The 222,158-nt window shown below is 71.4% G+C and carries 222 protein-coding genes and 4 pseudogenes (1 of these 226 running past the window's edge); 106 read left to right on the top strand and 120 right to left on the bottom strand.

Features of this window, described 5'->3' with window-relative positions:
* From AC07DF_RS17815 to AC07DF_RS17790, 6 genes are all read left to right on the top strand, one after another.
* Positions 1–260 carry the final stretch of an MFS transporter gene (locus AC07DF_RS17815; protein WP_478971677.1) on the top strand. 1,090 nt of this gene lie to the left of the window's left edge, so the window shows 260 of its 1,350 coding nt (coding positions 1,091–1,350); its start codon lies off the left edge, out of view; the stop codon is at positions 258–260.
* A gap of 22 nt (positions 261–282) precedes the next feature.
* Entirely contained in the window at positions 283–942 is a 660-nt protein-coding gene (locus AC07DF_RS17810; protein ID WP_478971675.1) for a response regulator transcription factor, read from the top strand.
* Positions 943–968: 26 nt separating this feature from the next.
* Positions 969–2,360: a sensor histidine kinase gene (locus tag AC07DF_RS17805; RefSeq protein ID WP_478971674.1), complete on the top strand. Its 1,392-nt coding sequence runs from the start codon at positions 969–971 to the stop codon at positions 2,358–2,360.
* Complete coding sequence (locus AC07DF_RS17800; RefSeq protein ID WP_478971673.1) at positions 2,357–3,361, top strand: TAXI family TRAP transporter solute-binding subunit; 1,005 nt, start codon at positions 2,357–2,359, stop codon at positions 3,359–3,361. The genes AC07DF_RS17805 and AC07DF_RS17800 overlap by 4 nt, the downstream gene beginning before the upstream one ends.
* 55 nt (positions 3,362–3,416) lie before the next feature.
* Positions 3,417–4,361, top strand: a complete 945-nt coding sequence (locus AC07DF_RS17795) for an RNA polymerase sigma-70 factor (protein WP_478971671.1) — start codon at positions 3,417–3,419, stop codon at positions 4,359–4,361.
* 102 nt (positions 4,362–4,463) lie between these two features.
* Positions 4,464–5,675 (top strand): NAD(P)/FAD-dependent oxidoreductase, encoded by a 1,212-nt coding sequence (locus AC07DF_RS17790; protein WP_478971669.1) that lies wholly within the window; start codon positions 4,464–4,466, stop codon positions 5,673–5,675.
* 22 nt (positions 5,676–5,697) lie between these two features.
* On the opposite strand, the gene AC07DF_RS17785 is transcribed toward AC07DF_RS17790, so the two are convergent.
* A complete protein-coding gene (locus AC07DF_RS17785; protein ID WP_478971667.1) occupies positions 5,698–6,312 on the bottom strand; it encodes a TetR/AcrR family transcriptional regulator in 615 nt (204 codons plus the stop codon).
* 70 nt (positions 6,313–6,382) lie between these two features.
* Between AC07DF_RS17785 and AC07DF_RS17780 the strand changes: the two genes are divergently transcribed.
* On the top strand, positions 6,383–6,985 hold the full coding sequence (locus tag AC07DF_RS17780) for a peroxiredoxin-like family protein (protein ID WP_478971665.1): 603 nt from the start codon (positions 6,383–6,385) through the stop codon (positions 6,983–6,985).
* A gap of 33 nt (positions 6,986–7,018) precedes the next feature.
* On the opposite strand, the gene AC07DF_RS17775 is transcribed toward AC07DF_RS17780, so the two are convergent.
* Positions 7,019–7,645, bottom strand: coding sequence for a glyoxalase (locus AC07DF_RS17775; protein ID WP_478971663.1), 627 nt, complete (start codon positions 7,643–7,645; stop codon positions 7,019–7,021).
* 142 nt (positions 7,646–7,787) lie between these two features.
* On the opposite strand from AC07DF_RS17775, the gene AC07DF_RS17770 reads away from it, so the two are divergent.
* The 3 genes from AC07DF_RS17770 (at position 7,788) to AC07DF_RS17760 (ending at position 11,844) form a co-directional block, all read left to right on the top strand.
* Complete coding sequence (locus AC07DF_RS17770; protein ID WP_478971661.1) at positions 7,788–8,684, top strand: SDR family oxidoreductase; 897 nt, start codon at positions 7,788–7,790, stop codon at positions 8,682–8,684.
* Positions 8,685–8,825: 141 nt separating this feature from the next.
* Entirely contained in the window at positions 8,826–10,439 is a 1,614-nt protein-coding gene (locus tag AC07DF_RS17765; protein ID WP_478971659.1) for an SDR family oxidoreductase, read from the top strand.
* A 31-nt stretch (positions 10,440–10,470) separates the two neighbouring features.
* Positions 10,471–11,844, top strand: coding sequence for a cryptochrome/photolyase family protein (locus AC07DF_RS17760; protein ID WP_478971657.1), 1,374 nt, complete (start codon positions 10,471–10,473; stop codon positions 11,842–11,844).
* A gap of 152 nt (positions 11,845–11,996) precedes the next feature.
* On the opposite strand, the gene AC07DF_RS17755 is transcribed toward AC07DF_RS17760, so the two are convergent.
* Positions 11,997–12,998 (bottom strand): MerR family transcriptional regulator, encoded by a 1,002-nt coding sequence (locus tag AC07DF_RS17755; protein WP_478971655.1) that lies wholly within the window; start codon positions 12,996–12,998, stop codon positions 11,997–11,999.
* A 112-nt stretch (positions 12,999–13,110) separates the two neighbouring features.
* Here AC07DF_RS17755 and AC07DF_RS17750 point away from each other — a divergent pair, with 112 nt between their 5' ends.
* Both AC07DF_RS17750 and AC07DF_RS17745 read left to right on the top strand, forming a co-directional pair.
* Positions 13,111–13,692, top strand: coding sequence for an RNA polymerase sigma factor (locus AC07DF_RS17750; RefSeq protein ID WP_478971653.1), 582 nt, complete (start codon positions 13,111–13,113; stop codon positions 13,690–13,692).
* Between the two features lie 138 nt (positions 13,693–13,830).
* Positions 13,831–14,517: a DUF4397 domain-containing protein gene (locus AC07DF_RS17745; RefSeq protein WP_478971651.1), complete on the top strand. Its 687-nt coding sequence runs from the start codon at positions 13,831–13,833 to the stop codon at positions 14,515–14,517.
* Here AC07DF_RS17745 and AC07DF_RS17740 read toward each other — a convergent pair.
* The 3 genes from AC07DF_RS17740 to AC07DF_RS17730 are packed head-to-tail and all read right to left on the bottom strand — an operon-like array spanning position 14,501 to position 16,594.
* Positions 14,501–15,490, bottom strand: coding sequence for a DUF6207 family protein (locus tag AC07DF_RS17740; protein WP_478971649.1), 990 nt, complete (start codon positions 15,488–15,490; stop codon positions 14,501–14,503). The two genes, AC07DF_RS17745 and AC07DF_RS17740, sit on opposite strands and share 17 nt — an antisense overlap.
* Complete coding sequence (locus AC07DF_RS17735) at positions 15,474–16,367, bottom strand: XRE family transcriptional regulator (protein WP_478971647.1); 894 nt, start codon at positions 16,365–16,367, stop codon at positions 15,474–15,476. The genes AC07DF_RS17740 and AC07DF_RS17735 overlap by 17 nt, the downstream gene beginning before the upstream one ends.
* Entirely contained in the window at positions 16,364–16,594 is a 231-nt protein-coding gene (locus tag AC07DF_RS17730; RefSeq protein WP_382487613.1) for a hypothetical protein, read from the bottom strand. Before AC07DF_RS17730 ends, AC07DF_RS17735 begins: the two co-directional genes overlap by 4 nt.
* A gap of 503 nt (positions 16,595–17,097) precedes the next feature.
* On the opposite strand from AC07DF_RS17730, the gene AC07DF_RS17725 reads away from it, so the two are divergent.
* Complete coding sequence (locus AC07DF_RS17725; RefSeq protein ID WP_478971644.1) at positions 17,098–17,382, top strand: hypothetical protein; 285 nt, start codon at positions 17,098–17,100, stop codon at positions 17,380–17,382.
* Positions 17,383–17,410: 28 nt separating this feature from the next.
* Here the strand turns inward: AC07DF_RS17725 and AC07DF_RS17720 are convergent, their stop codons facing one another.
* Entirely contained in the window at positions 17,411–18,052 is a 642-nt protein-coding gene (locus AC07DF_RS17720; RefSeq protein ID WP_478972717.1) for a DNA alkylation repair protein, read from the bottom strand.
* Positions 18,053–18,162: 110 nt separating this feature from the next.
* On the bottom strand, positions 18,163–18,954 hold the full coding sequence (locus AC07DF_RS17715) for an MBL fold metallo-hydrolase (RefSeq protein WP_478971642.1): 792 nt from the start codon (positions 18,952–18,954) through the stop codon (positions 18,163–18,165).
* Positions 18,955–19,044: 90 nt separating this feature from the next.
* Between AC07DF_RS17715 and AC07DF_RS17710 the strand changes: the two genes are divergently transcribed.
* A complete protein-coding gene (locus AC07DF_RS17710) occupies positions 19,045–19,695 on the top strand; it encodes an ABATE domain-containing protein (RefSeq protein WP_478971640.1) in 651 nt (216 codons plus the stop codon).
* Between the two features lie 12 nt (positions 19,696–19,707).
* Here AC07DF_RS17710 and AC07DF_RS17705 read toward each other — a convergent pair whose 3' ends face one another.
* Positions 19,708–20,391, bottom strand: a complete 684-nt coding sequence (locus AC07DF_RS17705; protein WP_478971638.1) for an SDR family NAD(P)-dependent oxidoreductase — start codon at positions 20,389–20,391, stop codon at positions 19,708–19,710.
* A gap of 158 nt (positions 20,392–20,549) precedes the next feature.
* Between AC07DF_RS17705 and AC07DF_RS17700 the strand changes: the two genes are divergently transcribed.
* The 7 genes from AC07DF_RS17700 to AC07DF_RS17670 all read left to right on the top strand — a co-directional run bounded on the left by AC07DF_RS17700 (position 20,550) and on the right by AC07DF_RS17670 (position 27,143).
* Positions 20,550–21,461, top strand: coding sequence for a LysR family transcriptional regulator (locus AC07DF_RS17700; protein WP_478971635.1), 912 nt, complete (start codon positions 20,550–20,552; stop codon positions 21,459–21,461).
* A 141-nt stretch (positions 21,462–21,602) separates the two neighbouring features.
* Complete coding sequence (locus AC07DF_RS17695) at positions 21,603–22,769, top strand: CaiB/BaiF CoA transferase family protein (protein WP_478971633.1); 1,167 nt, start codon at positions 21,603–21,605, stop codon at positions 22,767–22,769.
* Positions 22,770–22,853: 84 nt separating this feature from the next.
* Complete coding sequence (locus AC07DF_RS17690) at positions 22,854–23,630, top strand: crotonase/enoyl-CoA hydratase family protein (protein WP_478971631.1); 777 nt, start codon at positions 22,854–22,856, stop codon at positions 23,628–23,630.
* Positions 23,631–23,636: 6 nt separating this feature from the next.
* Positions 23,637–24,383, top strand: a complete 747-nt coding sequence (locus AC07DF_RS17685) for an acetoacetate decarboxylase (RefSeq protein WP_478971629.1) — start codon at positions 23,637–23,639, stop codon at positions 24,381–24,383.
* On the top strand, positions 24,380–25,330 hold the full coding sequence (locus AC07DF_RS17680) for a 3-hydroxyacyl-CoA dehydrogenase NAD-binding domain-containing protein (RefSeq protein ID WP_478971627.1): 951 nt from the start codon (positions 24,380–24,382) through the stop codon (positions 25,328–25,330). The genes AC07DF_RS17685 and AC07DF_RS17680 overlap by 4 nt, the downstream gene beginning before the upstream one ends.
* A 1-nt stretch (position 25,331) precedes the next feature.
* Positions 25,332–26,534 carry an acyl-CoA dehydrogenase family protein gene (locus AC07DF_RS17675; RefSeq protein ID WP_478971625.1) on the top strand — a complete coding sequence of 401 codons (1,203 nt, stop codon included), beginning with the start codon at positions 25,332–25,334 and terminating at the stop codon, positions 26,532–26,534.
* A gap of 78 nt (positions 26,535–26,612) precedes the next feature.
* Complete coding sequence (locus AC07DF_RS17670) at positions 26,613–27,143, top strand: toxin-antitoxin system HicB family antitoxin (RefSeq protein ID WP_478971623.1); 531 nt, start codon at positions 26,613–26,615, stop codon at positions 27,141–27,143.
* A gap of 43 nt (positions 27,144–27,186) precedes the next feature.
* Here the strand turns inward: AC07DF_RS17670 and AC07DF_RS17665 are convergent, their stop codons facing one another.
* Both AC07DF_RS17665 and AC07DF_RS17660 read right to left on the bottom strand, forming a co-directional pair.
* Positions 27,187–27,855 (bottom strand): DUF5701 family protein, encoded by a 669-nt coding sequence (locus AC07DF_RS17665; RefSeq protein ID WP_478971621.1) that lies wholly within the window; start codon positions 27,853–27,855, stop codon positions 27,187–27,189.
* 417 nt (positions 27,856–28,272) lie between these two features.
* Positions 28,273–29,109: an alpha/beta fold hydrolase gene (locus tag AC07DF_RS17660; RefSeq protein WP_478971619.1), complete on the bottom strand. Its 837-nt coding sequence runs from the start codon at positions 29,107–29,109 to the stop codon at positions 28,273–28,275.
* Between the two features lie 164 nt (positions 29,110–29,273).
* On the opposite strand from AC07DF_RS17660, the gene AC07DF_RS17655 reads away from it, so the two are divergent.
* Entirely contained in the window at positions 29,274–29,537 is a 264-nt protein-coding gene (locus AC07DF_RS17655) for a hypothetical protein (RefSeq protein WP_478971617.1), read from the top strand.
* Between the two features lie 48 nt (positions 29,538–29,585).
* Complete coding sequence (locus tag AC07DF_RS17650) at positions 29,586–30,539, top strand: phosphotransferase (RefSeq protein WP_478971615.1); 954 nt, start codon at positions 29,586–29,588, stop codon at positions 30,537–30,539.
* A 12-nt stretch (positions 30,540–30,551) separates the two neighbouring features.
* Here AC07DF_RS17650 and AC07DF_RS17645 read toward each other — a convergent pair whose 3' ends face one another.
* Complete coding sequence (locus AC07DF_RS17645; RefSeq protein ID WP_478971613.1) at positions 30,552–31,004, bottom strand: Lrp/AsnC family transcriptional regulator; 453 nt, start codon at positions 31,002–31,004, stop codon at positions 30,552–30,554.
* A 111-nt stretch (positions 31,005–31,115) separates the two neighbouring features.
* On the opposite strand from AC07DF_RS17645, the gene AC07DF_RS17640 reads away from it, so the two are divergent.
* Entirely contained in the window at positions 31,116–31,742 is a 627-nt protein-coding gene (locus AC07DF_RS17640) for a LysE family translocator (protein WP_478971611.1), read from the top strand.
* A 135-nt stretch (positions 31,743–31,877) separates the two neighbouring features.
* Here the strand turns inward: AC07DF_RS17640 and AC07DF_RS17635 are convergent, their stop codons facing one another.
* Genes AC07DF_RS17635 through glyA form a run of 5 tightly spaced genes read right to left on the bottom strand, consistent with a single transcriptional unit; the run spans position 31,878 to position 38,132 of the window.
* Positions 31,878–32,501, bottom strand: coding sequence for a sarcosine oxidase subunit gamma (locus AC07DF_RS17635; RefSeq protein WP_478971609.1), 624 nt, complete (start codon positions 32,499–32,501; stop codon positions 31,878–31,880).
* A complete protein-coding gene (locus AC07DF_RS17630) occupies positions 32,494–35,310 on the bottom strand; it encodes a sarcosine oxidase subunit alpha family protein (RefSeq protein WP_478971607.1) in 2,817 nt (938 codons plus the stop codon). The genes AC07DF_RS17635 and AC07DF_RS17630 overlap by 8 nt, the downstream gene beginning before the upstream one ends.
* On the bottom strand, positions 35,307–35,588 hold the full coding sequence (locus AC07DF_RS17625; RefSeq protein WP_454358756.1) for a sarcosine oxidase subunit delta: 282 nt from the start codon (positions 35,586–35,588) through the stop codon (positions 35,307–35,309). Before AC07DF_RS17625 ends, AC07DF_RS17630 begins: the two co-directional genes overlap by 4 nt.
* 13 nt (positions 35,589–35,601) lie before the next feature.
* Entirely contained in the window at positions 35,602–36,822 is a 1,221-nt protein-coding gene (locus AC07DF_RS17620) for a sarcosine oxidase subunit beta family protein (protein ID WP_478971605.1), read from the bottom strand.
* Entirely contained in the window at positions 36,819–38,132 is a 1,314-nt protein-coding gene (glyA, locus tag AC07DF_RS17615) for a serine hydroxymethyltransferase (protein ID WP_478971603.1), read from the bottom strand. Before glyA ends, AC07DF_RS17620 begins: the two co-directional genes overlap by 4 nt.
* Before the next feature lie 95 nt (positions 38,133–38,227).
* On the opposite strand from glyA, the gene AC07DF_RS17610 reads away from it, so the two are divergent.
* The gene (locus AC07DF_RS17610; protein ID WP_478971601.1) at positions 38,228–38,920 is read left to right on the top strand and encodes a GntR family transcriptional regulator; all 693 of its coding nucleotides are present in this window, start codon (positions 38,228–38,230) and stop codon (positions 38,918–38,920) included.
* A gap of 34 nt (positions 38,921–38,954) precedes the next feature.
* On the opposite strand, the gene AC07DF_RS17605 is transcribed toward AC07DF_RS17610, so the two are convergent.
* Positions 38,955–40,736: a helix-turn-helix domain-containing protein gene (locus AC07DF_RS17605; RefSeq protein WP_478971599.1), complete on the bottom strand. Its 1,782-nt coding sequence runs from the start codon at positions 40,734–40,736 to the stop codon at positions 38,955–38,957.
* 274 nt (positions 40,737–41,010) lie between these two features.
* Between AC07DF_RS17605 and AC07DF_RS17600 the strand changes: the two genes are divergently transcribed.
* The 7 genes from AC07DF_RS17600 to AC07DF_RS17570 all read left to right on the top strand — a co-directional run bounded on the left by AC07DF_RS17600 (position 41,011) and on the right by AC07DF_RS17570 (position 52,295).
* Positions 41,011–42,381, top strand: a complete 1,371-nt coding sequence (locus AC07DF_RS17600; protein ID WP_478971597.1) for an MFS transporter — start codon at positions 41,011–41,013, stop codon at positions 42,379–42,381.
* 81 nt (positions 42,382–42,462) lie between these two features.
* A complete protein-coding gene (locus AC07DF_RS17595; protein ID WP_478971595.1) occupies positions 42,463–43,842 on the top strand; it encodes a flavin monoamine oxidase family protein in 1,380 nt (459 codons plus the stop codon).
* A 13-nt stretch (positions 43,843–43,855) separates the two neighbouring features.
* Entirely contained in the window at positions 43,856–44,758 is a 903-nt protein-coding gene (gene dapA, locus AC07DF_RS17590) for a 4-hydroxy-tetrahydrodipicolinate synthase (RefSeq protein WP_478971593.1), read from the top strand.
* A gap of 2 nt (positions 44,759–44,760) precedes the next feature.
* Positions 44,761–46,272: an aminobutyraldehyde dehydrogenase gene (locus AC07DF_RS17585; protein ID WP_478971591.1), complete on the top strand. Its 1,512-nt coding sequence runs from the start codon at positions 44,761–44,763 to the stop codon at positions 46,270–46,272.
* A 115-nt stretch (positions 46,273–46,387) separates the two neighbouring features.
* Positions 46,388–48,796 carry a SpoIIE family protein phosphatase gene (locus tag AC07DF_RS17580; RefSeq protein WP_478971589.1) on the top strand — a complete coding sequence of 803 codons (2,409 nt, stop codon included), beginning with the start codon at positions 46,388–46,390 and terminating at the stop codon, positions 48,794–48,796.
* Positions 48,797–48,920: 124 nt separating this feature from the next.
* Positions 48,921–50,216 carry an ATP-grasp domain-containing protein gene (locus AC07DF_RS17575; protein WP_478971587.1) on the top strand — a complete coding sequence of 432 codons (1,296 nt, stop codon included), beginning with the start codon at positions 48,921–48,923 and terminating at the stop codon, positions 50,214–50,216.
* A 45-nt stretch (positions 50,217–50,261) separates the two neighbouring features.
* On the top strand, positions 50,262–52,295 hold the full coding sequence (locus AC07DF_RS17570) for a CocE/NonD family hydrolase (RefSeq protein WP_478971585.1): 2,034 nt from the start codon (positions 50,262–50,264) through the stop codon (positions 52,293–52,295).
* 10 nt (positions 52,296–52,305) lie between these two features.
* Here the strand turns inward: AC07DF_RS17570 and AC07DF_RS17565 are convergent, their stop codons facing one another.
* Entirely contained in the window at positions 52,306–52,806 is a 501-nt protein-coding gene (locus AC07DF_RS17565) for a MarR family winged helix-turn-helix transcriptional regulator (protein WP_478971583.1), read from the bottom strand.
* Between the two features lie 94 nt (positions 52,807–52,900).
* Here AC07DF_RS17565 and AC07DF_RS17560 point away from each other — a divergent pair, with 94 nt between their 5' ends.
* The 8 genes from AC07DF_RS17560 to AC07DF_RS17525 all read left to right on the top strand — a co-directional run bounded on the left by AC07DF_RS17560 (position 52,901) and on the right by AC07DF_RS17525 (position 60,640).
* Entirely contained in the window at positions 52,901–54,385 is a 1,485-nt protein-coding gene (locus tag AC07DF_RS17560; protein ID WP_478971581.1) for an MFS transporter, read from the top strand.
* A 349-nt stretch (positions 54,386–54,734) separates the two neighbouring features.
* A complete protein-coding gene (locus AC07DF_RS17555) occupies positions 54,735–55,112 on the top strand; it encodes a hypothetical protein (RefSeq protein ID WP_478971579.1) in 378 nt (125 codons plus the stop codon).
* 141 nt (positions 55,113–55,253) lie between these two features.
* The gene (locus AC07DF_RS17550) at positions 55,254–56,495 is read left to right on the top strand and encodes a cytochrome P450 (RefSeq protein ID WP_478971577.1); all 1,242 of its coding nucleotides are present in this window, start codon (positions 55,254–55,256) and stop codon (positions 56,493–56,495) included.
* Positions 56,496–56,536: 41 nt separating this feature from the next.
* The gene (locus AC07DF_RS17545; RefSeq protein ID WP_184599145.1) at positions 56,537–56,734 is read left to right on the top strand and encodes a ferredoxin; all 198 of its coding nucleotides are present in this window, start codon (positions 56,537–56,539) and stop codon (positions 56,732–56,734) included.
* A complete protein-coding gene (locus AC07DF_RS17540) occupies positions 56,731–57,918 on the top strand; it encodes an NAD(P)/FAD-dependent oxidoreductase (protein WP_478971575.1) in 1,188 nt (395 codons plus the stop codon). The genes AC07DF_RS17545 and AC07DF_RS17540 overlap by 4 nt, the downstream gene beginning before the upstream one ends.
* A 57-nt stretch (positions 57,919–57,975) precedes the next feature.
* Complete coding sequence (locus AC07DF_RS17535; RefSeq protein WP_478971573.1) at positions 57,976–58,818, top strand: SDR family oxidoreductase; 843 nt, start codon at positions 57,976–57,978, stop codon at positions 58,816–58,818.
* Positions 58,815–60,008 carry a sensor histidine kinase gene (locus tag AC07DF_RS17530; RefSeq protein WP_478971571.1) on the top strand — a complete coding sequence of 398 codons (1,194 nt, stop codon included), beginning with the start codon at positions 58,815–58,817 and terminating at the stop codon, positions 60,006–60,008. Before AC07DF_RS17535 ends, AC07DF_RS17530 begins: the two co-directional genes overlap by 4 nt.
* Complete coding sequence (locus tag AC07DF_RS17525) at positions 59,996–60,640, top strand: LuxR C-terminal-related transcriptional regulator (RefSeq protein ID WP_478971569.1); 645 nt, start codon at positions 59,996–59,998, stop codon at positions 60,638–60,640. Before AC07DF_RS17530 ends, AC07DF_RS17525 begins: the two co-directional genes overlap by 13 nt.
* 1 nt (position 60,641) lies before the next feature.
* Here AC07DF_RS17525 and AC07DF_RS17520 read toward each other — a convergent pair whose 3' ends face one another.
* Positions 60,642–61,397: a thioesterase II family protein gene (locus AC07DF_RS17520; RefSeq protein ID WP_478971567.1), complete on the bottom strand. Its 756-nt coding sequence runs from the start codon at positions 61,395–61,397 to the stop codon at positions 60,642–60,644.
* A gap of 83 nt (positions 61,398–61,480) precedes the next feature.
* Here AC07DF_RS17520 and AC07DF_RS17515 point away from each other — a divergent pair, with 83 nt between their 5' ends.
* The 5 genes from AC07DF_RS17515 (at position 61,481) to AC07DF_RS17495 (ending at position 68,334) form a co-directional block, all read left to right on the top strand.
* Positions 61,481–61,900, top strand: coding sequence for a DUF779 domain-containing protein (locus AC07DF_RS17515; RefSeq protein WP_478971565.1), 420 nt, complete (start codon positions 61,481–61,483; stop codon positions 61,898–61,900).
* Between the two features lie 36 nt (positions 61,901–61,936).
* On the top strand, positions 61,937–62,407 hold the full coding sequence (locus tag AC07DF_RS17510; protein ID WP_478971563.1) for an SRPBCC domain-containing protein: 471 nt from the start codon (positions 61,937–61,939) through the stop codon (positions 62,405–62,407).
* A gap of 336 nt (positions 62,408–62,743) precedes the next feature.
* Positions 62,744–64,228 (top strand): cytochrome P450, encoded by a 1,485-nt coding sequence (locus tag AC07DF_RS17505; RefSeq protein WP_478971561.1) that lies wholly within the window; start codon positions 62,744–62,746, stop codon positions 64,226–64,228.
* Positions 64,212–65,219 carry a (-)-alpha-amorphene synthase gene (locus AC07DF_RS17500; protein ID WP_478971559.1) on the top strand — a complete coding sequence of 336 codons (1,008 nt, stop codon included), beginning with the start codon at positions 64,212–64,214 and terminating at the stop codon, positions 65,217–65,219. Before AC07DF_RS17505 ends, AC07DF_RS17500 begins: the two co-directional genes overlap by 17 nt.
* Before the next feature lie 205 nt (positions 65,220–65,424).
* Entirely contained in the window at positions 65,425–68,334 is a 2,910-nt protein-coding gene (locus AC07DF_RS17495; RefSeq protein WP_478971557.1) for an ATP-binding protein, read from the top strand.
* An 18-nt stretch (positions 68,335–68,352) separates the two neighbouring features.
* Here the strand turns inward: AC07DF_RS17495 and AC07DF_RS17490 are convergent, their stop codons facing one another.
* Positions 68,353–69,834, bottom strand: a complete 1,482-nt coding sequence (locus tag AC07DF_RS17490) for an MFS transporter (RefSeq protein ID WP_478972712.1) — start codon at positions 69,832–69,834, stop codon at positions 68,353–68,355.
* A 127-nt stretch (positions 69,835–69,961) separates the two neighbouring features.
* Positions 69,962–70,876, bottom strand: coding sequence for a MurR/RpiR family transcriptional regulator (locus tag AC07DF_RS17485; protein WP_478971555.1), 915 nt, complete (start codon positions 70,874–70,876; stop codon positions 69,962–69,964).
* A gap of 117 nt (positions 70,877–70,993) precedes the next feature.
* Between AC07DF_RS17485 and AC07DF_RS17480 the strand changes: the two genes are divergently transcribed.
* Genes AC07DF_RS17480 through AC07DF_RS17455 form a run of 6 tightly spaced genes read left to right on the top strand, consistent with a single transcriptional unit; the run spans position 70,994 to position 77,426 of the window.
* A complete protein-coding gene (locus AC07DF_RS17480) occupies positions 70,994–72,187 on the top strand; it encodes a C45 family autoproteolytic acyltransferase/hydolase (protein WP_478971553.1) in 1,194 nt (397 codons plus the stop codon).
* 13 nt (positions 72,188–72,200) lie between these two features.
* The gene (locus AC07DF_RS17475; RefSeq protein ID WP_478971551.1) at positions 72,201–73,847 is read left to right on the top strand and encodes an ABC transporter substrate-binding protein; all 1,647 of its coding nucleotides are present in this window, start codon (positions 72,201–72,203) and stop codon (positions 73,845–73,847) included.
* Positions 73,848–73,853: 6 nt separating this feature from the next.
* Positions 73,854–74,807, top strand: a complete 954-nt coding sequence (locus tag AC07DF_RS17470) for an ABC transporter permease (RefSeq protein WP_478971549.1) — start codon at positions 73,854–73,856, stop codon at positions 74,805–74,807.
* Positions 74,804–75,646 (top strand): ABC transporter permease, encoded by an 843-nt coding sequence (locus AC07DF_RS17465; protein WP_478971547.1) that lies wholly within the window; start codon positions 74,804–74,806, stop codon positions 75,644–75,646. Before AC07DF_RS17470 ends, AC07DF_RS17465 begins: the two co-directional genes overlap by 4 nt.
* Positions 75,646–76,611, top strand: coding sequence for an ABC transporter ATP-binding protein (locus tag AC07DF_RS17460; protein ID WP_478971545.1), 966 nt, complete (start codon positions 75,646–75,648; stop codon positions 76,609–76,611). The genes AC07DF_RS17465 and AC07DF_RS17460 overlap by 1 nt, the downstream gene beginning before the upstream one ends.
* Positions 76,608–77,426 carry an ABC transporter ATP-binding protein gene (locus AC07DF_RS17455; RefSeq protein ID WP_478971543.1) on the top strand — a complete coding sequence of 273 codons (819 nt, stop codon included), beginning with the start codon at positions 76,608–76,610 and terminating at the stop codon, positions 77,424–77,426. Before AC07DF_RS17460 ends, AC07DF_RS17455 begins: the two co-directional genes overlap by 4 nt.
* A gap of 50 nt (positions 77,427–77,476) precedes the next feature.
* On the opposite strand, the gene AC07DF_RS17450 is transcribed toward AC07DF_RS17455, so the two are convergent.
* From AC07DF_RS17450 to AC07DF_RS17420, 7 genes and pseudogenes are all read right to left on the bottom strand, one after another.
* Positions 77,477–78,877: a cytochrome P450 gene (locus tag AC07DF_RS17450; protein WP_478971541.1), complete on the bottom strand. Its 1,401-nt coding sequence runs from the start codon at positions 78,875–78,877 to the stop codon at positions 77,477–77,479.
* Positions 78,878–79,011: 134 nt separating this feature from the next.
* Positions 79,012–80,118 carry an NAD(P)/FAD-dependent oxidoreductase gene (locus tag AC07DF_RS17445; protein ID WP_478971539.1) on the bottom strand — a complete coding sequence of 369 codons (1,107 nt, stop codon included), beginning with the start codon at positions 80,116–80,118 and terminating at the stop codon, positions 79,012–79,014.
* A gap of 170 nt (positions 80,119–80,288) precedes the next feature.
* The gene (locus AC07DF_RS17440) at positions 80,289–81,452 is read right to left on the bottom strand and encodes a substrate-binding domain-containing protein (RefSeq protein ID WP_478971537.1); all 1,164 of its coding nucleotides are present in this window, start codon (positions 81,450–81,452) and stop codon (positions 80,289–80,291) included.
* A 44-nt stretch (positions 81,453–81,496) separates the two neighbouring features.
* Positions 81,497–82,570, bottom strand: coding sequence for an ABC transporter permease (locus tag AC07DF_RS17435; protein ID WP_478971535.1), 1,074 nt, complete (start codon positions 82,568–82,570; stop codon positions 81,497–81,499).
* Positions 82,567–84,153 carry a sugar ABC transporter ATP-binding protein gene (locus AC07DF_RS17430; protein WP_478971533.1) on the bottom strand — a complete coding sequence of 529 codons (1,587 nt, stop codon included), beginning with the start codon at positions 84,151–84,153 and terminating at the stop codon, positions 82,567–82,569. Before AC07DF_RS17430 ends, AC07DF_RS17435 begins: the two co-directional genes overlap by 4 nt.
* Positions 84,154–84,219: 66 nt before the next feature.
* Complete coding sequence (locus AC07DF_RS17425) at positions 84,220–87,198, bottom strand: SpoIIE family protein phosphatase (RefSeq protein WP_478971531.1); 2,979 nt, start codon at positions 87,196–87,198, stop codon at positions 84,220–84,222.
* A 147-nt stretch (positions 87,199–87,345) separates the two neighbouring features.
* Positions 87,346–87,627 (bottom strand): annotated as a pseudogene (locus AC07DF_RS17420) (YjbQ family protein); the annotation flags it as partial.
* A 134-nt stretch (positions 87,628–87,761) separates the two neighbouring features.
* Here AC07DF_RS17420 and AC07DF_RS17415 point away from each other — a divergent pair.
* Genes AC07DF_RS17415 through AC07DF_RS17400 form a run of 4 tightly spaced genes read left to right on the top strand, consistent with a single transcriptional unit; the run spans position 87,762 to position 90,059 of the window.
* Positions 87,762–88,691 (top strand): hypothetical protein, encoded by a 930-nt coding sequence (locus AC07DF_RS17415; RefSeq protein ID WP_478971529.1) that lies wholly within the window; start codon positions 87,762–87,764, stop codon positions 88,689–88,691.
* Entirely contained in the window at positions 88,688–88,840 is a 153-nt protein-coding gene (locus AC07DF_RS17410) for a hypothetical protein (RefSeq protein WP_478971527.1), read from the top strand. Before AC07DF_RS17415 ends, AC07DF_RS17410 begins: the two co-directional genes overlap by 4 nt.
* Positions 88,837–89,577 carry a hypothetical protein gene (locus AC07DF_RS17405; protein WP_478971525.1) on the top strand — a complete coding sequence of 247 codons (741 nt, stop codon included), beginning with the start codon at positions 88,837–88,839 and terminating at the stop codon, positions 89,575–89,577. Before AC07DF_RS17410 ends, AC07DF_RS17405 begins: the two co-directional genes overlap by 4 nt.
* 59 nt (positions 89,578–89,636) lie before the next feature.
* Entirely contained in the window at positions 89,637–90,059 is a 423-nt protein-coding gene (locus tag AC07DF_RS17400; RefSeq protein ID WP_478971523.1) for a secondary thiamine-phosphate synthase enzyme YjbQ, read from the top strand.
* 64 nt (positions 90,060–90,123) lie between these two features.
* Here the strand turns inward: AC07DF_RS17400 and AC07DF_RS17395 are convergent, their stop codons facing one another.
* The 50 genes and pseudogenes from AC07DF_RS17395 to AC07DF_RS17150 form a co-directional block, all read right to left on the bottom strand.
* Positions 90,124–90,957, bottom strand: coding sequence for a hypothetical protein (locus AC07DF_RS17395; RefSeq protein WP_478971521.1), 834 nt, complete (start codon positions 90,955–90,957; stop codon positions 90,124–90,126).
* Positions 90,958–91,136: 179 nt separating this feature from the next.
* Complete coding sequence (locus AC07DF_RS17390) at positions 91,137–92,303, bottom strand: protein-L-isoaspartate O-methyltransferase family protein (protein WP_478971519.1); 1,167 nt, start codon at positions 92,301–92,303, stop codon at positions 91,137–91,139.
* 11 nt (positions 92,304–92,314) lie between these two features.
* Positions 92,315–92,458 (bottom strand): hypothetical protein, encoded by a 144-nt coding sequence (locus AC07DF_RS17385; RefSeq protein ID WP_478971517.1) that lies wholly within the window; start codon positions 92,456–92,458, stop codon positions 92,315–92,317.
* A 174-nt stretch (positions 92,459–92,632) separates the two neighbouring features.
* Positions 92,633–92,881 (bottom strand): hypothetical protein, encoded by a 249-nt coding sequence (locus tag AC07DF_RS17380; protein ID WP_478971515.1) that lies wholly within the window; start codon positions 92,879–92,881, stop codon positions 92,633–92,635.
* Between the two features lie 77 nt (positions 92,882–92,958).
* Positions 92,959–94,137: a helix-turn-helix domain-containing protein gene (locus tag AC07DF_RS17375; RefSeq protein WP_478971513.1), complete on the bottom strand. Its 1,179-nt coding sequence runs from the start codon at positions 94,135–94,137 to the stop codon at positions 92,959–92,961.
* A gap of 161 nt (positions 94,138–94,298) precedes the next feature.
* Positions 94,299–94,466 (bottom strand): hypothetical protein, encoded by a 168-nt coding sequence (locus AC07DF_RS17370; RefSeq protein ID WP_478971511.1) that lies wholly within the window; start codon positions 94,464–94,466, stop codon positions 94,299–94,301.
* A gap of 146 nt (positions 94,467–94,612) precedes the next feature.
* Positions 94,613–94,822 (bottom strand): hypothetical protein, encoded by a 210-nt coding sequence (locus AC07DF_RS17365; RefSeq protein WP_478971509.1) that lies wholly within the window; start codon positions 94,820–94,822, stop codon positions 94,613–94,615.
* 2 nt (positions 94,823–94,824) lie between these two features.
* Positions 94,825–95,346, bottom strand: a complete 522-nt coding sequence (locus AC07DF_RS17360) for a hypothetical protein (protein WP_478971507.1) — start codon at positions 95,344–95,346, stop codon at positions 94,825–94,827.
* Entirely contained in the window at positions 95,346–95,588 is a 243-nt protein-coding gene (locus AC07DF_RS17355; protein ID WP_478971505.1) for a hypothetical protein, read from the bottom strand. The genes AC07DF_RS17360 and AC07DF_RS17355 overlap by 1 nt, the downstream gene beginning before the upstream one ends.
* 55 nt (positions 95,589–95,643) lie before the next feature.
* Positions 95,644–95,778 carry a hypothetical protein gene (locus AC07DF_RS17350; protein WP_478971503.1) on the bottom strand — a complete coding sequence of 45 codons (135 nt, stop codon included), beginning with the start codon at positions 95,776–95,778 and terminating at the stop codon, positions 95,644–95,646.
* The gene (locus tag AC07DF_RS17345) at positions 95,760–96,008 is read right to left on the bottom strand and encodes an HNH endonuclease (RefSeq protein WP_478972709.1); all 249 of its coding nucleotides are present in this window, start codon (positions 96,006–96,008) and stop codon (positions 95,760–95,762) included. The genes AC07DF_RS17350 and AC07DF_RS17345 overlap by 19 nt, the downstream gene beginning before the upstream one ends.
* 71 nt (positions 96,009–96,079) lie before the next feature.
* Positions 96,080–96,235 carry a hypothetical protein gene (locus AC07DF_RS17340; RefSeq protein WP_478971501.1) on the bottom strand — a complete coding sequence of 52 codons (156 nt, stop codon included), beginning with the start codon at positions 96,233–96,235 and terminating at the stop codon, positions 96,080–96,082.
* On the bottom strand, positions 96,235–97,077 hold the full coding sequence (locus AC07DF_RS17335; RefSeq protein ID WP_466270986.1) for a sigma-70 family RNA polymerase sigma factor: 843 nt from the start codon (positions 97,075–97,077) through the stop codon (positions 96,235–96,237). Before AC07DF_RS17335 ends, AC07DF_RS17340 begins: the two co-directional genes overlap by 1 nt.
* 857 nt (positions 97,078–97,934) lie before the next feature.
* Positions 97,935–99,794 (bottom strand): DNA polymerase, encoded by a 1,860-nt coding sequence (locus AC07DF_RS17330; protein ID WP_478971499.1) that lies wholly within the window; start codon positions 99,792–99,794, stop codon positions 97,935–97,937.
* Positions 99,795–99,890: 96 nt separating this feature from the next.
* Positions 99,891–102,326: a phage/plasmid primase, P4 family gene (locus AC07DF_RS17325; protein WP_478971497.1), complete on the bottom strand. Its 2,436-nt coding sequence runs from the start codon at positions 102,324–102,326 to the stop codon at positions 99,891–99,893.
* 83 nt (positions 102,327–102,409) lie between these two features.
* On the bottom strand, positions 102,410–102,817 hold the full coding sequence (locus AC07DF_RS17320; protein WP_478971495.1) for a hypothetical protein: 408 nt from the start codon (positions 102,815–102,817) through the stop codon (positions 102,410–102,412).
* On the bottom strand, positions 102,814–103,083 hold the full coding sequence (locus tag AC07DF_RS17315; protein ID WP_478971493.1) for a hypothetical protein: 270 nt from the start codon (positions 103,081–103,083) through the stop codon (positions 102,814–102,816). The genes AC07DF_RS17320 and AC07DF_RS17315 overlap by 4 nt, the downstream gene beginning before the upstream one ends.
* The gene (locus AC07DF_RS17310) at positions 103,073–103,240 is read right to left on the bottom strand and encodes a hypothetical protein (protein WP_478971491.1); all 168 of its coding nucleotides are present in this window, start codon (positions 103,238–103,240) and stop codon (positions 103,073–103,075) included. Before AC07DF_RS17310 ends, AC07DF_RS17315 begins: the two co-directional genes overlap by 11 nt.
* A complete protein-coding gene (locus AC07DF_RS17305) occupies positions 103,237–103,392 on the bottom strand; it encodes a hypothetical protein (protein ID WP_478971489.1) in 156 nt (51 codons plus the stop codon). The genes AC07DF_RS17310 and AC07DF_RS17305 overlap by 4 nt, the downstream gene beginning before the upstream one ends.
* Positions 103,389–103,583 carry a hypothetical protein gene (locus AC07DF_RS17300; protein WP_466270979.1) on the bottom strand — a complete coding sequence of 65 codons (195 nt, stop codon included), beginning with the start codon at positions 103,581–103,583 and terminating at the stop codon, positions 103,389–103,391. Before AC07DF_RS17300 ends, AC07DF_RS17305 begins: the two co-directional genes overlap by 4 nt.
* On the bottom strand, positions 103,576–103,857 hold the full coding sequence (locus AC07DF_RS17295) for a hypothetical protein (RefSeq protein WP_466270978.1): 282 nt from the start codon (positions 103,855–103,857) through the stop codon (positions 103,576–103,578). Before AC07DF_RS17295 ends, AC07DF_RS17300 begins: the two co-directional genes overlap by 8 nt.
* 112 nt (positions 103,858–103,969) lie before the next feature.
* Positions 103,970–104,707, bottom strand: coding sequence for a recombination directionality factor (locus AC07DF_RS17290; protein ID WP_466270977.1), 738 nt, complete (start codon positions 104,705–104,707; stop codon positions 103,970–103,972).
* A 151-nt stretch (positions 104,708–104,858) separates the two neighbouring features.
* Entirely contained in the window at positions 104,859–105,659 is an 801-nt protein-coding gene (locus tag AC07DF_RS17285; RefSeq protein WP_478971486.1) for a hypothetical protein, read from the bottom strand.
* Between the two features lie 235 nt (positions 105,660–105,894).
* Entirely contained in the window at positions 105,895–106,938 is a 1,044-nt protein-coding gene (locus tag AC07DF_RS17280; protein ID WP_478971484.1) for a GntR family transcriptional regulator, read from the bottom strand.
* Between the two features lie 63 nt (positions 106,939–107,001).
* Complete coding sequence (locus tag AC07DF_RS17275; RefSeq protein WP_478971482.1) at positions 107,002–107,631, bottom strand: hypothetical protein; 630 nt, start codon at positions 107,629–107,631, stop codon at positions 107,002–107,004.
* Positions 107,632–107,807: 176 nt separating this feature from the next.
* Positions 107,808–108,023: a hypothetical protein gene (locus AC07DF_RS17270; protein ID WP_466270973.1), complete on the bottom strand. Its 216-nt coding sequence runs from the start codon at positions 108,021–108,023 to the stop codon at positions 107,808–107,810.
* Positions 108,024–108,599 carry a deoxynucleotide monophosphate kinase family protein gene (locus AC07DF_RS17265; protein ID WP_478971480.1) on the bottom strand — a complete coding sequence of 192 codons (576 nt, stop codon included), beginning with the start codon at positions 108,597–108,599 and terminating at the stop codon, positions 108,024–108,026.
* 99 nt (positions 108,600–108,698) lie between these two features.
* On the bottom strand, positions 108,699–108,941 hold the full coding sequence (locus AC07DF_RS17260; protein WP_466270971.1) for a hypothetical protein: 243 nt from the start codon (positions 108,939–108,941) through the stop codon (positions 108,699–108,701).
* Positions 108,938–109,951: a peptidoglycan-binding protein gene (locus AC07DF_RS17255; RefSeq protein WP_478971478.1), complete on the bottom strand. Its 1,014-nt coding sequence runs from the start codon at positions 109,949–109,951 to the stop codon at positions 108,938–108,940. The genes AC07DF_RS17260 and AC07DF_RS17255 overlap by 4 nt, the downstream gene beginning before the upstream one ends.
* A gap of 172 nt (positions 109,952–110,123) precedes the next feature.
* Positions 110,124–110,375 (bottom strand): hypothetical protein, encoded by a 252-nt coding sequence (locus tag AC07DF_RS17250; protein ID WP_478971476.1) that lies wholly within the window; start codon positions 110,373–110,375, stop codon positions 110,124–110,126.
* Positions 110,375–111,472, bottom strand: a complete 1,098-nt coding sequence (locus AC07DF_RS17245; RefSeq protein ID WP_478971474.1) for a hypothetical protein — start codon at positions 111,470–111,472, stop codon at positions 110,375–110,377. Before AC07DF_RS17245 ends, AC07DF_RS17250 begins: the two co-directional genes overlap by 1 nt.
* Before the next feature lie 12 nt (positions 111,473–111,484).
* Positions 111,485–112,753, bottom strand: coding sequence for a hypothetical protein (locus tag AC07DF_RS17240; RefSeq protein ID WP_478971472.1), 1,269 nt, complete (start codon positions 112,751–112,753; stop codon positions 111,485–111,487).
* Between the two features lie 18 nt (positions 112,754–112,771).
* A complete protein-coding gene (locus tag AC07DF_RS17235) occupies positions 112,772–114,085 on the bottom strand; it encodes a phage distal tail protein (protein ID WP_478971470.1) in 1,314 nt (437 codons plus the stop codon).
* A 1-nt stretch (position 114,086) separates the two neighbouring features.
* Positions 114,087–117,512: a phage tail protein gene (locus AC07DF_RS17230; protein WP_478971468.1), complete on the bottom strand. Its 3,426-nt coding sequence runs from the start codon at positions 117,510–117,512 to the stop codon at positions 114,087–114,089.
* Between the two features lie 389 nt (positions 117,513–117,901).
* Positions 117,902–118,249 (bottom strand): phage tail assembly protein, encoded by a 348-nt coding sequence (locus AC07DF_RS17225; RefSeq protein WP_466270964.1) that lies wholly within the window; start codon positions 118,247–118,249, stop codon positions 117,902–117,904.
* Positions 118,250–118,384: 135 nt separating this feature from the next.
* A complete protein-coding gene (locus AC07DF_RS17220; protein WP_478971466.1) occupies positions 118,385–118,951 on the bottom strand; it encodes a phage tail tube protein in 567 nt (188 codons plus the stop codon).
* A gap of 15 nt (positions 118,952–118,966) precedes the next feature.
* A complete protein-coding gene (locus AC07DF_RS17215) occupies positions 118,967–119,377 on the bottom strand; it encodes a phage tail termination protein (RefSeq protein ID WP_478971464.1) in 411 nt (136 codons plus the stop codon).
* Complete coding sequence (locus AC07DF_RS17210; RefSeq protein ID WP_478971462.1) at positions 119,374–119,658, bottom strand: DUF5403 family protein; 285 nt, start codon at positions 119,656–119,658, stop codon at positions 119,374–119,376. Before AC07DF_RS17210 ends, AC07DF_RS17215 begins: the two co-directional genes overlap by 4 nt.
* Position 119,659: 1 nt before the next feature.
* Positions 119,660–119,980 carry a head-tail adaptor protein gene (locus tag AC07DF_RS17205; protein WP_478971460.1) on the bottom strand — a complete coding sequence of 107 codons (321 nt, stop codon included), beginning with the start codon at positions 119,978–119,980 and terminating at the stop codon, positions 119,660–119,662.
* Positions 119,977–120,348, bottom strand: coding sequence for a hypothetical protein (locus AC07DF_RS17200; protein WP_478971458.1), 372 nt, complete (start codon positions 120,346–120,348; stop codon positions 119,977–119,979). Before AC07DF_RS17200 ends, AC07DF_RS17205 begins: the two co-directional genes overlap by 4 nt.
* A gap of 13 nt (positions 120,349–120,361) precedes the next feature.
* Complete coding sequence (locus AC07DF_RS17195) at positions 120,362–121,270, bottom strand: major capsid protein (RefSeq protein ID WP_478971456.1); 909 nt, start codon at positions 121,268–121,270, stop codon at positions 120,362–120,364.
* A 101-nt stretch (positions 121,271–121,371) separates the two neighbouring features.
* Complete coding sequence (locus tag AC07DF_RS17190; RefSeq protein ID WP_478971454.1) at positions 121,372–121,932, bottom strand: hypothetical protein; 561 nt, start codon at positions 121,930–121,932, stop codon at positions 121,372–121,374.
* A gap of 45 nt (positions 121,933–121,977) precedes the next feature.
* The gene (locus AC07DF_RS17185; RefSeq protein WP_478971453.1) at positions 121,978–122,907 is read right to left on the bottom strand and encodes a VG15 protein; all 930 of its coding nucleotides are present in this window, start codon (positions 122,905–122,907) and stop codon (positions 121,978–121,980) included.
* 58 nt (positions 122,908–122,965) lie between these two features.
* Positions 122,966–124,414, bottom strand: a complete 1,449-nt coding sequence (locus AC07DF_RS17180) for a phage portal protein (RefSeq protein ID WP_478971451.1) — start codon at positions 124,412–124,414, stop codon at positions 122,966–122,968.
* An 18-nt stretch (positions 124,415–124,432) separates the two neighbouring features.
* The gene (locus tag AC07DF_RS17175) at positions 124,433–126,055 is read right to left on the bottom strand and encodes a terminase (RefSeq protein WP_478971449.1); all 1,623 of its coding nucleotides are present in this window, start codon (positions 126,053–126,055) and stop codon (positions 124,433–124,435) included.
* Positions 126,048–126,476, bottom strand: coding sequence for a phage terminase small subunit (locus AC07DF_RS17170; RefSeq protein ID WP_478971447.1), 429 nt, complete (start codon positions 126,474–126,476; stop codon positions 126,048–126,050). Before AC07DF_RS17170 ends, AC07DF_RS17175 begins: the two co-directional genes overlap by 8 nt.
* A gap of 37 nt (positions 126,477–126,513) precedes the next feature.
* Positions 126,514–126,780: a hypothetical protein gene (locus AC07DF_RS17165; protein WP_478971445.1), complete on the bottom strand. Its 267-nt coding sequence runs from the start codon at positions 126,778–126,780 to the stop codon at positions 126,514–126,516.
* A gap of 593 nt (positions 126,781–127,373) precedes the next feature.
* The gene (locus AC07DF_RS17160; protein WP_478971443.1) at positions 127,374–127,628 is read right to left on the bottom strand and encodes a hypothetical protein; all 255 of its coding nucleotides are present in this window, start codon (positions 127,626–127,628) and stop codon (positions 127,374–127,376) included.
* A 750-nt stretch (positions 127,629–128,378) separates the two neighbouring features.
* Positions 128,379–130,088, bottom strand: coding sequence for a recombinase family protein (locus tag AC07DF_RS17155; protein WP_478971441.1), 1,710 nt, complete (start codon positions 130,086–130,088; stop codon positions 128,379–128,381).
* Positions 130,089–130,172: 84 nt separating this feature from the next.
* A pseudogene (locus tag AC07DF_RS17150) lies at positions 130,173–130,325 on the bottom strand (YjbQ family protein); the annotation flags it as partial.
* Between the two features lie 122 nt (positions 130,326–130,447).
* Between AC07DF_RS17150 and AC07DF_RS17145 the strand changes: the two are divergent.
* From AC07DF_RS17145 to AC07DF_RS17125, 5 genes are all read left to right on the top strand, one after another.
* Positions 130,448–130,531, top strand: coding sequence for a putative leader peptide (locus tag AC07DF_RS17145; RefSeq protein ID WP_349817350.1), 84 nt, complete (start codon positions 130,448–130,450; stop codon positions 130,529–130,531).
* Between the two features lie 133 nt (positions 130,532–130,664).
* On the top strand, positions 130,665–131,534 hold the full coding sequence (locus AC07DF_RS17140) for an ABC transporter permease (protein ID WP_478971439.1): 870 nt from the start codon (positions 130,665–130,667) through the stop codon (positions 131,532–131,534).
* Positions 131,507–132,247 carry an ABC transporter ATP-binding protein gene (locus AC07DF_RS17135; protein WP_454358789.1) on the top strand — a complete coding sequence of 247 codons (741 nt, stop codon included), beginning with the start codon at positions 131,507–131,509 and terminating at the stop codon, positions 132,245–132,247. Before AC07DF_RS17140 ends, AC07DF_RS17135 begins: the two co-directional genes overlap by 28 nt.
* Positions 132,248–132,301: 54 nt before the next feature.
* Complete coding sequence (locus AC07DF_RS17130; RefSeq protein ID WP_478971437.1) at positions 132,302–133,330, top strand: ABC transporter substrate-binding protein; 1,029 nt, start codon at positions 132,302–132,304, stop codon at positions 133,328–133,330.
* 65 nt (positions 133,331–133,395) lie between these two features.
* Positions 133,396–134,472 (top strand): NAD(P)-binding domain-containing protein, encoded by a 1,077-nt coding sequence (locus AC07DF_RS17125; protein WP_478971435.1) that lies wholly within the window; start codon positions 133,396–133,398, stop codon positions 134,470–134,472.
* A 33-nt stretch (positions 134,473–134,505) separates the two neighbouring features.
* Here AC07DF_RS17125 and mltG read toward each other — a convergent pair whose 3' ends face one another.
* Both mltG and AC07DF_RS17115 read right to left on the bottom strand, forming a co-directional pair.
* Positions 134,506–135,384, bottom strand: a complete 879-nt coding sequence (gene mltG, locus AC07DF_RS17120; protein WP_478971433.1) for an endolytic transglycosylase MltG — start codon at positions 135,382–135,384, stop codon at positions 134,506–134,508.
* A gap of 43 nt (positions 135,385–135,427) precedes the next feature.
* Positions 135,428–137,230, bottom strand: a complete 1,803-nt coding sequence (locus AC07DF_RS17115) for an ABC transporter ATP-binding protein (protein WP_478972706.1) — start codon at positions 137,228–137,230, stop codon at positions 135,428–135,430.
* A 105-nt stretch (positions 137,231–137,335) separates the two neighbouring features.
* On the opposite strand from AC07DF_RS17115, the gene AC07DF_RS17110 reads away from it, so the two are divergent.
* Entirely contained in the window at positions 137,336–137,785 is a 450-nt protein-coding gene (locus AC07DF_RS17110; RefSeq protein WP_399016003.1) for a MarR family winged helix-turn-helix transcriptional regulator, read from the top strand.
* Positions 137,786–138,173: 388 nt separating this feature from the next.
* Here the strand turns inward: AC07DF_RS17110 and AC07DF_RS17105 are convergent, their stop codons facing one another.
* Both AC07DF_RS17105 and AC07DF_RS17100 read right to left on the bottom strand, forming a co-directional pair.
* On the bottom strand, positions 138,174–139,610 hold the full coding sequence (locus tag AC07DF_RS17105; protein WP_478971431.1) for a cation:dicarboxylate symporter family transporter: 1,437 nt from the start codon (positions 139,608–139,610) through the stop codon (positions 138,174–138,176).
* A 175-nt stretch (positions 139,611–139,785) separates the two neighbouring features.
* Entirely contained in the window at positions 139,786–141,381 is a 1,596-nt protein-coding gene (locus tag AC07DF_RS17100; RefSeq protein ID WP_478971429.1) for a peptide-N4-asparagine amidase, read from the bottom strand.
* Between the two features lie 210 nt (positions 141,382–141,591).
* Between AC07DF_RS17100 and AC07DF_RS17095 the strand changes: the two genes are divergently transcribed.
* From AC07DF_RS17095 to AC07DF_RS17080, 4 genes are all read left to right on the top strand, one after another.
* The gene (locus AC07DF_RS17095; RefSeq protein ID WP_478971427.1) at positions 141,592–143,397 is read left to right on the top strand and encodes an ABC transporter ATP-binding protein; all 1,806 of its coding nucleotides are present in this window, start codon (positions 141,592–141,594) and stop codon (positions 143,395–143,397) included.
* Positions 143,394–145,175 carry an ABC transporter ATP-binding protein gene (locus tag AC07DF_RS17090; protein ID WP_478971425.1) on the top strand — a complete coding sequence of 594 codons (1,782 nt, stop codon included), beginning with the start codon at positions 143,394–143,396 and terminating at the stop codon, positions 145,173–145,175. Before AC07DF_RS17095 ends, AC07DF_RS17090 begins: the two co-directional genes overlap by 4 nt.
* Positions 145,176–145,703: 528 nt before the next feature.
* On the top strand, positions 145,704–146,174 hold the full coding sequence (locus AC07DF_RS17085) for a DUF5709 domain-containing protein (protein ID WP_478971423.1): 471 nt from the start codon (positions 145,704–145,706) through the stop codon (positions 146,172–146,174).
* Between the two features lie 34 nt (positions 146,175–146,208).
* Positions 146,209–146,454, top strand: coding sequence for a type B 50S ribosomal protein L31 (locus AC07DF_RS17080; RefSeq protein WP_189724340.1), 246 nt, complete (start codon positions 146,209–146,211; stop codon positions 146,452–146,454).
* A 25-nt stretch (positions 146,455–146,479) separates the two neighbouring features.
* On the opposite strand, the gene AC07DF_RS17075 is transcribed toward AC07DF_RS17080, so the two are convergent.
* Positions 146,480–147,274, bottom strand: coding sequence for a metal-dependent hydrolase (locus tag AC07DF_RS17075; RefSeq protein ID WP_478971420.1), 795 nt, complete (start codon positions 147,272–147,274; stop codon positions 146,480–146,482).
* A gap of 145 nt (positions 147,275–147,419) precedes the next feature.
* Here AC07DF_RS17075 and AC07DF_RS17070 point away from each other — a divergent pair, with 145 nt between their 5' ends.
* The 4 genes from AC07DF_RS17070 to AC07DF_RS17055 all read left to right on the top strand — a co-directional run bounded on the left by AC07DF_RS17070 (position 147,420) and on the right by AC07DF_RS17055 (position 152,651).
* Positions 147,420–149,933, top strand: coding sequence for a DEAD/DEAH box helicase (locus AC07DF_RS17070; RefSeq protein WP_478971418.1), 2,514 nt, complete (start codon positions 147,420–147,422; stop codon positions 149,931–149,933).
* Between the two features lie 37 nt (positions 149,934–149,970).
* Positions 149,971–150,843 (top strand): acyl-CoA thioesterase, encoded by an 873-nt coding sequence (locus tag AC07DF_RS17065; RefSeq protein ID WP_478971416.1) that lies wholly within the window; start codon positions 149,971–149,973, stop codon positions 150,841–150,843.
* A 146-nt stretch (positions 150,844–150,989) separates the two neighbouring features.
* Complete coding sequence (locus tag AC07DF_RS17060) at positions 150,990–151,886, top strand: DMT family transporter (protein ID WP_478972703.1); 897 nt, start codon at positions 150,990–150,992, stop codon at positions 151,884–151,886.
* A 15-nt stretch (positions 151,887–151,901) separates the two neighbouring features.
* Positions 151,902–152,651: an SDR family oxidoreductase gene (locus AC07DF_RS17055; protein WP_478971414.1), complete on the top strand. Its 750-nt coding sequence runs from the start codon at positions 151,902–151,904 to the stop codon at positions 152,649–152,651.
* Positions 152,652–152,740: 89 nt separating this feature from the next.
* Here the strand turns inward: AC07DF_RS17055 and AC07DF_RS17050 are convergent, their stop codons facing one another.
* The 4 genes from AC07DF_RS17050 to AC07DF_RS17035 all read right to left on the bottom strand — a co-directional run bounded on the left by AC07DF_RS17050 (position 152,741) and on the right by AC07DF_RS17035 (position 155,427).
* A complete protein-coding gene (locus tag AC07DF_RS17050) occupies positions 152,741–153,520 on the bottom strand; it encodes an Fpg/Nei family DNA glycosylase (RefSeq protein WP_478971412.1) in 780 nt (259 codons plus the stop codon).
* A gap of 10 nt (positions 153,521–153,530) precedes the next feature.
* On the bottom strand, positions 153,531–153,902 hold the full coding sequence (locus AC07DF_RS17045) for a VOC family protein (RefSeq protein ID WP_478971410.1): 372 nt from the start codon (positions 153,900–153,902) through the stop codon (positions 153,531–153,533).
* Positions 153,903–153,966: 64 nt separating this feature from the next.
* Entirely contained in the window at positions 153,967–154,887 is a 921-nt protein-coding gene (locus tag AC07DF_RS17040) for a DUF6397 family protein (RefSeq protein WP_478971408.1), read from the bottom strand.
* 126 nt (positions 154,888–155,013) lie between these two features.
* A complete protein-coding gene (locus tag AC07DF_RS17035) occupies positions 155,014–155,427 on the bottom strand; it encodes a roadblock/LC7 domain-containing protein (RefSeq protein ID WP_189724347.1) in 414 nt (137 codons plus the stop codon).
* A gap of 103 nt (positions 155,428–155,530) precedes the next feature.
* Here AC07DF_RS17035 and AC07DF_RS17030 point away from each other — a divergent pair, with 103 nt between their 5' ends.
* Complete coding sequence (locus AC07DF_RS17030) at positions 155,531–155,959, top strand: PPOX class F420-dependent oxidoreductase (RefSeq protein WP_478971406.1); 429 nt, start codon at positions 155,531–155,533, stop codon at positions 155,957–155,959.
* A 25-nt stretch (positions 155,960–155,984) separates the two neighbouring features.
* Here the strand turns inward: AC07DF_RS17030 and AC07DF_RS17025 are convergent, their stop codons facing one another.
* From AC07DF_RS17025 to AC07DF_RS17005, 5 genes are all read right to left on the bottom strand, one after another.
* Positions 155,985–156,590 carry a GTP-binding protein gene (locus AC07DF_RS17025; protein ID WP_478971404.1) on the bottom strand — a complete coding sequence of 202 codons (606 nt, stop codon included), beginning with the start codon at positions 156,588–156,590 and terminating at the stop codon, positions 155,985–155,987.
* 49 nt (positions 156,591–156,639) lie between these two features.
* Positions 156,640–157,050: a DUF742 domain-containing protein gene (locus AC07DF_RS17020; protein ID WP_478971402.1), complete on the bottom strand. Its 411-nt coding sequence runs from the start codon at positions 157,048–157,050 to the stop codon at positions 156,640–156,642.
* 22 nt (positions 157,051–157,072) lie between these two features.
* Positions 157,073–157,510: a roadblock/LC7 domain-containing protein gene (locus AC07DF_RS17015; protein ID WP_478971400.1), complete on the bottom strand. Its 438-nt coding sequence runs from the start codon at positions 157,508–157,510 to the stop codon at positions 157,073–157,075.
* On the bottom strand, positions 157,507–160,017 hold the full coding sequence (locus tag AC07DF_RS17010) for a sensor histidine kinase (RefSeq protein WP_478971398.1): 2,511 nt from the start codon (positions 160,015–160,017) through the stop codon (positions 157,507–157,509). Before AC07DF_RS17010 ends, AC07DF_RS17015 begins: the two co-directional genes overlap by 4 nt.
* 70 nt (positions 160,018–160,087) lie before the next feature.
* On the bottom strand, positions 160,088–160,861 hold the full coding sequence (locus tag AC07DF_RS17005; protein WP_478971396.1) for an MHYT domain-containing protein: 774 nt from the start codon (positions 160,859–160,861) through the stop codon (positions 160,088–160,090).
* A 153-nt stretch (positions 160,862–161,014) separates the two neighbouring features.
* Here AC07DF_RS17005 and AC07DF_RS17000 point away from each other — a divergent pair, with 153 nt between their 5' ends.
* On the top strand, positions 161,015–161,614 hold the full coding sequence (locus AC07DF_RS17000; RefSeq protein WP_478971394.1) for a class I SAM-dependent methyltransferase: 600 nt from the start codon (positions 161,015–161,017) through the stop codon (positions 161,612–161,614).
* Between the two features lie 9 nt (positions 161,615–161,623).
* Here the strand turns inward: AC07DF_RS17000 and AC07DF_RS16995 are convergent, their stop codons facing one another.
* On the bottom strand, positions 161,624–162,526 hold the full coding sequence (locus tag AC07DF_RS16995; RefSeq protein WP_478971392.1) for an oxygenase MpaB family protein: 903 nt from the start codon (positions 162,524–162,526) through the stop codon (positions 161,624–161,626).
* 99 nt (positions 162,527–162,625) lie between these two features.
* On the opposite strand from AC07DF_RS16995, the gene AC07DF_RS16990 reads away from it, so the two are divergent.
* Entirely contained in the window at positions 162,626–162,922 is a 297-nt protein-coding gene (locus tag AC07DF_RS16990) for a hypothetical protein (RefSeq protein WP_478971390.1), read from the top strand.
* A gap of 133 nt (positions 162,923–163,055) precedes the next feature.
* Positions 163,056–163,967 (top strand): hypothetical protein, encoded by a 912-nt coding sequence (locus tag AC07DF_RS16985; RefSeq protein ID WP_478971388.1) that lies wholly within the window; start codon positions 163,056–163,058, stop codon positions 163,965–163,967.
* 36 nt (positions 163,968–164,003) lie between these two features.
* On the opposite strand, the gene AC07DF_RS16980 is transcribed toward AC07DF_RS16985, so the two are convergent.
* Positions 164,004–164,186, bottom strand: coding sequence for a hypothetical protein (locus tag AC07DF_RS16980; protein ID WP_010040978.1), 183 nt, complete (start codon positions 164,184–164,186; stop codon positions 164,004–164,006).
* Between the two features lie 331 nt (positions 164,187–164,517).
* Here AC07DF_RS16980 and AC07DF_RS16975 point away from each other — a divergent pair, with 331 nt between their 5' ends.
* Positions 164,518–167,361 carry a DEAD/DEAH box helicase gene (locus tag AC07DF_RS16975; protein WP_478971386.1) on the top strand — a complete coding sequence of 948 codons (2,844 nt, stop codon included), beginning with the start codon at positions 164,518–164,520 and terminating at the stop codon, positions 167,359–167,361.
* Positions 167,358–168,635: an SWIM zinc finger family protein gene (locus AC07DF_RS16970; RefSeq protein ID WP_478971384.1), complete on the top strand. Its 1,278-nt coding sequence runs from the start codon at positions 167,358–167,360 to the stop codon at positions 168,633–168,635. Before AC07DF_RS16975 ends, AC07DF_RS16970 begins: the two co-directional genes overlap by 4 nt.
* On the opposite strand, the gene AC07DF_RS16965 is transcribed toward AC07DF_RS16970, so the two are convergent.
* Together AC07DF_RS16965 and xylA are read right to left on the bottom strand one after the other, a co-directional pair.
* Entirely contained in the window at positions 168,624–168,944 is a 321-nt protein-coding gene (locus tag AC07DF_RS16965) for a hypothetical protein (protein WP_478971382.1), read from the bottom strand. The genes AC07DF_RS16970 and AC07DF_RS16965 overlap by 12 nt on opposite strands.
* A 126-nt stretch (positions 168,945–169,070) precedes the next feature.
* Entirely contained in the window at positions 169,071–170,237 is a 1,167-nt protein-coding gene (gene xylA / locus AC07DF_RS16960) for a xylose isomerase (protein WP_478971380.1), read from the bottom strand.
* A gap of 141 nt (positions 170,238–170,378) precedes the next feature.
* Between xylA and xylB the strand changes: the two genes are divergently transcribed.
* From xylB to AC07DF_RS16930, 6 genes and pseudogenes are all read left to right on the top strand, one after another.
* Positions 170,379–171,821, top strand: a complete 1,443-nt coding sequence (xylB, locus tag AC07DF_RS16955) for a xylulokinase (protein WP_478971378.1) — start codon at positions 170,379–170,381, stop codon at positions 171,819–171,821.
* A 15-nt stretch (positions 171,822–171,836) separates the two neighbouring features.
* On the top strand, positions 171,837–173,045 hold the full coding sequence (locus AC07DF_RS16950; RefSeq protein ID WP_478971376.1) for an ROK family protein: 1,209 nt from the start codon (positions 171,837–171,839) through the stop codon (positions 173,043–173,045).
* Between the two features lie 218 nt (positions 173,046–173,263).
* Positions 173,264–173,386: pseudogene (locus AC07DF_RS16945) on the top strand (N-acetylmuramoyl-L-alanine amidase); the annotation flags it as partial.
* A 105-nt stretch (positions 173,387–173,491) separates the two neighbouring features.
* A complete protein-coding gene (locus AC07DF_RS16940) occupies positions 173,492–173,887 on the top strand; it encodes a luciferase domain-containing protein (protein ID WP_478971374.1) in 396 nt (131 codons plus the stop codon).
* Positions 173,888–173,890: 3 nt separating this feature from the next.
* Positions 173,891–175,063, top strand: a complete 1,173-nt coding sequence (locus AC07DF_RS16935) for a bifunctional class I SAM-dependent methyltransferase/NUDIX hydrolase (protein ID WP_478971372.1) — start codon at positions 173,891–173,893, stop codon at positions 175,061–175,063.
* Positions 175,064–175,183: 120 nt separating this feature from the next.
* A complete protein-coding gene (locus tag AC07DF_RS16930) occupies positions 175,184–176,419 on the top strand; it encodes a phosphodiester glycosidase family protein (RefSeq protein WP_478971370.1) in 1,236 nt (411 codons plus the stop codon).
* A gap of 29 nt (positions 176,420–176,448) precedes the next feature.
* On the opposite strand, the gene AC07DF_RS16925 is transcribed toward AC07DF_RS16930, so the two are convergent.
* The 6 genes from AC07DF_RS16925 to AC07DF_RS16900 form a co-directional block, all read right to left on the bottom strand.
* Complete coding sequence (locus AC07DF_RS16925; RefSeq protein ID WP_478971368.1) at positions 176,449–176,643, bottom strand: hypothetical protein; 195 nt, start codon at positions 176,641–176,643, stop codon at positions 176,449–176,451.
* A gap of 111 nt (positions 176,644–176,754) precedes the next feature.
* Positions 176,755–177,618 carry a phosphatidylinositol-specific phospholipase C/glycerophosphodiester phosphodiesterase family protein gene (locus AC07DF_RS16920; protein WP_478971366.1) on the bottom strand — a complete coding sequence of 288 codons (864 nt, stop codon included), beginning with the start codon at positions 177,616–177,618 and terminating at the stop codon, positions 176,755–176,757.
* A 215-nt stretch (positions 177,619–177,833) separates the two neighbouring features.
* On the bottom strand, positions 177,834–178,907 hold the full coding sequence (locus tag AC07DF_RS16915; protein ID WP_478971364.1) for an acyl-CoA dehydrogenase family protein: 1,074 nt from the start codon (positions 178,905–178,907) through the stop codon (positions 177,834–177,836).
* Positions 178,904–180,085 (bottom strand): acyl-CoA dehydrogenase family protein, encoded by a 1,182-nt coding sequence (locus AC07DF_RS16910; RefSeq protein ID WP_478972700.1) that lies wholly within the window; start codon positions 180,083–180,085, stop codon positions 178,904–178,906. Before AC07DF_RS16910 ends, AC07DF_RS16915 begins: the two co-directional genes overlap by 4 nt.
* Before the next feature lie 20 nt (positions 180,086–180,105).
* Positions 180,106–181,074, bottom strand: a complete 969-nt coding sequence (locus tag AC07DF_RS16905; protein ID WP_478971362.1) for an NADPH:quinone oxidoreductase family protein — start codon at positions 181,072–181,074, stop codon at positions 180,106–180,108.
* Between the two features lie 87 nt (positions 181,075–181,161).
* Positions 181,162–181,734 carry a helix-turn-helix domain-containing protein gene (locus AC07DF_RS16900; protein WP_478971360.1) on the bottom strand — a complete coding sequence of 191 codons (573 nt, stop codon included), beginning with the start codon at positions 181,732–181,734 and terminating at the stop codon, positions 181,162–181,164.
* A 77-nt stretch (positions 181,735–181,811) separates the two neighbouring features.
* On the opposite strand from AC07DF_RS16900, the gene AC07DF_RS16895 reads away from it, so the two are divergent.
* From AC07DF_RS16895 to AC07DF_RS16875, 5 genes are all read left to right on the top strand, one after another.
* Positions 181,812–182,765: an NAD(P)/FAD-dependent oxidoreductase gene (locus AC07DF_RS16895; RefSeq protein ID WP_478971358.1), complete on the top strand. Its 954-nt coding sequence runs from the start codon at positions 181,812–181,814 to the stop codon at positions 182,763–182,765.
* A gap of 356 nt (positions 182,766–183,121) precedes the next feature.
* The gene (locus AC07DF_RS16890) at positions 183,122–184,660 is read left to right on the top strand and encodes an ATP-dependent DNA ligase (RefSeq protein ID WP_478971356.1); all 1,539 of its coding nucleotides are present in this window, start codon (positions 183,122–183,124) and stop codon (positions 184,658–184,660) included.
* Positions 184,657–185,124: an NUDIX hydrolase gene (locus AC07DF_RS16885; protein ID WP_478971354.1), complete on the top strand. Its 468-nt coding sequence runs from the start codon at positions 184,657–184,659 to the stop codon at positions 185,122–185,124. The genes AC07DF_RS16890 and AC07DF_RS16885 overlap by 4 nt, the downstream gene beginning before the upstream one ends.
* Before the next feature lie 76 nt (positions 185,125–185,200).
* The gene (locus tag AC07DF_RS16880) at positions 185,201–186,586 is read left to right on the top strand and encodes an NADP-dependent succinic semialdehyde dehydrogenase (protein ID WP_478971352.1); all 1,386 of its coding nucleotides are present in this window, start codon (positions 185,201–185,203) and stop codon (positions 186,584–186,586) included.
* 25 nt (positions 186,587–186,611) lie between these two features.
* On the top strand, positions 186,612–186,848 hold the full coding sequence (locus tag AC07DF_RS16875; protein ID WP_478971350.1) for a DUF6213 family protein: 237 nt from the start codon (positions 186,612–186,614) through the stop codon (positions 186,846–186,848).
* Between the two features lie 56 nt (positions 186,849–186,904).
* On the opposite strand, the gene AC07DF_RS16870 is transcribed toward AC07DF_RS16875, so the two are convergent.
* Positions 186,905–187,570, bottom strand: coding sequence for a transcriptional regulator (locus AC07DF_RS16870; protein ID WP_478971348.1), 666 nt, complete (start codon positions 187,568–187,570; stop codon positions 186,905–186,907).
* Positions 187,571–187,749: 179 nt separating this feature from the next.
* Here AC07DF_RS16870 and AC07DF_RS16865 point away from each other — a divergent pair.
* From AC07DF_RS16865 to AC07DF_RS16855, 3 genes and pseudogenes are all read left to right on the top strand, one after another.
* A pseudogene (locus AC07DF_RS16865) lies at positions 187,750–188,820 on the top strand (type III polyketide synthase); the annotation flags it as partial.
* 1 nt (position 188,821) lies between these two features.
* On the top strand, positions 188,822–190,036 hold the full coding sequence (locus AC07DF_RS16860) for a cytochrome P450 (RefSeq protein ID WP_478971346.1): 1,215 nt from the start codon (positions 188,822–188,824) through the stop codon (positions 190,034–190,036).
* Between the two features lie 7 nt (positions 190,037–190,043).
* Entirely contained in the window at positions 190,044–190,559 is a 516-nt protein-coding gene (locus AC07DF_RS16855; protein WP_478971344.1) for a cupin domain-containing protein, read from the top strand.
* On the opposite strand, the gene AC07DF_RS16850 is transcribed toward AC07DF_RS16855, so the two are convergent.
* On the bottom strand, positions 190,556–191,782 hold the full coding sequence (locus tag AC07DF_RS16850; RefSeq protein WP_478971342.1) for an acyl-CoA dehydrogenase family protein: 1,227 nt from the start codon (positions 191,780–191,782) through the stop codon (positions 190,556–190,558). The genes AC07DF_RS16855 and AC07DF_RS16850 overlap by 4 nt on opposite strands.
* Before the next feature lie 175 nt (positions 191,783–191,957).
* Between AC07DF_RS16850 and AC07DF_RS16845 the strand changes: the two genes are divergently transcribed.
* Positions 191,958–192,602 carry a TetR/AcrR family transcriptional regulator gene (locus AC07DF_RS16845; RefSeq protein WP_478971340.1) on the top strand — a complete coding sequence of 215 codons (645 nt, stop codon included), beginning with the start codon at positions 191,958–191,960 and terminating at the stop codon, positions 192,600–192,602.
* 60 nt (positions 192,603–192,662) lie between these two features.
* Here the strand turns inward: AC07DF_RS16845 and def are convergent, their stop codons facing one another.
* Positions 192,663–193,208, bottom strand: a complete 546-nt coding sequence (gene def, locus AC07DF_RS16840) for a peptide deformylase (RefSeq protein ID WP_478971338.1) — start codon at positions 193,206–193,208, stop codon at positions 192,663–192,665.
* A gap of 159 nt (positions 193,209–193,367) precedes the next feature.
* On the opposite strand from def, the gene AC07DF_RS16835 reads away from it, so the two are divergent.
* The 5 genes from AC07DF_RS16835 (at position 193,368) to AC07DF_RS16815 (ending at position 197,961) form a co-directional block, all read left to right on the top strand.
* Positions 193,368–194,606 (top strand): MurT ligase domain-containing protein, encoded by a 1,239-nt coding sequence (locus AC07DF_RS16835; RefSeq protein WP_097215311.1) that lies wholly within the window; start codon positions 193,368–193,370, stop codon positions 194,604–194,606.
* 23 nt (positions 194,607–194,629) lie between these two features.
* Positions 194,630–195,358 (top strand): type 1 glutamine amidotransferase, encoded by a 729-nt coding sequence (locus AC07DF_RS16830; protein WP_193482222.1) that lies wholly within the window; start codon positions 194,630–194,632, stop codon positions 195,356–195,358.
* A 203-nt stretch (positions 195,359–195,561) separates the two neighbouring features.
* On the top strand, positions 195,562–196,587 hold the full coding sequence (locus AC07DF_RS16825; protein WP_478971335.1) for a 6-phosphofructokinase: 1,026 nt from the start codon (positions 195,562–195,564) through the stop codon (positions 196,585–196,587).
* A gap of 163 nt (positions 196,588–196,750) precedes the next feature.
* Entirely contained in the window at positions 196,751–197,701 is a 951-nt protein-coding gene (locus AC07DF_RS16820; RefSeq protein ID WP_478971333.1) for a cytochrome c oxidase assembly protein, read from the top strand.
* 80 nt (positions 197,702–197,781) lie between these two features.
* On the top strand, positions 197,782–197,961 hold the full coding sequence (locus AC07DF_RS16815) for a hypothetical protein (RefSeq protein WP_478971331.1): 180 nt from the start codon (positions 197,782–197,784) through the stop codon (positions 197,959–197,961).
* Positions 197,962–197,965: 4 nt separating this feature from the next.
* On the opposite strand, the gene AC07DF_RS16810 is transcribed toward AC07DF_RS16815, so the two are convergent.
* Genes AC07DF_RS16810 through AC07DF_RS16795 form a run of 4 tightly spaced genes read right to left on the bottom strand, consistent with a single transcriptional unit; the run spans position 197,966 to position 202,011 of the window.
* Entirely contained in the window at positions 197,966–199,174 is a 1,209-nt protein-coding gene (locus AC07DF_RS16810) for a sensor histidine kinase (RefSeq protein ID WP_478971329.1), read from the bottom strand.
* Positions 199,171–200,886, bottom strand: coding sequence for a sodium/solute symporter (locus tag AC07DF_RS16805; protein WP_478971327.1), 1,716 nt, complete (start codon positions 200,884–200,886; stop codon positions 199,171–199,173). Before AC07DF_RS16805 ends, AC07DF_RS16810 begins: the two co-directional genes overlap by 4 nt.
* Before the next feature lie 13 nt (positions 200,887–200,899).
* Positions 200,900–201,259, bottom strand: a complete 360-nt coding sequence (locus tag AC07DF_RS16800) for a hypothetical protein (RefSeq protein WP_193482339.1) — start codon at positions 201,257–201,259, stop codon at positions 200,900–200,902.
* Between the two features lie 2 nt (positions 201,260–201,261).
* Entirely contained in the window at positions 201,262–202,011 is a 750-nt protein-coding gene (locus AC07DF_RS16795; protein WP_382487331.1) for a LytR/AlgR family response regulator transcription factor, read from the bottom strand.
* A gap of 77 nt (positions 202,012–202,088) precedes the next feature.
* Between AC07DF_RS16795 and AC07DF_RS16790 the strand changes: the two genes are divergently transcribed.
* The 5 genes from AC07DF_RS16790 (at position 202,089) to AC07DF_RS16770 (ending at position 208,688) form a co-directional block, all read left to right on the top strand.
* Positions 202,089–202,574: an Lrp/AsnC family transcriptional regulator gene (locus tag AC07DF_RS16790; RefSeq protein WP_184599229.1), complete on the top strand. Its 486-nt coding sequence runs from the start codon at positions 202,089–202,091 to the stop codon at positions 202,572–202,574.
* Positions 202,575–202,731: 157 nt separating this feature from the next.
* Positions 202,732–203,562, top strand: coding sequence for a dimethylargininase (ddaH, locus tag AC07DF_RS16785; RefSeq protein WP_478971324.1), 831 nt, complete (start codon positions 202,732–202,734; stop codon positions 203,560–203,562).
* Positions 203,559–204,794, top strand: coding sequence for an ornithine--oxo-acid transaminase (gene rocD, locus AC07DF_RS16780; RefSeq protein ID WP_478971322.1), 1,236 nt, complete (start codon positions 203,559–203,561; stop codon positions 204,792–204,794). The genes ddaH and rocD overlap by 4 nt, the downstream gene beginning before the upstream one ends.
* A gap of 113 nt (positions 204,795–204,907) precedes the next feature.
* The gene (locus tag AC07DF_RS16775) at positions 204,908–207,373 is read left to right on the top strand and encodes a SpoIIE family protein phosphatase (protein WP_478971320.1); all 2,466 of its coding nucleotides are present in this window, start codon (positions 204,908–204,910) and stop codon (positions 207,371–207,373) included.
* Between the two features lie 73 nt (positions 207,374–207,446).
* Complete coding sequence (locus tag AC07DF_RS16770) at positions 207,447–208,688, top strand: PP2C family protein-serine/threonine phosphatase (RefSeq protein ID WP_478971318.1); 1,242 nt, start codon at positions 207,447–207,449, stop codon at positions 208,686–208,688.
* 11 nt (positions 208,689–208,699) lie between these two features.
* On the opposite strand, the gene AC07DF_RS16765 is transcribed toward AC07DF_RS16770, so the two are convergent.
* On the bottom strand, positions 208,700–209,155 hold the full coding sequence (locus AC07DF_RS16765) for an RpiB/LacA/LacB family sugar-phosphate isomerase (RefSeq protein ID WP_478971316.1): 456 nt from the start codon (positions 209,153–209,155) through the stop codon (positions 208,700–208,702).
* A 323-nt stretch (positions 209,156–209,478) separates the two neighbouring features.
* On the opposite strand from AC07DF_RS16765, the gene AC07DF_RS16760 reads away from it, so the two are divergent.
* Entirely contained in the window at positions 209,479–210,198 is a 720-nt protein-coding gene (locus AC07DF_RS16760; RefSeq protein WP_478971314.1) for a lysophospholipid acyltransferase family protein, read from the top strand.
* Positions 210,199–210,258: 60 nt separating this feature from the next.
* Positions 210,259–211,293, top strand: coding sequence for an NAD-dependent epimerase/dehydratase family protein (locus tag AC07DF_RS16755; protein WP_478971312.1), 1,035 nt, complete (start codon positions 210,259–210,261; stop codon positions 211,291–211,293).
* A gap of 37 nt (positions 211,294–211,330) precedes the next feature.
* On the opposite strand, the gene AC07DF_RS16750 is transcribed toward AC07DF_RS16755, so the two are convergent.
* The 8 genes from AC07DF_RS16750 to AC07DF_RS16715 all read right to left on the bottom strand — a co-directional run bounded on the left by AC07DF_RS16750 (position 211,331) and on the right by AC07DF_RS16715 (position 218,445).
* Positions 211,331–212,932: an alpha/beta hydrolase gene (locus AC07DF_RS16750; RefSeq protein WP_478971310.1), complete on the bottom strand. Its 1,602-nt coding sequence runs from the start codon at positions 212,930–212,932 to the stop codon at positions 211,331–211,333.
* Between the two features lie 141 nt (positions 212,933–213,073).
* The gene (locus AC07DF_RS16745) at positions 213,074–213,847 is read right to left on the bottom strand and encodes an urease accessory protein UreD (RefSeq protein ID WP_478971308.1); all 774 of its coding nucleotides are present in this window, start codon (positions 213,845–213,847) and stop codon (positions 213,074–213,076) included.
* The gene (ureG, locus tag AC07DF_RS16740) at positions 213,835–214,515 is read right to left on the bottom strand and encodes an urease accessory protein UreG (RefSeq protein WP_478971306.1); all 681 of its coding nucleotides are present in this window, start codon (positions 214,513–214,515) and stop codon (positions 213,835–213,837) included. The genes AC07DF_RS16745 and ureG overlap by 13 nt, the downstream gene beginning before the upstream one ends.
* A gap of 147 nt (positions 214,516–214,662) precedes the next feature.
* The gene (locus AC07DF_RS16735; RefSeq protein ID WP_478971305.1) at positions 214,663–215,337 is read right to left on the bottom strand and encodes an urease accessory protein UreF; all 675 of its coding nucleotides are present in this window, start codon (positions 215,335–215,337) and stop codon (positions 214,663–214,665) included.
* A 10-nt stretch (positions 215,338–215,347) separates the two neighbouring features.
* Positions 215,348–217,069, bottom strand: a complete 1,722-nt coding sequence (locus tag AC07DF_RS16730; RefSeq protein ID WP_478971304.1) for an urease subunit alpha — start codon at positions 217,067–217,069, stop codon at positions 215,348–215,350.
* Complete coding sequence (locus AC07DF_RS16725; RefSeq protein ID WP_478971303.1) at positions 217,062–217,373, bottom strand: urease subunit beta; 312 nt, start codon at positions 217,371–217,373, stop codon at positions 217,062–217,064. The genes AC07DF_RS16730 and AC07DF_RS16725 overlap by 8 nt, the downstream gene beginning before the upstream one ends.
* A gap of 11 nt (positions 217,374–217,384) precedes the next feature.
* Positions 217,385–217,687 (bottom strand): urease subunit gamma, encoded by a 303-nt coding sequence (locus AC07DF_RS16720; protein ID WP_162468422.1) that lies wholly within the window; start codon positions 217,685–217,687, stop codon positions 217,385–217,387.
* 110 nt (positions 217,688–217,797) lie between these two features.
* Entirely contained in the window at positions 217,798–218,445 is a 648-nt protein-coding gene (locus tag AC07DF_RS16715) for a TetR/AcrR family transcriptional regulator (protein WP_478971300.1), read from the bottom strand.
* Positions 218,446–218,576: 131 nt separating this feature from the next.
* Here AC07DF_RS16715 and AC07DF_RS16710 point away from each other — a divergent pair, with 131 nt between their 5' ends.
* The gene (locus AC07DF_RS16710; protein ID WP_478971298.1) at positions 218,577–219,572 is read left to right on the top strand and encodes an ABC transporter permease; all 996 of its coding nucleotides are present in this window, start codon (positions 218,577–218,579) and stop codon (positions 219,570–219,572) included.
* Positions 219,573–219,689: 117 nt separating this feature from the next.
* On the opposite strand, the gene AC07DF_RS16705 is transcribed toward AC07DF_RS16710, so the two are convergent.
* Complete coding sequence (locus AC07DF_RS16705) at positions 219,690–219,977, bottom strand: type II toxin-antitoxin system Phd/YefM family antitoxin (RefSeq protein WP_399016148.1); 288 nt, start codon at positions 219,975–219,977, stop codon at positions 219,690–219,692.
* Between the two features lie 90 nt (positions 219,978–220,067).
* Between AC07DF_RS16705 and AC07DF_RS16700 the strand changes: the two genes are divergently transcribed.
* From AC07DF_RS16700 to AC07DF_RS16690, 3 genes are all read left to right on the top strand, one after another.
* On the top strand, positions 220,068–220,703 hold the full coding sequence (locus tag AC07DF_RS16700; protein WP_478971296.1) for an ATP-dependent Clp protease proteolytic subunit: 636 nt from the start codon (positions 220,068–220,070) through the stop codon (positions 220,701–220,703).
* A 7-nt stretch (positions 220,704–220,710) separates the two neighbouring features.
* A complete protein-coding gene (locus AC07DF_RS16695) occupies positions 220,711–221,019 on the top strand; it encodes a hypothetical protein (protein WP_478971294.1) in 309 nt (102 codons plus the stop codon).
* 562 nt (positions 221,020–221,581) lie between these two features.
* Positions 221,582–222,055 (top strand): C40 family peptidase, encoded by a 474-nt coding sequence (locus AC07DF_RS16690; protein ID WP_478971292.1) that lies wholly within the window; start codon positions 221,582–221,584, stop codon positions 222,053–222,055.
* Positions 222,056–222,158 lie beyond the last annotated feature (103 nt).

Raw genomic sequence — 222,158 nt, 5'->3', positions numbered from 1 at the left:
TCAGCGCGGTGGTGAAGGCGGAGCTGTTCCCGACCTCGATCCGGGCGCTCGGCGTCGGTCTGCCGTACGCGCTGACGGTGGCCGTGTTCGGCGGTACCGCCGAGTACATCGCCCTCTGGTTCAAGAAGGCCGGACACGAGAACTGGTACTTCTACTACGTGACCGCCTGTGTCCTGATCTCGCTGCTCGTCTACATTCGGATGCGCGAGACCTCCGAAGCGTCGCCGCTGGACGAGGACGTTTCCCGGTCTCGCGACTGACGAGGCGGGAGAGGAGGCGACCGTGCGGGTGCTGCTGGCCGAGGACGACGACGGTGTGGCGGGCGCGCTGACCGAGGCCCTGTACGACAACGGCCACGCGCCGGCCAGGGTCAAGCGCGGCGAGGACGTCCTCGCCCGCCACCGGCAGGCGGACCTGCTGCTGCTCGACCTCGGTCTGCCCGACCTGGACGGTCTGGAAGTGCTGCGCAAGCTGCGCTCGGTCAGCCCCCTGCCGGTGGTGGTGCTCACCGCGCGGGGGGACGAACGCTCGGTGGTGCGCGGCCTGCGGCTGGGCGCCGACGACTACCTGGTCAAGCCGGTCCGGCTGGCCGAGCTGCTGGCCCGTATCGAGGCGGTCGCCCGGCGGGTGGGGGCGTCCTCGGCTCCGGCCACGCGCATGGTGCGGGCCGGGGACGTCGAGGTCGATCTGGACGCCCGCCGGGTGCTGGTCGGTGGCGCGGAGGTGCGGCTGACCACCAAGGAGTTCGAGGTCCTCGCCGCGCTGGCGGCCCGGGCCGGCACGGCGGTCAGCCGCCAGCAGCTGATGGACGAGGTGTGGGGCGACGCCTTCCTCGCCGTGTCCCGCTCGCTCGACGTGCACCTCACCCAGGTGCGGGCCAAGCTCGGCCGCCCCGAGGTGCTGACCACCATCCGCGGCTTCGGCTACCGCTTCGGCGACTGAGCCGGTTCTCACGGCAGGCCCTGTTCATGCGCACCCGCGTCCTCACCGTGGTCCTGGCCTTCGTGGTGCTCGCCGTGGCCGGCTTCGCCGTCCCGCTGCTGGCCGTCACCTCGGCGCAGCGCACCCAGCAGCTCGTCGCGGCGCGCACCGCCGACCTCGACCGTTTCGCCGGGCTGGCCGAGCAGGCCGCCGAGAGCGACGACACCGGGGCGCTCACCGCCGACGTGCGCCGCTACACCGAGCTGTACGGCGAGGCCGTCGTGGTCGTCGACGCCCGTCGCGCCCCGGTGGTGCAGACGGGCGGCCTGCGCGCGGCCGACCCGGCCGTCGCCCGGCTCGTGGACGCGGCGCTGCGCAACCAGCCCGTCTCCCCCGGTGGGACGCTGCGTCCCTGGTCGCGGGCCGACCGGCTGCTCGCCCGTCCGGTGGGCACCGGCACCAGGGTGTCCGGTGCCGTGGTGCTGCGGGCCTCGGTGCGGGTGGCGGCGGACGACATCGCCCTGCGCTGGACGCTGGTCCTGGCCGGCGCCGGGTTGCTGGCCGTGGCCTGTGTGCTGCTCGCCCGCCGGGCCACCCAGTGGGTGGTACGGCCGCTGCACCGCCTCGACCGCGCGGTCGGCACCCTGGCCGCCGGGCTGCCGCCCGAGCACGCCCGGGCCGGCGGCCCGCCGGAGCTGCGCCAGCTGGCCACCGGCTTCAACCGCATGGCCGACGGGGTCACCACCGCGCTGGAACAGCAGCGCCGGCTCGTCGCCGACACCTCGCACCAGCTGCGCAACCCCCTGGCCGCCCTGCGGCTGCGCATCGACTCGCTCCAGCCCCATCTGCGCACCTCCGCGACCCGCACCTACACCGGGGTGACGGCCGAACTCGAACGCATGGAGCACCTCCTCGACGACCTGCTCACGCTGGCGAACGCCGAGCACCGCGCGGGCGAACTGGCCGTCTCGGACGCGAGGGGGTCGTGCTGCGACGCGACGGCGGTCGCGGCGGCCCAGGCCCGGCTGTGGCGGCCGGTGGCCGAACAGGCCGGAGTCCGTCTGGAGTTCGTCCCCGGCCCCGCCGTGCTCATGGCCTGCCCCGAGGGAGAGCTGGCCCAGGTGGCCGACATCCTCTTCGACAACGCGATCAAGTACGCGGGGAGCGGCGCCCGTGTGGAGACACGCTGCACCGGCAAGGGCCCGGACGCGGTGCTCGAGGTGCGGGACGACGGGCCGGGCCTCGCGACCGGCGAACTCTCCCGGGCGGGCACCCGCTTCTGGCGCTCGGAACGCCACCTCGGGGTGCGCGGCAGCGGACTCGGTCTGGCGATCGCGGAGCGGCTGGTGGCCGCTCACGCCGGACACGTCGAGTTCACGGCGGCCGAACCGCACGGCCTGCGCGTCCGGGTCGTCCTCCCGAAGGGGCACCCGGTATGACCGGCTCAGCGCATTCCATGAGCCGCCGCACCGCCCTGCGCGCCGCGCTCGGCGTGGCGGGCACCGGCCTGCTCGCGGGCTCCGCGGCGGCCGACGCACGGCACGCGGACCGCGGACCGGAGGGAGAGCTGCGGATCGCGACCGGCGAGACCGACGGCTTCTACACGGCCTTCGGCCGACTGCTCTGCGCCCAGGTCACGGCCGTCTACCCGCGGCTTTCCTGCGAGGTGGTCACCAGCGAGGGCAGCGTGGACAACGTACGGCTGCTCCGGGCCCGCCGGGCCGACGTGGCGCCGGCGCTGTCGGACATCGCGTGGGCGGCGTACGGGGGCACCGCACCGTTCGTCCGTCGCGTCCCGCTGCGCGCGATCGGCCGGGTCTACGAGAACTACGTGCAGCTGGCCGTGCGCTCCGACGCCCCCATCCACAGGGTGAGCGACCTGGCGGGCCGCACCGTATCCCTGGGCGCGGCCGCGTCCGGCGGTGCGGTGCTCGGCGACCGGCTGCTGCGCGTCGCGGGTCTGACCCCGGGCACCGACGTTCAGGTCCGGCATCTGCTGATGCCGGAGGCGGCCCGTGCGATGCGGGCCGGAACGATCGACGCCCTGCTGGTCGCCGGGGGCGTGCCGCTCCCCGTGCTCTCCTGGCTCGACACGCACCCCGGTGTCCGCCTGCTGCCCCTGTCCGGCCTGCTGCCCCGGCTGCGGGAGGGCCTCGGTTCGGCAGGGTCGGGTCTGGAGGCGGTGTCGGTGCCGGCCGGGGCGTACCGGAAGTCCCCCGAGGTCCTCACCATCGGCGTCGCCAACCTGCTCCTGTGCCGCCCCGGCCTGCCCTCCCCGATCGCCGCCGCCCTCACCCACGTCCTGGTCCGCCGCGCCGCCCACCTGGTCCCCACCTCGGCCCTCGGCACCCAGTTCCTCGACGCCCGCAGCCTGATCTCCACGGGCGCCGTCCCGCTGCATCCCGGGGCGGTCGCCGCCTATCGCGAACTGCACGGCTAGCGGCGGGTGCTCCGCCCCGCCCCTCAGCAGCCACGCCCGGGTTAAGATCCCGGCCATGGCCCTGACCATGAGCGACGTGGACCGGTTCGAAGCTGCCAGGCCCCGCCTGGAGGCCATCGCCTACCGTCTCCTGGGTTCCGCGAGCGAGGCCGAGGACGCCGTGCAGGAGACCTTCCTGCGCTGGCAGGCCGCCGACATCGACCGCGTCGAGGTCCCCGAGGCCTGGCTGACGAAGGTGCTCACCAACCTGTGCCTCAACCAGCTCACCTCGGCCCGCGCGCGGCGCGAGACCTACGTGGGCCAGTGGCTCCCCGAGCCGGTGCTCGCCGGGGACCCCATGCTCGGCCCGGCCGACACAGCCGAACAGCGCGAATCGGTCTCGTACGCGGTGCTCGCCCTGCTGGAGCGCCTCTCCCCCAGCGAGCGGGCGGTGTACGTCCTGCGGGAGGCGTTCGCCTACCCGCACCGGGAGATCGCCGAGATCCTCGACATCACCGAGGCCGCCGCCCAGCAGATCTTCCACCGCGCCAAGAAGCACGTCGCCGACGGCAGGGCCCGCACCGAGGTCGACGAGGCCGCCGCCCGGCGGATCGTCGACGAGTTCCTCGCGGCCGCCACCAGCGGCCGGACCGAGCCGCTCGTGCGGCTGCTCACCCAGGACGCGATCGCGGTCGGCGACGGCGGTGGGAAGGTCCCGGCCCGTGCCAAGGCGTTCGAGGGTGCCCTCGCGGTCGCGAAGTTCATGCGGGGCCTGTTCAAACCCGGCAAGGCCAAGCGCGACCTGGTCGGCGGATCGCCCGACGTCTTCGCCGCGACCGCCAACGGCGGCCCCGCCCTCGTGGTGGTCCTCGACGGCCGGGTCATCGGCGTGATGTGCCTGGAGATCACCGCCGGGGGCATCGCCGCGTTCCGCAACCAGGTCAACCCCGACAAGCTCGAACGCGCGACCAGGCAGTGGGCGGCCACCGACCACGGCGATCCCCTGCTCACGGTCTTCTGACACCGCCGACGACGATGTGATGTGCTTCACAACACGTTCCTGTCAGGAAACGGCGGGCCGCCCGGTTCAAGGGGCGAGTCCCGCTCGAGACAGGAGCCCGAAATGCAGCACCGCATCGTCGTCCTCGGAGCCGGCTACACCGGAGCCATCGCCGCCGGCCGCCTCGCCAGGCGACTGCACCGTGAAGACGTCGCCATCACCCTCGTCAACGCCGAGCCCGATTTCGTCGAGCGGGTCCGGATGCACCAGCTCGCGGCCGGCCAGGATCTCCGGCCCCGGCCCTTCAGCGAGATGTTCGCGGGCACCGGCGTCGAACTGAAGCTCGCGAAGGTCACCGGCGTCGACGTCGACCGCAGGACCGTCGCCGTCGTCGACGCGAAGGGCCCCGGCGGGCCGGAGACCGAGGAGCTGGAGTACGACACCCTCGTGTACGCCCTCGGCAGCGGCTGGAACGACCAGGGCGTCCCCGGTGTCGCCGAGCACGCCCACCAGATCGCGGGCCGTCCCGGGGCACTGCGGTTGCGCGAGCGCCTGGCCCGCCTGGATGCCGGAGAGTCCGTGGTCGTGGTCGGCGGCGGGCTCACCGGCCTGGAGGCCGCGACCGAGATCGCCGAGGCCCGCCCGGACCTGGACGTCGCCCTCGCCGCCCGCGGCGAACTCGGCGACTGGCTCTCCCCCAAGGGCCGCCGGCACCTGCGGAAGGTCTTCGGCAAGCTCGGCATCACCGTCCACGAGAACTCCTCCGTCACCGGCGTCGAGGCCGACCGCGTCACCACCGCCGACGGCGCGACGATCACCGCCGCCGCCACTGTGTGGACGACCGGCTTCGCCGTTCACCCGCTGGCGCAGGCCACCACCCTGGACGTCGACGACACCGGGCAGATCCTGGTCGACGGCACCATGCGCTCGGTCTCGCACCCGGACGTGTACGCCGTCGGCGACGCGGCCCTGGCCATGGGCCCCGGCGACAAGCCGCTGCGGATGTCGTGCGCCTCCGGCACCCCCATGGCGTGGCAGGCCGCCGACGCCATCGCGGCCCGCCTGACCGGCGGGAAGCTCCCGAACGTGCCGCTGCGCTACTTCAACCAGTGCATCTCGCTGGGCCGCAAGGAAGGCCTGATCCAGTACGTCACCGCCGACGACCGCGCCGTCCGGGCGGCCCTGACGGGCCGGTTCGCCGCCGTCTACAAGGAACTGATCTGCAAGGGCGCGGCCTGGGGCGTCGCCAACCCGATGTTCGGCCTGCCGAGCCGTCGCCGCCGCGTCGTACGGCAGCCGGCCCTGGCGGATTCGCCGGCCGGGGCAGCGGCCTGACGCGCACGGCAGCCCGACGGCCTCATGCCCCGAGGCCGTCGAGCAGCATGGCGAGCCCTCCCAGGAACTCCTGGTCCGCGCTGATGTTCCGGGCGTCCCGCGCGGTCTTGGTCATGTAGGGGAACTCGGCGGGCGGCAGCTCGGTGATGGCTGTCGTCCCCGGCCCGGACAGGGGACCGAGATGCTCCAGCTGGATCGCTCCGATGATGTAGCCGAGCAGGCCGCGCAGGGCGACGACCCGACGGTCGCCCTCGATCCCCGCCTCGGTGAGGACGGCGGTCACGGTCTCCGACCAGCGCAGCACTCCGAGGGAGTGGTGCCGGTGGGTGATGGTCAAGGGGACGACCGCCGGATGAGCGCCCACGGTGTCGCGCAGACGCCGCGCCATGACCTCGATCCGCTCGCGCCATGACGCGTCGGGATCAGGGGCCTCGGCGTTCACGGTGTCCAGTACGAGCTCGACGACGAGCCGTTCGAGCTCCTCGCGGTCCTGCACATACCGGTAGAGCCCCATGGTGCTCATGCCGAGCTCCTGGGCGACGGCGCGCATCGACAGCCCGGCGAGCCCCTCGCGGTCGATGACGGCGAGGGCGGCCGAGGCGAGCTGATCGGGGGTGAGGGAACGGGGACGTGGCATGACGGTTGACAGCGTACGGCATACGCCTACGCTGGTAGGCGTATGTCGTACGCCAACGGAGGGAACGTCCATGCGCCTGTCCCGTAGTCCGGTGGAGCCCGGGTCCACCGTGAAGGAACGCACTCTCACCGCTGTCTCCGGCGACGAGGTCGCCGTTCCCGACCCCGACCGGCTGGTCCACCTTCAGTTCCGGCGGTTCGCGGGGTGCCCGGTCTGCAACCTGCATCTGCGGTCGGTGATACGGCGGCACGGGGAGATCGAGGCCGCCGGTGTGCGCGAGGTCGTGGTCTTCCACTCGCCCACCGAGGAACTGTCGCCCCACACGACCGATCTCCCGTTCGCCGTGATCGCCGACCCCACCAGGAGGCTGTACACGGAGTTCGGTGTGGAACGGTCGCCCCGCGCCCTGCTCAGCCCGCGAGCCTGGGGACCGATCGTCCGGGCGGTCCTCAGCGGCATAGGGGAGGTTGCCCGCGGGCGGGAGCACCTGCCCTCGACCAGCCCGCACGGCGGTCGGCTCGGCCTGCCCGCCGACTTCCTCATCGCACCCGGCGGCCGCGTCCTCGCCGCAAAGTACGGCGAGCACGTCTACGACCAGTGGTCGGTCGACGAACTGCTGGAACTGACGGCCCGCACCCCGCGCACGCCCCGCACGGATCCCGCGGCCCGATGACCGAGGGCCGCGGGTTCCCGGACAACGCCGGGTTCACAGCGACGCGTTCTCCGGCGCCGTCGCCCAGGCGAATCCGTCCGGGTCGGTGAAGGTGCCTGCGTCGCTGTCGATCGTGAGCCGGTGCGATCCGGTGCCGTCGGGTGAGACGCCGACGAGCTTGGCCAGGCCCCGGCGCTTGTAGAGCGCCAGCTTGACCGGGCCCGACCCGGTGACGAACTCGACGTACTTGCTGCCGAAGCTCTTCGCCACGGCGAGGCCGTGATCGACGTAGAACTGCTTGCTGGCCTTCACGTCCTCGACGCCGAGCAGGAGCACGATCTCGTCGATCTGCCGGGTGGCCGGGCCGGTGTTCTTCTTCGACGACGAGGCCACCTGCCAGATCGTCCCGTCCGGGGCCTGTACGACGCCCCCGTAACCCCAGAGGGACTTGGCGGCGGGCTTCAGGGTCTCGGCACCGGCGTTCACGGCGGCGTCGACGAGGGCGTCGACGTCGGCCGGCTGGGACACCACGAGCGACAGCGTGAAGCCGCGGAAGCCGGTGGTCGGTGCCTCCGAGGCCCGCAGACGTACCTGTCCGCCCAGGCCGAAGGCGGTGGTGAGGAAGCGTTCGGTGGCCGTGGGGTCGGCCGCCTCGAGGGTGACGGATGCGATGGAAGTCATGACCTCGACGCTAGGTCGGCTCGGCAGACCACGCTTCTCGAATCCTGACCGGATCGGCGCGAGGCCGGATGCCCGGCGTGCCGAAGGCCCGGTCCGCGCCTAACGTGGGCCGGGCCAGCGCCGTCGCGGAGAGGAGCGTCCCTTGCCGGTCGCCCGGAGCCCCCTGCACGGCCGGACCGCCGTGGTGACCGGTGCGGCGCGCGGCCTCGGGGAGGCGATGTCCCGGGAGCTGTGCCACCGGGGCGCGAGGGTGGCGCTGCTCGGCCGTGAGGAGCGGACGCTGGCCCGGGTGAGGGACAGCCTTCAGGGCATGTCCGAGTGCTGGGAGGTCGATGTCACGGACGAGCGCGGGATGGCGCGCGCCGCCGACGGGATCCGTGCGCGGTTCGGGCCGCCCTCGGTGGTGATCGCCAACGCCGGAGTCGCCGAGGGCGGACCGTTCGCCGAGGCCGATCTCGCGATCTGGCGCCGGGTCGTCGAGGTGAACCTCGTCGGCAGTGCCGTCACCGCGCGGACGTTCCTGGCGGACCTCCTGGAGACGCGGGGCTACCTCCTCCAGGTGGCGTCGCTCGCGTCCATCGGGGCGGCGCCGATGATGAGCGCCTACTGCGCGTCGAAGGCGGGGGTCGAGTCGTTCGCCCACGCGCTGCAGGCGGAGGTCGCCCATCAGCGGGTGGGCGTGGGCATCGCGTACATCAACTGGACGGACACGGACATGGTCCGCGACGCCGACGCGCACGCGGTGCTGCGGGAGTTGCGCGGCCACATGCCGCGGCCGGCGCGCAAGGTGTATCCCGTCCCGTACGTCGCCGGCCGGCTGGTCACGGCGGTCGAACGGCGCCGGCCTTCGGTCTACATGCCCCGTTGGCTGCGGTACACCCAGCTGGTGCGGGCGGCGATGCCGCCCGTCGTCACACGGCTGTCGCGACGTGAACTGCCGCGTCTCGCCGCCGACGAGCCGTTCACGGCCACGGGGCTGCTCGGCGCCGGAGGCCGCGCCGACCAGGAGGCGGCCGGCGTCGACACGCCGCCCGGTTGAACGCCCGCCCGGCTGAGCACCCGCTCGGCGCAGCCATGCATCCGCCGGCTCCGATGCGTCCGAAGTACTCGTGTGAGAGCGAATGCGGCCGGTCGCCGCCGCGACAGGCGCGGTCCAGCCGCAGCTCCCATGATCGAGGGAATGAGGCGGCAACGCCGGAGCGCACGCGTGGAGGAGCCGATCGTGGAGACAGGCGGACAACGGGACGCACAGCCGCTGCACTGTCTGGTGACCGGGGCGTCCGGGTACATCGGCGGGCGTCTGGTGCCGGAACTGCTCCAGGCCGGTCACCGGGTCCGGTGCCTGGCCCGCTCCCCCGGCAAGCTTCGCGATCACCCCTGGGCGGGGCACGCCGAGACGGTCCGAGGGGATGTCACGGACGCCGATTCGGTCGCCGCCGCGATGCGCGGTGTCGACGTCGCGTACTACCTGGTGCACGCCCTGGGGACCGGTCCGGGCTTCGAGGAGACCGACCGCAGGGCGGCCCGGGTCTTCGCCGAGCAGGCGCGCGCCGCCGGTGTGCGGCGGATCGTCTACCTCGGCGGGCTCACGCCGCAGGGCGTTCCCGAGGAGTCCCTCTCCCCGCATCTGCGGTCCAGGGCCGAGGTGGGACGTGTCTTCCTCGAGGCGCCGGTGCCGGCCACGGTGTTGCGGGCGGCGGTCGTCATCGGTTCGGGGTCGGCGTCCTTCGAGATGCTGCGCTATCTGACCGAGCGGCTGCCGGTCATGGTCACGCCCAGTTGGGTGCACACCCGGACCCAGCCGATCGGTGTGCGGGACGTGCTGCGGTACCTGGTCGGTTCGGCCTCGATGCCGGGTGACGTCGACCGTGCGTTCGATATCGGCGGGCCGGACGTCCTCACCTACCGGGACATGATGGACCGGTACGCCGAGGTGGCCGGGCTGCGGCGCAGGCTCATCGCGCCGGTGCCGGTGCTCACCCCGAGGCTGTCCAGCCACTGGGTCGGCCTGGTCACCCCGGTGCCCGCCGCCCTCGCCCGGCCGCTGACCGAGTCGCTACGCCACGAGGTCGTGTGCCGCGAGCATGACATCGCCCGGTACGTGCCCGACCTTCCGGGCCGGCCGCTGCCCTTCGACGCGGCGCTGGCACTGGCGTTGCGCAAGGTGCGGGAGGCACAGGTCGTCACCCGCTGGTCCTCCGCCGCCGTTCCCGGGGCGCCCAGCGACCCCCTGCCCACCGACCCGGACTGGGCGGGCGGCAGCCTCTACGAGGACGAGCGGCACCTCCCGGTGGACGCGTCCCGGGAGTCGCTGTGGAAGGTGATCGAGGGCATCGGCGGTGACAACGGCTGGTACTCCTTCCCGCTCGCCTGGACGGTCCGGGGCTGGCTGGACCGCTTCGTCGGAGGTGTCGGCCTGCGCCGCGGACGACGTGACGCCGAGCGCCTGCGGGCCGGCGACTCACTCGACTTCTGGCGGGTCGAGGAGATCGAGCCGAGCCGCCTGCTGAGACTGCGGGCGGAGATGCGCCTGCCCGGCCTGGCGTGGCTGGAGATGTACGCGGAGACGGACGACGCGGGCCGCACGCGCTACCGGCAGCGCGCCCTCTTCCATCCCCGGGGACTGCTGGGGCACGCCTACTGGTGGTCGCTGTCCCCGTTCCACGCCGTCGTCTTCGGCGGCATGGCCCGCAACATCACCCAGGCCGCCGCCAAGGGCATGAGCGCGCGCCGGGCCGGCCCGCGCCCCGGCCGCATCCGGGCCGCCCGCCGCGACCGAAGAGTCAGGCAGTAGAGATCCACCCCGCACCCTCAGGAGCATCGCCATGACCGTCGCGGTCGTCTTGTTCACCTCGGATCTGCGGGTGCACGACCATCCGCCGCTGCGCGCCGCACTGGCGTGGGCGGACGAGGTGGTGCCGCTCTTCGTCCGCGATCCCGGTGTCCACGCGGCGGGCTTCGACGTGCCCAACCGCGCCGCCTTCCTCGCCGACTGCCTGGCCGGCCTCGACGCCTCGCTGCGCCGGTGCGGCGGCCGGCTCGTCGTCCGCAAGGGCCCTGTCGTCCAGGAGGTCTGCGCGGTGGCCGCGGAGTGCGGGGCGACGGAGGTGCACCTCTCGGCGGGCGTCACCGGCTACGCCCACCGGCGGGAGGAGCGGTTGCGGGACGCGCTGCGCGGACAAGGCGTGGCGCTGCACGTGCACGAGAGTGTGATCACGGCCGTCGCACCCGGCGCCGTGACACCCGCGGGCAACGACCACTTCGCCGTCTTCACCCCCTACTTCCGCCGGTGGTCGCGGGAGCGGCTGAGGGACATCAGCCCCGCGCCGCGTGTCGTGCACGTCCCTGACGCCGTGCGGGGCGAACCGCTGCCCTCCCGGGACGAGGTGTCCGGCATCTCGCCGGGCCTGCCCACCGGGGGCGAGGCAGCGGGGCGCGACCGGTTCTCCCGCTGGGTGCGCAGCGGCCTGTCCGAGTACGAGGACCGGCACGACGATCTGGCGGGCGACGCGACCTCCAGGCTCTCGCCGTATCTGCACTTCGGCGCACTGTCGCCGGTGGAGCTGGTCCAGCGGGCCCGGGAGCGCGGCGGGCCGGGGGCGGAGGCGTTCGTACGGCAGTTGTGCTGGCGCGACTTCCACCACCAGGTGCTGGCGGCCCGCCCCGACGCCTCCGGTCAGGACTACCGGACCCGGCACGACCGGTGGCGGAGCGAGGACGAGGCCGCCGAGGACATCGCCGCGTGGCGGGAGGGCCGCACCGGCTACCCGGTCGTCGACGCGGCCATGCGCCAGCTGCGCCACGAGGGCTGGATGCACAACCGGGCGCGGCTACTGGTGGCGAGTTTCCTGGTCAAGACGCTGTATGTGGACTGGCGGATCGGCGCCCGGCACTTCCTGGACCTGCTGGTGGACGGCGACATCGTCAACAACCAGCTCAATTGGCAGTGGGTCGCCGGGACCGGCACCGACACCCGTCCCCACCGCGTCCTCAACCCGGTCGTCCAGGGCAAGCGCTTCGACGCGGCGGGAGGTTACGTGCGGCGGTGGGTGCCGGAGCTGCGAGCCGTGCCCGATGCCCACGTCCATGAGCCCTGGCGGCTGCCCGAGCGGGAACGGGCGCGGGTGGACTACCCGCGCCCGCTGATCGATCTCGGCGAGGGTCTGGCCCGGTTCAGGCACGCACGCGGCCGGGACTGACGGCAGGGTGCCGCATGCGCCGGCTCTTCGGTGATCAGCTCGGTCCGCACTTCCTGCGGCCGTCGGAGGACACGCATGGCCCGGGCCGTGCGGCCTGGACCGGCTCTCCGACCTTCGCCGACGTGCGACGCCAGGAGTGGGCACGGGGTGACTCACCGCCCTGACACGACCGACTCCACCACCGCGAGGGCCTCGGCCAGGCCGGGGGGATGGGGCAGTCCGGCGAGGGTCTGGCCGGCCCAGCCCGGGCCCAGGGTCAGGACGACCGGCTTCCTGCGGGCACCGCGCACCCCCCATCGCATCGCCGCCACGTGCTGAGCCAGTGGCCGGCTGGCCGTGGTGCGGGACTGCGCCCACAGGCCCACCGCTGCCGGTCCGGTCCGGCGCACCGCCGCGACGACCGATTCGACGGGCAGCGCGGCACCGAACATGCGTACCGGCAGACCGCGTTCGGACAGCGCGGCGGTCAGCACCTCCAGCGGCAGGGTGTGGTTCTCCCCCGGTACGCAGGCGAGCACCGTGGTGATGCCCGGGCCGTCGACGGTCACGGGGGGTGTGCTGCGCCGCAGCGCCCCGGAGACGTGCCACGACAGGAAGTGCTCCACCTCGACGTACTTCTCGCCCGAGCTCTCCCACTTGCGGCCGGTCGCCTGCAGGGTGGGCATGATCACCTCCGTCCAGGCGGTGACCAGTCCGTGGTCGGCGATCGCCGCCAGCAGCAGTTCGTCCAGTGCGGCGGCGTCGAGGCGCAGGGCGGCGCGGGCGATCCCCCTCGACTCCTGCCGCACTTCGCCGAGTCGCATACCGCTCCCGGCCCGGCTGCGGCCGCGGGGCAGCGGTCGCGGCGGTGGGAGCGGTGGCGGGGTGCGCGGGGTCGCGTCCGGCGGCGCGGCGCCGAGCGCGATGCGCGCCGCCTCGGCAGGGGGCAGCCCGGTCGCCGTCAGGGCGCACATCCGCTCCAGACGGGCCACGTCGGCGGCGGTCCAGCGCCGGTGCCTGCCGCCGGTGTGCGCGTCGGGACCGATGCCGTAGCGGCGGTCCCAGGAACGGACCGTGGTGGGCGCCACCCCGAAGCGTCTCGCCACCTCTCCGGTGGTGAGTCCGCCGCTCCCCGGGTCCGCGTCGGGCCGGCCGTCGCCGTCACCGCTGCTCACATCCCCACTGTACGACGCACAAACGACGCATGTTGCCTGCGTCGTTTGTGCGTCACAACACTGGGACGCGTGCGGACGGCCGCACCTCGCGCATGGCAGGAGGAACCAGGCCATGACCATCGACACCCGAGAAGAAACCAGGTACGAGGACGAACTGGCCCACGGATTCCGTGCCGCCGACGAGGACGCCTTCGCCGCGGTCTACCGGCGCTGGGCCCCCTTGGTCCACACCATGGCCACCCGGTCGCTCGGCGACACGCACGAGGCCGACGACGTCACCCAGCAGGTGTTCCTCGGCGCCTGGCGCGGCCAAGCAGGCTTCCGCCCGGAGCGGGGCCCGCTGGGCGCCTGGCTCGTGGGCATCACCCGTCGCAAGATCGTCGATGCGCTGGCCGCCCGGAGCAGACGGCTGGCTCTCGCCGACTCGCTCGCCCACACCGACGACACGGTCGGACGGGACGAGTCGGCGGCGGAGGACGTGCTGGACCGGGTCCTGCTGGTGAACGAGTTGTCCTGTCTGCCGTGGCACCAGCGGCACGTGCTGTGTCTGGCCTTCTACGAGGACCTGACGCAGGCTCAGATCGCGGAACGGACCGGAATGCCCCTCGGCACGGTGAAGAGTCATGCCCGCCGTGGACTGCAGCGTCTGCGCACGGCGATCGAACCGGGCCAGGTCCGCTGGACCGGCGTCTAGGCGCGCCGTCGAACCCGCCCGCGAAGACCGCTGAAGTTCCGGACGAAAGGTGCATTCCGTGCATCCATGGCGGTCACCCTTCACGAAACGACATCGAGACCCCGCAAGGAGCGGAGGCACATTCGAAGGGATCACCCCATGATTTCCCGGACCTCTCTCACGGTCGCCGCATCGGCCGCCGCCTGCGCCCTGGCCCTGGGCGCCACCGCGCCCGCCATGGCGGGTGCCGCCTCACAGGACCAGGCCATGGTGTCCGTCTTCCACGGCATTCCCGGGATGACCGTCGACGTCTACGCCAACGGTGACGAACTCCTCGGCGACTACAAGCCCGGCACGGTGACCGATCCGCAGGCGCTCGACGCCGGTACGTACGACATACAGATCTTCGAAGCGGGCCAGAACCCGGACGGCACACCCGCTCTCGAGAAGGAGATCAAGGTGCCCGAAGGCGGGAACGCCACGATCGCGGCACACCTCACCGCCGACGGCGCACCCCGGCTGACGGCCTTCACCAACGATGTCTCGCAGGTCGACGAAGGCAAGGCACGCCTCACGGTGCGTCATGTCGCCGCGGCGCCGGCCGTCGACGTCCGCGCGAACGGGCAGCCGCTCTTCACCGGCCTGGAGAACCCCAAGGAGGACACCGCCGAGGTCGGGGCGGGCACCGTGAATGCCGATGTCGTGCTCGCCGGCACGGACGACGTGGCCATCGGCCCGGCCGACCTGACTCTCAAGGAAGGGACGGCCAATGTCGTCTACGCCTGGGGCAGCGCCGAGGACAAGAACCTGGCGCTGGCGACCCAGACGCTCAGCGGCACGAAGTAGGTTCGGTGGGCCGGCGGTCCAGGAGGTAGCGCAGCCGCACATCGCGACGGTCCGCCCCCCTGGCCGTACGGTCCGCGACCGCCGTTTCCCAGCAGGCCGCGAGGGCTTCCCGGAAGAAGCTGGAGGCGGACTCGTCGCGTGCGGCGGTCTCCACCAGCACCCGTTCCGGCTCGGGCGCGGACTCGCCGGAGCGGTCCCCGGCGTCGGTTCGCGGCCTGGTGCGGTTGGGCAGGCCGGTGGCCGGCGGCTCGGCCTGCCGTACGGACCGGGAGACCGCTGACGTGGCGGCCAGGATGATCTCGAGTTGTTCCGCGAAGTGCGGACCGGGAAGCGGGATTTCGTAGCCGGGGTTGCGGGCGTACCCGGCGGCGACGGCGGTGGTGACGTACGCCTTGACCGCGGTGTACGTCTCGGTGTGGTCGCGGGGGGCGGTCGGGGCCAGGCCGCTGAGGATGCGCAGGACCGTGGGAATGCTGGTGTCGACGCCGAGGCCGCTGTCGGCCGGTGCGTCGTCGCCGGCCTGCTTGTGCCACAGGGCGGCCGCCTGCCGGTCGCCGAGCGCGAGGTGATGCAGGTAGAGGCAGTAGGAGGCGGCGGGTTCACCGGCCCCGGCGGCGTACTGCCACCAGAAGCGCGCGCCGTCTCCCGCGTCGGCGAGTTGCAGGACGCAGCCCAGGATCCAGGCGCCGCGCGGGGAGGGCAGTTGTTCGGTGACGAAGTCGGCGAGCTGGCCGGGCGTGGAGTGGACGACGACCGCCTCGCACAGGGCCTGCAGACTCCGGGCGGCGTTGTCGTCGGCCAGGTCGCCGCCGCCGACGTCCCACAGCGGGGTGCCGTCCGGGGCGAAGGCCGGGTAGGCGGTGTCCTCGTACGGGACGGTGTCCGACGGCACGTGCGGATCGTGCAGCAGGAGCGAGCGGGAGAGGAGATCGTCGATGGCGGTCATGGCGGGGTGCTCACTCCCGGTGGTCATGGCGGTGGTAGGTGCCTTCCAGGGCGCCTCGGGCGTGGTGGTCGATGGACTGGGTGATGGCCGCGGACAGGCCGACGACGTCGGGGACGGCGTCGGGGTGGATGCCGCACAGATAGCGCAGGACGGTGACGTCGAGCTGGTTCTGGGGCAGCCGGGCGACGGCGTCGAAGAAGTCGGCGAGCCGGCCGATGCGGGCGAACCGGGCGGTGAGATCGTCGATCCGGCTCTGGTCGACGGTCTGGAACGCCGCCGGGCGCAGATCGGGGTGTCCGGCCGGGTGGAGCTGGGCGCGTAACAGGACGCGGGAGCGCAGCAGTCGCCAGGCGTGGCGGGGGACGTTGGGGCCGGCGACGGCGTCGTCCCAGCCCAGCCAGAGGATGTCGCAGGCCTCCGAGACGACCCAGTGGGCTCGCCGGTCGCTCTGCAGGAAGGCGCGGGCGTAGGCGGTGTAGGGGTGGCGCATGGCCTCGGTGAAGCCCTGGTGCGCGAGCGGGGGCCGTTCCGGGGGCAGCGGCTGGACGGCGTGTATGCGGCTCTCGATCCACGCGGCGTCCTTGGCCGCCTCGCGTGCCGCCGCCGTCCACAGGCGGCGCAGCGGCCAGACGGGGATGTCCAGGGCCCGGACCACGCTGTAGGTGATCTCCCAGCCGGGGTAGTAGCCCTTGCCGCGCAGCAGTTCGCTGATGCGGGCCTTGGAGTAGCCGGAGCGGCCGACGAGGTCGTCGAGCGTGAGTCCGCTGGCGAAGAGCCTGCTGCGCACGGGCTCCAGCCAGGCGCGGTGGGAGGGGCCCACCTGCTCCCCGATCGACTCCGGTTTGCGGCCGCGCCTGCTCGGCGGCTCGCCGTCGGGCTGCTCGTACACGGAGAACGGGGTCATCGCACCGACTCCTCGGGTCCGGCCGCTATGGCCGTCGGGGCGGCGTCCACCGGGGTGTGGCGCGGGGACTGCGCGGTGTGGAGGGCGGCGACGATCTGCTGTACGAGCAGTCCGAGCGACGGCAGCAGCGCGGCCACGGCCGCGAGGTGCCCCAGCACGGTCATCACCGTGCTCCACGCGAAGACCGCCACCATCACGACGACGGTCAACACCTGCTTACTGGACATCGCACCTTGTCTCTCAACTCGAGGCGTCTGGAAGGCTCTTCCACGGCGGTGCTGAGGCGCTGCGGAGGAGTTGGACGTCAGCATGGTGCGTCGACCACCAGACACTCAACGTGATCATGGAGTTACGGAACAATGCCGCCGGGCGTCCCTCCGTCCGCAGCGCGTCCCACTGAGCCATGTCGGTCACCCGAGCGTGCAAAACATGGCGGATTGAACGCTTTTGAAGGCGGAAACGTACTTCTCGTGGCGACACCCGGGGCGATGCGCACCATGGAACACGGACGCCTCCCCGGGCGTCGGACCTTCCAGTCTGGAAGGACAGCGGTCCTCTCGTGCTGAAGAACGACCGGAGGGGACCGCACCGCTCCCGCCCAGACCCCGTGCTGGGCGGGAGCCGCTGTCACACAGGCCTGTTCGGGTGACGCAAAGCGCGCGCATCCATGGATATGCAGACAGAATGCGCGTAACAGACGACTCACCAACCGGCAGGTCAGGAGACGGTCGTGGCAGAGGCACCGAACGGGGATGTCGAGTTCCGCAACGCCATCATGGATGTTTTCCTCAAGTACCCCGAGGCACAAGGCAGATACGCCCTCGCGAGCCTGGAACTCGAGAACGAGATGGACATCGATTTCGAGACCCAGGTCGGATTCTCCCGGATCGACGGCAACAAGATCATCACCGAGTTCCGGGACCGGGACCGGGACACGAGCGTCAAGGCCCGGCTCTGCCTGAAATGGAACTTCGACTACAGCCGGTGCCTCCACTGGCGGCAGGCACCGGAGTAGCAGCGAAGCACCATCGCGCCCGGGCCGGCTATCCGTGCTGCCGGCGCACCATCTCGGTGATCCAGACGGGCGCGAACGGGGATGTGCAGCCGGGGGGCGTCGGGTAGTCCTTGAGCACCTCCAGGCGCTCGCCGATGCCGATGGCGCGAGTGCGGTGGGCGGCGTGCTCGATGCCGATCCGGGCCAGGCAGTGGTTCATCGCCCACTGCAAGCGGTCCGGGGCGTCCTTCATCCGCGCCTCGATGACGTCGAGCAGTCCCTCGAGGTCGAGGCCCTCGGGCTGCTTCGCCACGCGTTCGGTGGTCAGCGCCCAGCCGGCGCTCGCGACCACGGGATCCGGATCGGCGGACCAGGCCAGGCGCAGCTCCTCGGAGTGCGGGCTCTTCTTCACCACGTAGTTCACGAGCCAGTCGTGCACCTTGGGGGTGCGCGCCTCGCGCAGCATGGCGTCCAGTTCAGCACGCCCGAATGCCTTCGGGCGGCAGATCAGGATCGCCAGCAGTCTCGCCGCGGTGTCACCCGTCTCCCAGAGCCGGACCGCGAGTTCCTGCTGTGTCTTCAGCCGCTTGGCGAGCGCGCGCAGCTTGCCGAGGTTCACACCGTGATCGTCACCGTGCCTCTCGTTCACCGCGCGCGCCTTCGGGTCCTCGAGTGCGGCCAGCTCGGCCATCACCTCGGCGACCGTCGTCCGGATCCGCGTCGTATCGGCCACCTCGGCCCCCCGTCCCTCGCGAGCGGCATTCACCCTACGACGGAACCCGGCTGCCGCGATGTCCCCGATCAGCCCGAGTGCCCCCAGTCCAGGCGGTCGGCCAGCCCCGCGGCGGTGAAGGCGGCCCGGAGTTCGTCGCGCCCCTCGGTGAAGTGGGTCCAGCTGTCGTAGTGGACGGGGACGACCCGGCGGGCGCCGAGTATCCGCGTGGCTTCGGCGGCCTGGGCGCTGTCCAGCACGAGGGTGCCTCCGTCGAAGAGGCCGGCGAAGCGGGGCGCGCCCGCGAAGAGGACGGCGGTGTCCACCGGCCCGAGACGCTCGGCGGTCTCCCTGACCGCGTCGAGGGAGGCGTTGTCACCGCTGACGTACACGGTGGGCAGCCCGTCTCCGGTCAGGACGAATCCGACGACCTGTCCGGTGATCGCCTCGGTCTCCTCGCGCGGACCGGGGCCGTGGACGGCGGGGACGCCGGTCACGGTGACCGTGCCGCCGTCGGGGCGGTCCAGTTCGACCGACTCCCAGTCGGCCAGCCCTCTGGCCTTGTCGCCGAGGCGCTTGCCGCCACCGGGGGTGGTGAGGGTCAGCGGTACGTCGGCGAGGAGGGCGCGGCCGGCACGGTCGAGGTTGTCGGCGTGCTCGTCGTGGGACAGCAGGACCACGTCGACGCGGCCGAGCTCGGCGGGGCTGCCGGAGGCAGGGGCGGTCTTGGTCAGGGCCGGGCCGCTCGGGGTCGGGTAGTCGCCCGGCGCGTCGAAGGTGGGGTCGGTCAGGAAGCGCAGGCCGCCGTACTCGAAGAGCGCGGTCGGGCCGCCGAAGACGCGGACGGGGAACTGCTCACGGGTCGTCACTGAAGGAGCCACAGAAGAAACACCTCACGGATCGGAGCGGCTTATCCGTGAGAGACCGTAGCACGCTTCTCACGGATACATGCACGCCGTACCATGAGATCCATGGATGTGAGCACCGCCGAAGAAGCCGCCGGACTCGCCGAACCGGCCGTGCCCCCCGCGCCGGGCGAGGAGCAGTACCCGGCCCTCGCCTTCGCGAACAGCGCCATCGCCTCGCCCGGCGGGAAGTTCACCGACTTCCTCGGCACGCCGGCGCAGGCGAATCAGTGGCTGGCGGACCACGGTCTCGCCCCCGTGGACGCGGGCCTCCGGGAGATGTGCACGGCACAGCTGCGGTCGCTGCGCGAACAGATCAGGTCGCTGCTCGCCTCCCGTGTCGAGGCGGCGCCGGCCCTGCCCGCCGCCCTCTCGGCCGTCAACGACGCCATGACCAAGGTGCCCACCGCCTCACTGCTCCAGTGGGACGAGAAGAACGGCCCCTACCGCGCTCCCCCGCACCCGACCACCGAGATCGTCGACCACGCCCTCGCGACCCTGGCCGCCGACGCGGCCGACCTGCTGACCGGACCCGACGCCGAGCGCCTCACCGCCTGCGGCTCTCCGCCCTGCGGCCGCTACCTGCTGCGGCACGGCCGCCGCCACTGGTGCTCGACACGCTGCGGCGACCGCGCACGCGCGGCCCGCGCCTACGCCCGCAAGACCCGGGCCGGGTCCGGGGCCTCCACGCCCGGAACCCACCCCGACGGCGGGTGAGGCCCACCCGCCTCAGAGCTTGAAGACGAGCTCGGCCTGGTCCCGCTTGGCGGTGTGCAGTTCCCAGTAGAGCGGGGCGATCTGCTCGGGCCGGGCCGCCTCAAGACCGGGGACGACGGAGACACCGATCGACGAGTCGATACCGACATGCGCGGCCTGGATGCCGCTGCCGGCGTCGGCCAGTTCCTTGTGCAGGTTCATCACCCAGTTGCGCAGCGCCGCCGCGGCGGCATTGACGTTGGCGACGCGCGGGTCGGGCCAGATCGAGCCTGCGCCGGTGGTGTAGAGCAGGGTGCCCGCACCGGCCTCGCGCATGGCCGGCAGTACGGCCTGCGTGGCGGCGATGGCCCCGTACAGCTGGAGGTTCATCTCGAACTCCACATGGGACGGTTCGGTGCCGGTGGGAGCGGTCAGGGCGGTGACACCGAACGTCCCCACCGGGGAGTACTCCAGGACGTCGATACCGCCGAACGCGGCGGCGGCCCCCTGGAGCGCCTCGGCGAGCCCGCTACGGTCGAGCACGTCCGCGGGGAACGCGGCGGCATGGACACCCTCGGCGGTGAGCTTGCCGACGAGGTCGTCGAGCTTGGCCCGGTCGCGGGAGATCAGGGCGACGTCGAAGCCCTGGGAGCCGAAGGTGCGGGCGATGGCCAGGCCCAACTGGGGACCGGCTCCGACGATGGCGATGCTGGGCACGGCGAGTCCTTTCACTACGGGTCACACGCGACCCAGTCATTTGGATAGGCCTATCCAGTTCATGAACTGGATAGGCCTTACCGGTTCACTGCGCCCACCGTACCACCGAAACCGGATAGGGCAATCCGGTTACCGGCGGGGTCGCTAGGGTGGTCCGCGTGGAGCTCCTACACCTGCGTTACTTCGTCGCCGTCGCCCAAGAACTGAACTTCTCCACCGCGGCCCGCAAACTGCACATGGCGGCATCCCCGCTGAGCCGGCGGATCAAGGACCTCGAAAGCGAACTCGGGCACCGGCTGTTCGACCGCGACACGCATCGGGTGAGACTCACCCCGGCCGGCACGGCACTGCTGCCGATCGCGCGCGGCGTCCTGGAGCAGGTCGACTCCATCCGGTGGCGTCTCGACGACACAGCCCGGCCGCAGCGGACCACGTTGCTGCTCGGCGTCCCCAGCGGCATCCATCCGGACCTGCGCGAACGAATGGACGCCCTCGCCGAGCGGGTCGGCGACCGGTTCGAGATCAAACGCTGGCCGGGCGGCACCGACCGGCTGGTCGACGCGGTGTGCGACGGACGGCTCGCGTTGACGCTGGCCCGGCTGCCGGTCGGCGGCGACCCCGCCCTGGAACACTTGCCGGTGATGTCGGAGCGACTCGGCGCGGTCGTACCCAGGGACCGTTTCCCGGGGCGGGAGTCGGTCGCGCTGGCGGAGCTCGCCGAACTCGCCTACGCGGGCTCCCCCACGGCCGTGACCAACGCGTATTTCCGCGGACTCGACCAGCAACTGTCCGATCTCGGCATCAAGAAGCGGATCGAACTGAGCAGCGTCACCTTCGACGGAGTTTCCGAGATAGTGGCCAGCGGGCTGGCCTTCTCCATTTCCATGCTGGATTCCAGAAGCCCGGTGCAGAATTACCGTCTCGACAATGTGGCGGTGCTCCCCTTCTCCGATTTCCACCCGTCGCTGGAGACCGGACTCTTCTGGCGCAAGGACCGAGCCGACGGCGGTGACCTGGAAGAAGTAGTCTCCACCGCCCGCGAAGTATTCGCCGAACCTCTTCACGCCTAAGTTCCAGGAAATCCCCGAAAAGGCGGTATGACCACTGCGGTCATACCGCCTTTCGCCCTTTGGTCATTCCGTTCCAGATCGACCCTTGCTAACTTAGTTTCCAGATACACACATGTGGCGAAGCTAGGAGTGAAGGTAACGATGGCGGAAATCGCGGACACCACCGCAGGTCCTCTGGACGGCGTGCGCGTGATCGACCTCTCGACCGTGGTGATGGGCCCCTACGCCGCCCAGATCCTCGGTGACCTGGGCGCCGACGTGATCAAGATCGAGTCGCCCGCCGACACCGTGCGCGTGGGCCACTACCGCACGACGCCGGGCATGACCCCGCTGAACCTCAACGTCAACCGCAACAAGCGGAGCGTGACCCTCAACCTCAAGGACGAGGCCGACCGGGAGCGCGCCCTCGACCTGGTCGACACCGCGGACGTGCTGATCACGAACATGCGGCCGGGCGCGCTGCACCGCCTGGGCCTGTCGTACGACGACATCGCCGCCCGCAACCCGCGGCTCGTCTACGCGCACGCCCAGGGCTTCCGCGGCGACTCGGACCGCGCCGGTCACGCCGCCTACGACGAGACCGTGCAGGCCTCGTCCGGCCTGGTCGACATCGCCGACCGCGCACTGGGCGAGCCCGTCTACCTGCCCACCATCATCGGCGACAAGGTCTCCTCCCTGACCATCGCCTACAGCGTGCTCGCGGCCCTGCTGCACCGGGACAGGACCGGGCGGGGCCAGCAGGTGGAGATCCCGATGACGGACACCCTGATCGCCTTCAACCTCGTCGAGCACCTGGCGGGCCACACCCACGTCCCCGAGACCGGCCCCACCGGCTTCCCGCTGTCGATGCTCAAGGGCCACAAGGCGGTGCGCACCAAGGACGGTCTGGCCTGCGTCATCCCGTACAACCCGCGGAACTACCGTGACTTCTTCACGGCCGCCGGACGCCCGGACCTCGCCGAGGACCCGCGCGTCAACGGGGACGCCATCGACAGCGCCGACCACGAGGCGCTGGCCGAGCTGACCGGCGTGTGCGCCCCGGCGCTGACCACCGAGGAGTGGGCCGAGGTGTGCGCCAAGCACAGCATCCCGATGGCACCGGTGCTGGAGCTGGAGAACGCCCACGAGGACCCCTACGTCCGCGACGGCCACCTGCTCGACACCGTCGAGCACCCGACCGAGGGCACCGTCCGCACCATCGGCATCCCCGTGCGCTTCTCCGCGACCCCCGGCTCGATCCGCCGGCTGGCGCCGGTCGCGGGCCAGGACACCGAGGAAGTCCTCGCCGAACTCGACGCCGCCCGCTGAGCGCCGCCGCTTTCCCCCTCGTCTCGCCGTCGGGGAGCGGCCCGCGCGCCCCGACGGCCGCCACACAAGGACAGAAGGACAGCCATGAGCAACCCTGAAAACCCTGTCGTACGGACCGAACGCATCGGCTCCGCCCTGCTGATCACCCTCGACCGCCCCGAGGCCCGCAATGCCGTGAACGCGGCGGTGGCCGCCGAACTGGCCGCCGCACTGGACGAGTTGGAGAACGACCCGGCGCTGCGGGCCGGTGTCCTGGCCGGTGAGGGCGAGACCTTCAGCGCCGGCATGGACCTCAAGGCGGCGCTGCGCGGCGAGTCTCCCGAGGTAGAGGGCCGTGGGTTCGGCGGCCTGACCGAGTGCGGGCCGGCCAAGCCGCTGATCGCCGCCGTGGAGGGCTTCGCCATGGGCGGCGGCTTCGAACTGGCCCTGGCCTGCGACCTGATCGTCGCGGCCGAGGACGCCCGGTTCGGCCTGCCCGAGGTCAAGCGCGGACTGATCGCGGCGGGCGGCGGTGTGATCCGGCTGCCCAAGCGGATCCCGCACCACCTGGCCATGGAACTCCTGCTGACCGGCGAACCCGTCGACGGCCGCCGCGCCGGCGAACTGGGCCTGGCCAACCGGGTCACCGCCAAGGGGCAGACCGTCGCCGAGGCGCTCCGGCTGGCCGAGCGGCTCGCGGAGAACGCCCCGCTCGCGCTCGCTGCGGTCAAGCGCGTCGTCCGCGCCGCCGACGGGGCGCCCGACGCCGAGGCCTTCGCCTTCCAGCGCGAGCAGATGAAGACCCTGATGGCCTCGGCCGACGTCCGCGAGGGCATGACCGCCTTCGCCGAGCGCCGTCCCGCGCAGTGGACGGGGCGGTGAGGCGCCATGCGGACCGAGGACGTACGACGGCACGTCACCACCCCTCTCACCAGCCCGGCGTTCGCGCCGACCGTCCCGCGGTTCACCGACCGTGAGTACCTCAACATCGTCTACCGCACCGACCCCGAGGCGCTGCGGGCGGTCGTCCCGGAGCCGCTGCGGATCGACGAACCGCTGGTCCGGTTCGAGGTCATGAAGATGGGCGACGTCAGCGGCTACGGCCCCTACACGGAGGCCGGCCAGGCGATCCCCGTCTGCTTCGAGGGCGAGCGGGGCGAGTACCTGCACGCCATGTACCTCGACAACTTCCCGGCGACCGCCTCCGGCCGCGAGGTCTCCGCCTACCCCAAGGCCATGGGCTCCCCGGCGCTCCGCGTAGACACCGGCGCGCTCGTCGGCACCCTCGACCACGGCACCCTGCGGGTCGCCACCGCGACGATGGGCTACAAGCACCATGAACTGGACCGGGACGAGGCGGCGGCGCAGATCACCGTGCCGACCTTCATGCTCAAGTCCGTTCCCGGCTACGACGGTCTGCCGCGCGTGCAGGAACTGGTCCGCACCCGCATCACCGACCTCACCGTCAAGGAGGCGTGGACCGGCCCCGCCCGGCTGCAGCTCTTCCAGCACGTGCTGGCCCCGCTGGCCGATCTGCCGGTGCTCGAGATCGTCTCCGCCGGCCACATCCTCACCGACCTGACGCTCGCGGGCGTCGAGCCGGTCCACGACTACCTGAAGGGAGCCGGGTCATGATCCGCGCCTTCCGTACGGCCGCGGTGATCGGCGCCGGGACCATCGGACTGTCCTGGGCGACGCTGTTCGCCGCGCACGGCCTGACCGTCCGGGTGTCCGACCCTCGGCCGGACCTCGCCGAGGCCGTCGCCGAGGTCCTGGAGCGGACCGCCCCGCAGCTGGCCGCCCGCGGCCTGGACGTGACGGGCCTCGCCGGCCGGGTGCACATCGCGGCCGATGTCGCCGAGGCGGTCCGGGACGCGGACGTCGTCCAGGAGAACGGCCCCGAGCGGCTCGAGTTCAAGCAGGACCTGTTCGCCACGCTGGTCCGGGAGGCCCCCGACCACGCGCTGCTGCTCAGCTCCTCGTCGGCGATCCCGTCCAGCGACTTCACGCGTGAGCTGCCGGACGAGGCCGCCGCCCGGGTCCTGATCGGCCATCCCTTCAACCCGCCGCACCTGGTCCCGCTCGTCGAGGTCGTGCCCGGGGAACGCACCGGCGAGGACGCCGTGCAGGACGCCGTGGACTTCTACACCTCGGTCGGCCGCACCCCGGTCGTCGAGCGCAAGGAGATCCCCGGCTTCGTCGGGAACCGGCTGCAGAACGCGCTCAGCCGGGAGGCGGTGTACCTCGTCGAGCAGGGCGTGGTGACCCCCGAGGACCTCGACAAGGTGATGACGAACTCGCTGGGCCTGCGCTGGGCCACGGTCGGGCCGTTCCTCGGCTCGCACCTGGGCGGCGGCCCCGGCGGCTATCGGCACATGGCCGAGCACATCGGAGCCTCGATGAAGCGGATGTGGGCGGGCCTCGGCACCCCGTCGCAGAACGAGGAAGAACAGGAACGGCTCATCGAAGCCGTGGAAAAGGCCTACGGCTCCTCCACGTACCCGGAACTCACCGAGACGCGCGACCGCAGGCAACTCGCCGTGCTGTCCGCCCTGGACAGCGCCGACAAGGAGGAGAACTGAGATGACCACCCCCATGGAACCGCTCGAGGACCAGCTGGTCGCGGACTTCTACGACTACGAGGCCCTGCTGCCGGACGAGGAGCGCAAGATCCTCCTCAAGGCCCGCGCCCTCATGCGGGACGAGGTCAAGCCGCTGGTGAACGAGAACTGGGCCAAGGGCGAGTTCCCCACACAGCTCATCTCCCTGTTCCGCGACAGCGGCCTCGCCGGACTGCCCTACGAGGGCTACGGCGAACACCGCCCCGCCGTCAGCAACCTCCTCAGCGGCATGCTCGCCCTGGAGATGACCCGCACCGACGCCTCCGTGTCCACGTTCTTCGGCGTCCACAACGGCCTCGCGATGTACTCGATCCACTCGGGCGGCGACCAGGAGCAGCGCGACCGCTGGCTCCCGGAGATGGCCGCGATGGACAAGATCGGCGCGTTCGCCATGACCGAACCGCTCGGCGGCTCCGATGTCGCGGGCGGCATGCGCACCACCGCCCGGCGCGAGGGCGACACCTGGGTCCTGAACGGCGCCAAGAAGTGGATCGGCAACGCGACCTTCGCCGACTACGTCGTGGTGTGGGCCCGGGACGTCGACGACAACCACGTCAAGGGCTTCGTCGTCGAGAAGGGCACGCCCGGCTTCGAGCCGGTGAAGATCGAGGGCAAGATCGCCTTCCGGATCGTGGAGAACGCCGAGATCACCCTGACCGGCGTCCGGGTGCCGGAGGCGAACCGCCTGCAGAACATCAACTCGTTCCGGGACGTCGCCGAGATCCTGCGCGCCACACGCAGCGGGGTGGCCTGGCAGGGACTCGGCGTGATGGTCGGTGCCTACGAACTGGCCCTCGACTACGCCCGGGAGCGCCGCCAGTTCGGCCGCCCGATCGGCGGCTTCCAGCTGGTGCAGGACCTGCTGGTCAAGAGCCTGGGCAACATCACGGCGTCCTGGGGCATGCTGGTGCAGCTCGCCCGGCTGCAGGACGCGGGGGTCTTCCGTGACGAACACTCCGCGCTGGCCAAGGCGTTCGTCACCTCCCGGATGCGGGAGGTCGTGGCCTGGAGCCGGGAGATCTTCGGCGGCAACGGAATCCTCCTGGAGCACGACATCGCCCGGTTCTTCGCCGACGCCGAGGCCATCTACTCCTTCGAGGGCACCCGCGAGATGAACACCCTGATCGTCGGCAAGTCGATCACCGGCCAGAGCGCCTTCGTGTGACACACGCGGGAACGGTGAACCCCAGGTCCTTCGACCTGGGGTTTTCTCATGGCGCCACCTTGATGCCATCATGCCGCCATGGACCTCACGCCCTACGTCGACACACTCCGCCGGGAACTCGCGGTGGCTGCCGAAGCCGGTGGGGAGGACGCCCGCGAGCTGGCCGAGCGGCTGACCGCTCCGCTGGAGTCGGCGACCCGCCTGACACTGCTGAACGTGCTGTCCGCCGCCATGGACGAGATCACCCGCGAACTCGCCCCCGGCTCGGTCGACGTACGGCTGCGCGGGCTCGACCCCGCCTTCGTCGTGACACCGCCGCCGCCGGCCGCCGGTTTCGAGGAGCCGGACACGCGTCCCGAGCCGCCGAGGGCCCCGGCACCGGCCCCGGCGCCCGCCGACGCCGACGACGGCACCACCGCGCGGATCAATCTGCGCCTGCCCGGGCATCTCAAGGGCCGCGCCGAGGAGGCCGCCGCACGCGAGGGCCTGTCGGTCAACGCCTGGCTGGTGCGCGCGGTGAACGCGGCCGTGGAGAGCGGCGACATCCGCGCCCGCTCCACCGAGTCGACCCGCGGCGGCGGCAACCGCTACACCGGCTGGGTGCGCTGATGCCCGCCGCTCGTGCAGGGAGGGGCGGGCCGGTGCCCGGAGGCTAGGCCGTGCGGCCCGTGGTGGAGGCGAAGCCCAGCCAGGTGTGGCGGTTGTTCCACCAGCACCAGCCCACCTTCGGGGCGTCGCGGCGCTCGCGGCCGTCGCGGCCGGTGCCGTTACTGATCCAGATCGCCGGGGTGCGGGCGTCGAACGTGCCGTTCGGCTTGCGCCGCCGGGAGCCGATGGTCATGAAGCACAGGTTGCGCTCCAGGGCGGCCGGTTGCTGGAGCACCCAGTGGATGCCCTCGGTGAGCAGCAGCGGGGTGCGGTCCTCCTTGGTGAGGGCGGGCAGTGCCTCTTCGGGGCTCCAGTTGCTCATGTGGTCGCCGCGGTCGAGGCCGGTGAGGACGTAGAGCGGGGCGTCGGGCAGTTCGACGGCGGTGGGGGTGAACTCGTCGGCGTCGGGCATGTCGATGACGACGAAGCCCGGCTTGCCCTCGCGGCGGAGGAGCGGCGCGAGGGCGGAGGCGGGGGCCCGGTCCGGGTGAACGGCGAGCAGGGCACCCTCGCCGCCCACCGAGGCCTCGGCGCCGGCGGCGTACGTACGGATCTCGGCGGCCGGCAGGCCCGCGATCTCGTGCACCCCCGTTTCGATCAGTCGCTCTGCCTGTGCGCTCAGGGACGGGAGGACGGGCAGAACGGCGGTGGTGCCGGGCGTGGTCTCGGGCACGATGCTCCCTGGGTCGGCGGCATGAACATCGATGCAACGCGGCGAACCGCCGGGACGTTCCCGGAATCAGGCCTGAAATCGGCCGGTCAGACCGTTCCGCTGCCACTCACGGGGCGTCACGCCGTAGGCCGCCCGGACATGAAGTGTGGCCGCGCCGGCGACGGCGTCGAAACCGGCCGCTTCACGGGCCAGGCGCGCGAAGCAGGTCGCCACCAGCGCGGCAACCTGGTCCGCACCTGCTTGCGGAACAGACGGGAAGAGTCCGAGAGGGAGAAGTCACCTGGCCCCGGCCCTATCAGGGCCTCCCTGCCGTCCCGGGCGATCAGCCGCCTGCTGCGCGTCACGACCTGGCGGCCCGCCTGGACCTGCGAGACCCGTAAGGAACCCAGTTCGTGGCTGACGATCCCTTCTGTTCGATCACTTCCGGAGGAAGGCGAGCAGTGCCGAGTTGACCTCCTCCGCGTGGGTCCAGAGCAGACCGTGCGGAGCGCCCTCGATCTCCACGTAGTCCGCGGCCGGAAGGGCCTTGTGGAACTGCCTCGCCGTCCCGTCCACCGGCAGGATGCGGTCGCCGGTGCCGTGCAGGATCAGGGCCGGCACGTCGATCGCCGGGATGTCGGCCCGGAAGTCGGTGTACCAGGTGGAGGGCGCGGCGGACGCCGCGAAGAAGCCGCCGCCCGCGGCGACGTTCCAGCTGTTGCGGACGGCCTCCTCGCTGATCCGGGTGCCGAGGTTCTCGTCGAGGTTGTAGAAGTCGTTGTAGAAGTTCGTGTAGTACGCGTACCGGTCCGCCTTCACGGCCGCGACGATCTCGTCGAAGAACTCCTTCGGGGCGACCCCGCCCGGGTTGTCGTCCGACTTGAGCAGGCAGGGCTCCAGCGAGGCGAGGAAGGCGACCTTGGCGACCCGGCCGGAGCCGTGGGCGGACACGTAGCGGGCGACCTCGCCGGTGCCCATCGAGAACCCGACGAGGACGGCGTCCCGCAGGTCGAGGGTCTCCATCACGGTGTTCAGGTCGGCCGCGAAGGTGTCGTAGTCGTAGCCGGTCGTCGGCTGCGAGGACTGCCCGAAGCCGCGCCGGTCGTACGTGATCACGCGGTACCCGGCGTCGAGCAGTACGGCGCTCTGGCGCTCCCAGGAGTGCCCGTCGAGCGGGAAGCCGTGGATGAGGACGACCGGCTGCCCGGATCCGTGGTCCTCGTAGTACAGGTCGATGGCGGTGGAATTCTCCTGGCCCACGGTGATGTACGGCATACGCTGCTTCCTCGTTTCGGGAGGGCGGGTGGGAGGGACGCGGCCACGCAAGGCCGGAGGCTCTGCGGCCGGTTGCCGTGCAGCGCACGACTCCTTGACCGGGCGCGCACTCCCGCCAGTCTGCAACAGCGGCGGAAAGGTTTGCCGTCACGACTCCGCAGGAAATGGGCCTGGCCCGCCCTGCTCATCTGCTGCGCCCCTTCTGGGAGGAGCCGCGCGAGATCAAGGTGGCGACCGGCGAGGGCGGGCACGGCGGCGGTGACGTACGCATGCTGGAGGACCTGTTCGGCACCCGGGCGCCGGATCCCCTGCACCGGGCGGCGGACGCGGCCGACGGGGCCCGTTCCCTGGTCACCGGTCTGGCCGCGAACCGCTCCTTCGAGACGGGACTCCCGGTGCGGACACGGGACTTGCTTCCATCTGACTGATCGATATTGCATCGCACCGCCTGCGCCGGGCGTGACACGATCGGCGGCATGGATGGATTCTTGACTCCTGATCAGGTCGAGGCCCGTAAGTCCCGTGCGTTCGCCGCCGCCGTCGCCGCGGGTCGTGATCTGGGACTCACGGTGTCCGACGCGACGGTGATCTACGACGTGTTCTCCGTCGTGGTGCACCTCGCTCCGTCACCCGTGGTGGTGCGGGTGCCGACCGTCCTGCCGTCGTACTCCGACGCCGGCTTCCAGTCGGCGCGGCAGCGGATGGAACTCGATGTCGTGGCGTGGCTCGCGGAACAGGGGCACCCGGTGATTCCGCCGAGCCCGCTCGTGCCCCGGGAGCCCGTGCGGCGCGACGGTTTCTCGATGACGTTCTGGCAGTTCGTCGAGCTGGACCAGAACGTCGAGCCGGATTACGCGCACAACTCCGCTCTGGTCGCCGATCTGCACGCCGCGCTGCGCGAGTACCCCGGTGAATTGCCGTTCCTGTCCGCGGCCGAACCGCGGTTCGTCTCCGAGGGGCTCGCCGTGCTCGAAGGGCGTCCCGATCTGCTGGAGCCGGCCGACCTCGACCGCGCCCGGCGCGAGTGGGAGATCCTGGAGCCCGTCGTCAGCTCACGCGCGGCGTTCGAGGCGGCGTTCCCCGGCATCGAGTTCCAGCCGATCCACGGGGACTCCCCCGCCGCCAACATCGTCTCCACCGCGGACGGCGAGCTGTACTCCGACTTCGAGCTGACCACGCTCGGCCCGGTCGAATGGGACCTGGCGGCTCTCGGCCCCGAGTGTGAGGCCGCGTACAACACGGCCGCCGAACGACGGGGCCTGCGGCGGCTCGACGAGGGCGTCCTGCGCGTCGTCAACGCCGTGGGCATGTCCCGCGCGGTGGCCTGCCTCGCCCTCGCCCCGCAACTGCCCCTGCTCGTCGAGGCGCTGAAGCCGGCGGTGGAGCAGTGGCGGACCATGCCGTTCGCGGGCGGTCTGGGCGCTGAGTGACCGGGGTTCCGCTCACTCCGGCAAGGGCCGGTCGTCGACCACGTGCTTCATGACGAGGGTGGACGTCAGCCGCTGGATGCCGGGGAGGCGGGCGAGCCGCTGGTCGTAGAGCTGCTGGAAGGCGGCGAGATCGGTGGTGGCGACGCGCAGGAGGTAGTCGGGGTCGCCGAACAGCCGCTGGGCCTGGAGCACGTGCGGCACGGCGGCCACCCCCTCTTCGAAGGCGGTGACGGTGTCGGCGTCCTCCCAGCGCAGGGTGACGAAGACGAGGGCCTCGAAATCGAGGCCCACGGCGGCCGGGTCGACCACCGCCCGGTAGCCGCGGATCGCGCCCTCGCGTTCGAGATCGCGCAGGCGGCGGTGGCAGGGAGAGACGCTCAGCTTCACGCGCGCGGCCAGTTCGGTGACCGTGAGACGGCCGTCCAGCTGCAGCTCGGTGAGAATTTTCCGGTCCAGGGCATCCATGGAGAAGATTCTGCCCCACATCGCGCGATCATGAAGTAAAGAAGGGAACACTTTCGGGCCTATCCGACCTAACCTTCCTCTCGCACCATTGCACGTGAGAGGGGCCCATCCATGGACACGACGACGCTGGCGGCATTCCTGGCAGTGGATCTGCTGCTGGTATTCACCCCCGGCGCGGACTGGGCCTACGCGATCTCGGCGGGTCTTCGGGACCGGTCGGTCGTGCCGGCGGTCGCCGGGCTGGTGGCCGGATACGCCGGATACACCCTGCTCGCGGTCGCCGGGCTGGTGGTGATCGTGGCGAGTTCGGGGACGCTGCTGACCGCGCTGACCGTGGCGGGAGCCGGCTATCTGGTGTGGCTCGGCTGGGGCGTGCTGCGGCAGCCGGCCGTCCTCACCGTCTCCGAGGCGGAGGCGGTCACCTCCGGTTCCTCCCGGCTGCGGACCATGCTCAGGGGTGCCGGGATCTCGGGCCTCAATCCCAAGGCCCTGCTGCTGTACTTCTCGCTGTTTCCGCAGTTCATCGACCCGGCGGGCGGCTGGCCGGTCGCCGGGCAGACCGGCCTGCTCGGCACGTTGCACATGACCGCCTGCGCGGTCGTCTATCTCGCCGTCGGCGTCCTCGCCCGGACCGTCCTCAGGACCAGGCCCGCCGCGGCCCGGGCGGTCACGCGTGTCTCCGGGGCGATGATGATCGCCGTCGGCGGTCTCCTGCTCGTGGAACGCCTGGCCGGCTGACGAACCCCGCGCACCGCACCCGGTACTCGAAGAAGAGCACGTGGCGGACAGCGCGGGCGGCTACGCCGCGTACACCCTCCCCCGACGGCACCGACGTGCTCACCGTCGACTACAAGATCAACCTCCTGGTGCTCATCAGGGCACCTCCGCGCCACGGAACTCGCTCATCGCGTCGACGAGCCAGCGCGTGAGGTGGTCGGCGAACGAGGAGCGCGGGAGCAGGTGGTAGGCCGGCGCGTCGTCGATCTGCCGGAGCAGCACCGCCACCGGGCCCACCGTGGTCGACGCCGCCCGGCCCGGACCGAAGGACCGGGGGTGCAGGTCCAGGGGGCAGCCCTTCTCCAGCACCTGCCGGGCGGACGGGCCGCGCAGTTCCAGCGTGGTGCGGTTCGCGGAGACGTCCACGACCGAGCCCGGGTCTCCCCCGAGCGCCTCGCGCAACTCGGCGGTCAGAGCGGTCCCGTCGGTCCGGGAGATGACGAGCCACTCGTCGGGGCCCAGCCAGACGGCCGTGTGCGGGCCGGAGGCGGCGGTGTGGCCGCACTCGCGCGGAAGCCGCGTCCCCAGAGTCTTCTCGATCCGTTCGGCCGTCTCGGAAGCAGGGTCGACGCGCACGTTCACCATGGTGAGGAACGGCAGCTCCCTGAGGGTGACGCCCCGGGCGCCGGTGACGGCGGCGGCCCGCATCCGGTCCTCCAGATGTTCCAGGGGGCTCCTGCGCAGGGCCACCGGGCCCGTGTCGATCGTCGGCTCAGCCATCTCGCTTGGTCCCTTCCGGGTCGTAGAGGACGCACTCGGCCACCTCGACGGGCACCAGGTCCTCGCCCACCGGGGCGAGCAGGGTGTCGCCGATCCTGGCCCGCCCGCCGGTGACGAGGGCGAGGGCGAAGGGGCGGCCGAGGGCCGGGCTGTGGTAGCTGGAGGTGACGTGGCCGAGCATCGGCACCGGCCCGGCCTCGGGGGTGATCGGCACGTCCGGCGCGACGAGTTGGGTGCCCTCGGGCAGCCGGGTCGTGCGGTCGCTCGGCAGCAGGCCGACCAGGTGCTTGCGGTCGGTGCGGGAGGTGTCCGGGCGGGCGAAGGACCGCTTTCCGATGAAGTCCTTCTGCTTCGAGACCACCCAGGACATGCCCGCGTCCTGCGGGGTGACGGTGCCGTCCGTGTCCTGGCCGACGATGATGTAGCCCTTCTCGGCCCGCAGGACGTGCATGGTCTCGGTGCCGTAGGGAGTGATGCCGTACGGCCGTCCGATCGCGTCCACCTCCTCCCACACCGCGAGGCCGTACCACGCGGAGACGTTGATCTCGTAGGCGAGTTCGCCGGAGAAGGAGATCCGGCAGACGCGGGCCGGGATGCCGGAGGCCAGGGTGGTCTCGCGGAAGGCCATGAACGGGAAGGCCTCGTTGGACAGGTCGATGTCGGGGGCGAGATGGGCGACGACCTCGCGCGACTGCGGGCCCACCACGGCGATCGTCGTCCACTGCTCGGTCACCGAGGTGCAGTGCACGTCGAGTTCGGGCCATTCGGTCTGGAGCCACTCCTCGAGCCAGTCCAGGACTCCGGCGGCGCCGCCGGTCGTGGTGGTCATGAAGTAGCGGTCGTCGTCGAGGCGGAGTGTCACACCGTCGTCGAAGATCATGCCGTCGGGCTTGCACATCACGCCGTAGCGGGCCATGCCGGGCTTCAGCTTCTTGAAGGCGTTGGTGTAGACGCGGTTGAGGAACTCGCCCGCGTCCGCGCCGCGGATCTCGATCTTGCCCAGGGTGGAGGCGTCCATGAACGCCACCCCCTCGCGGGCCGCCCGGCACTCCCGGGCGACGGCCGTGTCCATGTCCTCACCGTGCTGCGGGTAGTACCGGGGGCGCTTCCACTGCCCGACGTCCTCGAACTCCGCGCCGTGCGCGACATGCCAGCCGTGGATCGAGGTGGTGCGCTCCGGGTCGAACAGCTCACCGCGCTCACGCCCGGCCAGCGCGGCGAAGGCGATCGGGGTGTACGGCGCCCGGTAGGCCGTGGTGCCGATCTCGCCCGGCGTACCGCCGAGGATCTCGGCGATCACCCCGATCGCGTTGACGCCGGACGTCTTGCCCTGGTCGCCCGCCGTGCCGAGCGAGGTGTAGCGCTTGACGTGCTCGACGCCCCGCATCCCGGCGCCGGTCGAGCGCAGGACGTCGGCGACGGTGACATCGCGTTGCAGGTCGACGAAGTGGGTGTCCCAGCCGTCGTCGAGGCCCGGCACCAGCCACAGGGCGCGCACATCGGGGCGGGCCTCCTCGTACGACGCCGGGGGCACGGGCACCGGGAACCCGGCCTCCGTGGCGGCCATCGCACCGGCCCGCCTCCCCTCGGCCACACAACCGTCGAGGTCGTACGTCCCGTGTGCCGCCCCCACGACCTGCTGATCCCGTACGACGCCCTCGGGAACGAACGCGACCAGCTCGTCGTCCCAGCGCAGCCGCCCCTGCCGCTGGCTGTGCAGATGCACCACCGGGCTCCACCCGCCGGACACGGCGAGCAAGTCGCAGTCGAACGACTCGGGTTCACCGCCGTCGAGGGCCCGGACAGTGACACCCGTGATCCGTCCGTCCCCCTCGGTCCCGGCCACCGCGCTGCCCGTCAGCACTCGTACCCCGGTCGCCGCGGCGACCTCGGCGGCCCGGGAGGACAGCTCGGCGCGCGCGTCCACGACGACGGCGACGGGGATGCCCGCCTCGTGCAGATCGGCGACCGTGTCGTAGGCGCTGTCGTTGGTCGTGCTCACCACGGCCCGCGAACCGGGCGCCACGGCATACCGGTTGAGGTACGTCCGCACGGCCTCGGCGAGCATCACCCCCGGCCGGTCGTTGCCGGCGAAGACCAGCGGCCGCTCGTGCGCGCCGGTCGCCAGGACCACCTGACGGGCCCGGATGTGCCACAGCCGCTGCCGTGAGACACCTTCCAAAGCTCCGAGGTGGTCGGTGCGCCGCTGGAGGGCCAGTACGTAGTTGTCGTCGTAGGAGCCGAAGGCGGTGGTGCGCGGGAGTACGACGACCTCGGGGGCGGCGTCGAGGGCCGCCCGGACGTCGGCGACCCACTCGGTGCCGGAGAACAGCGAACCACCGGCCTCGGGCTGATCGTCGACGAGGATCACCCGCGCACCGGAGCCGGCGGCAGCCGCGGCTGCCGCGAGCCCGGCCGGCCCGGCGCCGACGATCAGGACGTCGGTGTGCACGTACTTCTTGTCGTAGACGGCGGGGTCGGGGGTCGGGTCGAGCCGGCCCATGCCGGAGAGGGTCGTGGCGGACAGGCCGTCGTACAGCTCCACCGTCGTCGCCGGGAGCATGCCCTCCGAGCAGGGGCCGTCGAGCTGCACCAAGGCGTTGGGTTCCTCGGCACCCGCGGCGACGATGCCGCGCGGGCGGCCCCGGTAGAGGGACGGGGCGACCTCGACCAGGCCGTTCGCCAGCATGGCCGAGGCGAGGGTGTCGCCGGGGTGGCCGGTCAGTTCCCGGCCGTCGACGGTGAACCGCAGGACGGTGCCGCGGTCGATACGGCCCCCCTGCCGGAGCCGGAAGCGCTGTTCGGTCATCGGTTCCCTCCGGGACGGGGCTCGTCGAGGCGGTACGAGGTCAGCACCTCGTGGGTGGCGGTGTCGCGCAGGACGTTGAACCAGCGGCGGCAGCCGATGCTGTGCATCCACCGTTCCGCGAAGGGGCCCTTGGGGTTGTCCCGGTAGAAGACGTACGCGGCCCACTGCTCGTCGGTGAGCTCGCCCGGGTTCTCGGGGTGGGGGACGTGGGCCTGGCCGCCGTAGTGGTACTCGGTCTCGTTGCGCGGACCGCACCAGGGGCAGGTGATGAGCAGCACGGTGGTGTCCTCCTCAGTGGGCCACGGCCGCTGCGCCGTGTTCGTCGATCAGGGCGCCCGTCGTGAAGCGGTCGAGGGCGAAGGGGGCGTTCAGCGGATGCGGCTCGCCCGTGGCGAGGGTGTGCGCGAAGGTCCAGCCGGCGGCCGGGGTGGCCTTGAATCCGCCGGTGCCCCAGCCGCAGTTGACGTAGAGGTTCTCGACGGGGGTCCTGCCGATGATCGGGGAAGCGTCCGGGGTGACGTCGACGATCCCGCCCCAGGTGCGCAGTACGTGCGCGCGGGCGAAGACGGGGAACAGCTCGACGGCGGCGGCCATCTGCTGCTCGATGACGTGGAAGGAGCCGCGCTGCCCGTAGCCGTTGTAGGAGTCGACGCCCGCGCCCATCACCAGCTCGCCCTTGTGGGCCTGGGAGACGTAGACATGGACGTGGTTCGACATCACCACCGTCGGGTGCACCGGCTCGTGCAGCTCGGAGACCAGCGCCTGCAAGGGATGGGACTGCACCGGCAGCCGTACGCCCGCCCGCTCGGCCAGGACACTGCTGTGCCCGGCGGCCGCGAGGCCGACCCGGCCGGCGTGGATGCGGCCGAGGTTGGTGTCCACGCCCACGACCCGGTCGCCGTCCTCGAGGAAGCCGGTGACCTCGCAGCCCTGGATCAGGTCCACGCCCAGCTCGTCGGCGCGGCGGGCCAGGGCCCAGGCGACGTGGTCGTGCTTGGCGATGCCGGCCCGGGGCTGGAAGGTGGCGCCGAGGACCGGATAGCGGGTGCGGGGCGAGACGTTGAGGATGGGGCAGACCTTGGCGACCTCGTCCGGTTCGAGCCACTGGGCGTCGACTCCGTTGAGGCGGTTGGCGTTGGCCCGGCGCACGCCCTCGCGGACGTCCTGGAGGGTGTGCGCGAGGTTGAGGACGCCGCGCTGGCTGAACAGGAAGTCGTAGTCCAGTTCCTCGGGGAGCCGCTCCCACAGCTTCAGCGCGTGTTCGTAGATCGCCGCGCTCTCGTCCCAGAGGTAGTTGGAGCGGATGATCGTGGTGTTGCGGGCCATGTTGCCGCCGGCCAGCCAGCCCTTCTCCAGGACGGCGACCTTGGTGATGCCGTGGTTCTTGGCGAGGTAGTAGGCGGTCGCCAGGCCGTGGCCGCCCGCGCCGACGATGACGACGTCGTACGAGGAGCGCGGCTCGGGGGTACGCCACAGGAAGTCCGGGTGCTCCGGCAGCGGCTGGGCGGTCATGTCGCGCCTCCGTTCGCGTGGGACAGGTGGGGATAGAGGGGGAAGGCGGCGGCGAGCTTGCCGACCCGGTCGCGCAGTGCGTCCTCGGGCTCTTCGCCCTTGAGGGCCTGGGCGATGACGTCGGCGACCTCGCGGAACTCCGCGTCGCCGAAGCCGCGGGTGGCCAGGGCCGGCGTGCCGATCCGCAGCCCCGACGAGACCATCGGCGGGCGTGGGTCGAACGGCACCGCGTTGCGGTTGACGGTGATGCCGACGCGGTGCAGCCGGTCCTCGGCCTGCCGGCCGTCGAGCTCGGAGTTCCGCAGGTCGACGAGGACCAGGTGGACTTCGGTGCCGCCGGTGAGCACGGTGATCCCGGCCTCGGCCACATCGTCGGAGAGCAGCCGTCCGGCGAGGATGCGGGCGCCGTGCAGGGTGCGCTGCTGGCGCTCCTTGAACTCCTCCCCCGCCGCCACCTTGAAGGCGACCGCCTTCGCCGCGATGACATGCTCCAGCGGGCCGCCCTGCTGGCCCGGGAAGACCGCCGAGTCGATCTTCTTGGCCAGGCCGGCGCGGCTGAGTATCACGCCGCCGCGCGGGCCGCCGAGGGTCTTGTGCGTGGTGGTGGTGACGACGTCGGCGTACGGCACCGGGCTGGGGTGGAGGCCCGCGGCCACCAGCCCGGCGAAGTGGGCCATGTCCACGAGGAGATACGCGCCCACCCGGTCGGCGATCCTTCGGAACGCCGCGAAGTCCAGCCGCCGGGAGTAGGCCGACCAGCCGGCGACGATCATCCTGGGGCGGTGCGCGAGGGCGAGTCGCTCGACCTCGTCCATGTCGACGCGCAGATCGGACGCGCGCACGTGGTACGGCACGACGTCGTACAGCTTGCCGGAGTAGTTGAGGCGCATGCCGTGGGTCAGGTGACCGCCGTGCGCCAGGTCGAGGCCGAGGATCGTGTCGCCGGGGTCGAGGAGCGCGAACATCGCGGCCGCGTTGGCCTGGGCGCCCGAGTGCGGCTGCACGTTCGCGGCCTCGGCGCCGAACAGTTCCTTCACCCGGTCGATGGCCAGCCGCTCGACGACGTCGACGTGTGCGCAGCCGCCGTAGTAGCGGCGGCCCGGGTAGCCCTCGGCGTACTTGTTGGTCAGGACCGAGCCCTGGGCCTCCATGACGGCGGCCGGGGCGAAGTTCTCCGAGGCGATCATCTCGAGGGTGGACTGCTGGCGGTGCAGCTCGGCGCGCACGGCGGTGGCGATGTCCGGGTCGAGTTCGCCGAGCGGAAGCGCGAGAGGGGAGGCGAGTGTGCTGGTCGACGGGCTGGTTGCCATCTGTGCACCATCCTGGTGGCCGACTAATGCGCAACTGATATATCAGACTCTGCGGTACGGTATGGGAGCTCGCCGGACAGGTCAAGGGGGCTTTCATGCAGCAGCTGGCGACCGAGCCCGCAGGCGGAGAGCCGAGCGGCGCGGCGCCCGGCGAGGAGCTGTCGCTCGCCGAGCGCGCCTACCGCGCCATCCGCGACCGGCTCGTCATGCTCGAGATCCGCCCGGGCGCGCCGATCCACGAGGAGCAGCTGGCGCAGTCCCTCGGCGTCGGACGGACGCCGGTGCGGGAGGCGCTCAAACGGCTCCAGTACGAACGGCTGATCACGACCTACCCCCGGCGCGGCACCTTCGCCACCGAGGTCAACATCACGGATCTGGCCCATATCTCCGAGGTGCGCCAGGAACTGGAGCCGCTGGCCGCCGCCCAGGCCGCGCGCCGCGCCACGGCCGCGGACCGGGCGGCCCTGACGGCCCTGCGGCAGGAGCTGGAGAGCGCGCATTCAGGCCGGCACGGCGACAGCGCGCTCATGCACCTCGACCTCCAGGTCCACCGCGCCGTCTACGCCGCCGCGCACAACCCCTACCTGGAGGACACCCTCGTCCGCCACGACAACCTCGCCACCCGCATCTGGTGCCTGTTCCTCGACCGCCTGTCGGACATGGCCGGCCACATCGAGGAGCACGGGCCGTTGATCGAGGCGATCGTGGCGGGTGAACCGGAGAAGGCGGCGCAGCTCGCCCGCGGTCACGTCGAAGGGTTCGAGCGGGCGATTCGCGCGGCCATCTGACGGCGCGACGAGAGCCCCCGGGGTTCCCGGGGTCTCAGCCCAGGCGGGGCCGTCCCGCCAGCGTGGCCCACAGGTGCGGGGCGATGTCGTCCTCGGGGAGCTGGGCGATCATGTAGCGGACACAGCGTTCGATCTTGACCCGCCACAGCCGGGCCGCCTCGTTCCCGTCGGCGTCGCGCAGCGCGTCGTGGACGGCGGTGTCCTCGTCGGTGATGGTGACGAACGCCTGGCTGTAGTCCATGTCCAGCATCGTGACGAACATCCGCAGCCGGGCCGTGAGGTGCTCGAAGGTCCGGGCCGCCTGCGGCAGGTCGGCCGTACGGGCCAGGGCGTCCTGAAAGCGCAGGTCGACCTCCCGCAGCCGGGCGTGGTCCTTGTCCCGGGCGGCGGCGCGGACCTCTTCCAGGGCGGCTGAGGCCAGGGCGAGGTGCTCGGGGCCGAGCATGGCGACGCGGCGGATGAGCAGCGCGCCGAGGCTGGCGCGCAGCGCGTAGAGGTCCAGGACGTCCTTCGCCGTGAGGCCGGGGACGGCGGTCGCGCCGCCTGGGAGCGGATCGAGCATGCCCTCCTCGGCCAGGGCCCGCAGACCCGCGCGGACGGCCCTTCGGGAGAGGCCGAGGCGTGCCGCGAGCGGTGCCTCCCGGACACGTTCGCCGGGCCGGTGGCCACCGGCGAGGACCGCTTCCCTGAGCAGGCCGATGACCGGATCGGTGGTGATGGGGGCGCCGGGCGGGGCGTCGGGAGGTGTGGGCCGGGCGTCTTCGGAGAGTTCTGCGCGAGCTCGCGAGGGGTTCGAGTCGTAGTCACGGCCGCTGATCGCCGGAATGTCGTACGACGGGAGTGGTGCGGCGACCCGGGTGAAGGGGGCGGCCGCGGGGGTCCAGGTGGTGGACCAGGTGAGCAGGGCGTCACGGAGCCGGTGCGGACCGGACGCGGCCTTCCGGGGAGTGTGCCCCTCGCCGGCGAGGAGGCGCCGGGTCTCGTCGGTCCAGGCCGCCGGCGTGGGCGGGCGGTGCCAGCGCGGGCGTGGAGACGCGGACGGGTCCTGGGGGTCGAGGTGTGCGTACGCCTCCCCCGGTACGCCGTGTGCGAGGAGGTGGACGGCTGCCCCGGCACCGGCCGCTGACCGCACCTGCTCCAGGAAGGCGCGCAGGGCCGCGTGACCCGCGCCGGGCGGGGCACCGTCGCCCCGCAGCGCGGCGAAGCCGCAGGCCACGGCCAGGACGTGGGCTGCCTCCCCGTCCTGGCCGGACAACCGGTCTCCGGCTGTCGTCGAGGAGCCGCGTCCGGCCCGCACGGCCAGCACGCACACCGGCGGGGCGACGAACAGACCGATCCACTCCCCGGCCTCCGGCAGGGACCACGCCCGGCGCGACCCGGCCGCGGCGTGTGCCCCGGGCCGGACGCCGTAGGTCCGCCAGATGCGGCTCACCGTGCTCTGGCTCAGGCCGGTCTCGGCCGCCATGGAACGGGTCGACCAGTACGGCCGGGCGCCGGCCGGAGGTGGGGTGAGCGTGCGCACGAGGACGTGCGCCACGGTGTCGTCGTCGGCCGTGGGCGGCCGCCCGGGGCGGGGCTGCTCGTCCAGGCCGGCCAGCCGGTCGGCGAGGAACCGGGCCCGCCACTTGCCGACCATGTCGCGGGAGATGCCGAGGCGTTCGGCCACGGCGGTGTTGGTGGGCTCGTGCTCGCACGCCAGCACGATCCGCGCGCGCAGCGCACGGGCCTGTGAGCAGCTGCGGCTGCGGGTCCATGTCAGCAGCGCGGCCCGTTCCTCCTCGGTGAGGAGCACGGCGTCGCGGGGACGGCCAGGCATGGCGGGAACCGTAGCCGAACTTCCGACTCGGACACACCCCCGCGACCGGGGAATCGATGAGGGCGTTGTTGGCAGCCCGTGGTCTTCACATACTTCGTTGCCATCCGGCGGCCACGCTGCCGGCGTCCCCACGACACCGCGAGTTCGCCGCGCCCTGAGCCCCCACTCTCGCCGGGCGGCGCTCGTGCCATCGGCAACCGCACATCAACCCCGACCTGGCCTCCTGGACGCAGCCTCGCACAGGCACGTCCGGGAACCGCTCCCGGAGGCTGTGATGACCCCGACCGCAGGAAACCGACTGGATGACGCGCCCCTGTCGCGCTTCCACAAGAAACTCGCGCTGTACTCCTCCGGAGGCCCGTTCCTCGACGGCTACGTCCTGAGCATCATCGGCGTCGCCATGACGCAGATAACGCCCCAGCTGGACCTGTCCGACTCCGCCCAGGGGCTGATCGGCGCGTCCGCGCTGATCGGGATCTTCCTGGGCGCGTTCCTGGGCGGCTGGCTGACGGACAGGTTCGGCCGGCAGTTGCTCTACACCATCGACCTGATCGCCATCATCGTCTGCTCCGTCGCCCAGTTCTGGGCGTCCGACCAGGTGTGGCTGTTCATCCTGCGGCTGCTGATCGGCATGGCGGTCGGCGCGGACTACCCCATCGCCACCTCGCTGCTGGCCGAGTTCACCCCGCGCCGTTACCGGGGCCCGCTGCTCGGCGGTCTGGTCGTCATGTGGTTCGTCGGCGCCGCCACCGCCTACATCGTGGGCGAGCTCCTGCTGTCCGTCGGCGACGACGGCTGGCGGTGGATGCTGGCCAGCGCCACGCTGCCCGCCACGATCATCGTGCTGCTGCGCCACGGCACGCCCGAGTCACCGCGCTGGCTGGCGAACAAGGGCCGCACCGAGGAGGCCGAGGCGGTCCTGAAAAAGGTCTACGGCCCGGACGTCACGATCGCCGATCTGCCGGACGAGTCGGAACAGCGCGAGAACGTCGACATGAAGGCGATCCTGCGGTCCGGCTACGGCGGGCGGATGCTCTACATCTCCGTCTTCTGGACCTGTTCCATCGTGCCGCTCTTCGCGATCTACGCCTTCGGCCCGAAGATCCTCGACGCGCTCCAGCTGGAGGGCGGGCTCGCCAACATCGGCGAGGCCATGATCACCGTGATGTTCCTCATCGGCTGTGTGATCGCCCTGCTCGGCGTGAACCGTATGGGCCGTCGGCCCCTGGTCATCCACAGCTTCGTCTGGTCGGGCCTGGCCCTGCTGCTGCTCGGCATCTTCCCCGACGCCCCGTCGGGCGTGATCATGACGCTGTTCGCCCTGTACGCGGTCATCATCGGCGGCACCCAGATCCTCCAGTGGATCTACCCGAACGAACTGTTCCCGACGGAGGTGCGGGGCTCCGCCGTGGGCCTGGCCTCCTCGGCCAGCCGTATCGGTGCCGCCGTCGGCACCTACCTCGTCCCCATGGCCCTGACCGGCTGGGGCGTCGGCGGCACCATGCTCGCGGCCGCCGCCATCAGCCTCCTCGGCGCCGTCGTCTCGGTCTTCTGGGCGCCCGAGACCCGCGGCATGGCCCTGCACGAGGCCGCCGCTCTGACACCGCGGAGCGACAGGCCCGTCGGCCGCCCCGCCAACGCCTGACCGTCCGCCGGGGCCCTCGCCACCCGGTGAGGGCCCGGCGGGCCCCGCATCCTCACCCCGCGACCGTGCTGGAGGGCACCGATGAAGGACGTAGTGATCGTGGGCGGCGGCATCGCCGGACTGGCCGCCGGCTGGCGCCTGCGGCACTGGGACACGCTCCTGCTGGAGTCGGAGGGCAGGGTCGGCGGCCGCATCCGCTCCGAGCGCCGCGGACCGTACTGGCTCAACTGGGGCGGGCACGTCTACGCCGGCGGGAACTCGGCGACGACCTGGCTGCTGAACAGCACCGGTGTCGACGCGGTCCCGGTACCCGGCTCGCTGGCCGGGCTGTCGATGAACGGCAAGCTGCTGCTCAAGGGCCGGGTGGAGAGCTACCCGTTCCGCATCCCGATGCCGATGGCGGCCCGCGTCGGCATGGTGAAGGCCGGTGCCAAGGTCGCCCTGTCGGTGGCCCGCTACGCCCGGGTCGTGCAGCGGCGGCGGGGCGAGAGCGCGGCACAACGCCAGCAGCGCGTCTACGACTTCATGAACGACCGGTCCTTCAAGGACTTCATCGGCGACCTGCCCGAGGACGCCGAGGCCCTGTTCAAACCGACGGTGACGCGGTCCGCGGCCGACATCGACCAGCTCTCGGCCGGCGCCGGCGTCGGCTACTTCAGCCTGGTGTGGAACATCGGCGGCGGTCTCTCGCAGAGCATCCTCGGCGGCCCGTCCACCCTCACCGAGCGCATCGCCGCGTCCCTGGCCGGGCGGGTGCGGCTGAACGCGACCGTCGACGAGATCGTGCAGAAGAACGGCTCGGTCGTGGTCCGTTACCGGCAGGACGGCGCCGAGCGGGAGGTCGAGGCGCGCTGCGTCGTCCTGGCCACGCCCGCGACCGTCAGCCGCCGCGTCGCGGTCGACCTCGACAGCGACGTCCGCGAGGCGCTCTCGCAGATCGTCTACGGCCCCTATGTGAGCGCGGCGTTCCTCAGCGACGAGACCGGGCGCCAGGTCTGGGACGACGCCTACGGCATCGCGACGCCGAAGCGGTCCTTCAACGTCGCGCTGAACATGTCGAACGTCGTGCACGGCTACGAGCGGGAACGCCGGCCCGGCAGCAGCATCATGACCTTCTCGCCGGGCAGCCTGGCGCGCGATCTGCTCCAGCACGACGACGACAAGATCCGCCAGATCTATCTCGACGACCTGGACCAGGTCCTGCCCGGCTTCGCCGACCGGGTCGTCGAGGCCGAGGTGCAGCGCTGGCCCACCGGAGCGCCCTACTGCTTCCCCGGCCGCGGGAAGCTCCAGCAGACCCTGACCCGGCGCACCGGCAGGGTCCTCCTGGCCGGTGACTACCTCGGCACCCTCTACACCGAGACCGCGATCCAGACCGGCCTGTCCGCCGCGCAGGAGGCACAGAGCCTGCTGGCCACCGACCGGCAGTCCGTCCCCCGTCCCGTCCCCAGCTTCACCTGAGGAGTTTCCAGACATGTCGTCACAGCTGAGCGGTGTCCTGACCGCCCTGGCCACCCCGTTCGCGCCGGACGGGGAGATGGACGAGAAGACGCTGCGCCGCCTGGTCGACCGCAGCATCGACGGCGGGGTCGACGGCGTCGTCGCCTGCGGATCGACCGGCGAGTTCGCCGCGATGAGCGGGGCGGAACGCCGCCACCTGGTGGAGACCGTCGTCGACCAGACCGCCGGGCGCGTGCCCGTGATCGCCCAGACCGGCGCGCTGAGCACCAGGGAAGCGGTCGCACTGTCCCGGCACGCCCAGTCCGCCGGCGCCTCCGTCCTCATGGTCGTCGCACCGTACTACGAGCCGCTCACGCTCGCGGAGACGCTGCGCTATCTGCGCACGGTCGCCGATGCCGTGGACCTTCCGGTCATGCTCTACAACCTGCCGGGCGCCACCGGGGTCAACCTCTCGCCGGACACCGTCGGGCAGCTCGCCCGCGAGGTCGAGAACATCCGGTACATCAAGGACACCAGCGCCGACATGGCCCAGGCCGGGCAGCTGATTCACCGCCACGGCGACGTCATCTCCACCTTCGTAGGCTGGGACAGCCTCCTGCTGACCGCCGTCGCCGAGGGCGCCGCCGGCGTCATGGCCGGGACCGCGAACGTGATGCCGGCCGAACTCGCTTCCATCCACCGCGCGTTGCGGGCCGGCGACCTCGGCCGGGCGCGAGCGGAGTGGGCGCGGATCTACCCGCTGATGGACGCGATCATGTCCGCTCCGTTCATCCCGGCGATCAAGGCCGCCCTGGACGCCACCGGTTTCCCGGCCGGACCTCCACGTGAGCCGCTGCTCGGCCTCGACGCGGCCACGACCGCGCGGATCTCCGCTCTCGTCCAGGAACTTCCGCGCCTGTCCGAAGGGGGCAACTGACCATGACCGCCACCACCCACAGCACAGTGGCCAAGGTCCGGCGCCCATCGGACGCACCGCCCCTGATCACCCCGGCCGACCTCCCTCCGGCCGGGCACTTCATCGACGGCGCGTTCCTCGACGGCTCGCCCGAGCGGCTCATCGACGTGGTCGACCCGAGTACGGAGGACGTCATCGTCCGGGTCCCCGAGGGAACCGCCGAGGACATCGACCGCGCGGTCGCCGCAGCGGTGGCGGGCCAGGAGCGCTGGGCCCGGCTGGTCCCCAAGGAGCGCTCCGAGGCGCTGCACGCCGTCGCGGACCGGCTGGCCGGGCACACCGATCTCCTGGCCCGGCTGGAGTCGGCGAACACCGGCAAGCCCCTCGCGGTGTCCAGGGACGACATCGCCATGGCGATCGACACCTTCCGTTTCATGGCCGGTGCGGTGCGCGCGGGCACCTCCATGGCGGCCGGGGACTACGCCGAGCACCACCTGTCCGTCATCCTGCGGGAACCGCTCGGCGTGATCGGCGTGATCACGCCGTGGAACTACCCGCTGCTCATGGCGGCCTGGAAGCTCGCGCCCGTTCTCGCGGCCGGCAACACCCTCGTGATCAAGCCGTCCGAGCAGACCCCGCTGACCACCCTGAAGTTCGCCGAACTGGTCGCCGATCTCCTGCCGCCCGGGGTGCTGAACGTCGTGAACGGCTACGGCCCGGTCGCCGGAGCCCGGCTCGCCGAGCATCCGGACGTGGACATGATCGCCCTGACCGGCTCGGTCGCCAGCGGTCGTGCGGTGGCCCGGGCCGCCGCCGGGAGCCTGAAGCGGGTGCACCTCGAGCTCGGCGGCAAGGCCCCGGTCGTGATCTTCCCGGACGCCGATCCGGCCGCCGCCGCGTCGGCACTGCGCGTCGCGGGCTTCTGGAACGCGGGCCAGGAATGCGGGGCCGCGTGCCGTGTCCTCGTCCACGAGTCGATCGCCGAGGTGTTCGTCGAGAGGCTCGTCGGCGAGGTCCGCACCCTGGCGGTCGGTGAGCCTCGCGCCGGTGAGGACATCGAGGTCGGCCCCATGGTCTCCAGGGCTCACTTCGACCGGGTCACGGGCTTCCTGGAGCGCGCGAAGACCGAAGGCGTCCGCGTGGCGACCGGCGGCGGGGCACTGGACGGACCGGGCTACTTCGTGGCCCCTACCGTGCTGGTCGACGTCCCCGAGGGGGCCGAAGTCGCCCGCGAGGAGATCTTCGGTCCGGTCATCACCGTCGAGACCTTCAGCGACGAGGAGGAAGCGGTCCGGCGCGCCAACGACGTCCCCCTGGGCCTGTCGGCCTCCGTCTGGACCGAGAACGCCCGCCGCGCTCACGCCGTGGCCGCGCGCCTCGACTTCGGAACCGTCTGGGTCAACTCCCACCTCGTGCTCGCGAGCGAGGTCCCCTGGGGCGGCTTCAAGGGCTCCGGCTACGGCCGTGACCTGTCGGTGTACGCCCTGGACGACTACACGCGAACCAAGCACGTCATGCACAACCACGAGCGCTGATCCACCCCGGCGGGAGTCACGGTAGCGGGCGTCCAGCGAAGGTACCCGCCACCGATTACGTTCAAATGCGCACAGAAAGGACATATAACAGGTCGGGGTCACCTGCGGAGGCACCGTGGAGGCACGCGTACCGGAGGATCTCGCGGTCGTCGTCGACGCCCGTGGGGCGATCATGGCGTGGAGCGACGGCGCTCGCCACCTGCTCGGCTACGACGCCGCCGAGATCGTGGGCCGGGCCGTCGGCGGACTGCTCGCCGCCGACCTCCCGGAATCCACGCGGCAGCATGTGGCCGACGGGCAGCGGTGGGCCGGTGAGGTGGCCCTGCGGCACCGGGACGGCCACCGTGTCGTGGTGCAACTGCGGGGAACGCCCCTCGCGGCAGCCGGTCGCGGGCAGCTCTGGCTGGTGACCGGCACCGCACCGGCGTACCCGGTGAGGCGGGCCGAGCCCAAAGCCCTGACCCTGTGGGACCTCACGCTCTCCCAGCTCCCGGTGCCGGTGGCCGTCTACGACCGGGAGGCCCGGCTCGTGGCCGCCAACGAGATCATGACCCAGGTGATGGGCCTGGCCGTGGAGGAGATGAAGGGCCTGACCCTGTGGGAGATCCACCCCACCCGTCCCTTCGACGAGTACGACCGCCTCCAGCGGGAGGTCCTGCGCACCGGGGAGATGATCTTCCACGAGGAGCACGGCCTGGCTCCGGGCGAGACCCGGCGGCATGCCTGGTCCATGTACATGTCGCCGCTGAAGGACGAGACCGGCACGGTCCAGGGGCTGTCCGCGACCGTGTTCGACACCACGGAGCAGTCCTGGGCCCGCCGCCGGCTGGCGGTGCTCAACGACGCCAGCCTCCGCATCGGGAGCACCCTGGACGTGGCCCGGACGGCGGACGAGCTGGCCGAGGTGGCGGTGAGCGGATTCGCGGACTTCGTCACCGTGGACCTGCTGGAGTCCGTCGCCCTGGGTGACGAGCCGGAACCGCTGCCGCTGGACGCGCCGGTCACCGTGCGGCGCACCGCCCAGCGGTCGGTGCTGGCGGGCTGCCCCGAGTCGGTGATCCCCTCGGGCGGGACGACGCTCTACCCCGTGGACACGCTGCCCGTGCGGACGCTGGTCGCCGGCCGGGGCACCCGGCACCGGCCGGGCGATCCGGGGATGCGGGAGTGGATCAGGTCCTCGCCCGCGCGCGCCGAGTCCGTGGCCAAGCACATGATCCACTCGGTGATGATGGTGCCGCTGCGCGCCCGGGGAGTGACCCTGGGGCTGGTGCACTTCCTGCGGCACCGGACGCCGGAGGCGTTCAGCGAGGACGACCTGCTGCTGGCGGAGGAGATCGTCGCCAGGGCGGCGGTGAGCGTGGACAACGCCCGCCGCTACACCCGGGAACGCCGCACGGCGCTGGCGCTCCAGCGCAGTCTGCTGCCCGACCGGCCTCCGGAGCTGGCGGCCATGGAGGTCGCCTACCGCTATCTGCCGACCGGTTCCGGAGCGGACATCGGCGGCGACTGGTTCGACGTGATCCCGCTGTCCGGCGCCCGGGTCGCCCTGGTCGTGGGCGACGTGGTGGGCCACGGCATCCACGCCTCGGCCACGATGGGCCGGCTGCGGACCGCCGTGCGGACGCTCGCGGATGTCGATCTCGCCCCCGACGAGCTGCTCACCCAGCTGGACGATCTCGTCCTCCGGCTCGACCGGGAAGAGGGCCCGGAGGTGCGCGGGCGGTCGGCGGAGGCATCGGGGCAGGTCGGCGCGACCTGTCTGTACGCCGTGTACGACCCGGTGTCCCGCCGCTGCACCATGGCCCGCGCCGGGCATCCGCAGCCCGCCCTGGTCGCACCGGACGGCTCCGTACGGTTCCTCGACCTGCCGGCCGGGCCGCCGCTGGGCCTGGGCGGCCTGCCGTTCGAGGCGATCGAGGTGCGGCTGGAGGAGAACAGCCTGCTCGCGCTCTACACCGACGGGCTGATCGAGGCCGCCGACCATGACATCGAGGTCGGGCTCGGCCTGCTGCGCCAGGCGCTGAGCAGCCCCGCCGACGCGCTGGAGGAGACCTGTGACCGGGTGCTGCGGACCGTGCTGGCGGGCCGTTCCGCTGACGACATCGTCCTGATGCTGGCCCGGACGGCCGCGCTCGGCGCCGAGCAGGTGCAGACCTGGCAGCTGCCACCGGACCCCGCCGCCGTGGCCCGGGCCCGCAAGCTGGCGGGCGGACAACTGGCCGCCTGGGGACTGACGGAGGCGGCGTTCACGACGGAACTGATCGTCAGCGAACTGGTCACCAACGCCCTGCGCTACGGCGGCGCCCCCATCGAACTGCGGCTGATCCGCGACTCGACCCTCATCTGCGAGGTGTCCGACGGCAGCAACACCGCACCCCATCTGCGCCGGGCCCGCGTCTTCGACGAGGGCGGCCGCGGCCTGCTCCTCGTCGCCCAGCTCTCCGACCGCTGGGGCACCCGCCAGACCGCCACGGGCAAGACCATCTGGGCGGAACAGCCGCTGCCCGCCGCGCCGGCCCTCTGAGCCACCGGCCGCACGCGCCCGGGCCAGGAGGCGGGCGTGTCCGAAACGGATTGCCGACACGTGTGAGGGGTACTCCGACGATCTTGGAAGACCGGCCCCTGAGCCGGACGTCGGAAGGAGAGCCGTGTCTGATGAGACGGTGAGGAACGTGTTCGTGCTAGGGCTCGACGAGGCCAATCTGCCGACCCTTCGGCAGGTCCCAGGAGCTCAACGGCTGCGTTTTCACCCGCTGCTGACCGTCGAGGAACTCCAGGTCGGGGAGGTGCACCTGCCCTCGTTGCTGGACAAGGCCCAAGGTGTGCTGGACGCCTTCGACGGGAGCATCGACGCGATCGTCGGCTACTGGGACTTCCCGGTCAGCACCCTCGTGCCGATCCTGAGCGAACGCTACGGCACCCGCAGTACGAGCCTGGAGTCGGTGGTCAAGTGCGAGCACAAGTACTGGAGCCGGCTGGAACAGCAGAAGGCCACCGACCGGCACCCCCGCTTCGGCAGGGTCGACCTGTCGGCCGAGCCGCCGGGCCCGCCGGAGAAGGTGACCTTCCCCATGTGGCTCAAGCCCGCGCTCTCCTACTCCTCCGAGCTCGCCTTCGGAGTCGATGACGAAGGGGAGTTCCGCGCGGCGGTCGCCGAGATCCGCGACGGCATATCCCGTATCGGGGGCCCCTTCGAGCACATCCTCGAACGCATCGACCTGCCGCCGGAGATGGACGGCGTGGGCGGCCAGGTCTGCCTGGCGGAGGAGTCGATGTCCGGCGTCCAGGTCGCCGTGGAGGGCTACGTCCACGAGGGCAAGGTGACGATCTACGGAGTCCTGGACTCGATCCAGTACCCGGACTCCCCCTGCTTCCTGCGCCACCAGTACCCCTCGACGCTGCCCCAGCCGGTCATCGCGGAGCTCCACGACGTCTCCGAGCGTGTGATGCGGCAGATCGGAATGGACTCGGCCACCTTCAGCATCGAGTACTTCTACGACCCGCGGACCCAGGGGATCAGCCTGCTGGAGATCAACCCCCGGCACTCCCAGTCGCACGCGGAGCTGTTCCAGTACGTGGACGGCGTGCCCAACCACCACTGCATGGTCAGCCTCGCCCTCGGCGAGGACCCCCGCATGCCGCAGGGCGAGGGCCCGTACGCGATGGCGGCGAAGTGGTACCACCGCTGGTTCACCGACGGAGTGGTGCGCCGGGTGCCCGGGCCCGAGGAGATCGCCCGTATCGAACGGGAGACCCCGGGCGTGCGCATCGAGGTGGTCCCCGAGGAAGGCACCCTGCTCTCGGACCTCCCCGGGCAGGACAGCTACAGCTACGAGTTGGCGCACATCTACACCGGCGGAGCGAACGAGGAGGAGCTGCGGGAGAAGTTCGACCACTGCGTGGCCGCCCTGGGCCTCGTCTTCGACGAGCCCCCGGCCGAGTGAAGCGCCACCGGAGTGAACCCCGAGAGTAAGGAGCACGTGGGTTCCATGCGTTACGTGACCAACCTGCCGTACGCGACGAAGGAAGACGAGCACGTCACGATCCCGATGTCCGACGGGGTCCGGCTCTCCGCGCACATCTGGCGCCCGACCTCCTCGGACCAGGAGCCGGTGCCCGCGGTGCTGGAGTACATCCCGTACCGCAAGCGCGACCTGACGGCCGTACGCGACTCGATCCACCACCCCTACCTCGCCGGGCACGGCTACGCCTGCGTCCGCGTCGATCTGCGCGGCACCGGCGACTCGGAAGGCGTGCTGCGGGACGAGTACCTGGAGCGGGAGCAGGCGGACGCGGAGGAGGTCCTGGCCTGGCTGGCGGAACAGCCCTGGTGCGACGGCGGCACGGGCATGATGGGCATCTCCTGGGGCGCGTTCGCCGCGCTCCAGGTGGCGGCCCGCCGGCCGCCCGGCCTGAAGGCCATCGCCATCGCCTCCTTCACCGACGACCGGCACGCCGACGACATGCACTACATGGGCGGCGCCCTGCTGTCGGACAACCTGGCCGAGGCGGGCACCATGTTCGCCTACGCCACCTGCCCGCCGGACCCGGCCGTGGTCGGCGACCGCTGGCGGGAGATGTGGCACGAACGGCTGGAGCACACCGAGCCCTGGGTGCTGGAGTGGCTGCGCCATCAGCGCCGTGACGACTACTGGCGGCACGCCTCGGTGTGCGAGGACTACTCGAGCGTGCGCTGCCCGGTGCTGGCCTCCAGCGGCTGGGCGGACGGCTACTCCAACGCCGTGACCCGGCTGCTCGGCCATCTGGACGTGCCCCGCAAGGGGCTGATCGGCCCCTGGTCGCACAAGTTCCCCCACCTCGGGGAGCCCGGCCCCGCCATCGGCTACCTCCAGGAACTCGTGCGGTGGTGGGACCACTGGCTCAAGGACGTCGACAACGGCGTCATGGACGGTCCCATGCTGCGGACGTGGATGCAGGAGAGCGTGCCGCCCTCCACCTCCTACGAGGAACGGCCGGGCCGCTGGGTGGGCGAGCCTGACTGGCCGTCCCCGCACATCCGGCCGGTGGTGCATCCGCTCTCCCGGCACACGATCGGGCCGCCGCAGGACGCGGAAGGGACGCCGGCCGGTGATGCGCTGACCGTGCAGTCCCCGCTGTCGGTGGGCCAGTTCGGAGGCAAGTGGGCCTCCTACAACGCGCCCCCCGACCTGCCGTACGACCAGCGCGAGGAGGACGGCGGTTCCCTCGTCTTCGACACCGAGCCCCTGACCGAGCAGGTGGAGATCCTCGGCTCGCCGAGCGTGGAGCTCGACCTGTCGGTGAGCGAGCCGGTCGCCATGGTGGCCGCGCGGCTGTCCGACGTGAGCCCCGACGGCGCCGCGACCCGTGTCTCGTACGGCATTCTGAACCTCACCCGCCGCGACAGCACGGAGGCTCCCGAGCCGCTGGAGCCAGGCCGGCGCTACCGCGCGACGATCCCGCTGAACGGTGTGGCACAGGCGTTCCCGCCGGGCCACCGCATCCGGCTCTCCCTCTCGACGTCCTACTGGCCGCTGGCCTGGCCCCCGCCGAAGCCGGCCCTGCTCAGCGTCCACGAGCACTCCAGCACGCTCGTCCTGCCGGTCCGGCCGGTGGACGAACCGGACGAGGTGCCGTCGTCCCCCTTCGGCGAACCCGAGGGCACTCCCCCGCTCACCACGAGCCAGCTGACGCCCCCCGAGGAGCGCTGGGAGGTCAAGCGTGACCTGGTCGGCTACCACGCGGAGCTGGACATCATGAAGGACCGGGGCACGGTTCGCTTCGACGACATCGGCATCGAGGCCGGCCGTCGCGCCCACGAGCGCTACACGGCGGTCGCCGACGACTTCACCTCGGCCTCCGGCGAGTCCACCTGGACCATGCGGTTCCGGCGGGACGACTGGGACGTGCGGGTGGTGACGCACACCCAGCTGCGATGCGACGAGACGGACTTCTTCGTGGACGCGACCCTCGACGCGTACGAGGCCGACCGCCGCGTCTTCTCCCGCACCTGGAACGAGAAGGTGCCGCGCGACCTGCTGTAGCACGCGCCGGCTACGTGGGGCGCAGGGGCAGGTCGCTCTCGGTGTGCGCCACGAAGTCGTCCACGAGCCGGTGGAAGAGCGTCGCCAACTGCCCTAGCTCCTCGGGTGACCATGCCGCCAGGGCCAGCTCCATGCCCTGGCGGCGCACCCGTTGCATGCGGCCGGCCGCGGCCAGGCCGGCCTCGGTGAGCCGGACGCGCTGGGCGCGGCGGTCGTCCGGGTCCGGGACGCGGGTCACGTAGCCGGCCCGCTCCAGGTTCCGCAGCTGCCGGGTGACGTGGGACGCCTCCACCGACAGCCGGGCCGCCAGCGTCCCGGGCCGCAGCGGCTCGCTCTCGGCGACGTGCCGCAGGATCGCCGCGGCGGCCCGGTCCAGCGAGAGTCCCGACTCGGCCATCAGACGCTCGTGCTGCCGGGCCCGGCCGGCCAGGTACGTGATGCGTGTGAGGGCTTGCTCGATCTGGGCCAGGGCCGTCGAGGCGGGCTCCGCCACGGGATGCGGTGTGGGCATGGAGCCATCCTAAAAAAGTTGCTTGACTTACGCAAGGAGAATCTGCTTGCCTAAGTTAAGCAACCGCGCTTCCCCGTCACTCCCGGAGGCTTCCATGTCCCACCCCGTCGCCCACCACGCGAAGACCGGATCAGCCGCTCCGCCCAGATCGAACGCCGTGGTCGGGGTTCTCGCCTTCGCCGGGATCGTGGTCTCGCTGATGCAGACCCTGGTCATCCCGATCGTCCCCGAGCTGCCGCGCTACCTCGACGCCTCCGCGTCGAACGCCGCCTGGGCGATCACCGCCACCCTGCTGGCCGCCGCCGTCGCCACTCCGGTCGTCGGCCGCCTCGGTGACATGTTCGGCAAGCGCCGCATGCTGCTCGTCAGCCTGGGGCTGCTGGTGTCCGGCTCGGTCGTCTGCGCCCTGAGCGACTCGCTCGTCCCGATGATCGCCGGCCGGACCCTCCAGGGCCTGGCGGCGGCCGTCGTCCCGCTCGGCATCAGCATCATGCGGGACGTCCTGCCCGCCGAGCGGCTCGCCGGCTCCACCGCCCTGATGAGTGCCTCCCTGGGCGTCGGCGGCGCCCTCGGCCTGCCCGCCGCCGCCTTCATCGCCGACCGCTACGACTGGCACACGCTGTTCTGGATCTCCGCCGCCCTCGGTGTCGTCGCCCTGGCGCTCCTGGTGCTGATCGTGCCCGAGTCGAAGGTCCGCACCGGCGGCAGCTTCGACCTGCTCGGCTCCCTCGGCCTGTCGGCCGCGCTGGTGTCCCTGCTGCTAGCCGTCTCCAAGGGCGGCGACTGGGGCTGGACCAGCGGCACGACCCTGGGTCTGTTCGCCACCGCGGTCGTGGTCTTCCTGCTGTGGGGACGGTACGAACTGCGCACCGGCCAGCCGCTGGTGGACCTGCGCACCACCGCCCGCCGCCAGGTGCTGTTCACCAACCTCGCCTCGGTCGCGCTCGGCTTCTCGATGTTCGCCATGTCCCTCGTCCTGCCCCAGGTCCTCCAGCTGCCCGAGCAGACCGGCTACGGGCTGGGCAAGTCCATGCTGGCCGTCGGCCTGATCCTGGCCCCGCAGGGACTGGTGATGATGGCCATGTCCGCCGTGTCCGCCGCCCTCACCAAGGCGAAGGGCCCCAAGATCACCCTGATGATCGGCGCCGTCGTCGTGGCCGCCGGGTACGGATTGAGCATCGTGCTGATGTCCGAGGTCTGGCACATCGTCCTGGTCGCCTGTGTCATCGGCGGCGGTGTCGGCTTCGCCTACGGGGCGATGCCCGCCCTGATCATGGGCGCGGTGCCGGCCTCCGAGACGGCGGCGGCGAACAGCCTCAACACCCTGATGCGCTCCATGGGAACGTCGTTCGCCAGCGCCCTCGCGGGCGTCATCCTGGCGCAGCTGACGACCGGCTTCGGGGGGCACGCCCTGCCCTCCGAGAACGGCTTCAAGACCGTCATGGCCCTCGGTGCCGGCGCGGCCCTGCTGGCCTTCTTCCTCGCCTCGTTCCTCCCGCGCCGGCAGACCGCCGCCGCAGCGGACCAGCAGGCCGAAGCGCCCGCCGAACCCGCCGAGGCCTCCGGGGCGCGCTCCTAGGGCCTGTCTGACAAATCCCCGTCGTCCGCCCGAAGGGCGGGCTCCGCGGCGTCTGGTGCGTGCGATCGCAAGGCGCCGGAGCGTCCTCGTGGCGGAGCCACGTGGGCGGTTCGGCAACGCGGCGAGCGTGCGTGCCAGACGCCGCGGAGCAGGCGTGGATTTGTCAGACAGGCCCTAGTGAGCAGCAGCCCAGGCGCCGGCCTCCGAACGGCCGTGGTGTAGCCCGCTGCACCCTCGGTTCGGGAGCGCGCTCCCTCGTCGCGGCACGCGGCCGACGGGATCGTGGTGAGCAGGCCGGAAACGCCGAACTCACCCTCCCTTCCCCGCATCCCACCCGAGAGGTACCTCCATGTCCGCACTCCTCGCCACCGTCAAGTCGTTCGTCGCCAACCTGCTGCTCTGGAGCTTCTTCACCGTCGGTCTCGGCGCCGCCCTGGGCGCCGGTGCCGTCCTCGACGGCACCCGGAAGGACGTGGCGACCATCGCCGGGTCCGCCGTCGCGCTCGTCACCGGCACGCGGCTCGCGAAGAAGCCGAGGATCAAGGGCTTCCTGTCCAGGCCGGGCACGCTCTGGTTCCTGTTCCTGTTCAACGGTGGTGCGGCCGTGGCGATGTACTTCGCCCTGGACGGCGTGAGGGGAATCGCCGCCGCTGCCTCCATGGGGCTCGTCTCGCTCGGCGCGGCCGGCGGGATCGTCGCCCACCACCGCGCCACGGCCCACGCCTGAGACATCGCGGCCCGACGTCGAGTGACGTGCGTCACGTCAGCTCGAGGTCAGGGAGCTGACCGGGAGCTGTCAGCCCGCTCCGCTTCCATACCGATGCCCCGACTCCGCCCCTCCCCCGCCCGACATCACTGAGGAGACGTCATGTCCGATGCCCTGTCCTGCCCCGTCACCGGCGCCACCGGCCCGTTGCCCGAGTACCCGCTGCCGCGCGCCGCGGAGTGCCCGCTGGCTCCGGCCCCGGTCGCCCAGGAACTGCGGGACGAGAAGCCGATCACCAAGGTGCGGATCTGGAACGGCAGCACGCCCTGGCTGGTCACCCGCCACGCCGACCAGCGGGCCCTGCTGACCGACTCCCGCGTCAGCGACGACGACCTCGACCCCGGCTTCCCGTACGTGAACGCCCACCGGGCGTCCATCGCTGCGAACTCCCCGCGGCTCATCACCAACACGGACGCCCCGGAGCACACGCGGCTGCGGCGGACCGTCAACGGGCCGTTCGTCGTCAAGCGGATCGAGAAGATGCGGGAGCCGGTCCAGAAGATCGTCGACGACCTGATCGACCAGCTGCTCGCCGGCCCCAACCCGGTCGATCTGCTCAAGGCGATCGCCCTGCCGGTGCCGTCCCTGGTCATCGCCGAACTGCTCGGAGTGCCGTACTCGGACCACGACTTCTTCCAGCGCAGCAGCAGCCTGGTGCTGGACAGCTCGGTGTCGGCGGAGGAGGCCAGGAGGGTCAGCGGTGAGCTGGCCGCCTATCTGGACAGCCTGATCACGCGGAAGGCGGCCGACCCGGACGACGACGTGCTGTCGGAGATGGCCGGCCGGGTGCGGGCCGGCGAGATGACACACACCGAGGCCGTCCACATGGGCGTCGCGATGCTGATCGCCGGTCACGAGACCACCGCGACGATGATCAGCCTCGGCACCCTCGCCCTGCTCCAGCACCCCGGCCAGCTCGCCCTGCTGCGCGAGAGCGACGACCCGAAGCTGGTCGCGAACGCGGTGGACGAGGTGCTGCGCTATCTGTCCATCGTCCAGACCGGCGTACGCCGGGTCGCCAAGGACGACATCGAGATCGGTGACGTCGTCATCCGCAGGGGCGACGGCATCATCTTCGACCTGCACGCCGCGAACTGGGACCCGGAGGTCTTCCCCGAGGCCGAGCGGCTGGACATCACCCGCCCGGCCCGAATCCACCAGGCGTTCGGCTACGGCCCCCACCAGTGCCTGGGCCAGAACCTGGCCCGCCTGGAACTCCAGGTCGTCTACGGCACGCTCTACCGCCGCGTCCCGACCCTGCGGCTGGACGCGGCGATCGAGGACCTGGAGTTCGACCACACCGGGACGACCTACGGCGTGCACAGCCTGCCCGTGGCCTGGTGAACCCTCCCTCTCCCCTCCTGAAGGAACAAGAGATGACAAGCATGCGTGTGGAGTTGGACGTACCGAAGTGCGTGGCGTCGGGGCAGTGCGTGATGGCCGCGCCTGACGTCTTCGACCAGCGGGACGACGACGGGGTCGCGATCCTGCTGGAGGAGCGGCCCGGCGAGGAACTGCGCGGCGAGGTGGAGGAGGCCGTGGCGATCTGCCCGGCCGCCGCGATCCGGCTGGTGGAGTCGTGAGGCGCGTCGTGGTCGTCGGCGCCTCGGCCGCCGGGCTCGCGGCCGTGGAGACGCTGCGCCGGGCGGGCTACGACGGCACGCTCACCCTCGTCGGTGACGAGCCGCGCGCCCCGTACGACCGTCCCCCGCTGTCCAAGCAGATCCTCTCCGGCGAGTGGGGCACCGAGCGGTTGCCGCTGCGCCCGCGGACCGACCTCGACGCTCTCGGCCTCGACCTGCGGCTGGGGTCGGCGGCGACCGGGCTGGACATGACGGGCCGTACGGTGTGTCTGGCCGACGGGGAGCGAGTGCCCTACGACGGGCTGATCGTGGCCACCGGGGTGCGGCCGCGGCGGCTTCCCGGTGACGGCGGCGCACACGTGCTGCGCACCCTGGACGACGCTTTGGCGCTGCGCGAGCGGCTGCGGCCGGGCTGCCGGCTGGTCGTGGTGGGCGCCGGGTTCCTCGGTGCCGAGGCCGCCGCGGTGGCGTGGGGTCTCGGTGCCCGGGTGACCCTGCTGGAACCGGCTCCCGTGCCGCTGGCGCACGCCGTCGGCACCGAGGTCGGGCAGGTGCTCTCGCAGGCCCACCTCGACCGCGGTGTGGAACTGCGCACCGGTGTCACCGTGACCGGGGTGACCGACGGGGGCGTGCGGCTCGCGGACGGCGAACTCGTCGAGGCCGACGAGGTGCTGGTCGCCATCGGCTCGCTGCCCAACACCGAGTGGCTGGCGGACAGCGGGCTGCGGGTCGGCGACGGCGTGCTCTGCGACGAGCACTGCGAAGCCGCGCCGGGCGTCTACGCGGCCGGTGACGTGGCCCGGTGGGACAACCGGCTGTTCGGGACGTCCATGCGGATCGAGCACCGTACGAACGCCGCGGAGCAGGGCATGGCCGCCGCCCGCAACCTGCTCGCCGCGCCGGAAGCGCGCAGGCCGTTCGCACCGGTGCCGTACTTCTGGTCCGACCAGTACGACATGAAGATCCAGGCATACGGCTATCTGCGCGGGCACGACGAAGTCGCCGTGGTGGACGGGGACTTGGTCGAGCGCAGGTTCGTGGCCGCCTATCGCACCGGCGAGCGGCTGACCGGAGCCCTCGCGGTCGGTATGCCGCCCAAGGCCGTCCGCGGCTGGCGGCAGGCCATCGCGGGCGGGACGGCCTGGAGCGACGCCGTACCGGCCGCCGGCACCGAGGCGGCCTGACCCCGGGCGGGAGCGGACCCGTGCCGCTCCCGCCCTCTCTCAGCAAGGAGATCGCATATGCACAACCGTACGGACGACCCGCGCGACGTGGTCGTCGTCACCGGAGCGGGCGGGATGGGAACGGCGGTAGCGCGCCGGCTGGGCAGCGGACGGACGCTGATCCTCGCCGACCACGCGCCCGAGCGGCTCGATCAGGTCGTGACGGAGTTGGGCGCCGAGGGATACACGGCGCGGGGCGTGCCGACCGACGTCTCCGACCGTGCCTCGGTGGAGCGACTCGCCCGGACGGCGGCGGAGCAGGGGCGCGTCACCGCCGTGGTGCACACCGCCGGGGTCGCCGCCGCGACGGCCTCGGTCCGCAGGATCCTCGACGTGGACCTGCTCGGCACGGTCTATGTGATCGAGGCGTTCGAGAAGGTGGCCGTGAGAGGCACCTCGCTCGTCTGTGTCGCCAGTCTGGCCGGGCACATGGCCTCGATCAGCGCCGAGGACGAGGCCGCCCTGGCGACGGCTCCCGCCGAGGAGCTGCTCGGTCTTGACGCCGTCACGGGGCTCGGCGACGACGCGACCGCCGCCTACATCCTCGCCAAACGCGCCAACCACGTCCGCGTGCAGGCCGCCGCCCTCGCCTGGAACCGGCTCGGCGCCCGCGTCAACACGCTCAGCCCCGGTGTCATCGCCACCGCCATGGCGAAGGCGGAGGCCGACTCGGACGCCGACGGGCACATGCTCAGGATGCTCGACGCGTGCGGCGCGGGCCGGCCTGGCACACCGGGCGAGATCGCCGACGCGGTGGCCTTCCTCACCGGCCCCGAGGCGCGGTACGTCACCGGCACCGATCTGCTCGTCGACGGCGGGCAGGCGGCCTGGATCCACCGGCACATGCGGCGCCAGGGATGACGGTGGCCGAACGGGCCGGTCCGGCCGGCGTCTTGGGCGGAGCGGTGCGGCAGGCCGGGCGGGCCACGCTCCATCTGTTCACCGCCGCGCTGCTGGCCTTCGGCCTGTACCTGTTCATCACCGTGCTGCTGATCACGGCGATCGCCACGGTCTGCGTCGTGGGGGCGTGGCTGCTGCCCGAGACGGTGCTCCTGATCCGCCGGATAGCCGGGGCGAAGCGCGCCCTGGTGGCCGCCTGGACGGGCCGGGAGATCCCCGAGGCGTACGAGCCCGTCACCGGTCCGTTGAAGGAGCGGCTGCGCATCGCGGTCCGGGACCCCGGCACCCTCGCCGACCTGCGCTGGATGGCGGCCTCCTATGTCTACGGGGCCCTGTTCTTCCTGGCCCTGCCCCTGTGGCCGCTGGGTCTGGTCGTCGACGGCGTGCGGTGCGGTCCGGCGCGCCGTGAGGCGCTCGTCCTGCCGTTGATCACCCGCCTCGCCGATGTGGAGGCCGGCTGGTCGGAGACCCTGCTCAAGCCCTCGCCCAGGGCGCGGCTGGCCGCCCGGGTCGAGGAGCTGGCCGCCACCCGGACGGACGCGATCGCGGCGCACGGGGCCGAACTGCGCCGCATCGAGCGGGATCTGCACGATGGGGCACAGGCCCGGCTGGTAGCGCTGTCCATGCGGATCGGGCTCGCGGTGCGCGCCTACGACCGTGACCCGCGGGCCGCGCACCGGCTGCTGGCCGGCGCGCAGGAGCAGGCCGAGGAGGCGCTGACCGAGCTGCGGCACGTGGTGCGGGGCATCCATCCGCCGATCCTCAGCGACCGGGGCCTGGTCGGTGCGGTGCGGGCCCTGGCCGCGGTCAGCGGGCTCGAGGTGACCGTGCGGGTGGCCGGCCTGGAGGGCGAGGGGGTCCGGGCCCCGGCCGCGGTCGAGGCGGCCACCTACTTCGCCGTGGCGGAGGCGCTCACCAACGCCGCCAAGTACAGCGGCGCCGGTCGGGCGTCGGTCGTCCTGGAACGCCTGCGCACCGGGCTGCGGGCCGTCGTCCGGGACGAGGGCGTGGGCGGCGCGGACGAGTCCGGCGGCGGTTCCGGGCTGCTGGGCATCCGCCGCCGTGTCGCCGCCCTGGACGGGACCGTGACCGTGACCAGCCCCGTCGGGGGGCCTACCGTGATCGAAGTGGAGCTGCCGTGCGTGTGGTGATCGCCGAGGACAACGCCCTGCTCAGAGAAGGGCTCGTGCTGTTGCTGACCTCGGCCGGGCACGAGGTGGCGGCCGTCGCGGGCACCGGCCCCGAGGTCCTCCCCGCGCTGCTGGAGCACCGTCCGGACGCGGCCGTGCTCGACGTCCGGATGCCGCCGGGCTTCCGGGACGAGGGCCTGCGCGCCGCGCTGGAGGCCCGCGAGAGAATTCCCGGGCTGCCCGTGCTGGTGCTCTCGCAGTACGTGGAGGAGTCGTACGCCGCCGAGTTGCTGGGCGGCGGGGCGAGCGGGGTCGGTTATCTGCTCAAGGACCGGGTGGGCCGGGTGGACGAGTTCCTCGAGGCGCTGGACCGGGTCGCGGGAGGCGGCACGGCCCTGGACCCGGAGGTGGTCACCGAGTTGCTCGGCCGGCGCCGCGACTCGCCCCTGGACTCGCTGACGCCGCGTGAGCGCGAGGTGCTGAGGCTGATGGCCGAGGGCCACGACAACACGACCATCGCGCGGACCCTCGTCGTCACCGAACGCGCCGTCAGCAAGCACATCGGCAACGTCTTCCTGAAACTCGGCCTCCCGCCCAGCGACAGCGGTCACCGCAGGGTGCTGGCCGTGCTGGCCCATCTGAACGGCCGGTGAGTCAGCGCGGGCTCGCGGCGGGCCGGGCCAGACGCTCGCCGATGAGGCCGATCACGTCCGGGGCGTGGTCGATGAGGAAGAAGTGCCCGCCGGGGTAGCGCTTCATCTCGAAGTCGCCGTCGGTGTGGGCGCTCCAGGCGCGCACCTCGTCGTGGGTCGCCTTGGGATCCTCGTCCCCGGTCAGCGCGGTGAGGGGGCTGCGGAGCCGGTGGCCCGACGCCCACACATAGGTCTCCACCGCACGGTAGTCGTTGCGGAGGGCCGGCAGGATCATGCGCATCAGCTCCTCGTCCCCGAAGATCCGCTGGTCGGTGCCGCTGAGTCCGCGCAGTTCGGCGATGATCCCGGCGTCGTCACGCCGGTGCACCCGCTCGTCGCGGGAGCACGACGGTGCGCGGCGCCCCGAGACGAAGACCCGCTCGGCGAACCGCCCGGCCCGCTCCAGCCGTACGGCGACCTCGAAGGCCAGCGTCGCTCCCATGCTGTGCCCGAACAGGGCGAAGGGGCGGTCCACCGTGCGCGTCACGGCCCTGCTGACCTGGTCCGCGAGACCGTCGATGGTGTCGATCATGGGCTCGTTGTGACGGTCCTGGCGGCCCGGGTACTGGACGGAGAGCACCTCGACCCGGGGGGTCAACGCCTGGGCCACCGGCCGGAAGAAGGACGCCGAACCGCCCGCGTGGGGCAGACAGACCAGTTGCACGGGGGCGTCGGGGCTCGGGAAGAAGCGTCGTATCCACGCATCGGTGTCGGTCATGGGGCCTTCCTGTTCTCGTGCTCACAACGGCATGCTCGTACCGATTGCCAAGATAGACGGACCGACCGGCCAGGAGGGATCGCATGACGAACCACCCCACCCGCACGGAACGTGTCGAACTGACCCCGGCCGCCGGGGAACTGCTGCGGCGGCTGACCGGGGCGCACGGGCCGGTGATGTTCCACCAGTCCGGCGGCTGCTGCGACGGCAGCGCCCCGATGTGCTACCCGCGCGGCGAGTTCCGGGTCGGTGCCTCGGACGTCCTGCTGGGGCAGGTGGCCGGGGACACCCCGTTCTGGATGAGCGCGGACCAGTACACGTACTGGTCGCACACCCATCTCACGGTGGACGTCGTCCCCGGCCGGGGCAGCGGCTTCTCCCTGGAGGCCCCGGAGGGCGTCCGCTTCCTGATCCGCTCCCGGCTGCTCACCGACGAGGAGTTGCGGCACATCGAGGCGGAGCCGCCGCTGCCGACCGGGACGGACGTGCCCGGCCGGGCCTGAACGGGCTGGTGCGAACACCGCCGTAGGGTGGGAGGCATGTACACGACGCGGGTCTCCGGACATGTCGACGCACCACGTCCGGCCGTCTACCGGGCGCTGGTGAGCGCGGAGGCGATCGCGCGCTGGCGGGTGCCGGAGGGGATGAGCGGCGAGGTGCACGAGTTCGACGCCTGCGAGGGCGGCAGGTTCCGTGTCTCGCTGACGTACGACGCGCCGGACGCCACGGGGAAGTCGGCCGCCCACACCGACACGTACCACGGCCACTTCGCGCGGCTCGTGCCGGGCGAGCAGGTGGTCGAGATGCTCGAGTTCGAGACCACCGACCCCGCGCTGGCCGGAACGATGACCATGACGACGACGCTCACCGACGCGGAGGGCGGTGGCACCGACGTCCTCGTGGTCCACGAGGGCATCCCCGACGCCGTACCCGCCGCGGACAACGAGACGGGCACGCGCATGGCCCTGGCGAACCTGGCCCGATTCGTCGAAACGGACCGGGACGCCTAGGCCGTTTCGGGCGGGGACTCTCATGGCGGGAGCCGTGTAGCCGGGACGGCTCCATCGCCATGGTCTCCATGTTCATGCCAGGCACGTCGCGCGACTGCCGTGCTCTTCAGGAGCACAGACGGAACACGGATTTCTCCGTGCACAGAAAAGCATTAACGAACTGAATGCATGCAGCAATCGTGATTCGCCCGACGCCCCTCCGTGCTTCCGTGCGCCCCTATGGAGAAAGGATTCGGCGAGCCGTCGGCGGATTTCACTGGGCAGGACTGAGGCGAGCGTCAAATCGGTGCGACCCGCACCGCAATCCCGTGTGCCGACCGAGGCAGGTGGTATTCGATGAGCGGCTCCGTTCCCGGACCGGCCCGAAATTGGACAGTGGGCACTGCTCCAGGCATATTCCCATTCCTGGGTCACGGTATCGACTTGGTCCGTCGGCCGCTGGCTTTTCTGGAATCTCTGCCCACGCACGGGGATCTGGTCGAAATACGCCTGGGTCCGCAGCGTGCCTGGATGGCCTGTCACCCGGATCTCGTCCACCAGGTACTCGCGGACCCGGAGACGTTCGACAAGGGCGGCCCGCTCTACGACCGGCTGCGGACATTACTGGGGGACGGCGTCGGCACCTGCCGCCATCAGGATCACCGGCGCCAGCGCAGGCTGCTCCAGCCCGGCTTCCGCAAGGCCCGTGTCGCCGACCAGGTGCAACTGATGGGCGAGGAAGTGGAGTCGGTGTGCCGCGGGTGGCGGGGCGGGCAGACGGTCGACGTCAGCGCGACCATGATGGACCTGTCGACCCGCGTGATCAGCCGCCTGCTCTTCTCCGACTCGCTCGACCCCGCGACGGCCGACGAGATGCGCGGGTGCCTGGCCACCGTGGTCCGCGGCATGTTCGTCCGCACGGTGATGCCGGTCGACGCCCTGTTCCGTGTTCCCACTCCGGCGAACCGGCGCTACCGGCAGGCTTCCGGCCGCCTGCGCGCGATCGTCGACGCGGCTGTCGCCGAACGCCGGCGAGGCGCCGCCCGGGACGACCGGGACGATCTGCTGGGAACCCTGCTGGCGGCGGCGCGGGGCGACGGCGTGGGGACGGCGATCAGCGACAGGGAAGTCCACGGGCAGGTGATCACGCTGATGTTCGCCGGCGCCGAGAGCACTGCCCTGTGCCTCTCCTCGGCCTTGGAACTGGTGGGACGGCATCCCGAGGAGGAACGCCGGCTGCACTCCGAGGTCGACAGCGTGCTCGCCTCAGGACGGCCGCCCGGCACCGACGAACTTCCGCGCCTCGTCCACACGCGGAGCGTCGTCACCGAGACCCTTCGCCACCGCCCGCCCGGCTGGCTCTTCACCCGCGTCACCACGAAGGAGACGGAGCTCGCCGGGCAACGGCTCCCGCGGGGCGCCACGGTCGTGTTCAGCCCGTACCTCCTGCACCACGACCCGGCCCTGTTCCCCGACCCCGGCCGCTTCCTCCCCGACCGCTGGCTGCCCGGGCGGGACGTCGCGGTCCGCCCCGGAGCGATGATCCCGTTCGGAGCGGGCCGCCGGAAATGCATCGGGGAGACGCTCGCCATGACGGAGGCCATGGTGGCGGTCTCGTTCATCACCCGCCACTGGCGGCTGCGCCATCTGCCCGGCTACGAGGAACGACTGCGCCCCGCGGCCTCGCTGGGGCCGAGGGGACTGGTCATGACCTGCGAACCGCGTGTCAGGAGGCCGGCGAGCACACCGCCCGGGGCGGATCACCGCGCACCCCGGACAGCCGCCTGCCCCGTCGTCCTCAACTCCCGAACGGCAGGTGGCAACGATGTCCACGACGCATGAGGAAATATCGCTCGCCGCACATGACGGAATTCAGGCGGTCAATCTGCGGGACCTGATCGACGCGAACCTCTACATGCCGTTCCCGTTCGAGCGCAATCCCCACGCGCCCGAAGCGTCGGCGGGCGTCGACTCATGGCTCAGGACCTGGGGTCTGACCGATGACCCGGCAGTGGCGGCCATGATCTCCTATACACGTCCCGCCGAACTCGCGGCCTGCAACAGTCCGGACATGGATCCCGGGCTCCTCCAGATCGTGGCCAACCAGATCGCCTACCAGTTCGTCTTCGACGACCAGGCGGAGGACGTCGGCCGGCGCTCACCCGGCCGGCTGCTGCCCATGCTGTGCGAGAGCGTCGCGATCCTGCGGGACGGCCGGCCGCCCACCACCCCGCTCGGGGCCGCCCTGGCCGACCTGTACCGACAGGTCCGGGAGCGGTGCACACCCGATCAGGCAGCGCGATGGGCCTGGAACAGCCGTGAGTACGTGCACGGCCTCCTGTACGAAGCGGCGGCCCAGGCCCATTCCGAACCGGTGGGCAGCGGGCTGTGCCGGTCCATACGTTCCCTCATCGCCGGCGTCGAGCCGTTCTACCCGCTGTGCGAGGCCGCCCAGCCGTGCGAACTGACCCCGGAGGAGATCCATCACCCCGCCATGCGACGCCTGAGCCGGCTGTCGGCCGACGCGGCGGTGTGGATACCCGACCTCTTCTCCGCGGTGAAGGAACAGCGCGCGGGCGGCATGATCAACCTGGCCCTCGCCTACCAGCGCACACACCGGTGCTCCCTGCCGGTGGCCGTCACCCTGGCCGTACGGCACATCAACCGCACGATCCGCGAGTTCGAGGATCTCTACGGTGAGATCAGGCCTGAGTTGAGCCCGTCCGGCGCCGGCTATGTGGAGGGCATGGCCGGCTGGATCCGCGGCTGCTACTTCTGGTCCCGTACCGTGCCGCGGTACGCCGACACGATGGCGGCACCCGCGGGACTCTGACGGTTGGCCCGACCGGTCGCCTCCCCCAGGGATCCCGAAAAGGGCGGAACGGACCACGTTACCCCGAAAGGTTGGGAGTCAAAGCGTTCCCGGGGGAAGTTCACTCTCCCTGTCTACCTCCTGTTTCGGCCCGGCCAAACGACCTGTTTCTGGGCGTACGCTCGCCCCGTCCGGCGGGGAGCAACGACAGGAAGCGGTAGACCACATGGCCCATGGGCTGCGGCAACCGATCACCGAGCACCGGCCTCTCCTCGAACGCGACGAGGAGCTCCAGGCCATCGATCGCGCACTGGCGGGTCTCCGGGACACCGCCGAGGGCGTGCCCCGGACACCGCGCGGAGGGCTGCTGGCCTTCACGGGTGTGGCCGGGCTGGGCAAGACGACACTGATCGCGGCGGCGCGCGCCCGCGCCGCCGCACAGGGGTTCACCGTGTTCTCGGGCAAGGGCGGCGAGAACGAGCAGGGGCTGGCGTTCCGCGTCGTCCGCCAGGTCATGCAGCCCGTCCTGGCCGGGATGAGCGGGACGGAGCGCCGGGATTTCCTGGGCAGTTGGTACGACATCGTCGGTGCCGCGCTCGGTCTGGAGGCGACGGACCCCGCCCGGGTGCCGGACCCGACCGGAGTGCGCGACGGCCTCGACTGGGTCATGACGCGTCTGACGATGCTGAACTCGCCCGTCGTTCTGCTCCTGGACGACCTGCACTGGGCCGATACCGAATCCCTCGACTGGCTCGCCTCCTTCGCACCCCGGGTCGCGGACCTCCCGCTCCTGGTGGTCGTCGGCTACCGGCCGGACGAACTCCCGCCCGACGCGACGTCCTTCCGCACGCTCGTCGAACGCCACGAGCAGCGCCCGCACGTCCTGTCGCCGCTCGGCGAGGCCGGTGTGGCGCGGATCATCAGGGAGGAAGTGGGCGAGGAAGCCGAGGACGAGTTCTGCGGCGAATGCTGGACGGTCACCAACGGAATCCCCTTCGAGGCCGTCGAACTGGCCATCAGGCTCCGCGAGCGGCGGGTGCGGGGAACCCAGGACGAGGTGCCCGTGATGCGGAACCTCGCCGCGGCGGTCAAGGGCCCCGGCCTGATCGCCCGCCTCAAGCGGCTCGGTCCGAGCACGGTCCGCTTCGCGTGGGCCGGCGCCGTCCTGGGCGGGCCCTTCTCGGCGGAGGCCGCCGCCGACCTCGCGGTGATCGGCAGCACCGAGGCCGTCGAAGCGACCGAGAAGCTGCGCGCCAACCGCATCCTCGCGTTCGCCGACGAGCCCGCGGGCGCCCTGGAGTTCGTCCATCCGCTGATCGCCACGACGGTGTACCACGACATCCCGTCGGGCCTGCGCGTGGGCATGCACGACGCGGCCGCCAACGCGGCCCGGACGGTCGAGTCCGACCCCATGGCCGCCGCCCGTCACCTGCTGGAGGTGCCCTGCGACGGCCGGCCCGAGACGGTCGACTGCCTGCGCGCCGCCGCGCGTGAGTACCTCCGCGCCGGGGCCCCGGAAGCCGCCCGGCGTGTGCTGACCCGGGCGCTGCGGGAACCACCCCCTGCCGAGGACCGCGCCGCCCTGCTCCACGAACTGGCCGGCTCGACCTTCCTGATCGAGCCGACGGCCACGGTCAGCCATCTCCAGGAGGCGCTGAAGGAACCCGGAATCGACCCCGACCTGCGCGCCTCCATCGTCTACCGGCTGACCCAGGCGCTTGCCCACACCGACCGGCTGACCGAGGCCGCGACCGTCGCCGCCGACGAGGCGCGGCGCGCCACCAACGCGCGCGTCAAACTGCGCATGCAGGCGGACCACTTCGTGTGGAGCGCCTTTCGCGCCGACGAGCCGGACTCTTCCGCCCGCTCCCGCCGGCTGGCACGACTGGCCGCCAAGCTCACCGGCCGGGGCCTGGAGGAGCGCTACATCCTCGGCCTGCGGGCATGGGACGCCCTCGTACGCGGTGAGCCGCGGCGCAGCGCCCTCGCGTTCGCCGAGGAGGCCCTGAGCGGAGGGATGAGCTGGACCGACGAGAACCGCGGCTTCGAGGTGCCCGCCGCGGTCGCCCTGCTGTTCATGTACTGCGACCAGCCGCGGCGGGCCGAGGAACTGTTCGCCGACGGGATGGCCGAGTGCGAGCACAGGGGGTGGCGCGGCTCCCATCTGGCGCAGGGCCAGACGCTTCTGGGCTACATCCGCTACCGCCGCGGCTGCCTGCCCGAGGCCGAGGAACTCGTCCGGGCCGGACTGCACACCGCCGAGCGCGTCGAAGGAGCGGTGCCCGCCCAGTGGTTCGCCATCGGCATTCTCATCCAGATCCTGCTGGCCCGCGGGCGGACCACCGCCGCGCGCCGCCTCGCCGACACCTACCACTACGGCGACGTGGTCCCCAACGCCGTCATCTTCCCCGATCCCCGCACGGTGTACGCCGAGCTGCTCCTGGCGGAGGGGCGACTCGCCGAGGCGGCGCGCCTGTTCTCCAGGGTCGGCGACTGGCTGGAGTCGCGGGACTGGCACAACCCCTCGTGGTGCCCCTGGCAGCTGGGACTGGCCTCGGCACTCGCCCGCACCGCTCCCGACCAGGCGGTGCTGCACGCCCAGGACGCCACCAAGCGGGCCCGGGACTTCGGTGCGGCGTCCGCGATCGGCCAGGCGCTACGGGTCCAGGCGGAGGTGACGGGCGGGCAGGCGGCGCTCGATCTGCACACGCAGGCCGTCGATCATCTGGAGCGGTCGCCCGCGGCGTACGAACTGGCCTGTGCCCTGGTGGGCCATGGCGCCGCGCTGGTCCGCAGCGGCGAGCTGCACGACGCCGCCGACCGGCTCTACCAGGGACTGGAGGGAGCGGTGCACTGCGGTGCCGACGGTCTGGCCGCCCGGGCCAGACGAGAACTCTCCGCCGCGGGACTGCGCCCGCTGCCCCTGCGCTACGCGCAGACGGACATGCTGACGGGCCCGGAACGCCGGGCCGCCGAGAAGACGGCCCAGGGCCACCCGGCGCCGGTGGTCGCGAAGGAGCTGCGGATCACCGAGCAGGGTGTGCGGCAGTTGCTGTCCTCCGTGTACCGCAAGCTCGGCACGGACACGGCGGGCCTCGCCGACGCCCTGGAGAACTGCCGCAGGCCCGAGCGGTAGCGGGCCCGGGGGCGGGCCTCACATCGGGCCGGGGCCCGCCCCGCCCTTGAGGCGTTCCAGATCGGAGGGGCGGACCTGGATGACGACGAGGGCGATCAGCGCGGCGACGGCGGTGAAGATCGCCGCCATGATGAAGGAGGCCGAGACACCGGCGGTGAGGATCTCGTCGGACCAGGGTTTCGGCAGTTGCCCGGTCTGCTCGAACCGCAGGCGCTCGGCGGGGGTCGCCTGCCGGAGGAAGTCCGGGACCTGTTTGTCCGCCTCGTTGGTGCTGGCCGTGCCGTACATCGTGACCAGGATGGACAGGCCGAGCGAGCCGCCGACCTGCTGGGTGGCGTTGAGGAGTCCGGAGGCCGCGCCCGTCTCCGGGGTGGACACGTTGGACAGCGCCATGAGGGTCAGCGACACGAACTCCATGCCCATGCCCAGGCTGAAGACGAGCATCGGGCCGAGGACGCTGCCCGCGTAGGTGGAGTGCACGTCGGTCAGGGTGAGCCAGGCGAGGCCCGCGGCCGCCAGGATCGCGCCCACCACCATGAACGGCTTGGGCCCGTACACGGGCAGGAACCGCGAGGCCAGTCCCGCGCCGATCGCGATGACCGCGCTGACCGGCAGGAAGGCGAGGCCGGCTTCGATGGGGCTGAACTCCAGCACGTTCTGCACGAAGAGCGTGAGGAAGAAGAACATGCCGAAGATCGCGGCGGCCAGGCACAGCATGATGCCGTAGGTGCCCGCGCGGTTGCGGTCGGCGAACATGTGCAGGGGCGTGATGGGCTGTCTGGAGCGCCGCTCGATCAGGATGAACGCCGCGAGCAGCACGACCGCCCCGGCGAACGAGGCCAGCGTGAGCGCGTCTCGCCAGCCGTCATCCGCAGCCCTGATGAACCCGTAGACGAGCAGCACCATGCCCGCGGTGGAAGTGAGCGCGCCGCTGAGGTCGAAGCGGCCGGGGTGGCGTTCGGACTCCCTGATCCACTTGGGTGTGGCGAGCACGATGAGCAGGCCGATGGGCACGTTGACGAACAGCACCCACCGCCAGTTCAGCCACTCCACCAGCATCCCGCCCGCGAGCAGGCCGATCGCGCCGCCGCCGGCCGAGACCGCGGCGAAGACCCCGAAGGCGCGGTTGCGTTCCGGCCCCTCGCGGAAGGTCGTGCTGATCAGGGCGAGGGCGGTGGGGGACGCGATGGCGCCGCCGACGCCCTGCAGGGCGCGGGCGCCGAGGAGTTGGCCGGAGTTCTGGGCGAACCCGCCGAGCAGGGAGGCCAGCACGAACAGCAGCACGCCGAAGATGAAGACGCGCCGCCTGCCCAGGATGTCGCCGGCCCGGCCGCCGAGCAGCAGCAGGCCGCCGAAGGTGAGGGTGTAGGCGCTCACCACCCACGACAGGCTCGTGGTGGAGAAGTCCAGCGCGCTCTGGATGTGCGGCAGTGCGATGTTCACGATGGTGATGTCGAGGACCACCATCAGCTGGCAAGAGGCGAGGACGAAGAGTGCCATCGCGTTTCCGCCACCACCGGATTCCCTGGTGGTGGCCGCCTGTGGTGAAGCCGGCTGCGGGCCGCTGCCTGCGGTGTCCACCGTTCGACGGTACGCCCGCCTCCTGGGCCTCACCACTCGATCACCGTCAGCTCCTGCGGTTGCCCTTCGGTGACAGCAGTTGCTCGCGCAGGACGGTCAGTTGGTGCGATGTGTCCACGGCCCGTTCCTCGTCCAGGGTCGTCAGGGCCAGCAGCAGGACATCGGCCACGACCAGCGCGGTGAGCGCCTCCGAGGTGATGCCGGTCGGGGTGTGCGGCGCGGTGAGGACGGCGTCGACGCGGTCGCCGAACTCCTCGCCCAACTCGTCCGTGACGAGTACGACGCGTGCCCCGACCGCACGCGCCCGCTCGACGAGGACGGTCAGCTCGGTGAGGGCGCGTCCGGGCTGGAAGATCACCACGGCGTCGCCCTGGCGCAGGCCGAGCAGATGGTCGGCGAGGGCGAAGCCTGTCGCGTCGAGGAACCGGGAGCGGCGGCCGATACGGCCGAGCGCGAGTGCCAGGTGCCGGGCGGCCGCTTCGGAGGCGGCGATGCCGAAGCAGTGGACCTCCCCGGCGTCCGCCAGTGCCGCGACCGCCGCCCGCAGCGACTCCTGGTCGGTGAGCCGCCGGGTCTGCTCGATCCGCTCCTGGGCCTCGTCGAGCACATCACCCCAGATGCCGTCCAGGTCGCGCCCGACGTGGGCGATGCGCTGCTTGAGCCGCACCTCGGGTGCCACCGCCGCGGTGAAGCCGGTGGCCAGCTCGCGCTTGAGGGCGGGGAGTCCTCCGTAGCCGAGGCGCTGCAGGGCACGGACGACGGTGGCGTTGCTGGTGCCGCTGGCGGTGCCCAGTTCCTGGGCGCTGGCGAAGAGCAGTTGTTCCACGGGGGCGCTCGCCAGGTACTGGGCGACCGTGCGCTCGGAGGCGGACAGGTTCTCCCAGTGGTCGCGGACGGCAGCGCGGAGGCGGGCCACGCCCTCTCCCAGATCCCCGGGCTCTGAAATCTCCGTTACAGGCATTGACTTCCTCGTGTCGGCCGTTACTCTCCTGGACAACGCATTCCAAGAGGAGCAGTTTTCGTAATCGACGTTACAGCACGTCGGTGCGGCAAACATCCCTCCACTGCGAGGAGAACAATGGCACCCCCTGCGTCCCCGTCCCTCCCCCTCGTCGAGATCTCCGGCACCCCGGCCGAGCGCGGCCGCCAGTACGGCGAGACCGTCCGCGACCGGCTGCACACCGCGCTCGCCTACTACGAGGAGGCCTTCGGCCACTCGGCCGGCCTCACCTGGGAGCAGGTCACCGCCCGCGCCGCCCGCTGGCAGGAGCCGGTCGGCTCCTACGCCCCGCACCTGCTGGAGGAGATGCGCGGCACCGCCGAGGGCGCCGGGGTCTCGCTGCTCGACGTGCTCGCCCTCAACGCACGCGGCGAGGTGCTCTACGACCAGTCGTTCGCGGCCATGGGAGCGGACTCGGACACGGACGCCGCTGTCGTCGAGGAGGAGCCCGCCGAGGGCTGCACCTCCTTCGCCGCCTACGGTCCCGCCAGCGGTGACGGGCACGTCTGGGCGGGCCAGAACTGGGACTGGCGGGCCGCGGCCGCCGGCACGGTCGTCATGCTGCGGATCGTGCAGCCGCCCGCGCCGACCCTGATCATGCAGGTCGAGGCGGGCCAGATCGGCCGCCAGGGCGCGAACTCCGCCGGGATCGCCCTCAACGCCAACGGGCTCGGCGGGCGCTTCGACGACGCGGTCGGCCTGCCGCAGACCGTCGTCCGCCGCAGCGTCCTCGACCAGCACGCGATCACCGACGCCCTCGACGTGCTGTGCCGCACCCGGGCCCATATCGCCTCCAACGCACTGCTGACCTGCCGCGAGGGCTTCGCCGTCGATGTGGAGACGACCCCCGCGGGCTACGGCTGGATGTATCCGACCGACGGTCTGCTGGTGCACGGCAACCACTACCAGGCGGGCGTGCCCGCCGCCATCGCCGCCGACTACCGTCCCCTCTCCCCGGACTCGCTGGTCCGTGTCCCCCGCGCCGAGGAGGGCCTGAGGGCCCTGCGCGGCTCCACCGGCCCCGACGAGTCCCGCAAGCTGATCAAGCAGGCCCTCTCCGACCACCTCGGACTGCCCGAGTCGCTGTGCACGCACCCCGACACCCGAAGGCCCGCCGTGGAGCACTGGGCCACCCTGGTCTCCTCCTGCGTGGACCTGACCACCGGCGACTACCACGTCACGGCGGGCACCCCCTGTGACCGCGACTACCAGCACCTTCCCTGGAACCTCTACGACGGCCCCGACGGCTCCCCGGCCCGCCGTACCAGCTGAAAGAGAAACGCCGATGAACAGAAACTCACGCGGGACGGTGACCTGCGGCCTGGTCGTCACCGGTCTCCTCACCGCCGTCGGATGCAGCGGCGCCGACACCGCCACGACCGGCGGCAGCCCGGTCGACGCCGCGCGGCTGAAGCTCACCCCCACCACACCCGCCGCCCAGGGCCCGGTCCAGAAGGTGAACTGGCTGCTGGAGGACGAGCCGGACTCCCTCGACCTCGACAGCCAGGGCTCCAGCGCCGGCCGTGTCGTCCTGACCAACGTCTGCGAGCGGCTCTACCAGCTCCAGCCCGACATGACCGTCAAGCCGTTCCTCGCCCAGAAGGCGACGACGCCCGACGACAAGACCCTCGTCCTGAAGGTCCGCTCCGGTGTCACCTTCCACGACGGCTCGAAGCTCACCGCCGACGACGTCCTGTGGAGCCTGAAGCGGCACGCCGACCCGGACATGGAACAGAGCGACGAGTTCACCAACGTCTCCGCCATGACGAAGACGGGCGCCGACGAGATCACCGTTCGCTTCAAGCAGCCCGACGCGCTGTTCACCAAGGCCCTGGCCGGCGACGCCGGCATCGTCTGGAACCAGGAGCAGGTGGAGAAGGCGGGCAAGGACTTCGGCACTCCCGGCCAGGGCGACGCCTGCTCGGGCCCGTACGAGCTGACCGGCTGGAAGTCCGGTGACTCGATCACCATCCGCGCCTACGACGGCTACTGGGGCGAGCAGCCGCTGACCAAGGAGGTCGTCTTCCGCTGGGCCTCCGACAGCGCCCTGGTCAACGCGCTGAAGACCGGCGCGGCCGACGGCACCTTCGCCGAGTCACCCAACACCGCCTCCGCGCTGCGCGACGTCAAGGGCCTCAGCCAGTACTACGGCCCCTCGACCGCCACCCTCGACCTCATTCCCACCGAACGCGGCGGCCTGAAGGACCCGCGTGTCCGACGCGCCGTGTCCCTCGCCCTGGACCGCGCCGGCATCGCCAAGTCCGGCTACGGCGGCCTGGTCCAGCCGTGGGCGAGCCCGGTCGGCTCCGGCTCCTGGGGCTACGCGAAGCCGGAGTTCGCCGCCGCGCAGAAGCGGCTGCATGCGGGCGCGCCCGCCTCGCCCGGCGCGGACGACATCGCCGAGGCCAAGAAGCTCGTGAATGAGGCCGGCGCACCGGCGGCCCCGATCGTCATCGGCACCGACGCCAGCCAGGGCCGGACCGTCGTCGCCAACGCCCTGCGCGCCGCCCTCCAGCGCATCGGGCTCAAGGGCGACGTCAAAACGGTACCGACGACCCAGTTCGAGGAGTTCTACAGCGACCCGCAGGCCCGCGCCGGCATCGACGTCCTGGTCGGCGACTGGTACATCTCCAAGTCCGACCCGATGGGCTTCTACGACAACGGCCTGTCCGACTCCTCCAACAACTGGATCGGCTTCAAGGACGCGACCTACGACGAGAAGGTGCACCAGGCGCTGTCCACGCTGGACGACGCGAAGCGTGCCGCCCTCGCCATCGACGTGCAGAAGCGGTTCACCGACGCGGCGGTCTGGATCCCGGTCGCCCAGGTGCCCTCGGTGCTGGTGCTGAGCAGCGAACTGACCGGGGCGCCCGCCTCGCAGGCCTATCTGTACTACCCGTGGGCGGCCGGCCTCGGCGCGAGGAAGGGCTGAGCCGGCATGGCCGCCCGGATCGTACGGCGCCTGGCCGGTTTCCTGGCCACGCTCCTCGCCGCCTCCTTCGTCATCTTCGCGGCCGTCTACGCGGCCCCCGGCGACCCGGCCGTCTTCCTGGCCGGCGGTCGCGACGAGCTCACCCCCGAGCGGCTCGCGGCCGTCCGCGCCCAGTACCACCTCGACGAGCCGCTGGTCGTGCAGTACGGCCGCTGGCTCGCCGACTGCGTGCACCTCGACCTCGGCCGCTCCTTCAAGTACGGCGACCAGGTGGCCGACCTGATCGCGGCCCGGCTGCCCACCACCGTCGAACTGGTCGCCTACGCCACCGTGCTGTTCGTCGTCCTCGGCGTGGGCTCCGGCATCCTCGCCGCGATCCGGCAGTCCACCTGGGTCGACTCCGCGGTGGTCGGCGGGACGACGCTCGCCGCGTCCGTGCCGTCGTTCGTCGCGGCGATCGCCCTCGTGTCGCTGTTCGGCGTCCGGCTGGGCTGGTTCCCGGTGACGGGTGCCGGCAGCGGCTTCGCCGGGATCCTGCACCATCTGACGCTGCCCGCGCTGTCGCTGGCCCTCGGCGCGCTCGCGCTCATCAGCCGGGTCACCCGGCAGGCCATGGCGGACGCCGCCGCCTCCGACCATGTCGAGGCGGCCCGGGCCTCCGGCATCCCGGAGCGGGACATCGTCCGGCGGCACGTGCTGCGCAACGCGCTCGGCCCGATCGTCACCATGTGCGGCCTGGTCATGGCCGGGATGCTCGCCGGGACGGTCGTCGTCGAGACCGCCTTCGGCATCAGCGGCATCGGCTCGCTGCTGGTCGGCGCGATCAACACCCACGACTTCCCGGTCGCCCAGGCCGTGCTGCTGCTCATGGTCACCGGCTACGTCGTCGTCACCACCGTCGTCGACCTGGTCCATCCGCTGCTCGACCCGCGTGTCCGCGAGGAGGCCCGTACCGCATGACCGCGCTCACCCTCGCCCCCGTCCGCATACGCCCCCGCCGCCCCGTGGGCGTGCTGGTGGCCGGCGGATTCCTGGGCCTGGTGGTCCTGGCCGCCGTGCTCGCCCCGCTGCTGGCGCCCTACGCCCCTGACGCCATCGACCTGTCCGCCTCGCTCGCCGGCACGAGCCCCGACCACCTCCTGGGCACCGACTCCTCGGGCCAGGACCTCCTATCCCGGGTTCTGTACGGCGCCCGCACCAGCCTCATCGCCCCGCTGCTGCTCCTCGCGGTGGCCGCGCTGCTCGGCGTCACCCTCGGCGTGCTGGCGGCCTGGCGGGGCGGCTGGACGGACGCGTTCGTCTCCCGGCTGACGGATGTGATGTACGCCTTCCCCGGGCTGCTGTTCACCGTCCTGATCATCGCGGTCTTCGGCACGGGCATGACCACGTCCGTCCTGGCCCTCGGTCTCGCCTACACACCGACGGTCGCCAAGTACACGCGCTCACTGGCCCTTTCGGAGTGCCGCAAGCCGTACGTCGACGCCTACCGCGTCCAGGGCATGGGCGGCGCCCGGATCTGCGCGCGCTACCTGGTGCCGAACCTGGGCCGGTCGGTCGCCGGATACCTGGTGGTGCTGTTCGGCGAGGCGCTCATGTCGCTCGCCACCCTGTCCTACCTCGGCTTCGGCGCCCAGCCGCCCAGCTCCGACTGGGGTCTGATGGTGCAGGAGGGGCAGGCCGCCGTCGTCCAGGGCGCGCTGCTGCCCGCGCTGGTGCCCGGCACCGCGATCGCCGCGGTCGTCGTCTCCTTCAACGTCGTCGGCGTCTGGGCGGCCGACCGGCTCGGAGGGCGGAACTGATGCTGCTCACCCTCGACCACCTCACGGTTCAGCTCCCGGGTGCGGCCCGGCCGCTGCTGGACGAGGTGTCCCTGCGTGTGGCTCCGGGCGAGGTCGTCGGCCTGGTCGGCGAGTCCGGCTCGGGCAAGTCGACCACGGCGAAGGCCGCCCTCGGCCTGCTGCCGGACGGTGCCACGGCCTCCGGCTCCGTGCTGGCCGGCGACGTGGACGTCCTCGCCCTCGGAGGCGAGGACCTGCGCCGGCACCGGGCCCGCACGGTCGCCATGGTCCACCAGGATCCGCGCGCCGCCCTCAACCCCGTACGCCGCATCGGGGACTTCCTCCGCGAGCGCGGCGCCGACCGTGCCCGGGCCGTCGAACTCCTCGCCGCCGTCGGCCTCTCCGACCCGGAACGCCGGCTGCGGCAGCGCCCGCACGAACTGTCCGGCGGCATGCTCCAGCGGGTCGTCATCGCGGGTGCCCTGGCCGTGCGGCCCCGGCTGCTGCTCGCCGACGAGGCCACCAGCGCGCTCGATGTCACCACCCAGGCGGAGATCCTCGCCCTGCTGCGCACCCTGCGCGCGGAGCAGGGGGCCGGGATGCTGTTCATCACGCACGACCTGCACCTGGCCGCCGCGTACTGCGACCGCGTGTACGTGATGTACGCCGGCCGGGTCGTCGAGGAGCGCACCGCCGATGCGCTGTTCGCCGACCCCGCGCATCCCTACACCCGCGGACTGCTCTCCTGCTCGCCCACCCTGGGCGACACCTCCCACACGCTGCTGCCCATCCCGGGACGCCCGCCGTCCCTGTCCGACGCCTTCCCCGGCTGCCCGTTCGCCGCCCGCTGTCCCGACGCCGAGCCGGAGTGCGACACCTGGCGGCCGACGGCGGCGGAACTCCCGGACGGCGGAACGGCCGCCTGCCGCCGGATACCGGCCGCCCTGACCACCGCGGCGGCCCCGGCCGAAAGGAGCACGCCATGACCGACGGCCCTCTGCTGGTCGCCGACGGCCTGCGCAAGTCCTACTCCCTGCCCGGCCGCGGCCGGCTCACCGCCGCCGAGGAGGTGTCGTTCGGTGTGCCCCGGGGCGGCTCGCTCGGGATCGTCGGGGAGTCCGGGTCCGGCAAGACGACGGTGGCGCGGATGCTGGTCGGTCTGGTGCGGCCCGACGCCGGCACCGTCAGCGTCGACGGACGCCCGCGGGAGGCGCGCACGCCCCGGCGCAAGGCGGCCCGGCTGGCCCGTGCCCGGGAGATCCAGATGGTCTTCCAGGACCCCTACGTCTCGCTCGACCCGCGGCTGACGGCCGAGCGGTGCCTGCGCACCGCGCTGCGCCTGCACGGCCGGGACGAGGACCTGGCGGCGGACCTCCTCGAGAGGGTCGGGCTCGGCGAACGGGAGGCCGCGGCCCGGCCCCGGCAGCTCTCGGGCGGCCAGCGCCAGCGCCTCGCGATCGCCCGGGCGCTCGCCCCGGGCCCGCGGGTGCTGGTCCTGGACGAGGCCGTGGCCGCCCTGGACGTGTCGATCCAGGCCCAGATCCTGCGGCTGCTCGACGAGATCCGCCGGGACACCGGGGTCGCCCTCGTCTTCGTCGGGCACGACCTCGCGGTGGTGCAGCACATCACCGACGACGTGCTGGTGATGCGCCAGGGCCGGATCGTCGAGCAGGGCCCGACCCGGCAGGTGCTCACCGATCCCGCCCACCCGTACACCCGGCTGCTGCTCGCTGCCGTCCCCGGCGAGGGCTGGGACCCGGCCACGGCGGTCGAGGCCCGGGCGGCAGCGCTGGGCTCCTGAGGCGCCGGGACGGGCAGCGCGCGACACCACCGTCGGTCCGGCGTGCGGCCTCAGCGGCCCCCGCGGATCAGGCCCGTCAGATAGCGCCAGAGCGAGGAGCGCTGTCGGGCGGACGGGTCCGGCAGGACCTCCTCCGCCACCCCCGGCGCGGGGTCGTCCGCCGCCGGCCGTACGGGTGCCGAGGCGAGTTCGTAGCGCACCGGCAGCGAGCGCAGGCCCCGCATGAACGGGGAGGAACGCCAGGGCAGTTGGTCGGCGGGCAGGGCGAGGTCGAGGTGGTCGAACCGCTCGAACAGGCGCCCCACCCCGGCCGCCGCGACCGTCGAGGCGAGCTCCCGTGCCGGGCACTGCCGCGGTCCGGCTCCCCAGGACAGATGCGCCCGGGTGCTGATGGTGGTGCCGGCGGCCACGTGGTCGGCGAAGAGCGGATCGGCGTGTGCCGCGCCCGGGGAGACCCAGACCGGGTCGCCGGCCCGGATCGTGTAGTTGCCGAGCGGAGTGTCCTGGGCCGCGAAGCGCGGGACGAAGTTCACCAGGGGCGGCTTGCGCATGACCACCCGGTTCATGGTCTCCCTGACCATCCCGGCGGACAGGCTGGCGCGCACGCTGCCCTCCCCCGAGATGACCTCGACGACGGTGTTGGAGATGAGGATGCCGACGTGGTCGGAGGTCATGCCGAGCAGCATGAACAGTTCGCGGGCGAGGTGGTCGAGCGACAGGTCCGGGTGCGCTGCCAGCAGGTACGAGGGGAAGTCGTCGCCCGGCTTCTCGAGCTTCCCCGCGGCCAGTTCCGCCAGCGTAGCGAGCAGGCGCTCCAGCGCGGCCTCGGCGTCCGGGCCCGCGTCGAGGACGCGCCACATGTCCATCAGCGCGTCGTCGCCCTGGGAGCCGGGGAAGCCGAGCAGATGGCTCGCCACCATCAGCGGCAGCGGCCGGGAGAACTGCGCGGACAGGTCCGCCACACCGGTCCTGCCGCCCTGTCCCACCAGGGTGATCAGCTCGTCGGCGTAGGCGGTGACGGCGGACTTCAGACGCTTCGCCTGCGGGTGGCGGGGGTCCTGGAACGGCTTGAGGGCCACGTCCCACGCGGACCGCAGCGGCCGGTAGCCGGGGCCGCCCTGGATCAGGATGTGGTTGACCTCCAGGGACGGGCCCAGCGGCCAGTCGGCCGGCACCCTGCCCTCGGAACGGGCCCGCCAGTTCTCCAGTCCCTTCGGGAAGCCGTCGTTGTCCTGGAGCACCTGGAGCGACTCGCGGTAGCCCAGGACCAGCCAGGCGGGCACTCCCAGCAGATCGACCGGTGCGACGGGGCCGTGTTCGTTCCTCAGCCGCTCGTACACGAGCGAGGGACGTGTCTCGTAGTCCCGGGTCAGCAGCGGTTCGGGACTCAAGGTCTCCAGCCGCGTGTCGTCCAGGTCCACGGATCCGCCGTCACCCCACTGGGATTCCATCGTCTTGCCACCCCTCCGACACGCCCCGTACCGGCACCTCATCAGCCGGTAGCGGAAACGGTGGGGACCCTACCCCAGGACGAACTCGTGGGTAACGAGGGGGGGGTGGGGCGAGGAGGTGACGCGGTCCCGTATCAGGCCGCGGTGTAACCGAGTTGGCGCCTCATGTACGGCGTCATCAGGGTCTTCGCCTTGGCCAGGGTGGTGGTGCGGCTGCCGAGGACGGCGGACTCGCCGCCGGGTACGGGCAGCACGGTCAGTCCGTCGGCCGGGCCGAACGGAACGATGAGCGGGGTGCGCTGAATCGGCCGGTAGAAGCGCGGCTCCTTGCGGTGCTTGCCCGAACTCTGAAGGTAGGCACGGATGTTGTGGGCTGCGATGTCCGCCTGGGCGAGAGCGGCTGGGGTGATCTTGAGTTCGCTGACGTCGTTCACGTCGCCGACGGCGAACACGTCGAGCTTCCCCTCGACGCGCAGCGTCCGGTCGACCTTGACGTGTCCGTCCCTGTTGAGCCAGTCACCGTGTCCGGCCAGGCGGAGCCAGAGCGTGTTGGGGGTGGTGCCCGTCGCCCAGAAGGACAGGTCGGCCTCGAGGACGGCGCCGCGGCCGTCGCGGTACGTGCCGAAGTCGTTGCCGGGGGACATGAAGGCGTCGAGCCGTACCTCGACGTCGTGGGACTCCAGCCAGGCCAGGGCCTTGCGTCCCGGCCGGGTGCTGCCCGTGGAGTCGAGCAGCGCCGGCCCGGAGTGGGCGAGCGTGACCCGGGCGTCGGGGCGGGCGAGGCGGATCTCGGCGCTGAGTTCGACGCCCCCGGGGCCGCCGCCGACGACGAGGACGTGTTCGGCCGTGGCGACGCTGCGCTGGTGTTCGGCGAACGATTTCGCCGCCTCTTCGGTGGTGGTACCGGTGAAGCGGGCCGGCTCGGGGTAGTCGGCGCCGGTGGCGATCACGACCACGTCGTAGGGCAGCCGCTCGCCCGTTGCGAGGACGACCTGCCGCTCGGCGGTGTCGACGCGGACGCACTTGCCCGCGACCACGCGGCCGTTGCCGAGCAGCCGGTCGTACGGGATGAAGGGGGTGTGGGTCCACTCGGGGCGGACACCGGCGCGCAGGGAGGCGACGCGGTGGAAGAAGACCTCCTTGCGGTCCACCAGCGTGACCCGGGCGAGGCCGTCCAGCCGCTTCGCCAGCCGGACACCGGCGTAGCCGCCGCCGATCACCACTACGTCGCCGTCGTACACACCGAGTCTCCTGTGCCTGGTGGGGGGGGTGCGAGTGCCACCGCGGACGGGCCCCGCTCGGATCGACCCCCGGCGGCCACTCGACTGAGGGTGAGATTAGCCCTTGAAACTTAAAGGGATTTCGAGGTTCCGTGCATGTTCCGTGAAGGGATCGGCACCCTGATCGGCCGTCACTTTCCCCAGATCTTCCGGTACGCCTCCTGGTAGCCGGACGGGTCCCAGGTCGTGGCACCCTCGCTGTTGCCCGCCGTGGCGATGTGGACGGGGGCCGTGTACCCGCTGGCCGGGCGGTCCGCGAAGGCTCGGTTGAACTCGTCGACGATCTGCCAGCCCTGGAGGGTGAGCGGCTCGGGCACGGTGGCGGCCTGGTACTGCTCGCTGTTGATGCGCTGGAAGGCGGACGGGTCGCCGTCGCCCGCGCCGATGTTGAAGGGCGGGCCGGAGCCCTTCTCGCCGGCCGCGCGGAAGGCGGGGGCGGCGTCGGCGAAGTACAGGTCGTTGATGGCGACGGAGTGGGTCCAGCGGTCCTGGAACCGGGAGAGCAGGGAGGAGATCTCCCGCGGGGTGCGGCTGCTCGCGTCGGGGATCGGGATGTTCTCGACGGAGAGCAGCCGCACGCCGGAGCAGGCGGCGAGTTCCTTCCTGATCAGGTCGGACTTGTTCCTGGCGAAGGGGATCGAGGCGTCGGTGATGACCACGACCCCGGCTCGGCCGTCCGAGTCGGAGATGATCCACTGCGCGCTGATGCGGGCCACGTCCTGGACCCGGGTGGTGACGTTGGTGAAGAGGTCGGGCTGCCTGCTGGGGCCGGGCTCGGGGACCGCGTGCCAGCCGATGAGCGGGATGCCCTGCGCGTTGGCCCGCGCGGCCTGCGATGCCGTCGAGTCGGGGTCGAAACCGCCGATGACGATGCCCGCGGGCCGGAGGGCCACCGCCTCGCTCATGGCCGCCTGGATACCGGCCGGGGTGCCTCCGCCGTCGATCACCCGGACGTCCCATCCGATGACCCGCGCGGCTTCCCGCACCCCCTTCGCGGCACCCGCGACGCCGGGATTGGTCATGGTCTGGGCGACGTAGACGATCGTCTTGCCGGACACCGCCGCGGGGCCACCGGTGGGCCCGCCCCAAGGGGTGTCGGTCCGTTCCGCCCGGGTGACGGCGGCCTGGGCCCTGGCGTGGACGGCGGGGCAGCCGCTCGGACCCGTGGCGGTCTCGTCCGCGCCGTCCGACGAACCGCGTTCGCAGCCGACGAGGGCGGCCGCGGTCACCAGCAGGGCGCAGGAGGCGAGCCGCGCGGTGCGGACCGCGGGGGCGGGCTTGTGGTTGCGGTGCACGGAAGCTCCTGTGAGGGGATCGGCGCGGCGGGACGTGCCGGGAGTCAGGGAGGTGTGCCCGCCGTTCCGGCCCCGGGCTCCGGGGCGGGCGGTGGCGGGGGCGGCGCCGCGGGCGAGTCACGCGCCGCGGCCCCGCCGCGCAGTCTGCGCCGGGCGGCGTATCCGGCCAGGCCCACGGCGATGAGCAGGGTGCCGCCGTGGAAGAGCGGGACTGTCCAGAAGTCGGCGCCCAGCTGGGCGATGCCGGTGAGTCCGACGGCGAGGACGGCCACGGCGACGACCGTGCCGAGGGCGTTGGGCCGGCCGGGTTTGATCGCCGTCGAGCCGAGGAGGGCGCCGACGAAGGCGGGCAGCAGATAGTCGAGGCCGACGCTCGGGTTGCCGATCTGCTGCTGGGACGCGAGCAGCACACCGGCGAAGCCGACGATCAGCCCCGAGGCGGCGAAGGCGTAGACGGTGTACTTGCGGGTCGGGATGCCGACCAGGCCGGCGGCCCGCGGGTTCGACCCGACGACGTACAGGTACCGGCCGAGCGGCAGCCGTTCCAGCACCAGCCAGAGGACCCCGGCGAGGGCGAGCACGTAGAAGGCGGGCACCGGGAGGCCGAGGAACGTGGAGTCGTAGAGGTCGGTGAACGCGGGCGGGAGGCCCTGCGGGCCGGGGACGATCCGGCTGCCGTCGGTGATCCAGCCGGTCACGGCGTACAGCATGCTGCCGGTTCCCAGGGTGGCGATGAAGGAGTCGATGCGGCCGAACTCGACGATGACGCCGTTGAGGACGCCCACGACCAGGCCTCCGGCGATCACCGCGAGGCAGGCGAGCGGCCAGGGCCAGGACTCGTTGACGATGAGCTGGAGCACCATCACATGGGCCAGGCCGAGGCCGTAGCCGATGGACAGGTCGAACGCGCCGGTGACGATGGGGACCATGGCGGCGAGTGCGAGGACGGCGGGGATCGACTGGTTGGACAGGATCGAGTCGACGGTGTCCAGGGTGGGGAAGGTGTCCGGCAGGGCGAGGGAGAAGATCAGGTAGAGCACGGCGGTGAGGGCGAGCAGGCCGTAGGCGCCGATGTGGTGTCCGCCCGGGCGGCGCGGTCGGGTCCGGGGGGTCGTCATGGGTGCGTCGCGGCGCTGGACGGAGGGAGGGCCGAGGCGGCCCTGGTGAGCCCGGCGACGGTGAGCGCCCGGCCGCTGAGCTCGGCCGTCACCGACCCGCGGACGAAGACCAGGGTGCGTCGGCACACGCTCGCGACCTCCTCGAAGTCGGTGGACAGGAGCAGGACCGCGAGGCCTGCTTCCAGGGCCTCGTCGAGCAGGCGGTGGATCGCGGCCTTGGCGCCGATGTCCACGCTCGCGGTCGGCTCCTCGAGGATCAGCAGCCGCAGCTCCGTGCGCAGCCAGCGGCCGATCATGACCTTCTGCTGGTTGCCGCCGGAGAGTGTGGCGAGGGGGGTCTCGCCGTCACGGGGGCGTACCGAGAACCGTTCGATCAGAGCGGCGGCCGTGGCGCGTTCGCGCCGGGGCCCGATCCAGTGCGGCGCCGCCACGCCTCCCGCGCGCGGGTTGGCCAGGAGGTTCTCCCGCACGGTCAACTCGGCGAGGCAGCTTTCCCGCAGCCGGTCCCCCGGCACGAACCCCACCCCGAGGGCGACGGCCTCGGCGACCGTACGGGGGTGATACGGCCGTCCGTGCAGTACGGCCCGCCCGCCCAGGACCGGCCGGTCGCCGGCGAGGGCCCGGCCCAGGTCCATGTGCCCGGCGTCGGAGAGCCCGACCAGCCCGAGCACCTCCCCGCCCGCCAGTTCCAGGCTGACGGGTCCGGCCAGGGGGGTGCGTACGGAGTCGAGGGTCAGGACGGGGGGTGGCCCTGCTGCCGGGGGCGTCTGTGGGTGGGCGGGGGCTGGGCGGGGTGCGAGGGCTGGGCGGGGTGCGAGGGTTTCCTCCTCGCCGACGATGTCCTGGACCAGGCGGGCCGGGCTGTGGTCCCTCAGACCGCCGTGGCTGACGAGGTGGCCGTCGCGCAGGACGGCGAAGGTGTCGGCGACCTGGTAGACCTCGTCCAGGCGGTGGCTGACGTACAGGACGGCGTGGCCGCGGTCGCGCAGGTCGTGCAGGACGTGGAAGAGCCGGGCACTGTCCGTGGCGGGCAGCCGGGCGGTCGGCTCGTCGAGGACGATGAGCTTCGCGCGGGCCGCCAGGGCCCTGGCGATGGCGACCAGCGAGCGGTCGGCCGGCGCGAGCCCGGAGACCGGCGCGTCGGGGTCGAGGTGGCCGGCGACGACGTGCAGGGCGTCGACGCAGCGCTTCCGGGTGCGGCGCCAGGAGATCAGTCCGGTCCGGCGCCCGTACCCGGTGGTCAGGGCGATGTTCTCGGCGACCGTCATCCACTCCACGAGACCGAGGTCCTGGTGGATGAAGGACATGGCGCGGGAGGCGGCGGGAGCGCCGAGCGGCTGCCCGTCCACCGTGATCTGCCCCGCGTCGGCGTGATGCACTCCGGCGAGCACCTTGATGAGCGTGGACTTTCCGGCCCCGTTGGGCCCGAGGAGGGCGAGCACGCTGCCCGTGTGCACATCCAGGTCGACCCCGGCCAGCGCTGCGGTTCCGCCGAACCGCTTGCTGAGCCCGCGGATACGGACCAAGGGCTCCGGTCCGAAGGGCGAAGCCGCCTTCGCCGGAGTGTCGGGAGCGTCGCGCACTCGATCAAATTACAGCATTTCGGGCATTTCAACGGGGTGCTGTGGCTCCAAAGGGCCGCGGACGCCTCACGCGGCGTCGAGCCCGCATTCGGCCCAGATGACCTTGCCCTCCGGGAGGTAGCGCGTTCCCCAGCTCTGCGAGAGCTGCGCGACCAGGAACAGTCCCCGCCCGCCCTCGTCGGTGCCGGCCGCCCGGCGCAGATGCGGAGCGGTGTTGCTGGCGTCGGAGACCTCGCAGATCAGGGCATGGCCGTACAGCAGCCGCACCCGGATCGGCGCGGCGCCGTGCCGGATGGCATTGGTGATCAGCTCGCTGAGGATCAGCTCCGCGGCGAAGGCGGTCTCCTCGAGCCCCCACTCGGTCAGCCGCCGCATGGCGTCCGCCCGGACCTCGCCGACGAGCGCCGGGTCGGCGGGCAGCTCCCAGGCTGCGATCCGGTCGGCGTCCAAGGCGTGGACGCGGGCCACGAGCAGGGCGATGTCGTCGTGCGGGTGCGCGGGCGCCACCGTGTCCAGGACCGCCTGGCAGGTGTCCTCGGGTGCGCGTTCGGGATGGGCCAGGGCCGTGCGCAACTGCTCCAGGACCATGTCGACGTCACGGTCGCGGTCCTCGATGAGGCCGTCGGTGTAGAGGACCAGCTGACTGCCCTCGGGGAGGTCGACCTCGACGGCGTCGAAGGGCAGGCCCCCGAGCCCGAGCGGGGGCCCGGCCGGGAGGTCGGGGTAGGTCACGGTGCCGTCGGGATGGACGAGCGCGGGCGGCGGGTGCCCGGCGCGGGCCATCAGACAGCGCTGCGCGGACGGGTCGTAGACGGCGTAGAGGCAGGTAGCGCCGATGACACCGGCGCCCTTGCCGTCCGGGTCCTCCCGGTCCAGGCGCCCCACCAGGTTGTCCAGGTGGACGAGAACCTCGTCCGGGGGGAAGTCGAGCTCGGCGAAGCTGCGCGCGGCGGTGCGCAGCCGGCCCATGGTGGCCGCGGAGAGCATGCCGTGGCCGACGACGTCGCCGACGAGGAGCCCGACTCGGGCACCGGAGAGGGGGATGACGTCGTACCAGTCCCCGCCCACGTCGGATTCGGCGGGGAGATAGCGGTGGGCGACCTCGACGGCGTCCTGGTCGGGCAGCCCGTGCGGGAGGAGCCGGCGCTGGAGGGCCAGGACCATGGTGCGTTCGTGGGTGTAGCGCCGGGCGTTGTCGATGGACAGGGCTGCGCGGGTGGCGAGCTCCTGGGCCAGCGAACAGTCGTCGTCGCCGAAGGAGCTCCCGGCGCGGTAGAAGCTGGCGATGCCCAGGAGGACACCGCGGGCGAGGAGGGGCACCGCGATGAGGGAGTGGACGTGGGTCAGCAGGCGTTCGGTGTGCTCAGGGTCTTGGGCGAGCCAGCCCGCGGCGGCCTTCAGATCCGGTTCCAGCACCGGCTCGCCGCTGTTCAGGCAGCGCAGCTGGGGCGAGGTCGGACCGAAGTCGATGCGCTTGCCGGGCGGGGTGAAGGGCAGACCTTCCCGGACTCCGTGCAGCACCGTCCGGCGCAGGTCGGCGAGGGGGTCGGTGGACTCCTCGCCGCGAAGGACGGCGTCGGGCAGGTCGATGGTGACGAAGTCGGCGAGTCGCGGGACCGCCGTCTCGGCCAGTTCCTCGGCGGTGCGGCGCACGTCCAGGGTGGTCCCGATGCGGGCGCTGGCCTCGGACAGCAGCTCCAGGCGCCGGCGCGCGGCCAGGGCGTAGGCCCCGACGTGCGGCTCCCCCAGCATCACGAGCCCTCGGGCCGGGAACGGTGCCTCGGTGGGATCGTCGAGGGCGTCGCGGCCGCCGTCGGCCGTGACGGTCCCGCCCGGTCCGGCCGTGCCGGCCTCGCCGAGCCCCGCGGCGCCCCGTTCGCCGTCCGTCGTGACGGCCTCGCCGAGCCCCGCGGCGCCCCGTTCGCCGTCCGTCGTGACGGCCTTGCCATGACCCGCCGCTCCCCCACCGCCGTCGGCCGCCAGGACCGGACCGGGCACGGCGGCGGGGTGCCCGGAGGGAAGGGTGATGGAGGGCCGGGCGGCCAGGGGCGCGGCCGGGACGGCGGCAAGGCCGGGCGGTTCGTCGACCTGATGCGGGAGGAGGAGGCACCCGCTCACCGGGGAGTCGTGCGGCACCGCCTCGATGGCGACGCCCTGCACCCCTGACGCACTCGTCATCGGGCGGCTCACGAGCGTCACCCGCCGGCCGTCGGGCAGGGTCACGTCGACGGCGGCCCGCTGCGCACGGGAGATCAGCTCGGCCGCCTTCTCCTTCAGGATCGCCTGGTCACGAGGGTGGAATTGGTGGGCCGGCGCCCCCGTCGCGAGGCCGCCGCGCAGACCCGCGGCCGTCTCGGCCCCGGTGGCCAGATACGCCCGCAGCAGCGCACGCTCGTGCGCGGAGCTCTGCCCCAGCAGCCGCTGCTCGATGACCTCGGCCGCCCGGCGGATCGCCGCGGCCAGCGCGGGGCGGTCGAAGCCGCGCGGATAACCGAAGCACAGGACGCCCTCGATGCGCCCGCTGAGCGGATCACGGACGGGCAGCGCGACACAGGCGCTCTGCTGGGCGCGTTCCGCGAAGTGCTCGGCGCCGTGGACGCGGATGAGCTGCCGCTCCGCGAGGGCCAGACCGATGCCGTTCGTGCCGGCGACCTGCTCGGCGAAGACGAACCCGGGGACCCGCTGGATGTCCGGCAGGTCCCTGGCCATCGCCGGATCGCCGAAGCGGCGCAGCAGGACCGTCCCGTTCGCGTCCGCGACCGAGATGTTGACCTTGCTGCCGGAGAAGGTGGACTGCAGCCGGTCGAGCACGGGAACGGCCGCGCGGACGATACGGCCCCCCGGGTCGAAGTCCTCCCGGTAGGGGAGGTCGGACTCGTCCGGCGACAGGCCCAGGGACCGGCAGCGCTGCCATGAGTTCAGGATGGACGTCCGTACGCCCGTCTCCACGGACTCGCCCTGGAGAAACCGCTCGCGAGGACGGGCGGGCCCCGTGCCGTCAGTCGCACGTCCCGCCGGCTTGGGTTCCTCGCCGGACCGAACCACGCTTCGCCTCACTTGCGCCTGCGATGAATCCGCTCATCGGAAAGAATCGTGCATTGATGAGGATACGGGCATTGCGGGTATGAGTCACGATTCGCTTGGCCCGTCAGAGCAGGCGGCACCCGGCCCAGGATTCAGTGCAGGCGGCACCTAGCCCAGGAAACTCAAGCGCACCTTCCGCTCCGGGTTGTCCTTGTTCGTGTCCACCAGGCACACCGACTGCCACGTACCGAGCTCCAGCCGGCCGCCCAGGACCGGGAGGGTCGCGTGGGGCGGGACGAGGGCGGGCAGGACGTGGTCGCGACCGTGGCCGGGGCTGCCGTGCCGGTGCTGCCAGCGGTCGTCGGCGGGCAGCAGCGTGTGCAGCGCGGCCAGGAGATCGTCGTCGCTCCCGGCACCGGTCTCGAGAACCGCGATCCCGGCAGTGGCGTGTAACTTCCAACGAACACGTTACACAACACGGCCCCGACTAGGTGCGGGAACACCAGGTCAGGGCCGATTACACCTGGAGCTGATACCTCCCAGTGCGTATTCATCGTACCCGGCATGACCGTGACTTCACGGTGGTGCCCAACGCAACGGCCCGGAACCGCAAGCTGTCCTTTACAGCACGCGGACTGTGGCTCCACCTCATCTCTCTGCCCGACGGGGCCAAGGAAGACGTTCGCACCCTGGCCGACCGGAACCCGGGAGTTGGCCGTAAGGGTGTAGCCAACGCCCTGGACGAACTGGTGGACGCCGGTTACTACTTCCGGTTCACCATCCGGGACCCGGAGACGGGCCGGGTGTGGACGGAGACGGCCCTCCATGACCTCCCCCAGTCGGAGGTCTCCCCGGTTCCCGCATCACCGGCAACCGGCACCCCGGCCCCTGGGAACACGGGAACGCTCCCTACGGGAGTAAAGGACTCTGTCTCTAAGGAACTTGAGAAAACTCCCTCCCTTCCCTCCGTCCCCAAGGTGACGGCCCCGGCCGCTCCGGCCGCCAGGGAGGGCAGCAGCAAGACAGACCAGGAGACCCAGGCAGACCCGGAGGCCGTCCGCGTCCTGGCCCGCCTGGAGTCCGTGGACGCCCGTCTCCGGCTCTCTGGCCGCCAGCTCCGGGACCTGGCCTCCCTGGCCGCCCAGTGGCTGGCCCGTGGCTACTCCGCTCCAGAGATCACGGACGCCGTGGTCCAGGGCCTCCCCGCCCAGGTCTACGCCCCCGCCAAGATCGTGGCCGACCGACTGACCCGGAAACTCCCGGCCCCGCGCCGGAAGTGGGCCACCTACGCCGAGTGCTCCGACCGTTGCGGCCGTCTCCTCCCCGCCGGTCAGGACTCCGGCCAGTGCGGCGTGTGCGCGGGGACCACCCCGTCCCCGTTCGTCCAGGAGCTGGCCGCCCAGGCCCTCCAGGAGCTGGACGCGTCGGCCGACTACACGGCCCCCGATGTCCGGGCCCGCGCCGATGACCTCCGGAGCATCCTCCGGACCCGCCGTACGGGGGTGCCCGCGTGATCACCGGGATTGAGTGCTGGGACTGTGGCGACACGGACGGCCCGTTCGTCCACGTCTGGCGTCAGACGTACCTCTGCGAACGCTGCCAGGCGGACGCCCTGGCGATTCTCGATGGACTGAAGGACATGAACGACGGGGGCCGCAAGTGAACACCCAGAACACCCTTCCCTGGTACGCCCGCCCGTCCGCCTTCACGGTCCTGGGGGCCGCCCTGGTCATGTCCGCCCCCGGTGAATACAGCCTGGCCGTCCTGGCCGGTTGGTCCCCGTGGGTCGCGTGGCTGATGCCCGTATGCCTGTCCGTGTACGCGGCCGTGGCGGCCATGTTCGTGGACTCCCGACCCAAGGGGGCCACCGGCCGGGGAACGGCCATCCTGGGGGCCGCCGGTGCCCTTGCTCTGGCCCTGGCCGCCCAGGTGACCGCCCACCTGATAGCGGCCGGGTACGCCGTGTCCTCCGCGTGGCTGGTGGCCGCCGTGTCGGCCGTGCCCCCGGTCGTGGTGGCGCACATCATGCACATGGTTGCCCGTGCCCACCTGGCGGTCCAGGAGGACGCCGTGGAGGGGCTGGAGGCCACCGCGGATTCCGTCCCGGAGCCGGAGGCCGTGGAGGAGCTGGTGGACGCGGAGCCGGTTCACGATGGGTCACGGCCGGCTGAACTGTCCGTGATCGATGGCGGGCCCGGTGAGCCGGACGCCCTCCCGCTGGAGCTGGAGCCGGTGGCCAAGGTCCGGACCCCCAAGGGTGGCCGCACCCCGGAGGAGATCCGGGCGGCCGTGGCCAAGCTGAAGGCAGACGGCCAGCCGGTCAACGGCACCACGTACGCCAAGCTGGTGGGCGTGTCCGAACGGACGGCCCGCCGGGACCTCCAGGACCTGGCCGCGTAACCGGACACGACCCGGGCCCCTCCCCCACCAGGGAGGGGCCTTGGCGTCACCATGGACGTATGGCTGACACGTTCACTACGCGGACCATCGACGTGACCACCGGCTCCAGGGAGACCGTTCACGACCTGACCGACGCATGCGCGTCGTTCCTCCAGGAAGTGGCCGCCGGGCGGGACGGACTCCTGAATGTCTTCACGCCCCATGCAACGGCGGGCCTGGCCGTAATCGAGACCGGAGCGGGCAGTGATGATGACCTCCTGGCCGCCCTCCACCAGCTCCTCCCGGCGGACGACCGGTGGCAGCATCGGCACGGCTCCCCCGGCCATGGCCGGGACCACGTGCTCCCGGCCATCGTTCCGCCCCACGCCACGCTCCCCGTGATCGGTGGCCGTCTGGAGCTGGGGACCTGGCAATCCGTCGTCCTGGTGGACACCAACAGGGACAACCCCCAGCGTCAGGTCCGGTTGTCGTTCCTGGGGTGACCGGACACCCGATACGCCAACGGCCCCTCCCCGGTCATCCAGGGAGGGGCCGCCGTCTGGCCGGTCAGAACCCGGCCCACGTCCGGACAGGGCCCACGGCCACGACCGGGCCGCCGGACACGGGAGCGGGGAAGGTGGTCACGACCGGCTCCCCGGTCACGGCGGACACCACGCCACCGGCCGGAGCTGGCCGGACAACGGCCACGGGACCACCGGCCACGACCGGGGCGGCCACGACCGGCTCCACGGCCACCGGACCACCGGCCATGACCGGCCCCCGGTCACCCCAAGTGGACGTGACCGGGGCCGTGTTGATTGGCCGGTCATACACGGCAGGGCCGGACACCACGTGTGTGGCCGGGTCGGTCCCGGCGTCCGGGTCCGCGTACGCCTGGCCGTTGGAGACGACCACCCCGGCCGGGAGGTCCTGGTCCTGGTACTCCTCCGGGTCCTGGCCGGGGAACGGGATCAACTCATCCGGCACGTCTGGCTTGGGCATGTTCGGGACGACCGCCCGGCCGATGTCGTCCAACATCTTTCCGTCCCCGTCCCTGTCCACCAGGCCCTTGGGCCCGGCCGACTTGGTGGCCTTGGGCTTGGCCGACATAGTGGCCGGGGGCGTGGCCGCCCGATGCTTGCCCTTGCCCTTGCCCTTGGCCGGGGAGCTGGCCGTGGCCGATGGGGTGGCCGTCTCTCCCGTGGGCGGGGTGGTGGCCGCCTTGGGCTTGGCCGCCACCGGTTCCGTGTCCGGCGTGACCGCCTCCGGGGTGGCGTCCGGCCGGGTGGCCGGGATGGAGCTGGAAGTGGCGGAGTCGTGACCGTTGAAGGTCAGGGCTCCCAGACCAAAGGCGGCCACGGCGGACGCCAAGGCGGACAGGGTCACAGATTTGGTGCTCAACAGACAGTCCCCGCGTTCGTGTACGACTCAACTACCCATCCAGAGTCGCACACGCTAGGGTCACCTACCCGCCAGTACGTGTCACGGATTTGCAACACGCTTGCGAGCGTAAAGCGCAAAAGGCCCCGGCCGCCCGCCCTCGGGGAAGGGAGCGGACGGCCGGGACCGTTGGGAGGCCGTCACCCCACGATGGGGAGCGGCGTGTCTGGGGTGTCCAGCCACGGCGTGTGTGCGCCGGTTTGGCCGTCCACCGTGAGTCCGAACCGGTCGAACCCGGGGCGTCCGCGCTGGTCCCACCAGCGGAATGCCGCCTCCACCTCCGTCCACAGTTCACGCGGGCCGGACTGGTACACGTCGAACTCCGTGCGTCCAGGTTCGTAGTCCACGGTTGCCCAGGAGGTCACGGCCGTGTCCCGGAGCCACAGTGTGTACGACCCGTCCGGGTAGGTCTCTGCCCAGGGGAACAACCCCAGCGTCTGGAGCCCGATAGCAAACATGGGAAGCCAGTCCCCCACCGCCTCCGGGGACAGGGTGGCGGAGGACTTGACGCCATCGGCGGGCCACGGCTTACCGCCCATGTACTCCCGGACATGCTTCCGGGCCTGGCGTTGCTGCCGTAGGCGCATGAACGCGGAGGAGCCGACGAACCGGCCGGACGCCGTACCGTCCCGCTGGACCGTGAGCCGGGCCACGGCCCCACTCCCGTACGTCGTGGCGTAGGGGGCCACGATCACGCCGCCGGTTCGCGTCTGTGCGATCAACTCCCGGGGGACCTCCGTCACGGAGGCCGTGACCAGCACACGGTCATACGGGGCCCCCTCCCGGCACCCGTCGGCCCCGTCCCCCACCACCAGGCGGGGACGGTACCCGGCGTCATGGATGCGTTGCCGGGCCCCCATGGCGTTCTCCGGGTCCAGCTCCACGGAGGTCACGTTCCGGGAGCCGACCCGCTCCGACAGGAGGGCCGCATTCCATCCCGTCCCGGTGCCCACCTCCAGGACCTTGGCCTCCGCCGGTAGCTCCAGTGCGGCCAGCATCGAAAACACCATGGAGGGTTGGGAGTTGGAGCACGTCGGGACCTTGCCCTTGGCGGTCCCAGAATGCCGGCCGTCATCCCACTGGGTCGTAAGGGACACGTCCGAGTACACCGCGCGGAACCATGCGTCCGGGTCCTCCCGGCGGTCCAGGGCGTCCCCTTGGCCGGTCCCCTCCACCTGGCCCGGCCACATCACGTCCGGGACGAACAGCTCCCGGGGTACGGCCTTGAACGTGGGGAGCCAGTCGGAGGTCAGGGCCCCGGCCTCCATGAGCCGGGAGGCCAGCCCGTCCGGGCCAGCCTCCCTCACGTCGTGCTCAGTCACCGGCTGGACCCGCCGTTGGTGTCGGAGTGGCCCGAGTCGTCACCTTCCGACCCGCCGCCCCCGTGCTTGTTGCCGCTGTCGCTGTCGTCCTCTCCACCCTCCGCCGCCACGATCCAGGGACGTGCGTCACGTACGTTCATCGTTCGCTCCTCATAGTCGGTCGCGCTGGATGACCCGCCCTGGAAGTGCCCCAGCACCCCCAGGGCGGGCCGCTTACGGTCCGGACGACGCGATGGCCACGCCGATGACCAGCCCGCACGATCCCGCCACCATGACGATGAACAGGACCCCCGCGAACCGGCCTAACGCCCGGATCATTTCCCCCACCGATTGCCGGAGTTCCTGACCGCAAGACGTGCGCTCAGTTCCTCCCGCGCGGTCGCCGGACGCACGCTCACGGCGTCCCACTCCCGGCCCCCCTCAAGCGGGCGGAGCATGTACCGCCCGGCCCACTCACCCATCAGGACGCCCACCTTTTTGGCGGTCAAGTCGTAGGCGAGTTTGCCAACCTCCGGCACTTCGCTACCGGCCGTCGCTTCCTGGGCTCTCTCGGTAGTTGCCATGACCAGCACGTTAGAGACGCAACGACGCCCCCTCAATGGCACTTTGAGGGAGCGTCACATGGAAGTACCAGCGGGCGTTACAGCGGCACCCCGATGGCATCGGCCAGGACCCGCATTTCCGGCGTGAGCGTCCGCCGTTTTTCGATCACCCGGCCCATGATGTCCTTGGCGTATCGCTGGTTTGGTAGCCACTCCGGGGAGTTGTTCCAGATGGTGGTCAACTCCCCCACGGCCTCCCCGTACTGGCGGGTTTTGGCGTACGCGTCGGCCACGTCCAGCCGGTGACGGTTCCGGTTGTTCGACGTGGGCCGGAGGGAGTCCACGGGGATCTTGGACGCCAGGGTCAACACCCGGTCCGGCTGGTCCACGATGCTGGCGTTTTCGGCCCGCTTCAGGGCCACGGTCGTGGGGCCGAACGTGCGCACAAAGTCCGTACCCGGTTGGAACTCCCGGCCCAGGGCCACGGCCGCCGAGTGAGCCAGCCGGAGGGCGTCCCGGGCCTCCCCCGGCCGGTTGTCCCGGACCGATGCGGCGGACACACGGAGGAGCAACCACCCCCAGGTACTCAACTCCTCCGGGGTGGCGCGGGACATACGCGGCTCCGTGTCGTCCGCCCACTGGACGGCCAGCTCCCGGGCCTCCGTCAACTTCCCTTGACGCAAGAGGAGCCAGCACATGGTGTTGATCGTGGATGCTCCCTGGAGCCGGTCGGCCGACGCGTCCAGGGCCATGCCCAGGGCCAGGTCCGCCGTCTCAAACTGGCGGGTCTGGACCATGAGCCAGCCGGTTAGCTGGAGGAGCCGGACACGGACGGCCCGGCCGTCGGGGTCCACCTCCGCCAGGATCTCCGCCTCCCGGAGGAGCCGGGGGAGGACGGTCCCCAGCTCCAGGAAGCGGTCCCCCTTGAACATGGGCATGGCCGCGTCCAGGGCGTCCTTCACGCCTGCCACGGTGGGGGCGTCCTCCAGGCCGTCCGCGCGGGCCGGTTGCTCCAGGGCCCGGCGTACTGGCGTCCAGCGGTCCACCGTGGCCGTGTCGGCCCCCGGCTCCCCGGACTCCGCCACCAGGTCACTGGTGGACACACGGAGGGCCTGGGCCAGCTTTCTGGCCGTCTCCAGGCGGGTGTCCTCTTGGGTGCCCTGTTCCAGTTGCCGAATCCAGGACAGGGACACGCCGCTCTCCTGGGCCAACTCCCGTTGAGACAGGCCCCGCCGCTTTCGTACTTCCTTCAGCCGTTCCCCGATGCTTGCGCTCATGAATCGAGAGTAGGGCCACGGCGGACTCAACGCGTAGGGAAACCGGGGTCCATTCATCCGGTAATCACGTTGCGTAGACGGCCGGCTGAGCGGAGAGTGACATCCGCGGAACGCCAAAGGGCCCCGCCCGGATCTCTCCGAACGGGGCCCTTGCCCACTTCCTACTCCGCCGGGACCAGGTGGCCGCCGGGTGCCTCCACCGGGACCTCCACCCCGTCCGCCCGGAGGGCGTTCACTAGATAGTGGTCCCGGCCGATCACGCGGGCCACGGTTCCCGTGTAGCCGTAGACCGTGCTCCGGACCTTGGCACCTTCAGCGTGTGCGTTCATCGTGTACTCCGTTCGAGTGGGGCGGGGGCCCTGTCCGGGACTCCCGGCGGACGACCCCAGAATATGAACATGAACCCGCTAGGGTCAAGTCGAGATACGCGAAAGGCCCCGGCCCTGGCATCGTCGCCAGGTCCGGGGCCTCCGGGTCAGAACATGTTCTCCGCGTCGTCCGCCGCCGAGTTGAGCGCTTCCGCTATCACCCGGGCCAGGCCCGGCCGGAGCGGATGCACGCTGGTCATGGACGACCCGTACCCGTCTCCGTGTGTGACCTCCAGGGCCACGACCACCTCCCCCTTGGAATGTCGGGCCACGTGCGCTCCGCCGCTGGTCTGGATCACGCCGTACAGCTTGTCCATGGTCACCCCTCCAGCCACTGGGCCAGCTTCAGCACGTCGTCCAGGTTGGCCGCCGGTCCGGCCAGCTCCCGGGCCGCCAGGAACGCGTCCGCCCGGTCCGCGTGTTCGTCCGCCAGGGCGTACGGGACAGGCACGTCCGGCGCGCGGAACAGGTCGTCCACGGCCGACCGGTGGCACTCCTCCCGGGCCGAACACAACGGGTCGCAACCGTCGTTGGTCTCCGGGCACGGCTCCGACGGGGCCCCGGTGTCCTTCACGTCCACGTACGCCTCCGCGCGCTTGGCCGCTTCCAGGGCCTCCGGGGAGACGAACAGGGCGTCTGACACGTCCTGACCCTCCACCGCGAATGACGCCAGGGTGATGGTCCGGGCCACCCGGCGGGCCGTCTCCGGGGCCAGGTACACCGACATGGAGTCGTATTCCTCCGCACTCACGGGATGGAGGTAGACCTCCACGTGTTCCCCGTCGTTCGCCACGGTCACGGCCTGGGTCTCGTCCCAGTCACACCCGAACGTCTCCGCCATCAGGCCCACACCTTCCGCTGGTAGTTCAGGCCCCGGGTACCGGCCGCCTTGCGCTCCTCCGCCACGGCCTGTTCCTCCAGCCATCTGGCCAGGGCCCGCGCGTCCTCCGGCCGCATCGTCACCCGGTCACCCGGGACGGCCAGGCTGATCACTCCCGGCTCCCGCTCCGTCGTCCATGCCCTGGCCCGGCCGGTGACTCCGTCCAGGTCTCCGCGCACTTCCTTGGTCTGCTTGAACGCCATGTCCCGCTCTCCTCCGTGGTTACTGTCTGCTCAGCCGGCCGTCTACGTAGGGTGATCAGTCGCCTGTCTGGTCCCACGGGTCCAGCTCCGCGTCCTCCGCGTCCGCGTCCAGCTCCAGGTCCCGGTCCAGGTCCGTCATGGAGGCACCGGCCAGGGTGGCGTCCTCCAGGGTCATGTACCGCATGCGCATGGGATCTCTCCTCCGTGCGTGGCCCAACAGGCCAGGGTGTGGGTGTACTTCAGGGCGTTGCATTCACGGCACGCGGCCACCAAGTTGGCGGCCACGTCCCGGCCCCCGCGTGCAAGCGGGAACACGTGGTCCAGCTCCTCCGCCGGGCCGTCGCAGTACGCGCACCCGGCCCAGCGGGCCAGGATCTCCGCGCGGTCGTACGGCTCCGGACGGGGAGGACGCGGGGCCACCCGGAGGGCCGGGCGGGGTGGACGCGTCCGTGGGCTCCACCGCTCCGCCCGGTCCCTCCTGGTGGCGGTCGTCACCGCTGGATCACTCCCAGCTCCACGGCCCGCGCCGTGGTCATCCGTACGTTGGCCGTGACCTCCCCCTCCGGGTTGGTCACTTCGAACTCCAGGAACTCCGCGTCCAGTCGAGTCACACGGACCCGCTCTCCGGCGGCCGTCTCAATCCCCATCACGCCGCCACCTCCACGGCGTCCAGGTCCGCAACCTTGCGCATGCGGTCCAGGGCCCGCTTCAGCGTCTGGCGGGACGTGGCCACCGTGATCTCCAGGGCCTCCGCTATCGCCGTGTGGTCCGGCACCGGGAGGCCGTCCCGGTCGTATCCGGCGTACAGGTGCGGCTCCGGGGCGAACCCGTACACCATGCGGACCACCCGGTCCGCGTTACCGCTCAGCGTCTCCAGGAGAGCCGTGGCCAGGGCCCGCTTCCGCTCCCGGTCCCGGCGGGCCAGGTCCGACGGCTCCACCAGGTCCTCCGGGACGCCGTACCCGTACGGGTCCAGGAGCGTGTCCCCTAGGGAGCCCTCCGCGTCACGACCGGCCGGAGCGTCCAGAGACTCCACGCCCTCCAGGACCAGGCGGACCAGGTGGGCCGTGGCCGGACTCATCCGGTGACCAGCTCCGGGGAGGACCGTTGCCAGGTACTCCGCCGCCTCCATGTCTCCGGCAACTACGCCCAGGCACCCCTTGAACGTGGCCACGGCGTCCGCCGAAACACTGGCCGCTCCGGCCGTGTTGGCGTCATCAAAGATGGCCCCCTGGATTCGATGGTGGGCGTAGCTGGAGAACTTGGCCCCGCCCTCCGGGTCGTATGCGGCCAGGGCCTCCAGGGCGGCCACCCGGCCCTCCTGGCGGAGATCGTCCAGGCGGTCCGCGTACTGGCCGGACTGGCCCGCCGTCTGAGCGGCCCGCCGCTCCGCCAGGCGGAATATCAGTCCCTCCACACTGTCCAGGACCTGGGCCTTTGCGGCCGTGTCGCCATTTTGGGCAGCACGAATGAGGGCAACGTCAAGCATTGGGTTTCTCCCCTTGGATGCGGCCGGGTCGGCCGGTTCGGGGGAATCCACTGGGGGCCGTGACAGGGGCGGAATCGCACGCCTGTTCGAATCAAAGGGCCCAGGAATCCCCCGGTGCGGGAGGGTCAGAACATGTTCCGACCCTGGGTGAAGGTGTGAGGTATCGCCGCGTGACCCAACTAGGCCCGCGTGATCAGAATTTGGGTGTGAGGTACCGCCGGACCGGCCAGGTGGAAACGACTGCCCGTGGTGTTGCTAGGGGGTGGAATGCCCGCTCAGCGATTTACCGGCTGGCGGAAGATGCGGATAGCTCCGCTAGGACCAGGTGGCCGCCATCACGGCGGGGCCTGGGGAGACGCGGCTCCGGGAGAACGGCCCACGCGGGCCAAGCGTTGATCTGTGCGCGCATGATGGCCGCGCGGAACACGCGGAGCGTCCAGCGCTTGGAACGGGCCACCAGGTCCATGAGGGCCCGGAGGATGTCCGCCCCCGGCCCCGTGAGCGTGCCGAGAATGACCCGGAGTCGGGCCAGGGTGTCCCGGAGGGCCTGTTGCCACCGCCCCCGGGTCTGGGCCCTGAAGCGGGCCAAAGTCTTGGTCCACCGGACCCCGTGGCGGGCCATGAATCCGTAACGCGTCAGACGTACGCGCATTGAAGGCCCTCCCCTTGCATACGGAGCCGACCGGCTCCGTGTTCAGGTCGATAGCAGAACATGAACACGCTAGGGCCGTCAATGATGATCATGGCTGATACACAGATTCCGTCCTGGGGTCTCAGCGCTCCCCCGGGATGTACGCCTGAAGGATGAGATCCAGCCGTGGCGGGAACCAACCTTCAGGCGTACATCCAGGCAATACTTACCCCACGGCCCACTCCGCCGGGAGGCCGTAGCCTCCGGCCCACGTCCGGCCGTAGACCTCCGCGTCCGTGCCGATGGGCACGCCGTACAGGTCCATGCGCACCGTTTCGGCCACCTCCCGCGCGATGGCCTCCACGTCCCCTACGGGGGCCGTCCCCAACACCTCATCGTGAACCCAGAGATTCAGGTACTGGGTCAGGCCCCGCTCCTCCAGGTCGATAAGCGCTTGGCCCATCGTGTCCCGGGCCGTTGACTGGCAGATGTACGCCACGGCCTTGTACAGCTTGTCCCGGTCCAGGACCAGGCGACGACCGGAGGGCGTCCGGATCTCACACCGGTTGCGGAGGGCGTGAGCCTGGAGGCCGCGGGCCCACCGCTTGATTCCCGGGTAGGCCCTGGCGTACCTGGTCAGGGTGTCTTTCATGACATCCACCTCCAGGCCCGTTTGTTTCGCCAGTGTCTTGGCCCCGCCCTGGTACGACGTGCCCAGGCCCGCGATTTTGGCAAGGCCACGCTGGTACTTGGTGAACCCGTCCCCGAACATCAGGGTGGCCGTGAAGTCGTGCAAGTTCCGGCCGTCCCGGATGGCCTGGCACATGCGTGGCTCCTGGGACAGGGCCGCCAGGACCACCAGCTCCACGGAGGATTGGTCCACGCTGAAGTACGCCGTTCCCGGCTCCGCGATGATGGACCGCCGGATCTCCCACCCCTTGGACGGGAGTTGCTGGAGCGGCGGGTCCGACACGGACGCCCTGGCCGTCTTGGCCCCAAGGGTGTTGATCTTGGGGTGGATGCGGTCGTGGGTGTCCCGGTTCGTGAGCATGGCCAGGGCGTACGACTTGCGCCACTTGGACGCCCGCTTGGCGCGGAGTACGGCGTCCGCCAACGGGTTGGGCCGCCGGATCTCCAGCCGCTCCCACTTGTCGTTCATGTCGGCCATGGGCAACAGAACATCCTTGGCCACGGACAGGGCCCCGCCGTCGGTCCGTTCGTCCCAGCTCTCCCCCATGCCCTGGAGGGCGGCCACCACCTGGCGGTCACTGTTCACGTTCTCCACGCCGTACCGGTCGGCCACGGCCGCGTACTGGGCCCGGTCATCCTCCAGCCGGTCCACCAGGCCCTCCGTGTACGGCACGTCCAGGAGCATGCCGCGTCGCTCCATGCCCGCACAGATGGTCATGAGCCGGTGTTCGAACTCCACCAGGTTGGCCGGGATGCCGTGACGCTCCAGCTCCTGTTCCAGGTGCGGCCGGAGCCGGTAGGCCAGGAGCACGTCCAGGCCCGCGTACCGCTGGTACGTCTCATCCTCGTACGGGATACCCGCCCACCCGGTGTCTTTGGTGAGTCCGTAGCTCCGGAACACCTGGGTAAGGCCCGCCTGGGTGTCCGGTGCGGACGGGTCCACGTACCAAGCGGACAGGGGTTTGAGGGAGATCCCCACCCCGCCCTCAAAGTCCTGGCGGGAGTCACACAGGTGGGCCAGGATCTTGGTGTCCCGCACGCGCGGGGCCACCGACTCCAGCGGGGCCACGCCGTGGCGGTCCAGGACCAGGAGGTCATAGGCCGCGTTGTGGATGACCAGCTCCGGGCACTTGGTGACCACGGTCCGGGCCAGCTCCCCAAACGCGGGGCCACGCTCGAACGGGACTACCCACGCCACGTCCCCCGTGCCGAACTGGACCGTACGGAGCCGGTGACCCCGGGAGAACGTGTCCAGGCCCGTGGTCTCCGTGTCGAGTGCCAGGGACCTGGGCTGTACGGCCTTCAGCCACCGCCCGGCCGCCTCCACGTCGTCCGCCGACTCCAGGGCGTGGATGGTGGTCTGGGCTCCCGCCAGGGTGTGGCGGTACGTCTTCATGGGGTCCCCTCCGTCACGATGCGCGACGGCCGGCTGAGCTGTCCGTGACATGCGAAAGGGGGCCGACCCAACCGGGCCGACCCCCTACACGCACGCCTAGACCGTCCTGGCCTGGCCGAATACGTCTGCCTTACCTCCATCCACTGGGCCCCGTGACATGGCCCGACAATCGGCCAGGTTCGCCAGGACCCGGGCCCCGTTCACCTTGGCCTCCCGGACGCCCGGGAACGTGCGCAACGCGTCGTAGAACTTGTTCCGGGTCATGGGGTGCCGGATGCCGCACTCCTCCACCCACGACCGGTAGCGGTCCCAGGTATCCGTCCGGGGAACGTGGCTCCCCTCCTGGACCACGTACTCCTCCCCGATGAACCCGGACAGGGGGTGGGAGCTGTCCCGGTAGTGCGCGGTCCGCCGCTCCACGGCCTCCGGGAACACCAGGCCCCGGCCCGCCTCATACTCCTGGAACCACGCGACGGCTCCGCGTACGGCCCACGCCGCGATTCCCTCCCGCTCCTGGCGGAGCGTCGCCTGTAGGTGGCGGTCCTCCCGGCCCCTGAAGTCCTCATTCCACGGGACGACCCGCACGCGTTGCCAAAGGGCCGCGTCCGTGGCGTCCACGTCGGGGACATAGTTGGTGTCCACCTGGACCAGGCACACCGGCCGGAACGTGATCTCCGTCTTTGCGTACACGCCACGGGCCGTGATGGTCTGGTCTCCCGTTACTGCCTTCATAAGGGCCTGGTCCAACGGCATGTTGGCGGGCCACTCACTGGAGATCACCAGGCGACGGCCCCGGAGGCCCACCACGTCCGCACGCGGACCGCCGGACTCCTTACGCCGCTGGAACAGGGACGCGTCCGCACGCTTCACGGCCGCCCGGAAACAGTCCTCCAGGGCCGCCGTAAACGTCGTCTTGCCGTTCGTGGTCGGTCCCACGTGCATTACGAAAATGCGCTCCACGCCGTACCCAGTGATCCCGTACCCGGTGAGCATCTGGAGGAACCCGGGCATGGTGTCGCACCCCGGGTGACACTCCTTCAGGAACCGCTCCCAACGCGGGGCCGGGGCCTGGGGGTTGTAATCCACGTCCACGTAAAACGTGTTCATGTCCGCCGGGTCATGCGGCCGGGCCTCCCCGGTGCGGAGGTCCACCACGGCATTCCGGAACGTCAACAGGTCCGGCTTGGCGTCGAACTGATCAACCGTCGCGTACACGCCGGGGATGCTGGACAGCATCTCCACCATGCCCTTGACCTTGTTGGCGTCCTGGGACCTGGCTATGTGCTTGGCCAGGTTGGCCGGGTCGTGGTCGGCCTCCCCCTTCATGGTCCGCACCACGGCGCGAACGTCCGCGTACAGGGCCTCCGTGGGGACCTGGGTCCAGTGCCTCCCCGTCCACTTGAACACCCCGGCCCCGGGCACCATCCGGACGTGTCCGCCCAGTTGACGGAACAGACGCTCCGCGTTGCCCAGGTCCGTGAGCGGGAGGGACACGGTCACCTCCGGCTCCGGACCGGTCGGAACATGTTCTGACACCGGCTCCGCGTCCACGACGTGGAGCGGGGCCCGCCGGACGGCCGCGTGGAGCTGGCCCGGGAAAGCCTCCGGGTCCCGCTTCCGCCAGTCGGTCAAGTCGTCCCCGGCCGTCGGGATCTCCAGGCGACGGACCATGACTCCGGCCATCACCAGGGCGTCCGCCAGGGCGTCCGTGAACTGGGCCCCGGCGTTGTCCCGGTCACCCGCTATCACCACGTCCCGGTCCTTCAGGGCCTCCGCCAGCTCCGCGATAAGAGCCGCGTTCCGGGCCAGGCCCGCACCACGGACCATCACCACGTCGTACCCGACGGCCACGCCCGTGAGCCCATCCCCGGGCCCCTCCGTGACCAGCACGGTGTCAAACCCGGAGTTGGCCCGCAGTACGCCGTACTTGGCCCATGCGCTCCCCTCCGGGGACGACACGGAGAGCCACCGGGCCGGACAGTACCCGGACAGGTCACGGCCCTGGAGGCCGCGCGGACGGCCCCTGAAGTCGCTTAGGGGGACGGTCACCCGGGGGAAGCGGAGGAATTCCGTGGACCGGAACGCGAACCGGTCATCCACTCCGGGGGCGTCCATTCCCACGCCCAGGTCCGCCGCACGCTCCGCCGTCAGTCCGAACCGGTCGGCCACGTACTCCCGGGCCTTGACGGCCTCCGGCCGGTCCGACAGAAACGCCACGTTCGTGGTGTCCACGTACTGGGCCAGGGCCGCCACGTGCTCCGGAGCCAGGGGCCCGGCCACGGCCTTGGCGGACGCCTTCACGCCCTCCCCAGGCTCCCAGTCGAACAGGTCCCCCGGGCGCATGCCCAGGGCCTTCAGGATGGCGTCCCGCTCACACCCGGCCCAGCAACGCATCAGGACCCGGCCGTCCTCCTTCAGCCGGAAGAACAGACTGGGCTTGTGGTCGTCGTGGACCGGGCACGGGACGCCGTACTCCCCACGCTCCTCCACCACCTCCGGGAAGCGGGCCAGGAACTCAGAAAAGGACTTCACGGGCGGGTCTCCTCCAACGCAAAAGCGGGCGTGTCTCGAACCCGTTGACTGGGGTCCGTGACACGCCCGCGTTGGGTGCGTTGCTACTGGAGGTGACGGCCGGCTGAGCGGAGAGTGTCCAACACCCGGGCGAACGTGGCCAGGTCCATCACCACGTATCCGTCCGCCGTGGAGCGTCGGGGAGCCTTCACCACGGCCACGCCGTACGGGAACCCGGCGTGAAGTGCCTCCCGGTTGGCCTGGCGTACGTAATCCGCCAACGTGATGGACCGCTCCGCCTTGCACTCCAGGACGAACGGGCGGGCGTGGAGGTCTCCCACGTCCTTGACGCCCTGTTGGGCGGGCCGGGTCACGTTGTCCGGGTCGTGTGGGTCCCGCCAGGGATACGGGAGGTCCCGCCACCCGGGCACGTACTTGCCCAGGGCCTCATTCAGGAAGTGCCGGACGTCCCGCTCCCACCCGGTCCCCTTGGCCTTGTTCCGGTTGGTCACTCCACCCGCTCCCACGTCACGGACGCACGCTCCACGTGGCCGGAGGCCGTGGGGCCGGGGCCCCGCCCCAACCGCTCCGCGCGGTCCCGCTCCCGGGCCGCTTCCCTCTTGGCCCGGGTGAGTGCTGCGCTGGCCGGGTTCCGGGTCGTGAAGGGGCCCATGGCCCACTCGTACGTCCGCTCCTCCTGGCCCTCCCGGGCCGGGTACGTCCGCACGATCACGGCCCGGAACAACTCCGGCGTGTCCTTGTGCATGTCACGTGCCATCGGGGGTCACCTCCTGGTCCTCCAGGAGGAACCGGGCCAGACGCTCCACGGCGTCCACCTTGCCCGCGATACCTCCACCGAACGGGGACACCGTGGTCTCCCCGGAGAGCTTGGCCACGTGGGCCACGGCCACCTCCACGGCCTCCGCGCGGGTCACTTGCGGCCCCCGCTCCGGTAGGTCTCACGGGCGTACTTGACGGCCTGGACCACGGCCAGGATGACGACGTACGCCACACCGCCCGCCAGGAACAGGAGGGCCAGGAGGAGCACGACCACCAGGGCCGTGCCCAGCGCTTCAGCAACGATCACGGGTTGACCCACCTCACACTCACACCGTGCGCCATGGCGGAGGCCAGGGCGTCTATGTACCGGGGCCAGTCGGCCCGCTCCCGGGCCGTCGGCCGGAGATAGACCGTGCGGCCCCCGCCCAGGGCCCGAATCTCTCCCAAGGGCGGGGCCGTACGGCCGTCGATGATGACGGGGTCCCTGGAGTCAGACACCGGCCAGGGCCTCCGCCGGGATGGTGACCGCGAAGTGTTCCGCCACGATGCGCTCCGGGCGGATGGTGCTCCGCTTGACGAACCCGGACTCCCGGCCGGTCGGGAGGACCTTCAACATGGGGATGGTCCGACCCTTGAACTGTTCCGTGTAAGTCTCCTGGACCACGGCCTCCGTCATCCGCACGGAGTTACCCCGGCGGGCGGAGTAGACGATGGTGTCCCCCTCCCGGACCTCCGCGCCGGTGAAGTCATGGATGTTGCCTCGCTTGCCCATGGGTGTTCTCTCCTCTTTCAGGTTTCGTCTTGGGTGCGGAACGGGGCCAGGCCCGTGGTGGACCTGGCCCCGCTGATCACGCTGTGTTCACGGCCGGCTGAGCGGAGAGTGACTAGAACGGAGGCTCATCCGCGAACTTGGACAGGGACGGAATGGCCGCGTCGATGTCCTCCGGGACCCGCCCGTGGACGGCCAGAACCGGCTTGCGGTACGACACGTCTATGCCGGACTTGGTGGTGAACTCCACCAGCTCCAGGCGGAGCGTGCACAGTGCCCGGCCGCCGACGGCCTCCAGGTCACGCCACACGCCCTCCAGGGCCTTCATGAACTCCCAGGAGCCGGTCATGAGACGGAAGCGACCCAGCTCCGGGTCATCGGCCAGGCGGAATTCCACGCGCATGTCCGGCTTGGGACCGTGACCGGCCTTGGCCGCCGCCTTGCGCTCCTGGATCGTCTGGGGGCAGCCACACGGCTGGCCCACGCGCGGGTCCTCCGTGTCGATGAACTCCACGCCGTCACACGCGTGGATGGGCTTCCCGGTCATGCCGAACAGGGCCATGCGGAACGTGACGGAGTCGGGGCCGTCCACCACAACCTTGATGGCGTCGGAGTCCGTCAGGACCTGGAGGCCGTCCTCCTTCGTGGTCTCCCACTCCTCCGGGGAACCGCCGTACAGCTCCGAAATGGCCTTGCCCACGTCCGGGTCACCGGTCGTGATGCGCCACGACTTCAGGGCCACGGGGCGGTTGTTGATCTGCATTCCGGCGCGGAACCGGCCGACGAAATCGGAGCTGTAGACCTTGGGGCGGGCGTCGGGGTCCTGGTCGAGAATGCGCAGGGTGCGGGCCACTTGGGCTCTCCTCTTGAGAGTCGCTTGAATTCGGGCAGCACAAGGGCCCCGGGCCGGTTCTTCACGCGACGCGTTGCGTCGTCATCCCCGGCTCCCGGGGCCCCTTGCTGAGTTCATTCACTGGGGGCCGTGACGGCCCTCCTGGTCCGCGCTACGCGCGCCGCTGGGTACCCGTGACCAGCTCTCCGCCGGACGCCACCGGACGGCCGATCACGCCCTTTTTCATCTCCCGCTCCCAGTCGAACACCCGGCGGAGCGTAAGGAACATCTGGAACAGCTCCGGGGCGTACCTGACCGGGACCAGCTTCCAGCCCTCCGGCCGGACGTGGAGGACGGCCGCCGCGTCGATGGCCGGGACGGGTACGGACTCCCCGGTGTCCGCACGGACGATGCGGTCCGCGTTGCCGTACGCGGAGAGCTGGAGGGCCACCTCTTCATGCACGCCGGAGCGGGTGGTCTTCCAGTCGATCATCACCACCTCACCGCCGATACGTGCGATGGCGTCGAACGACCCGGCGTAGTTGTGGGTGTCGCTCCACACGGCGTCTTCCAGGAACAGGAACTCCGGCTGGACCGTCGCCAGGAACTCCATAAAGTGCTTGGCGAACGGGCGGATGTCCGGGTGGATACGCTCCGGGGGCACGTTCTCACCCCGGGCCAGACGCTCGAACATGTCGTGTGCGTCGGAGCCGATGTCCGCCGCCGTCTTGGTGAAGCGTCGGGGTGCGTTCTTCAGGTAGTCCACGGCCCCGGACCGGTCGTTCATGGCCAGGCCCACCAGGGGGCCGATGTTGTCCACGGCCGCCTCCGCCACCACCTTGGCGTACCAGTAGGGAAGGAACCCCTTGGGGAGCATGCCCAGGACGGAGGTCACACCGGGGGCCTTTTCGCCGCTCTCCGGGTCCACGTAGAACCGGCTGTCCCCGCGCTTGATGGTGTTCAGTGCTGCCACATGATCTCCCGCATACGGGCGGCCACTTGGGCCGCTCTCTCTCGCTTGCGGGGTCATCCACTGGGGCCCGTGACTGGCCCTCCCGGGGGCAAGAAAAGTGCCCTGGGGTTGTTCTTTCCCTGACCGCGTTAAAGGAAGTAGGTACCCAGGGCACTTTTTCCGCCCCCGGGAACGCAAAAAGGGCCCCGCTCCGTGATCGGAACAGGGCCCAGAGTGAGAGCGGGTACTCCTGGCGTTACTCGTCCAGGCCCTCCAGCTCCTTCAGGAGAGCGTCCGCGCGGTCCCGGGCCTCCCGGGCCTGGTCCGCGAACTTCTTACGCTCCGTCTTGGACATGACCCGGAGGGACGCCGTGGAGAACACGGCCATGCCCTGGTCAATGCGAGACATGAGCGTGACCAACTGGTGGCCGGTGGCCTTGCCCTTGCTGGCCTGTCCGGCCGTCGCCTTGGTCGTCTCATCCACGGACGTGAGGGCCGCCGCCGCTTTCCGCTCCAGGCCCGCACGTTGACCCCGGGGAAGCGGGTCCACGCCGAACTTGGCCCACTTGGCGGGAGGGATCACCTCCCGCTTGCGGTCCTCCACGTGGTGGAGGATGGCCCGCTGGGCCGACTTGTCCGCCCCGATGTCCTGATACAGGAGGGCCGCCAGGGCCTGGTAATCCGGGGACTGGCCGTTCCAGTCGGGGTCACCCTTGTACTTGAACATCCCGCGTAGGTCCATCAGCTTGGCGGCCACGGCTTTCTTGGCCTCCGTCGCCCGGCCCTCCGCCTCCAGCCACGCCCGGCCCAGGACCTTGGCCTCCGCGTACGCCTCCGCCACACCCTCCCGCTTCAGGGCCCGCTCCGCGTTGGGGTCGATGTGCTCCGTAACCACGTGGGTGCCCTGGAGGACCTGGGGGACGTGGACCTCCACCTCCTGGCCGCCCCCGCCCTTGGCCTCCGCCTTGGCCGCCATGCGGGCCTCCAGCTCCGCCGCCGACTCCTGGACGACCGGGGCCACCGCGGATTCCGGCTCCGCAGCGTCACGGCCGGCTGAACTCTCCGTGTCGGCCGTCTCCGCCGGGAACAGGCCCTCCGTCACCGCCCACCCGTCTCCGGCCGGGGTCACCACTCCGTCATCCGCCAGGAGTGCCAGGGCCCGGCCCACCGTTTGCTTGGTGGTCTCGTACTTCCCCGCCAGCTCCCCGACGTCCAGGCCCAACCCCCCGGCGTACGTCCCCGCCTGGATCTCCTGACGGATGCTCTCCGCCACGGTTTCGTACTTAGCCGCCTTGGCCATCGTGTTCTCCCCTTGGTCTCAATGGAGCGGGGCCACCGTATCGGTCAGGGCCCCGCCACCGGGTCACTTCTCTGTGAACTCCGCGCCGCACACGTTGCACGTGATCCCGCCCAGGGACGCGATGCGCGGGCCGATCTGGAACGTACGTGGAGGGTCCAGGCACTCACACTGAAGAGTGAGCCGGGCCCCGGACCGGCCCTTGGCCGTGGACTCCTCCTCCACGCCCAGGACCACGCCGTCCAGGGCCTTGCCCAGGGCCTGGAGGAGTGGCGCGTATCCCTCCACGGCCTGGTCCGTGAGCGGCACCGGAGAAAACCCCTTGGTGGAGTGCGGGGCCTGGCCCTCCGGCCACTTCATGCCCAGTTCCTCCGCCACCGCGCGAAAGTGCTTGTTGTGACGCATCCCCCGGTTACTCGTCTCGGAGTATCCGCGCACCTGACACAGTGCGTGCGTCGCCACGTGGAGGACGGCCTCCAGTGTGGCCCGTGGGCCCTCCACGATGGTGTCCCGGAGGATGGGCAACTCCGGACGCATATCCGCTTCCAGCTTGTCCGGCTGGACCAGGGTGTGGCGGGCCCCCGTCATGTCCACCACCACGTACACGTCCGGCAACTCCGGGTGGCTCTCCTGGAGCACTTCCCAGGCCGTTTCGATGGCCGCCAGCACTCTGGCACCGTCGCGTCCGAATGGCATCGTGTGCTCCGCATTGTGGTCGTTTTGGTCGTTGATCTTGCTTGGTCGGGCACGAACCTAGCACAGAAGCAACCCGCGCGGGTTCAACTCCCGTTAAGGGAACGCAAAATGGGGCCCCACCCGCCAGACCAGTGTCTGACGAACAGGGCCCCATGGGCATCCCTCCCGGACGGTCCTTACTCCGCCGGATTGTACTTTTGCGCCACCTTGCGGGACGCGCTCTCCCCCAGGAGGACCAGGAGGACCAGCGTCACGCCATCCACGACCGTGTCACTCCCGGCCAGCTCCTTTACGGCCGGTACGTACTGGCCCACCAGGACCAGGAGGGCACCGACGGCCGCGCGGACGCGGACCGGGTTGTCCCGTACGAGGGTGCGGAGGTTTTCGAGCATTCAGGTTCCCATCTGCTGATACATGGCCCGGACGGCCTCCAGGAGGTCCACCAGGCCCTTGTCATTTCGGATGACGTGATCCGGCTCCAGGCCGTCCAACTCCGTCTCCGACGAATGCCGGGCAGCGTCGCCAGTCAGGCCCGCCCCCGGTCGTTCCACGCGCACGATCACGCCGCCCTCCGCCCGGACGGCCTCCACCTCATTGAGGTACCGGGCGTCCGTGACCACACACGGCATGTTCCACTCCACCCCCTGGCGGAGCTGGCCGACGACCGGCCGGAGCCAGAACTCCGGCTCCAGCTCCCGGACGGACTGGCCGTACTCCTGGAGCACGCGCCGGACCTCCGGAAACTGGTCCTTGGCCGTCTCCCACCCCACGCGCCGGATGAGATCCGAGAGACGGACACTCACCCGCGCGGGGGCCAGGGGGATGTACGGGTCCAGCCGGAGGGCCGCGCGCTTCAGCTCATCCGCGAACGCCAGACGCGTGTACCCGGCATGGCGGACCAGCATCTGGCCCACCGTGTCCTTGCCGGACCGGGACTTGCCGACTAGTGCCACGTGAGGCTTGGCCATGGGGCCCTCCTGATTACGGAGCGCTCAGCCGGCCGTCACGTCACGTGAGACCAGCGGAGTGCGGGGAACGATGTCCCCGCCATCCACTGGGGCCCGTGACTAGACCTTGCCGGTGGCCTTCAGGGCCGCCGTGATGAGCGTCCCGGCGGAGGTCACGGCCGCCACCGGTAGCGCGTACTTCCAGCGCTCCAGGCCCCGGAGCCGGTCCTCATGATCGGACAGGGTCCGGGTCACGCTTTCGTTGTGCTGGGTCAGGGACCGCACGTCATCGCGCATCCCCACGATTTCGTCATAGATCTCCCGGGAGGAGATCACGACGCCCAGCGGGTCCCGCTCCGTCACCGCATCAGCCTTTCCCACGTCTTGGGGCCCGGGTAGCCGTCGGCCCCGTCCCCGGTCCAGCCCTGGGCCCGCTGGTACGCGGCCACGGCCTTACGGTCGCTCTCCGTCCAGCGGGGGCCGGGGCCGAACGCGTAAAACCGGCCGTACCCCTTACGGACCAGGGCCTCCCCGAGCTGGGTCACGTAGACGTTGACCGCACCCGCCTTGAACTTGGACGCTCCCGGGTACGCCGGGGCCTTGGGCTTGGCCGGAGTGCTGGGCTTGGGCTTGGCCGGGGTCGTGGGCTTGGCCGGGGTCGTGGGCTTGGACTCCGCCGGGACCGTGATCCGGTCCCCGGGGTGCACCACGTCCGGGTCCTTCACCTGGGGATTGAGGGCCAGGAGGGCCGCCAGGGTCAGGCCCGCGCTGGCCGCCACCTTTCCCAGGGTCTGGCCCGCCTTCACCACCACGGTCTTGGTCTTGCTGGGCTTGGCGTGGCTCCCGCCGGAGCTGGACCCGCCCTTGGGGGCCGCCGCGAACAGGGCCGCCTTGTTGATCGCTCCGGGGTCCCAGTGGTCGTTCCCGGGGACGTTCGAGTGGCCATAGTGGCCGCCCTTGGTGAGCCACACGTCCCGGGGCCGGTAGCCGTCGCCGTACTGGGCCGCCAGCTTCCCGGCGGGGAACACGTCCGGGACGCCGTGGCTCCGTATCGCGCGCATCATCGCGCGGAAGTTCTTTCCCGGCTTCCAGTACGACGTGAACGGCTTGGCCGCCCGCGCCATGACCTCAATCTGGACACACACCTTGCCGGTCCGGTTGGTCCTGGTGGACCCGTCGTTCTTCAGGGCCCGCGCGCTGGAGGTCAGGGGCCCGAACTGGGCCAGCCTGTCCGTCACCGGGTCGTACAGGAAATGGGGCTCCGCACCGATGCGGACCAGGTAGTCCGCCACGGCCTTGAACGACGCGTCCGACCCGTTGCCGGACTCCGTGGTGTGCCAGACGGCCCGGCCGGGACGGCCCGGGGAGTCCATGGCTCCGCCAATGCTTCCCCGGCCCCATCTCTCAGCTTCCTTGACCCACACTTCACCCACGTTGATCTCCCTCAACTCATGAGAAAGGCCCCGCCGTTGGGCCGACGGGGCCTGTATCCATTAACTGGTGACGGTTACTGTCTGCTCAGCCGGCCGTCTACGCAACGTCACTTCACTGGGACAGGACCAGCGTTCCCGCCGCATCCCACACCTGGAGCGTCTTGTCTCCCGCCTGGACTCCGATGCGCACCCGGAGGCGGCCGGATGCGTCCACCACGTCCAGGGAGCCGGGGCCACTCACGACCACCGGGCCGGTCTTGATGGCCGTCTGGGCCGGGGTGCGGTTGGCCGCACTGGTCAGGTCACGGACGGCCCGCTCCAGGTCCTTGATTCGGTCCGTGATGTCACGGGGGACCGTCGCCATTACGTTGCCTCCAGGTACAGTTCCGCGGATTCCTCCCGGCCCCGCTCCGCCGGGTCCACCTTGATGCCCACCACGCGGTACGTGGCGTCCAGGCCGTCCGTGTACCAGACATCCCGGATACGGAGCCGGGCACGGGCCCCTATCAGGGCCGGAGTGATCTCCCCGTCCAGGCGCACGCGCACGGACGGAATCGTGGCCGTGTTCCGGGCCCTGGCCAGGTCCGCCTTGGCGTGGTTGTCCAGGGTCTCCTTCACGGACACCGTGTTGTAATCGCTGGTCCCGTCCAGGCGGGGCCACCCGGCCGCCAGGCGGTCCGTGTACAGCCACGCGGAGGACAGGAGCGGGCCGCCCGTGGCGTCCACCGTGTTGTCCACGGTCGCTCCCCGGGACTGCCACACGTTGGCCATGCCCGTGGCGTCCGTCGGCATCGAGTAGGACAGGACGTTGCCCGGGTACGTCAACATGACCGGCTGGGCACCCACCTGGATCTTGGGATAGCCAAACTGGAGCCGCTTCACACGCTTGCCGGTGGCCGTGTCCCGGTAGGTCTGGACACGCCATTCAAACCCGCCGTCCACGGCCGCCAAGTCGTCCAGCAACTCCCGGACGCGCGGCACGTCGGACGCAAGGTACGTGCGGTCCCGGAGGACGCCGGAGAGCTGGGTGTCCATCTGGAACCCCAGGTCTCCCTTGTCCAGGGAGGCCGCGTACCCGACTAGGCCCCGGGCAATGGCCAGTTGGTCCGTCTGGGTGTAGGTCTGGGTCGTGAACACCACCCGGCGGTCCAGGTAGCTGTCAAAGGTGGCCGCCTGGAGGTCCACGGACACGGCCCCGCGTTCGTCCACGGAGGGCGTCATGGTCCACACGATGCCGCCCCACCAGATGTCCGGGCCACGCTCCACCCACACAGCCGTCCGGCCGGGGATAACGGCCGCCTTCACGCGGGCCGCCATCCCCGAATCCGGAACCGGGATCTTGCCGGACATGGCTCCGGTCTTGCCTATGTAGTCGTCAAACCCCAGGCCCTGGACGGGGAGCACGTCCAGGAGCTGGTCCGTCACCAGGTCCGCGAACAGGAGCCGGTACAGCGGTGCCATGTGGCCCCTTCCTTACTTGATGAACGTGTACTCAATGCGCATCGTGGCGTTCTGAGCGATGGACGCGGAGGGCGTCCAGGACAACAGCTCCACGTCCCCGGCCGTGGTGATGCGGACCGACCCGTCACCCACGCCCGTGGAGGCCGCACAGAACATGTCGAACGGCGGAGTCATGGACGCGGGAACCTTGGCTATCAGGAGGTCCGGCGTGATGTTGCCGGACGCGGGGACGGACACGGCCGTGGCACTGGACCGGGTGAACGCCAGGTGGACCACGGACACGCCCGCGCGGACGCGGAGGTCCTGTTGGAAAATCGTCCATCCGGACTGGACGGTCACACCCGTGGTCGTCTTGACCATGGCGCAGTCGAACGCGTCGTCTGTCTTCAGGATGTTGACGCCGCCCCGGTACAGGTTCACGTCACGGGTTGCGGTACCGGGGCCCCAGTTGATCGCGCCGTCCGCGTTGATCCGGAGCCGGTCGTAAGTGTCGGACGCAGGCTTGGCGGAGAACGCGTAATCGGTGGCCGCCGTCCGCTGGGAGTAGACGGCCTGTTCCACCTGGAGGGCACCGTCCGATGCCCGCTGGAGAATCAGGTCCGCGAACTCCAGACGGCCGGACGGGCCCAGGCGGAGACGCGGCTCCCAGGCGGTCCCGTTCCACCGCTCCAGTACGCCGCCGTTGTCCCGGTACTGGCCCGGGTACGACCCGGAGTAGCCGGAGGTCCAGCCACCGGCCATGATGCCGCCCAGGCCCGTGGTGAACCGTCGCCGGTCCGCCACGGCCGTACCCCAGTCGATACCGCCCGTACCAGCGGAGGCACCGGCCGGGATGGTCACCTCATACAGCTTTTCCGACGTGCCGTCGGCCGTCGGGGCCGTCGGGGAAGCGGCGGGCGTGCCTTGCATGATCTCCAGGTAGGCACGAACCTGGCCGGTCCCGTCGTACGTGGTGTCCTGCACCCGGATGACCACGGAGTCCTTGCGCGGGAACTGGGCGTTACCGTCCGCGAACGTCAGGGTTTCCGGCTCCGTCACCGCCACCGGGTAAGCACCCTGGGCCGCCGTGCCCTGAAGGACCGCGCGGCCCACACTGATGGTGGCCTCCATGGCTCCGGCGGACGTGAGCTTGAACGGATCTCCACCGGGAATCACACCACCCCGGACCGTCACCTCCCCGGCCGGGTACATCGTCCCCGTGGGGACCACGCGGGTGTCCTCCCGCGTCTGGCCGCCTCCCTGGGCGTCCCTGTTGAGCAGCCATCCACTACGAACCGTCACAGCCGGCGTTCCTCTCTGTTACCAATACGCGTTGCGCCACCGGACCGTCACGGATGCGGCCGGGTCATAGAACTGGTTGGCACACCGGAACGCCATCGGGGTCTCCCCCGGCTCCAGCGTGAACGTCTGCTCCGGATGGGACGCCCTGGTGGCCGTGTAGATGCGGGAGGCCGTCCCGTTGAGCATCACGGTTCCGGCGGCCGTGTCGATGGTCAGTACGTCGCTCTCAGCCAAGCTGATGTCGTACTCCAGGACCCGGCCCGTTTCCGTCTGGGTGAGCCTGGGCCGGACGACCGGCCCCCGGAACTCCACGACGGGATGCGCCGGAGCGTCACCCCGGTTGGCCGGTGCCACGCTTCCGGTGGACCCCGGCGTCCCCCAGTCCAGCGGGTACGCCACGCCCTCCCCCGTGCCGATGGCCAGGCTTGCCGTACCGATAGGCACCGGGGCCGCCATGGCCGTAAGGAAGTTGACGATGGGCTGGACACTGACCGCCCCCGCCGGGGCCGCCACGGACACCGTGCCCTGGCCCGCCAGGCCGATGGTCTGGTCAAGGAACGTGTTCCCCGGCCCCCACCAGTTGAGGACCGTCACACCACCCACGACGGGGGCCAGGGCGTTGGTGAACGTCACCGGCTCCCCGCCCTTGACGGGCCAGCCGTAATCCCCATTGGGGTTGTCGAACGACCACACCAGCTCCCCGCCCTCCGTGAGGGCCTGGACGGACGCGGGGCCCGTCCCGTCACCGGTAATGGCCGGGTCGTTGCCCTCCGCCCACCACTGATACAGCGGGCCGGTTCCGGCCGTCTGTCCGGCGGACATCCGGTTGGGCGGGGCCCCCGACCACCCCAGACCCGGTTCACGGGCCGGGAGGGCCGTGGAGGCCGCCACCTCCACCACGTCGTACCGGCGCGGGTCGGAGCACTGCCAGACGATGGACCCGGAGGGTTCGCCCCGGGTGTACTGGCGGTCCGCCGGGAGGGACCGACGGATGACGCGCGCACGCATCAGCCGCCGGGCCCCCGCAAGCTGGACCACCAGCTCCCGTTCATCCGGCGTCGGAGCCGTGGCCGCCCGGAGGCGGGCCAGGAGCTGGGGGAATGCGGCCAGGTCATCCGGCAGGACCGTGAAGTCCCATTGCAGTTCCCGCACGCCCGCCAGGAGCGACCCGGGCCACGCGCCGTGTTGTGTCGGCATGGGCACGGAGCCCACATCCATGTCCGGGAGGTCATCCCATCCGGTGAGCTGGTCACCCACGTATTCCGTGGTCTCACCGAACAGGACGCCCCCGAACTGGATTTGGCCGTCCTGGGTCACCAGGTCCCCGGCCATGTCACCCCCTTGCCTTCATGCGCCACTCCAGCTCCCGGGCAACCTGGCCCGGCGTCATGCCGCCCGCGTGATAGTTCTCAATCCGGACCCCGGCGGAAGTGGTCGGAACATGTTCTGACCCTCCGGCCGTGGCCCCGTTCGGGACCAGGACACCGGCCTTGACCGTCGCCACGGAGGGAACCGTGACAAGGCGGTCCATCAGCCGGTCCACGCGCGGCTTTCCAGACTCGATTCCACGGACCAGGCCCGCCGGAATCCACTTGCCCACTCCGGCCATAACGCGACTGGGGGAATGAATCCCCAAAGCCTTGCGAATAGCCTTTTCCATGGACTTGGCAATCTTCAACATCTGGTTTTCGATTGCCTTTTCCTTCGACTTCAGGCCCTTTACCAGGCCCTCCGCCGCATGCACTCCGGAGCCGTACAGGGCATCCGCCGTAACGGTGCCAGCCTTACCGGCGTACGCCTCCAGTTGCTTTTGCGTCCGGTTCAACTCAGATATCTGAGCGTTGGACGCATCCGCCAGGGCCGCCGCATAGGCCCCGCCTCCGTCGACACCCGCTGAAGCGATTTGCTCCAGGAGCGTCTTGGAAAGGCCCTTAGCCTTCAGCTTGGCCAGGTCCGCCGCGAACTTCTTTGCGGCCAACATGTCAGCCTTCAGCTTGTCCATGATGGACTGGGCCGTGACGGCCGCTCCCGTCTCACCGCCCTGGGTGATGTTGGCACCGGAAAGAATGCCGTCCCGGATTGAGGTCCGGGTGTCGTCATATTGCTTGCGGATATCCGCCAGCTTCTTTTCCGCCGCCTCCAGCTTCTTTGTCACCGCGTCCCGCTGGGTCACCAGCTTGGACAGTTGCGCCGTGGATGCCTTCAGGCTCTTTACCACGCCACTCTTGGTGTACTTGGGCAGGAGCTTGGTAATGCTCTGGAGTTTGCTCCGGAGCTGGGCCGTGGTGCCGTCAATTCCCTTGATGAAACCCTGGATCAACAAACGGCCGGCTGGGGTAAGGATCTTCTTATCCCGTGCGGGCGGACCCTTCCAGCTAGTCAGCTTGGATGTCAGGTCACCCAGGGTGGACTTGACGCTCCCCACCATGCCCTTAATGCCGTTGATAAAGCCCTGGATAAGCGACTTTCCGGCACCCAGCAAGGTGGAACCCAGGCTCCCCAGGGCCGACTTGGCCTTGCCCGGGAGGCCCCTCACGTACCCCACGGCCGTGGAAATGCCGCTGGATATCCGGGAGCCCATCGACTTCATGGCCGACATGGCCGCACTGGCCACATTGGAGCCCATCGTCTTGACCGCGCTCCACGCCTGGGACCCCAGGTTCCGGAAGAACCCGACCACGGCCGAAACTCCGGAACTCACCACGGACCGAATCTTGGAAAAGATCGAGCCGAAGAATGCACCCAGGTTCGCCAGGAGCTGGCGGGCCATGCTCAGCGCACCCTTGAAATCACCCTGGAAAAGCCGAGTGACCATCTTGACGGCCGGAATCACGATTGTGGTGATGTACTTGGTAGCCAGGGAGGCCAGCACACCCGCAATCTTTCCGACAATCCCAATCACGGAAGTGATGACGGGCATAAGGCCCTTCAGGGCACCCGCCAGGAATTGGCCCAGGGACGTGATAAGGGGGCCCGCGGCCACCAGGAGTTTGCCAAACGCGGCTCCGATCTGCGCCAAGGCGGGAGCCAAGGCGGAAATGAGCTGGGCCGCGATTTGCGCGAAAATCGGAAGGAGCTGCTGGACGACCCCAAGAATGGGGGCCAGAATTCCCGGAAGCTGCGCAAGAATGGGCTTTATCGCGGTCAGGAGGGCGGCCCCGATTTGGCCCAGGAGTTTCCCGACGGTCACCAGAATGGGACCCAGGGCTCCGGCCAGTTGGGCCACCAGGTTGGCCGCAATCGGCAAGATCATGGCCAGGGCCTGACTCACGATCTTGACCACGGGGGCCAGGGCCGTGCCCAGCAGTGACGCCAGTTGCTGGAACGCGGGGGCCAGTACCTTGACCGCCCCCTGAAGGGGCCCGGCCAGGGTCGTAACCAGCGTGTTCAGTAGCGGCATGGCCGCCTGAAGGGCCGCCCCAAGGACGCCACCCACGGCGTGGCCGATGGCCGCCAGGGTTTCAAACAGGGCCTTGAACGTGGCCTGGGCCTCCGGGGACGCCGTGACCTTGGCCGCCATGGCCGCCACGTCGGACAGGACCGTGAGGAACCCGCCGCCCGCCTCCGCCGCCGGGCCAAAGACGTTCGCCACCGTCTGGCCCAAGTTGCCCAGGGTCGTGAACAGTTGGCGGACCAGGCCCAACGCCTTTTCGATGCTCGCTTGCATCGCGCCGGACTCAAAAGCCTTGGTCATCCTGGCGGAGAGCCGGTCCAGCGCTCCGCCCGCTCCGCCGGTCAACTTGGCGAACGCGGGGGCCGCCGCCGCTCCCACCTGACCCAGGCCCTGGACCAGGACCGCCGGGAGACCTGACAGGTTCTTCAGGCCCGTGTTCGCGCCCTTCAGGGCCGTGCCCAACGTGCCGTTGTCCGCCAGGGACTTGGCCGTGTTCGCCACGCCCTTGGCCATGCCGTTGAGCGTGGTTGCCGTGGCACCGAGCTGGGCCCGGAGGACCGGCAACACGGAGTTGGCCGTCCGGGTCATGGAGTCGCCCAGGCCCTTGAACAGGTTCTCCTGAACAGTGGACTTGACCTTGCCCCACGCGGGGGCCAGGGCCTTGGCCTGGGTGACGAACTCCCGGGCGGCCGGGGACAGTTTGGCCAGTGCCTCCGCGTTGCCCTTCAGGGCGTCGGAGACTCCGGCCGTGCCTATCTTGATGGCCGCCTGGGCGGAGGCCACCATCAGGAGGGCGGGGGCCGCCACACCGGCCGCCGGGGCCATCGCGGCCAGACCACTGGCCAGGCCAGCCACGGCCGGGATGGCGGACGCCATCGTGGTGAGCCGCGCGGCGGACCCGGCCAGGGTGGCCAGGCCACGGGCCGCTCCGTTCCCGTCCCGGCCCATGTTGCCCAGGCTCCGGGTCAGACTCGCCAGGGAGTTGCGGTCAACGTCGACGTGGGCCGGGATGGTGATTGGGGGCGTGATGTGGGCCAGCTCCCGACGGAGCCGGGTTATCTCCCCCTCGTCCACCTCCAGGCGCACGCCCAGACGTGCGTCCGCTCCCTCCAGGCGGGCCCGGAGCGTGGAGCGGAACGCGGACAGGTCCGGGTCCACATTGACGCGAACACGGGCCCGAACACGGGCCAGTTGGGTATTCAGTCTCTGGCGGAAGTCGGCCAGGTCCGGGACCGCCTGGACCTGGACGCGGGCCCGCCGTTCGATGCGGTCAAGGTAGCGCTGGAGCGAACCGGCAAAGTTCGACGTGTCCGGCAACACCTTGATGGAGAGCCGTCCCGCTTCACGGCCGCCGGGTCCGGCCATGGGTCACCCCCTATCGGGTTGTGGATTCAGTGGTCTGGCAAGGGGGTGTTTGGACAGGTCCAGCCCGCGCCGCTTGGGCTTGGCCGACTTCACGGCCGGGGGCGTCACCGGCTCCGGATCGCGGATCTTCCCGCCGCTCACCCGCACGTTGTTGGTGTCCGCGAACCGGACCGCATTAAGGAGCTGGGCCAACAGGTGGGTTTGCAGGGTCCAGCCGCGATGGTCGGAACCGCCCGCGAACGATGCCGCCAGGGCGGAGTCATCAGGTAGGTACTCAGACAGCGTCCAGACACGGCGGGGTGTGAGCGTCCCGCGCCACACGTCCGCAAGGTCCAGGCCGTAAAAGCGCTGGAGGTCCGCGCGGAGGGCCCCGCCGTGTCCGTCGTTGATTAGCTGTCCGAGTCCTGCGCTTCCCCCGCCTGGGTCTCCTCCTGCCAGGCCGTGACCACGCGGAGGTACACGCCCAGGGGCCAGTCCGCCATCTCCGCCGACAGGGCCTTGGCGTTGTCACAGACCACCAGGAGGAGGTCCCGGAGCTGGGGGACCAGCTTCTCCAGGTCCGTGTCCTTGGAGTCCCCGAACGCTTCCAGGAGGACCCTGGCCGCCTTCAGGCCCTCCGGAGGGAGCATCAGAAGGTTGCGGAGCTGGACGGTTCCGCCCTTGCGGGTGTCGAGCGGGAGAGACGCGTACTCCGCCTCCGCCTCCGTCATCAGCTCAGCGCAAGACAGTGCAGTCATGGTGTGGTCCCCAAGTCTGTAAGTGAGTGCGGTCCCCGGGAAGTTGAGAGCCCTCCCGCCGGGGACCGGTGGCGGGAGGGCCGATTACGGAGCGCTCAGCCGGCCGTCAACGCAGAGTGAGAATCCGCGGTGGCCTTACGGCGCTTCCGGGGCCTCAATCTGGGCCCACTCACCCACGGCACCGCCGATGGTGTCGGAGCCCAGGAAAGTGCCCTTGATGGGGAACGTCACGAAGTCGTCCGACTCCATGCCCACGGCGTCCGAACCCAGGAGGGAGACGCGCGGGTGGTAAAGCGGGAGGTAGTGAGTACCGTCCGCCAGGATGACCAGGAGGGCCTTCACCTGGGGCGTGGGAGTGGCCGGGATGCGGAACGACGTGTCCGCCTGGACGGCCGCCGGGCCCGCGCCAAAGTACATCTGGTACGTCAGGCTGGTGGCCTGGATGGACTGGAACGTCACGCTGTACGTGACATCCGGCGTGGTCTGGCGGAGCTTGGTGTTCTGCCAACTCCCCTTGACCTCCGGGTCATCACCGTCACGGCCGAACTCCGGGAGTTCGTCCAGACTGGTGTGACCGATGGACTCCCACCCGGCACCCGGGTTCTTGGGGTCCGTGATGGACGCAGGCTTGGGCGTGTCCGCCGGGGCCACGTAGATGAATCCGCCCGCCGCAACAATCGCAGCGTCGTCAATGAGCGCCAACGCGCTACCTCCTGATCAGATGATGGGCCGCGCGGTCACGCGGTAAGTGGCCTGGAACCGAAACAGGTCCGGTCCGGCCGTTGGTTCTCCGTCCCGGATCTCCGCCGGGCCGGTTACGTCGTTGAAGCGGGACAGGTAGCCGTCCGGCCCCCGGTACTGGGCCCGGCACGCGTCGGCCAGGACCACGCGGGCCACACGGGCCAGGCGGGACGCTTCCCGCCGGTCCCGGGCCAGGGCCTGGACATCCACTAGGGCCACGTCGATGCCGCGTGCGTCCGTGGAGCCACCGGGCACCCGGCGGGCCACCACCAGGGGGAGCCGGTCGGGCCAGTCGTCCGGTACGGCCACGCGGACCGTGGCGTCTGTCAGGCCGTCGGCCAGGGCCGCCACCACCAGGCCGTCCACGTCGGGGAGTACGGGTCTCACAGGCCCGCCTCAATCGCGTGGATGCCGGACACCCATGTGATGCCGTCACGGGCCCAGTGGCCGTAATTGATGGACACCACGGCCGGGTCCTCCAGGGACACCACGCCGTCCACCCGGTGGACCTTCACGTCCATGCCGGTGGCCAGGGCCCCCGTGTTCCGGTGGGCCTCCACTACGGCGCGCACGCGGGCCCCGCTTGCCTCCGTCTCGTCTCCGATGGCCTCCCGGACGCCGGGCATACGCGCCACGATGCGGTCCAGGCCGTTGATTACCTCCGCCATGTCACCTCTTGCGGATCGTTGCCACGTCGTGGGCCAGCCGTCGGCCACCGCCGAACCGCTCCGGCTCCCCGACCACGGACCAGGTGGACCCGGCCCACTCCACGCGGGACCACGGCCCGGCCGGGAGGGACCGCGCAATCACGCGGTAGTCCGTCCCGACCACGTAACCGGCGGCCGGGGACTCCGTGCTGGCCACGGGTTCAACCCGGGCCCGGATGGTCACCGGCTGGCCGGGGCCGGGCTTGGTGCCTCCGTACCCGTCGTCCACCTGGACCGTGGGGAACACGGTCACGGTGTCCGGGCCGGAGTCCAACAGGCTCACAGCGAACCGCCCAAGGTCTCCATGGGCACGGAGTGGATGCCCAGGAACCCGGCCGCCCGCTGGACTTGCGTTACCTCACTGGGAGTGAGGCCGGCCGCCACGGGCAGTGACGCGGGGAGCTGGTACGAATACCCGCCCTCCGTCTCTGCCCGGTACCCCTCCGGGTTGCGGAACTTCCGCTCCGCAGCGTCCAGCGCGATGGTTCCGACGATGGCCGGAGCCGTTACCGGGTCCCTCCAGGGGAGGCCGTAGGCCCGAACCTGGGCGGAGGCAGCAACTAGGGCCGCCTCCGCCTGGGTCCGTTCGTCCCCCGTGAGCGTCCGTCCTAGACGGCCCTCCAGGGCCGCCACATCAGCCAAGGGGATCATGTGTCAGCCGCCCTTACGGAGCCACCGTCAGGCCGCACTTGACCGCGCGGACCAGCTTCTTAGTGGCCCCCACCTTGTCGGTCATGACGTTGTAACCGGCGTAGACGTTGAGGATGGAGCGGTCCCGGAGCTTGGCCGCGTCGTAGTCCCGAATCCAGCGCATGGCCAGGCCGTTGTACGACTGGGACGAACCGCTGGTGACACCGGCCGGGATGGCCGGGGCCCGGGTGGCCAGGACGAACGCGGACGGGATGAACGCGTACGCGGCATCCGGTGCGATGGCGTTCGAAACCACCAGGTCGAACCCGGCCAGGCGGCCCACGGTCGCGTTGCGGAGAGCGGAGTCCGAACCCGACTTGGACACGTCGTTGATCCGGCCGGACTTCAGGAGGGCCGTCTCAACGTCCGCACCCATCAGGAAGGTTCGGCCCTCCTGGGGGATGTTCGACTTGTTGAGAGCCGCGCGGGCGTCCACCAGGCCCAGGAACGGGTCCGCCGGGTCCAGGTCCACGGTCGGGGTGGCGTAGGTGGCCCCCTCGATCATGGTTGCCACGCCGGTGTCCACGGCCTTGGCGATGGCGTTGACCTGAGGCTGGAGGACCTGGGAACCGAAGTCCTTGATGTCCAGGGTCAGTTCCTCATCGGTCACCGCGATGGCGGAATAGATGTCCTTGTTGAGCGTGACCGTGATGGAGTCCTCCGCCAGGGAGTCCAGCACGATGTCCGCGCTCCGGTCGTTCCGCCACTCGTACTCACGGGCGGTCGTGGTGGCCGGGATGCGGACCGTCACGGTGTCCGCCTTGGCCCCGGTGAAGTCGAAACCCGCGTTCGACCACACCAGGTTGGACAGGATCATCTCCCGCTCCAGGAGACCCAGCGCGGTGGCCGCGATGGTCTCAGCCTTCAGGAAGGCATTCGCCATGTGTTACCCCTCCAGGGCGTGAAAAGGGCCCCGGAGCGGCGTGCAGCCAAGGGCCCATGAAACTGGGGAAAGCCCTTGGATTTGGTGGTGCGTGGTGATGCTTACCGGCGTGCGCGGGGAATGCTGGCCGCCAGCTCCGCCGGGTCGTTCGACACGGGCTTGGCCGACGGGTCCAGGCCGCCCTTACCGACGCCCCCACCCTTGCCGTGGAATGCCTCCGCCATGGCCTTGGCGTCCGCCTCCCGTGCGTCGTCATCCGCGCCGGAGATCCGGGCCGCCAGGACCGGGGGAAGTGTGTACTTGCGGGCCAGTCGCTCCCGGTGGAGGTCCGTCTCCAGCTCCGCCACCTTGTCGGCCACGGCCTGGTACTCCTCCGGCGTCTTGGCCGCCTTCAGGGCCTCCGCCGTCTCCCGGGCCTTCACCCGGTACTTGGCCGCCTCCGCGCGGGCGTCCTTCAGCTCCTCCCGGAGCTTGACCGGGTCGTCCAGCTCCTGGCCCTCCTGGCCGTCCTCCTGGCCCTCCTGACCGCCTCCCTGGCCCTCCGCGCCCTCCTGGCCCTCCTGGCCGCTCTCCGGGCCGTTCTGGCCCTCCTGGCCCTCCTGGGTCGGAACATGTTCCGACTCCCCCGGGCCGTTCGGGTTCGGGTTCGGGTTCTCTGCCATGCGGTACGCCTCCAGGGCTCACCAAGGACCGGCCGCCTGGGCCAGTCAGGAACGGGATGCTTCGATGTGTCGACGCCAGGCCGCGCGGGCCTCCGCGCCGGACAGCTTCCCGGCCACCTGGTCCCACTCGCGTGAGTACCGCTTGGCGTCCGGGGTCATAAAGTCGTTTCGGGAGTAGACAGGGACCATCTGGCAGTGACACCCGTTGTGGTACCGGGTCAGGTCCTCCAGGGCCACCGGGGGCCGCCGGTTCTTCCGGGCCCGCCCGTCGGCCGACCCAGCGGGTTTCCGCCGCCCGCCACCGGCCGCCGTGGCCTGGGAGCGGTAGATGGCTCCCCGGGACGCCAGCATGGCGCAGAACGCGCACGGGTTCCCGTCCGTCACCCGGGCCCAACCCACCACCCGCTTGTCCTCCTGGGACGCACGGTCAATGAGGTCACGGCCGGAACGGATGGCCTCCCGGTCGGCCGCGTTGGCCGCCTGGGTTCCTGCGCTTGCGTGGACGCTCTCCAGCTCCTCCAGGAATCCCGCATCGTCCAGCCGTCCGCGCGCTTGTTCCTGGGCCGCCTGGGCCACCTGTTCGCGCACCTTGGCCGGACCTTGGGACACCAGGGAAGCAACGGCCGCCCGGTCGAACGACTCCACCGGCTCCTCCGGCCATGTGAAGTCACCGTCAATCCGGATGCGGTCCGCGTCGTCCGGCTCCGGGGTCCGGATCGTGTCCGTCACCCGGGCCCAGTCCTCCCGTAGCTCCCCCAGGGTCGTGGAGTCGCTTTCGGGGTCGTCCTGGAGCGGCGGGAGTGTGTATCCCGTCTCCAGGGCCCGGTACAGCCGGAGGAATGCCGCCGCCTGGTCCCGGGACCGCTTCCGCTCACCCCTGATCAGGGCCAGCATGAACGCCAGCCACACGGACCCACTCTCCGCCAGGGAGAGCGGGTTTACGCGTGACCACTGGGTCAGGGACTGGGCGGACACGCTGGTCCCGATGCGCGCTTGGGCCCTCCAGTTTTCATCCAGGAGGGCCGCCGTACCTCTACGCATCGTCACCGCCGGCCGAACTCTCAGTGAGGGCCGCCGGGGCCACGGCCGACGCCATCGCGTCCGCCATCCGTAGGCCCGGGTCGTCCGCCTCCGCCATCTGGGCCCACTCCTCCACGTCCCGGGCAGTCACGCCGGGGATGCGGGGCCACATGGCCCGCGCGGGAACGTTGAGCATCTGGACGGCCTTACCCAGGGCGTCAACCGTCTGGGCCAGGGAGCGGGAACCGGCATCCTTCCAAAGGACCTCCGCCCCGGTGTCCGGGTCCACTCCGCGCACGATGGCGCACAGGAACAGGACCAGCTCCCACGACTCCCCAAGGAAGTGTTGGAACTCATCCACGGCCCGGGACATGGCCATTTCCGCCGCCGCCATCGCTTCAGCGGACAGGTTCGTCATGCTGCCCACGCCCAGGTACATGGGCGGGAGCTGGGACAGGGCCGCCATGTGCTTGGTGCCCAGTTCGATGGCCTCCAGGAACCCGCCCAAGGGGGTTTCGTCCAGGACGTTGAACTTGGTGTCCGGGTCGGGGGCCACCAGGAAGCGGGACGCGTCCGCCTGAATGGGAATCGGGATGGGCCGCCCGTTGGCGTCCACCAGGACCTCCCCCGTCTCCGGGTCCCGCTTGAACTCCGGAGCCATGCCGCTGATGGTGCGGACCTTGAACGATCCGAACGTCTGGGAGACCAGGAGGTCAAACACGGTTTGGTTGACCCGGTCCTGAATGGGGATCATCGGCTCCACCACGCCCGTGACCCGGCCCTCCAGGTCGATGTCCGGAGCGAACCGGACCACTGGGCACACGTCGAATCCGTGCGGGGCCTGGCCGACGATGCGGGGACCGTCCTTACCGCCCACCATCACGTCATAGACGGTCGTCCCGTCCATCAGCCATCCCCGGACCTCCGCCCCCTCCTTTTCCGGCATGGTCTCCACCTGGAGGGTCCACAACGGGAGGGCGTCCGCCGCTGGGTCGTCGTACGACGCGTACATGAGCCGGGGAGACACGCCACGGATGACCGGCCGGGCCGGGTCCGCCGGGTCCCGTAGGACCGTGACGAACGACTGGCCGTAGGTCAGGGCCGCCCGGTGGACCGGGACCTGGCGGGCGTCCATGCGGTTGTCTTGCCAGGCCCGCCACTCCTCCGGGACCTCCGTCTCCGGGGTCTCCGCGTCGTCCAGGTCCTCCGCCGGTTCGAGACTCCGGCGGTACCCGTCCACGGCCATGGCCTGACTGGGTGTCTTGACCAGGAGGGGAAGCACGTTGAACACGGCCCGCTTGGCCAGGAGTTTGTACTCCTCCGTGGCCGACTTGGGGATGTACGGGCCGTCATGCTCCCCGCGTATGTACCGGTCGATCTTGTCCAGTCGCTCCCGGTCCGCCTTCAGTCGGTCGAACCCAAGGGCCGCCAGGTCCACGGGGGAGACGGTTGTCTCTGCCACTCGTCCCCCTCCAGGGAATCAGAAGAAATACACGGAACCGGCCCGCTCCGGGGCCCTGGATTTGCCGGACTCAATGAGCCGGTGGCGTGCCAAGTCGGCCAGCAACGTGGCCGCGTACGCGTCGATCTTGTGAGCGGACTCCCGGTTGGCCTTGCCGAATGACAGGCCAAACCGGTTGGGCCTCCGCCGGGCGTTGAGGACGTGGCGCCGGAGCGTCTTTCCCAGCGGGGTGTCCGTGCCGATGTGGGCAACCTGGCCGTTCTCAACGGCGGACATCAGCCGCTCATTCGCCAGGGTCAGTTCCTGGAGGCCACCACGCATGTCACGGCCAACCGCGGATTGTGGACTGGCCTTGACCACCAGGCGGTCCCGGTAGTCCTCCGACCACGCATCCACGTAGCTCTCCCAGAGAGCCACGTCCGCGAAAAATGCCTGTACGTCGTAGCGCTCCAGGGCGTTGCGGACCGCTCCGTCCACCGCCAGGCGGTCAACCTCCCAGCCGTCACCGGCCGGGCCGTCGGGACGCTCCCAGACGCCCAGGGGGACTATCAGCCGGTCCTTGACGCGCATGGCCACCAAGGCCGTGGCGTCGTCCCGGAGGCCGCCGTCAAACCCCAGCGTGATGGCGTCACCATCTGTGAGGCCGGCCGTCACTGCCAGTGCATCCCAGTCGTTCGGCGCAATCAACTGGTCTTCAGCCGTGACCAGTTGATTGAGGAACATCCGCTGGGAGCGGGAACGCGGCATGTGGCCGGAGTAGATGGTGGAGAGAATCCACTCCACGTCCAGCCAATCCGCGTCACCACGGGCCGCGATGATGCCCGCGCGGAGCTGGTCCGGGTCCCCCATGTCGAGAGCCGGGGACTCCACGGAGTCGTAATACATGCCGGAGTCCCGGGACTTGCCCTCCGCGAACTTGGACCAGGCATGCCAGGTCTGTTCCGCCACGGAGTCCTCACCCGGCAACGGGGCGTTGGTGATCTCCATGGTTCGAGCGCCACCACCACGGCTCTTACCGACGTTGCCCGCGATGGTCATAGCCATCTCATGGCCGCCGTTCGCGGAGATCCAGTGGTGGGTCTCATTCATGATCACGAACGTGGACCGGCCGCCCTCCAGCGCACGCGGAGAGCTGGTCACGGCCTCAATCACGGCACCGTTGCGGGCGTAGATGATCTCTTTACCCACGTCGATGCCGTGGAGGGCCACCAGTTCGTCAGAGAACATCGGGCCGAACAGGCGCATGGTGTTACGCGTCTGGTCCTTGGACACGGCGCACACCTGAACCCAGGGGGCCGGGTGTGGAATGGCCTTGGGGGTACCGCCCTCCCGCCATCCGCCGAACCGGCACGGGCCGACGAACTCCGTTGCGGCCAGGGCCGCCAGGAACGGGTCCTTACCCCACCCCTTCAGACGCCGGATGGTGCCCTGGCGTCGGGTGAAGTTGCCCGCATCGTCAATCTCGAACCACCGGAGGACAATCCGCACCTGTTCCGGCGTGAACTTCCATGGCTTACCCGCGTCGGGGCCGTCCGGCTGGCGGAGGTAACGCGCGGTCCACAGGAGCACGTCCCAACCCAGGGTCCGGGTGGGCTCCGGCACCGTGTCCGGCCACGTACGGACCGGCTGAAGATCAGCCACCGCCCGCCGCCTTGCGGTACGAGTCCATCAGGGCCACGCGGGCCAGCTCCTCCGCGTCCTCCCCGATCTCCTCCCGCTCCAGCTCCACGCGGGCCCGGCGTCGGGCCCCCTCCGTGGTCAGTAGGTCGGTCATGGCCGACATGACCGACTGGAACAACTGGGCGGAGAACTTGGACTGGCCCAGGTTCCGGGACATGGCCTCCGCCACGTACACGGCCGTAAGCCAGTCGGACGACTCATAGAACTGGGACTGGCCGGAGTCCTTCAGGGACTGGTACCAACGCTTTGCGATGGGGTGCCAGTCGCCAGACGCGCGGGGGATGGTCGGGGCCTTGCCAGCCTCCGCCTTCACCACGGCCGGGCCGTCGGACGCGTTCCTCCGCCTCCGTTGGTCGGACCGCTTGGGCACGGGTCCGGGCATGACTGATCACCCCCTCCGGGCGTCTGGGTTGGTCGGGTTACGCCTCCGGGTCGGCCGGGGGTTCCGGCTCCGGCTCCGGTTCGGGCGTGGGCTCCACGTACGGCGGGATCACGTCCAGGTACTGGACATCCGGCCGACGGGCGTACAGGACGCGGACCGCCGGGTCCGACTCCAGGAACGACTTCAGGGCGTCAACCACGGCCGGTTCCGACAGACCCCAACCCACGGTCAGGGTGACGTCGTGACCCTCGTAATCCAGGTCCTGGCCCTCCAGGGCCACCTTCACAGTGATGGGATTGGGCAACGGGGCCTCCAGGCCGTCAGGGGCCCGAACGGGCCGTTAGGGGGCGTTGCGGCCGTCGCTCTCCGGGGTCTCCCCGGGGCGTTTCGCCAGGTCAACGGCCACGCGGCGTAATCACGCGTGGCCCTGGTGGACCTTGGAACCCGTACAGGATTCGAGCCGCTATCACGTTTCGATGTCCCGGCCGATCCGAAGGGGGGTACTCCCCAGGTCAATTCGGACACAAGGGACGGGACGGACGCTCCACGCGTCGTCACTCTCCGCTCAGCCGGCCGTCCACTGAGCGTTACGCCAGGTCTCCAGGGTGCCGGTCGTCCGGCCGCTTCCTGGGCACCCGTCGGCCCCTGGCCGCCGCACCCTCCGCCGCTGTCTTGCGTGCGTGGTGCCACGTGCATAGGGACTGAAGGTTGGTCATGTCGTGGTTGTCACCCGGGATGATGTGGTCCACGTCCGTGGCCACCGCAGTACAGCGGAGGCCCGTGTCCCGGAGGACGGCCACACACAGGTACGCGTCCCGTCTCAGGACCTTGGCCCGGAGCGTCCGCCAGTTGCTGGGCAGACGCTCACGCCGGTCACTGCCGTGCCAAGCCATGGGCTCACCGCCCCCGTGCGACGCTCACGACCACGGCCACGACGAACGCCAGGACCAGGGCCAGGACGATGGACGCCCCGACACCCTCCGCGCTGGTGTTGCTCCCGCCGTAGAACGGCACGTAGACCGGCACCACATGCGTGGTGTGGGACGTGCCCGTGGACGGGGCCTTGTACGCCGGGCCCTTGTATGCCGGAGCCTTGGGCACGGACGGGGCCTTGGGGATCACCGGGCGGGGAGCGGGAACGCTGATGGGCACGGGTGATCTCCTGGGAGTGGATGGTCTGGGAAGTGGCCCCCGGGGGAATCGAACCCGCCGTTACCCCCTCGAACGGCGGGGGCGTCTTTCCAATTGAGACTAGGTGGCCTTGCATCCCTGACCCCGGGTGGTGGACACCGGGGCCAGGGAAGTGAATCCCCCATCGCCGCTGGGTGGGCCGGTCAGGGGGCCCGTGTGGTGGGGGTCGAACCCACGCTCCCGCCGTGTTCCCACGGTCCACCCCTGGACCGGGTACTAGGGCCGGGTGCACTCCGCACACCGCACACGGGACAGCTCCCCCGACCGGGTTCGAACCGGTCACCGCGTTGGCCGCGCGGTATGGGCGGCCACTCCGCCCGGGGGATCGTGGCTCAACTCCCGCGCGTCAACCCGGAGGAGAGAACGGGGCGCGCGGGAGGAGCCAACCGGCGGGGCCGCTGTCACCTCCACGTCAGACGCTGGAGCGTGAGCCGGTGACCCGCCTTCATATCCATTAACTGGGGGCCGTGACGCCCGCCAGGGGCCGCCCTCCGCCACGGGCCGGGCCCTCCAGGAGCTGGGGGCAAGAAAAGTGCCCTGGGCCTGTTCTTCTCTAAATGCGTGTGTAAGAAAGAAGGGTCCCAGGGCACTTTTTCCGCCCCCTGGGACCCCGTTCCGTCACTCTCAGCTCAGCCGGCCGTCACGCAACGCAAAGGAGGGCCGGTCCCTTGGCGGGGCCGACCCTCTCTGTCAGTGGCGTACGCCACTCATCTACGCGGCGGCATCCAGGCTCTCCGCCGTGACCTCACTCCGCGCCACCTCCACCGTGGCAACCTTGGCCGTCGGGCCGTCCACCCACTTGGGGGTCAACCGCTTCAGGATGGGCGTCTTGTCGCCCTGGCCCTTGGCGGGTGCGATCGTCACCCGGGGGAGTGCACACCGGATCAACTCCCGTCGTTCGTCCTGGGGTGAAGCCTCCCAGACCTCCCGGAGGGTTTCCGGGTCGCTCAGCAGGGCCGACAGGTCCGAATCCCGGGCCAACTCCTCCTGTTCCTCCTCCAGTTCCTTGCGGATCTTGACCTGTTGTTCGCTCAGCGTGTCGTACCGCTCCTCCGACAACTTCCCCCGGACGTAGTGGTCGTGGTCCAGCTTCTCTATGCGGGCCTTCACCTGGGCCAGCTCCGCCACCAGCTCCTTACGGCGGGTGTCCTTTTCCGGGTCCTTGATGGACACCCAGCGGCGTGCGATGGCGTCCAGCGCAGCGTCCCCCGGCTCCAGGGCAGAGACGTGAGACCACCACATGGCCGTCACGGCCTCATTCACCCGGCACGCGCGGGTGATGACTCCCTGGCACCCGTTCTTACCCTCCCTGGACCACTTGCGGCAGTGGTACCGGCCGCCCCTGGCCGCCTGTCCGCCGCCCTCCATGGGGCCGCCACACCGGCCGCACCGGAGTGTGTCGGTCAGGAGGTATTCCGGCGCGCGTTTGCCCCCTCCCCCGGGCCGGGTACGGGCCGCCAACTTGCCCTGAATGATGGCCCGTTCGCCCTTGGTGATGACGCCCTGGCCGACACTGACCGTGCGGCCCTTGTCGTCCAGGTACGCCCGTCCGGTGTGCTTCCATCGGCCGGTGGGGTTGCCGTGTTCGTCCATGATGCGCTCACGGTCGGGGAGCAACCCGGCCCACAGCGGGGAATGGGCCAGCTTGGCCACGGTCGTGGCCGACCACAGCTTGCCACCACGCGTCCGGATGCCCTCCGCATTCAGCGCATGCGCCACCTTGCGCGCTGAATCGCCGTTCAGTAGCGGAACGGCGATCTTCTCCCGCGCGATGGTGTATTCGTCGGCCCGCCGCCGGATGCGCCCCTTCTTCTCCGGGTCACGCTCCAGGCCGAACGGGACAATGCCGCCTTGCCACTCCCCCAGGGCCTTGTGTGCGTCCTTGCCCTCCTGGGTCCGCCACGCAATGTCTTGGGCCTCTTCCCGGGCCCGCTCCGCCAGGACTGCAAAGATGATGCGCTGGCCCGCCACGCTGGAGTCCAGGCCCTCCTTCACCACCCGGAGCCTGGCCCGCCGCTTGTCCAGCTCATCCAGGGCGGACCCCACGGTCCCCATCCCGCGTCGGTCGAACCGGTCCAGCTTGCGCACATACAGCGTCTTGGAATGACCCTCCATGACGGCCCCCATGGCCGCCTCCAGCTCATCCCGCCGCACGTACGACTTGGACGCGCTCCGTTGCTCCCACCACACGGCCCGGACCTTGCGGTCCTCCCGGTGGGCCGCCTCCACCATGTCCCAGGCGTGTTTCGTCAGAGTCGCCAGGTCTTCCTTGGGCTTGGACCGCCGGACGTAGATGTCCGCCAGGTCCTCCGGCTGGCACCCGGTGATGTCGTCCAGGAACTGGGCCAGGTCGATGCCCACCACCTTGGCCGTGCCCGGGTTCTCCCGCGTCGCCGGTCGCTCGATCGTCGCAATGCTCACTCTGTAGGCCCTCCCACCAGGGCCCACACCGTTCTAGGGGCCGCTGGGTGCGTCTACTGGGGTACGTGACAGTTGCAAGTCACACGACGTCGCGTGGGGCACAAAAACATTGAGGAGACCGTCGCGGCCGGCGGCCGCCTCGCGCAGGAAGGATTCGCAGTCGCCGGTGATGTCGACGACCTTCTCCGTGGATCCGGAGGTGATGTTCAGAACTCGGGTGGTGAAGACATCTGACATGCCCCCCATCCTGACGCACCCGCTGGGGCTCGCCGGGTCAGGCCGGACCGAGTGGCGATACCGGCGTCCACTGGACGAGACGCCGTTGACCGTGCGCATGCCACCTGGCTAGGTTCAGCGGCATGTTGCGTTCAGCCCTGCTCACCACGCGCGGTCACATCGACCTGCTGCGGGTGGCCTCCGCCGCGTGTCGCCGCGGCTGCTGACGCCCTTTCTCCTCCTCACTCTCCGTTCACCCCGCCTTCGTCACGCCTGCCCGCCGATCGCCCTGATCTCGTGGGCGCGGCGATGACGAGGCGTGCCTCCAACGGCCCTCGCTCTCCCCCTGTGGAGCCCCTCATGAGCATCAGCCATGCCCCGCCGAGGTCATCGGCACCCGATATTTCGCTCGAATCGGCATCCGCTCCCGACCTCGAGCCCCTCGTCCCCACCTCCTCCCGTCGCACCCGCGTCCCGCGCTGGGTGCGCCGCACCACCGGCCCGGTCCTGCTGCTGGTGTTGTGGCAACTCCTCAGCACCACGGGCGCGTTGCCGCCGGACGTGCTCGCCTCGCCCGGCCGTATCGCCCAGGTCGGCGGAGACATGGTCGCCGACGGTTCGCTGCCCGCGGCCATGGGCACCTCACTCCAGCGGGTCGCGGGCGGGCTGCTGTTCGGCCTGTTCGTCGGCACCGGACTCGCCCTGCTCTCCGGCCTGTTCAGGATCGGCGAGGATTTGGTGGACGCGCCCGTGCAGATGTTGCGGACGGTGCCGTTCGTGGGGCTCATCCCGCTGTTCATCATCTGGTTCGGCATCGGCGAGGCCCCCAAGGTCGCCATCATCACGCTCGGCGTGACCTTCCCGCTCTACCTCAACGTCTACGCCGGAATCCGTGGTGTGGACGCCCAGTTGATCGAGGCCGGTGAGTCCCTCGGACTGTCACGGTGGGGTCTGGTACGGCATGTCGTGCTGCCGGGTGCGCTGCCGAGCGCGATGACCGGCCTGCGCTACTCGCTCGGCATCGCCTGGCTCGCGCTGGTCTTCGCCGAGCAGGTCAACGCCGACTCCGGCATCGGGTTCCTCATGGTGCAGGCGCGGGACTTCCTGCGGACCGACGTGATCGTGGTCTGCCTGGTCGTCTACGCCTTCCTCGGCCTGCTGGCCGACTTCATCGTCCGCTCCCTCGAAAGGCTGCTGCTGCAATGGCGACCGACGTTCACCGGCCGGTGACCCCCCTGGCGGTCCACGTCGACGGGCTCACCCGCTCCTTCGACGGCCGTGCCGTCATCGACGACCTGCGCCTTGACGTCCGGCCGGGCGAGTTCGTGGCCCTGCTCGGCCGCAGCGGCTGCGGCAAGTCGACGCTGCTGCGCATCCTCGCCGGGCTCGACCGCGACATCGAGGGCAGCGTCCTGGTGCCGCGCCGCAAGGCCGTCGCCTTCCAGGCACCGCGGCTGATGCCGTGGAAGAAGGTGTGGCGCAACGTCCTGCTCGGCCTGCCGGGCAAGCCCGAACGGTCCGTCGCCGAGCAGGCCCTCGACGAGGTCGGCCTCGGTCACCGCTCGGACGCCTGGCCCAAGACCCTCTCCGGTGGCGAGGCCCAACGCGCCTCCCTGGCCAGGGCGCTGGTGCGCGAGCCCGATCTGCTGCTGCTCGACGAGCCGTTCGGCGCGCTCGACGCGCTCACCCGCATCAAGGCCCAGCGGCTGGTAGGCGAGTTGTGGCAGCGCCGGGGGTGCGCGGTGCTCCTCGTCACCCATGACGTGGAGGAGGCCGTCCTGCTCGCCGACCGCGTGCTGGTGATGGACAACGGCGTCATCGCCCACGAGCAGCACATCGACCTCGACCGTCCCCGCGACATCGCCGACCCGCGCTTCGCCGCGCTGCGCGCCGGACTCCTCGAACGCCTGGGCGTCGAGGCGACGGCCGCCGAAGCCGCCTGACCCGCCCCGCGCACTTCACGTACGACACGTACGACCCACACGAACGGAACCGCCATGCGACGAAGCCTCGTCCCCGCCGCCCTGCTCCTCCCCCTCGCCCTCCTGCTCACCGCCTGCGGCGGGAACTCGGCCGCCGGTACGTCGGACGGCGGCACCGACGGCCAGGGTGACGTCACGATCAACGTCGGTGACCAGAAGGGCGGTTCGGAGGCCATCCTGCGGGCCGCCGGGGAGCTGGAGAACCTCGACTACAAGATCAAGTGGTCGACGTTCACCTCCGGACCGCCCCTGCTGGAGGCCGTCAACGCCAAGGCCGTCGACATCGGCGGAGTGGGCAACACCCCGCCGGTGTTCGCGGCCGGGGCTGGTTCGAAGATCAAGGTCGTCGCCGCGTGGCACGGCACCTCCAAGGGCGACACGATCCTCGTGCCGACCGACTCGTCCCTGAAGAACCCCGCGCAGCTCAAGGGCAAGTCGGTCGCCGTCGCCCAGGGGTCCTCCGCGAACTACCAGCTGGTCGCGTCGCTGAGGAAGGTGGGGCTGAAGCTGAGCGACGTCAAGGTCAAGTACCTCCAGCCGGCCGACGCGCTCGCCGCGTTCACCGCCGGCAAGGTCGACGCGTGGGCGGTGTGGGACCCGTACACCTCACAGGTGCTCAAGGCCGAGCAGGGCCGCGTGCTGACCGACGGCGAAGGCGTGACCAACGGCCTCACCTTCCAGGTGGCGGCACCGGACGCGCTGGAGGACAGGAAGAAGGCCGCCGCCGTGAAGGACTACCTGGAGCGGCTGCGGCGCGCCTACCGGTGGGTGTACGACCACGAGGAGGAGTGGGCGAAGGTCTGGGCGAAGGACACCGGGCTCCCCGAGGGCGTGGCACTGGCGGCGGTGAAGCGCACCTACACCACGCGGGTCGAGGTCGCCGTCGACAAGCCGCTGATCGCCTCCGAGCAGGAGATCGCCGACACGTTCACGGCGCTGAAGCTCATCCCGCGCAAGGTCGACTTCGCCGACTTCACCGACACCCGGTTCAACGGCGGCCTGCCGCCGTCGACCACCACGCCCCGGCCGTCGGAGGGCTCGTGACGGACGCGGTATGACATGGCCGGCCGGGCGGGAAGATCCTTGCCCCCGGGCCGGTTGGTAGAAGCGTGAACAACACACGCGAGGTCGAGGTGGTCGTCGTAGGCGCCGGTCAGGCCGGTCTGGCCGGTGCCTATCACCTGCGGCGGGCCGGTTTCGAGCCGGACCGCGACTTCGCCTTGCTGGACCACTCCCCCGGGCCCGGTGGCGCCTGGCAGTTCCGCTGGCCGTCGCTGACGTACGGCAAGGTGCACGGCATGCACGCGCTGCCGGGGATGGAACTCACCGGCGCGGACCCTGCGCGGCCGTCCGCCGAGGTGATCAGCGACTACTTCGACCGCTATGAGCGGACCTTCGACCTGCGGGTGCGGCGCCCGGTCGACGTACGGGCCGTGCGTGAGGGCCCCGGCGGGCGGCTGCTCGTGGAGACCTCGGACGGCGTGTGGTCGACGCGGGCGCTGATCAACGCGACGGGCACCTGGGACCGGCCGTTCTGGCCGCGTTATCCGGGCCAGGAGACCTTCCGGGGACGGCAGCTGCACACGGCGCGGTACCCCGGGCCCGAGGCGTTCGCCGGGCAGCGGGTCGTCGTGGTGGGCGGCGGAGCCTCGGGTACCCAGCATCTGCTGGAGATCGCCGCGTACGCCGCGTCCACCACGTGGGTGACGCGGCGCCCGCCGGTCTTCCGTGAAGGGCCCTTCGACGAGAACGCGGGCCGGGCGGCGGTCGCACTGGTCGAGGAGCGGGTCCGGCAGGGGCTGCCGCCCAGGAGCGTCGTCTCCGTCACCGGGCTGCCGCTCAACGACGCGATCCGGCAGGGCATCGAGGACGGGGTCCTCGACCGGCAGCCGATGTTCGACCGCCTCACGCCCACCGGGGTGGACTGGAAGGACGGCCGGCACGTCGATGCCGACGTCATCCTCTGGGCCACCGGCTTCCGGCCCGCCGTCGACCACCTCGCCCCGCTGCGGCTGCGCGAGCCGGGCGGTGGAATCCGCGTCGAGGGCACGCGCGCGGTCGCCGACCCACGGATCCACCTCGTCGGCTACGGACCGTCGGCCAGCACGATCGGGGCCAACCGGGCCGGTCGGGCGGCCGTACGGGACATCAGGCGACTGCTGACGCTCGAGCCGGCGGCGGCGTGACGACAACGTGACGTGCCGTCTGCTGCGGGCCGTCTACGGCTGATCGGGCAGTTCCCCGCGCCCCTGAGTGACCGTCGCCGTGCCCGTGCTCTTCCTCTGGGCGTTGAACTCCGCGACATTACGCTGGTGTTCCGCGTAGTCCGCGGTGAAGCGGGTGTCGCCCGGCCGGACCGTGACGAAGTACAGCCAGTCGCCCGGGGGCGGGTTGACGGCGGCGCGCATCGCCTCCTCGCCCGGGTTGGCGATGGGTGTGGGCGGCAGGCCCATGCGCTGGTACGTGTTGTAGGGATGGTCGATCCGGGTGTCGCTCTCCGTCGTCCGCAGGGTGGAGCGGCCCAGCGCGTAGTTGACGGTGGAGTCCATCTGGAGCGGCATACCTCGCTCGAGGCGGTTGAAGACGACCCGGGCCACCTTGCCCATGTCGGGCGTGGTGGCCGCCTCCGCCTGGACGATGCTCGCGATGGTGACGGCCTGGTAGACGTTCATCGCGTTGCGCTGCGCCCCCGCGGCGATCGGCGCGCCGTTGAACTTCTCGTTCGCGGTGTCGACCATCCGCGCCAGGATCTTCTCCGGCTCGGCCTTCCAGGGGAGCGGATAGGTCGCCGGGAAGAGGTAGCCCTCCGGGTTGCCGTGGGCGTCGTCCGGCAGTTTCGCGGCGACCTTCGTGACGGACTTCTTCGCGCTGCCGGCGGGCAGGGCGAGGGCCTTGTCGACGGCGGCGTAGACCTGGCTCGCGCGCCAGCCCTCCGGGATGACCAGGGTCGCGGTCCGGCCGCCGCCGTCCCCGGGCCCAAGAATCAGCAGCGGCACCGCCACGGCGGTGCCGACCAGGACGGCTCCGGTCGCGACGAGGACGATACGGCCCCGGCGCGTCAGTCGCACGGTGCTCCGTGGCGGAGTGTTCGTCTGCATGCGGGCACGGTAACCCGCATTTCGTCACAAACCTGGCATATCTTCAGCTTGTCGGTTCCAGTTGGGCATCCCGGCGTACGAGCGCCGCGTACCGCCCGTCCCGTTCCAGGAGTTCCTCGTGCGTGCCGCGTTCGACGGCGCGCCCCGAGTCGAGGACCACGATCTGGTCGGCACGGCGGACCGTGGACAGCCGGTGGGCGATGGTGAGTGTGGTGCGGTCGGCCGACAGGGCGTCGATGGCCTGCTGGACGGCGGCCTCGGTCCGGGTGTCCAGGGCGCTGGTGGCCTCGTCGAGGATGAGGACCGGCGGGTCGCGCAGAATCGTGCGCGCGATGGCCAGGCGCTGCTTCTCGCCGCCGGAGAAGCGGTGGCCGCGCTCGCCCACGACGGTGTCGTAGCCGTCGGGCAGGGACGCGATGTGGTCGTGGATCTGCGCCGCCTTCGCCGCCCGGTACAGCTCCTCATCCGTGGCGTCGGGCCTGGCGAAGCGCAGATTGTCGGCGACCGAGGCGTGGAAGAGGTACGTCTCCTGCGAGACGACGCCGACCGCGCGCGCCAGGGTGTCGAAGTCAAGGTCGCGGACGTCGACCCCGTCGAGGGTGACGCGGCCGCCGGTGACGTCGTAGAGACGGGGCACCAGATAGCCCAGCGTGGACTTGCCGGCGCCGGTGGAGCCGACGAGGGCGAGGCTGCTGCCCGCCGGGACGGTGAGGTCGATGCCGTCGAGGACCGGGCCGCCCTTGTCGTCGTAGCCGAAGGAGACGTTCTCGAAGCGGACCTCGCCCTTGACCCGGTCGAGGCGGACCGGGTCCGGGCGCTCGGTGATGTCGACGGGCAGGTCGAGGTACTCGAAGATGCGCTGGAAGAGGGCCAGCGAGGTCTGGATCTGCACACCGGTCGACAGCAGGCTCACGGCCGGGCGGAACAGGCCCTGCTGGAGCGAGACGAAGGCGACGATCGTGCCGATGGAGACCTCGGGGCCGCCCAGTTGGAGGGCCATGCCCGCGGTCCAGTAGATGACGGCGGGCAGGGCGGCCATCACGATCGTGATCACGGCCATGCGCCAGCGGCCGGCCATGTTCGATCGCACCTCGAGGTCGACGAGCGCCTCGGACTCGTCGGCGAAGGACTTCGTCAGGGAGTCGGAGCGGCCCATCGTGCGGCCGAGCAGGATGCCGCTGACGGAGAGCGACTCGGTGACCGTGGCGGCCATGGTGGCCATCTGCTTCTGGCGCTGGGTGGTGATCCTGCGGCGCTCCTTGCCGACGCGGCGGCTGATCCACACGAACACCGGCAGCAACAGCAGTGAGACGACGGTCAGGCGCCAGTCGAGGGCGATCATCGCGACGATCGTCGCGATGACGCTGGTCAGGTTGGAGACCAGGGAGGTCGCGGTGGAGGTGACGGTGGCCTGCATGCCGCCGATGTCGTTGGCGATGCGGGACTGCACCTCGCCGGTGCGGGTGCGCGTGAAGAACGCGAGGGACATGCGCTGGAGCCGGCCGTAGACGGCGGTGCGCAGGTCGTGCATGACGCGCTGGCCGACCGTCGTGGAGATCAGGGTCTGCAGCACGCCGAAGACGCTGGTGAGCACGGCGCTGAGGATCATGCCGAGGGCGAGCAGGCTGAGCAGGCCGGTGCGCCCCTCGGGGATCGCGACGTCGAGGATCTCCTTCAGCATGAAGGGCGTGGCGACCGAGACCAGCGAGGCGGCGCCGACGAGCAGGCCGACGATCGCGAGGCGGCCTCGGTAGGGGCGGAAGAGTCTGAGGATGCGGCGGACCTGCCGGGGCTGTTCCTTCGAGCCGTCGGGTGGGGTCCACGGCGTTTCGTGGTCGGGAGGCATGGGCTCCTTCGAGAGCGGTTCGGCACCGGCGGTCGCCGGGCGGGTCGGATCGTAGCTCATTGTTACCTATACTCACAATGAACTGCATCCTGATATTGTTCCCGTATGACCACGCCCGATCCCGACGGTCTGCTCGCCGAGCAGTTGCTGCGGCTCACCCGCCGGGTCCATCGCATCCAGAAGCGCCATCTGGAGCAGCGCGACCTCGGCATCACCCCGGCCCAGTCCCGGCTGCTGCGCACCCTCGCGCACTGGGGATCGCCGCCGCGCATGGCCGATCTGGCCGAGCGCCTCGAGGTGGTGCCCCGCGCCGTGACGACGCTGGTCGACGGGCTGGAGGCGAGCGGAAAGGTGCGGCGGGTCCCGGACCCGGCGAACCGGCGGGTGATCCGCATCGAGCTCACGGACGACGGGCGGGGCGCGCTGCGCGAACTGAGGGCCGCGCGCAGGTCGGCCGCGGAGGAGATCCTCGCACCACTGGCGGAGGATCAGCGTGCGGCGCTCGGGGGGCTGCTGGACACGTTGATCGACGGGGAGCCGGTTCGGCGGTGCTGAGGGCTTCGCCGATCAACGGGGAGATGGCGCGGCGGGGCTGAGAGCCACACCCGATTGGCCGGGCACCGGCCCGACGGCCCCGAGAGCCACACCCGATCAGCCGGGCGCCGACCCGACGGCCCCGAGAGCCACACCCGATCAGCCGGGCGCCGACCCGACGGCCCCGAGAGCCACACCGGCCAAGCGGGCGTTCGCCCGGCGGCGGGGCAAACCTCACCGATCAAGCGGGAGTCAGCCCCGGCGATGGCGAGAGCTCGGCCTGGCGGGGAGGAACCGGCAGTGGGCGGTGCTGAGGGCGCTGAAGGCCGGTAGCAGCCCGGGGACGCGAAACGGGCCGCGGGCGCCGCTCGTACTGCTGGAGCGGTGGCCGCGGCCCGTTCTGTTTCGGTCAACCGACCTCGGGGGCGGGTTCCTTGGGCTTCTGGGTGGGGATGGCCGATGCCGGGGTTTCGGCCGTCGTCGGCTCGACCGCCGGGGCTTCGGCGCCTACACCCTTCCCGCCGTCACCCTCGTCGCCGTCCTCGGGCGGAGCCGTACCGTGCCCGTCGAGCGTCTTCTTCGCCCGGTCGATGTCCAGGGCCCCCTCCCAGCGGGACACCGCGAACACGGCGACGCAGTTGCCGAGCAGGTTGGTGACGACGCGCATCGAGTCCATGATGCGGTCCACGCCGAGCAGCAGAGCGACCGCTCCGGCCGGAATCGCGCCCAGGGAAGAGGCGGTCGCGGACAGGGCGAGGAACGCCGAACCGGGGATGCCCGCCATGCCCTTGCTGGTCAGCATCAGCACCAGCACCACGGTGACCTGCTGACCCAGGGTCAGGTCCACGCCCACCGCCTGGGCGATGAACAGCGTGCCGATGGACAGGTAGAGCGAGGCGCCGTCGAGGTTGAAGGAGTAGCCCGTGGGCAGCACCAGACCCACGGCGTCGTCACGGGCGCCGGCCCGCCGCAGCTTCTGCATCACCCTCGGCATGACCGCCTCGGTGGACGCGGTACCGAGCGCGAGCAGCATCTCCTCACGGATGTAGCGCAGGAACTTCCACAGGCTGAGCCCGGTCACCAGGCGCAGCGCGACGGCGAGCAGCACGATGAACAACGCCGCCGCCACATAGCAGAGCACGATGAGCTTGGCGTACGTCTTCATCACGCCCAGCCCGTAGTTGCCGACGAGGTGGGCCATCGCACCGAACACCGCGATCGGCGCCAGTCGCATGATGAAGCCGACGACCGCGAAGATGACGTCCTGCGCCTGGTCGATCGCGGGCAGGATCTTCGGCACCTTGGTGTGCCCGAGGTGCAGCAGGGCGGCGCCCACCAGACAGGCCAGGATCAGGACCTGGAGCAGTTCGTTCTCGGCGAAGGCGCCGACGAAACTCTCGGGCAGCGCGTGGAGGAGGAACTCGGTCGTCGAGGGCAGATGCTCGCCGCCGGTCGTCTTCTCCACGGCGGAGGCGTCCAGCGAGGCGGGGTCGACGTTCATACCCTTGCCGGGCCCGACGAGGTTGGCGGCGAGGAGACCGATGACCAGGGCGACCGTGGAGGCGATCTCGAACCAGATCAGGGCCTTGACCCCGATCCGGCCGAAAGCCTTCAGGTCACCGGCCTTGGCGATGCCTACGACGACCACGCAGAACACCAGCGGCGAGATCACGGTCTTGATGAGGCGGGTGAAACCGTCGCCGAGCGGCTGGAGAGCCGTGGCCGTGTCCGGCCACAGCTTTCCGACGACGATTCCGAGAACGAGCGCGCAGAGAACCTGCGCGAAGAGTGAGGTACGCAGTGTGCGTGCGACACGTCGCGGCAGAGACGGTACGGACGGTGGCACGAGGCCTCCTTGGGGGACGGGCTACACAGAGGCCGGAGGGGACTTCTGCGATACGGAAAGTTGCTTCCGTAACCGAACACTCTGGAGGCTGTCTTGATCGCGCACAAGACCGCAATGTTTCGGACACGTAAAAGTGGCCTAAGTGACGCATGTCACACTGGCCACACCGCTCCCCTCAGCAGCGCTCGCGATCGCCCGTGAGCACCCCCTGGGCCGTGGTCAGGGTGCGGTCGTAGCAGCCGTGCGAGCCGTACAACCGGTAGCGCTCGCTCGTGGTGCCGACCGCGTGCCGCTGGTCGCGGGGCACGTTCGCCGTGTAGGTCGCGTCGCCCGTGTAGGAGTCGTCGAGCCGCGCCCAGGAGGTCCGCCGGCCGCCCCGCGACTCGACGGTCGTGGCGCGGTCGCCGAGGGTCAGCACGGTGCGCAGCCGGTCGCCCGCCCCGAGGGTGGTCGTGCCGTCCATCGTGTAGACGCGGTGCGTTCGTGAACTGCGGGCCGGTCCGCGCCCGTCGACGGTCACCGACTCGTCGTCGGTCCAGACGGCCTCGAGCCCGTCGCGCGTCTCGCCGTCGGTCCAGCGGTGCCCGGAGGTGTGGGCGAGCGAGCGGCCGACGGTCGTCGTGACGCGGCCGTGCGAGGTGTCCACGTAACCGGCGACGGTCAGCCGGTGCGCGCTCTCGGTGTCCACCCGGTGCTCCGGGCCGGGCGTGTAGTCCGAGGAGTCGGCGAGGTCGCCCTCCCGGTGCACGGTGAGCTTCCCGGTGACGTGGGTGCGCCCCTCGTCCTGCCAGACGAGGACGTTCACCGGAGTGCTCCAGCCGGCCTGCCCCTCCGGCACGCCGACGACCGAGACCTCGACGCGGTGCGGCCGGCCGTCGTTGAGGAGGCCGGCGAAGGGGGTGAGGTCGTAGGTGATCGGCTTGATGTCGAAGGCGCGCGGGCCCGGGGTCACGTACCAGAGGAACGGGTTGGACCAGCCGCCGGTCCACACGGTCGGGAACGGCGTGGCGATGCCCGCGAGCCGGCCGTCCACGCGGATCTGCACCTCCCGGTAGGGGCCCCGGCCCGCCTTGCAGGAGTACGGCGCGGGATCGGGCACCGACAGATACCAGTACTCCTCGCAGCCGCCGCCCGAGCCGGTGGCGTACACCTCGGCGACGATGCGTTCGCTGTTGCGCGGGGTGGTGAGGGCGGAGTCGCCGTCGAGCGTGAGGACCCGGTCGGGGCTCTTTCCGTCCGGGCGGCCCTGGTAGAAGGTCAGCGTGACCTTGACGTCGAGGACGCCGGTGTAGGTGTCGTCCACGACGTTGCCGATGAGCATCTCGACGTCCTGGCCCCCGCGGAAGGTGTCGCTGTAGCGCGTGACGTCCTTCTCCACGGACCACTCGATGCCGTCCGGCGAGGGCTGCGGCGTCGACGTACGGAAGATCTCCACTCCGCCGACGTGCAGATAGCCCAGCCGGTCGTACTGGCGCCCCTTGACCTTCCCGTCGAGCCGCAGCACCACCTTGCTCCAGCGGTCACCGCAGTCGCCGGGCGGGGTGTACGTGCCCCGGTACGGGGTGAAGTCGCGGAACTGGGCCTGGGCGACGGTGACTTCACAGGACCTTCCCGCCGGCCTGCCGACGGGCGGAGCGGCGGTGACCGGGTCGTGCCAGTCGGTGCCGAACTCGGCGGGGCCGTCGGCCGCCCGGGCGGGACCGGCTCCGAGGAGGGTGCTCGCCAGGAGGGTCGCCCCCGCAAGCATGGACATGGCTATCCGTCTCTTCATGGCCGGTGTTCTACGGGGAGTCCGCCGCCTCCGCAATGAGCAACCGCCCGTCGAGGCAGCGCTGTTCCCACCCCTGTCGGCCGGTTCCCGTCGGTGGAGGGCGCGCGCAGCGGAAAACCGGTTGCCTCCGACCACGCCGCGACGCGAACCTGTCACGGTTTGCTGCCATCGGCCGAACCCCCATCCCCTGACACGAGCCACTGGGACGTCATGCAGATTCAAGACCTTCCCTACGCCGACCCCGGCGTACCGGACGCGCGTTCGGGTCCCCGATTCCTGTGGTGGCTCTTCCGGAATCAGCTGGGCGGACAGCTCAGGTCGCTGGCCTGGGGGCTACTGCACTTCGCCTCCGTCGCCGCGCTGCCGTTCTGCGTCGGTGTCGCCGTGCAGGCCGTCGTCGACCGCTCCGGGGAGCGGCTCGCCCTGGCGGGGGGTCTGCTGGCGCTGGCCTGCGTCGGCAACGCCGTCGGCGACACCTTCCTGCACCGCACCGCCATCACCAACTGGATCACGGCGGCCGCCCGCGTCCAGCAGCTGCTCGCCCGCAAGGCCGCCCAGCTGGGCTCGGCGCTGACCCGGCGCGTCGCGGCCGGTGAGGTCGTCGCCGTGTCCACGGGTGACGTCGAGAAGATCGGCTGGTTCGTGGAGGCCTGGTCGCGGTTCACCGCGGCCCTGGTCACCATCGTGCTGGTCTGCGTCGGCCTGGTCGTCTACCAGCCCGCGCTCGGCGTGGTCGTGGCCGTGGGCCTGCCCGTGCTGGCACTGGCCGTGCTGCCCCTGCTGCCGCGCGCCACCCGGCGGGCCGACACCCAGCGCGAGAAGGCCGGACGCGCCACCGAACTCGCCTCGGACACCGTCGCCGGTCTGCGCGTGCTGCGCGGCATCGGCGGCGAGGAGTTGTTCCTCGACCGCTACCGCAGCGCCTCCCAGGAGGTCCGGCACGCGGCCGTGCGCAGCGCCCGGATGTGGTCCCTGATCTCCGCGATCCAGGTCCTGCTGCCCGGACTGCTGCTCATCGCGGTCGTCTGGCACGGCGTGCAGCTGGCCCGCCAGGGCCGGATCACCGTCGGCGAACTGGTCACCGTCTACAGCTCGGTGATGGTCCTCACCTATCCGCTGCGGCACTTCGAGGAGATCGCCATGGCGTACTCCTTCTCACGGCCCTCCGCCAAGCGGGCCGCGGGCGTGCTGTCGCTGGAGCGGGCCACGGACACCGCCGGGTCCCGCGCCGCCGAGGCCCCCTCCGGGGACCTGTACGACCCGGAGACCGGGCTGCTCGCGTCCACCGGCCGGCTCACCGCCGTGGTGTGCGGCGACCCGGACGCGGCGGGCCGGCTGGCGGAACGACTGGGCGGACACCCGTCGCAGGAGGGCACCGCGGTGCGGCTCGGAGGTGTGCCGCTCGACGAACTCCCGCTGGCCTCGGCCCGTGCGGCCGTCCTCGTCCAGGACAAGGATCCGGTGCTGCTCTCCGGCTCGCTGCGCGAACTGCTCGACGTACCCGCGTCCGGTGCCGTGAAGCCGCGGGAGGCGCTGGCGGCCGCGCAGTGCGACGACGTGCTGGCGGCGCTGGTGCAGGGCTCGCTGGACGCCGCCGACCCCATGGACGCCCGGATCACCGAACGCGGCCGGTCCCTGTCCGGCGGGCAGCGCCAGCGGCTCGCGCTCGCCCGGTCGCTGATCACGGACCCGGAGGTGCTGGTCCTGGACGAGCCGACCTCGGCCGTCGACTCGCACACCGAGGCACGGATCGCCCAGGGCGTGCGGGAGCTGCGCGCGGGGCGCACGACCGTGGTGTTCACCTCCTCCCCGTTGCTGCTGGACCGGGCCGACCGGGTCGTGTTCCTGCACGACGGCGAGGTCGCCGCGGTCGGCGCCCATCGCGAACTGGTGCGCACCGAGCCCCGCTACCGGGCGGTCGTCACCCGCGAGACCGAGGACGAGGCCGCCCTGAACGGTGAGGCCGACCTGACCGACGTACTGGCGGAACTGGAAGAGATCGAGGAGAAGGCATGATCGGCGTGGCGCCACCGGCGTACGACCCGGCTGCCCCGACGACGGCGAACACCCTGCCGGTCGGTGCCCCCACGACCGTCCGCGCCTACGCGGCCGAGCTGCTGCGCCGGCACCGCAGGGCGTTTCTGCTGCTGATCGCCGTCAACACGATCGCCGTCATCGCGTCGATGGCCGGTCCGTGGCTGCTGGGCGGGCTCGTGGAGCGGGTGTCCGACGGGACGGGGGACCTGCGGCTGGAACTGACGGCGGGGCTGTTCGTGGCCGCGCTCGCCGTCCACGCGGCGTTCGTCCGTGAGGTACGGCTGCGCGGCGCGATGCTCGGTGAGCGGATGCTGGCCGACCTGCGCGAGGACTTCCTCGTACGGTCGGTCGGGCTGCCGCCGGGCGTGCTGGAGCGGGCCGGGACCGGGGACCTGCTGTCGCGGATCACCACGGACATCGACCGGCTGGGCAACGCCATGCGCGAGGCCGTGCCGCAACTGTCGATCGGCGTGGTGTGGGTGGTGCTGCTGATGGGCGGGCTGGTGGTCACGGCGCCGCCGCTGGCGCTCGCCGTGCTGCTCGCCCTGCCGCTGCTGGTGGTCGGGTGCCGCTGGTACTTCCGGCGGGCGCCGGCCGCCTACCGCTCGGAGTCCGCCGGATACGCCGCGGTGGCCGCCGCGCTCGCCGAGACCGTGGACGCCGGCCGTACGGTCGAGGCGCACCGCCTCGGTGCCCGCCGGGTGGCGCTGTCCGAGCGGCGCATCAAGGAGTGGACGGCCTGGGAGCGCTACACGCTGTGGCTGCGGTCGGTGCTCTTCCCGGTCATCAACGTCACCCACGTGACCGTCCTCGCCTCGGTCCTGATGGTCGGCGGTGTGTTCGCCCTCCAGGGCTGGATCGACGTCGGCCAGCTCACGACGGGCGCGCTGATCGCCCAGATGCTCGTCGACCCGGTGGGCATGATCCTGCGCTGGTACGACGAGCTGCAGGTGGCCCAGGTGTCGCTGGCCCGGCTGGTCGGGGTCCGGGACATCGAACCGGAGGCCGGCGACTCCTCCGTCGTCCCCGATGGACGCCATGTGCGGGCCGACCGGGTGCACTTCGGCTATCTGGAAGGCGTGGACGTCCTGCGCAAGGTGTCCCTTGAGGTCTCCCCCGGCACCCGGCTGGCCCTGGTCGGGCCCTCGGGGGCGGGCAAGTCGACGCTGGGCCGGCTGCTCGCCGGGATCTACGCGCCCCGGGACGGCCGGATCACTCTGGGCGAGGCCGAGCTGTCCCGGATGCCGGCGGAACACGTCCGCGCCCATGTCGCCCTGGTCAACCAGGAGCACCACGTGTTCGTCGGCTCCCTGCGCGACAACCTCCGCCTCGCCCGGACCGACGCGGTCGACGCGGAGCTCTGGGCGGCGCTGGGCGCGGTCGACGCGGACGGCTGGGCCCAAGGGCTCGACGAGGGCCTGGACACCGAGGTCGGCTCCGGCGGCCTGGCGCTCACCCCGGCCCAGGCCCAGCAGATCGCGCTGGCCCGCCTGGTCCTCGCGGACCCGCACACCCTGGTCCTGGACGAGGCGACGTCCCTGCTCGACCCCCGGGCCGCCCGCCACCTGGAACGCTCCCTGGCCCGCGTCCTCGACGGCCGCACCGTCGTCGCCATCGCCCACCGCCTCCACACCGCCCACGACGCGGACGTCATCGCCGTCGTCGAGAACGGCCGGATCAGCGAACTGGGCAGCCACGACGACCTGGTCGCGGCGGACGGGGCGTACGCGGCGCTGTGGAGGTCCTGGCACGGCTGACCGGCCGCCGGGTCGGGCCGGCGAGGTGCTCCGGGCATACGGCGAACGCGGCCGGGCGAGCCGGGCCAGAGGGCCCGGGTGCACTGGTTGCGACCCGCTCGGCCCGCCGCCGGCACGGGTGACACACCAGCCGACCAGGTGCCGGAAAACGCCCTGCCCGAGGCCCTCTGGGCACGCGCCGGGCGGGCCAGGCCGTGTGCTCCTTGGCCGTCCCGGCGCTGCCGACTCGCAGATACCGGGACGGCCGAGGTCAGGCCGGGAGGCCAGGGGCGTCGGTCCGCAGGCTGGAGGACGCCCCCGTGGGCAGCGTCTGCGGCAGGCCGGAAGGTGCAGCGGCAAGGCCCGGCAGGGTTCCGTGGCGTTGCGCGGGGACGAGGCCGGGTGGAAGGCTGGAATCAGGCACCGGCTCGGGGAAACGCCCGGGAACCGAAGCGGTTCGGCGACGGGGCGGCGCCAGTGCTCCGTGCGGCGGAGGCCCGGCGCGGGCCCCGATGAGAACGGGCCCGTCCCCACCCCCTGGAGGTACCCGTGAACAGGTCCGACGGCTGGGGAGACGATGTCTACCAGCCGGATCAAGACGAGCAGAGGGAGGACACGGGACTGCTCGACGCCGAGGACACCCTGGTGGACGACGGCGTCGACGATCCCCTGGACCGGGGCTGGTCCCCTCCCGAGCGGCCCTGGGCCGTCGAGCATCTCGGTGTGACGGCGGCCGAGCGGCAGGCGGGCGAGACGCTGGACCAGCGGCTCGCCGAGGAGCTGCCGGACGCCGCCGCGCCCGACGGTGACGGTCTCGGGGACTGCCAGGGCACCGACGGGGAACTCCTGGACAACGAGGTCGGCGACGCCCGCTCCGGCCGGCTCGTGGCGCCCGACGAGGGAGCGCACGAGGACGAGGAGAGCGCGCTGGTCGCCATGGACGTGGGCATCGACGGCGCCGCGGCGTCGGCCGAGGAGGCCGCCGTGCACGTCGTCGACGAGGACACCCTGTCCGGCTGATCGCAGCACCGCCCGAGCGGCACGAGGAGCATCCATGCAGCAGGACAAGCACCCCGACTACCACCCCGTCGTCTTCCGCGACCGGACCGCCGGATACGCCTTCCTGACCCGGTCCACCGCGACCAGCGGCGAACGCATCGAGTGGGACGACGGTGAGACCTACCCGGTCGTGGACGTGGAGATATCCTCGGAGAGCCACCCCTTCTACACGGGCAAGGCCCGCACGGTGGACTCGGAGGGCCGGGTCGCCCGGTTCGAACGGCGGTACGGCGGCTCCTGACCCCGGCCGGGAAGCCCCGGAACGCTCAGATGACGTTCAGCGCCGCCGCGCAGCCCACCCCGCCCAGCAGCATGAACACCGGCATCAGCACCCTCAGCTCGACCCAGCTGCCCGCCCGGAACCGCAGGGCCTTCGGCGGCCCGAGCGGATACCAGCGCTTGCGCCCCACGGGTATGGGCCACAGGATCGGGCACCCGGACACGGTGAGCGCGTCCCCGATGTCGTGGACAATCGCCCCCAGCACGACCGGCAGCCCCAGCCACAGGTACTCCTGCCCCGGCGCCGTGAACAGCCAGTCCGCGCCGTTGCCCGGCTTGTCCAGGACCCCCGCGAGGATCCACGCCGTGGTCGCGGCCAGCAGCCACACCAGGACGTCACTGCTGGAGCCGCGCGCCGCCCGCCACAGCAGGCCCTCGATGGCCAGGACCAGGTGCACGAAGAGGATCGCCAGCACGCCCCACCGGTCACTGGAGATCGCCACGACCGAGGTGCCCGCACCGATCAGGACCGCCCACAGCCAGGTGTGCGTGAGCGTCCGGTGCCCGCCGGAGCGGCGCGGGTCGCCCTGCTTCTTCGTCGCCTTGTAGACGGCGTACGACAGCTTGTCCACGATCTCGCACAGCCAGCGCGACAGGGGTCCGAAGGACCGCGAGATGGTGGCGGCCTTGTGGTCGAGGTCGGGGGCGAGTGCGGCTCCGGCGCAGATCAGGGCTCCGACGAGGAGGACCGGCCAGGGCATCGGGCGCCCGGCGGCGGCGGCCGCCGCACCGACGCCGAGCCAGGCGGCCGCGCCCGACAGTGAGTGTGCTGGTCCCATCATGGCCGTTGCCCGCCCCATTCCTCGTGTGCCGCTGTCCAGTTGACCGGGTGCGCTGACGCGTCGTCGGCGACCCAGCGTAGCGTTGGTGATCTTCGGGCCAGAAGCCGATTCCCGCATCGGGCATCAGGCCAGGCAAGATGGGGGCGTGACCCTCATCGATCAGCTGCCGCGGACCCCCGACCCCGACGCCTTGTACGAAGCCTTCGAGTCGTGGGCCGGCGAGCGGGGTCTCACGCTCTATCCCCATCAGGAGGAGGCGCTGATCGAGGTGGTCTCCGGCGCGAACGTGATCGTGTCGACGCCCACCGGCTCCGGCAAGAGCATGATCGCGGCGGGTGCGCACTTCGCCGCGCTGGCCCGTGACGAGGTCACCTTCTACACGGCTCCGATCAAGGCGCTGGTGTCGGAGAAGTTCTTCGAACTGTGCAAGATCTTCGGCACGGAGAACGTCGGCATGCTGACCGGCGACGCGTCCGTGAACGCCGACGCCCCCGTGATTTGCTGCACCGCCGAGGTCCTGGCGTCGATCGCGCTGCGCGACGGCAAGGACGCGGACGTCGGCCAGGTCGTGATGGACGAGTTCCACTTCTACGCGGAGGGCGACCGCGGCTGGGCCTGGCAGATCCCGATCCTGGAACTGCCGCAGGCGCAGTTCGTGCTGATGTCGGCGACGCTGGGAGACGTCTCCTTCTTCGAGAAGGACCTCACCCGCCGCACCGGCCGCCCGACGGCGGTGGTCCGCTCGGCGACCCGCCCGGTGCCGCTGTCCTACGAGTACCGCTACACCCCGCTCACCGAGACGCTCACCGACCTGCTGGAGGCCCGGCAGGCGCCCGTCTACATCGTGCACTTCACACAGGCGCAGGCCGTGGAGCGGGCGCAGGCGCTGATGAGCATCAACATGTGCTCGCGTGCGGAGAAGGAGCAGATCGCCGAACTGATCGGCAACTTCCGCTTCACCACGAAGTTCGGCCGCAACCTCTCCCGTTACGTCCGGCACGGCATCGGTGTCCACCACGCGGGCATGCTGCCCAAGTACCGCCGTCTGGTGGAGAAGCTCGCGCAGGCCGGTCTGCTGAAGGTCATCTGCGGCACGGACACGCTCGGCGTGGGCGTCAACGTCCCCATCCGCACGGTGCTGTTCACCGCCCTCACCAAGTACGACGGCACCCGGGTACGCACCCTGCGGGCCCGTGAGTTCCACCAGATCGCGGGCCGTGCCGGGCGGGCCGGTTTCGACACGGAGGGCTTCGTCGTCGCGCAGGCGCCCGAGCACGTCGTCGAGAACGAGAAGGCACTCGCCAAGGCGGGCGACGATCCGAAGAAGCGCCGCAAGGTCGTCCGCAAGAAGGCGCCGGAGGGCTTCGTCGCCTGGTCGGAGCAGACCTTCGAGAAGCTCATCGGTTCCGAACCGGAGCCCCTGGCCTCCCGGTTCCGGGTGACGCACACGATGCTGCTGTCGGTGATCGCCCGCCCCGGCAACGCCTTCGAGGCGATGCGCCGCATGCTGGAGGACAACCACGAGCCGCGCAAGCAGCAGCTGCGGCACATCCGCCGGGCCATCGCGATCTACCGTTCGCTGCTGGACGGCGGCATCGTCGAGAAGCTCGACGAGCCGGACGCCACCGGCCGCGTCGTCCGCCTCACGGTCGACCTCCAGCAGGACTTCGCCCTCAACCAGCCGCTGTCCACGTTCGCGCTCGCCGCGTTCGAGCTGCTGGACCCCGAGTCCCCCTCGTACGCCCTCGACATGGTGTCCGTCGTGGAGTCGACGCTCGACGACCCGCGGCAGATCCTCGCCGCCCAGCAGAACAAGGCGCGCGGCGAGGCCGTCGCCGCCATGAAGGCCGACGGCGTGGAGTACGAGGAGCGCATGGAGCGCCTCCAGGACATCACGTACCCGAAGCCCCTGGAGGAGCTGCTCTTCCACGCGTACGACACCTACCGCAAGAGCCATCCCTGGGTCGGCGACCATCCGCTGTCGCCGAAGTCGGTCATCCGCGACATGTACGAACGGGCGATGTCCTTCACGGAGTTGGTGTCCCACTACGAGCTGGCCCGTACCGAGGGCATCGTGCTGCGCTACCTCGCCAGCGCCTTCAAGGCCCTCGACCACACCGTGCCGGACGACCTCAAGTCCGAGGATCTGGAAGACCTGATCGCGTGGCTCGGCGAGATGGTGCGCCAGGTCGACTCCAGCCTGCTGGACGAGTGGGAGCAGCTCGCCAACCCGGCGGAGATGACCGCCGAGGAGGCCCAGGAGAAGGCCGACGAGGTCAAGCCGGTAACCGCCAACGCGCGCGCCTTCCGCGTGCTGGTCCGCAACGCCATGTTCCGCCGTGTCGAGCTGGCCGCCCTCGACCAGGTCGAGGAGCTGGGCGAGATGGACGGGGAGTCCGGCTGGGACGCCGACGCCTGGGGCGAGGCGATGGACAAGTACTTCGACGAGTACGAGGACCTCGGCACCGGCCCCGACGCCCGCGGCCCCAAGCTGCTGCTCATCGAGGAGGAGCCGGAGAACGCCCTGTGGCGGGTCCGGCAGATCTTCCACGACCCGAACGGCGACCACGACTGGGGCATCAGCGCGGAGGTCGACCTGACCGCCTCCGACGCGGAGGGCCGCGCGGTCGTCCGCGTCACCGACGTCGGCCAGCTGTGAACGACCGGACCGCAGCGAGCACAGGAGAATCGCACCCATGACGACGAACCCGGCCGAGAGACTCGTCGACCTGCTCGACCTGGAGCAGATCGAGGTCAACATCTTCCGGGGCCGCAGCCCGCAGGAGTCCCTCCAGCGGGTCTTCGGCGGCCAGGTGGCGGGCCAGGCCCTGGTCGCCGCCGGCCGCACCACGGAGGGCGACCGCCCCGTGCACTCGCTGCACGCGTACTTCCTGCGCCCGGGCATCCCGGGTGTGCCGATCGTCTACCAGGTCGAGCGGGTGCGCGACGGGCGGTCGTTCACGACCCGCCGGGTCACGGCCGTCCAGCAGGGCCGCACGATCTTCAACCTCACCGCCTCCTTCCACAAGCCGGAGGAGGGCAGCTTCGAGCACCAGCTGCCGCCGGCCCGCTACGTTCCGAGCCCGGAGTCGCTCCCGACCGTCACGGACGAGATCCGGGAGCATCTGGGCGCGCTGCCCGAGCAGTTGGAGCGGATGGCCCGCCGCCAGCCCTTCGACATCCGCTATGTGGACCGGCTGCGCTGGACCGCCGAGGACGTCGAGGACTCCGAGCCGCGCAGCGCCGTGTGGATGCGCGCGGTGGGACCGCTGGGCGACGACCCGCTGGTCCACACCTGCGCCCTCACCTACGCCAGCGACATGACCCTCCTGGACGCCGTCCGCATCCCGGTCGAGCCGCTCTGGGGCCCGCGGGGCTTCGACATGGCGTCACTGGACCACGCGATGTGGTTCCACCGCCCGTTCCGCGCCGACGACTGGCTGCTGTACGACCAGGAGTCGCCGATCGCGGTCGGCGGCCGCGGTCTGGCCCGGGGCCGGATCTACGACCGTGAGGGCCGGCTGGTCGTCTCGGTCGTGCAGGAGGGGCTCTTCCGCAAGCTGGGCTGAACCGTCCGCAGGCCCGGCCCGGGCTGCCGCTGGACTGGGGGCGTGCGCGTTCGGCACTCCGTTCGCGCCCGTGCCCCGATCCGGTGACCATGGCAGGAGGAGGCACCGCCGGCGTCACACGCCCGCCGATCCGGGAGGTGGCCACGCTGCACACCGTGCTCCCCGTCCTCTTCGCGATCTGCGCGGCCTTCAGCAACGCCGTCGCGACGGTGTTGCAGCGCAAGGCCGCGCTCACCGTGCCGCGCTCCGAAGGCTTCCGGGCCGGGCTGATGCTCGACCTGCTGCGCCGGCGCGTCTGGCTGGCCGGCATCCTCGCGGTGATCGCCGCCGCCGTCTGCCAGGCGCTGGCGCTGGCGACCGGGCCGCTGACGATCGTGCAGCCGCTGTTCGTGCTGGAGCTGCCGCTCACCCTCATCGTCGCCTCGCTGCTGATGCACCGGCATCTGCCGGGCGTGGGCTGGCTGGCCGTGACGGTGGTGGTGGCCGGGCTTGCGGTGGCGCTCGCCGCCGCGTCTCCCTCGGGCAACCGCACCCATGTGGAGCTGGACCGCTGGATTCCCGCCCTCGCCGTGTGTGCGGGAGCGGTCGTCGCCCTCGCTCTCGCCGCCCTCAAACGCCCGGAGGGCCGCGCCCGGGCGGCCTGCCTGGGTGCCGCGACGGCGATCAGCTACGCGGTGACCGCGGCCCTGATGAAGGCCGCCACCCACATCCTCGACGACCAGGGACTCCTGGCCTTCCTCACCGCCTGGCAGACCTACGCCTTCGCCGCGACCGGCGTGTGCGCGCTGTTCCTGCTGGAGAACGCGATGCAGGCCGGCCCGCTGGTCGCCTCGCAGCCCGCCCTCACCCTCGGCGACGCGTTGGTGAGCCTCGCCCTCGGCATCCTCCTGTACGAGGAGACGATCCGCTCCGGGTGGTGGCTGCTGCCCCAGCTCTTCGGTGTCGCACTGATCGCCGCGGGGGTGCTCGCCCTGGCGCGGATTCCGCTCACCCAGTCCCTGGTGGCGCCGGGCGAGGAACGTCAGACGGCGGGAGCGCCCTGAGCCGAGGAGGTCACGATGGAGCGACTGAGCGAACAGGTGGCGGTCGTCACCGGCGGAGCGGGGGACATCGGGGCCGCGGTGGCACGCGTACTCGCGGCCGAGGGCGCCTCCGTGGTGGTCGCCGATGTCCGGGACCCGGAGGGGACGGGGCTGGTGTCCGAGCTCGGCGGGCGGGCCCGCTTCCGGCATCTGGACGTCACCAGCGAGGACGATTGGCAGCAGGCCCTGGCCGAGACGGAACGGGACCTGGGACCGGTCTCGGTCCTGGTCAACATCGCGGGGATCATCGACTGGGGCACGATGGAGGAACAGAGCCCCGAGTCGTTCCGCCGGGTCGTCGACGTCAACCTCACGGGCGCCTGGCTGGGCATGCGCGCGGCGGCACCCTCGCTGCGCCGGGCCGGGGGCGGCGTGATCGTGAACATGTCCTCCCTCGCCGGGCTGACCGCCTACGCCGGTGTCGGAGCGTACGCGGCCAGCAAGTGGGGCCTGCGCGGCCTGACGAAGGTCGCCGCGCTGGAACTCGCGCCCGACCGGGTCCGGGTCTGCTCCGTCCACCCCGGGGCCATCCGCACGCGGATGACGGCCGGCTTCGGCGACGCGTACACCGCGGGGCAGCCCCTCCCCCGCTTCGGCGAGCCCGAGGAGGTGGCCCGCATGGTGCTCTTCATCATCACCGAGGCGACCTTCTCGACGGGCTGCGAGTTCCTCGTGGACGGCGGCATCCTCGCCGGGGCCCCGGCCGTCCTGACCCCCGGCGACTGACCGGCCCCGGCCGTCCTGACTCCCGGCGGCTGACCGGCCCCGGCCGTCCTGACTCCCGGCGGCTGACCGGCCCCGGTCCGATCACCCACCTATTGGCACTGCGGGCACCACACCGTGCCGCGACCGCCCATTCGGGTTCGGCGCAGGCCGGTGCCGCAGCGTGGGCACCTCGGGTCGGGGTCGTCGCGGTGGCCGGTCAGCCAGGAGTCACGCGGCGGGACGCAGCCGGCGGTGACGGAAGAGCGCAGGGTGCGGCGCATCTGGCTGTACAGCCGGCGACGATCGGCCTGGGTGAGATCACGCGCCGGGCGGTCGGGGCGCAACCGCGCTCGCCACAGGATCTCGTCGGCGAGCAGATTGCCGAGACCGGCGAGAACGGACTGGTCGGTGAGCGCGGTCTTGAGATGCCCCCGGCGTGCGGACAGGACGGCCTCGAAATCCGCACGCTCCACGGCCAGCGCGTCGGGGCCCTGCCCCCGGAGCAGCCGATCGACGTCGGAGTCGTCGCCCGCCAGCCACAGTCCCTGGAGTTTGCGCTGGTCACGGAAGCGCAGCTGGCGGCTGCCGCTCAGTGTGAACAGCACACGGTCGTGCGCCTCGACGGCGTCATCGGGATGACCGCAGACCAGCCGGCCGGTCATACCGAAGTGCAGCACGAGGGTCGGGCCGGAGCCGGTGCGGGCGAGCAGCCACTTCCCGTGCCGCTCCGGCGTGCCGAACCGGCGGCCCTCCAGCGCGTCACGCAGTCGCCGGACACCGACCCCGTGCAGGACGCCCGCGTCCCGCACGTCGACACGCCGGATGACCCGGCCCTTCGCGCAGGACTCGAGCACCTGCCGGAAACCCTCGACGTCGGGGAGCTCGGGCATCGCCGGCGCGTCAGGATTCCTGCAGGACGGACAGCACGTTCCCCGCGGGGTCGGTGAACCAGGCGATCAGCGGGCCGCCGCCGCGGAAGATGCCCTTGTCGTCCGCCTTGAGGTGGTCGTAGTGCTCGAATCGGACTCCTCTCCTGCCCAGCTCGTCGACGGCGGCCTCGATGTCGTCGACGGGGAAGTTGAGGATGGTGTACGTCGCCGGGGTGTGGTCCTCCTTGGGGTAGACCAGGGTGTCCCGGTCACCCGCGATGTGCAGGAACAGCAGGCCGTTCTCCTCCGACACCCTCAGTCCGAGCGTTTCGCCGTAGAACTTCCTGGCCGCGTCGATGTCGTTCACCGAGAACCCGCTGAACGCCTTCGTCGTACCGAACATGGTCGCCTCCTGGAATCATCTCCTCAGAATTCCGACCGGGACGCATCCGGAAACTCATCGCTTTTCATCCCGGCCGTCGCCGGCCTCTGCGCTGCAGCCATCCCAGGAGGCCGTGTGCAGGGGTGCGGTCCGGGCTCTCGGGCCGGTCTCCGGCCGGAACCGGGGGTGTCCCGCCCGGCTCTGGTGATGAGGGTGACGTCAGGGCTGGACGTGGTGCCGGGTGCCGCCCGCGCGCCGTCTCCATCGTGTGGGCCAGGTCCGCTCGGAACCAGGCCACCTCGTCCGGCTCGCTCGCCGTCATGAGCCTCTCGGCCAGTTCGGCGGCGGGTGAACCAGGGGTGCCGTGTGCCGGGAGGCGAGGGCGGCGGCGGTTCAGGTGGGCACGCTCGTAGGGATCCGCCACGACCTGCGCCACGTCGGCGGGGTCGAGGAGACAGGCGACGGCTGCCGCGCGGGCCCAGGCGTCGTCCCCGGCCTGCCGCGTCAGGAACCCGATGTGGCGTCCCCGCCAGTTGCGGGGCCGCCGGTCCAGCCCGTCCTTCTGCCCGTCCCGGATCTGTGCGGGTGTACGACCCTTCAGCAGCCGGGCGTTGCTCTCCTCTGCCGCGAACTGCCGCAGTTCCTCGGCCAGATACAGCCAGACGACCGCCCGGTAGCGGTTCAGGTAGAACTTCACCGGCACGAGCAGGCCGAAGCGGGCGAGACTGGTGAATCTGGCGGGCGTCACGTCCAGGAGCTCGGCGCCGTCATGAGTGCCGGCGGTAGCGACGCGTTCGCGCAGCTCGTCCGGGAAGCCCTTCCCGGCGCGCAACCGCTCGATATCCGCGCGGGAAACGCGCAGCCCTCCGCCGTCTTCGTCGGGAACGGTCCGGATGAGCCCGAGATTCACCGCGAGGTCGAACTCACCGCGCTTGAGGTCGAGTTCGCGGGCGGCCCGGCTCGGAGCGCAGGTGAGGCGGTCGGGTTTCGCGATGGTGCCTGACATGATCGGTCTCCCCCGTGGAGTCGGCGGCTCACGCCGTGTGCGGTCGCCGTGAGAAAACCGTAACCGCTTCGGCGCACTGCGTGACGAGCCTGTGGACAACTCCGCGAGGGAAGACGAATGTGCAGGTCAGGCGTCTGTGGTCGGTTTCCGTTCCGGCTGGCGGGCATCCACGTCGAGGTGCTCGCCGACCCGGTTCACCAGAAGTGTCATCTCGTACGCGATCTGGCCGATATCGGCCTCGGCACCGCTGAGGACACACAGACAACTGCCCGTGCCGGCGGCGGTGACGAAGAGCACCGCGTCGTCGAACTCGATCATCGTCTGGCGTACGCTGCCCGCGCCGAAGTGCCGTCCCGAGCCCTTGGCCAAGCTGTGCAACCCGGACGACACGGCCGCGAGGTGCTCCGCGTCCTCGCGGCGCAGTCCCGTGCTGGCCCCGGTCACCAAGCCGTCGTTGGACAGGACCAGTGCGTGCCGCACCTGGTGGACTCGCTCGGTCAGGTCGTCCAGCAGCCAGTCGAGTCCCTGGTTCTGCGCCATTTCCGATCTCCCCGTTTTCTCCCCGTGCGATTCTCCTCCTGGCCGGAGGATCTCCACGCCAGCCTTCCCCACGACCGCTGCCGGGGCAAGGAGGATGGGAGCCATGGCAGAGAAGATGACCGATGCGCAATGGCGGGAGTTCGTTTCCCACGGCACCCGCACCGCGAAGCTCTCCACCGTCAGGGCCGACGGGAGTCCTCGCGTGGCCCCGATCTGGTTCCTGCTGGACGGGGACGAGGTGGTGTTCAACACCGGCAAGAACACCGTGAAGGGGCGCAATCTCGCCCGTGACGGCCGGGTGGCCCTGTGTGTGGACGACGACCGGCCGCCGTTCTCGTTCGTGGTGCTGCGGGGCCGCGCCCGGGTCTCGGAGGACCTCGACGAGATACGGCACTGGGCCACGCGGATCGGCGCCCGGTACATGGGCGAGGAGCGCGCCGAGGAGTTCGGCGCCCGCAACGGCGTCCCGGGCGAACTCCTCATCCGTGTCGCCGTCGACCGGGTCCTGGCGGAGCGGGACCTCGCGGACTGACCACGGGAATTCTCCGTGTCGCCGGTCAGCCGACCGAGTCGAGGAGCCGGGCGGTGTGCATCCGCCCGGCGTACTCGACCAGCCTGATCAGCACCTCCTTCCCCGAGTCTCGGTCCCGGGCGTCGCACAGCACCACGGGCGTCCCCCGGTCGAGGTCGAGAGCGCGCGAGACGTCCGGGGCGCCGTGCTGCCGGGCGCCCGGGAAGCAGTTGACGGCCACCACGAACGGGATGCGCCGGTGCTCGAAGTAGTCGACCGCCGGGAAACAGTCCTCCAGGCGGCGGGTGTCCGCGAGCACCACCGCCCCGAGCGCCCCTTGTGACAACTCGTCCCACAGGAACCAGAACCGGTCCTGGCCCGGCGTGCCGAAGAGGTACAGGGAGAGACCGGACCGGATGGTGATGCGCCCGAAGTCCATGGCGACGGTCGTGGTGGTCTTGTGGTCCACACCGTCGGTGTCGTCCACCGACTGCCCGGCTTCGCTGAGCAGTTCCTCGGTGCGCAACGGCCGGATCTCGCTGACGGCGCCCACCAGCGTGGTCTTGCCCACGCCGAAGCCGCCCGCGACCAGGATCTTCAACGCCAGTGCGGCGGTGTCGCCGTCCGGGGCGTCGGAGTGCTCGGAGACCATCAGTCACTTCTCTCGTGTCGGGTGGGGTGTGCGTTCATGCGCTCTGCATCTACAGCGCCCTGAGTCCCGCGATCACCTCGCGCAGGATCCGTTCGTCGGGCAGCTGGGCCGGCGGTACGGGGCGGCTGACGGTGACGCGGCCGAGTTCCAGGAGGTCGCCGAGGAGGACCCTGATCACGCCCACGGGCAGGTCCGCGTCAGCGGCGAGTTCGGCGACCGACTGGGTCTCCGTGCGGCACAGGTCGAGGAGGGTCCGGTGTTCCGGGCCGAGCGGGGCGTCGTCCACGCCGGGCGCGCCGGGGTCCAGGGTGACCAGGGCGATCAGGTCGAACCGGACACCGGTGGGGCCGGGCCGGGTGCGTCCGCCCGTCATGGCGTAGGGGCGGACGAGAGGGCCGGCCTCGTGGTCGTACCACTGGCTGCCCTGCTCGCTCAGGGTGCCCGTCATGTCCTCGGTCATCTGCGCGGACCGCCCTCTCGGCTCATCCGGCGGCGGGCGGCCGGGCGCCGGCGCGGGGCGCCGTGCCGAGGTGCTCGCCGACGCGTTTGACCAGGCGGGCCATCTCGTACGCCACGAGGCCGATGTCGGCTGTCACGGCGGTGAGAAGGGCGAGGCAGGAGCCGTCGCCGGCGGCGGCCACGAACAGGAAGGCCTCGTCCATCTCCACCATGGTCTGGCGGACACCGCCGGCGCCGAAGTGCCGTCCCGCTCCCTTGGCGAGGCTGTGGAAGCCCGAGGCGACCGCCGCGAGGTGTTCGGCGTCCTCGCGGCGGAGTCCGGTCGAGGCACCCACGGCGAGACCGTCGTTGGAGAGGACCACGGCGTGCCGTATGTCGCTCACGCGGAGCACCAGATCGTCCAGCAGCCAGTCGAGTTCGCCGGAGCGCCGGGCGGAACGCGTGCTCGAGTCCTGGATCATGCGGGGTCTCCTTCGCTGCTGTATCTGCCCGTCGCGGGGCCGGGAGTGGCGCCGCGGCCGGGCTGCCTGCCGCCGCCGCGTGCCCAGCCGTCGCGGTACGCCGCCATGCGGTCGCGTACGACTTCGGGGGTGCGTTCGTCGTCCCGGGGGGCCGGCGTCGGCGGCGGCTCCTCGGGACGCCCCTCGCGCAGTTGGGGGGCGAGACTGGCCTGTCGTACGCGACGAGGGAGGTCCTCGGAGCCTTCGGGCTGCTCCTGGGGTCGGTGCAGTCGCAAGGTGGCGACTCCTGGGAGTGGGGTGTGGCTCGTGGTCTCGGCCGGTACGGGAGCCACGAGGGCGCGCCGGTCGGCCGGTGCGGGGACGACGTCCTGGACTGACGTGTCGTCGGGCACGCGCGCGTAGGCGCGTTCCTCGGGCTGTCGCGTGTGTGCCGCCTCGCCGGGGGAACGATCCGTCGCCCCGGTGTGCAGGAGGGCGGTGGGCAGCAGGACGACGGCGGTCGTGCCGCCGTAGGGCGAGGTCTTCAGGTGGACCTTGACGTCGTGCCGGGCGGCGAGCCGGCTGACCACGAACAGGCCGAGCCGGTCGCTGTCGAACAGGTCGAGCGCCTCGGACTGTTCGATGCGGCGGTTGGCTTCGGCGAGGGTCTCCTGGCCCATGCCGAGGCCGCGGTCCTCGACCTCGACGGCGTAGCCGTTGCCGACGGGTTCGCCGGTGACGCGCACGCGCGTGTGGGGCGGTGAGAACTGGGCGGCGTTCTCGATGATCTCGGCGAGCAGGTGGGTGAGGTCGGCCACGGCCGTGCCGATGACGGCCGCTTCGGGGAGTTGCCGTACCTCCACGCGCGCGTAGTCCTCGACTTCGGAGACGGCCGCGCGGACCACGTCGGTCAGGGCGACGGGCACGCGCCAGGCCCGGCCGGGGGCGGCTCCGGAGAGGATGATCAGGCTCTCCGCGTGCCGTCGCATGCGGGTGGTGAGGTGGTCGAGGCGGAAGAGGTCGCTCAGCTCGTTCGGGTCGTCGGAGCGGCGTTCCATGCTGTCGAGGAGGCTCAGCTGCCGATGGACGAGGATCTGGCTGCGGCGGGCGAGGTTGACGAAGACGCCGGAGATGCCGCTGGCGAGCTCGGCGCGCTCCACGGCGGCCCGCAGCGCGGCGCGGTGGACGGTGTGGAGGGCTTCGGCGACCTGCCCGGCCTCGTCCTCGGCGGGTGGTCCCGGCGGGGCTTCGGCACGGACGTCGATCTCCTCGCCCGCGCGCAGTCTCCGCATGGCCTCAGGGAGTTTGCGCCGGGCGATCTCCAGGGCTCCGTTGCGCAGGCTCACCAGTTCCACCACCAGGCCCCGTCCGATGCGTACGGAGATGACGAGCGAGGCGGCGACGGCGGCGAGCCCGAGCAGGACGGCGGCGCCGGCCGGGGTGAGCAGTCCTCGGGTGAACGGGTCGGCCCGTCGCGCGACGCCGCGTGCCGCGTCGTCCTCGATCGCGCGCATGCCGTGCTGCACGCGCGTGTGGGCGGTGTTCCAGGTGCTCTCGGGCGCCGCGTCGACCGCCCTGGCGCCGGGCCCGCGGGCGAGGATCCGGTCCTCGGCGCCGCCCAGGCCCGCGTAGGCGCTGCTGTCGGCGAGGGCGTTCCACGCGGAGCGTTCGGTGCCGCGCAGGTCTGCGACGGCCGATGCGGTGAGGGTGCGGCGCAGGCCGACGGCGCCGGTGAAGAGCCGAAGCCGCTCCCCGGTCAGCGTGCCGGACAGCCGGGCACTGGCCAGCACCGCGTCCTCCTGGGCCAACGCCTCGCCCGCGCGGGCGAATTCGAGCAGCACGCGCGCGTCGGAGCCGAGCTCGGCGTCCTGGATGCCGGTGAGGGCGCCCCCGGCTCCGAAGGCCGCCGAGATGGTCCGGGTGTAGCGGCTGTACGTCTCGGACCAGCCCACGCGCCGGTCCCGCACCGCGGTCCGCAGCGGTTGCAGTTCCTCGGTGCCGGTGACGAACGCCTCCAGCCGGCGGGCGACTCCGGCGGGGAGTTCCTCGCTGTCGGCGACGGTGTTGCCCTTGCCGAGCCGCAGTGTCGCGACGGCGCGGTCGGTACGCCGCGCGAGTTCGTCCAGTTCGCCGGACGGTACGGCCGACGGGTCGGTGGCATGGCGGACCGCGGCCGCGCGCTCGGCCTGGAGGGCGGCGACCGCCGCGGAGACGGGGGCGCGGACCATGGCGTCCACGCGCTGGACCTGCCGCAGCCGAGAGACGTCCTGGGCGGTGGTGACGGTGGCGTAGGCCCACAGGGCCAGGAGGGAGACGACCGGCACCATCAGCAGGCAGACGATCTTGGCGCGCACGGTACGCGGGCGTATGTGCCAGCGCTCCGCGCGCGTGACCTCCCCGTCCGGTGCGGCACCCGAGGGCACCTCAGGGCCCTCGTCGGCCGGCGGCCCGGCGTGCGCGCGGCGACCGCGCACCGGCGGGGGCGGCGCCTCGGCGCCGGTTGTGGGGGTCCTACGGGGTGTACGCATGGACTCCTCGCTCGGGAGTGGTCGGGGCGTGCCGGGCGTCTGGACGCCGCGGAGATCCATCCGGAGCCCTCTAGGGGGCGACGCTCTCGACCGGCCGCTGGGCCGAGGCGGACGCCTCGCGCTCGTCCGCTGTCGGCGAGAGTGCGACGAAGGCCGAGGTCAGGAAGAGGTAGGACCCGAGGCCGACGGCGAGGGGGAAGATGAACTGCATCGCCGTGGCCCCGGGCAGTGCCGCCCCGGAGGGCGTGACCCGCACGCTCACCGCGAACATCCCGGTGTAGTGCATGCTGCTGACGGCCGCGCCCATGATCAGGGAGGCGATGGTGACCGCGACGGGCGACTTGATGTTGAGCGCCGCCCACAGGGCCGCCGTCGCCGCTACGACGGCGATCAGGACGGAGAGCCCGACGAGCAGCGGGTCGTAGGACACGTCGCCGTGCAGACGTACGGCCGCCATGCCCAGGTAGTGCATGCTCGCGACGCCCAGGCCGGTGGTGAGGCCGCCGAGGAAGAGGGCCCGGCCGCGGTCCCGGCCGTAGCCGACGGCGAAGACGCCGGCGCACACGACGACCATGGCGACGAGCAGGCTCAGGAGGGTGAGCGGCACGTCGTAGCGGATGTCGGTGCCGGTGACGGCGAAACCGAGCATGGCCACGAAGTGCATGGTCCAGATGCCGGTGCCGATGGCCGAGGCGGCGGTGACGAGCCAGTTGCGGCGCGCGCGCCCGGTGGCGGCGAGGGCGCGGACGGTGCAGCGCAGTCCGAGGGCGGCGCCTGTGCAGGCCATCGCGTACGACAGCGCGGGGGTCAGCCACCCCAGGGCGGCGTGGTCCAGGTGTCCCATGGGCCCGGGACGCTAGACCCGGCAAGGGCGCGCGAAGGGGGCGCATTTCGAAAGGTGTTGGAATATGACGCAAGGATGTACCGGAACGATCGCGTCACGCTCGAACGTGTGCGCAGAGGCTTCCATCCGTGCCGGTGAGGAATCATGCGGTACATGAGCGACGACCAGACGCGTGTCCAGGAGTTCTTCACACCCCGTGCCGCAGACTGGGACAGCAGGTTCCCGGACGACGGTCCGGCCTACGCGGCGGCGGTCGCCGAGCTCGGACTGCGCGCGGGCGACCGGGTGCTCGACGCGGGATGCGGCACCGGACGGGCCCTGCCGCCGCTGCGTGCCGCCGTGGGGCCCTCAGGGGTGGCCCTCGGGGCCGATCTGACCCCGGCCATGCTCCGGGAGGCCGTACGGGCCGGACGGGACCGCGACGGGCAGCTGCTGCTCACTGACGTCGCCGCGCTGCCGTTGCGCTCGAGGTCGCTGGACGCGGTGTTCGGGGCGGGTCTCGTCTCGCATCTGGCCAGCCCGGCCGAGAACCTGCGCGAGCTGGCGCGGGTGGTGCGTCCCGGTGGTGTGCTGGCGCTGTTCCATCCGATCGGCAGGGCGGCACTGGCCGCACGCCACGGCCGCCCGCTCACCCCCGACGACCTGCGCGCCGAGCCCAGCCTCCGTCCGCTGCTGGCCGGTTCCGGGTGGCGCATGATGTCGTACACCGACGAGGACACCCGCTTCCTGGCGCTCGCCGTCCGCGAGGACTGAACCGCCGCGTCACCCGGTCTCGGTGTCCCCCTCCGCCGCGTGCCGCACCGGGCAGCCGCGCAGGCCCGGGACCGGACGCGTGCCGAGGTCGGCGAGCCGGTATCCGTACGGGTAGCCCTTGATCTCCCAGTTCTGGCGGGCGAAGTGCGGGGCGCGCCGGGGCGCCATCAGCCGGACGGCGCGCCCCCGGAGCCGTACCGCGCGACGCACCCACGCGCGCGTGGCGGCGCTCGGCGGGGTGTAGCGGAAGGCGTGCAGCAGCGAGTCGTCGAGCAGCGCGAGGGTGGTGGTGCGCAGCAGGGGCGCGAGCGGGCGCGGGTACCAGGACGCCATCAGGTCGAGCGTGGCGTCGGAGACCCGCCGGGCTTCCGGGTCCCAGGCGAAGTGGGCCGCCTCGTAGTCGTCGAGGCAGGTCTCGAACTCCTCGTACGTCTCGGGGATGTTTTTGATGCCCATGTGCCGGCCCAGCGTGCCGTAGTGGACGGTACTGGCGACGATCTCGTGGCGTGACATCCTGCGCCACCCGTAGGCGTCGATCCACCGTTTGGGCATCACGACGAACGTGCAGAGCACGTAGCGCATGTCGTCGTCGCTGATGTCGTAGCCGCGGTGCATCTGGTTGATGCGGCGGATCGCGGTCTTCCCCTGGTCGCTGCCGAAGCCGTGCTCGACGACGGCGTCCAGGAGCAGCGAGGTGTCGTCGTAGCGCTTCTGCGTCCGCTCCGTGAGCTCCGCGGTCTCCGCGAGCAGCCGGCCGATGCTCGGGACGGCGTAGGTGCGGTACAAGGCCAGTTCCAGGGCGCGAGTGAAGTCCCAGGGGAACTCGTAGGCCACGCTCAGCCGGTAGATCTCCGTGGCCTCCCGATACGGGTCCATCCGCCGGATCCGAACCAGCCGGTCGAAGCGCTTCACCGTGCCGTCCCCCTTCTGTCACAGGTTCTCCAACTTTACGTTGGAGACCGGGAGATGAAAGATCAGACGCAACAACCGCACAGGGGGAAGGTGGTCCATATGTGGGGCAGGTTCCGCAAGGCCGGGGGAAGAGTCGCCGGTGCGCTGCGCACGGAGACCAAGGCCGACGGCGACAAACGTCCACACAACCTTTTCGAGGCTGCCGCGGTCTATGTCGCGGCGTGCGCGGAGGACGACCAGGAGCGGGCCGACGAGGCGTCCGGCTGGGTCTCGCCGGAGGCGCTGTCGTTCGGGGTGAACGAGCTGGCCTGCCGGGCCGTCATCGCGCTCGCGCGGGAGCGCGGCGAGTCGCCGCGGACCGTGGCCCGCGAGTTGCTGGGGCTGCCGACGGCGTGACGAGCACGGTCCGGACGGCCGATTCGCCCCGTCCGCCGGAAAACTGCAGCTCGGTGCGCTTGCCAGGGCCGTGACAAGCGGCTTCCGGGCGCACTAGGGTGCGCGCGATCGGACGAATGATGGGGAGGCTGGGATGGCCGGGACGGACGAGGACGCCGTCGCCGCCGCGGACGACGCGCTCTATGTGCTCACGGCGGTACTGCTGACGCCTGCGAAGTTCCCGAGCGTCCTGGGCGACGACTATCCGGAGGCGTGCGCGGCGCTCGGTCTCGCACCGCTCGCCGACGGGTACGGGCTGGTGCTCGGCCAGGACGGCGACGGCTCCCGGTGGACCGTCGCCATCGACGACGTCTCCCTGGTCGCCGTCGCGATCGCGTCCTGGGACTGCGGCATGGAGTACGAGCTGTCGCCCGACGAGCGCTCGGTCGTCGCGGCCCTGCCCGGCTGGCCGCTCGCGGTCGCCGTCGCGGCGCCCGGGGTGCCCGCGCCGCACGATCCCGGCCCGGAGGCCGACGACCGGCCGCCGCTGGCTCCACCGGACACCACCGTCTGGGGACCGGCTCAGCGGCGCCTGGGCGCGGACGAGATCGCCCTGCAGTGGGCGACATGGCGGGAGCAGGTGAACGACTCGGAATTTCCGGCGCCGGGGTCTTCGGGGGCACCGGGATCCTCGAAGGCGCCGGGGTCCTCTGACGTTTCGGAGCCCTCGGAGGTGTCGGGCGACGAGGGCGAGGCGGCCGGCGCCGCGGACGGGAGCGAGGAGAACGCCCGGCCGGGCCACAGCGGCATTCGGCGGGTCCTCGCGGAGGCCCGCACCTACATCGACTCGCCGCCGCCGCTGGGCCGGGTCCGGTCGTCGTTCGCGACGAGTGACGCGCGGATCCTGCGGGCGGACGGTCCGGGCTGGTCGCTCGTGGCCAGGACCGACGACATGGCCTTCGTGCTGCTCGACGAGGAACCCGGCGAGGTCCTGCCGGTGGGGCGGGGACCGGAACTGCCGGGCCTCCTCGATGCGCTCGACAAGATGGCCGTACGGCCGAACTGATCCGGCGACGGTCTTCGGCCGCGCCGGATCAGCACCTCAGCGACCGAGTTCCTTACGGGTGGCGCGGCGCAGCCTGCGACGCTGCGACGGATCCAGCGTGAGATACGCGGCGGCCGGGACTCCCAGGATGATCAGGAGCGATGCCCACCAGGGCAGCCAGATCAACAGGATGAGCCCGACTGCCACACCGCCCGCGGCGATCTTGGCGTTCTTGGACATGACTGTCGCCTCCTTCGCGGCCACTGCCGCTCTCTGTCTCGAAAACGGGTCCGCGCTTGTGGCGGTTCCTGACCGCGCCCCTGAGACATCCCTGAGGTGCGACCCCTACACACCCCTGACCCCCTCATAGTGACCCAGGTCACACCTCAGTCATACCCGTGTGCGCCAGACGTGCTGTACCCTCGGCCGCTCCGGTCCACTAGTCAAGTTTGAGGAATCAGTCATAGCCGAGCATCCGACTCCCCCGGCACCTTCCTCCTCACCCTCCACCGCACCCTCCTCCTCACCCTCCACCGCCACCTCCCCAGCCCCCTCCTCCGCACCACCCTCGGTGTCCCCCGAACTGACCCACTGCCGCACCGTGTTCCTGCCCGGCGACCCGGCCCGCACCGGCGGCATCGCCTTCTGGCGGCCCGACGGCGAGGCCCCGCCGGCCGTGGCATCGGCGTCCACCACGGCTTTGACCGTCGCGGTGCCCGGCGGCGAGGGAATCGAGGCGGAGAGCGTGCCCGCCGTCCTGGTGCCGGTGCACGCGGCCCTGCCGGTCCTCACCCGCTCGCGGATGGGCGCGCAGGGGCACCGGTCCACCGTGTTCTGGGGCGCCGCGGCCGTGCACGCCCTGCACCTCGTGGCGCGCGGGCTGCTGTTGCCCGGGCTGTCCCCGGGCGACCACGACGCCTGGCGCACGGGCCCCCTGCGCGCCCAGGACGTCGAGGCCGTACGCCGGCTCGCCGCGGCGATGCCCCCCGAGGCGCACGCCGTGCCGCTCGCGGGCCCGGGGCCGCTGCGGCTGCCCGACCCGGAGCGGCTCCTGCGCGCCTTCCTGGACGCCGTCGCCGACGCCCTGCCCCGCTCCCCCGCCGCACCGCTGGTGACCGGCGGTCCCGCCTACGCGTCGCCCGAGCCGGTGCACCTGCCCGAGCAGCGCGCCTGGGCCTCCGACGTCGCCGCGGGCCACGACGCGGGTGTGCGGCTGTCGCTGCGGATCGAGGCGCCCGGCCTGACGGACGCGGTGGCCGAGACGGACGTGAGGTTCCGGGCCGTGCTCCAGGTGCACAGCGTGAGCGATCCCGCGCTGGTCGCGGACGCCTCTGATGTCTGGGCGGGTGCCAGGGGTGAAGACTTCGGCCCGCGCGCCCGGATGGACGCCCTGCTCGCCCTGCGGCGCGCGGCCCGGGCCTGGTCCCCGCTCACGCCGCTGCTGTCGGCGACCGTGCCGGACGCGGCCGAACTCGCCGACGAGGAGGTCACCGAGCTGCTCGGCGCGGGTGCCCGTGCCCTGGCGGCCGCCGGAGTCGACGTGCACTGGCCGAAGGGACTGACCCGCGAGCTCTCCACGCGCGCGGAGGTGGGGCCGGTGGGGACCTTCGGCGACGACGCTGAGGGGCAGGAGTCCGGCAGGTCCGTCGCGGCCCTTCCGTCGTTCCTGTCCGCCGACGCGCTGCTGGCCTTCAACTGGTCGTTCGCGCTGGGCGACCGGCGGCTGAGCCGCGAGGAGCTGGACCGGCTCGCCGAGGCCAAGCGCCCCGTGGTGCGGCTCAATGACCAGTGGGTCCTGATCGACCCCCAGGAGGTACGGCTCGCCCGCTCCCGGCAGGACCACAAGGTCACACCGGTGGACGCGCTGGGCGCGGCACTGACGGGCTGGGCGGAGGTGGACGGCAGCCGGGTCGAGGTGCGGCCCACCGGGTGGCTGGCGGCCCTGCGGGAGCGGCTCGCGGACCCCGAGGCCCAGCAGCCCGTGGAGCAGCCCGCCGCCCTCGCCGCCACCCTGCGGGACTACCAGCGGCGGGGCCTGAACTGGCTCGCCGGCATGACCTCCCTGGGCCTCGGCTGCTGCCTCGCCGACGACATGGGCCTCGGCAAGACGATCACGCTGATCGCCCTGCACCTGCACCTGCAGACCGACGCCGAGTCCGCCGGCCCCACCCTGGTGGTCTGCCCGACGTCCCTGATGGGCAACTGGCAGCGGGAGATCGAGCGGTTCGCGCCCGGCACCCCCGTGCGGCGCTTCCACGGAGCGCGGCGCAGCCTCGACGACCTGGCCGCCGGGGAGTTCGTGCTCACCACGTACGGCACGATGCGCCTGGACGCCCCCCGGCTCGCCGGGGTGCCGTGGGGCATGCTCGTGGCCGACGAGGCCCAGCACGTGAAGAACCCGTACTCCTCGACCGCGCGGGAGCTGCGTGCCATCGGCGCACGCGCGCGCGTGGCGCTCACCGGCACCCCGGTGGAGAACAACCTGTCGGAGCTGTGGGCGATCCTCGACTGGACCACTCCGGGGCTGCTGGGCCGGCTCGGAACCTTCCGCAGGCGGTACGCGGAGGCCGTCGAGGGCGGTCAGGACCCGGCCGCCGCGGACCGGCTGGCCCGGCTCGTACGGCCGTTCCTGCTCCGCCGCCGCAAGGCGGACCCGGGGATCGCGCCCGAGCTGCCGCCGAAGACCGAGACCGATCACGCCGTGTCGCTCACCGAGGAGCAGACGGGGTTGTACGAGGCGGTGGTGCGCGAGGCGCTGGCGGAGATCTCCGGCGCCGGCAGCATGGCGCGACGCGGCCTGATCGTGAAGCTGCTGACCGGCCTCAAGCAGATCTGCAACCACCCCGCGCAGTACCTCAAGGAGGAGCGCCCGGTGATCGCCGGACGCTCCGGGAAGCTGGAACTGCTGGACGAACTGCTCGAGACGATCCTCGCCGAGGAGGCGGGTGTGCTGGTCTTCACGCAGTACGTCCAGATGGCCCGCCTGCTCGAGCGGCATCTGGCCGCCCGGGGCACGCCCTCGCAGTTCCTGCACGGCGGGACGCCCGTCGCGGAGCGCGAGGCCATGGTGCGGCGCTTCCAGGACGGGCAAGTGCCGGTGTTCCTGCTGTCGTTGAAGGCGGCGGGCACCGGTCTGAACCTCACCCGGGCCGAGCATGTCGTGCACTACGACCGCTGGTGGAACCCGGCCGTCGAGGCGCAGGCCACCGACCGCGCCTACCGCATCGGCCAGACCCGGCCCGTGCAGGTGCACCGGATCATCGCGGAGGGAACCATCGAGGACCGCATCGCCGAACTGCTGGTCCGCAAGCGGGAGCTGGCGGACGCCGTCCTGGGCTCAGGCGAGGCGGCGCTCACGGAGCTGACGGACGCGGAGCTGGCGGAACTGGTCGAACTGCGAGGGGGCCTGCGATGACTCGGTACGACGCTGACATGGAGCGCACGTTCGCCGCGCTGCCGCCCGCGCACGGGCGCGGTTTCGCGCAGACCTGGTGGGGCCAGGCCTGGCTGAAGGCGCTGGAGGACACGGCGCTGGACTCGGCGCAGCTCAAGACGGGCCGCCGGCTCGCCCGCGCGGGAGCGGTCGGCGCGGTGTCGGTGCGCCCGGGACGGCTCACGGCCGTCGTCCAGGACCGCGACCGCACGGCGCATCGGGCCGACGTCCTGCTGGAGGAGCTCTCGCCCGAACAGTGGGACCGCTTGCTGGACATGACGGTGGAACGGGCCGGGCATGTCGCGGCGCTGCTGGACCGGGAGATGCCGCCGCACCTCGTCGAGGACGCGGCGGCCGCGGGTGTCGAACTGCTGCCGGGCCTGGGCGATCTGGAGCCGGAGTGCGACTGCGGCGCCTGGGACCACTGCGGGCACACGGCGGCGCTCTGTTACCAGGTGGCGCGGCTGCTGGACCAGGATCCGTTCGTCCTGATGCTGATGCGGGGCCGCGACGAGGCCGCCCTGCTGGACGGTCTCCAGACCCGCGGCGGCGGATCCGCCGCGGAGTCCTACGGGCCGGAGGGTGTGGACGCGGCCGAGGCGTACGCGGCCGGTGACATCCTGCCCCCGCTGCCGGCCCTGCCCGGGCTTCCCGGCGAGCCGGGGGTGCCGCCGTCCCTGGACACCGAGACGCCGCCCGCTCCCGGCGTCGACCCGGCCGCGCTGGAGTTCCTGGCCGCGCGGACCGCCGTACAGGCCCACCGCCTGCTCGCGGAGGTCCTCCGGGGCGCCTCCGACACGGAGCTGACGGTGACGCAGGACGCGGTGCGGCTGGCGGCGGGCGATCCCGGACGCGATGTGGCGGACCGTCTCGCCGACGGGTCCGGACGCGGCCGGGGAGGCCTCGAAGCGGCGGTCCGTGCCTGGCACCTCGGCGGTACGGCCGCGCTGGCCGTGCTCGACGAGGAGTGGCGGGTGGAGGGCGAAACGCTCGCACGCGCGCGTGCCGCCCTGGACGCGGCCTGGGACACGGACGAGCGGCCGGAGCTGCGGGCGCGGGGCAACCGGTGGACGGTCGCCGGAGCGCCCTTCCAGCTGCGCCTTGGCCGGGACGGCCGCTGGTGGCCGTACCTCAGGGAACGCGGCCGCTGGATGCCCGCGGGAGGCGCCGCACAGGATCCGGCGACGGCCCTGACATCGATGGAGCCGGCCACCGGAGACGGAGCCGCACCGGAAGGGGTTCCCCTACGGCAGTAGCTCGTCAGCGTCCAGGGACGGGAGGAGCGATTCGAGGTCGCTGGGCAGCTCGCTCGGCAGCCGGCTCGGAAAGCCCGACGGCAGCCGCGTCCGCAGGTCGCTGGGCAGCGCGGTGGGCAGCTTCGTGGGGATGCCGTAGGACGGACCAGGGGCGCGGCTCGTACTCCCGGCGGGCGGCTTCCCGTCCGGCGAGTCGTCGCCTCCCCTGGCCATGAGCACGACCGCGCACACGGCCGCGGCGGCCACGAGCGCGGTGAGCAGGATGAACAGCGGATTCCGCCGCTGAGGCGGTACGGGCGGCAGGGCCATACCGACCAGGGTCACCGTGCACCGCTCAAGGCGCGAGCGGTGCACGGGAGTTGATACGGACCCATGGCGTGGATCGCATGATTCCGTGGCATTCCAGGCGGTATGGATTCAGCGGCCTCGGTGAACTCAGCCGCGTGCTCCCAGGAGATGATCCATGGCGAGCTGGTCCAGATGCTCGAAGGCCATGCCACGGGCGGCGGCCGCGTCGACGTCGAAGGCCTCGAAGGCCGAGCGGTCGGCGAGCAGGGACTGGAGGCCGTCCGCGGCGGTGGGCTGGGCCAACTCGTCCAGACGGGCCGCGCGCAGTGCCTCCTGGACCTCCGGGTCGGCGCGGAAGGCCGCGGCACGGTCCTTGAGGATGAGGTAGTTGCGCATGCAGCCGGCCGCCGACGCCCACACCCCGTCGAGGTCCTCGGTCCGCGGGGGCTTGAAGTCGAAGTGGCGCGGGCCGGTGTAGCCGGCCGACTCCAGCAGGTCGACCAGCCAGAACGCGGCACGCAGGTCACCGGCGCCGAAGCGCAGGTCCTGGTCGTACTTGATGCCGGACTGGCCGTTGAGGTCGATGTGGAACAGCTTGTCCGCCCACAGGGCCTGCGCGATGCCGTGCGGGAAGTTCAGCCCGGCCATCTGCTCGTGGCCGACCTCGGGGTTGACGCCGTACAGCTCCGGACGCTCCAGGCGGTCGATGAACGCCAGCGCGTGGCCGACGGTCGGCAGCAGGATGTCGCCGCGCGGCTCGTTCGGCTTGGGCTCGATCGCAAAGCGCAGGTCGTAGCCCTGGGAGGTGACGTACTCGCCGAGCAGGTCGAAGGCCTCCTTCATCCGGTCCAGGGCCGCGCGGACGTCCTTGGCGGCACCGGACTCGGCACCCTCACGGCCGCCCCAGGCCACGTACACCTGGGCGCCGAGCTCGACGGCGAGGTCGATGTTGCGGATGGTCTTGCGCAGCGCGTAGCGGCGCACGTCGCGGTCGTTGGCCGTGAACGCGCCGTCCTTGAAGACCGGGTGCGTGAAGAGGTTGGTGGTCGCCATCGGGACCTTCATGCCCGTGGCGTCCAGGGCCTGCCGGAAGCGCTTGATGTGGGCCTCGCGCTCGGTGTCGCTCGAGCCGAACGGGATCAGGTCGTCGTCGTGGAAGGTGACGCCGTGCGCGCCGAGCTCGGCCAGTCGCCGCACCGACTCGACCGGGTCGAGGGCACGCCGCGTGGCGTCGCCGAAGGGGTCCCGTCCCTGCCAGCCGACGGTCCACAGGCCGAAGGTGAACCTGTCCTCGGGGGTGGGCTGGTAGCTCATGCCGCGGCTCCTCGCTCGCTGAGACTATTTCGTCATGGCGATTTACAAATTAGTATGCGGGCACCTCTCTGGGAAGAGACAAGGTGTCTCGGAACGAGAGAAGCAGGACCGGAGAAGGACGAGAGCAGAGGGAGAAGCCCGATGTCAGCAGCCGAGGGTCCGCTCGTCGTCGGCGTGGACTCGTCCACCCAGTCCACCAAGGCGCTGGTCGTCGACGCGGCCACCGGCCGGGTCGTGGCGAGCGGCCAGGCCCCGCACACCGTCTCCTCGGGGGCCGGCCGCGAGAGCGATCCGCGCCAGTGGTGGGACGCGCTGTGCGAGGCCCTGCGCCAGTGCGGTGACGCGGCGCACGAGGCCGCCGCGGTGTCGGTCGGCGGGCAGCAGCACGGCCTGGTCACTCTGGACGGCCGGGGCGAGCCGGTGCGTCCGGCCCTGCTGTGGAACGACGTGCGCTCGGCGCCGCAGGCACGCCGGCTGACGGAGGACCTGGGCGGCGCGAAGTTCTGGGCCGAGCGCACCGGAAGCGTCCCCGCCGCCTCGTTCACGGTCACCAAGTGGGCCTGGCTGGCGGAGCACGAGCCGGAAGCGGTCCGGGCCACGAGGGCCGTGCGCCTCCCCCACGACTACCTCACCGAGCGGCTCACCGGGCAGGGCACGACCGACCGCGGCGATGCCTCCGGGACGGGCTGGTGGGCGTCCGGGACGGAGTCGTACGACGAGGGGATCCTGGCGCACGTGGGGCTCGACCCGGCGCTGCTGCCCCGTGTGGTCCGGCCCGGGGAGGTGGCGGGCACGGTGCACAGCCACGATCTGCCGTTCTCCAAGGGCACTCTGGTCGCGCCCGGGACCGGCGACAACGCCGCGGCGGCGCTGGGCCTCGGGCTGCGTCCGGGCGTACCGGTGATGAGCCTCGGCACCTCAGGCACGGTGTACGCCGTCTCCCGACACCGCCCCGCCGACCCGAGCGGCACGGTCGCGGGCTTCGCCGACGCCCGCGGGGACTGGCTGCCGCTGGCCTGCACCCTGAACTGCACGCTCGCGGTCGACCGCGTCGCGGCGCTGCTGGGCCTGGACCGCGACGCCGTGGAACCCGGTACGGCCGTCACCCTGCTGCCCTATCTCGACGGCGAACGCACCCCCAACCTGCCGAACGCCTCCGGCCTGTTGCACGGCCTGCGCCACGACACGACCGGCGGGCAGCTGCTCCAGGCCGCCTACGACGGTGCCGTGCACTCCCTGCTCGGCGCGCTCGACCTGGTCCTCGACCAGGACGCGGATCCCTCGGCGCCCCTGCTCCTGATCGGTGGTGGCGCCCGGGGCGTGGCCTGGCAGCAGACCGTGCGAAGGCTGTCGGGGCGTCCCGTCCAGGTGCCCGAGGCCAAGGAGCTGGTGGCGCTCGGCGCCGCCGCGCAGGCCGCCGGGCTGCTGACCGGGGAGGACGCGGCGGCCGTGGCGCGCCGCTGGGACACGGCGGCCGGCCCGGTGCTCGACGCCGTCGAGCGGGACGAGGAGACGCTGGCCAGGATCGCCGGGGTACTCTCCGACGCGGCCCCGCTGCTGGAGCGGCCCACGGACACCCACTGAGGACTGACGTCAGGCATGACCGCACCGCCCCACGAGGCTCACCCGGCCGGGCCGGGACGCGCGCTGCCCGACACCCAGCAGGGCATGCGCCGCCGCAACCTCGCCCGTGTCCTGCACGCCGTCCGCGCCGAGGGGCCGCTGTCCCGGGCCGCCGTCGCCTCGCGGATCGGGCTCACCCGGGCGGCGGTGTCGACGCTCGTCGACGAACTCGTCCGCTCGGGGCTGCTCGAGGAGCTGGGGCCCGAGCGGCCCGGCCGGGTGGGCCGCCCCGGCTCCGCGCTCGCCGTCAGCGCACGGGGCCCGGCCGGGATCGGCGCGGAGATCGGCGTCGACCATCTCGCGGTCTGTGCCGTCGATCTGCGCGGCACGACCAGGGCGCGCGCGATACGGCAGGGCGCGAACCGCGGCCGCTCCCCCGGGCCCGTGACAGCGGAGCTCACCGAACTGATCGGCCGGGTCGTCGCCGAGGCGGAGGGTGAGGGCCTGTGGCCCGCCGGGCTCGCCGTGGCCGTGCCGGGCCTGGTGGCGCGCGACGCCCGGACCGTCGTACGCGCCCCGAACCTCGACTGGCACGACACGGACCTCGGTGCCCTGCTGCCGGCGGACCTGCCGCTGACCGTGGACAACGAGGCCAACTTCGGCGCGCTCGCCGAACTCTGGCTCGAGGACGGCACGCCGCGCGACTTCCTGCACGTGTCGGCGGAGATCGGCATCGGTGCGGCCCTCGTCGTGGACGGCGGACTGCTGCGCGGAACACGCGGTTTCGCGGGCGAGTTGGGACATGTGCCGGTCCGGCCGGACGGGCTGGCGTGCGCGTGCGGCGGGCGCGGATGCCTGGAGCAGTACGCCGGTGAGGAGGCGGTACTGCGCGCGGCGGGCCTGGAGCCGGACGAGGACCGCGTGGGACTGCTCGCGGGGCACGCCGCCCAGGGCGACGAGGACGTACGCCGTGCCCTGCGCGACGCGGGCACCGCGCTGGGTGTCGCCCTGACCGGGGCGGTCAACCTGCTCGACCCGCAGAGCGTGGTGCTGGGCGGGGAGCTGTCCGGGCTGGCGCCCTGGCTGCTGCCCTCGCTGCGGGAGGAGCTGGCGCGGCGCACGGCGGGTCCGGCCTGTCCCGTGTCCGTGTCACGGCTGGGCCCCGAGGGACCGCTGCTGGGGGCCGCGCACTCGGTCGTACGGGCGGTGCTGGACGATCCGGCAGCCGTCGCCGAGCGGGCCTGACCACCGGAGCGCGACGGACGGACGGACCCGGACGAGGCCCTCCGTGCAACCCGAATCACCCGATGGAGTGGGCGAGTTGTCCACAATCCCCCGCCCGTCCACCGAACCACGTCGCTCCCTCCTGACGGACCGGCAGGCGCCGTAACGTGATGATCCTTCGAAGCGAAAGGCATCCCGTCATGAACCAGGCAGCATCGCTCCCCAGCAGGCGAGGCGAGAAGCAGGTGTCCGCGCACTATGTGGTGCGCTCGGCCGACGGCCATGTGGCGCAGTGCGTGCGCGAGGCCGACATCGCGTGGCACGCGGGGAACTGGGACTACAACAAGCGCGGCATCGGCATCCCCCGGAACCGGGAACGCACCTCACCTCCCCCGCCCCACCTCACGTCCCGGTTACAAAGCGCTCAACCTCTGGTTGCGGCACGGTAAGCGCGCAACGATGGGGCCATGACTCTGGCCCAGCGCGCCATGGAGCGCCTGCAGGCCTGGCCCGACCTGATGCCGGGCCCGGCGAGTTGCGGTACCGGACGGGCGCTCCGTTCCGTCCGTGACGAGATCGTCCACTTCCACTCGGCACGGGACGTGGACCTCCACCTCACCCGCCGGGCCATCCAGCGGATCCACTACGACCTCGCCGGTTCTAGCGCGATCCACCTGGTTCCCGGATCGTGCTGGGTGACGGTCCACCTCGACTGCGAAGCGGATGTCGACCTGCTGCTCAGCCTCGTGAGCATCGCGCTCAAGGCCCACCAGACCCCGCCCGCCGCCGACGAACCGCGGCTCGTCGGATGCAACTTCCACCGTGTCAGGGTGCTGCCGCGTGACGCCGCCGCGGGCGGCTGAGCCTTGGTGACACGACCGGAGGATGCCAACGCCGAGGCTTGGCGTGCGTACGGAGCCCATCATCTGCGGCGTGGCACGGAACTGTCCGAGGTGACGCGGATCGACTGGGGTGTCGAGGGCACCGGGCCGGGGACCGAGGTGCTCGGGGAGCTCGCGGGCCGGCGGGTGCTGGACCTCGGATGCGGTCCGGCCCGGCACGCCGCCCATCTGGTGCGTGCCCACGGCGCACTGGTGGACGCGGTCGACGCCTCGGCCGGCCAGTACGAGCGGGCCCTCGCCCGGTACGGCTCGCTGCCCGGGCTGCGTCTTGTCCTGGCCGACGCGGTGGAGCATCTGCGCACGGCGGAGCCGTACGACGTCATCTACTCCCTGCATGCCGTCCCGTACCTCGACCCGCACCGGCTGCTGCCCGCCCTCGCAGCGGCGCTCAAGCCGGGCGGCAGGCTCTGCTTCACGGTGCTGCACACCAACTCGGGCGGTGACGGCCCCTCGGACCGGGTCACGGCCCGGCCCGAGATCCTGCGGATGGCCGGCGGCGGTGACATCACCGTCCATATGTGGGTCCTCACCCCGGAGCTCTGGACGGAGTTGCTGACCGAGTACGGGCTGCGCGTGGAGCACGTCGACGTCCTCGACGTACCGCAGGCCGGCAACCACGCGTCCTACCGGCTCTTCCAGGTGACTCGGCCCGTCCGCGTCTCCTCCCGGCCGCGCGTCGACCGGCCGCCGCCGGCCCATGCCGCGCTCGGGGTCGGGGCCATCCTGTTCGGGCCCCGCGGAGTGCTCCTGGGCCGGCACCGGCGCGGGACGTGGGAGCTGCCCGGCGGGACGGTGGAGCCGGGGGAGTCGTTGCGGGACACGGTGGTGCGCGAACTGAGCGAGGAGACCGGGCTCACGACGCGGCCGGAGGACGTCCGGCTGCTGGGGACACTCCTCGACGATGTCGGCGGGGTCGTCCGGGTGACCGTCGCCGCCCGGGTCACCGCCTGGCGGGGCGAGCCGGCGGACCAGCCCGACGAGAGCGTGGGCCGCTGGCGCTGGTTCGGCCTGGACCGGCTGCCTGAACAGCTGTTCGTGTGCAGCGCGCAGGCCCTCACGGCTTGGCGGCCCGGCCTGCCGATCGACCACACGCCCGCGCACTACACGCCGTACACCACCGAGACGGACGGCAGCTGAAGCACCCGGAGGGGTGTGTTTTTCCGACTGTTTCCGCGTAGTCGGCAGTCAGCCGTACTCCTGAGCCCCGACGTCTGGTCCACTGCCCTGAGGACTTCTGACGAGATATCAGGGGGCACGGTGACACGTCGTCACAAGCGGCGCGTAGCAGGCAGAGCGGTACTGGCGTTCCTCACGGCGTTCGGCGCACTGGCCGGTGCGGGTGTGGCGGGGGCGGCTGAGGCCGACGCCGTCCAGAAGCGCGTACGCGTCGCGCCGGGCGTCACGTACGAGCACTTCGACATCCAGGCGGCCAAGGGAATGGCACACGCGCATGTGCTGAAGGTCGACCTGGGCAACCCGCGTGTGCAGGTGGAGCTGCTGTACCCCGGGGCGGTGGCCTCGCGCGCGCAGGTCTCGCGGATGGCCGACGCCCAGGGGGCCGTCGCCGGGGTCAACGGCGACTTCTTCAACATCACCGAGACGCAGCACCCGGGCGTCGAGGCGACCGGCGCGAGCGTGGGTCCGGCGATCACGGCCGGGCGGACGCTCAAGGCGGCCGTGCCGAACGGGCAGCGGTTCGGCCCGGAGCTGCCGCCCGGCACGACCACCGAGGACGTGTTCGGTGTCGGCGCCGACGGACGGGCCCGGCTGGACCGGCTGACCCTCGACGGCTCGGTCCGTGCCTCCGGGACGCGGCTGCCGCTCGGCGGGCTCAACCAGTACGCGCTGCCGGTGGGTTCCGTCGGCGCGTTCACCTCCGAGTGGGGCAGCGCCTCCCGGGTACGCGCCACCTGCGGCACGGACACGGACCGGGCCGCTCCGTGCAGCACCGACACCTATGAGGTGACGGTCCGCGACGGCAAGGTCGTATCGGCCGCCGACACCCCCGGCCGCGGTCCCATCGCCGCGGGGACGACCGTGCTGGTCGGCCGGGAGGCGGGCGCCCAGCAGCTGCGGAAGTTCTCCACCGGCGAAGCGGTCGAGATCGAGCACGGACTCGTCGCGGCCACGAGCGGCGTCCCGTACCGTCTCGCGCTCGGCGGCTACCCGGTCCTCTCGGGCGGTCGGCCGCTGCCGGGGCTGGACGACACGACGTCGGCCGTCCGTACGGCCGTGGGGCTCGCCGACGACGGGCGGCGCATGCTGCTGCTCGCGCTGGACGGTGGCACCGCCTACCGCAGCGGCCTGACGATCGCCGAAGTGGCCGACACCATGCGGCGGCTGGGCTCACGGGACGCCTTGAGCCTGGACGGCGGCGGGTCCTCGACGCTGGTCGCCCGGAAGCCGGGCGCGAGCACCGTGTCCGTACGCAACCACCCCAGTGGCGGGGCCGAACGCGCCGTCCCGAACGGCATCGGCGTGTTCTCGGGCTGACGGCCTCAAGACCGCAAGACCTCAAGGCCTCAAGGCCTCAAGCTGCTGACGATCTCCGCCGTCGCCGTGATGCCGCTGTGGATGGTGGGGGCGATGCTCGTGCCGGCCAGATAGAAGCCGAGCAGCAGGCAGACCAGCGCGTGGGAGACCTTCAGCCCGCCGTTGCGGAGGAAGATCACCGCAAGGACCACGAGCAGCAGCACCACAGAGATGGAAATGGCCATCGTCAACTCCTCCGCCACGCCGCCCTATCCGTTTCACGGCGTTCGGCCGCAAGTGTGGCGTAGCGGAGGGTTCGTCCGGGTGGCTGACCTGTCCGCCGAACGTGTGATGTCCTAGGCCGCCCCGCGGGCGTCCAGGAACGTCTCCAGTCCGGCGAGATCATCGGTGTTGAGGTGGTCGACGTCCGCGGCGAGCAGTTCGGTCCACACCGCGTCACGGGCGGGCCCGGCCAGATCCGGGGTCGCCCAGAACCGCACCTTCTGCCCCCGCGCGTGCGCGGCCCGGACGATGCCCCGCAGCTTCTCCCGCTCGGTATCCGGGAACGCGCCCACGCCTTGCCAAGTGAAGTTGAGCGTCCAGTTGTCGCTGATCAGCGGGATGAAGGAGGCCGAGGCCTGGCTGCCGAGGTCGGCGAGGCGGCCGTCGTAGAAGGCGCGCCGGACGCGCTGGGCCTCCATGGGGGCGCGGGCCGCCCGGTCGCCGGATATCACGGCGGTGACCGGGCCGGGGAGGACACGGCCGTGGGCGTATGTCGTGAACAGGTGGCGGTAGCGCCGCAGATGGCGGTCGAGCTCGAGATACGTCGACGAGCCCTCGGTCTTGATGTCGACGAGGAGTTGCAGGGAGCCGCGGTACCCCCGGTACACGCGGCCCTTGTTGGCCCGGACGCGGGCGGCGAGCGGGTCGAGGTAGAGGGACTCGAGGGTGCGGGACGGGTCGAGGTCCTCCGGGTCATGGGCGACGAGCAACTGGTCGCCCACGAGGTAGATGTCGGCCTCGACGCTGCCGAACCGGTGGTCGAGGGCGTCGAAGAGGGGGCGCGGGTGCTCGTAGTCGTTGTGGGCGTGGGCGCGCCACAACGGGCGGCGCCCGTGCCCTCGTTCGCCGGCCGCCACGGGGCTGGCGGGGAGGGCGACCGAGCCCGCGAGGGCGGCGCCGAGGGTGGTGAGGGCTCTGCGACGGGTGGTGAGGGCCATGCTCTGCCTCCCTGGAAGTGCCGTACGGGAACCCTGTGAGTATGGGTCCCGGCAGGTCCAGGAGGCAGGCCCGTGCGGGGAGTTGGCCGGACTGCCGCCCCGCGTTCACTTCGCCGGAGCGGGGCGCACGGGAAAGCCCGCCCCGGGTGGGACGGGCTTCCCCCGGGGCTTCCCGGGCTTTTCCCTCGCGTCGAACAGGTACGTCCAGGTGTACGTCAGGGGGCCTGAAGGTCGACCAGTTCGGCCAGTGCCTCGCGGTGGGCGCCAGCCGTGCCGTAGGCGATCGAGTCGGCCTTCGCGCGCTTCAGATACAGGTGCGCCGGGTGCTCCCACGTCATGCCGATGCCGCCGTGCAGTTGCAGTGCCTCCTCGGCGGCGTGCACGGCCACGGGTGCCGCGAAGGCCTGGGCCACGGTGACGGACACGTCGACGTCCTCGCCGGTCGCCAGCGCGTCGGCCGCGTTGCGGGCGGCCGCGCGGAGGTTGACGACCTCCAGCCAGAGCTGGGCCAGCCGGTGCTTGAGCGCCTGGAAGCCGCCGACGGGCCGGTTGAACTGCTTGCGTTCCTTCAGGTAGCGGACGGTCTCCGTCAGCGCCCAGTCGGCGAGCCCGAACTGTTCGGAGGCGAGCAGTCCGGCTCCGGCGGTCAGGGCCCGGCGTACGGCGGGTTCGGCGTCGCCCAGCAGACGGCCCGGCACCCCGTCGAGCGTGACGGTGGCCAGCGGCCGGGTCAGGTCCAGGGAGACCTGGGGCGTGACGGTCGCCGCCGTGGCGTCGACCGCGTACAGGCCGCCGTCGTCGGCGGGCACCAGCAGGACGTCCGCGACGGCCGCGTCCGCGATGCCGGTCAGCTCACCGTTCAGTCGGCCGTTCTCGTGCCGGACGACCTTGTAGGCGGCGCCCGGTGCGACGCTGAGGGAGACCGCGAGGGCGCCGATCCGCCGCCCGGACGCCAGGTCGGCGAGCAGGTCGTCGGCGTCGCAGGCGAGCAGGGCCTCGGTGGCGACGACGGCGCTGGTCAGGTAGGGCACGGGAGCGACCGCGCGGCCCAGCTCCTCCAGGACGACGGCGACTTCGCGGTGCGTGGCGCCCTGGCCGCCCTTCGCCTCGGGCACCAGGAGCCCCGCGAGGCCCATGCCGTCGGCGAGCGCCTTCCACGCCTCACGGTCGTGCGGGGTGTCCGACTCGGTGCGGGCGATCACGCCGGGCGCGTCGCAGTGGTCGGCGAGCAGGTCCCGTACGGCGGCCCGCAGCGCCTCTTCCTCCTCGGAGTAGAGAAGATCCGTCATCGGGCCAGGTCCTTCCAGGCGACGTCCTTGTCGGTGCGCGGTTCGGCGGGCAGGCCGAGGACGCGCTCGGCGACGATGTTCAGCAGGACCTCGGTGGTCCCGCCCTCGATGCTGTTGCCCTTGGAGCGCAGATAGCGGTAGCCGGCCTCGCGGCCGGTGAAGTCGACCAGTTCCGGGCGGCGCATGGTCCAGTCGTCGTACAACAGGCCCTCCTCGCCGAGGAGTTCCACGTCCAGGCCGCTGATCTCCTGGTTGAGGCGGGCGAAGGCGAGCTTCATGCCGGCGCCTTCGGGGCCGGGCTGGCCCACGACGAGCTGCTGGCGCAGCCGTTCGCTGGTGAGCCGTGCGACCTCGGACTCGACCCAGAGCTTCAGCAGACGCTGATGCAGGTCGTGGGTGCGCAGCTCGGGCCGCTCGCGCCAGGTCTTGGAGACCGGTCCGATCATGCCGCCCTCGCGGGGCAGCCGCATGCCGCCGATGGCGACGCGTTCGTTGTTCAGCGTGGTCTGCGCGACGCGCCAGCCGTCGCCTACGTCGCCGAGGCGGCGCGCGTCCGGGATCCGGACGTCGGTGAGGAACACCTCGTTGAACTCGGCCTCGCCGGTGACCTGCCGCAGCGGCCGCACCTCGACGCCCGGGTCGGTCATGTCGCAGACGAAGTAGGTGATGCCCCGGTGCTTGGGCACGTCCGGGTCGGTGCGGGCGATGAGGATCGCCCAGCGGGCCACATGGGCGCTGGACGTCCAGACCTTCTGCCCGTTGATCACCCAGCTGTCGCCCTCACGGACGGCACGTGTGCCGAGCGCGGCGAGGTCGGACCCGGCGCCCGGCTCGCTGAACAGCTGGCACCAGACCTCCTCACCCACCCAGAGGGGCCTGAGGAACCGCTGCTTCTGCTCTTCGGTGCCGTACTTGAGGATCGTCGGCGCGGCCATCCCGAGGCCGATGCCGATCCGCCGCGGGTCGTTGTCGGGCGCCCCAGCGGCCTCCAGCTCGGCGTCCACGACGGCCTGGAGGGAACGGGGCGCGCCGACTCCGCCGAGGCCCTGCGGGTAGTGCACCCACGCGAGGCCGGCGTCGAAACGGGCCCGGAGGAAGTCCAGGCGGTCGGTCGAGGCCGGCGGGTGCGCGGCCAGCAACTCCCGTGTACGGGAGCGAAGTTCGTCGGCGCTGATCACAATGCGCTGCTCCGCGCTGGTCATGCTGCTGCCTCCTCCATGACGACGGCGACCCGTCCGGTGGTCAGGCCGTCCGCGACCTTCTGCACGGCGGCGGCCGCTCCCGAAAGCGGGACGCGCTCGCTCACCAGCGGCTTGATCGCGCCCCGGGCTGCCAGCTCGGTGAGCTGCTCGTGGCAGTGCTGGACCAGCTTGGGGTTCTTGGTGTTGTAGAGGCCCCAGTGCAGGCCCATGATCGAGTAGTTCTTCACCAGGGCGTGGTTCAGGGCCGGGCTGGGGATGGTTCCGCCGGCGAAGCCGACGACGATGATGCGCCCCTCGAAGGCGACGACCTTGGCGGACTGGGTGTAGGCCTCGCCGCCGACCGGGTCGTAGACCACGTCGGCGCCCCGGCCGCCGGTGGCCTCCTTGACGGCGGCGACGACGTCCTCGGCGCGCCGGTCGATCACGACGTCGCAGCCCAGCTCACGGGCCACGGCCGCTTTCCCGGGGCCGCCGACGACACCGATGACGGTGGCGCCGGCGGCCTTCCCGAGCTGCACGGCCGCGCTGCCGACCCCTCCTGCGGCAGCGTGGACGAGCAGGGTCTCGCCGGCCTCCAGACCGGCCCGGCGGTGCAGTCCGAACCAGCCGGTCTGGTAGCCGATGTGCAGGGCCGCGGCCTCCGCGTCGTCCAGGGCGTCCGGCGCGGGCAGCAGGGCGGCGGCATCGGCTACGGCGTACTCGGCGAAGCCGCCGTGGGGCAGCGCCGGGTTGGCGATCACCCGGCGGCCGTCCTCGGTCTCGCCGCAGATCTCCACACCGGGGGTGAAGGGCAGCGGCGGCCTGACCTGGTACTGGCCCCGGCACAGCAGGGCGTCCGGGAAGTTGATGTTCGCGGCGCGCACCTTCAGCAGGACCTGGCCGTCGCCGGGCACGGGCCGCGCCACGTCCGCCAGGCGCAACACCTCGCTCGGCTCGCCGTTCTCGTGCACTTGCCATGCCTGCATGCGGTGCCTCCACGGGACTGCTTCGTCTGACCGGGGTCGGTTCGCATACTAAGCGGTCGCTTGCCGATCAGGGAACAGTCATGTGGGTCACGTCTTCCTGGGCCGCGCCCTGACGTGCATCCGTTCCCCCTGCGGACCGAACAGACTGAGGAACTCGACGGGCCCCTCCCCCGTCGACCCGAACCAGTGCGGCACCCGCGTGTCGAACTCGGCCGCCTCCCCCGCAGCGAGCACCACGTCGTGCTCACCGAGCACGAGGCGCAGCTTCCCGGACAGCACGTACAGCCACTCGTAGCCCTCGTGAGTGCGTGGCTCCGGCTCCTGCTTCCGCCGGGGTTCCAGCATCTTGTAGGCCTGCAGGCCACCGGGCTGACGGGTGAGCGGCCAGAGGGTGCGGCCGCCCATCGTGATCGGCTTGGACCGCACGCGCGGATCGCCCGTCGGCGGGGCACCGACCAGCTCGTCCAGGGCCACCTGGTGGGCGCGCGCGATCGGCAGCAGCAGTTCCAGACTGGGTTTACGCAGTCCGGACTCCAGGCGCGACAGGGTGCTGACGGAGATGCCGGTGGTCTCGGAGAGCGCCGCCAGGGTCACTTCCCGCTCCTTGCGCATCTGCCGCAGCCGGGGGCCCACGCCGGCGAGTACCTCGTCCGTAGTCATGGTCGTATTGCAGGTTCGGCAAACATGTTTGTCAATCCCGTAACGCCGGGGCGACGCTCGGTGCCGGAGGTGGTCACATGACCGAGAAGTACGCAGTCGTGGTCGTCGGCGGCGGTGCCGCGGGCCTTTCGGCGGCGCTGGTGCTGGGCCGGGCCCGGCAGCACACGCTGGTCGTCGACGCGGGCGAGCCGCGCAACGCGCCCGCCGCGCACATGCAGGGCTTCCTGACGCGGGACGGGATGCCGCCCGCCGAGTTCCTCGCCGTCGGCCGGGAGGAGATCGCACGCTACGGCGTGGAGCTCGTGCGGGACCGGGTGGTGCGGGTGGAGCCGGGCGGGGGCGGCGCCGCGGAGCGGGGTGAGGACTTCGACGTGGTGCTGGCCGGCGGGCGGACCGTGCGCGCCCGGCGGCTGGTCGTCGCGACGGGGCTGAAGGACGAGCTGCCGGCGGTCCCCGGGCTGGCCGAACGGTTCGGCAGGGACGTGCTGCACTGCCCGTTCTGCCACGGCTGGGAGGTGCGCGACCAGCCGTTCGGCGTGCTCGGTACGTCCCCGAAGAGCGTGCACCAGGCGCTGATGGTCTCCCAGTGGTCGAAGGACGTGCGGTTCTTTCTGCACACGGTGGCCGAGGAGGAGCTGTCCGACGAGGATCTGCGCCGGCTCGCCGCGGCCGGGGTCGACGTGGTGCCGGGCGAGGTCGCGGGGCTGCTGGTCGAGGACGACCGGCTCACCGGCGTCCGGCTCGCCGACGGCACGACGCATGCCCGCTCCGTGCTGTTCGCCGCCCCGCACGCGGTCCCGCAAACCGGCCTGCTGGAACAGCTCGGCGCCGAGCTGCACGAGACGCCCTTCGGCGCGTACCCCGTGATCGACCCGACGGGCCTGACGACCGTGCCCGGAGTGTGGGCCGCCGGCAACGCGATCGGCTTCGCCGAGCAGGTCGTGCACGCGGCGAGCGGCGGCTACCGGGCGGCGTCCGCGATCGTCGGGGACCTGCTGATGACGGACCTGGACGCGGCCGCCGGGCTGTAGCGGACCGCTCCCCGTCCGGTCGGCGACCCGCTCATGCCGGACCCGGACCCGCCCTGGCTCCCCGGCGCCCCCGGCCCGCCGGGCACGCAGCGAACTCCCTCCGGAGAACCTGGAGCGCCCGTGCGGGAGCGGAACGCCGGCCCGCCGCCGACCCCGTACCCCGGCACCGCAGGCAGGCCCCTCGGCGACGGCCGCTACCCTCGGCCCGCCGCGCACGCAGCGAACTCCGTGCGGAGAAGCTGGAGCGTCCGTGCGGGAGCGGGAGCGGCCCCCGCGTCATCGGCGACCCGCCGCCCGCCGCACCTCGGCTCCGCAGCCCGGGTGTAGAGGCGGCGCCTGAGGTGCACCATGGCTGCATGCTGCTGCACCGGCTGGCCCGAGTGTCCCAGGAGGTCGCCGCCACCTCGGCGCGGTCCCGGAAGACGGCCCTGCTCGCGGAGCTGTTCCGGGACGCGGAGGCGGACGACGTGCCGATCGTCATCCCCTACCTCGCGGGACGGCTGCCGCAGGGCCGGATCGGCGTCGGCTGGAAGGTGCTGAGCCGCCCGGTCGCCCCGGCCGCCGAGCCGGGTCTGACCGTGCGGGAGGTGGACGCCCGGCTCGCGGAGCTGAGCAAGGTCGCCGGCCCTGGCTCCCAGGCGGAACGGGCCCGTCTCGTCGGGGAGTTGATGGGCGCGGCCACCGAGGACGAGCAGCGGTTCCTGCTCGGGCTGCTCACCGGCGAGGTGCGGCAGGGCGCGCTGGACGCCGTCGCGGTCGAGGGACTGGCCCAGGCGACCGGGGCGCCCCCGGCGGACGTACGGCGGGCGGTGATGCTCGCGGGCTCCCTCCAGGCGGTGGCCGAGGCGCTGCTCGCGGACGGCCCCGCCGCCCTGGACCGCTTCCGCCTCACGGTCGGCCGCCCGGTCTGGCCGATGCTGGCCCACAGCGCCTCCTCGGTCGCCGAGGCGGTGGACAAGCTCGGCGCCTGCGCGGTCGAGGAGAAGCTGGACGGCATCCGCGTCCAGGTGCACCGGGACGGCGACACGGTACGCCTCTACACCCGCACCCTCGACGACATCACCGACCGCCTGCCCGAAGTGACATCCGCCGCGCTGGAGTTGCGGGGCGAGCGGTTCATCCTGGACGGGGAGGTGATCTCCTTCGACGAGGGCGGGCGCCCCCGCTCGTTCCAGGAGACCGCCGGTCGCGTCGGCTCACGCACGGACGTGGCGACGGCCGCCCGCGCCGTCCCCGTCTCCCCCGTCTTCTTCGACGCGCTCTCCGTCGACGGCCGCGACCTGCTCGACCTGCCGTTCGCCGAGCGGCACGCGGAACTGGCCCGGCTGGTCCCCGAGCCGATGCGGGTGCGGCGCACGACGATGTCAGGCCCGGACGACGTGGGCACAGCGCAGGAGTTCCTCGCCGAGACCCTGAAGCGCGGGCACGAGGGCGTCGTCGTCAAGGCGCTCGACGCCTCCTACAGCGCGGGGCGGCGCGGTGCCTCCTGGCTGAAGGTCAAGCCCGTCCACACGCTCGACCTGGTGGTGCTGGCCGCCGAGTGGGGCCACGGCCGCCGCACCGGCAAGCTCTCCAACCTCCACCTCGGCGCCCGCACCGCCGACGGCGGCCTCGCCATGCTCGGCAAGACCTTCAAGGGCATGACCGACGCGCTGCTGACCTGGCAGACCGAACGACTCCGCCGGCTCGCCGTCGACGACGACGGACACGTCGTGACCGTACGCCCGGAACTCGTCGTCGAGATCGCCTACGACGGTCTGCAACGCTCCACCCGCTACCCGGCCGGCGTCACCCTGCGCTTCGCCCGTGTGATCCGCTACCGGGAGGACAAGCGCCCGGAGGACGCCGACTCGGTGGAGACGCTGCTGGCCGCGCATCCGCAGGTGCGCCCGTGAAGCGCAGTGCGGGCCTGCTGCTCTTCCGGAGGGGACCCCGCACCGACGACGGCCCGGAAGTTCTGCTCGGCCATATGGGCGGCCCGTTCTTCGCCCGGCGCGACGCCGGGGCGTGGACCGTCCCCAAGGGGGAGTACGAGCCCGACGAGTCCGCCTGGGCGGCCGCCCGTCGCGAGTTCGAGGAGGAACTGGGGCTGCCCCCGCCCGACGGCGAGGCCGTCGACCTGGGCGAGGTCCGGCAGACAGGCGGCAAGATCGTCACGGTGTGGGCGATCGAGGCGGACCTCGACCCGGCGACGATCGCGCCCGGCACGTTCCGGATGGAGTGGCCGCCGAAGTCGGGACGGCTCCAGGAGTTCCCCGAACTGGACCGGGTCGCCTGGTTCACCCTCGACCGGGCCCGCGAGGTGATCGTCAAGGCGCAGGCGGCGTTTCTCGACCGCCTGGCGGAGCACTCGCCCTGAGGAGACGCTCCCGCGTTGCGGTCCTCTCCGCCGCGCGGGAAGGTCGAGACACAGCCCGCTTTGAGGGAGGTCAGCCATGCCCATCGCAACGGTGAACCCGGCGAACGGCGAGACGCTCAAGACGTACGAGGCCATGGGCCAGGAAGAGATCGAGCGCCGGCTCCAGCTCGCCGAGGCCACCTTCCGCACGTACCGGACGACGACGTTCGACGAGCGCGCCCGGCTGCTGAACAGGGCCGCCGACCTCCTCGAGGAGGATCAGCAGGACATCGCCCGCGTGATGACCACCGAGATGGGCAAGCCGATCCAGCAGGCCCGGGCCGAGGCCGCGAAGTGTGCAAAGGCGATGCGCTGGTACGCCGAGCACGCCGAGGAACTGCTCGCCGACGAGGAACCCGCCGGCGCCGATGTGAAGGACTCGGGCGCCTCACGCGTCCGCGTGCGCTACCGGCCGCTGGGTCCGGTGCTGGCGGTGATGCCCTGGAACTTCCCGCTGTGGCAGGTGATCCGCTTCGCCGCGCCCGCGCTGATGGCGGGGAACGTGGGTCTGCTCAAGCACGCTTCGAACGTTCCGCAGACCGCCCTCTACCTGGAGGACCTGTTCCACCGGGCGGGCTTCACCGAGGGCTGCTTCCAGACCCTGCTGATCGGCTCCGGCGCGGTCGACGAGATCCTGCGCGACGAGCGGGTCAAGGCGGCCACCCTCACCGGCAGCGAGCCGGCGGGCCGCGCGGTCGCCTCCACCGCCGCCGAGATGATCAAGAAGACGGTGCTGGAGCTGGGCGGCAGCGACCCGTTCGTCGTCATGCCCTCCGCCGACATCGACCGGGCGGCGAAGGTCGCGGTGACCGCGCGGGTGCAGAACACCGGGCAGTCCTGCATCGCCGCGAAGCGGTTCATCGTGCACACGGATGTCTACGACGCCTTCGCCGAGCGTTTCGCCGAGGGCATGAGGGCGCTGAAGGTCGGCGACCCCACGGCCGAGGACACCGAGGTCGGGCCGCTCTCCAGCGAGCAGGGACTGCGCGATGTGGAGGAACTGGTCGACGACGCGGTGCGCGGCGGCGCGGAGGTGGTGTGCGGTGGCGAACGGCCCGAGGGGCCCGGCTGGTACTACACGCCGACGATCCTCGCCGGTATCACCCGCGAGATGCGCATCCACCGGGAGGAGGCGTTCGGTCCGGTCGCCACGCTGTACCGGGTGGCCGACGTCGACGAGGCCGTTCTGATCGCGAACGACTCGCCCTTCGGGCTGAGTTCGAACGTGTGGACGCGGGACGAAGCCGAGGTGGACCGGTTCGTACGGGATCTGGAGGCGGGCGGTGTGTTCTTCAACGGGATGACGGCCTCCCATCCGGGGTTCCCGTTCGGCGGGGTGAAGCGGTCCGGGTACGGCCGTGAGCTGTCCGGGCACGGAATCCGGGAGTTCTGCAACATCACGACCGTTTGGCACGGTGCGTGAGTCTTGCGGGGCTACGATCCCGTCTGTGAACCGCGAAGTGACTCTGCCGTTGATCGTCGACGACCACGGGACCTTGCAGGTGGCTGCGGCGGATGTCAGCAAACTGTTGCGGACGTTGGGGGGGCGGTGGGTGCGGCTGGTGGAGAGCGGGGAGTCGGGGCTGGACGAGGACACGGTCGCCGCGTTGACGATCGAGCTCGCGAAGCTGGCTGATCGGATTGATGTGGCGTGTATTGCGCACAGCAGTGGGGGTGCGACCTGAGTTGTGCGGGTGCGGGTGCGGGTGCGTGGGGGTTGATCGCGCAGTTCCCCGCGCCCCTAAGGAACTGCACTCAACGCGTTCCAGAACATCGCCTCGTATTGCTGAAGCAGGCGCCCGTGTCCGTGTGCCAGGGGCTCGTTCAGCTGGCCGGTGTCCAGACCCGCCTGTACCGCCGCCACGGCCTTCTCGTCCAGCTCGGGTGACGGCTCCGCGAAGAAGTCGAAGAACGCGCAGGCCTCGTCCGGGAAGGCGTAGTGGGCCCGCAGGGCCTTGGCGATCGTCGCGCAATAGCCGCCCCACGCCGAGAAGTTGGCCGACAGGGCCAGGACGACATCCGCCGGCGAGCCGTTCAGGGAGAGCCAGGCGACGTACGCGGGGTAGGCCTGGCAGCCGGCCAGCGGCTCGTACGACGCCGCCGTCGCGTCGTCCACGCCGCACGCCTGCGCGAGCGAGGGCAACAGTTCCTCCGCCAGTGCCTCGCCCTCCGCGAGGCTCCGGAAGAAGGCCGCGGCCTCGGGGGCTGTGACGAGGGAACGCTCGGCCAGATGGAGGAACGCGCGGCGGTCCGCGGGGATCACCCAGGACTGTTCCAGGGCGAGGGCGGCAAGGGCGGTGCGCGGGGCCGTGCCGTGGGCGATCCGGGGGACCAGCGGGTTGGACCGCGGGTCCGGGGCGAGGCGGGTGGTGGTCGTCCGCAGCAGGTCCCGGGCCGTGCGCGTCATCGCGTCCTCCGTCGGTGGGTGTCTCGGGACAGGTCTGCCCCGAGCCTGACACGAGGTCCCCGAAATGGAGCAGTCCGACGCGAACTCGGCGTCCCACCGGGTGATCGTGGGATGACCACCCTCTGAGGTGAACCACCTTCTGACCGGGAGGCGCAGGGCCTTCCGGGAGGCGAAAGCAGGCACGGTTCATGGCGACTTTGTGCAGACCCTCGGTGTCCGTTCCAGAGCACGTGATCACGATGGAGGAGACGCTTGAGCTGGCGCGTGAGCGCCACGCCGATCACCCCCAACTGCCGCTGGCCCTCCGGCTGATCGAGAACACCGGCGTACGCACGCGGCACATCGTCCAGCCCATCGAGGAGACCCTGAAACACCCCGGGTTCGAGGACCGCAACAAGCTCTACGAGGCCGAGGCGAAGGCGCGGGTGCCCGCCGTCATCCAGGAGGCACTCGACCACGCCGAGCTGCTCACCACCGACGTGGACGTGATCATCTACGTGTCGTGCACGGGCTTCATGATGCCCTCGCTCACCGCCTGGCTGATCAACGAGATGGGATTCGATCCGACCACCCGGCAACTGCCCATAGCCCAGCTGGGCTGCGCGGCCGGCGGAGCGGCGATCAACCGGGCCCACGACTTCTGCACGGCCTACCCCGAGGCCAACGCCCTGATCGTGGCCTGCGAGTTCTGCTCGCTGTGCTACCAGCCCACCGACATCGGTGTCGGCTCGCTGCTGTCCAACGGCCTGTTCGGTGACGGTATCGCCGCCGCCGCGGTCCGCGGCCGGGGCGGCGAGGGCATCAGCCTGGAGCGCAACGGCTCGTACCTGATCCCGAAGACCGAAGAGTGGATCATGTACGACGTACGGGCCACCGGCTTCCACTTCCTGCTCGACAAGCGGGTGCCGGCCACCATGGAGCCGCTCGCCCCGGCGTTGAAGGAGCTGGCGGGAGACCATGGCTGGGACGCCTCCGACCTGGACTTCTACATAGTCCACGCGGGCGGTCCCCGAATACTCGACGATCTCAGCACCTTCCTGAAGGTCGACCCGCACGCCTTCCGCTTCAGCCGGGCCACGCTCACCGAGTACGGCAACATCGCCAGCGGTGTCGTCCTCGACGCGCTGCGCCGGCTGTTCGAGGAGGGCGGCGCCCACCACCGGGCACGCGGGCTGCTCGCCGGGTTCGGACCCGGCATCACCGCCGAGATGGCCGTGGGCCGCTGGCACCGTGCGGACGAGACGATGTGAGATGAGCGAAGAGACGATCACCGAAACGCTGCCCCCGGTCCGCGACTGGCCCGCGCTCGATCTGTCCGGCACGGACTTCGACCCGGTCCTGCGGAAGCTGATGGACGAGGGCCCGGTCACCCGCGTCAAGCTGCCCAACGGCGACGGCTGGGCCTGGCTGGTCACCCGCTACGACGACACCCGGATGGTGACCAACGACCCGCGCTTCAGCCGCGAGGCCGTCATGGACCGGCAGGTCACCCGGCTCGCACCGCACTTCATCCCGGCTCGTGGCGCGGTCGGCTTCCTGGACCCGCCGGACCACACCCGGCTCCGCCGCAGCGTCGCCGCCGCGTTCACGGCGCGCGGGGTGGAGCGGGTGCGCGAGCGGTCTCGCCGCATGCTGGCGGAACTGGTCGACGAGATGCTCCAGGACGGCCCGCCCGCCGACCTCACGGCGGCCGTGCTCAGCCCGTTCCCCATCGCGGTGATCTGCGAGCTGATGGGCGTCCCGGCCGCGGACCGGCAGGACATGCACTCCTGGACCCAGCTGATCCTGTCCTCCTCGCACGGCGCCGAGGTCAGCGAGAAGGCCAAGCAGGAGATGAGCTCCTACTTCGCCGATCTGATCGGCGTACGTGAGGGCAGCAAGGGCGAGGACGTCGCGTCCCTGCTCGGCGCCGCCCTGGGCCGTGGCGAGATCACCCTGGAGGAAGGGGTGGGACTCGCGGTGCTCCTGCAGATCGGCGGCGAGGCGGTCACCAACAACAGCGGCCAGATGTTCTACGTCCTGCTGACCCGGCCCGACCTGGCCGACCGGCTGCGCGCCGAGCCGGAGATCCGCCCCGGGGCCATCGACGAACTGCTGCGCTGGATCCCCCACCGCAACGCGGTCGGCCTGTCGCGGATCGCCCTGGAGGACGTGGAGATCAAGGGCGTGACGATCCGGGCGGGCGACGCGATCTACGTGTCGTACCTGGCCGCGAACCGCGACCCCGACGTCTTCCCGGACCCGGAGACGATCGACTTCCTGCGCAGCCCCAACCCCCATGTGTCCTTCGGCTTCGGCCCTCACTACTGCCCGGGCGGGATGCTGGCCCGGCTGGAGTCGGAGCTCCTGGTCGACGCGCTCCTCGACGGCGTTCCGGGCCTGCGGCTCGCCGTACCCCCCGAGGAGGTGCCCTTCAGGAAGGGCGCGCTGATCCGCGGGCCCGAGGCCCTGCCCGTGACGTGGTGAGCGGGCGATGACGGAAGGACTGCTCGTACCACCCGGCCACGGCCGGGTGGTACAGGCGCCCGCCCAGCACGTCACCTTCAAGGTGACCGGCTCGCACTCGCGCATGGCCTCCACCTTCGAGGTGGTCGTGCCTCCGGGCTTCGACGTCGGCGCCCATGTGCACACCCGCAGCGAGGAGTTGTTCTACGTACTCGAGGGCGAGCTGGACGTCCTCGCCTTCGAGCCGCGTGTCCGCACCCCCGACAACTGGCAGCAGTGGGAGTCCACTTCGGGCAACCGGGTGGTGCGCGCGACGCCGGGAACGGTGATCGTCGTACCTCCGGGCTGCCCGCACGCGTTCGCCAACCCGACGGGCGAACCCGCGAAGATGTTCTTCCAGGCGAGCCCGCCGCCGGATCACGAGCGGTACTTCGAGGAACTGCTGGAGATCCTCGGCGGCGGAGGCCCGCCTGATCACACGGCGATCGCGCAGTTGCGGGCGCGGTACGACATCGAGCAACTGACGCCGCTCAGGCACGGTTAGCGGATGGGCGTGCCGGCCAGGGTGCGGGCGATGACCAGTCGCTGGATCTCGCTCGTCCCCTCGAAGATCGTGTAGATCGCGGCATCGCGGTGCATCCGCTCCACCGGGTACTCCCTGGTGTAGCCGTTGCCGCCCAGGATCTGGATCGCCTGGCCGGTGACCTTCTTGGCCGTCTCGCTCGCGAACAGCTTGGACATCGAGCCCTCGGCGGCGGTGAACGGCCTGCCGTTGACCGCCATCCAGGAGGCGCGCCAGACGAGGAGCCTGGCGGCGTCGATGGACGTGCGCATGTCGGCGAGCTGGAAGGCGACACCCTGGTTGTCGATGATCGGGCGGCCGAACTGCTCTCGGGTCTTCGCGTAGTCGAGGGCGACCTCGTACGCGGCGCGAGCCGTACCGACGGCCATCGCGCCGACGGCGGGGCGGGACGCCTCGAACGTGGCCATCGCCGCGTTCTTCACACGCTCCCCGCCCTGCTTGGCCTTCTCACGGGCCCGGGCGAGCCGCTCGTCCAGCTTCTCCTTGCCGCCGAGCAGGCAGGAGCCGGGAACGCGCACGTTGTCCAGGACGACCTCGGCGGTGTGCGAGGCGCGGATGCCGTGCTTCTTGAACTTCTGCCCCTGGGCCAGACCCGGCGTGCCCGCCGGGACGATGAAGGACGCGTGCCCCTTGGAGCCGAGCTCCGGGTCGACCACCGCGACCACGACATGGACGTTGGCGATGCCGCCGTTGGTCGCCCAGGTCTTGGTGCCGTTGATCACCCACTCGTCCTTGGCCTCGTCGTACACGGCCCGCGTGCGCATGGAGGCCACGTCGGAGCCGGCGTCGGGCTCGGAGGAGCAGAAGGCGGCGACCTTGACATCGTTCGCGTCGCCGTACATCTGGGGGATCCAGGTGCCGATCTGCTCCTCGGTGCCGTTGGCGAGGACGCCGACGGCGGCGAGGCCGGTGCCGACGATGGACAGGGCGATGCCCGCGTCGCCCCAGAAGAGCTCCTCCATCGCCATCGGTATGCCGAGGCCGGTGGGGTCGAAGTACTGCTGGGCGTAGAAGTCCAGGGAGTAGATGCCGACCTTGGCGGCCTCCTGGATGACCGGCCAGGGAGTCTCCTCACGCTCGTCCCATTCGGCGGCCGCGGGGCGGATCACATCGGTGGCGAAGCCGTGCAGCCAGTCCCGGACCTCCTTCTGTTCGTCGTTGAGCTCCATGGTGAACTCGGCCATGTCGTCCCCTCCAGCGGCGCCACACGTGCATGTTACTTGCGGTAACACCATCCTGTTACCGGTCGGTAGTCGAAGTCAACTCCTACCGACCGGTCGGCACCCGTTCGATGCCCGGTGCATGCTTGGGTGTTAGTTTGCGCTGGCGTCATCGAAACAGCACGGGTGGGGAGAGCACATGGACACCACGCAGCGGACCGATCAGCAACGGTCCGCCGACCGTCGGCGGCGTGAGCTGCTGGAGGCCGCCGACCGGGTGGTGCTGCGCGACGGCCCGCAGGCCTCGATGAACGCGATCGCCGCGGAGGCGGGCATCACCAAGCCGATTCTGTACCGGCACTTCGGCGACAAGGGCGGACTTTACGCGGCCCTTGCCAAGCGGCACACGGACGCGCTGCTGGACTCACTGCGGGCGGCGCTCGACGCGCCGGCCGACCGGCGGGAGCGGGTCGAGGCGACGTTGGACACGTACCTCACGGCGATCGAGCTGCGGCCTCAGGTGTACCGGTTTCTGATGCATCCGGCGGAGGGCAGCCAGCCGGGTGATCAGGGGTTCGATGTCGGCAAGCACAGTGCGCCGTTGCTGCGGCGGATGGGTGAGGAACTCGCGCAGGTCATCGAGGACCGGCTCGATCTCGGGCCGGGTGGGCAGCAGCTGGCGCGGGTGTGGGGGCATGGGATCGTCGGCATGATGCATGCGGCCGGGGACTGGTGGCTGGGGGAACGGCCGTGTTCTCGTGCGGAGTTGGTGCGGAGCTTGGCGGACCTGTTGTGGGGTCGGCTTGCGGCTGCGGGAGACAAGGTCGGCGGTCCGGGGTTCTGACCGTCGTTCGCCGTGTGCGGGCCGGTGGGGGTTGTTCGCGCAGTTCCCCGCGCCCCTGAACTACTCAGCTCGGCGCCAAGAAGCCCGGGCCACTTGTCGCATCAGTTTGCGGTGGCGCCGGCCGCTCAGGTGGTCCGCGTAGATGCGGCCCTCCAGGTGGTCGCACTCGTGCTGCAGGCAGCGGGCGAAGAAGCCTGTGCCGTGGACGGTGACCGGGTCTCCGGTCGCCGTGAAGCCCTCGACCACCGCGTGGTCGTAGCGTTCCGTGCCCGCTTCCAGGCCCGGCAGGGACAGGCAGCCCTCCGGGCCGCGGAGCACCACTCCGTCCGCCTCGACCAGGCGCGGGTTGACCACGTGACCCAGGTGGCGGACGTCCTCGTCGTCCGGGCAGTCGTAGACGAAGACCCTCAGCGACTCGCCGATCTGGTTGGCGGCGAGGCCGACGCCCTGGGCGGCGTACATGGTCGCGAACAAATCCTCGACGAGCCGGGCCAGTTCGGGGCCGAAGGCGGTGACCTCCGCGCAGGGCGTGTGCAGGAGCGGGTCGCCGTGCAGGGTGAGGGGTCTCACGCGGCCGTGGGCACCGGGGATGGGGCTGTGTCGCATGGCGGCAAGAGTAAGGTCCTTGTCGGTCCGCGCCTCCCACACGAGTTCGCCACAGTGCCGCGGTTCGGGAGTGCTAATGGATCTCGATAGGCTGAGGTCCACACCACGTGGCCGTCAGGCTTCAAGGCGCGGCGCGTACGCAAGGAGGATCGAGAACTGATGGCAGGCAACTCGGACCCGCTCTCGCCGCGGGCCAAGCTGGCCGTGACCGCGGGCAAGGCGGTCGCGGCGGCATCCCGCGCCGCAGGGCGCGGCAGCGGTTCGGTGATCGGCGGCCGGGTGGCGCTCAAGCTCGACCCCGACCTCCTCGCCCGGCTCGCGCAGAACCTGGACGTGATCCTGGTCTCGGCGACGAACGGCAAGACCACCACCACCCGGCTCATCGCCGAGGCACTGCGGGCGGCCGGGCCGGTCGTCTCCAACGCCCTCGGCGCCAATATGCCGGCCGGCATCACCTCGGCGCTCGCCGGCAGCTCGGACGCGCGGTACGGCGTGATCGAGGTCGACGAGAAGTACCTCGCCGGAGTCGCCCGGGACACCGCCCCGAAGTGCATCGCCCTGCTGAACCTCTCGCGCGACCAGCTCGACCGCGCCGCCGAGACCCGCATGCTCGCCGAGAACTGGCGGGAGGGACTCGCGGGGTCCAAGGCCGTGGTCGTGGCCAACTGCGACGACCCGCTGGTGGTGTGGGCGGCGTCCTCCTCCCCCAATGTGATCTGGGTCGCGGCCGGGCAGATGTGGAAGGACGACGCCTGGTCCTGCCCGTCGTGCGGTGGCGTGATGCAGCGCCCGGGCGACGACTGGTTCTGCGGCGAGTGCGGCTTCCGCCGTCCGACGCCGAGCTGGGCGCTGTCCGGCGACCACGTCCTCGACCCGCACGGCTCGGCCTGGCCGATCCACCTCCAGCTGCCCGGCCGTGCCAACAAGGCCAACGCCGCCTCCTCGGCCGCCGTCGCCGCCGTGTTCGGGGTGCCGCCGCAGGTCGCGCTGGAGCGCATGTACCAGGTGCAGGCGGTGGCCGGACGGTACGACATCGTCCAGTTCCAGGGCCGTGACCTGCGGCTGCTGCTCGCGAAGAACCCGGCCGGCTGGCTGGAGACGTTCTCGCTGATCGACCCGCCGCCGACCCCGGTGATCCTCTCCGTGAACGCGCGCGGCGCCGACGGCACCGACACCTCCTGGCTGTGGGACGTCGACTACACGCGCCTGACCGGCCACCCGATCTGCGTCGTCGGCGACCGGCGGCTGGACCTCGCGGTGCGGCTGGAGGTCGCGGACCAGCACTTCCAGGTCTACGAGAACCTCGACCAGGCCGTGGCGGCGTGCCCGCCGGGCCGGATCGAGGTCATCGCCAACTACACGGCGTTCCAGGACCTGCGCCGCCGCGTCGGCAACTGAGCACGAGACGTCAGGGGACTTTTGTGAGCGACAACCAACTGCGGGTCGTCTGGATCTATCCCGACCTGCTCAGCACCTACGGCGACCAGGGCAACGTCCTCGTCGTGCAGCGCCGGGCCCAGCAGCGCGGTTTGGACGTGGCCCGGCTGGACGTGCGCAGCGACCAGCCGATCCCGACCTCCGGCGACATCTACCTGATCGGCGGCGGCGAGGACCGTCCGCAGCGGCTCGCGGCCGAGCGGCTGCGCCGGGACGGCGGTCTGCAGCGGGCCGTGGAGAACGGCGCCATCGTGTTCTCCGTGTGCGCCGGCTACCAGATCCTCGGCCACGAGTTCATCAACGACCTCGGCCAGCGCGAGCCCGGCCTCGGGCTGCTGGACGTGGTGTCGGTGCGCGGCGAGGGCGAGCGGTGCGTCGGTGACGTGCTGGGCGACATCGACCCGCGCCTCGGCCTGCCCCCGCTGACCGGCTTCGAGAACCACCAGGGCGTCACCCATCTGGGCCCCACCGCCCGCCCGCTCGCCCAGGTGCGCTTCGGCAACGGCAACGGCACGGGTGACGGCACGGAGGGCGCGTACAACGACACCGTCTTCGGCACGTACATGCACGGGCCGGTGCTCGCGCGCAACCCGCTGATCGCGGATCTGCTGCTGAAGCTGGCGCTCGACGTCAACGCGCTGCCGCCGACCGACGACCGCTGGTACGAGGCACTGCGCGACGAGCGCATCGCGGCTGCTCAGCAGCCTGCGTAGGCACGGCGTCGCAGCCTGCCCGAGGTACGCGTCAACCTGCTGGTCAACAGCCCGTCTGACGGCACATCCGCACAGGTGAGCGGGGTAGTCCAGCAGGCGGACGCGCAGTTCGGTCCCGCCCCTTCGTGACGCTAGGGTGGCGGGAATTCGAGCCGGACAACGTGGTCCGGTACCCGGCCCACGTTGAGAAGGTATTTCGGGCTATGCGTATTGGTGTCCTCACGTCCGGCGGCGACTGCCCCGGCCTGAACGCCGTGATCCGGTCCGTCGTACACCGCGCCGTCGTGGACCACGGCGACGAGGTCATCGGCTTCCGGGACGGCTGGAAGGGCCTCCTGGAGTGCGACTACCTCAAGCTCGACCTCGACGCGGTGGGTGGCATCCTCGCCCGCGGCGGCACGATTCTCGGGTCCTCCCGGGTCCAGCCCTCCCATCTGCGGGACGGTGTGGAGCGGGCCAAGGGCCATGTCGAGGAACTCGGCCTCGACGCGATCATCCCCATCGGCGGTGAAGGCACCCTCAAGGCCGCCCGGCTGATGTCCGACAGCGGCCTGCCCGTCGTGGGCGTGCCGAAGACCATCGACAACGACATCGCGGTCACCGACGTCACCTTCGGCTTCGACACGGCCGTGGGGGTGGCGACCGAGGCCCTGGACCGGCTGAAGACCACCGCCGAGTCCCACCAGCGGGTCCTGGTGGTCGAGGTCATGGGGCGGCACACCGGGTGGATCGCGCTGCACTCCGGCATGGCGGCCGGCGCGCACGCCATCGTCGTCCCCGAGCGGCCCTTCGACATAGAGGAACTGACCCGGCGGGTCGGCGAGCGGTTCGAGGCCGGCAAGCGCTTCGCGATCGTCGTGGCGGCGGAGGGCGCGAAGCCCAAGGCCGGGACCATGGAGTTCGACGAGGGCGGCAAGGACATCTACGGGCACGAGCGGTTCGCCGGGATCGCGCGGCAGCTGTCCGTGGAGCTGGAGGGGCGGCTGGGGAAGGAAGCCCGGCCCGTCATTCTCGGGCATGTGCAGCGCGGTGGGACGCCGACCGCCTATGACCGGGTGCTGGCCACGCGGTTCGGGTGGCATGCGGTGGAGGCCGTGCATCGCGGGGAGTTCGGGCAGATGACCGCGCTGCGGGGCACCGACATAGTGATGGTGTCGTTGGCGGAGGCCGTGAAGACGCTGAAGACCGTGCCGGATGAGCGGTATGCCGAGGCGGAGACCGTTCTCTGAGGTTGCTGTAGTCGGCCGGGTGCGGGTCGTTCGTGGCTTGTCGCGCAGTTCCCCGCGCCCCTAAGACGTCGTCCTGCCCCCGGTCTCCATGGTGACTGGGGGCGGTTCTACTCTTAGGGGCGGACAGATTGCTGCACACCCCCACGAAACAGGAGCCGGCGGAATGGATCACAGCGGGCACGGCATGACCATGGATCTGCCGCCGTTCACGCTGGGGCGAGGTCTTGAGTGGTCGGCCGACCCGTTCTTTCTCGTCGCCTGCCTGGTCGGGCTGGGGCTGTACGGGTGGGGTGTCGTGCGGCTGGTGCGGCGCGGGGACAAGTGGCCCGTGGGCCGGACGGTCGCCTTCGTCATCGGTGTGCTGACCATCGCGCTCATGATGTGCACCAAGCTGAACGACTACGGCATGGTCATGTTCAGCGTGCACATGGTGCAGCACATGGTGATCAGCATGGTGTCGCCGATCCTCGTCCTGCTCGGTGCCCCGATCACGCTGGCGCTGCGCGCGCTGCCGACGGCGGGCCGCGGGCGCAGGGGCCCCCGCGAGCTGCTGCTGATGTTCCTGCACAGCCGGTACATGCGGATCGTCACGCACCCGGCGTTCACGATCCCGCTGTTCATCGCGAGCCTGTACGGGCTGTACTTCACACCGCTCTTCGACACCCTGATGGGCTCCAAGCCGGGGCACATCGGGATGATGGTGCACTTCTTCGCCGTCGGTCTGGTCTTCTTCTGGCCGATCATGGGCGTGGACCCGGGACCGCACCGCCCCGGTTACCTGATGCGGATGCTGGAGCTGTTCGCGGGCATGCCGTTCCACGCGTTCTTCGGCATCGCGCTGATGATGGCGTCCGAGCCGATGGTCGGGACGTTCAAGAACCCGCCAGCCTCGCTCGGCATCGAGGCGCTCGCCGACCAGAACGCCGCGGGCGGCATCGCCTGGGCGTTCAGCGAGATCCCGTCCGTGCTGGTGCTGATCGCCCTGCTGTTCCAGTGGTACGCCTCCGACCAGCGCCAGGCCAGGCGCAAGGACCGGGCCGCCGACCGCGACGGGGACAAGGAGCTGGAGGCGTACAACGCCTATCTGGCCTCGTTGAACGCGCAGGGGCGCTGAAGCCGGCTCTCGCAAGGACCGTGCGCGCCGGGCGTCCACCAGGCACCATGGAGGCATCGGACCACGAGGAGGGTGTTGCGATGCCCGGTTCCACGAACGGTTCAAACTCGACCAAGACCATGGGAGTGCTCACCCTCGGCGGCCTCGTCGCGGTGACGGCCTACACGGTGGCGCTCGGAAGCAACGGCTGGCTGTGGTTCGGCTGGGTCGTCCTGGGACTGATCACCCTCGGGCTGGTGGTGACCGCTCGCAGCACCTGACGGCTCACTCCCGGGTCAGCCGGCCCCCCGAGTGCACGCCCGGCTGGTACTTCGGGATCCGGACGGTGATCTTCATGCCCGCGCCCGGAGCGGTCTCGATGACGAGGCCGTAGTCGTCGCCGTACACCTGGCGGAGCCGGTCGTCGACGTTGGAGAGCCCTATGCCGCCCGAGGGGCTGACCTCGCGGGCGAGGATGCGGCGCAGCAGGTCGGGGTCCATGCCGGCGCCGTCGTCCTCGATGACGACGAGCGCCTCGGCGCCCGCGTCCTGGGCTGTGATCTGGATGCGGCATTTGTCGGCCTTACCCTCCAGGCCGTGCTTCACGGCGTTCTCCACGAGCGGCTGGAGGCAGAGGAAGGGCAGGGCGACGGGCAGCACCTCCGGGGCGATCTGGAGGGTGACGGAGAGGCGGTCGCCGAAGCGTGCCCGTACGAGCGCCAGATAGTGGTCGATGGCGTGGAGTTCGTCGGCGAGGGCGGTGAAGTCGCCGTGCCTGCGGAACGAGTAGCGGGTGAAGTCGGCGAATTCCAGGAGCAGTTCGCGGGCGCGCTCGGGGTCGGTGCGGACGAACGAGGCGATCACCGCGAGCGAGTTGAAGATGAAGTGCGGGGAGATCTGGGCCCGCAGCACCTTGATCTCGGCCTCGATGAGACGGGTGCGGGACTGGTCCAGGTCGGCCAGCTCCAGTTGGACGGACACCCAGCGGGCCACCTCGCCGGCCGCCCGGACCAGGACCGCCGACTCGCGGGGCGCGCAGGCGACGAGGGCGCCGTGCACCCGGTCGTCGACGGTGAGCGGGGCGACGACCGCCCAGCGCACCGAGCAGTCGAGGATGTCGCAGGTGAGCCGGAAGGCCTCGCCCCGGCCGGTGTCCAGGGCGCCCCCGAGGCGTTCCATGATCTCGGAGCGGTGGTGGGCGCCGTCGCCGTCCCAGACCAGGACCTGTTCGCGGTCCGTGAGGCAGAGGGCGTCGGTGCCGAGCAGGGAGCGCAGTTTGCGGGCGGACTTGCGGGCGGTCTCCTCGGTCAGGCCGGCCCGCAGCGGGGGTGCGGCGAGGGAGGCGGTGTGCAGGGTCTCGAAGGTGGCGTGCTCGACGGGGGTGCCGAGGCCGCCGAGGCTCTTGGCCCCCCGCGCGGTGCGCCGGCCCAGCCACACCCCGGCGGCCAGCACCGGGAGCACGGCGACGCACAGACCCGCGAGGAATCCGCTCATGGCGTCTTCACCTCCGTGCGCAGTTCCTCGGGCAGGTGGAAGCGGGCCAGGACGGCAGCCGTGCCCGGGGGCACCCGGCCGGGGGTGGCCAGGGAGACCAGGATCATGGTGAGGAAGCTCAGCGGTACCGACCACAGGGCGGGCCAGGCGAGCAGGGCGTGCAGCGCTCCCCGGCCCGGATAGCCCGCCATGGTCGCGGCGACGGCGAGCAGGGCGGAGCCGCCGCCGACCAGCATCCCGGCGGCGGCGCCGGGCGGGGTCAGCCGGCGCCACCAGATGCCGAGGACGAGCAGCGGGCAGAACGAGGAGGCGGACACCGCGAAGGCGAGCCCGACGGCGTCGGCGACCGGGAGCCCGCCGACGAGGACGCTCGCCGCGAGGGGCACGGCCATGGCGAGGACCGTGCCGAGCCGGAAGTGCCGTACGCCCCGGGACGGCAGGACGTCCTGGGTGAGGACCCCCGCGACCGCCATGGCCAGTCCCGAGGCCGTGGACAGGAAGGCGGCGAAGGCACCGCCCGCCACCAGCGCGCCCAGCAGGTCCCCACCCATTCCCCCGATCATGCGGTCGGGCAGCAGCAGGACGGCGGCGTCCGGGTCCCCGGTGAGGGTCAGTTCGGGGGCGTAGAGACGGCCGAGGGCGCCGTAGACGGGTGGCAGGAGGTAGAAGGCGCCGATCAGGCCGAGGACCACGACGGTCGTGCGGCGGGCGGCGACGCCGTGCGGGCTGGTGTAGAAGCGGACCACGACGTGCGGCAGGCCCATGGTGCCCAGGAACGTGGCGAGGATCAGCCCGTACGTGGCGTACAGCGGGCGTTCCTCGCGGCCCTCGTCCTGGGAGGGCGACAGGTCGCCGCCGCCGCTGCGCTCGGCGGCGGGGACGGTCGCCCCCGCGGCGAAGGTGAGCCGGGTGCCGTGTTCGATGTGGTGGGTACCGGCGGGGATTTCGAGGCGGGTCTCGGTGTGCGCCCGGCCGTCCACGGTTCCGGTCACCGTGACGGTCAGCGGCCGGTCGAGCGTGAGGGCGATGCTGTCGTCCACGCGGACGACACGCTGCTCGCGGAAAGTGGCCGGTTCGTCGAAGGCGTGGCGCGGCGCTCCGTCGTTCTGCCAGGCGAGGACCAGGAAGAGGGCGGGAACCAGCAGGGCCGTGAGTTTCAGCCAGTACTGGAAGGCCTGCACGAAGGTGATGCTGCGCATGCCGCCGGCGGCGACGGTGGCGGTCACGACGACGGCGACGATCACTCCGCCGAGCCAGTCGGGCGCCCCGGTCAGTACGGTCAGGGTCAGTCCGGCGCCCTGGAGCTGGGGCAGCAGATAGAGCCAGCCGACGCCGACGACGAAGGCACCGGCCAGCCTCCGTACCGCCTGGGAGGCGAGGCGGGCCTCGGCGAAGTCGGGGAGGGTGTAGGCCCCGGAGCGGCGCAGCGGGGCGGCGACGAAGAGCAGCAGGACCAGATAGCCGGCGGTGTAGCCGACCGGGTACCAGAGCATCTCGGGGCCCTGGACCAGGACGAGGCCGGCTATGCCGAGGAAGGAGGCGGCGGAGAGGTACTCGCCGCTGATGGCGGCGGCGTTGAGGCGGGGGCCGACGGTGCGGGAGGCGACGTAGAAGTCGGAGGTGGTGCGGGAGATGCGCAGGCCGAAGGCGCCGACCAGGACCGTCGCGACGACGACCAGGGCGACGGCGGGTATGGCGTAGCTGGAGTTCATGGTGTGACTGACTTCAGCGGTCTTCGACGAGGCGTACGAAGTCGCGTTCGTTGCGCTCGGCGCGGCGGACGTACCAGCGGGCGAGCAGGACGAGCGGGGCGTAGAGGCCGAAGCCGAGGACGGCCCATTCGAGGCGGCCGGTGCCGGGCGTCGCGGCGAACAGCAGCGGCAGCGGGCCGACGAGCAGCCCGAGGATCGCGAACACGGTGAGCGCGGCGCGCAGCTGGGTGCGCATCAGGGAGCGGACGTAGGTGTGGCCGAGGGTGGTCTGCTCGTCGATCTCGGTGCGCGGGCGGTAGTAGCCGGAGGCCCGGCCGGTGCGGCGGGGCGGGGCGGTGACGACGACGCGGCGTTCGGTGTGGTCCTGGGGCACTGTCACGGCCTCCTCATGAGCAGGTCGCGCAGTTCGCGGGTGTGGCGCCGGCTGACCTGGAGTTCCTCGGAGCCTACGAGGACGCTGACGGTGCCCGCGTCGAGGCGGAGTTCGCCGATGTGGCGCAGGGCGACGAGGTGGCGGCGGTGAATGCGGACGAAGCCCCGGGAGCGCCAGCGCTCCTCCAGGGTGGACAGCGGGATGCGGACCAGATGGCTGCCCTTGCCGGTGTGCAGCCGGGCGTAGTCGCCCTGGGCCTCGACGTGGGTGATGTCGTCGACGGCGACGAAGCGGGTCACGCCGCCGAGCTCGACGGGCAGGTGGTCGGGGTCGGGTTCGTGCACGGGTATGTGCGGGGCGGCGCCGCGCAGCTCGGCGGCGCGGCGGACGGCCTCGGCGAGGCGTTCCTTGCGGACGGGCTTGAGGACGTAGTCGACGGCCTTGAGGTCGAAGGCCTGGACGGCGAAGTCCTCGTGGGCGGTGACGAACACGACGAGCGGGGGCCGGGCGAAGCCGGTGAGCAGCCGGGCCAGGTCGAGGCCGTCGAGGCCGGGCATCTGGATGTCGAGGAAGACGACGTCGATCGCCTCGGGGCCGCCGGGGCCGGACTCCAGGGCGCGGTTGATGCGGCGCAGCGCCTCGGTCGCGTCGCCGGCGCCCTCCGCGCTGCCGATGCGGGGGTCCGCCTGCAGCAGGTAGAGCAGTTCCTCCAGCGAGGGGCGTTCGTCGTCGACAGCCAGGGCGCGCAGCATGAACCCGGAGTGTAGGGGCGATCCGTACGTCTGGGCATGTGCTGGGGGTGCGCGTTCCCGCTGGATACAGTGCCCGCATGAACAGCAGGTCCACGCCGTTCGACGAACTCGACCGGAAGATCATCACCGCGTTGATGGCGAACGCCAGGACGTCCTTCGCCGAGATCGGCACGGCGATCGGGCTGTCGGCCACGGCGGTCAAGCGGCGGGTCGACCGGTTGCGCGAAACGGGTGTGATCACCGGTTTCACGGCCACGGTGAAGCCGTCGGCGCTGGGCTGGCGCACGGAGGCCTATGTCGAGGTGTACTGCGAGGGCGCGGCCCCGCCACGGCGGCTGGCGGAGGTCGTGCGCGACTACCCGGAGATCACGGCGGCGATGACCGTGACCGGCGGCGCGGACGCGCTGCTGCATGTGCGGGCGCGGGACGTGGAGCACTTCGAGGAGGTGCTGGAGCGGATCCGCCAGGAGCCGTTCATCCGGAAGACGATCAGTGTGATGGTGCTCTCGCATCTGCTCCCGGAGAGTCCGGAGGCGGGGGCCAGTCATCCCGCGCCGGAATAGCGCCGGAGGCCGCGCAGCAGGCGTGCGCTGACCGGCCTCAAGACGCAGCGTTCCTGCGTGCAGACGCAACTGATGTTGCTTGTGGACCGCCTCCGTCAGTTCCTACCTTGGTGTCAACCCCCAGTCACACACCGTTAGGAAGCGGAGGGACCCCTCTGTGCCCGACTCCCGTGTGCCGCGCCGGCGGCGCTACCTCGTCTGCGAACCCAGACACTTCGCCGTGCAGTACGCGATCAACCCCTGGATGCATCCCGACGAACCCGTCGATGTCCTCCGTGCCCTGGACCAATGGCAGGCACTGGTGGACGCATACCGCGTCCACGGCCATACCGTGGACAGTGTGAAACCCGTTCCCGGCCTGCCCGACATGGTCTTCGCCGCGAACGCGGCGGTCGTCGTCGACGGCCGCGTCTTCGGCTCCCTCTTCCACGCACCCGAGCGCCGTCCCGAGTCCGTGCCGTACGAGGCGTGGTTCAAGTCGGAGGGCTACGACGTCTACCACCCCGAGTCGGTGTGCGAGGGCGAGGGCGACCTGGTGCCGGCCGGGCGCTGGATCCTGGCCGGGACGGGCTTCCGCACGACCCGGGAGGCCCACAGCGAGGTACAGGAGTACCTGGGCATGCCGGTGATCAGCCTGACGCTGGTGGACCCGTACTTCTACCACCTGGACACGGCGCTGTTCGTCCTCGACGAGGGGCACGACGAGAACATCGCCTACTACCCCGAGGCGTTCTCGCCGGGCAGCCGCGAGGTGCTGGCCCGGCTGTACCCGGACGCGGTGCTCGCCACCCGCGAGGACGCGATGGCGTTCGGGCTCAACTCCGTATCCGACGGGCGCCACGTGTTCATCTCACCGGGGGCGACGGCCCTGGCCGGGCAGCTCGCCGACCGCGGCTACGTCCCCGTCCCCGTCGACCTGTCCGAGTTCCACAAGGCCGGTGGCGGCATCAAGTGCTGCACCCAGGAGATCCGGGAGATCCGCTCATGACCGCACCCGTCCGCACCGAGGGCTCGCCCAAGGCCCGCGGCTCGCAGGAGCTCATCCGCGCGGAGGAGCCGGTCCTCGCCCACAACTACCATCCGCTGCCCGTGGTCGTCGCCCGCGCCGAGGGCACCTGGGTGGAGGACGTGGAGGGGCGGCGCTACCTCGATCTGCTGGCCGGCTACTCGGCGCTCAACTTCGGCCACCGGCATCCGGCGCTGATCGAGGCGGCCCATCGCCAGCTCGACCGGCTGACCCTCACCTCGCGCGCCTTCCACAACGACCGGCTCGCCGAGTTCGCCGAGCGGCTGGCCGCGTTGACGGGCCTGGACATGGTGCTGCCCATGAACACCGGCGCCGAGGCGGTGGAGAGCGCGGTGAAGGTGGCCCGCAAGTGGGCCTACGACGTCAAGGGCGTGCCGGACGGCCGGGCGACGATCGTGGTCGCCGCGGACAACTTCCACGGCCGTACGACGACCATCGTCAGCTTCTCCACGGACGAGACGGCGCGGCAGGGCTTCGGCCCGTTCACGCCGGGCTTCCGGGTCGTGCCGTACAACGACCTGGCCGCGCTGGAGGCGGCGGTCGACGAGACGACGGCGGCGGTGCTGATCGAGCCGATCCAGGGCGAGGCGGGGGTGATCATCCCGGACGACGGCTACCTGGCCGGCGTGCGCGAGCTGACCCGGCGCCAGGGGTGTCTGTTCATCGCCGACGAGATCCAGTCGGGGCTCGGCCGTACCGGCGGCACGCTGGCGGTGCAGCACGAGTCGGTCGTGCCGGACGTGGTGCTGCTGGGGAAGGCGCTGGGCGGCGGCATCGTGCCGGTGTCGGCGGTGGTCGCGCGCCGTGAGGTCCTCGGGGTGCTGCGGCCGGGCGAGCACGGCTCGACCTTCGGCGGCAATCCGCTGGCTGCCGCGGTCGGCACCGCGGTGGTCGAACTGCTGGAGACGGGCGAGTTCCAGCGCCGCGCGGCCGAGCTGGGCGTGACCCTGCGGGACGGCCTGACCGAACTGGTCGGCAAGGGCGTCGTCGGGTTCCGCTCGCGCGGCCTGTGGGCGGGCGTCGACATCGACCCCGCCCTCGGCACCGGCCGCGAGGTCAGCGAACGCCTCATGCGGGAGGGAGTCCTGGTCAAGGACACCCATGGCTCCACGATCCGCCTGGCACCGCCGCTGACGATCACGGGCGAGGAGCTCGCGGGGGCGCTCGCGGCACTGGAGAAGGTGCTGGGCTAGGACAGCGCCGCGGCCGCACCGACCGGACCTGCACAACCCGCCCCCGTACGCGGGAAAGGGTGAAGATGGGGGCAAGAGGTGGTAGACCACTCTCAGCGACAGAGAGGTCGGCCGTGGGCCCACACGAGGAGTACGGGTTTGCCCGGCGGCGGTTCGACGTGGCCGACGCCGTGCCCCTGCTGCTCGATCCGCAGGGCGTGGTGACGGGCTGGACCGATGACGCCCGGCGGCTGCTGGCGTACCCCGCCGCCGAGGCGGTCGGCAGGAAGCTGTCCGACCTGCTGGCCGCCGAGGACGCGGAGCGCGTGCCCGACCTGGTCGAGCGCTGCCGCAGGGACGGCGGCTGGGCGGGGCTGCTGACGGCCCGCCGCAAGAACGGGCAGCCGGTGCGGGTCATGGCCCGGATCACCTCGACCGAGGAGACGCACCACGGCTCGCGCTGGCTGGTGCTCCTGTCGGAACTGGGCCAGGCCCCGGGCTGGGACATGAGCCGCACGGTTCTGGAACGGATGGTGGCCGACGCTTCCGTGGGCATCGCCATCGTCGACACCGACCTGCGGTTCGTGTGGTCCAACACCGCCCTGGAGCAGTTCGGCGGCGGACCGGCGGCGCGACGGCTCGGGCTGCGCTTCGCGGACGTCCAGCCGGGCATGGACGCCCAGGCGGTCGAGGCGCAGATGCGGCACGTCCTGGAGACCGGCGAGTCGGTCGTCGGGTACGAGCACGTGGGCCAGGTGCGGTCGGCGCCGCTGCGCGAGACGGCGCACATGCTGTCGTTCACCCGGCTCGAGGACGACCGGGGCCACCCGCTGGGCGTGTACTACACGGTCGTCGACATGACCGAGCGGCACCGCGCGCGGCAGCGGCTGGCGCTCCTCGACCGGGCCGGAGAGAGCATCGGCCGCAGTCTGGACATCCCGCGCACCGCGCAGGAGCTGGCCGACGTGGCCGTGCCGGGAGTGGCGGACTTCGTCACCGTGGATCTGCTGGAGGCGGTGCTGCGGGGCGCCGAGCCGGCTCCCGGGCCGCTCGCGGACACGGATCCGGTGGCGCTGCGCCGGGCCGGCCAGCGGTCCGCGCAGGACGACATCCCGCAGGGCGCCCTGGAGGTCGGCGACGTCGCGACCTACCTGGCCGGGTCGCCACCGGTCCGTTGCCTGACCACGGGACGCTCCTGGCGTGCTGAGCGGCTCGATCCGGTGACCCGGGAGTGGGCGACGGACCTTCCGGAGGGGCGCCGGACCGTCACCTTTCTGGAGCTTGACCTGTACAGCGTGATGACCGTGCCGATCCGGTCGCGGGGTACCACTCTGGGCGTCACCACCTTCTTCCGGCGCCACCGCCGGGAGCCCTTCGACGAGGAGGACCTGCACCTGGCCGAGGACCTCGTCGCCCGGGCGGCCGTCTGCCTGGACAACGCCCGGCGCTACACCCGCGAACGCGACGCCGCCCTCGTGCTGCAACGCAGTCTGCTCCCCCACCGGCTTCCCGAGCAGGACGCCGTCGAGGTGGCCGCGTGCTACCGGCCCGCCGACGAGCTGACCGGCCTGGGCGGCGACTGGTACGACCTCATTCCGCTGTCCGGCGGCCGCGTCGCTCTCGTCGTGGGCGAGGTGCCCGGGCACGGCATCGACGCCGCCGCCGCCATGGGGCAGCTGCGGACCGCCGTACGGACCCTGGCCGCCCTGGATCTGCCGCCCGAGGAGGTGCTGGCGCACCTCGACGACCTGGTGGCGCGGTCGGCGCGGGAGGAGGGCGTCGAGCCGGGCGCGGCGGGTGCCGACGGCGGGCGGTCGTCCGTGGGCTCGGGGTGTCTGTACGTGGTCTACGACCCGGTCGACGGCGGCTGCACGATGGCGGCCGCGGGCCACCCGGCCCCGGCCGTGGTCGCGCCCGACCGCTCGGTCACGTTCGTCGATCTGCCGCAGGGGCCACCGCTCGGCGTGGGCGGCCCGCCCTTCGAGGCGGTCGAGCTGTCCCTGGCGGAGGGCAGCACGCTCGCCCTGCACACCGACGGGCTGCTGGCCCGGGGCGAGACCACCTGGGCCGTCGACGCCGGCCGGGAGCGGCTGCGCAGGGCGCTGGAACAGGCGGGACCGCTCGAGTCGTACTGCCTGACCGTGGTCGACGCGCTGGTCCCGGCGCGTCCGTACGACGACGTGGCCCTGCTGATGGCCCGGACGAAACGGCTCGGCACCGAGCAGGTCGCCGCCTGGGACCTGCCCTCCGACCCGGCCGTCGTCGCCGACGCCCGCCGCACGGCCACCCGGCAGCTGGCGCACTGGGGCCTGGACGACCTGGTCTTCACCACGGAACTGGTGGTGAGCGAGCTGGTCACCAACGCCATCCGGTACGCCACCGGCTCGATCCGGCTCCGGCTGATCCGGGAGCGCGCCCTGGTCTGCGAGGTCTTCGACGGCGGTGCCACCGCGCCCCATCTGCGCCATCCCCGTACGACGGACGAGGGCGGTCGCGGTCTGCTGCTGGTCTCCCAGCTGACCCAGCGGTGGGGCACCCGGTTCGTCCCCGACGGGAAGATCATCTGGGCGGAGCAGTCGCTGACGGACCTCACGGAGTGATGCCGGGCGAACCCCGGGCCGCATTCGGCCATACCGTGTGAAAATAGATGATCCCGGCAGTGGTGAGGCGACCATGACGGATCCGGAGATCGATTACGCCGCGGTGTTCCATGCACTGCCCGGCATGGTGGCGCTGCTGACGCCCGAGCTCGTGTACGCGGACGCCAACGAGGAGTTCGTCCGCGTGTCCGGCCGCTCCCGCGACCGGCTGATCGGCCGCTATCTGTTCGACGTGTTCCCGGACAACCCCAACAACCCGGCCGCGACGGGCATGCGCAATCTGGAGGCCTCGCTGCACCGGGTCCTGGCGACCGGGGAGCGTGACGCCATGGCGCTGCAGCGCTACGACGTCGAGGATCCCGAGCGGCCCGGGGAGTGGGAGGAGCGCTACTGGAGCCCGGTGAACGCGCCCCTGCTCGGCCCAGACGGCAAGGTGGCGCTGATCCTGCACCGCGTCGAGGAGGTCACGGAGCTGATCCGGGCCCGGGGCCGCTCCGGGGGCAACCGGGGCAGCCGGGCCCGTGTCCTGGAGGCCGAGCTGTACACCCGCGCCCGGGAGCTCCAGGAGCTCAACGACCGGCTGCGCCAGGCGCACTCACGGGAGCGGGAGGTGGCCCTGGCCCTGCAGGAGGCGATGCTGCCCGACCGCCGCCAGGTCGGACACCACCACCGGGCCGCCGTCCGCTACCGGCCCGCCGTGGGCGCGCTCAACGTCTGCGGGGACTGGTACGACCTGGTCGACCTGGTCGGCGGCCACCGGGTCGGGGTGTCCGTGGGCGACGTGGTCGGGCACGGACTGCAGGCCGCCGGCGTCATGGGCCAGTTGCGCAGCGCGCTCAGCGCGGCCTCCCGGGTCGCCGAGGGCCCGGCCCAGGCGCTGGACGTGCTGGGGCGCTACGCGCACGTGGTCGGCGGCGCCGAGTCGGCGACCGCGGTGACGACGTTCATCGACTTCGACCGGCACACCATCACCTACAGCAGTGCCGGCCATCCCCCGCCCGTACTGGTCCACGCCGACGGCCGGGCGGAGCTGCTCGACGGGGCCACGGACACCCCGCTCGACGCCCGCCCCGACCCGATTCCAAGACCCCAGGCGGACACCTCGTACGCGCCGGGCGCGACCCTCGTCCTCTACACCGACGGGCTGATCGAGCGGCGCGATGAGGACATCGACACCGGTCTGGGCCGCCTCGCCGACGCGCTGGCCCGGAACCGGGACCAGGACCCCGAGACCCTCGCCGACACCGTCCTGCTGGAACTACTGCCGCCCGGCGGCGCCACCGACGACACCGCGCTGGTCATCGTGCGGCTGTGACGGGGTGTGGCCTACAGCCGGTTCCGCCCGTGATCGAGCAGCCGGACACGGTCCACGTTCTGCCGGTCCTCGGTGTCGCCGCTGGGCTCGCCCGCGAACCAGGCGTCGAGGATCTCCGTCAGCAGCGGCTCGGACGTCAGCCGCAGGCTGAGCGCGAGGACGTTGGCGTCGTTCCAGCGGCGCGCCCCGTCGGCCGTGTAGGCGTCCGTGCACAGGGCGGCGCGTACGCCCGGCACCTTGTTCGCGGCGATCGAGGCGCCCGTGCCGGTCCAGCAGCACACCACGGCCTGGTCGGCCGTCCCGTCGGCGACCTCACGGGCCGCGGCCTCGGAGCACACCGCCCACTGCGGGTCGCTCCCGGAGCGCAGGGCCCCGTGCGGCCGCACCTCGTGCCCCCGGCTCCGCAGCGCGGCCACGAGGGCTCGGGCGACGGGCTCGTCCATGTCCGAGGAAACAGAGATCCGCATGCTGCGCAGACTACTCGCCCGGGCCGCAAGAACCAGCGGCCGGCCAGGCACCAACGCGACCCGGCCATGCCACTCTTTCGGCTTGCCGGTCACCCGTACGGACCAGCAGGCTGGTCCCGCGGTTCTCCCCAGCCGCATGAGCACCACCGGACACCCCAGCCCGACTGACTGACCGTCAGTCAATAGGTGAAGGATCGACGAGGTCCCGCCGCACGAGGTGCCCGGTGGCTGCGCCTGCACCTACACTGGCACCCCACGACACGCCGGTTGACCTGCTGGAACGCGGCGGTTGAGTTCACCGCCAGAGTCGAGGAGCGCCCGCTTTGTTCTACTACCTGCTGAAATACGTACTGCTGGGCCCCCTGCTGCGACTGGTCTTCCGGCCTCGAATAGAGGGTCTGGAGCACGTGCCGTCGGAGGGCGCCGCCATCGTCGCCGGCAATCACCTGTCGTTCTCGGACCACTTCCTGATGCCCGCGATCCTCAAGCGGCGCATCACCTTCCTCGCGAAGGCCGAGTACTTCACGGGCCCGGGCCTCAAGGGCCGGCTGACGGCCTTCTTCTTCCGCAGCGCGGGGCAGATCCCGGTCGACCGCTCGGGCAAGGACGCCGGCCAGGCCGCGATCCGCGAGGGCCTCGGCGTGCTGAGCAAGGGCGAGTTGCTCGGCATCTACCCCGAGGGCACGCGCTCGCACGACGGCCGGCTCTACAAGGGCAAGGTCGGTGTCGCCGTGATGGCGCTCAGGGCCGGCGTCCCGATCATCCCCTGCGCGATGATCGGCACCTTCGAGGCCCAGCCGCCCGGCAAGGTCATCCCGAACATCCACCCCGTCGTGATCCGCTTCGGCAAGCCCCTCGACTTCTCCCGCTACGAAGGCATGGAGAACGAGAAGGCCATCCTGCGCGCCGTCACCGACGAGCTCATGTACGCGATCCTCTCCCTGTCCGAGCAGGAGTACGTCGACCAGTACGCGGCCGTCGTGAAGGCCGAGGAGGCCGCCGCCGCGAAGGAGCGGAAGTTCCCGCGCATGCCGCTCAGTTGAGACCTCTGCTGTCGGCAGAAGCGCAGATGGCCCGGCCATCGGCCATCGTACGGTCGTCGCATGACACGTGCTGTGGTGATCGGAGCGACGGGACAGATCGGACGGGTGGCCGTGGGGGCGCTGGCCCGGGACGGCTGGGAGGTGACGGCCGTATCGCGGGGCGGCGGCCGGCACCCCGGGTGGCCGGACGGCGTACGGGCCGTGCGGGCCGACCGGGAGGACGACGCGGCGCTGTCCGCGGCGGTCGGTGACGGCTGCGACGTCCTGGTGGACATGGTGGCGTTCGACGCCGGGCACGCGCGGCAGTTGACGGGGCTGGCCGGGCGGGTCGGCTCGGCGGTGGTGATCTCCAGCGTGTCGGTGTACGAGGACGACCAGGGCCGCGGCTTCGACACGCAGAGCGAACCCGGGGGCTTTCCCGAGTATCCGGTGCCGCTGACGGAGAATCAGCGCACGGTGTCACCGGGTGACGCCTCGTACAGCACCCGGAAGGCGGCGCTGGAGCGCGAACTCCTCGCGGCGGGCGACCGGTTGCCGACCACGCTGCTGCGCGCGGGCGCCATCCACGGGGCGCACTGCCGGGCCCCGCGTGAGCTGTACATCGTGAAGCGCAACCTCGACGGCCGGCGGCGGCGCGTGCTCGCCCACGGCGGCGAGAGCCGGTTCCATCCGGCGAGCGCCCACACGATCGCCGAGCTGATCCGGCTGGCCGCCGCCCGGCCGGGCGCCCGCGTCCTGAACGCCGTGGACCCGGACGCGCCGACGGTGGCCAGGATCGCGGCGGAGATCGACGCTGTGATGGGCGTACGGACCGAGGACGTGCTCGTGGACGGTCCCCCGCCCGCGCCCGGTGTGGGCGAAACGCCCTGGTCGGTGCCGATGCCCGTGGTGTGCGACATGTCGGCGGCGGAACGCGAGCTGGGCTACCGGCCGGTGGCGCGGTATGCGGACACCCTGCCGGAGACGGTCGCCTGGATCGAGGAACAACTCGCCGCGCGGGACTGGCGGGAGGCCTACCCGAAGATGGTCCAGGCGTATGGCGACCTGTTCGACTACGCGGCGGAGGACGCCTGGCTGGCGGAGCGGGACGGCTGAGGGGGGCGGCCGAACGGCCGCCCCCCCCCGGCCGTGACTACGGCTTGGGCGTGGCGTGCGGCGCGCAGGTCACATCGCGGCCGTCCAGCTCGCCGGTGAGCAAGTAGGTGTCCACCCGCTCGTTGACGCACGGGTTGACCAGCCCGGTGACGCCGTGCGAGCCGGCGCCCTTCTCGGTGATCAGGCGGGAGCCCTTGAACCGCTTGTGCAGTTCGACGGCGCCCTCGTACGGCGTGGCCGCGTCGCGCTCCGACTGGACGATGAGCACGCCGGGCAGCCCCTTGCCGCTCTTGACGTCCAGCGGCGTCCGCTGCTTGGCGGGCCAGGTGGCGCACGGCAGGTTCATCCAGGCGTTGGCCCAGGTCATGAACGGGTGGTCCTTGTGGAGCCGGGTGTTGTCGCGGTCCCACCGCTGCCAGCTGGTGGGCCACTTGGCGTCGGCGCACTCCACGGCCGTGTAGACGGCGTTGCCGTTCTCCGAGGCGGCGTTGCCCGTCGTGTCGGACAGGTCGGGAGCGGCGGCGTCGACCAGCGCCTGGGTGTCGCCGGCGACGTACTTGCTGAAGACCGCGGCGACCGGGGCCCACTGGGAGTCGTAGTACGGGGCGCTCTGGAAGAAGGAGATCAGCTCGGCCGGGCCGACGACCCCGCCGAGCGGGCTCTTCTTGGCGGTGGCGCGCAGCTTCAGCCACTGCTGCTGGACCTCGGCGCGGGTGTCGCCCAGGTGGTAGGTCGCGTCGTTCTTCGCGACCCAGTCCTGCCAGTCCTTCCAGCGGCCCTCGAAGGCGACGTCCTGGTCCAGGTTGGCCTGGTACCAGATCTTCTCGCGGGACGGGTTGACGACGCTGTCGACGACCATGCGGCGCACGTGGCCCGGGAAGAGGGTGCCGTAGACGGCGCCGAGGTAGGTGCCGTAGGAGACGCCCAGGAAGTTGAGCTTCTTCTCGCCGAGGGCGGCGCGGATGACGTCGAGGTCGCGCGCGGTGTTCGGCGTGGTCATGTGCGGCAGCATCCAGCCGCTGCGCTCCTGGCAGCCCTCGGCGTACTCGCGGGCCAGCTTGCGCTGGGCGAGCTTGTCGGCCTCGGAGTCGGGCACCGGGTCGGCCTTGGGCGCCTTGACGAACTCCTGCGGGTCCACACAGGAGATGGGCGTCGACTTGCCGACGCCCCGCGGGTCGAAGCCCACGAAGTCGTAGGCCTTGGCCGCGTTGGCCCATACCGGGTTCTTGCTGGTGACCCGGGCCGGGAAGCGCAGTCCGGAGCCGCCGGGGCCGCCGGGGTTGTACAGGAGCGCGCCCTGCCGCTCGGCCTGCGTGCCCGTGTTGCCGATGCGGTCGACGGCGAGCTTGATCTGCTTGCCGTGCGGCTTGGCGTAATCGAGCGGAACGGTGACGTACCCGCACTGGATCGGCTTGGCCAGGTTCCAGTCGGCTGGGCAGTCCTGCCAGTCGATACCGGCCTTCGCGGCCCGGGCGGCGGCGACCGCGGCGCCGCGCGCCTCGCGGTCCTGGCCGTGGCGGGTGCCCGCGCTCGCGTTCGCCGAGGGCGCCGCGACGGCGCCGGCTATCAGCGTGGCCGTGACGAGTGCTCCGGCCGAACCGAGCGCCGTCACCCGCCTCTTCGGTCTCGTACCCCTCAAGGGGGACCTCCCCGTACATCGTTGCGATCAGTACGGGGATCCTCGCGGCTGCGAGGTTGCTGAGAACAGGGTCCGTCGCGCTTCTTTGCCAATCCGATAAACGGAGAATGAGTTCTGTACTGCGGACGCCCGTTCGAGCGCCTATGTGAGGGACTTCAGCGCCTCGTCGAGCAGCCGCCGCAGCGTCAGCGCGTCCGGCGCCACGGCGGTCACCAGCGCCGCCGGCCCGCCGAGCGGCACGACCGAGGCTCCCTCCCCCAGCGCCCGGGACGTCACCGGCTCGGCGGCGAACTCAGGTCGCACCACGACCAGTTGCCCGACCGCCCGGTGTCCCGCGAGCACGGCGGGCCCGTCCCAGCCGCCCGGCGCACCGGGCCCGCAGGCCAGCTCCTGGTCGAGCACGGCCCGCTCGGCGATCCGCACGGTCAGACGGCTCGTCAGCCGTCCGGGTTCCTCACCGACGCGCCCGAGCACCTGCTCCTCGCGCAGCACGAGCCGGGCCGTGGCGGCGAGTTCGACACGGGTCGCGACGTAGAGGTCGCTGCCCTGGGCGGAGATCAACTGCTCCGGAAGCCAGTGCAGTTCGGCACCGTCGGCGACACCGAGCCGTACGTCGTAGCGTGCCCCGCGCTTCGTCTGACCCGGCAGCGCGATGGTGGCGGCGGCCGACCCGACCGACAGCCGGGCCCCCTCCTCCACCCGGGCGTCCACGGTGAAGTGGTCGCCGCCGAGCGGCCCGCTCATCGCCCCGACGAGCATGACCCGCGCCTCGGGGCCACCGGCCCGGGTCCGCCGCAGCGCCAGGGGTCCGTCGCTCTCCAGCACAGGCAGGGAGGTCCCGCCCCGGCCGTCGTCCCGGGCGACGATCCGGGCCACGGACCGCACCCCGGCACCGTGCACGCTCACACCGTCCACGCGGCGAGCCGGGCCCGCACCCACGCGGCGACCTCCGTCACCCCGGACTCGCTCCGCAACGACTGGAAGACGACCGGCAGTTCGGCCCGCTGCGCCTTGGCGTCGGCCGCCATGCGCGCGAGGTCGGAGCCGACGTACGGCGCGAGGTCGGTCTTGTTGACGACGAGCAGGTCGGCGGTGGTCACGCCCGGCCCGCCCTTGCGCGGGATGTCATCGCCCCCGGCCACGTCGATCACGAAGATCTGCGCGTCGACGAGCCCCTTGGAGAAGGTCGCGGTGAGGTTGTCCCCACCGGACTCCACAAGGACCAGGTCCAGGGGCCCGACGGCGTCCTCCAGGTCCTCCACCGCTTCCAGGTTGGCGGAGATGTCGTCCCGGATCGCGGTGTGCGGGCAGGCGCCCGTCTCCACGGCGGTGATCCGCTCGGGCGGCAGCACGGCTTCCCGGAGCAGGAACTCGGCGTCCTCCCGGGTGTAGATGTCGTTGGTGACGACCGCGAGGGACAGCTCGTCCCGCAACGCCCGGCAGAGCGCGGCGACGGTGGCGGTCTTGCCGGAACCGACGGGTCCGCCGAGTCCGATGCGGAGCGCTCTGCGGGTGCCGTCGGGGCGGTGCGCGTCCGCGCTTACGGCTGTGGGGGCGTCGGGGTTGGGGTGGTCGAGGTGCATGTGCGGCTCCTGGTGGGGCGGGCCCTGGTTCGGGGCGACCGGGTTCGGGGTGGCGGGCGCTGGTGTCGGGGTGCGGGTGGGTGGGGGTTTCTCGCGCAGTTCCCCGCGCCCCTGAGGAGGTGGGTCTGCGCGGCGTTCACAGGGCAGCTACGAGGCGAACAGCCGTACCGGCCACCCCGCGTGCGCCTCCGCCCCGATCTCCAGCAGTGGGGCGGAGCCCGCCGGCAACGCCTCGAACCCCTCGTCGACGACTCTCCGGGCCGCCTCCACCGCCCGGTCCACGACCCGGTCCAGCTCCGGCGCGAGCCGGGCCAGCACCCCTGTCGCGTCGAAGGGGTCCAGGCTCAGCAGCCGCACCGTCGCCGTGGCCGGGCCGCTCACGCTCTCGTACGCCGCGCAGTACGCCGCGTCGACCGGCCCCAGTCCGGCCGCCCGTGCCGTCAGTCCGAGCACCACCGGCTGATGGGCGCCCTTGGGGAACTCCCGTGCCAGCGCGTCCAGTTCGGTGGACGGCCAGGTCGACCGGGCGGCTCGCATCAGCTGGCGCCCCAGCTTGCGCGCGGCGAGCCGCAGCGCGGGGGACGGAGTACGGGCGTCCGCCGCGCGGTCCAGCGCGACGGGGTCGATCCCGAGCGCCGCGGCGGCGGACAGCGCCGCGGCCACCGATCCGGCCGTGTGCAGGCGCCCCCGGCAGAAGTCCGCGAGGCTCGCCGCCCCCTTGATCCGCCCGGCCTTGACCGCGGCCTCGGCCCCGCCGGAGTGTGCGTGACCGCCGGCGGGAAAGCGGCCGTCGGCCAGGACGAGAAGCGCTGCTCGTGACATCAGGGCGTCCTCAGAACAGGAAGTAGCGCTGGGCCATGGGAAGTTCGGCCGCGGGCGCCGCCTCGACCAGTTCGCCGTCGATGTGCACCGCGAAGCTGTCGGGGTCGACCCGCACGTTGGGGCGCGCGTCGTTCTCCCGCATGTCGGCCTTGGTGACCCCGCGCGTCGACTCGATCGCCACGAACCGCTTGCCGAGCCCCAGCCGGTCCGGCAGCCCGTCCTCGACGGCCAGGGGGGCGACGAAGTTCAGGGAGTTGGCGGCCGGTGCCCGCCCGATCGCCCCGTACATCGGGCGCGGCAGCACCGGCTGGGGCGTGGGGATCGAGGCGTTCGCGTCGCCCATCTGCGCGTAGGCGATCTGCCCGCCCTTGATGACGAGCTGCGGCTTGACGCCGAAGAACGCCGGCTCCCACAGCACCAGGTCGGCCAGCTTGCCGCTCTCGACCGACCCGATCTCCCGGGCCAGGCCCTGGGCGAGCGCCGGATTGATCGTGTACTTGGCGACATAGCGACGGGCCCGGCGGTTGTCGGCGCGTCCGTCTCCGGGCAGAGCACCGCGCCGCCGCTTCATCACGTGCGCGGTCTGCCAGGTCCGCATCACGACCTCGCCGACGCGCCCCATGGCCTGGGAGTCGGAGGAGATGATCGAGATCGCGCCCAGATCGTGCAGCACGTCCTCCGCGCCGATCGTGGACGGCCGGATCCGGGACTCCGCGAAGGCCAGGTCCTCCGGCACCGCCGGGTTGAGATGGTGGCAGACCATCAGCATGTCGAGGTGTTCCTCGGCGGTGTTGACGGTGAACGGCCGGGTCGGATTGGTGGAGCTCGGCAGCACGTACGACTCGGAGACCACGGTCATGATGTCCGGCGCGTGCCCGCCGCCCGCGCCCTCGGTGTGGTACGCGTGGATGCCCCGCCCGGCGATCGCGGCGAGCGTGTCGCCGACGAAGCCGGCCTCGTTGAGCGTGTCGGTGTGGATGGCGACCTGGATGCCGGTCCGCTCGGCCACGGTCAGCGAGGCGTCGATGACAGCCGGGGTCGAGCCCCAGTCCTCGTGCAGCTTCAGGCCGAGCGCGCCGCCACGGATCTGCGACAGCATCGCCTCGTGCGAGACGGTGTTGCCCTTGCCGAGCAGGCCGATGTTGAGCGGATAGGCCTCCATCGCCTCCAGCATCCGGGCGAGATGCCAGGGGCCGGGGGTCACGGTGGTCGCCTTGGAGCCCTCGGATGGGCCCGTACCGCCGCCGACGAGGGTCGTGATGCCCGACGAGAGCGCCTCGTCGGCGATCTGCGGGCAGATGAAGTGGACGTGCGCGTCGATCGCGCCGGCCGTGAGGATCCGCCCGTTGCCGGCGATGATCTCTGTCTCCGGGCCGATGACCAGGTCCGGGTGGACGCCGTCCATGGTGTCGGGGTTGCCGGCCTTGCCGATGCCGGTGATCCGCCCGTCGCGGATGCCGACGTCGGCCTTGACGATCCCCCAGTGGTCGATGATCACCGCGCCGGTGATCACGGTGTCCGGGGTGCCGTCCGCCCGCGTGACACGCGCCTGGCCCATGGACTCGCGGATGACCTTGCCACCGCCGAACACGGCCTCGTCACCGGCGCGTCCGGGGCCGCCCGAGCGGTCCTCCTCGATCTCCACCAGCAGGTCGGTGTCGGCGAGCCGGATCCGGTCGCCGGTCGTCGGGCCGAACAGGTCGGCGTACGCGGCACGCGAGATCTCAGGCATCGAGGGCACCTCCGGTCTCACCGCGCAGACCCGGCACGACACGGGCGCCGGTGAGCGGAACGAGTTCGACGTCGACGGGGATCCCGGGTTCGAAGCGCACGGCCGTGCCCGCGGCGACGTTCAGCCGCTTTCCGCGGGCCACGGCGCGGTCGAACTCCAGGCCGGGGTTGGCCTCGGCGAAGTGGTAGTGGGAGCCGACCTGGACGGGCCTGTCGGCGGCGTTGAGGACGGTGAGGCGGGTGACCTCGCGGCCCTCGTTGTACGCAATCGGGTCCTCGGCGAAGAGGATCTCTCCGGGAATCACGGCGGCCCCCGTCAGACGATCGGGTCGTGGACGGTGACGAGCTTGGTGCCGTCCGGGAAGGTGGCCTCGACCTGGACGTCGTGGATCATCTCCGGGATGCCGTCCATGACGTCGTCCCGGGTGAGCAGCTTGCGTCCGGATGACATGAGCTCGGCGACGGTACGGCCGTCACGGGCGCCTTCGAGGATGTGCGAGGTGATGAGCGCGACCGCCTCGGGATGGTTCAGCCTCAGCCCGCGGGCCCTGCGCTTCTCGGCCACGTCGGCCGCGACGTGGATCAGCAGTCTCTCTTGCTCGTGCGGGGTCAGTTGCACGTCCCACCTCACAGTCCTCGCTCCGGACCGTGCGGGGCCCGGCTGCCGCAGCCCCGGGGAAAAGCCCTGGTGGCGTGGCGGCAGGCTAGTTGGACCGAGTTTCGGGCACGTTAACCGAGCTGTGATCCGCCGGATGCGGCGTGGTCGTCCCGCATGCTCATCAGCGCGCGCAGACCGTCCCGGAGGGTGTCGACCGGGGCGGGTCCGAAGAGGGACTGCTGCGCGATGAAGCCGAGGACGGCGGCGATCATCGTGCGGGCCACGTCGTCCGGCTCCACGTCCGCCCGCATCATCCCGGCTTTCTGGTACCCCTCGACGGTCATCGCCCAGGCCGCGCGGACCGAGCCGTAGCCCTCCCTCAGGATGGCCGCCAGCTCCTCGTTGCGCAGGGTCTCCGTCCACACCTGGATGACGAGCCGCGGAAACGCGGGCCTGCCGTCCACGACCAGGGACTCGCGGGCGGCGAGTGTCCTGCCGAGCACGGAGGCGACGAGCTCGTCCGGCGGCGGGGGCGGACTCTGCCGCGCCGCCTCCTCGAAGGCCGCACGGACCGAACCGAGCACCTCGGCGACGATCGCGCCGATCAGCTCCTCCTTGCCGCTGAAGTAGCGGTACACCGCGCCCGCCGAGAGGTCGGCCTCCTTCAGCACGTCCTGCATCGACGTGGCGTGGAAGCCGTTGCGGGCGAAGCAGAGCGCGGCGGCGTCGAGGATCTGACGGCGGCGGGCATCGAGGTGTTCCTGGGAGACGCGGGCCATGGTCCACAACGTAAAACGAATATTCATTCTTGACAAGTGGCCGCAGGGCGCGCACGGTGAATGAGAGGGAAAACGAACGATCCTTCTTTTAACTGTCCGGCTCCGCCGTCCGCCACTCGCAGGAGACACTCATGTCCGCCAGCCCCGACCGCCGCGTGATCGCGGTCATCGTCCTCGTGCCCGTGCTCGCGGCCCTGGCCCTGTGGGCCTTCGCCTGGCCGGCCGCCCGCACCGCGCCGCGCGACCTGCCCCTGGGCGTGGCGGGACCGCCCGCCGCGACGGCGCAGGCCGAGAAGCGGCTGGAGCTCCACGAGGGCGCCTTCGAGATCCACCGCTACGCCGACGAGGCCACGGCCCGGGACGCCATCGAGGACCGGACCGTGTACGGCGCCGTGGTGGTCACACCCCAGGGGCCCGAACTGCTCACCGCGTCCGCGGCCGGACCGGCCGTGGCCCAGCTGCTCCAGCAGGCCGTGACCCAGCAGGCCGCCGCCGAAGGCGCGCAGGTCAGGACGGTCGACGTCGTCGCCGCCCCGGAGAACGACCCACGCGGCGCGGGAATGACCGCCGCCGTACTGCCCCTCGCCCTGGCCGGCATCGCGGCGGGCGCGGTGGTCACCCTGCTGGGGCTGCGCGGCGTCCGGGCCGTGATCGCGCTGCTCGGCGCGTCCGCCCTGGTAGGGGTGGTCGCGGCCGGGATCGCACACAGCTGGCTCGGGGTGCTCACGGGCGACTGGTGGGCGGAGGCCGCCGTGCTCGGGCTGTCGGCACTGGCCGTCAGCGGCGCCGTCGCCGGACTCGCCGCCCTGATCGGCAACGCCGGCATCGGTATCACCGCGGCCGTGCTGATGCTCCTCGGCAACCCCTTCTCCGGAGCGGCCACGGCACCTCAGATGCTGCCGGAGCCGGCCGGGGCCATCGGCCAGTGGCTGCCCCCCGGCGCGGGTGCGACGCTGCTGCGCTCGGTGGCGTACTTCGACGGCGCGGCGGCGGCCGGCCCCGCCCTGACGCTGACGTGGTGGGCGGCCCTGGGCCTGGGCGCCGTACTGCTGGGCAGTTCGCTCAAGACGCGGAGGACCGCCGGCGAGCGCGCGACCGCCGGGCGGGAGCCGGCGCCCGTCGGCTGAGCCGTCGCCCGTCGGCTGAGCCGTCGCCCTGCAGGAAGCCGCCCGCGCACGGAAACGACCGTGCACCCCCGCTGTAGCGGACGGGGGTGCACGGTCTTCCGTCCGCCCGGCTCCGGACTACGCCGGGTTGGCCCCCCGGTGCTCCGCCGCGATCCCGAACCGCCGGTGTTCGCGAGGAGCGGACGCTACCTCTCGGACCGTGGAGACGGCGCTGATCACCTGCTCCTCGGCGGGCTCCGCGAGCTCCTGCGCCTCCTCGAGTCGCCGCAGGTCATCGGCTGAGACGAGGGCGACGAGGGGCTTGCCGTGCCGGGTGACGACGACGCGCTCGCCGGCGTACACCACGCGGTTGATCAGGTCGGCGAGCTCAGCCCTGGCTTGCGTCACCGGAATCTCGTAGGCCATGTGCCCATCATAACGTGACGTACGTCCTGTACATTTTTTACAGAGGAAGCTGTCGCCGGAGACAGCTCTGCCCGCGAGGAGGGGTTCCCCATGACCCGACCGTCCGCCCGTCACGTGCTGCCCGAGTTCACCGAACGCACGAGTTCCGGGCAACGGACCATGGACCCGTACTCGAAGCTGATGGAGGAGCGGATCGTCTTCCTCGGGGCGCCGGTGGACGAGATCTCGGCGAACGACGTGATGGCCCAGTTCATGTACCTCGAGCACCAGGCCCCGGACCGCGACATCCAGCTCTACATCAACTCCCCCGGCGGCGCGTTCCACGCGATGACGGCCCTCTACGACACGATGCGCTACGTCACGTGTGACGTGGAGACGGTCTGCCTGGGCCAGGCCGGGGCGGCCGCCACCGTGCTGCTGGCGGCGGGCACGCCGGGCAAGCGGTCCATGCTGCCGGACGCGCGTCTGGTGATCCATCAGCCCGCCCTGCCCGAGCCGGTCCAGGGGCAGGCCAGCGATCTGGCGATCCAGGCCGACGAGCTGATGCGGATCCGGACCCGTATGGAGGAGATGCTCGCGCGGCACACCGGCCGTACCCGGGAGCAGGTGAGCGAGGACATCGAGCGGGAGAAGGTCCTCACCGCCCAGGAGGCGGTGGAGTACGGCCTGGTGGACCGGATCGTCCCCAACCGCAAGGCCACCATGGCCGCGCCGACCGGAAGGTGAGCCGCCGGTGCTGCCGCCCGAACTGCCTCCACTGCCCGCCCTGACCCGCGCGGAGGCGGAGCTGATCGACCGTTACCTCGAGGTCGTGGACCTGCTCGGCCGGATCAATCCGGCGCTGCACGGCGACACCTATCGCGGACTGCGCGCGGCCCAGGCCCTGGTCGGCAAGGCGACCGCGCTGCGTGACGCGCTGGCCCTGATGCACCGGCGGGGCGAGACGGAACTGCACGCCGACACACTGGCCCGGGCGCTGCGGGTGCTGGACGGGGAGCGCCGCACCGCGCGCGTCACCCTGCCCCCGGAGTCCGTCGGTTGACGCGGATCCGGCCGATCCGACGGCCCCGGAGGCCCGCTCTGTGGACGTGACGTCCGGGCCTGAGTCGAAACGAGCCAAACGACGTACCGCTGTTCGGAGTAGACGGGACACCAATTTTTGGACCGTCACGGTTGCGCGGCGCACGGGACGGAGGGGCGGAATGGGACATTCCATCGCTGGTCCGGCGGTGCGCGGGGTGGTGGACACCCGCTCGAACACTGACGTGTCCACCCGAACGGGTGAGTGGTGAGTAACAACACAAATCCCCGGTTCCGTTGGGATTTCATGACAACCATCAGTCAAGATCCCTGACTGACGACAAGACCCCGCCACAGCGGCGGGGCGATCCGGGCGGACGCCGAGTCCTGCCGCCGCCTGGATGACCGGTCGACAGGAGTGGATCGGCAGGAGTGGAGGACCCAAGCACGACGGGTCGCCGGGACGGTCACGCCATGACCGGGCCCGAGCAGCCCTTGGGGTGAAGCCGCGTCAGCGGCCGGGCAACTTCGCCAGCCCGAATCCGACAGGTCATCCTTCACAGGCGGCTGACGAAGGGTTGCGCATGACTGCGCTCAATCGTGTCCCGTCGCTCATGGCCCGAGCCGGTACGGCCTCGGCCCTCACCATCGCCGCCGTGGGCGGCTCGATCGTGGCCCCGGGCTTCTCCTCCGAGGCAGCGGCCGCCACGCCGGCGACCAAGGCACTCCAGATAGCGGCCTCGAAGAAGGGATCGCCCTACAAGTACGGCGCCACCGGCCCGCACCGGTTCGACTGCTCGGGCCTGACGCTGTACTCGTTCAAGAAGGTCGGCAAGAAGCTGCCGCGCACGGCCGCCCAGCAGTACAACAAGACCCGCCACATCTCCGCCAAGAACCGCAAGGCGGGAGACCTGGTGTTCTTCCACTCGGGCCGGAACGTGTACCACGTCGGCATCTACGCGGGTAAGAACAAGCTCTGGCACTCCCCGAAGAGCGGGGACGTGGTGCGGCTGCAGAAGATCTGGACCAAGAGCGTCTGGTACGGGCGCGTGAAGTGATCCGCCCGGCGTGGGGGGGGGGGGGGGGGGGGGGGCCCCCCCCCCCCCCAAAGAGGGACCAACACCTTCCTAGGTGCTTTTCCTCCCCCTTTCCCAACCACCC

This window comes from Streptomyces sp. NPDC044719, from assembly GCF_056433405.1.
The sequence above is the reverse complement of the archived record's forward strand: the minus strand, read 5'-3'. Positions and strand labels throughout refer to the sequence as shown.

Bases quoted from the DNA above. Each gene is read 5' to 3' on its own strand.
- AC07DF_RS16810 (WP_478971329.1), bottom strand. From the start codon at position 199,174: ATGAGCGGATTCCTCGCGGGTCTGTGCGTCGCCGTGCTCCCGGTGCTG.
- AC07DF_RS17605 (WP_478971599.1), bottom strand. From the start codon at position 40,736: ATGCCTGGCCGTCCCCGCGACGCCGTGCTCCTCACCGAGGAGGAACGG.
- AC07DF_RS17385 (WP_478971517.1), bottom strand. From the start codon at position 92,458: ATGAACGTACGTGACGCACGTCCCTGGATCGTGGCGGCGGAGGGTGGA.
- AC07DF_RS17200 (WP_478971458.1), bottom strand. From the start codon at position 120,348: ATGATCCCCTTGGCTGATGTGGCGGCCCTGGAGGGCCGTCTAGGACGG.
- AC07DF_RS16715 (WP_478971300.1), bottom strand. From the start codon at position 218,445: ATGGCCCGCGTCTCCCAGGAACACCTCGATGCCCGCCGCCGTCAGATC.
- AC07DF_RS17435 (WP_478971535.1), bottom strand. From the start codon at position 82,570: ATGACGACCCCCCGGACCCGACCGCGCCGCCCGGGCGGACACCACATC.
- AC07DF_RS17515 (WP_478971565.1), top strand. From the start codon at position 61,481: ATGACGAACCACCCCACCCGCACGGAACGTGTCGAACTGACCCCGGCC.
- AC07DF_RS16805 (WP_478971327.1), bottom strand. From the start codon at position 200,886: ATGAACTCCAGCTACGCCATACCCGCCGTCGCCCTGGTCGTCGTCGCG.
- AC07DF_RS17005 (WP_478971396.1), bottom strand. From the start codon at position 160,861: ATGGGACACCTGGACCACGCCGCCCTGGGGTGGCTGACCCCCGCGCTG.
- AC07DF_RS17360 (WP_478971507.1), bottom strand. From the start codon at position 95,346: ATGGCGGAGACGTTCGGGTGTGACTGGGACGAGACCCAGGCCGTGACC.
- dapA (WP_478971593.1), top strand. From the start codon at position 43,856: ATGTCGTCACAGCTGAGCGGTGTCCTGACCGCCCTGGCCACCCCGTTC.
- AC07DF_RS17675 (WP_478971625.1), top strand. From the start codon at position 25,332: ATGACCACCCCCATGGAACCGCTCGAGGACCAGCTGGTCGCGGACTTC.
- AC07DF_RS17650 (WP_478971615.1), top strand. From the start codon at position 29,586: ATGGATGGATTCTTGACTCCTGATCAGGTCGAGGCCCGTAAGTCCCGT.
- AC07DF_RS16705 (WP_399016148.1), bottom strand. From the start codon at position 219,977: ATGGCCTACGAGATTCCGGTGACGCAAGCCAGGGCTGAGCTCGCCGAC.
- AC07DF_RS16900 (WP_478971360.1), bottom strand. From the start codon at position 181,734: ATGACTACGGACGAGGTACTCGCCGGCGTGGGCCCCCGGCTGCGGCAG.
- AC07DF_RS16730 (WP_478971304.1), bottom strand. From the start codon at position 217,069: ATGCCTGAGATCTCGCGTGCCGCGTACGCCGACCTGTTCGGCCCGACG.
- AC07DF_RS17530 (WP_478971571.1), top strand. From the start codon at position 58,815: ATGACGGTGGCCGAACGGGCCGGTCCGGCCGGCGTCTTGGGCGGAGCG.
- AC07DF_RS16920 (WP_478971366.1), bottom strand. From the start codon at position 177,618: ATGGCCCTCACCACCCGTCGCAGAGCCCTCACCACCCTCGGCGCCGCC.
- AC07DF_RS16950 (WP_478971376.1), top strand. From the start codon at position 171,837: ATGACCGCACCGCCCCACGAGGCTCACCCGGCCGGGCCGGGACGCGCG.
- AC07DF_RS17620 (WP_478971605.1), bottom strand. From the start codon at position 36,822: ATGACCGCCCAGCCGCTGCCGGAGCACCCGGACTTCCTGTGGCGTACC.
- AC07DF_RS17740 (WP_478971649.1), bottom strand. From the start codon at position 15,490: ATGACCACCGGGAGTGAGCACCCCGCCATGACCGCCATCGACGATCTC.
- AC07DF_RS17010 (WP_478971398.1), bottom strand. From the start codon at position 160,017: ATGCGTACACCCCGTAGGACCCCCACAACCGGCGCCGAGGCGCCGCCC.
- AC07DF_RS17275 (WP_478971482.1), bottom strand. From the start codon at position 107,631: ATGCCATTCGGACGCGACGGTGCCAGAGTGCTGGCGGCCATCGAAACG.
- AC07DF_RS17745 (WP_478971651.1), top strand. From the start codon at position 13,831: ATGATTTCCCGGACCTCTCTCACGGTCGCCGCATCGGCCGCCGCCTGC.
- AC07DF_RS16825 (WP_478971335.1), top strand. From the start codon at position 195,562: ATGCGTATTGGTGTCCTCACGTCCGGCGGCGACTGCCCCGGCCTGAAC.
- AC07DF_RS17250 (WP_478971476.1), bottom strand. From the start codon at position 110,375: ATGGCGACGGTCCCCCGTGACATCACGGACCGAATCAAGGACCTGGAG.
- AC07DF_RS16905 (WP_478971362.1), bottom strand. From the start codon at position 181,074: ATGCAGGCATGGCAAGTGCACGAGAACGGCGAGCCGAGCGAGGTGTTG.
- AC07DF_RS17550 (WP_478971577.1), top strand. From the start codon at position 55,254: ATGTCCGATGCCCTGTCCTGCCCCGTCACCGGCGCCACCGGCCCGTTG.
- AC07DF_RS17370 (WP_478971511.1), bottom strand. From the start codon at position 94,466: ATGAACGCACACGCTGAAGGTGCCAAGGTCCGGAGCACGGTCTACGGC.
- AC07DF_RS17535 (WP_478971573.1), top strand. From the start codon at position 57,976: ATGCACAACCGTACGGACGACCCGCGCGACGTGGTCGTCGTCACCGGA.
- AC07DF_RS17795 (WP_478971671.1), top strand. From the start codon at position 3,417: ATGGCCCTGACCATGAGCGACGTGGACCGGTTCGAAGCTGCCAGGCCC.
- AC07DF_RS17805 (WP_478971674.1), top strand. From the start codon at position 969: ATGCGCACCCGCGTCCTCACCGTGGTCCTGGCCTTCGTGGTGCTCGCC.
- AC07DF_RS17135 (WP_454358789.1), top strand. From the start codon at position 131,507: ATGGCGACCGACGTTCACCGGCCGGTGACCCCCCTGGCGGTCCACGTC.
- AC07DF_RS17645 (WP_478971613.1), bottom strand. From the start codon at position 31,004: ATGGATGCCCTGGACCGGAAAATTCTCACCGAGCTGCAGCTGGACGGC.
- AC07DF_RS16980 (WP_010040978.1), bottom strand. From the start codon at position 164,186: ATGTCCAAGAACGCCAAGATCGCCGCGGGCGGTGTGGCAGTCGGGCTC.
- AC07DF_RS16860 (WP_478971346.1), top strand. From the start codon at position 188,822: ATGAGCGAAGAGACGATCACCGAAACGCTGCCCCCGGTCCGCGACTGG.
- glyA (WP_478971603.1), bottom strand. From the start codon at position 38,132: ATGGCAACCAGCCCGTCGACCAGCACACTCGCCTCCCCTCTCGCGCTT.
- AC07DF_RS16765 (WP_478971316.1), bottom strand. From the start codon at position 209,155: ATGCGGATCTCTGTTTCCTCGGACATGGACGAGCCCGTCGCCCGAGCC.
- AC07DF_RS16890 (WP_478971356.1), top strand. From the start codon at position 183,122: ATGCTGCTGCACCGGCTGGCCCGAGTGTCCCAGGAGGTCGCCGCCACC.
- AC07DF_RS17565 (WP_478971583.1), bottom strand. From the start codon at position 52,806: ATGCCCACACCGCATCCCGTGGCGGAGCCCGCCTCGACGGCCCTGGCC.
- AC07DF_RS17245 (WP_478971474.1), bottom strand. From the start codon at position 111,472: ATGGCACCGCTGTACCGGCTCCTGTTCGCGGACCTGGTGACGGACCAG.
- AC07DF_RS16770 (WP_478971318.1), top strand. From the start codon at position 207,447: ATGACGGATCCGGAGATCGATTACGCCGCGGTGTTCCATGCACTGCCC.
- xylB (WP_478971378.1), top strand. From the start codon at position 170,379: ATGTCAGCAGCCGAGGGTCCGCTCGTCGTCGGCGTGGACTCGTCCACC.
- AC07DF_RS17465 (WP_478971547.1), top strand. From the start codon at position 74,804: ATGACCGCGCTCACCCTCGCCCCCGTCCGCATACGCCCCCGCCGCCCC.
- AC07DF_RS17255 (WP_478971478.1), bottom strand. From the start codon at position 109,951: ATGGACTCCCCGGGCCGTCCCGGCCGGGCCGTCTGGCACACCACGGAG.
- AC07DF_RS16835 (WP_097215311.1), top strand. From the start codon at position 193,368: ATGGCAGGCAACTCGGACCCGCTCTCGCCGCGGGCCAAGCTGGCCGTG.
- AC07DF_RS16855 (WP_478971344.1), top strand. From the start codon at position 190,044: ATGACGGAAGGACTGCTCGTACCACCCGGCCACGGCCGGGTGGTACAG.
- AC07DF_RS17455 (WP_478971543.1), top strand. From the start codon at position 76,608: ATGACCGACGGCCCTCTGCTGGTCGCCGACGGCCTGCGCAAGTCCTAC.
- AC07DF_RS17350 (WP_478971503.1), bottom strand. From the start codon at position 95,778: ATGCGCATGCGGTACATGACCCTGGAGGACGCCACCCTGGCCGGTGCC.
- AC07DF_RS17280 (WP_478971484.1), bottom strand. From the start codon at position 106,938: ATGGCCAAGGCGGCTAAGTACGAAACCGTGGCGGAGAGCATCCGTCAG.
- AC07DF_RS16710 (WP_478971298.1), top strand. From the start codon at position 218,577: ATGTCCGCCAGCCCCGACCGCCGCGTGATCGCGGTCATCGTCCTCGTG.
- AC07DF_RS17055 (WP_478971414.1), top strand. From the start codon at position 151,902: ATGGAGCGACTGAGCGAACAGGTGGCGGTCGTCACCGGCGGAGCGGGG.
- AC07DF_RS17685 (WP_478971629.1), top strand. From the start codon at position 23,637: ATGCGGACCGAGGACGTACGACGGCACGTCACCACCCCTCTCACCAGC.
- AC07DF_RS17560 (WP_478971581.1), top strand. From the start codon at position 52,901: ATGTCCCACCCCGTCGCCCACCACGCGAAGACCGGATCAGCCGCTCCG.
- AC07DF_RS16850 (WP_478971342.1), bottom strand. From the start codon at position 191,782: ATGGCCGAGTTCACCATGGAGCTCAACGACGAACAGAAGGAGGTCCGG.
- AC07DF_RS17015 (WP_478971400.1), bottom strand. From the start codon at position 157,510: ATGATCCAGGACTCGAGCACGCGTTCCGCCCGGCGCTCCGGCGAACTC.
- AC07DF_RS17020 (WP_478971402.1), bottom strand. From the start codon at position 157,050: ATGACCGAGGACATGACGGGCACCCTGAGCGAGCAGGGCAGCCAGTGG.
- AC07DF_RS17170 (WP_478971447.1), bottom strand. From the start codon at position 126,476: ATGCCCGGACCCGTGCCCAAGCGGTCCGACCAACGGAGGCGGAGGAAC.
- AC07DF_RS17630 (WP_478971607.1), bottom strand. From the start codon at position 35,310: ATGACCGAACAGCGCTTCCGGCTCCGGCAGGGGGGCCGTATCGACCGC.
- AC07DF_RS17090 (WP_478971425.1), top strand. From the start codon at position 143,394: ATGATCGGCGTGGCGCCACCGGCGTACGACCCGGCTGCCCCGACGACG.
- AC07DF_RS17095 (WP_478971427.1), top strand. From the start codon at position 141,592: ATGCAGATTCAAGACCTTCCCTACGCCGACCCCGGCGTACCGGACGCG.
- AC07DF_RS17490 (WP_478972712.1), bottom strand. From the start codon at position 69,834: ATGGCACTCTTCGTCCTCGCCTCTTGCCAGCTGATGGTGGTCCTCGAC.
- AC07DF_RS16895 (WP_478971358.1), top strand. From the start codon at position 181,812: ATGACCGAGAAGTACGCAGTCGTGGTCGTCGGCGGCGGTGCCGCGGGC.
- AC07DF_RS17375 (WP_478971513.1), bottom strand. From the start codon at position 94,137: ATGAGCGCAAGCATCGGGGAACGGCTGAAGGAAGTACGAAAGCGGCGG.
- AC07DF_RS17380 (WP_478971515.1), bottom strand. From the start codon at position 92,881: ATGGCAACTACCGAGAGAGCCCAGGAAGCGACGGCCGGTAGCGAAGTG.
- AC07DF_RS17265 (WP_478971480.1), bottom strand. From the start codon at position 108,599: ATGGCCAAGCCTCACGTGGCACTAGTCGGCAAGTCCCGGTCCGGCAAG.
- AC07DF_RS16990 (WP_478971390.1), top strand. From the start codon at position 162,626: ATGTGGGGCAGGTTCCGCAAGGCCGGGGGAAGAGTCGCCGGTGCGCTG.
- AC07DF_RS17720 (WP_478972717.1), bottom strand. From the start codon at position 18,052: ATGGCCGAGCTGGCCGCACTCGAGGACCCGAAGGCGCGCGCGGTGAAC.
- AC07DF_RS16815 (WP_478971331.1), top strand. From the start codon at position 197,782: ATGCCCGGTTCCACGAACGGTTCAAACTCGACCAAGACCATGGGAGTG.
- AC07DF_RS17505 (WP_478971561.1), top strand. From the start codon at position 62,744: ATGAGCGGCTCCGTTCCCGGACCGGCCCGAAATTGGACAGTGGGCACT.
- AC07DF_RS17570 (WP_478971585.1), top strand. From the start codon at position 50,262: ATGCGTTACGTGACCAACCTGCCGTACGCGACGAAGGAAGACGAGCAC.
- AC07DF_RS16925 (WP_478971368.1), bottom strand. From the start codon at position 176,643: ATGGCCATTTCCATCTCTGTGGTGCTGCTGCTCGTGGTCCTTGCGGTG.
- AC07DF_RS17780 (WP_478971665.1), top strand. From the start codon at position 6,383: ATGCGCCTGTCCCGTAGTCCGGTGGAGCCCGGGTCCACCGTGAAGGAA.
- AC07DF_RS17520 (WP_478971567.1), bottom strand. From the start codon at position 61,397: ATGACCGACACCGATGCGTGGATACGACGCTTCTTCCCGAGCCCCGAC.
- AC07DF_RS16970 (WP_478971384.1), top strand. From the start codon at position 167,358: ATGACTCGGTACGACGCTGACATGGAGCGCACGTTCGCCGCGCTGCCG.
- AC07DF_RS17365 (WP_478971509.1), bottom strand. From the start codon at position 94,822: ATGGACAAGCTGTACGGCGTGATCCAGACCAGCGGCGGAGCGCACGTG.
- AC07DF_RS17730 (WP_382487613.1), bottom strand. From the start codon at position 16,594: ATGTCCAGTAAGCAGGTGTTGACCGTCGTCGTGATGGTGGCGGTCTTC.
- AC07DF_RS17400 (WP_478971523.1), top strand. From the start codon at position 89,637: ATGGCTGACACGTTCACTACGCGGACCATCGACGTGACCACCGGCTCC.
- AC07DF_RS16940 (WP_478971374.1), top strand. From the start codon at position 173,492: ATGACTCTGGCCCAGCGCGCCATGGAGCGCCTGCAGGCCTGGCCCGAC.
- AC07DF_RS16820 (WP_478971333.1), top strand. From the start codon at position 196,751: ATGGATCACAGCGGGCACGGCATGACCATGGATCTGCCGCCGTTCACG.
- def (WP_478971338.1), bottom strand. From the start codon at position 193,208: ATGCGACACAGCCCCATCCCCGGTGCCCACGGCCGCGTGAGACCCCTC.
- AC07DF_RS17545 (WP_184599145.1), top strand. From the start codon at position 56,537: ATGCGTGTGGAGTTGGACGTACCGAAGTGCGTGGCGTCGGGGCAGTGC.
- AC07DF_RS17670 (WP_478971623.1), top strand. From the start codon at position 26,613: ATGGACCTCACGCCCTACGTCGACACACTCCGCCGGGAACTCGCGGTG.
- AC07DF_RS17610 (WP_478971601.1), top strand. From the start codon at position 38,228: ATGCAGCAGCTGGCGACCGAGCCCGCAGGCGGAGAGCCGAGCGGCGCG.
- AC07DF_RS17710 (WP_478971640.1), top strand. From the start codon at position 19,045: ATGGATGTGAGCACCGCCGAAGAAGCCGCCGGACTCGCCGAACCGGCC.
- AC07DF_RS17130 (WP_478971437.1), top strand. From the start codon at position 132,302: ATGCGACGAAGCCTCGTCCCCGCCGCCCTGCTCCTCCCCCTCGCCCTC.
- AC07DF_RS17115 (WP_478972706.1), bottom strand. From the start codon at position 137,230: ATGCCTCCCGACCACGAAACGCCGTGGACCCCACCCGACGGCTCGAAG.
- AC07DF_RS17600 (WP_478971597.1), top strand. From the start codon at position 41,011: ATGACCCCGACCGCAGGAAACCGACTGGATGACGCGCCCCTGTCGCGC.
- xylA (WP_478971380.1), bottom strand. From the start codon at position 170,237: ATGAGCTACCAGCCCACCCCCGAGGACAGGTTCACCTTCGGCCTGTGG.
- AC07DF_RS17025 (WP_478971404.1), bottom strand. From the start codon at position 156,590: ATGGTCTCCGAGCACTCCGACGCCCCGGACGGCGACACCGCCGCACTG.
- AC07DF_RS17110 (WP_399016003.1), top strand. From the start codon at position 137,336: ATGACCACGCCCGATCCCGACGGTCTGCTCGCCGAGCAGTTGCTGCGG.
- AC07DF_RS17080 (WP_189724340.1), top strand. From the start codon at position 146,209: ATGCAGCAGGACAAGCACCCCGACTACCACCCCGTCGTCTTCCGCGAC.
- AC07DF_RS17695 (WP_478971633.1), top strand. From the start codon at position 21,603: ATGGCGGAAATCGCGGACACCACCGCAGGTCCTCTGGACGGCGTGCGC.
- AC07DF_RS16755 (WP_478971312.1), top strand. From the start codon at position 210,259: ATGACACGTGCTGTGGTGATCGGAGCGACGGGACAGATCGGACGGGTG.
- AC07DF_RS17045 (WP_478971410.1), bottom strand. From the start codon at position 153,902: ATGTTCGGTACGACGAAGGCGTTCAGCGGGTTCTCGGTGAACGACATC.
- AC07DF_RS17475 (WP_478971551.1), top strand. From the start codon at position 72,201: ATGAACAGAAACTCACGCGGGACGGTGACCTGCGGCCTGGTCGTCACC.
- AC07DF_RS17760 (WP_478971657.1), top strand. From the start codon at position 10,471: ATGACCGTCGCGGTCGTCTTGTTCACCTCGGATCTGCGGGTGCACGAC.
- AC07DF_RS17480 (WP_478971553.1), top strand. From the start codon at position 70,994: ATGGCACCCCCTGCGTCCCCGTCCCTCCCCCTCGTCGAGATCTCCGGC.
- AC07DF_RS17790 (WP_478971669.1), top strand. From the start codon at position 4,464: ATGCAGCACCGCATCGTCGTCCTCGGAGCCGGCTACACCGGAGCCATC.
- AC07DF_RS17690 (WP_478971631.1), top strand. From the start codon at position 22,854: ATGAGCAACCCTGAAAACCCTGTCGTACGGACCGAACGCATCGGCTCC.
- AC07DF_RS17195 (WP_478971456.1), bottom strand. From the start codon at position 121,270: ATGGCGAATGCCTTCCTGAAGGCTGAGACCATCGCGGCCACCGCGCTG.
- AC07DF_RS17500 (WP_478971559.1), top strand. From the start codon at position 64,212: ATGTCCACGACGCATGAGGAAATATCGCTCGCCGCACATGACGGAATT.
- AC07DF_RS17145 (WP_349817350.1), top strand. From the start codon at position 130,448: ATGTTGCGTTCAGCCCTGCTCACCACGCGCGGTCACATCGACCTGCTG.
- AC07DF_RS17735 (WP_478971647.1), bottom strand. From the start codon at position 16,367: ATGACCCCGTTCTCCGTGTACGAGCAGCCCGACGGCGAGCCGCCGAGC.
- AC07DF_RS17800 (WP_478971673.1), top strand. From the start codon at position 2,357: ATGACCGGCTCAGCGCATTCCATGAGCCGCCGCACCGCCCTGCGCGCC.
- ureG (WP_478971306.1), bottom strand. From the start codon at position 214,515: ATGCACCTCGACCACCCCAACCCCGACGCCCCCACAGCCGTAAGCGCG.
- rocD (WP_478971322.1), top strand. From the start codon at position 203,559: ATGACCGCACCCGTCCGCACCGAGGGCTCGCCCAAGGCCCGCGGCTCG.
- AC07DF_RS16700 (WP_478971296.1), top strand. From the start codon at position 220,068: ATGACCCGACCGTCCGCCCGTCACGTGCTGCCCGAGTTCACCGAACGC.
- AC07DF_RS16790 (WP_184599229.1), top strand. From the start codon at position 202,089: ATGAACAGCAGGTCCACGCCGTTCGACGAACTCGACCGGAAGATCATC.
- AC07DF_RS16795 (WP_382487331.1), bottom strand. From the start codon at position 202,011: ATGCTGCGCGCCCTGGCTGTCGACGACGAACGCCCCTCGCTGGAGGAA.
- AC07DF_RS17100 (WP_478971429.1), bottom strand. From the start codon at position 141,381: ATGAAGAGACGGATAGCCATGTCCATGCTTGCGGGGGCGACCCTCCTG.
- AC07DF_RS17495 (WP_478971557.1), top strand. From the start codon at position 65,425: ATGGCCCATGGGCTGCGGCAACCGATCACCGAGCACCGGCCTCTCCTC.
- AC07DF_RS17775 (WP_478971663.1), bottom strand. From the start codon at position 7,645: ATGACTTCCATCGCATCCGTCACCCTCGAGGCGGCCGACCCCACGGCC.
- AC07DF_RS16735 (WP_478971305.1), bottom strand. From the start codon at position 215,337: ATGTCACGAGCAGCGCTTCTCGTCCTGGCCGACGGCCGCTTTCCCGCC.
- AC07DF_RS16985 (WP_478971388.1), top strand. From the start codon at position 163,056: ATGGCCGGGACGGACGAGGACGCCGTCGCCGCCGCGGACGACGCGCTC.
- AC07DF_RS17315 (WP_478971493.1), bottom strand. From the start codon at position 103,083: ATGGCACGTGACATGCACAAGGACACGCCGGAGTTGTTCCGGGCCGTG.
- AC07DF_RS17595 (WP_478971595.1), top strand. From the start codon at position 42,463: ATGAAGGACGTAGTGATCGTGGGCGGCGGCATCGCCGGACTGGCCGCC.
- AC07DF_RS17230 (WP_478971468.1), bottom strand. From the start codon at position 117,512: ATGGCCGGACCCGGCGGCCGTGAAGCGGGACGGCTCTCCATCAAGGTG.
- AC07DF_RS16690 (WP_478971292.1), top strand. From the start codon at position 221,582: ATGACTGCGCTCAATCGTGTCCCGTCGCTCATGGCCCGAGCCGGTACG.
- AC07DF_RS17340 (WP_478971501.1), bottom strand. From the start codon at position 96,235: ATGGGGATTGAGACGGCCGCCGGAGAGCGGGTCCGTGTGACTCGACTG.
- AC07DF_RS17030 (WP_478971406.1), top strand. From the start codon at position 155,531: ATGGCAGAGAAGATGACCGATGCGCAATGGCGGGAGTTCGTTTCCCAC.
- AC07DF_RS17750 (WP_478971653.1), top strand. From the start codon at position 13,111: ATGACCATCGACACCCGAGAAGAAACCAGGTACGAGGACGAACTGGCC.
- AC07DF_RS17450 (WP_478971541.1), bottom strand. From the start codon at position 78,877: ATGGAATCCCAGTGGGGTGACGGCGGATCCGTGGACCTGGACGACACG.
- AC07DF_RS17190 (WP_478971454.1), bottom strand. From the start codon at position 121,932: ATGGCAGAGAACCCGAACCCGAACCCGAACGGCCCGGGGGAGTCGGAA.
- AC07DF_RS17660 (WP_478971619.1), bottom strand. From the start codon at position 29,109: ATGCCGTACATCACCGTGGGCCAGGAGAATTCCACCGCCATCGACCTG.
- AC07DF_RS17295 (WP_466270978.1), bottom strand. From the start codon at position 103,857: ATGGGCAAGCGAGGCAACATCCATGACTTCACCGGCGCGGAGGTCCGG.
- AC07DF_RS16845 (WP_478971340.1), top strand. From the start codon at position 191,958: ATGGACACCACGCAGCGGACCGATCAGCAACGGTCCGCCGACCGTCGG.
- AC07DF_RS17470 (WP_478971549.1), top strand. From the start codon at position 73,854: ATGGCCGCCCGGATCGTACGGCGCCTGGCCGGTTTCCTGGCCACGCTC.
- AC07DF_RS17635 (WP_478971609.1), bottom strand. From the start codon at position 32,501: ATGGCTGAGCCGACGATCGACACGGGCCCGGTGGCCCTGCGCAGGAGC.
- AC07DF_RS17225 (WP_466270964.1), bottom strand. From the start codon at position 118,249: ATGACTGCACTGTCTTGCGCTGAGCTGATGACGGAGGCGGAGGCGGAG.
- AC07DF_RS17210 (WP_478971462.1), bottom strand. From the start codon at position 119,658: ATGGCGGAGGTAATCAACGGCCTGGACCGCATCGTGGCGCGTATGCCC.
- AC07DF_RS17460 (WP_478971545.1), top strand. From the start codon at position 75,646: ATGCTGCTCACCCTCGACCACCTCACGGTTCAGCTCCCGGGTGCGGCC.
- AC07DF_RS17335 (WP_466270986.1), bottom strand. From the start codon at position 97,077: ATGCTTGACGTTGCCCTCATTCGTGCTGCCCAAAATGGCGACACGGCC.
- AC07DF_RS17510 (WP_478971563.1), top strand. From the start codon at position 61,937: ATGTACACGACGCGGGTCTCCGGACATGTCGACGCACCACGTCCGGCC.
- mltG (WP_478971433.1), bottom strand. From the start codon at position 135,384: ATGCAGACGAACACTCCGCCACGGAGCACCGTGCGACTGACGCGCCGG.
- AC07DF_RS17355 (WP_478971505.1), bottom strand. From the start codon at position 95,588: ATGGCGTTCAAGCAGACCAAGGAAGTGCGCGGAGACCTGGACGGAGTC.
- AC07DF_RS17270 (WP_466270973.1), bottom strand. From the start codon at position 108,023: ATGCTCGAAAACCTCCGCACCCTCGTACGGGACAACCCGGTCCGCGTC.
- AC07DF_RS16870 (WP_478971348.1), bottom strand. From the start codon at position 187,570: ATGACGCGCACGGCCCGGGACCTGCTGCGGACGACCACCACCCGCCTC.
- AC07DF_RS16880 (WP_478971352.1), top strand. From the start codon at position 185,201: ATGCCCATCGCAACGGTGAACCCGGCGAACGGCGAGACGCTCAAGACG.
- AC07DF_RS17050 (WP_478971412.1), bottom strand. From the start codon at position 153,520: ATGCCCGAGCTCCCCGACGTCGAGGGTTTCCGGCAGGTGCTCGAGTCC.
- AC07DF_RS16915 (WP_478971364.1), bottom strand. From the start codon at position 178,907: ATGACGGATCTTCTCTACTCCGAGGAGGAAGAGGCGCTGCGGGCCGCC.
- AC07DF_RS17640 (WP_478971611.1), top strand. From the start codon at position 31,116: ATGGACACGACGACGCTGGCGGCATTCCTGGCAGTGGATCTGCTGCTG.
- AC07DF_RS17485 (WP_478971555.1), bottom strand. From the start codon at position 70,876: ATGCCTGTAACGGAGATTTCAGAGCCCGGGGATCTGGGAGAGGGCGTG.
- AC07DF_RS17235 (WP_478971470.1), bottom strand. From the start codon at position 114,085: ATGGCCGGGGACCTGGTGACCCAGGACGGCCAAATCCAGTTCGGGGGC.
- AC07DF_RS17785 (WP_478971667.1), bottom strand. From the start codon at position 6,312: ATGCCACGTCCCCGTTCCCTCACCCCCGATCAGCTCGCCTCGGCCGCC.
- AC07DF_RS16965 (WP_478971382.1), bottom strand. From the start codon at position 168,944: ATGGCCCTGCCGCCCGTACCGCCTCAGCGGCGGAATCCGCTGTTCATC.
- AC07DF_RS17655 (WP_478971617.1), top strand. From the start codon at position 29,274: ATGGGCCTGGCCCGCCCTGCTCATCTGCTGCGCCCCTTCTGGGAGGAG.
- AC07DF_RS17040 (WP_478971408.1), bottom strand. From the start codon at position 154,887: ATGTCAGGCACCATCGCGAAACCCGACCGCCTCACCTGCGCTCCGAGC.
- AC07DF_RS17140 (WP_478971439.1), top strand. From the start codon at position 130,665: ATGAGCATCAGCCATGCCCCGCCGAGGTCATCGGCACCCGATATTTCG.
- AC07DF_RS17555 (WP_478971579.1), top strand. From the start codon at position 54,735: ATGTCCGCACTCCTCGCCACCGTCAAGTCGTTCGTCGCCAACCTGCTG.
- AC07DF_RS17075 (WP_478971420.1), bottom strand. From the start codon at position 147,274: ATGATGGGACCAGCACACTCACTGTCGGGCGCGGCCGCCTGGCTCGGC.
- AC07DF_RS17765 (WP_478971659.1), top strand. From the start codon at position 8,826: ATGAGGCGGCAACGCCGGAGCGCACGCGTGGAGGAGCCGATCGTGGAG.
- AC07DF_RS17000 (WP_478971394.1), top strand. From the start codon at position 161,015: ATGAGCGACGACCAGACGCGTGTCCAGGAGTTCTTCACACCCCGTGCC.
- AC07DF_RS17035 (WP_189724347.1), bottom strand. From the start codon at position 155,427: ATGGCGCAGAACCAGGGACTCGACTGGCTGCTGGACGACCTGACCGAG.
- AC07DF_RS17330 (WP_478971499.1), bottom strand. From the start codon at position 99,794: ATGAAGACGTACCGCCACACCCTGGCGGGAGCCCAGACCACCATCCAC.
- AC07DF_RS17585 (WP_478971591.1), top strand. From the start codon at position 44,761: ATGACCGCCACCACCCACAGCACAGTGGCCAAGGTCCGGCGCCCATCG.
- AC07DF_RS17680 (WP_478971627.1), top strand. From the start codon at position 24,380: ATGATCCGCGCCTTCCGTACGGCCGCGGTGATCGGCGCCGGGACCATC.
- AC07DF_RS17065 (WP_478971416.1), top strand. From the start codon at position 149,971: ATGACGACGAACCCGGCCGAGAGACTCGTCGACCTGCTCGACCTGGAG.